At 67.0% G+C, this 230,686-nt stretch carries 187 protein-coding genes (2 of these 187 only partly in view); 113 read left to right on the top strand and 74 right to left on the bottom strand.

What is annotated here, in order from left to right; genetic code table 11:
* Positions 1–142 carry the 3' portion of a PQQ-dependent sugar dehydrogenase gene (locus KY501_RS13720; RefSeq protein ID WP_224363358.1) on the top strand. The gene continues 2,765 nt to the left of window position 1, outside the view, so only the last 142 of its 2,907 coding nucleotides appear in the window; the start codon falls outside the window, past its left edge; its stop codon occupies positions 140–142.
* Positions 143–237: 95 nt separating this feature from the next.
* Here KY501_RS13720 and KY501_RS13715 read toward each other — a convergent pair whose 3' ends face one another.
* The 3 genes from KY501_RS13715 to KY501_RS13705 are packed head-to-tail and all read right to left on the bottom strand — an operon-like array spanning position 238 to position 2,877.
* The gene (locus KY501_RS13715; RefSeq protein WP_224363357.1) at positions 238–852 is read right to left on the bottom strand and encodes an Imm43 family immunity protein; all 615 of its coding nucleotides are present in this window, start codon (positions 850–852) and stop codon (positions 238–240) included.
* 22 nt (positions 853–874) lie between these two features.
* The gene (locus tag KY501_RS13710; protein ID WP_224363356.1) at positions 875–1,738 is read right to left on the bottom strand and encodes an AHH domain-containing protein; all 864 of its coding nucleotides are present in this window, start codon (positions 1,736–1,738) and stop codon (positions 875–877) included.
* A 5-nt stretch (positions 1,739–1,743) separates the two neighbouring features.
* A complete protein-coding gene (locus KY501_RS13705) occupies positions 1,744–2,877 on the bottom strand; it encodes a hypothetical protein (protein ID WP_224363406.1) in 1,134 nt (377 codons plus the stop codon).
* A 66-nt stretch (positions 2,878–2,943) separates the two neighbouring features.
* Here KY501_RS13705 and KY501_RS13700 point away from each other — a divergent pair, with 66 nt between their 5' ends.
* Entirely contained in the window at positions 2,944–4,332 is a 1,389-nt protein-coding gene (locus KY501_RS13700; RefSeq protein WP_224363355.1) for a TIGR02270 family protein, read from the top strand.
* Between the two features lie 18 nt (positions 4,333–4,350).
* On the opposite strand, the gene KY501_RS13695 is transcribed toward KY501_RS13700, so the two are convergent.
* On the bottom strand, positions 4,351–6,618 hold the full coding sequence (locus tag KY501_RS13695; protein WP_224363354.1) for a type VI secretion system Vgr family protein: 2,268 nt from the start codon (positions 6,616–6,618) through the stop codon (positions 4,351–4,353).
* A 122-nt stretch (positions 6,619–6,740) separates the two neighbouring features.
* Between KY501_RS13695 and tssI the strand changes: the two genes are divergently transcribed.
* From tssI to KY501_RS13580, 22 genes are all read left to right on the top strand, one after another.
* Positions 6,741–8,246: a type VI secretion system tip protein TssI/VgrG gene (gene tssI, locus KY501_RS13690; RefSeq protein WP_224363353.1), complete on the top strand. Its 1,506-nt coding sequence runs from the start codon at positions 6,741–6,743 to the stop codon at positions 8,244–8,246.
* Complete coding sequence (locus KY501_RS13680) at positions 8,132–10,126, top strand: bacteriophage T4 gp5 trimerization domain-containing protein (protein WP_373691597.1); 1,995 nt, start codon at positions 8,132–8,134, stop codon at positions 10,124–10,126. The genes tssI and KY501_RS13680 overlap by 115 nt, the downstream gene beginning before the upstream one ends.
* 18 nt (positions 10,127–10,144) lie before the next feature.
* Positions 10,145–10,633 (top strand): hypothetical protein, encoded by a 489-nt coding sequence (locus KY501_RS13675; protein WP_224363351.1) that lies wholly within the window; start codon positions 10,145–10,147, stop codon positions 10,631–10,633.
* Positions 10,630–10,878, top strand: coding sequence for a hypothetical protein (locus tag KY501_RS13670; protein WP_224363350.1), 249 nt, complete (start codon positions 10,630–10,632; stop codon positions 10,876–10,878). Before KY501_RS13675 ends, KY501_RS13670 begins: the two co-directional genes overlap by 4 nt.
* 36 nt (positions 10,879–10,914) lie before the next feature.
* The gene (locus KY501_RS13665) at positions 10,915–11,454 is read left to right on the top strand and encodes a hypothetical protein (protein ID WP_224363349.1); all 540 of its coding nucleotides are present in this window, start codon (positions 10,915–10,917) and stop codon (positions 11,452–11,454) included.
* On the top strand, positions 11,445–11,912 hold the full coding sequence (locus tag KY501_RS13660; RefSeq protein ID WP_224363348.1) for a hypothetical protein: 468 nt from the start codon (positions 11,445–11,447) through the stop codon (positions 11,910–11,912). The genes KY501_RS13665 and KY501_RS13660 overlap by 10 nt, the downstream gene beginning before the upstream one ends.
* A 278-nt stretch (positions 11,913–12,190) precedes the next feature.
* Positions 12,191–12,706: a type VI secretion system lipoprotein TssJ gene (gene tssJ, locus KY501_RS13655; protein ID WP_224363347.1), complete on the top strand. Its 516-nt coding sequence runs from the start codon at positions 12,191–12,193 to the stop codon at positions 12,704–12,706.
* Positions 12,703–14,088, top strand: a complete 1,386-nt coding sequence (gene tssK / locus KY501_RS13650; protein ID WP_224363346.1) for a type VI secretion system baseplate subunit TssK — start codon at positions 12,703–12,705, stop codon at positions 14,086–14,088. Before tssJ ends, tssK begins: the two co-directional genes overlap by 4 nt.
* Positions 14,089–14,091: 3 nt before the next feature.
* Complete coding sequence (locus KY501_RS13645; protein WP_224363345.1) at positions 14,092–14,802, top strand: DotU family type IV/VI secretion system protein; 711 nt, start codon at positions 14,092–14,094, stop codon at positions 14,800–14,802.
* 12 nt (positions 14,803–14,814) lie between these two features.
* Positions 14,815–18,456: a type VI secretion system membrane subunit TssM gene (tssM, locus tag KY501_RS13640; protein ID WP_224363344.1), complete on the top strand. Its 3,642-nt coding sequence runs from the start codon at positions 14,815–14,817 to the stop codon at positions 18,454–18,456.
* Positions 18,444–19,379 carry a type VI secretion system-associated protein TagF gene (tagF, locus tag KY501_RS13635; RefSeq protein WP_224363343.1) on the top strand — a complete coding sequence of 312 codons (936 nt, stop codon included), beginning with the start codon at positions 18,444–18,446 and terminating at the stop codon, positions 19,377–19,379. Before tssM ends, tagF begins: the two co-directional genes overlap by 13 nt.
* Before the next feature lie 26 nt (positions 19,380–19,405).
* Positions 19,406–21,043 (top strand): type VI secretion system protein TssA, encoded by a 1,638-nt coding sequence (gene tssA, locus KY501_RS13630; RefSeq protein ID WP_224363342.1) that lies wholly within the window; start codon positions 19,406–19,408, stop codon positions 21,041–21,043.
* 64 nt (positions 21,044–21,107) lie between these two features.
* On the top strand, positions 21,108–21,599 hold the full coding sequence (gene tssB / locus KY501_RS13625) for a type VI secretion system contractile sheath small subunit (RefSeq protein ID WP_224363341.1): 492 nt from the start codon (positions 21,108–21,110) through the stop codon (positions 21,597–21,599).
* Positions 21,600–21,635: 36 nt separating this feature from the next.
* Positions 21,636–23,120, top strand: a complete 1,485-nt coding sequence (gene tssC / locus KY501_RS13620; protein ID WP_224363340.1) for a type VI secretion system contractile sheath large subunit — start codon at positions 21,636–21,638, stop codon at positions 23,118–23,120.
* Positions 23,121–23,295: 175 nt separating this feature from the next.
* On the top strand, positions 23,296–23,787 hold the full coding sequence (tssD, locus tag KY501_RS13615; protein ID WP_224363339.1) for a type VI secretion system tube protein TssD: 492 nt from the start codon (positions 23,296–23,298) through the stop codon (positions 23,785–23,787).
* Between the two features lie 41 nt (positions 23,788–23,828).
* Positions 23,829–24,248 (top strand): type VI secretion system baseplate subunit TssE, encoded by a 420-nt coding sequence (tssE, locus tag KY501_RS13610; RefSeq protein WP_309242963.1) that lies wholly within the window; start codon positions 23,829–23,831, stop codon positions 24,246–24,248.
* A 28-nt stretch (positions 24,249–24,276) separates the two neighbouring features.
* Positions 24,277–26,019, top strand: coding sequence for a type VI secretion system baseplate subunit TssF (gene tssF, locus KY501_RS13605; protein WP_224363338.1), 1,743 nt, complete (start codon positions 24,277–24,279; stop codon positions 26,017–26,019).
* Entirely contained in the window at positions 25,983–27,212 is a 1,230-nt protein-coding gene (gene tssG, locus KY501_RS13600; protein WP_224363337.1) for a type VI secretion system baseplate subunit TssG, read from the top strand. The genes tssF and tssG overlap by 37 nt, the downstream gene beginning before the upstream one ends.
* A gap of 42 nt (positions 27,213–27,254) precedes the next feature.
* The gene (gene tssH / locus KY501_RS13595) at positions 27,255–29,882 is read left to right on the top strand and encodes a type VI secretion system ATPase TssH (protein WP_224363336.1); all 2,628 of its coding nucleotides are present in this window, start codon (positions 27,255–27,257) and stop codon (positions 29,880–29,882) included.
* 137 nt (positions 29,883–30,019) lie between these two features.
* Entirely contained in the window at positions 30,020–31,630 is a 1,611-nt protein-coding gene (locus tag KY501_RS13590; protein ID WP_224363335.1) for a type VI secretion system-associated FHA domain protein, read from the top strand.
* Positions 31,627–32,601, top strand: coding sequence for a hypothetical protein (locus KY501_RS13585; protein WP_224363334.1), 975 nt, complete (start codon positions 31,627–31,629; stop codon positions 32,599–32,601). Before KY501_RS13590 ends, KY501_RS13585 begins: the two co-directional genes overlap by 4 nt.
* A 26-nt stretch (positions 32,602–32,627) precedes the next feature.
* Entirely contained in the window at positions 32,628–33,212 is a 585-nt protein-coding gene (locus tag KY501_RS13580; RefSeq protein ID WP_224363333.1) for a carboxypeptidase-like regulatory domain-containing protein, read from the top strand.
* A gap of 12 nt (positions 33,213–33,224) precedes the next feature.
* On the opposite strand, the gene KY501_RS13575 is transcribed toward KY501_RS13580, so the two are convergent.
* From KY501_RS13575 to dhaK, 6 genes are all read right to left on the bottom strand, one after another.
* Complete coding sequence (locus KY501_RS13575) at positions 33,225–34,727, bottom strand: ATP-binding cassette domain-containing protein (RefSeq protein WP_224363332.1); 1,503 nt, start codon at positions 34,725–34,727, stop codon at positions 33,225–33,227.
* 182 nt (positions 34,728–34,909) lie between these two features.
* Positions 34,910–35,272: a hypothetical protein gene (locus KY501_RS13570; protein WP_224363331.1), complete on the bottom strand. Its 363-nt coding sequence runs from the start codon at positions 35,270–35,272 to the stop codon at positions 34,910–34,912.
* A gap of 137 nt (positions 35,273–35,409) precedes the next feature.
* Positions 35,410–36,066: a DUF2231 domain-containing protein gene (locus KY501_RS13565; RefSeq protein WP_224363330.1), complete on the bottom strand. Its 657-nt coding sequence runs from the start codon at positions 36,064–36,066 to the stop codon at positions 35,410–35,412.
* Between the two features lie 163 nt (positions 36,067–36,229).
* Positions 36,230–38,701, bottom strand: coding sequence for a phosphoenolpyruvate--protein phosphotransferase (gene ptsP, locus KY501_RS13560; protein ID WP_224363329.1), 2,472 nt, complete (start codon positions 38,699–38,701; stop codon positions 36,230–36,232).
* A gap of 23 nt (positions 38,702–38,724) precedes the next feature.
* Entirely contained in the window at positions 38,725–39,354 is a 630-nt protein-coding gene (dhaL, locus tag KY501_RS13555; RefSeq protein ID WP_224363328.1) for a dihydroxyacetone kinase subunit DhaL, read from the bottom strand.
* Positions 39,355–39,385: 31 nt separating this feature from the next.
* A complete protein-coding gene (gene dhaK / locus KY501_RS13550; RefSeq protein ID WP_224363327.1) occupies positions 39,386–40,387 on the bottom strand; it encodes a dihydroxyacetone kinase subunit DhaK in 1,002 nt (333 codons plus the stop codon).
* A 272-nt stretch (positions 40,388–40,659) separates the two neighbouring features.
* On the opposite strand from dhaK, the gene KY501_RS13545 reads away from it, so the two are divergent.
* Positions 40,660–42,255 (top strand): carboxylesterase family protein, encoded by a 1,596-nt coding sequence (locus tag KY501_RS13545; RefSeq protein ID WP_224363326.1) that lies wholly within the window; start codon positions 40,660–40,662, stop codon positions 42,253–42,255.
* A 36-nt stretch (positions 42,256–42,291) separates the two neighbouring features.
* Here the strand turns inward: KY501_RS13545 and KY501_RS13540 are convergent, their stop codons facing one another.
* Positions 42,292–42,987 carry a pilus assembly protein N-terminal domain-containing protein gene (locus tag KY501_RS13540; RefSeq protein WP_224363325.1) on the bottom strand — a complete coding sequence of 232 codons (696 nt, stop codon included), beginning with the start codon at positions 42,985–42,987 and terminating at the stop codon, positions 42,292–42,294.
* Positions 42,988–43,017: 30 nt separating this feature from the next.
* Positions 43,018–43,581, bottom strand: a complete 564-nt coding sequence (locus KY501_RS13535) for a TetR/AcrR family transcriptional regulator (RefSeq protein ID WP_224363324.1) — start codon at positions 43,579–43,581, stop codon at positions 43,018–43,020.
* A 135-nt stretch (positions 43,582–43,716) separates the two neighbouring features.
* Here KY501_RS13535 and KY501_RS13530 point away from each other — a divergent pair, with 135 nt between their 5' ends.
* The gene (locus KY501_RS13530; RefSeq protein ID WP_224363323.1) at positions 43,717–44,949 is read left to right on the top strand and encodes a serine hydrolase domain-containing protein; all 1,233 of its coding nucleotides are present in this window, start codon (positions 43,717–43,719) and stop codon (positions 44,947–44,949) included.
* Positions 44,950–44,958: 9 nt separating this feature from the next.
* Here the strand turns inward: KY501_RS13530 and KY501_RS13525 are convergent, their stop codons facing one another.
* Entirely contained in the window at positions 44,959–46,023 is a 1,065-nt protein-coding gene (locus KY501_RS13525) for an SPFH domain-containing protein (protein WP_224363322.1), read from the bottom strand.
* Positions 46,020–46,508, bottom strand: coding sequence for an NfeD family protein (locus KY501_RS13520; protein WP_224363321.1), 489 nt, complete (start codon positions 46,506–46,508; stop codon positions 46,020–46,022). Before KY501_RS13520 ends, KY501_RS13525 begins: the two co-directional genes overlap by 4 nt.
* Before the next feature lie 202 nt (positions 46,509–46,710).
* Here KY501_RS13520 and KY501_RS13515 point away from each other — a divergent pair, with 202 nt between their 5' ends.
* Together KY501_RS13515 and KY501_RS13510 are read left to right on the top strand one after the other, a co-directional pair.
* On the top strand, positions 46,711–49,734 hold the full coding sequence (locus KY501_RS13515; protein WP_224363320.1) for an error-prone DNA polymerase: 3,024 nt from the start codon (positions 46,711–46,713) through the stop codon (positions 49,732–49,734).
* Positions 49,735–49,896: 162 nt separating this feature from the next.
* A complete protein-coding gene (locus KY501_RS13510; RefSeq protein WP_224363319.1) occupies positions 49,897–50,970 on the top strand; it encodes an SGNH/GDSL hydrolase family protein in 1,074 nt (357 codons plus the stop codon).
* Positions 50,971–51,054: 84 nt separating this feature from the next.
* On the opposite strand, the gene KY501_RS13505 is transcribed toward KY501_RS13510, so the two are convergent.
* The gene (locus tag KY501_RS13505; RefSeq protein ID WP_224363318.1) at positions 51,055–51,966 is read right to left on the bottom strand and encodes a hypothetical protein; all 912 of its coding nucleotides are present in this window, start codon (positions 51,964–51,966) and stop codon (positions 51,055–51,057) included.
* Positions 51,967–52,059: 93 nt separating this feature from the next.
* On the opposite strand from KY501_RS13505, the gene KY501_RS13500 reads away from it, so the two are divergent.
* Genes KY501_RS13500 through KY501_RS13490 form a run of 3 tightly spaced genes read left to right on the top strand, consistent with a single transcriptional unit; the run spans position 52,060 to position 55,018 of the window.
* Positions 52,060–52,719 carry a hypothetical protein gene (locus KY501_RS13500; RefSeq protein WP_224363317.1) on the top strand — a complete coding sequence of 220 codons (660 nt, stop codon included), beginning with the start codon at positions 52,060–52,062 and terminating at the stop codon, positions 52,717–52,719.
* On the top strand, positions 52,716–54,368 hold the full coding sequence (gene lnt / locus KY501_RS13495) for an apolipoprotein N-acyltransferase (RefSeq protein ID WP_224363316.1): 1,653 nt from the start codon (positions 52,716–52,718) through the stop codon (positions 54,366–54,368). Before KY501_RS13500 ends, lnt begins: the two co-directional genes overlap by 4 nt.
* Positions 54,365–55,018, top strand: a complete 654-nt coding sequence (locus KY501_RS13490; protein WP_224363315.1) for a hypothetical protein — start codon at positions 54,365–54,367, stop codon at positions 55,016–55,018. Before lnt ends, KY501_RS13490 begins: the two co-directional genes overlap by 4 nt.
* A gap of 4 nt (positions 55,019–55,022) precedes the next feature.
* Here KY501_RS13490 and KY501_RS13485 read toward each other — a convergent pair whose 3' ends face one another.
* The 4 genes from KY501_RS13485 to KY501_RS13470 all read right to left on the bottom strand — a co-directional run bounded on the left by KY501_RS13485 (position 55,023) and on the right by KY501_RS13470 (position 59,843).
* Positions 55,023–55,448, bottom strand: coding sequence for a VOC family protein (locus KY501_RS13485; protein ID WP_224363314.1), 426 nt, complete (start codon positions 55,446–55,448; stop codon positions 55,023–55,025).
* A 22-nt stretch (positions 55,449–55,470) separates the two neighbouring features.
* On the bottom strand, positions 55,471–56,712 hold the full coding sequence (locus KY501_RS13480; RefSeq protein ID WP_224363313.1) for a suppressor of fused domain protein: 1,242 nt from the start codon (positions 56,710–56,712) through the stop codon (positions 55,471–55,473).
* Between the two features lie 20 nt (positions 56,713–56,732).
* Positions 56,733–58,082 (bottom strand): AHH domain-containing protein, encoded by a 1,350-nt coding sequence (locus KY501_RS13475; protein WP_224363312.1) that lies wholly within the window; start codon positions 58,080–58,082, stop codon positions 56,733–56,735.
* Positions 58,083–58,184: 102 nt separating this feature from the next.
* On the bottom strand, positions 58,185–59,843 hold the full coding sequence (locus tag KY501_RS13470) for an acyl-CoA dehydrogenase family protein (RefSeq protein WP_224363311.1): 1,659 nt from the start codon (positions 59,841–59,843) through the stop codon (positions 58,185–58,187).
* Between the two features lie 59 nt (positions 59,844–59,902).
* Here KY501_RS13470 and KY501_RS13465 point away from each other — a divergent pair, with 59 nt between their 5' ends.
* Positions 59,903–61,564, top strand: coding sequence for a DUF8689 domain-containing protein (locus KY501_RS13465; protein ID WP_224363310.1), 1,662 nt, complete (start codon positions 59,903–59,905; stop codon positions 61,562–61,564).
* A 9-nt stretch (positions 61,565–61,573) separates the two neighbouring features.
* Here KY501_RS13465 and KY501_RS13460 read toward each other — a convergent pair whose 3' ends face one another.
* Positions 61,574–62,356: a WbqC family protein gene (locus KY501_RS13460; RefSeq protein WP_224363309.1), complete on the bottom strand. Its 783-nt coding sequence runs from the start codon at positions 62,354–62,356 to the stop codon at positions 61,574–61,576.
* A 227-nt stretch (positions 62,357–62,583) separates the two neighbouring features.
* Here KY501_RS13460 and KY501_RS13455 point away from each other — a divergent pair, with 227 nt between their 5' ends.
* The gene (locus KY501_RS13455) at positions 62,584–64,935 is read left to right on the top strand and encodes an ATP-binding protein (RefSeq protein ID WP_224363308.1); all 2,352 of its coding nucleotides are present in this window, start codon (positions 62,584–62,586) and stop codon (positions 64,933–64,935) included.
* On the opposite strand, the gene KY501_RS13450 is transcribed toward KY501_RS13455, so the two are convergent.
* Entirely contained in the window at positions 64,915–65,742 is an 828-nt protein-coding gene (locus tag KY501_RS13450; protein ID WP_224363404.1) for a phytanoyl-CoA dioxygenase family protein, read from the bottom strand. The two genes, KY501_RS13455 and KY501_RS13450, sit on opposite strands and share 21 nt — an antisense overlap.
* Before the next feature lie 146 nt (positions 65,743–65,888).
* Here KY501_RS13450 and KY501_RS13445 point away from each other — a divergent pair, with 146 nt between their 5' ends.
* The 5 genes from KY501_RS13445 (at position 65,889) to KY501_RS13425 (ending at position 73,210) form a co-directional block, all read left to right on the top strand.
* Complete coding sequence (locus KY501_RS13445; protein ID WP_224363307.1) at positions 65,889–66,833, top strand: alpha/beta fold hydrolase; 945 nt, start codon at positions 65,889–65,891, stop codon at positions 66,831–66,833.
* Between the two features lie 42 nt (positions 66,834–66,875).
* Positions 66,876–67,658 carry an exodeoxyribonuclease III gene (locus KY501_RS13440; protein WP_224363306.1) on the top strand — a complete coding sequence of 261 codons (783 nt, stop codon included), beginning with the start codon at positions 66,876–66,878 and terminating at the stop codon, positions 67,656–67,658.
* 15 nt (positions 67,659–67,673) lie between these two features.
* Positions 67,674–68,447 carry a lysophospholipid acyltransferase family protein gene (locus KY501_RS13435; protein WP_224363305.1) on the top strand — a complete coding sequence of 258 codons (774 nt, stop codon included), beginning with the start codon at positions 67,674–67,676 and terminating at the stop codon, positions 68,445–68,447.
* 89 nt (positions 68,448–68,536) lie between these two features.
* A complete protein-coding gene (locus tag KY501_RS13430) occupies positions 68,537–70,387 on the top strand; it encodes a C39 family peptidase (protein ID WP_224363304.1) in 1,851 nt (616 codons plus the stop codon).
* A gap of 12 nt (positions 70,388–70,399) precedes the next feature.
* Positions 70,400–73,210, top strand: coding sequence for a serine/threonine-protein kinase (locus KY501_RS13425; RefSeq protein WP_224363303.1), 2,811 nt, complete (start codon positions 70,400–70,402; stop codon positions 73,208–73,210).
* Between the two features lie 27 nt (positions 73,211–73,237).
* Here the strand turns inward: KY501_RS13425 and KY501_RS13420 are convergent, their stop codons facing one another.
* Entirely contained in the window at positions 73,238–73,987 is a 750-nt protein-coding gene (locus tag KY501_RS13420; protein WP_224363302.1) for a hypothetical protein, read from the bottom strand.
* A 76-nt stretch (positions 73,988–74,063) separates the two neighbouring features.
* Between KY501_RS13420 and KY501_RS13415 the strand changes: the two genes are divergently transcribed.
* The gene (locus KY501_RS13415) at positions 74,064–75,167 is read left to right on the top strand and encodes a ferredoxin--NADP reductase (protein WP_224363301.1); all 1,104 of its coding nucleotides are present in this window, start codon (positions 74,064–74,066) and stop codon (positions 75,165–75,167) included.
* 42 nt (positions 75,168–75,209) lie between these two features.
* Positions 75,210–75,749: a DUF2378 family protein gene (locus KY501_RS13410; RefSeq protein ID WP_224363300.1), complete on the top strand. Its 540-nt coding sequence runs from the start codon at positions 75,210–75,212 to the stop codon at positions 75,747–75,749.
* A gap of 312 nt (positions 75,750–76,061) precedes the next feature.
* Here KY501_RS13410 and KY501_RS13405 read toward each other — a convergent pair whose 3' ends face one another.
* Positions 76,062–76,526: a universal stress protein gene (locus tag KY501_RS13405; RefSeq protein ID WP_224363299.1), complete on the bottom strand. Its 465-nt coding sequence runs from the start codon at positions 76,524–76,526 to the stop codon at positions 76,062–76,064.
* A 262-nt stretch (positions 76,527–76,788) separates the two neighbouring features.
* Here KY501_RS13405 and KY501_RS13400 point away from each other — a divergent pair, with 262 nt between their 5' ends.
* Entirely contained in the window at positions 76,789–77,658 is an 870-nt protein-coding gene (locus KY501_RS13400) for an SDR family NAD(P)-dependent oxidoreductase (RefSeq protein ID WP_224363298.1), read from the top strand.
* Here the strand turns inward: KY501_RS13400 and KY501_RS13395 are convergent, their stop codons facing one another.
* Positions 77,659–78,498: an MBL fold metallo-hydrolase gene (locus KY501_RS13395; RefSeq protein WP_224363297.1), complete on the bottom strand. Its 840-nt coding sequence runs from the start codon at positions 78,496–78,498 to the stop codon at positions 77,659–77,661.
* A 127-nt stretch (positions 78,499–78,625) separates the two neighbouring features.
* Here KY501_RS13395 and KY501_RS13390 point away from each other — a divergent pair, with 127 nt between their 5' ends.
* Positions 78,626–79,432, top strand: coding sequence for a helix-turn-helix domain-containing protein (locus tag KY501_RS13390; protein ID WP_224363296.1), 807 nt, complete (start codon positions 78,626–78,628; stop codon positions 79,430–79,432).
* Between the two features lie 428 nt (positions 79,433–79,860).
* Here KY501_RS13390 and KY501_RS13385 read toward each other — a convergent pair whose 3' ends face one another.
* The 6 genes from KY501_RS13385 to truD form a co-directional block, all read right to left on the bottom strand.
* Positions 79,861–81,348 carry an FAD-dependent oxidoreductase gene (locus KY501_RS13385; protein ID WP_224363295.1) on the bottom strand — a complete coding sequence of 496 codons (1,488 nt, stop codon included), beginning with the start codon at positions 81,346–81,348 and terminating at the stop codon, positions 79,861–79,863.
* Complete coding sequence (locus KY501_RS13380) at positions 81,345–82,691, bottom strand: 2Fe-2S iron-sulfur cluster-binding protein (protein WP_224363294.1); 1,347 nt, start codon at positions 82,689–82,691, stop codon at positions 81,345–81,347. Before KY501_RS13380 ends, KY501_RS13385 begins: the two co-directional genes overlap by 4 nt.
* Before the next feature lie 225 nt (positions 82,692–82,916).
* A complete protein-coding gene (locus tag KY501_RS13375) occupies positions 82,917–84,395 on the bottom strand; it encodes a hypothetical protein (RefSeq protein ID WP_224363293.1) in 1,479 nt (492 codons plus the stop codon).
* A gap of 8 nt (positions 84,396–84,403) precedes the next feature.
* A complete protein-coding gene (locus tag KY501_RS13370) occupies positions 84,404–84,910 on the bottom strand; it encodes a hypothetical protein (protein WP_224363292.1) in 507 nt (168 codons plus the stop codon).
* Positions 84,907–85,473 (bottom strand): RNA polymerase sigma factor, encoded by a 567-nt coding sequence (locus KY501_RS13365; protein WP_224363403.1) that lies wholly within the window; start codon positions 85,471–85,473, stop codon positions 84,907–84,909. Before KY501_RS13365 ends, KY501_RS13370 begins: the two co-directional genes overlap by 4 nt.
* A 128-nt stretch (positions 85,474–85,601) precedes the next feature.
* Positions 85,602–87,104, bottom strand: coding sequence for a tRNA pseudouridine(13) synthase TruD (gene truD, locus KY501_RS13360; protein ID WP_224363402.1), 1,503 nt, complete (start codon positions 87,102–87,104; stop codon positions 85,602–85,604).
* A gap of 47 nt (positions 87,105–87,151) precedes the next feature.
* On the opposite strand from truD, the gene KY501_RS13355 reads away from it, so the two are divergent.
* From KY501_RS13355 to KY501_RS13340, 4 genes are all read left to right on the top strand, one after another.
* Positions 87,152–88,072, top strand: coding sequence for a hypothetical protein (locus tag KY501_RS13355; RefSeq protein WP_224363291.1), 921 nt, complete (start codon positions 87,152–87,154; stop codon positions 88,070–88,072).
* A gap of 164 nt (positions 88,073–88,236) precedes the next feature.
* Complete coding sequence (locus tag KY501_RS13350; RefSeq protein ID WP_224363401.1) at positions 88,237–89,841, top strand: adenylate/guanylate cyclase domain-containing protein; 1,605 nt, start codon at positions 88,237–88,239, stop codon at positions 89,839–89,841.
* Positions 89,838–91,994: a serine/threonine-protein kinase gene (locus tag KY501_RS13345; RefSeq protein WP_224363290.1), complete on the top strand. Its 2,157-nt coding sequence runs from the start codon at positions 89,838–89,840 to the stop codon at positions 91,992–91,994. Before KY501_RS13350 ends, KY501_RS13345 begins: the two co-directional genes overlap by 4 nt.
* A 156-nt stretch (positions 91,995–92,150) precedes the next feature.
* The gene (locus tag KY501_RS13340) at positions 92,151–93,041 is read left to right on the top strand and encodes a hypothetical protein (protein WP_224363289.1); all 891 of its coding nucleotides are present in this window, start codon (positions 92,151–92,153) and stop codon (positions 93,039–93,041) included.
* 6 nt (positions 93,042–93,047) lie between these two features.
* On the opposite strand, the gene KY501_RS13335 is transcribed toward KY501_RS13340, so the two are convergent.
* A complete protein-coding gene (locus KY501_RS13335) occupies positions 93,048–94,598 on the bottom strand; it encodes an ATP-binding protein (protein ID WP_224363288.1) in 1,551 nt (516 codons plus the stop codon).
* A gap of 186 nt (positions 94,599–94,784) precedes the next feature.
* On the opposite strand from KY501_RS13335, the gene KY501_RS13330 reads away from it, so the two are divergent.
* Complete coding sequence (locus tag KY501_RS13330; protein ID WP_224363287.1) at positions 94,785–97,013, top strand: UTP--glucose-1-phosphate uridylyltransferase; 2,229 nt, start codon at positions 94,785–94,787, stop codon at positions 97,011–97,013.
* 31 nt (positions 97,014–97,044) lie between these two features.
* A complete protein-coding gene (locus KY501_RS13325) occupies positions 97,045–97,758 on the top strand; it encodes a hypothetical protein (protein WP_224363286.1) in 714 nt (237 codons plus the stop codon).
* On the opposite strand, the gene galK is transcribed toward KY501_RS13325, so the two are convergent.
* Both galK and KY501_RS13315 read right to left on the bottom strand, forming a co-directional pair.
* Entirely contained in the window at positions 97,759–98,868 is a 1,110-nt protein-coding gene (gene galK, locus KY501_RS13320) for a galactokinase (RefSeq protein WP_224363285.1), read from the bottom strand.
* Between the two features lie 15 nt (positions 98,869–98,883).
* Positions 98,884–100,503, bottom strand: a complete 1,620-nt coding sequence (locus tag KY501_RS13315; protein WP_224363284.1) for a family 43 glycosylhydrolase — start codon at positions 100,501–100,503, stop codon at positions 98,884–98,886.
* 366 nt (positions 100,504–100,869) lie between these two features.
* Between KY501_RS13315 and KY501_RS13310 the strand changes: the two genes are divergently transcribed.
* The 5 genes from KY501_RS13310 to KY501_RS13290 all read left to right on the top strand — a co-directional run bounded on the left by KY501_RS13310 (position 100,870) and on the right by KY501_RS13290 (position 107,251).
* Complete coding sequence (locus KY501_RS13310) at positions 100,870–102,711, top strand: family 43 glycosylhydrolase (protein ID WP_224363283.1); 1,842 nt, start codon at positions 100,870–100,872, stop codon at positions 102,709–102,711.
* Positions 102,712–102,816: 105 nt separating this feature from the next.
* Entirely contained in the window at positions 102,817–103,797 is a 981-nt protein-coding gene (locus KY501_RS13305; protein ID WP_224363282.1) for an ABC transporter substrate-binding protein, read from the top strand.
* Positions 103,787–105,319 (top strand): sugar ABC transporter ATP-binding protein, encoded by a 1,533-nt coding sequence (locus tag KY501_RS53900; protein WP_224363281.1) that lies wholly within the window; start codon positions 103,787–103,789, stop codon positions 105,317–105,319. The genes KY501_RS13305 and KY501_RS53900 overlap by 11 nt, the downstream gene beginning before the upstream one ends.
* Positions 105,309–106,292, top strand: a complete 984-nt coding sequence (locus KY501_RS13295) for an ABC transporter permease (RefSeq protein WP_224363280.1) — start codon at positions 105,309–105,311, stop codon at positions 106,290–106,292. Before KY501_RS53900 ends, KY501_RS13295 begins: the two co-directional genes overlap by 11 nt.
* The gene (locus KY501_RS13290; protein ID WP_224363279.1) at positions 106,289–107,251 is read left to right on the top strand and encodes an ABC transporter permease subunit; all 963 of its coding nucleotides are present in this window, start codon (positions 106,289–106,291) and stop codon (positions 107,249–107,251) included. Before KY501_RS13295 ends, KY501_RS13290 begins: the two co-directional genes overlap by 4 nt.
* A gap of 231 nt (positions 107,252–107,482) precedes the next feature.
* Here KY501_RS13290 and KY501_RS13285 read toward each other — a convergent pair whose 3' ends face one another.
* The 3 genes from KY501_RS13285 to KY501_RS13275 form a co-directional block, all read right to left on the bottom strand.
* Positions 107,483–108,397, bottom strand: a complete 915-nt coding sequence (locus KY501_RS13285; protein ID WP_224363278.1) for a Kelch repeat-containing protein — start codon at positions 108,395–108,397, stop codon at positions 107,483–107,485.
* A gap of 221 nt (positions 108,398–108,618) precedes the next feature.
* Positions 108,619–110,193, bottom strand: a complete 1,575-nt coding sequence (locus KY501_RS13280) for a sigma-54-dependent Fis family transcriptional regulator (protein WP_224363277.1) — start codon at positions 110,191–110,193, stop codon at positions 108,619–108,621.
* 14 nt (positions 110,194–110,207) lie between these two features.
* Positions 110,208–111,047: an MBL fold metallo-hydrolase gene (locus tag KY501_RS13275; protein ID WP_224363276.1), complete on the bottom strand. Its 840-nt coding sequence runs from the start codon at positions 111,045–111,047 to the stop codon at positions 110,208–110,210.
* A 286-nt stretch (positions 111,048–111,333) separates the two neighbouring features.
* Here KY501_RS13275 and KY501_RS13270 point away from each other — a divergent pair, with 286 nt between their 5' ends.
* The 5 genes from KY501_RS13270 to KY501_RS13250 all read left to right on the top strand — a co-directional run bounded on the left by KY501_RS13270 (position 111,334) and on the right by KY501_RS13250 (position 118,800).
* Positions 111,334–111,867, top strand: coding sequence for a DUF4377 domain-containing protein (locus KY501_RS13270; protein ID WP_224363275.1), 534 nt, complete (start codon positions 111,334–111,336; stop codon positions 111,865–111,867).
* Between the two features lie 77 nt (positions 111,868–111,944).
* Positions 111,945–113,300: a TolC family protein gene (locus KY501_RS13265; RefSeq protein WP_224363274.1), complete on the top strand. Its 1,356-nt coding sequence runs from the start codon at positions 111,945–111,947 to the stop codon at positions 113,298–113,300.
* Between the two features lie 5 nt (positions 113,301–113,305).
* The gene (locus tag KY501_RS13260; protein ID WP_224363400.1) at positions 113,306–114,529 is read left to right on the top strand and encodes an efflux RND transporter periplasmic adaptor subunit; all 1,224 of its coding nucleotides are present in this window, start codon (positions 113,306–113,308) and stop codon (positions 114,527–114,529) included.
* Entirely contained in the window at positions 114,526–117,627 is a 3,102-nt protein-coding gene (locus tag KY501_RS13255) for an efflux RND transporter permease subunit (protein ID WP_224363273.1), read from the top strand. The genes KY501_RS13260 and KY501_RS13255 overlap by 4 nt, the downstream gene beginning before the upstream one ends.
* Positions 117,628–117,891: 264 nt before the next feature.
* Complete coding sequence (locus tag KY501_RS13250; protein WP_224363272.1) at positions 117,892–118,800, top strand: DUF4382 domain-containing protein; 909 nt, start codon at positions 117,892–117,894, stop codon at positions 118,798–118,800.
* 18 nt (positions 118,801–118,818) lie between these two features.
* Here the strand turns inward: KY501_RS13250 and KY501_RS13245 are convergent, their stop codons facing one another.
* A complete protein-coding gene (locus KY501_RS13245) occupies positions 118,819–119,424 on the bottom strand; it encodes a PilZ domain-containing protein (protein WP_224363271.1) in 606 nt (201 codons plus the stop codon).
* A gap of 119 nt (positions 119,425–119,543) precedes the next feature.
* On the bottom strand, positions 119,544–121,874 hold the full coding sequence (locus tag KY501_RS13240; protein ID WP_224363270.1) for a VIT and vWA domain-containing protein: 2,331 nt from the start codon (positions 121,872–121,874) through the stop codon (positions 119,544–119,546).
* Positions 121,875–122,028: 154 nt separating this feature from the next.
* Between KY501_RS13240 and KY501_RS13235 the strand changes: the two genes are divergently transcribed.
* Together KY501_RS13235 and KY501_RS13230 are read left to right on the top strand one after the other, a co-directional pair.
* Entirely contained in the window at positions 122,029–122,826 is a 798-nt protein-coding gene (locus tag KY501_RS13235) for a hypothetical protein (protein ID WP_224363269.1), read from the top strand.
* A 108-nt stretch (positions 122,827–122,934) separates the two neighbouring features.
* Complete coding sequence (locus KY501_RS13230; RefSeq protein ID WP_224363268.1) at positions 122,935–123,873, top strand: NYN domain-containing protein; 939 nt, start codon at positions 122,935–122,937, stop codon at positions 123,871–123,873.
* An 8-nt stretch (positions 123,874–123,881) separates the two neighbouring features.
* Here KY501_RS13230 and KY501_RS13225 read toward each other — a convergent pair whose 3' ends face one another.
* The 5 genes from KY501_RS13225 to KY501_RS13205 form a co-directional block, all read right to left on the bottom strand.
* Positions 123,882–125,315, bottom strand: coding sequence for an NAD(P)(+) transhydrogenase (Re/Si-specific) subunit beta (locus tag KY501_RS13225; protein WP_224363267.1), 1,434 nt, complete (start codon positions 125,313–125,315; stop codon positions 123,882–123,884).
* Positions 125,312–126,931, bottom strand: a complete 1,620-nt coding sequence (locus tag KY501_RS13220) for a Re/Si-specific NAD(P)(+) transhydrogenase subunit alpha (protein ID WP_224363266.1) — start codon at positions 126,929–126,931, stop codon at positions 125,312–125,314. Before KY501_RS13220 ends, KY501_RS13225 begins: the two co-directional genes overlap by 4 nt.
* A 142-nt stretch (positions 126,932–127,073) precedes the next feature.
* Positions 127,074–127,670 (bottom strand): bactofilin family protein, encoded by a 597-nt coding sequence (locus KY501_RS13215; protein WP_224363265.1) that lies wholly within the window; start codon positions 127,668–127,670, stop codon positions 127,074–127,076.
* A gap of 70 nt (positions 127,671–127,740) precedes the next feature.
* Positions 127,741–128,544: a nucleotidyltransferase domain-containing protein gene (locus KY501_RS13210; protein ID WP_224363264.1), complete on the bottom strand. Its 804-nt coding sequence runs from the start codon at positions 128,542–128,544 to the stop codon at positions 127,741–127,743.
* 43 nt (positions 128,545–128,587) lie between these two features.
* Positions 128,588–129,940, bottom strand: a complete 1,353-nt coding sequence (locus KY501_RS13205) for a TrpB-like pyridoxal phosphate-dependent enzyme (RefSeq protein WP_224363263.1) — start codon at positions 129,938–129,940, stop codon at positions 128,588–128,590.
* A gap of 75 nt (positions 129,941–130,015) precedes the next feature.
* Between KY501_RS13205 and KY501_RS13200 the strand changes: the two genes are divergently transcribed.
* Positions 130,016–130,681 carry a MafI family immunity protein gene (locus KY501_RS13200; RefSeq protein ID WP_224363262.1) on the top strand — a complete coding sequence of 222 codons (666 nt, stop codon included), beginning with the start codon at positions 130,016–130,018 and terminating at the stop codon, positions 130,679–130,681.
* A gap of 102 nt (positions 130,682–130,783) precedes the next feature.
* Here KY501_RS13200 and KY501_RS13195 read toward each other — a convergent pair whose 3' ends face one another.
* Positions 130,784–131,359 (bottom strand): amidase, encoded by a 576-nt coding sequence (locus KY501_RS13195; RefSeq protein ID WP_224363261.1) that lies wholly within the window; start codon positions 131,357–131,359, stop codon positions 130,784–130,786.
* A gap of 205 nt (positions 131,360–131,564) precedes the next feature.
* On the bottom strand, positions 131,565–132,182 hold the full coding sequence (locus tag KY501_RS13190) for a nucleoside deaminase (protein WP_224363260.1): 618 nt from the start codon (positions 132,180–132,182) through the stop codon (positions 131,565–131,567).
* Between the two features lie 114 nt (positions 132,183–132,296).
* Between KY501_RS13190 and KY501_RS13185 the strand changes: the two genes are divergently transcribed.
* Positions 132,297–133,547, top strand: coding sequence for an MFS transporter (locus KY501_RS13185; RefSeq protein ID WP_224363259.1), 1,251 nt, complete (start codon positions 132,297–132,299; stop codon positions 133,545–133,547).
* Between the two features lie 78 nt (positions 133,548–133,625).
* The gene (locus KY501_RS13180) at positions 133,626–135,341 is read left to right on the top strand and encodes a beta/gamma crystallin family protein (RefSeq protein WP_224363258.1); all 1,716 of its coding nucleotides are present in this window, start codon (positions 133,626–133,628) and stop codon (positions 135,339–135,341) included.
* A gap of 2 nt (positions 135,342–135,343) precedes the next feature.
* Here KY501_RS13180 and KY501_RS13175 read toward each other — a convergent pair whose 3' ends face one another.
* From KY501_RS13175 to nhaA, 10 genes are all read right to left on the bottom strand, one after another.
* Entirely contained in the window at positions 135,344–139,240 is a 3,897-nt protein-coding gene (locus KY501_RS13175; protein ID WP_224363257.1) for a S8 family serine peptidase, read from the bottom strand.
* A 296-nt stretch (positions 139,241–139,536) separates the two neighbouring features.
* The gene (locus KY501_RS13170; RefSeq protein WP_224363256.1) at positions 139,537–140,793 is read right to left on the bottom strand and encodes an HlyD family secretion protein; all 1,257 of its coding nucleotides are present in this window, start codon (positions 140,791–140,793) and stop codon (positions 139,537–139,539) included.
* Between the two features lie 5 nt (positions 140,794–140,798).
* Positions 140,799–142,418, bottom strand: a complete 1,620-nt coding sequence (locus KY501_RS13165; RefSeq protein WP_224363255.1) for a DHA2 family efflux MFS transporter permease subunit — start codon at positions 142,416–142,418, stop codon at positions 140,799–140,801.
* Complete coding sequence (locus KY501_RS13160) at positions 142,415–143,038, bottom strand: TetR/AcrR family transcriptional regulator (RefSeq protein WP_224363254.1); 624 nt, start codon at positions 143,036–143,038, stop codon at positions 142,415–142,417. Before KY501_RS13160 ends, KY501_RS13165 begins: the two co-directional genes overlap by 4 nt.
* A 73-nt stretch (positions 143,039–143,111) precedes the next feature.
* Positions 143,112–145,292: a PAS domain-containing protein gene (locus KY501_RS13155; protein WP_224363253.1), complete on the bottom strand. Its 2,181-nt coding sequence runs from the start codon at positions 145,290–145,292 to the stop codon at positions 143,112–143,114.
* A 97-nt stretch (positions 145,293–145,389) separates the two neighbouring features.
* Positions 145,390–146,283, bottom strand: a complete 894-nt coding sequence (locus KY501_RS13150) for a DUF1206 domain-containing protein (RefSeq protein ID WP_224363252.1) — start codon at positions 146,281–146,283, stop codon at positions 145,390–145,392.
* A gap of 112 nt (positions 146,284–146,395) precedes the next feature.
* Positions 146,396–147,733: a DUF3396 domain-containing protein gene (locus KY501_RS13145; RefSeq protein ID WP_224363251.1), complete on the bottom strand. Its 1,338-nt coding sequence runs from the start codon at positions 147,731–147,733 to the stop codon at positions 146,396–146,398.
* Positions 147,723–149,117 carry a hypothetical protein gene (locus tag KY501_RS13140; RefSeq protein ID WP_224363250.1) on the bottom strand — a complete coding sequence of 465 codons (1,395 nt, stop codon included), beginning with the start codon at positions 149,115–149,117 and terminating at the stop codon, positions 147,723–147,725. Before KY501_RS13140 ends, KY501_RS13145 begins: the two co-directional genes overlap by 11 nt.
* Before the next feature lie 75 nt (positions 149,118–149,192).
* Positions 149,193–150,878, bottom strand: a complete 1,686-nt coding sequence (locus KY501_RS13135; protein ID WP_224363249.1) for an ABC1 kinase family protein — start codon at positions 150,876–150,878, stop codon at positions 149,193–149,195.
* A 77-nt stretch (positions 150,879–150,955) separates the two neighbouring features.
* On the bottom strand, positions 150,956–152,293 hold the full coding sequence (gene nhaA, locus KY501_RS13130) for a Na+/H+ antiporter NhaA (protein WP_224363248.1): 1,338 nt from the start codon (positions 152,291–152,293) through the stop codon (positions 150,956–150,958).
* Between the two features lie 163 nt (positions 152,294–152,456).
* Between nhaA and mutS the strand changes: the two genes are divergently transcribed.
* The 3 genes from mutS (at position 152,457) to KY501_RS13115 (ending at position 157,842) form a co-directional block, all read left to right on the top strand.
* Positions 152,457–155,207 (top strand): DNA mismatch repair protein MutS, encoded by a 2,751-nt coding sequence (gene mutS, locus KY501_RS13125; RefSeq protein WP_224363247.1) that lies wholly within the window; start codon positions 152,457–152,459, stop codon positions 155,205–155,207.
* Positions 155,208–155,234: 27 nt separating this feature from the next.
* A complete protein-coding gene (locus tag KY501_RS13120; protein ID WP_224363246.1) occupies positions 155,235–155,999 on the top strand; it encodes a DUF3592 domain-containing protein in 765 nt (254 codons plus the stop codon).
* Positions 156,000–156,090: 91 nt separating this feature from the next.
* Positions 156,091–157,842 carry an N-acetylmuramoyl-L-alanine amidase gene (locus KY501_RS13115; protein WP_224363245.1) on the top strand — a complete coding sequence of 584 codons (1,752 nt, stop codon included), beginning with the start codon at positions 156,091–156,093 and terminating at the stop codon, positions 157,840–157,842.
* A gap of 10 nt (positions 157,843–157,852) precedes the next feature.
* Here KY501_RS13115 and KY501_RS13110 read toward each other — a convergent pair whose 3' ends face one another.
* Positions 157,853–158,605, bottom strand: a complete 753-nt coding sequence (locus KY501_RS13110) for a TVP38/TMEM64 family protein (protein ID WP_224363244.1) — start codon at positions 158,603–158,605, stop codon at positions 157,853–157,855.
* Positions 158,606–158,906: 301 nt separating this feature from the next.
* Between KY501_RS13110 and KY501_RS13105 the strand changes: the two genes are divergently transcribed.
* From KY501_RS13105 to KY501_RS13070, 8 genes are all read left to right on the top strand, one after another.
* Positions 158,907–159,344: a general stress protein gene (locus KY501_RS13105; RefSeq protein ID WP_224363243.1), complete on the top strand. Its 438-nt coding sequence runs from the start codon at positions 158,907–158,909 to the stop codon at positions 159,342–159,344.
* 35 nt (positions 159,345–159,379) lie between these two features.
* A complete protein-coding gene (locus KY501_RS13100; protein ID WP_224363242.1) occupies positions 159,380–159,718 on the top strand; it encodes a hypothetical protein in 339 nt (112 codons plus the stop codon).
* Between the two features lie 33 nt (positions 159,719–159,751).
* Positions 159,752–160,954, top strand: coding sequence for a sodium:proton exchanger (locus tag KY501_RS13095; RefSeq protein WP_224363241.1), 1,203 nt, complete (start codon positions 159,752–159,754; stop codon positions 160,952–160,954).
* Complete coding sequence (locus KY501_RS13090; protein ID WP_224363240.1) at positions 160,951–162,249, top strand: cation:proton antiporter; 1,299 nt, start codon at positions 160,951–160,953, stop codon at positions 162,247–162,249. The genes KY501_RS13095 and KY501_RS13090 overlap by 4 nt, the downstream gene beginning before the upstream one ends.
* Before the next feature lie 24 nt (positions 162,250–162,273).
* Complete coding sequence (locus KY501_RS13085; protein WP_224363239.1) at positions 162,274–162,885, top strand: L-threonylcarbamoyladenylate synthase; 612 nt, start codon at positions 162,274–162,276, stop codon at positions 162,883–162,885.
* Positions 162,886–162,902: 17 nt separating this feature from the next.
* Positions 162,903–163,922 (top strand): hypothetical protein, encoded by a 1,020-nt coding sequence (locus KY501_RS13080; RefSeq protein ID WP_224363238.1) that lies wholly within the window; start codon positions 162,903–162,905, stop codon positions 163,920–163,922.
* Between the two features lie 46 nt (positions 163,923–163,968).
* Positions 163,969–164,910 (top strand): site-specific tyrosine recombinase XerD, encoded by a 942-nt coding sequence (xerD, locus tag KY501_RS13075; RefSeq protein ID WP_224363237.1) that lies wholly within the window; start codon positions 163,969–163,971, stop codon positions 164,908–164,910.
* A 137-nt stretch (positions 164,911–165,047) separates the two neighbouring features.
* Entirely contained in the window at positions 165,048–165,590 is a 543-nt protein-coding gene (locus KY501_RS13070; protein ID WP_224363236.1) for a hypothetical protein, read from the top strand.
* Positions 165,591–165,606: 16 nt separating this feature from the next.
* On the opposite strand, the gene KY501_RS13065 is transcribed toward KY501_RS13070, so the two are convergent.
* On the bottom strand, positions 165,607–168,534 hold the full coding sequence (locus tag KY501_RS13065; protein ID WP_224363235.1) for a protein kinase domain-containing protein: 2,928 nt from the start codon (positions 168,532–168,534) through the stop codon (positions 165,607–165,609).
* 4 nt (positions 168,535–168,538) lie between these two features.
* A complete protein-coding gene (locus KY501_RS13060) occupies positions 168,539–169,432 on the bottom strand; it encodes a sigma-70 family RNA polymerase sigma factor (protein WP_224363234.1) in 894 nt (297 codons plus the stop codon).
* A 132-nt stretch (positions 169,433–169,564) separates the two neighbouring features.
* On the opposite strand from KY501_RS13060, the gene KY501_RS13055 reads away from it, so the two are divergent.
* Genes KY501_RS13055 through KY501_RS13025 form a run of 7 tightly spaced genes read left to right on the top strand, consistent with a single transcriptional unit; the run spans position 169,565 to position 177,876 of the window.
* Positions 169,565–170,770: a hypothetical protein gene (locus KY501_RS13055; protein WP_224363233.1), complete on the top strand. Its 1,206-nt coding sequence runs from the start codon at positions 169,565–169,567 to the stop codon at positions 170,768–170,770.
* An 8-nt stretch (positions 170,771–170,778) separates the two neighbouring features.
* Positions 170,779–171,528, top strand: coding sequence for a TadE/TadG family type IV pilus assembly protein (locus KY501_RS13050; protein WP_224363232.1), 750 nt, complete (start codon positions 170,779–170,781; stop codon positions 171,526–171,528).
* Complete coding sequence (locus KY501_RS13045) at positions 171,507–173,345, top strand: hypothetical protein (protein ID WP_224363231.1); 1,839 nt, start codon at positions 171,507–171,509, stop codon at positions 173,343–173,345. Before KY501_RS13050 ends, KY501_RS13045 begins: the two co-directional genes overlap by 22 nt.
* Positions 173,346–173,356: 11 nt before the next feature.
* A complete protein-coding gene (locus KY501_RS13040) occupies positions 173,357–174,499 on the top strand; it encodes a hypothetical protein (protein WP_224363230.1) in 1,143 nt (380 codons plus the stop codon).
* Positions 174,499–175,257, top strand: a complete 759-nt coding sequence (locus KY501_RS13035; RefSeq protein WP_224363229.1) for a hypothetical protein — start codon at positions 174,499–174,501, stop codon at positions 175,255–175,257. The genes KY501_RS13040 and KY501_RS13035 overlap by 1 nt, the downstream gene beginning before the upstream one ends.
* 56 nt (positions 175,258–175,313) lie before the next feature.
* Complete coding sequence (locus KY501_RS13030) at positions 175,314–177,023, top strand: acyclic terpene utilization AtuA family protein (protein ID WP_224363228.1); 1,710 nt, start codon at positions 175,314–175,316, stop codon at positions 177,021–177,023.
* A gap of 31 nt (positions 177,024–177,054) precedes the next feature.
* Positions 177,055–177,876, top strand: coding sequence for a metallophosphoesterase (locus KY501_RS13025; RefSeq protein ID WP_224363227.1), 822 nt, complete (start codon positions 177,055–177,057; stop codon positions 177,874–177,876).
* Here KY501_RS13025 and KY501_RS13020 read toward each other — a convergent pair.
* Positions 177,867–179,060, bottom strand: coding sequence for a DUF4388 domain-containing protein (locus KY501_RS13020; protein WP_224363226.1), 1,194 nt, complete (start codon positions 179,058–179,060; stop codon positions 177,867–177,869). The genes KY501_RS13025 and KY501_RS13020 overlap by 10 nt on opposite strands.
* 384 nt (positions 179,061–179,444) lie before the next feature.
* Between KY501_RS13020 and KY501_RS13015 the strand changes: the two genes are divergently transcribed.
* The 5 genes from KY501_RS13015 (at position 179,445) to KY501_RS12995 (ending at position 187,875) form a co-directional block, all read left to right on the top strand.
* Positions 179,445–180,302, top strand: coding sequence for a segregation and condensation protein A (locus KY501_RS13015; RefSeq protein ID WP_224363399.1), 858 nt, complete (start codon positions 179,445–179,447; stop codon positions 180,300–180,302).
* Positions 180,289–181,275: an SMC-Scp complex subunit ScpB gene (scpB, locus tag KY501_RS13010; RefSeq protein WP_224363225.1), complete on the top strand. Its 987-nt coding sequence runs from the start codon at positions 180,289–180,291 to the stop codon at positions 181,273–181,275. Before KY501_RS13015 ends, scpB begins: the two co-directional genes overlap by 14 nt.
* A 21-nt stretch (positions 181,276–181,296) precedes the next feature.
* Positions 181,297–183,264, top strand: coding sequence for a pseudouridine synthase (locus KY501_RS13005; protein ID WP_224363224.1), 1,968 nt, complete (start codon positions 181,297–181,299; stop codon positions 183,262–183,264).
* A gap of 68 nt (positions 183,265–183,332) precedes the next feature.
* On the top strand, positions 183,333–185,462 hold the full coding sequence (locus tag KY501_RS54270; protein WP_224363223.1) for a HEAT repeat domain-containing protein: 2,130 nt from the start codon (positions 183,333–183,335) through the stop codon (positions 185,460–185,462).
* 1 nt (position 185,463) lies between these two features.
* A complete protein-coding gene (locus tag KY501_RS12995) occupies positions 185,464–187,875 on the top strand; it encodes a cyclic nucleotide-binding domain-containing protein (protein ID WP_224363222.1) in 2,412 nt (803 codons plus the stop codon).
* A gap of 13 nt (positions 187,876–187,888) precedes the next feature.
* Here KY501_RS12995 and KY501_RS12990 read toward each other — a convergent pair whose 3' ends face one another.
* Both KY501_RS12990 and KY501_RS12985 read right to left on the bottom strand, forming a co-directional pair.
* Positions 187,889–188,713 carry a hypothetical protein gene (locus tag KY501_RS12990; protein WP_224363221.1) on the bottom strand — a complete coding sequence of 275 codons (825 nt, stop codon included), beginning with the start codon at positions 188,711–188,713 and terminating at the stop codon, positions 187,889–187,891.
* Positions 188,714–188,779: 66 nt separating this feature from the next.
* Positions 188,780–189,484 carry a cyclic di-GMP-binding domain-containing protein, MshE-related gene (locus KY501_RS12985; protein WP_507236554.1) on the bottom strand — a complete coding sequence of 235 codons (705 nt, stop codon included), beginning with the start codon at positions 189,482–189,484 and terminating at the stop codon, positions 188,780–188,782.
* Between the two features lie 119 nt (positions 189,485–189,603).
* Here KY501_RS12985 and KY501_RS12980 point away from each other — a divergent pair, with 119 nt between their 5' ends.
* On the top strand, positions 189,604–190,440 hold the full coding sequence (locus KY501_RS12980; protein WP_224363219.1) for a hypothetical protein: 837 nt from the start codon (positions 189,604–189,606) through the stop codon (positions 190,438–190,440).
* A gap of 12 nt (positions 190,441–190,452) precedes the next feature.
* Here KY501_RS12980 and KY501_RS12975 read toward each other — a convergent pair whose 3' ends face one another.
* Together KY501_RS12975 and KY501_RS12970 are read right to left on the bottom strand one after the other, a co-directional pair.
* Positions 190,453–190,821 (bottom strand): carboxymuconolactone decarboxylase family protein, encoded by a 369-nt coding sequence (locus tag KY501_RS12975; RefSeq protein ID WP_224363218.1) that lies wholly within the window; start codon positions 190,819–190,821, stop codon positions 190,453–190,455.
* Positions 190,822–191,073: a carboxymuconolactone decarboxylase family protein gene (locus tag KY501_RS12970; RefSeq protein WP_224363217.1), complete on the bottom strand. Its 252-nt coding sequence runs from the start codon at positions 191,071–191,073 to the stop codon at positions 190,822–190,824.
* 455 nt (positions 191,074–191,528) lie between these two features.
* On the opposite strand from KY501_RS12970, the gene KY501_RS12965 reads away from it, so the two are divergent.
* Positions 191,529–191,780 (top strand): hypothetical protein, encoded by a 252-nt coding sequence (locus KY501_RS12965; protein WP_224363216.1) that lies wholly within the window; start codon positions 191,529–191,531, stop codon positions 191,778–191,780.
* Positions 191,781–191,792: 12 nt separating this feature from the next.
* Here KY501_RS12965 and KY501_RS12960 read toward each other — a convergent pair whose 3' ends face one another.
* Positions 191,793–193,040, bottom strand: coding sequence for an ArsB/NhaD family transporter (locus tag KY501_RS12960; protein ID WP_224363215.1), 1,248 nt, complete (start codon positions 193,038–193,040; stop codon positions 191,793–191,795).
* Positions 193,041–193,109: 69 nt separating this feature from the next.
* Between KY501_RS12960 and rtcA the strand changes: the two genes are divergently transcribed.
* On the top strand, positions 193,110–194,201 hold the full coding sequence (rtcA, locus tag KY501_RS12955; RefSeq protein ID WP_224363214.1) for an RNA 3'-terminal phosphate cyclase: 1,092 nt from the start codon (positions 193,110–193,112) through the stop codon (positions 194,199–194,201).
* Here the strand turns inward: rtcA and KY501_RS12950 are convergent.
* Positions 194,198–194,539 (bottom strand): hypothetical protein, encoded by a 342-nt coding sequence (locus KY501_RS12950; protein ID WP_224363213.1) that lies wholly within the window; start codon positions 194,537–194,539, stop codon positions 194,198–194,200. The genes rtcA and KY501_RS12950 overlap by 4 nt on opposite strands.
* A gap of 135 nt (positions 194,540–194,674) precedes the next feature.
* Here KY501_RS12950 and sppA point away from each other — a divergent pair, with 135 nt between their 5' ends.
* Together sppA and KY501_RS12940 are read left to right on the top strand one after the other, a co-directional pair.
* Complete coding sequence (gene sppA, locus KY501_RS12945) at positions 194,675–196,441, top strand: signal peptide peptidase SppA (RefSeq protein WP_224363212.1); 1,767 nt, start codon at positions 194,675–194,677, stop codon at positions 196,439–196,441.
* Positions 196,442–196,551: 110 nt separating this feature from the next.
* Positions 196,552–197,712, top strand: a complete 1,161-nt coding sequence (locus KY501_RS12940; RefSeq protein WP_224363211.1) for an ATP-grasp domain-containing protein — start codon at positions 196,552–196,554, stop codon at positions 197,710–197,712.
* A 39-nt stretch (positions 197,713–197,751) separates the two neighbouring features.
* Here KY501_RS12940 and KY501_RS12935 read toward each other — a convergent pair whose 3' ends face one another.
* A complete protein-coding gene (locus KY501_RS12935) occupies positions 197,752–198,525 on the bottom strand; it encodes an alpha/beta hydrolase (RefSeq protein ID WP_224363210.1) in 774 nt (257 codons plus the stop codon).
* A 118-nt stretch (positions 198,526–198,643) separates the two neighbouring features.
* Here KY501_RS12935 and KY501_RS12930 point away from each other — a divergent pair, with 118 nt between their 5' ends.
* The 14 genes from KY501_RS12930 (at position 198,644) to KY501_RS12865 (ending at position 212,477) form a co-directional block, all read left to right on the top strand.
* Entirely contained in the window at positions 198,644–199,261 is a 618-nt protein-coding gene (locus KY501_RS12930; protein ID WP_224363209.1) for a LysM peptidoglycan-binding domain-containing protein, read from the top strand.
* A gap of 105 nt (positions 199,262–199,366) precedes the next feature.
* Positions 199,367–199,969: a hypothetical protein gene (locus KY501_RS12925; RefSeq protein WP_224363208.1), complete on the top strand. Its 603-nt coding sequence runs from the start codon at positions 199,367–199,369 to the stop codon at positions 199,967–199,969.
* Positions 199,970–200,131: 162 nt separating this feature from the next.
* Entirely contained in the window at positions 200,132–201,220 is a 1,089-nt protein-coding gene (gene apbC, locus KY501_RS12920) for an iron-sulfur cluster carrier protein ApbC (RefSeq protein WP_224363207.1), read from the top strand.
* 24 nt (positions 201,221–201,244) lie between these two features.
* Positions 201,245–201,733, top strand: coding sequence for a hypothetical protein (locus tag KY501_RS12915; RefSeq protein ID WP_224363206.1), 489 nt, complete (start codon positions 201,245–201,247; stop codon positions 201,731–201,733).
* Positions 201,734–201,777: 44 nt separating this feature from the next.
* On the top strand, positions 201,778–202,137 hold the full coding sequence (locus tag KY501_RS12910; protein WP_224363205.1) for a hypothetical protein: 360 nt from the start codon (positions 201,778–201,780) through the stop codon (positions 202,135–202,137).
* Between the two features lie 61 nt (positions 202,138–202,198).
* Positions 202,199–203,047 (top strand): 3-hydroxyacyl-CoA dehydrogenase family protein, encoded by an 849-nt coding sequence (locus KY501_RS12905; protein ID WP_224363204.1) that lies wholly within the window; start codon positions 202,199–202,201, stop codon positions 203,045–203,047.
* Positions 203,048–203,315: 268 nt separating this feature from the next.
* The gene (locus KY501_RS12900) at positions 203,316–203,987 is read left to right on the top strand and encodes an energy transducer TonB (RefSeq protein WP_224363203.1); all 672 of its coding nucleotides are present in this window, start codon (positions 203,316–203,318) and stop codon (positions 203,985–203,987) included.
* Positions 203,988–204,006: 19 nt separating this feature from the next.
* Complete coding sequence (locus tag KY501_RS12895) at positions 204,007–205,395, top strand: PepSY-associated TM helix domain-containing protein (protein ID WP_224363202.1); 1,389 nt, start codon at positions 204,007–204,009, stop codon at positions 205,393–205,395.
* Between the two features lie 161 nt (positions 205,396–205,556).
* Positions 205,557–207,941, top strand: a complete 2,385-nt coding sequence (locus KY501_RS12890; protein ID WP_224363201.1) for a TonB-dependent receptor — start codon at positions 205,557–205,559, stop codon at positions 207,939–207,941.
* Positions 207,942–207,943: 2 nt separating this feature from the next.
* Entirely contained in the window at positions 207,944–208,624 is a 681-nt protein-coding gene (locus KY501_RS12885) for a Fe2+-dependent dioxygenase (protein ID WP_224363200.1), read from the top strand.
* 149 nt (positions 208,625–208,773) lie between these two features.
* Positions 208,774–209,550: an enoyl-CoA hydratase/isomerase family protein gene (locus KY501_RS12880; RefSeq protein ID WP_224363398.1), complete on the top strand. Its 777-nt coding sequence runs from the start codon at positions 208,774–208,776 to the stop codon at positions 209,548–209,550.
* A 179-nt stretch (positions 209,551–209,729) separates the two neighbouring features.
* Positions 209,730–210,872 carry an acyl-CoA dehydrogenase gene (locus KY501_RS12875; protein ID WP_224363199.1) on the top strand — a complete coding sequence of 381 codons (1,143 nt, stop codon included), beginning with the start codon at positions 209,730–209,732 and terminating at the stop codon, positions 210,870–210,872.
* A gap of 2 nt (positions 210,873–210,874) precedes the next feature.
* Entirely contained in the window at positions 210,875–211,318 is a 444-nt protein-coding gene (locus KY501_RS12870; protein WP_224363198.1) for an AgmX/PglI C-terminal domain-containing protein, read from the top strand.
* 7 nt (positions 211,319–211,325) lie between these two features.
* Positions 211,326–212,477 (top strand): acyl-CoA dehydrogenase family protein, encoded by a 1,152-nt coding sequence (locus KY501_RS12865; protein ID WP_224363197.1) that lies wholly within the window; start codon positions 211,326–211,328, stop codon positions 212,475–212,477.
* Between the two features lie 34 nt (positions 212,478–212,511).
* On the opposite strand, the gene KY501_RS12860 is transcribed toward KY501_RS12865, so the two are convergent.
* The 8 genes from KY501_RS12860 to KY501_RS12825 form a co-directional block, all read right to left on the bottom strand.
* The gene (locus KY501_RS12860; protein ID WP_224363196.1) at positions 212,512–214,191 is read right to left on the bottom strand and encodes a nitrilase-related carbon-nitrogen hydrolase; all 1,680 of its coding nucleotides are present in this window, start codon (positions 214,189–214,191) and stop codon (positions 212,512–212,514) included.
* 59 nt (positions 214,192–214,250) lie between these two features.
* Positions 214,251–215,624: a cobyrinic acid a,c-diamide synthase CobB gene (locus tag KY501_RS12855; protein WP_224363195.1), complete on the bottom strand. Its 1,374-nt coding sequence runs from the start codon at positions 215,622–215,624 to the stop codon at positions 214,251–214,253.
* On the bottom strand, positions 215,614–216,579 hold the full coding sequence (locus KY501_RS12850) for a FecCD family ABC transporter permease (RefSeq protein WP_224363194.1): 966 nt from the start codon (positions 216,577–216,579) through the stop codon (positions 215,614–215,616). The genes KY501_RS12855 and KY501_RS12850 overlap by 11 nt, the downstream gene beginning before the upstream one ends.
* Positions 216,576–217,364 carry an ABC transporter ATP-binding protein gene (locus tag KY501_RS12845; RefSeq protein WP_224363193.1) on the bottom strand — a complete coding sequence of 263 codons (789 nt, stop codon included), beginning with the start codon at positions 217,362–217,364 and terminating at the stop codon, positions 216,576–216,578. The genes KY501_RS12850 and KY501_RS12845 overlap by 4 nt, the downstream gene beginning before the upstream one ends.
* A 13-nt stretch (positions 217,365–217,377) precedes the next feature.
* Positions 217,378–218,211, bottom strand: coding sequence for an ABC transporter substrate-binding protein (locus KY501_RS12840; protein WP_224363192.1), 834 nt, complete (start codon positions 218,209–218,211; stop codon positions 217,378–217,380).
* 144 nt (positions 218,212–218,355) lie between these two features.
* Positions 218,356–219,180, bottom strand: a complete 825-nt coding sequence (locus tag KY501_RS12835; RefSeq protein ID WP_224363191.1) for a carbohydrate ABC transporter permease — start codon at positions 219,178–219,180, stop codon at positions 218,356–218,358.
* A gap of 3 nt (positions 219,181–219,183) precedes the next feature.
* Positions 219,184–220,128: a carbohydrate ABC transporter permease gene (locus KY501_RS12830; protein WP_224363190.1), complete on the bottom strand. Its 945-nt coding sequence runs from the start codon at positions 220,126–220,128 to the stop codon at positions 219,184–219,186.
* A 10-nt stretch (positions 220,129–220,138) separates the two neighbouring features.
* Entirely contained in the window at positions 220,139–221,404 is a 1,266-nt protein-coding gene (locus tag KY501_RS12825; protein WP_224363189.1) for an ABC transporter substrate-binding protein, read from the bottom strand.
* A gap of 400 nt (positions 221,405–221,804) precedes the next feature.
* Between KY501_RS12825 and KY501_RS12820 the strand changes: the two genes are divergently transcribed.
* The 8 genes from KY501_RS12820 to KY501_RS12785 all read left to right on the top strand — a co-directional run.
* Positions 221,805–223,085 (top strand): carbohydrate porin, encoded by a 1,281-nt coding sequence (locus KY501_RS12820; RefSeq protein WP_255636438.1) that lies wholly within the window; start codon positions 221,805–221,807, stop codon positions 223,083–223,085.
* Between the two features lie 378 nt (positions 223,086–223,463).
* On the top strand, positions 223,464–225,179 hold the full coding sequence (locus KY501_RS12815) for a 30S ribosomal protein S1 (RefSeq protein WP_224363187.1): 1,716 nt from the start codon (positions 223,464–223,466) through the stop codon (positions 225,177–225,179).
* 79 nt (positions 225,180–225,258) lie between these two features.
* Positions 225,259–226,023 carry a VOC family protein gene (locus tag KY501_RS12810; RefSeq protein WP_224363186.1) on the top strand — a complete coding sequence of 255 codons (765 nt, stop codon included), beginning with the start codon at positions 225,259–225,261 and terminating at the stop codon, positions 226,021–226,023.
* A gap of 192 nt (positions 226,024–226,215) precedes the next feature.
* The gene (locus KY501_RS12805; RefSeq protein ID WP_224363185.1) at positions 226,216–227,397 is read left to right on the top strand and encodes a thiolase family protein; all 1,182 of its coding nucleotides are present in this window, start codon (positions 226,216–226,218) and stop codon (positions 227,395–227,397) included.
* A 4-nt stretch (positions 227,398–227,401) separates the two neighbouring features.
* Positions 227,402–228,100 (top strand): CoA transferase subunit A, encoded by a 699-nt coding sequence (locus tag KY501_RS12800; protein WP_224363184.1) that lies wholly within the window; start codon positions 227,402–227,404, stop codon positions 228,098–228,100.
* 7 nt (positions 228,101–228,107) lie between these two features.
* A complete protein-coding gene (locus KY501_RS12795; RefSeq protein WP_224363183.1) occupies positions 228,108–228,764 on the top strand; it encodes a CoA transferase subunit B in 657 nt (218 codons plus the stop codon).
* A 58-nt stretch (positions 228,765–228,822) separates the two neighbouring features.
* Positions 228,823–229,203 (top strand): TIGR02266 family protein, encoded by a 381-nt coding sequence (locus KY501_RS12790; protein ID WP_224363182.1) that lies wholly within the window; start codon positions 228,823–228,825, stop codon positions 229,201–229,203.
* Between the two features lie 227 nt (positions 229,204–229,430).
* On the top strand, positions 229,431–230,686 hold the 5' portion of the coding sequence (locus KY501_RS12785) for a DUF7151 family protein (RefSeq protein WP_224363181.1). It continues 679 nt past the right edge of the window; only the first 1,256 of its 1,935 coding nucleotides appear in the window; the start codon lies at positions 229,431–229,433; the stop codon falls past the right edge of the window.

The following is a 230,686-nucleotide window of genomic DNA, read 5'->3' as shown; positions in this document are numbered from 1 at the left end:
CACTGCGCGCCACTGGAAGGAGGTCACCACCGGCGCTCCCATCCAAAGTGGAAATGGCGGCAACGGGGGTGTCTGCAATGCCGCCGACGGTGGCTCGTGGGAAGCCTTCTACCTCGAGCCTGCGACCTGCCCGGGCGGATGACACCGCTCCGCGAGCCGCGTTCTGCTCCATCGCGCCTGCCGTCGAGTTGCTAAGCCAGATGCGATAGGGCGCAATCCAGTTGGAGCTGTGGAGTTTTAGAGGGCATCGTCGTCGTCCTCGTCGCCTCCCAGCTCCAGGCCATCCCATCCCTCCGCCTTGAAGAGGCGGTAGCCCGTCACGCCATTCTTTTCGAAGGCCTTGCGGACCGTATCGTCGATGATGATCAGTCTGGGCTTGTTCGTCGCGCGGAAGAGATGCGCCTCCTTGTCGACGGATCGAGGCTGAAGCACGAGCTTCTTGATGCGGCCAATCTCCCCATCGATCAGGGTGTCCATGACGAGCTTCGACTTCTTCATGTCGATGATGTCCTGGCTCCCAATGGGGTTGAGGATGAAATAGTCGTCAGCCGCCACGGCTCCCTTGTGGTCTTTGACCGTGATCGGCAGGAACTCCAGATCCTTGCTCTCGAGTTCCTCCAGGAGGGTGCGCACCTTGCTGGAGACAAAGAGGCCCGATTCAAAGTTGGCGATGAAATCGTAGAGCTTGCGACGATCCTTGAACTTGTCGGCGAACTGGACGGTAGCGTTCTTGGGGAACTCCTTGGCCAGACTCTGCCCCTCGTTGTAGCGGTAGTCCTTGATCTTGCTCCGAGGGAACCCGGCAAGCACCGCGCCGTCGTTGTTGGTGATACTGAGAACCCAATAGTTCATTTCCCGTTTCTCCCGATCCCACTCAGCACAGCGCGCCCCACTTGTACTTCTTGGGCGACTCCTTGGTGCCGTAACGGACGTATTCCTCCACAAGGACCTTGCCGGCCAGGACCTTCTTGACGCTCTGGCGGCCCAACTTGACGATGAGGTCCCAGCATTCGTCCTCGAGCTCGCGGAGCTTCTCGAAGATCTTCTCCTTGAGCTTGTCGTGAGGTTGTCCGCGATCCGCCAGGGCCTGCAGCTTCTGGGAGAGCTCGCGCAGGTTCCTCATCACCAGCCCCGTGTAGTTCTCATGATCCCCAGGGTGCTGGATCAGACGGTGGATGGGAACAGCCCAGGCCTGGTCGGGCAGATTGATCATGTTGTGCCCGTGGTTGATGTTGTATTCGGACTGGAGGATGAGCCGGCGCTGCGGCGCGGTGAAGCAAGGCTTTCCGTTGAACTCGAAGTAGAAGGCGGAGCCCGGCAGCATGTGGTGGGCTTCCCAGACGTAGGGAAAGGCTTGTCCCGCCTTCTTGCCTGTTCGCGTCTTGGCGGAGGGGTTGAAGTTCTCGGCCGGGCCGCCTGGGAACTTGTAGTTGGCCAGCTTCTTGGCCGGGATCCGCGCCAAGTGGGCGTGGGAGAGATCCTGGTAGACCTTGTTCCGGCCGCCATCCGTCAGCAGGTAGTCGTGCGCGCGCTGGGCATACTTGTCGCCCTTGGCGAGGACTCCTGTGAGGGGCTCCTTCGTGCTGGCGTGCGGCGTGGCCGCTGCGGCCTTCTTCTTTTTCTTCTTCTTTTTCTTCTCCTGCTCCCGCTTGTACTGCTCCTTGCGCTTCAGGCTCTTGTGGTAGCCCTCCGCGATCTTCTGGGAGTACGCCGTATTTTCGATGACATCAGGAGGCATGGGATTCACCGCCGGGGACGGCCGGGAGCCGAGGGCTCCTCGGAAGAGAAGTGGATGGCCGCGCGCTCTCCCGTGTCTGAAGACGAGAGCACGATAATGGATGGGGCAGGGGCGTAGCCTCGGTGGAAGGCCCGCAGTGCCACGGCGGCGCCGAGTCCTCCCGAGGCCACGCCCGTGTGGCCAAAGCTCTGGGCCGGCATCCATGCCGAGCTCTCCGCCAGCCGTTGCTCGCGGCTGTGGAGCTGGACCTGGAGCATGCCCCACTCATGGCCTCGCCAGTGTTGCCCGTCGTGGTCGGACACCAGCAGCGGGGGATGGGCCTGGGGCGCGAGCGGGCCGAGAGCGGAGATGACACAGTCAGCCAGGGGCTGGGCGTCCGTGGGGCGCTCCGCTCCCAGCGGATGAGGATCCGCGTCCAACGCCACGCTGCGGAGGAACACGGGCGTGCTCTGCTCGGCTTTTCGTGACGCCGAGGCCGGGCTCAAGAGCAGGGCCACGGCAGCCTCCCCTGGGATCAGGCCCGTGGGGTGGTCCTCCGTCTTGAGCAGCCCTTCATCCCGAAGGAAGTTGAGCGTCTCGGGAGAGGCCAGGCTGTCCACCGCGCAGACCAGGGCGGCCGTCACCCGGCGGTGCTCGAGATCCTCTCCCGCCGCGGCCAGAGCCTGCGCGAAGGCCGCGTTGCCGCCGTGGAACAGCCGTGCGGGAGTGCCTCTCCAGGGTTGGCCCGATGCGGAGAACGCCCCCTCCACCACGCGGGCTCCGAGTGCCGCCACGCGCTCCTCGGGAGTCTCCGGATCTTCATCGTCGGGCTCCTTGCCCGTCGTGAACCCGCGCTCCTGAGGATCTGGCAGCGCGACGTAGAGCCCCGCTTGTGCATCGAGCGCACCCAGGTCCTCTCGGGTCGCCAGGTCCGCCAGGGCTTCGGTGAAGAGCGCGATCAGCCGGCCCACGCCCGAGAAGCCGAACGTGGCCGCTGGCAGAGCGTGGATGGACACCGTGCCGGGTTCCTCGTCGCCCGGGAAGAAGGTCTCCGCGTCGGGCGCCTCGGACGGCCGAGCGACACCCGCCCGGAACGCCGCGCAGGCAGGGATCAGCGGGCCTAGCGAGCTTGCGAGCCCTATCGTCTTCACCCATCCCATCATATGTGCCGCCCCACGCTCCCGAGCATAGGGGAGTGCACCGGATGCGGCTAGGATGCCGTGCTCGTGGCCAGGTCCCCAGCACTTCCCAAGTACCGTCGCCCTCCCGTGCCCTGGCACGTGATGGAGGTGCACCTCGAGGACGCCGCCTTCCTCTGGGCCCAGTGGGAGCACGCCCTGTGGGCCCCGGACTATGTGTTGGCCGAGGTGGCGCAAGGCGAGGAGCGCCGGTTGCTTGCGCACCTCGATGCGCTCGTGCTCGGAGGTCGGGCCGTGGCCGAGCGATTCCTGCTCCCTGCGCTCCAGGGGGAGGAGCTCAGCGCCATCAGCGCGGCCGGGCTGGCCCTCCTGGGGGGCGAGGACGTGGACTGGCGGGAGACCGTGTTCGAGTGGCTGGCCGAGGGCGCCGAGGAGCTCATCTCCGGCATTCGCCGCGCCGTGGAGTTGAGTCCCCGCGAGGATATTTCCCCGGGGCTCGCGCGCCTGTTGCCCGGACTGCCTCCGAATGAGCAGGCGGGAGTACTTGCCGCCCTGCGCTTCCGTCAGTCGGATGCCGGCGAGGCGTTGCGGAAGCTGAAGCTGGGCGATGACATCTCCCTGCGTACCGAGGCTGTCCGGTGTGCCCGGTTCGCCTCTCGGGCGATCGCGGAGGAATGGGTCCGCATCGGGCTGGGGGACAGCGAGCCGCGGGTGCGGGATGCGGCGCTGGAGACGGGGCTCGTCCTGGGGAGCCGCCAGGCGTGGACGCGGTGCCGCCAGCTCCTGGAGGAGGGCGGAGAGGTGCCTCGGGTGGCCCTGCTCGCGCTCGCGATGGGAGGGGAGGGCAAGGATCTGGAGGCGCTCGCGAAGGCGCTGGGCGATCCCTCTCTGCGTGACGAAGTGCTCTGGGCGCTGGGGTTCAGCGGGAAGCTCGAGGCAGCCGAGATGGCCTTCCAGAGCCTGCAGGAAGTAGGGGATCGGCTCGCCGCCGAGTCCTTCGCGGCCATCACTGGACTGCCGCTGGGGCCTCCCTTCATCGACGAGGAGGAGCTCGACGAGGAGGATTTCGACGAGGAGCTCCTCGACGCGGAAGCCGAGTCCGAAGAAGAGGAGGAAGCGGCGCCCGCGGTGGACTCCTCCGTCCAGGAGCTGTTGCCCGGGCCCGAGGTGCTCCCCGGCAAGGTCCAGATAGTCCGGGTGGAGCGGTGGTGGCAGGAGGCGCGGAAGCACTTCGAGCCCACCGGACGCTACCTGCGTGGGCAGCCTCTCTCCGTGGAGCTCGTCCGCGCCGCGCTCGAGGGTGAGTCCATGCGTCGCCGTCCCGTGCTCGCCTGGGAGTTGGCCATCCGCAGCCAGGGCGCCTGTCAGATCGAATCCCGGACATGGACGCACTTGCAGCGGAGTCAGGCCCAGGCAGCCGCAGGCCTGCGCTCGGACGCGTTGACCCGCTCCTTCGATCGGCTTCTGTCGCGCTGAGGCCCTGGCTCGCCGCGCTCAGTTGTCGGCGATCTTGCTGCCCTTGATGATGACGTCGCCGCTGGCGGTCATCTCGATCTTGGCGCCCTTGATGACGATGTCCCCGCTCTTCTTGAACGTGAGCGAGGCCGAGCCCACCTTGATGGTGAAGGTGTCCTCGGCCACCAGGCTGATCTCCTTGGCCGACAGCTTGTGGGTCTTCTTCGTCACCTGCTGAAGCATGCCGCCCACGGTGAGCGTCAGATCCTTGCCCACCTCCAGCGTGCGGGACTCGCCCACCGTCTCCGTCATCTCCTTGCCCACGGTGAGCGTGCGCGAGCCGGCGATCTTCTCCGTCTTCTGCGCGCCGACCAGCTCGCTCTTGGAACCGCCGACTTCTTCGGCCTTCACGCCCACCACCGCCACGTTCATCGCGGCGCCCACGGTGACGGCGTAGGCCCCGCCCACGTTGAGCGCCTTGGCCAGGCCGATCGTCTCCGCCGACGCCAGCGCCACGGACAGCGTGTGCGTCCCGCCCACTTCGATGCTCTGCGAGCCGCCCACCGTCTCCGTGTGGTTGCCGGCCACCGTCGTGTCTCGGTTCGACTTCACCTCCACGCTCTGGTTGCCGATGACCGTCGTCTCGTCGTTGCCCTGCACCTTGAGCGACTGGTTGCCGCTGATCGCCCGCTCGCGATCCTTGGCCACCGTGAGCGTCTCGTTGCCGCCGATGGACTGGCCTTTGTCATTCTCGATGACGATGTCCAGGTCCTTCTGGCCGTGGAGGAAGATCTGTTCCTCGCCCGCGGCGTCCTCGAAGCGCAGCTCGTTGAAGCCCCCGTTGGTCGGGCTGGAATCCGAGCGCAGCGTGCTCTGGGTCCGCTTCGCCGGCAGATCCGCGGGAGGAGGGTTGTGCCCGTTGTACACGCGACCGGTGATGAGCGGCCGATCCGGATCGCCCTCCAGGAAGTCCACCACCACCTCCTGGCCGATGCGCGGCAGGTACAGCGCACCCCAGCCCGGACCCGCCCAGGCCTGGCTCACCCGGATCCAGCACGAACTCTTGTCATCGCCCGGCGCCTCGCGATCCCAGTGGAACTGGACCTTCACGCGGCCGTGCTCGTCGGTGTGGATCTCCTCCCCAGAGGGGCCCACCACGATCGCCGTCTGCGGGCCGGGGATGACGGGACGCGGAGTCCTTCGCGCTGGGCGGTACGGCACGTCCGAGGGCATGCAGTGGAACGTGCTGCGGTACGGCTTGCGGTCCGAGTTTCCTCCTTGCTGCTGCTCGAAGAGGAGCACCTCGGGCTGGAAGCCCTCGTGATGAACGGACAGCAGCAGGAACTCCCGGTTGAGTTCGGGCTCCGCGTGGTTCGTCAACTCGAACTTGTACCCCGGCATCATGCGGCGGCTCTGGCACTGGCCCCACGCCAGCTGCCCGGTGGCTCGTAGCTCCTCGAGCCGAATCTTCGCCACGTCTCGGCCCGGCCCCGGATCCTCGTACTTGCCCGGGTAGTCGTACACCTCCAGCGCCGTGTCCCCGTCCGAGGCCTGGTCGTCCACCGACATGTCCAGCGAGGGCCGCACGAAGTCGAAGTCCCGCAGCGCCACCGCTCCGGGAACCACCTCGCGCTTGCCCGTCATCTCGTAGACGCACTCCTCATCCGCCGCCATGCCCGCGGGATCCCGGAAGGGCAGGAGCGGATCTCCCAGGATGGGCGTGTGCGCCTGGGGAGAGTCTCCCAGCACCATCTCGTGCTCTCCCTGCTCGTGGCGGAAGAAGTAGAAGATGCCGACCTCCTCCATCAGCCGCGAGATGAAGTCGAAGTCCGACTCCCGGTACTGCACGCAGTAATTCCGGGGCGAGTACGAGCCCTGCAACTCCACCGAGTGCTTCACCTTCCCCGCGTCCAGGAGCTCCTGGATGATCTCGGGGATGGTCTTCTGCTGGAAGATGCGGCTGCGGCGGGTGTGGCGAAGCTGGTGGAAGCGAGGCTCGAGCACGGCCCGATATCGGTTGCGCTGGGGACCTCCTCCCTGGTTCCAGCGGCTCAGCTCGCAGAGCACACCGTGCAGGTAGCGGATGTCATCGCCCTGGTGCACGACCAGGGCGGCAGGCTGGCCGAGCAGCTCGGCGGCGTCCACGTGGATGTCCTGCTCCGCGGTGAAGATCAGATCCACTCGGTAGGGACTGGACAGGCCTTCTCGCGCTTCGAACTCCACGACGGCGAGCTCTCCCTGGGTGAAGGGGCCTGCCTCGAACTCGAACTCAGGCTCGCTGGCGGTCAGGGCGCTGGCTGGTCTCACCGGGAAATCCCCCATGGCAACGGAAGCACTGTGGACGATAGATGTCTGTCTCGGGTGCGTCCACCCGTGACGCGCGTTCATGGTACCGTGTCGGTCTGCATCGCGCTGCCCCGGGGGAGGATGTGAGCCCAGGAGAAGAGACCCGCCGCATCGCCTTCGAGTTCCAGGGCGGCCCCTATACCTCGCAGGATCTCGCCGTGACTGCATTCTCCGGGCGAGAAGAGCTGTCGCGTGCGTTCGCCTTTACGGTGGAGCTGGCGGCGACCGGGCAGACAGCCATCCAACCGCAGGAATTGCTCGCGCAGCAGGTGTTGCTCTCACTGCATGATCGCGTGAATGGGGCCTCCCGGTTCGTCCATGGGATGATCGGCCGGGTGGAAGCGCTGGGTGAGCGGCAGGGGCGCATGCGCTACCGCGTGCTGCTGGTGCCCGACTTCTGGAAGCTCCGCCACGTGCGCCGCAGCCGTATCTTCCAGCAGAAGAGCGTCCCGGAGATCGTCCAGCAGGTGCTCGGCGATGCGGGGATCGCGCACGGCGCCCGCCTGGAGGGCAGCTACTCGCCGCGTGAGTTCTGCGTGCAGTACCGCGAGTCGGATTTCGACTTCGTTTCCCGGCTGCTGGAGTCCGAGGGCATCTTCTTCTTCTTCGAGCACACCGAGGACGCCCACACGCTGGTGCTCGGAGATGGGGCCAACTCGCATACGCCCATTCCCGGAGAGTCTCGCCTGCCGTTCCGAGAGTCGACGGGCGCCGAGGGTGATGAGGAGCACGTCCTGGCGCTGGAGCGCGCGGCGCGGGTGCGTCCGGGTGTTGCGGTGCTGCGGGACTTCAACTTCGTCCAGCCGTCGATGGACTTGACGGCGAAGAAGCAGGCGGCCAACGCCAACACGGAGCTGGAGGTCTACGACTCTCCAGGCAAGTACGAGGAGCCCGGAGTGGGCCGGGACCTGGCGCAGGTGCGGCTGGAGGAGCTGCGGCATGATACCGAGCGCTGTGACGGAGAATGCTCTAGCGTGCGCCTGCTTCCCGGCTGCACCTTCACGCTGACGGAGCATCCGGACGCCACCTTCGAGGGAGATTACCTGCTGGTCTCGGTGGAGCACTCGGGAGGGCACGCCGCCTACCAGAGCCGCTTCCACGCCATCCCCGCTGCGGTGCCCTACCGCCCGCCCAGGCTCACGCAGAGGCCCACGATTGCTGGCGCGCAGACTGCGATCGTGGTGGGCCCTCCGGGCGAGGAGATCCACACCGACGAGCATGGCCGCATCAAGGTCCGCTTCCACTGGGATCGCGAGGCGCCGGGCGACGACAAGAGCTCGTGCTGGATCCGCGTGAGCCAGGCCTGGGCCGGTGCGGGCTGGGGCGCGCTGTACCTGCCGCGCATCGGTCAGGAGGTCATCGTTCGTTTCCTGGAGGGTGATCCGGATCGGCCGCTGGTGACGGGCACGGTCTACAACGGAGAGAGAGCACGCTGCGCTCCAACTCCAGCCCCGGTGGCGGAGGCTCCAACGAGCTGCTGTTCGAGGACGCTACGGGCGAGGAGCAGATCTTCCTCCACGGCCAGAAGGACTGGGAGATCCGGGTCGAGAACGACAAGACGCAGCGCATCGGCGGGTTCGAGTCCCTGACGGTCGGCGGAGATCGCACCCAGACCGTCGAAGGCAACCAGGCCCTCTCCGTGCAACTGGAGGATGTGCGCGAGATCCAGGGCAACCAGTCGATCTCCGTGATGGGCAACCGCACCTTCGACATCTCCGGCGATCACTCCGAGAACGTGGCCAACCACCAGGGCGTGACGGTGGCTCGGACGCTGACGTTCCTGGGGGCCATGGCTTCCATGGAGACCGTGGGCGGGGCCAAGGCGCTGACCGTGGGTGGGGCCTACTCCATCGCGGTGGGGCTTGGGTTCAACGAGGCCGTGATCGGCCTGCGAGCCGAGCAGGTGGGCGGCTCATCCACGGAGCTGGTGCGCCTGGATCGCGAGGAGACGGTCGATGGAGATCGATCCTCGAAGATCTTCGGTGAGTTCAAGACGTCCGTCCCCGAGACGCTGGACCTGGAGGTGGGCAAGGACTTCACGGAGACGGTGAAGGGAGACGCGCTGCACTCCATCACGGGCGGGCTGGCGTGGATGGCCCAGGAGTTCGAGCTTAAGGCGGACAAGCTCACCCTCGCGGTGGGCGGCAAGGTCGTGCTGAGCGTCGAGCAGTCCGGCAACATCGCCTGGACGGGCAGCACCATCACCCTGGACAGCAGCCAGACGAAGATCAAGGGCGGGGAGGTGAAGCGGATCTCTTCGGGCTCGCAGAAGAGCCTCAAGGGCAAGAAGGGCAAAGCCCCCAAGGAGCCGAAGAAGGATCCCGTTCCCGTCATCAAGAGCCTCAAGTGGGACAAGAACAAGGCTGTCCCCAACCACAACAGCGGAGCCCCTCCCGGTGGCGCGGTCCCCGCGGATGCCAAGATCATCCCTCAGGTGGAGACAGAGAACGTCCCCTCCGGCACTCGCGCGCTCATCTCGATCCACCACTGCCTCACCGGCGCGCGCGTGGGCGCCCTCACGGATCTGGTGGTGCAGGGCAACAAGGTCTTGGACAAGAAGACAGGTCAGCCTCCGGTGTGGACCTTCGAGGCGAAGCATCTGCCCTGGGATCCCTGGGACTGCCCCCAGTTCTTCTTTCGGGTGAAGATGTCCCACAAGGGACTCACCGGATCGAGCCCCTCCGATCTTGGCAAGGACAAGGCGAAGACGCTCCAGGTCGAGTACTGGCACATGGTGGTCAGTGACGCGGTGGCGGACACGGTCGCGGGCGGCGGGCTCACCACCGGGGCCGAAATGAACGAGATCGCTGGCCTCATTCGCGCCAAGGCCCACCACAAGGTGGGCACCCGCGCGCTGTCTGGCGCTACCGTGCCGATACGGCACTGGGGCTTGCTGCTGCGCAACACCTACGCCTATCACCACGCCAGCCACGGCGACGTGCAGGACCGCAACACCGGCACCAGTCTGAACGATCCGGCGAACAACAACCCGCCGCACTCCCAGCCCGGCGGCAACTGGCAGAGCGTCATCGTCGCGGTGGCCTCGCAGAACCAGCCAGGCAACTCCTTCAAGGACACGGATGTCCGCAACAAGCGGGACGTGACCAGCGTGCCTCGCTACCTCGTCTATGTGGACACGTGCGTGGCCGGCTGGGAGCGGAGCCTCGGAGACGCCTTCGTCAACCGCGGCACGCGCAACTACCTGGCCTTCCGCTGCTACATCCCCGATAACGATGCCCGCGCGATGGCTCGGAACTTCTACACGAAGTGGAGGGACTCCTACTCGTTCAATCCGGCGAAGATCCCCGCCGTCTTCTATGACACGGGCGCGCCGTACTACCACAGCATGCGGCCCGTCCTCTTCGGCGAGGGAGGTGGCTCCATCGATCACCCGCTACTCCAGCCCTTCACCGCATTGGGCCGGGCCATCGCTGGTTTCGTCACCAGCGTCGCCTCGCTGCTGAAGTAGTCAGCCTTGGATGTCCGGATGGCCTTGCACGATCTCGAAACGCTCCAGAAGAAGGCAATCGAAGAGGGGCTCGCGTTCGCCCAGCAGCACCTGACCGGCGACTTCCTGGCAGAGCCCATTGCCCAGTCGGACGACGCGGCGCTCACGTGGGATCCCGTCGAGTTGCGCTACGTGGCCGATCGGTCCCTGGTGCTCTGGCGGCGCTATGGCCAGTTCGAGGTGGTGCTCGACGCCGAGGATCGCGTCGTGGGCTATGTGGACCACGACAAGTGGGAGAAGTGCCGCTGGGAGCCGCTGACGAAGGAAGAGGCCCTCGCCATCGCTCGCAACAGCGGCCTGCTGCGCCCGGGGTTGGAGCTGGTGGAGTCCCGCGAGGGAGAGAAGGGGAGCCTCGAACTGCTGCTGGCCGTCCCCCGCGAGGAGCCATCCCAGGGGCTGCGCGTGTGCATCAACCCTGCACGGCGCGCCGTCATCTCCGTCCTACCCGTGGAGGATGAAGCGCCGTGACGCGCGAGCAGGCCGTGGCGGCCGCGGATGCCGCCCGCGAGGCGAAGGATGTTCCCCCCGAGGCCCCAGTGGACTCGGCCACGCTGCAGTACATCGAGCTGGGGACGGGAGATCCGGAGAAGCCCTCGCCGGTGCGGGACGTGCTCGTGTGGCTTGTTCGCTATGGGCTGGGGCAGGGACGGTGGGTGGAGCTGGCAGTGGATGACAAGCTAGGAGAGGTGGTCCGCGTCCAGCGCTCGCGCTAGACGTCACAGGGGCCCCTGCCGGGAACGGAGCAAGGCATGGCGGAAGAGACATCTCCCGAGGACGCAGAGGCGATCGAACGCGCCCGAGCCACCGTCTTCCGCGTGCTGGAGCGGGATCTGGAGCGGCAGGGAACTCCCGAAGCCGTCCAGTACCTTCAGTACCTCATCCAGGCGCGCCCGGAAGCCGTGGAGCGCAAGGGCACCTACAAGCGGGTGACCTTCGGGATGCACCAGCGGATCTCCGAGTACTCCACGAAGTACAGCCCTGTCACAGGGGCCCAGAACTCGTGGCTCTTTCCCGCCTTCGCCGAGCGGTGCGGCCGGGGACTCACCAAGGCCCAGGCGCTCGAGGTGGCGCAGAAGGTCGCCCAACCTCCGGAGGACGCCGTCCTGGAGGTGGCCGACTACGAGGAGCAGGCGGGCGAAGCCGTCTTCGTGGCCCGCTGGGGGCACGTCGTCAACGGAGTCCGCGTCGAGCGCGACTACATCCAGGTGCTCGTGAATGGAGCCCTGGGGCGGGCCTTCGCGCTGCACCGCAAGTGGCACACCGTGGACGAGGAGCCCTCATGGCGATGACCCGGCGCGCTCTCAGGGCGGTGAGCGCCCTGTCTCTCTTTTTCGCCTGCTCGGCCTCATCGCCCAAGGAGTCTCCGGTGCAGAACCCGGTCCAGGTCATCGAGGAAGAGGTACTTCAGGGCATCCTGGAGCAGGGCGGCTGTGTCGCCCTGGGCAAGGTGTCCAAGGTGGAGCCGTTCAACCAGGGCACTCGCGGCTCGCGGGTGCGGATCAGCCTCGAGGTGGAGAAGCAGCTCCACGGCACGCTCCCTCGACAGGTGAGCTTCCTCACCTGGGGCAACGCCACCACGGCCAAGGTGGGGGATCAGCTCCTGTTCGCCATCAAGCCGCCCGTACCCCAGTTCCCGGATGCCGTGCTGTTGAGCTTCTTCAACGTCCCTGCAGGGAAGGGCGAGGAAGCGGTGCGCGCCCAGCAGGCGGTCCTCGAGAAGGTGGCACACAGGCCGGTAGAACCCTGAAGCACACGGGTCAGGACTCCCTGCGTTGCCTGCCGCTCGGAGGCGCCGGTGCATCCCCAGGGGCCAGGCCCCGACGTACCGGGTCCAGGTGAGCCGTTCGAGGCGCGGCCACCTGCCTGGGGGGGCTCCCTGGGGGACATCCCTCAATTGGGCCGCTGCCTTGAACTGAACGTTTCGGTGTGGCAGCGTTCAGCCGCTTTCCACGTGTTCTGACAGGGGTTTGCATGCTGGCCGGGAGGCAGCGGGACTGGGGCAGCTGGGGGGGATGCGGGTGGCGGATGGCGCTCACGCTCGGGTTCGCGGTGTGGCTGGGGGCCTGTGCCCACGCGGCTGCCGCGCCCGAGCCGTGCAAGGAGCCGCCTCCGATCTCCGTTCTCCTCGAAGCGAGTGAGCGCCTCAATCCGGATGATCGGGGGAGCTCGCTCTCCACCATCGTCCAGGTGCTCCAACTCAAGGACATCCGGCGCCTGGAGGCGTCCGAGTTCCAGGACGTGTGGCAACGTCCCAAGGAAGTCCTGGAGGACGATCTGATCGCCACGGACGAGCTGACGCTCGAGCCGGGCCAGACGTTGACGCGGCAGCTGGCGCGTGATCCGAAGGCGACCTTCGTCGTCGTCCTGGGACTGTTCCGCCGGCCCGCGGGCCAGGTGTGGCGTTCCATCCAGCGGCTGCCGGAGGTGACTCCCGAGCTCTGCGCCGCCGTGAAGAAGCCGGGGGCCAAGCCGCCTCCGCTCTACTTCTATCTCGAGGATTACCGGGTCGAGGCCCGGGGCAGGGCGGAGGGGAGAGGATGAAGATTCCGCAGCGTGTCGTGTGGTCCGAGGGGATGTTCATGAATCCCCATCATCTCCAGCAGGCGGACCTGTACCACGAGAACCTCCTGGCGGCCCGGCTGGGCGCCATGACGCCCTATGACTGGGGCGTGGTGGAGATGGAGGTCGATGAGAAGGCGCTGGCGGCCGGGCAACTCCAGTTGCTGCGCTTCTTCGGCATCCTCCCGGACGGCCTGCCCGTCACCTTCGAGCGCGGTCAGCCCGAGGAGCCCGCGGGCCGGCCCATCGAGGAGCACTTCGGCGCCTCGAAGAAGTCGCTCGACGTGTACCTGGGTGTGGCGCGCGAGCGCGACGGCGTAGCCAGCTATGGCAACCCGGATGGGACGACGACGGCGCCGCGCTTCAGCGTGGTGAACCGCTCGGTGGCGGACCTGATCACCACCGAGTCCACGTCCGCTGTGGCCTTCGCCCAGCGCAACATCCGCTTCCTGTTCGGCACCGAGCCGCGCGACGACTACGAGGTCATCAAGATCGGCGAGCTGGTGCGCGACAAGACGGGCGCGGCGGTGCTCGCGCCCTCGTACATTCCTCCGTGTCTGCGGATCTCCGCGTCGCCGTACATCCTGGCGAACCTGCGGCAACTGCTGAAGTCCATGCACGGCAAGCAGCGCGAGCTGTCCGATACGCGCCGCCACCGGGACGAGGCCTCGCTGGAGTTCACCGGCGCGGACGTGACGAAGTTCCTCCAGCTCAGCTCGCTGAACGGGCTGATCCCCCAGGTGGCCCACGCGGTGGAGGCGGCGGACATGTCGCCGCAGTTCCTCTACCTGCTCTTGTGCCAGGCCGCCGGGCAGCTCTCCACGTTCTCGGCGGACTCGGATCCGGCCAACCTGCCCAAGTTCCAGTACACCAACCTGCGCGTCACCTTCGAGGGCCTGTTCCAGCGCCTGGAGGGGTTGCTGCGCTCGGTGGCCCTGGAGCAGACCGTGGCCATCGCGCTCGAGTCCCGCAAGGACGGCATGCACCTGGGCCGGCTCGAGGACGAGCGGCTGGCGCGCTGCACCCAGTTCATCCTCTCCGTGAAGGCCGATCACCTGCTCGAGCAGCAGACCGCGGATCAGCTCCCGGCCTTGGCGAAGATCGCCAGCTGGGACGAGATCCACAACATCATCCAGGCCGCCACTCCCGGTGTGCCGCTCCAGGTGACGTTCCGGCCTCCGCCCGAGGTCCCCGTCAAACCGAAGGTCGTCTACTTCCTGCTCGACATCACCGATCGGTACTGGAAGGACGCCATCAAGGACCAGACGCTCGCCATCTACCTGCCGCAACCCTTCGATCCCACCCGGACGAAGCTGGAGTTGATGGGCGTGCCCGGGAAGCGGGAAGGCAGCAGGGGGCGCTGATACATGGACAGGCTCAACGTCATCACCAAGGACTGTTTCGGAGCGCTGTTGCAGATCCGCCAGGCCGAGCCTGGCTCGCTGCCCGCGCCCGAGCAGGTCCAACACCGCCTGCGCTCCTTCGTCAGCGACATGATGCGCAGCGCTCGCGACGAGGGCCTGCCCCAGCAGGACGTGGACGACATCGCCTATGCGCTCGTCGCGCTCGCGGACGAGCTGGCGCTGAGCAAGTCCGACGAGTTCCGTGAGTACTGGCTCACCAACCTGCTGCAGTTCCAGTACTTCAAGGAGAACCGCGCCGGCGAGGGCTTCTTCACCAAGCTCCAGGAGATCCGCAAGGATCCCCGCCGCACGGAGGCGCTGCGCGCCTACTACCTGTGCCTCATCTTCGGGTTCCAGGGCCGCTACCGCGTGCGCGGCGGCGAGCTCGAATTGCTCCAGCTCATCGAGCAGCTCCAGCGGGATCTGGCGCCCTCGTTCAAGTTCGACACGGAGACGCTGTCACCCAAGGGAGACAGGCCCGACGGCGGTGGCAAAGCGGCCAAGCGGACCTTGCCGCTGCTGGCCATCTCCGGAGGCGTCGTCGTCTTCGCGCTGCTCGTGTACGGCGGGCTGCGGCTCGGGTTGAGCAGCAGCGTCTCGTCGCTCGTCGACGAGATCGAGGCGGCTTCCTCCACATCTTCTCCTTCCACGCCTTCCACGGCCGCCAAGCCCTGACGGAGCCAGCGGATGCTCAAATACATCTTTGCCGCGCTGGCGGTCGCGACAATCTGGGCGGTGGTGATCGTGTTCCAGCTGCCGTTCTGGATCGCGATCGCCGTCACCATGCTCATCGTTCTGGGGCTGATCGCGCTCATCGCGGTGCGCCAGATCAAGGCGGCCAAGGCCGCGGGAGACATCGAGAAGGCGCTGGCGGCCCAGGCGGATGCGCATGCGGCCAACGCGCGGCCGGACCTGCAGGAAGAGGTCCAGCAGATGCAGGCGGAGTTCGCCAAGGCGATCGCCGCGCTGAAGACGTCCAAGCTGGCGCGGGGCCGGGGCGGCAAGGAAGCCCTCTCCGTCCTGCCCTGGTACATGATCATCGGCCCGCCGGGCTCCGGTAAGAGCACGGCGCTGCGCAACTCGGGCATCAAGTTTCCGTACCTGTCCTCGCGCGGTGGTGGCGTGAAGGGCGTGGGCGGTACGCGCAACTGCGAGTGGTGGCTCACCAACGAGGCGGTGATCCTCGACACCGCCGGCCGCTACACCACCGAGGACGATGACCGGGACGAGTGGTTCAGCTTCCTGGACATGCTCAAGCGCAACCGCCCGAAGAAGCCGGTCAACGGCCTCATCGTCGCGGTGAGCGTGGGTGACATCATCGGCATCGATGAGGAGGAGAGCATCCAACTGGCGCAGCGGCTGCGCGAGCGCGTGGACGAGGTGATGGAGCGATTGAAGATGATCGTCCCCGTCTACCTCATGTTCACCAAGTGCGACCTGCTGGCCGGCTTCGTGGATGTGTTCGGCGATCTGGCCAAGTCCGAGCGTGGGCAGATCTGGGGCTCGACCGTTCCGGTGATGGAGAAGGGCGAGGATCTGGCCGGGCTGTTCCGCGAGCGCTTCGACGAGCTGGCCGAGGTGGTGGAGCAGCGCTGCACCCAGCGCCTGGGCCAGGAGCGCCACCCGGAGACGCGCGAGCGCATCTACCGCTTCCCGCAGCAGTTCGAAGGACTGCGCGAGAACATCGCGGCCATGGTGCAGGCACTCTTCGCGGAGAACGTCTACGCGGACACGCCGGTGATGCGCGGCGTGTACTTCACCAGCGGCACGCAGGAGGGCAGCCCGATCGATCGCGTGATGAACGCGATGGCGGACGCCTTCGGCATCCGGCAGTCGCTGCCGTCCAGCTCCAAGTCCTCCACGGTGGAGGCGCGCAGCTACTTCCTCCGGGACGTCTTCGCCAACGTGATCTTCCCGGATCAGGATCTGGCGGTGCAGAGCACGGCCGAGGATCGGCGCCAGCGGCAGGTCCAGTACGCCTACGCGGGCGGAGCGCTGTTCCTCGCGGTGCTCATCCTCCTGTTTCCGACGATCGCCTTCTTCAAGAACCGCGAGCTGATCCACGACATCCGGACCCTGTTCCTCGCGCAGCAGGCGACCGCGGCCACGGCCTCCACCGCCTCGATCGCGGTGGAAGATTTGAAGGTGCTGCGCGATCGGATCGACGAGCTGCGCAAGAACAAGGAAGAGGGGCCACCCACGGGTATGCGCTTCGGCATGTACCGGGGCGATGCGCTCTTCGAGCCGCTGAGCCGCTTCTATGGCTCCGCCGTGCGGCGCACCTTCGTGGAGCCCGTGCTCGTCCAGGATATGAAGGATCTGAACACCTTCGCCAAGAAGCACGAGGGCGAGGAAGGTTCGGCTCCCGACGAACGCGAGTACGCGCGCTTCTTCACGCTCCTCAAGCTCAACCTGTTCCTCACCGGGCCGCGCACGGAGGCCGAGCCTGCCATCGGGGATGACGAGCGTGGGTGGCTCGTCAACCACCTGGTGGATCGCTGGAGCAACCGCTCCGGTTTCGCGGAGAGCGCCGAGCGTCAGCGCATGCTCGGCGAGCACCTGGATCTCTATCTGAAGCTGCTGGCCGCCAACCCGTCGCTGGCCTTCACGCGCAACGACAAGATCATTGGTGACACGCGGACGGCCCTCAGCAAGCTGCCCTTCGAGCGGCTGCTGCTGAACCAGATCATCGCGGACGCGGGGCGCGAGTTCGATCTCAAGCTCTCCAGCATCCTGGGAGGCACCGCCGCCAACATCAAGTCCAAGGGCCTGGTCCGCGCCGCCTTCACTCGCAAGGGCTGGGACAAGCTGGTGCGTGAGCGGTTGGAGAATCCGCTTCAGAACGCGGATCTCTGGGTCCTCAACCGGGACACGAAGAACCTCACGGACGCGGAGATCGAGCGCCAGATCAAGAAGCTCGAGTCCCTCTACTTCGAGACGTACATCAACGAGTGGCAGACCTTCCTGGACGCGGTCGAAGTGTCGCGGCCGAATGGACAGGCCGAGGTGCTGGCGGAGTTGGAGGAGTTCACGCGCGGCAAGCCGCCGCCGCTGGCCCGCCTGTTCCAGGCGGTCTCCTTCAACAGCAAGCTGCCGAACAAGAGCGCCGTGGAAGAGGCCGGTGAGGACATCCTCGGCAAGATCAAGCAGAAGCTCGAGAAGAAGGCGACCAAGGATCAGAAGGACGCCATGACCATCGGAGCCAGGCTCGTCCCGGGCGGCGAGGAGACGGGGGAGATCCAGTACACCGCGCTCCATGTGCAGGCGGCGTTCGACTCGCTGGTGAAGTTCGGCGTGCCTCCCAAGCCCGCGACGGAGGATGCACCGCCCGAGTCCACCCAGCTGGACCTGTACCAGGAGCAGCTGGTGTTCGTGCGTGACGCGCTCCGCCAGTTCGTGGAGAACCCCTCCGAGAACAAGGCGCTGGTGGCGCGCCTGTCCACCGCCAAGGTGGCCGCCCAGTCCCAGATCAATGGCCAGGAGGACCCCAACATCCGGCCGTTCCTCAACAAGCTGCTGATGCCGCCGCTCGAGACAGCCTCCAGCGCCGTCAGCGGCGCGGTGGGCGGAGAGCTCAACCAGGGCTGGTGCAGCGAAGTCTCGGACACCTTCAAGCGCAACCTCCTGGGCCGCTACCCGTTCAACAAGACGGGGCACGATGCGGCGCTGCAGGACGTGGCGGACTTCTACCGGCCGGACTCCGGCACGGTGTGGTCCTTCTACAACGCCTCGCTCAAGGAGAACGTGCGCAAGGTGGGCGCCAAGTGGAAGCCCGTGCGCGGCGTGGGCGGGGTGACGTTCGGTCCGGCGCTGTTCAGCTTCCTGGAGCGCGCGGACGACATCACCACCTCGCTCTTCGCGTCCAAGGCGGGCGAGCCCGGCATGCAGTTCACCATCCACATCCGGCCCTCGCCGCAGCTGGCCTCCATCACCTTCTCGGTGGACGGCAAGACGGTCGAGTACAAGAACGGTCCCGAGGAGTGGTACCCGTTCGGTTGGCCCGGTGATGGGAAGAAGTCCGGCGCCTTCATCAAGGTGCGCAACAACCGCGGGCAGATCGAGACGCTCGATCAGGATGGAGAGTGGGGCTTGTTCCGCCTCATGGAGGCCGGCACGCCGCAGGTGGACAGGGGCGCGCGCGTGTTCTCCGTCACGTGGAAGATGCCCTCCGTGGGCGCGGATGTGGTGATCGACTTCCGCCCCGCGCGCACCGCCACGCCTTTCTTTGGGCCGTCCCCGGGACCCGGTACCGGGATGCTCCAGCCGTTCCGCGCATCGGGGGTCAGTCCTCCGCGGACGATCGGAAGGGGGGCCGGATGTTCGGGGTGAAAGCCAACGCCGTGGCGCTGCTGGGCAAGGCGCCATGTCAGGGAGACTTCATCCGCTGGAACGCCGCGGATCCTGTCTCGGCGCAGTTCCACAAGTGGCTGGAGGAGGGGCACGAGGCCGTTCGTCGCGCCAACCTCACGCTGCCTGCCGAGCCCATCTGTTTCGTCTACACCGCCGCCGGTGGCCGTCAGGCGCTGGTGGGGATGATGGCCCCCAGCAGTGACAAGGTGGGGCGCCAGTTCCCCCTCTGCGTCTACGTGCCGCTGGAGCTGGGCCCTGTGTCTGGCAATGCCGCCACGCTGCACGGCTCGCACCAGGCCTTCTTCGCCGAGGCGCGCAAGTTCCTGGCGGACGCGGCGAAGCTCTCCGCGGACGATCTGATGAAGCGCCTGGAGGGGTTGGGGCCTCACGCCGCGGGAGATGCCTCCGCCGCGGACACGTACCGGCGCAGGGCGGTGGCGGCTCCGGCCTCCGCGCTGGTGGGGCAGTTCACCGGCGACGGTGCTCCTCCGGGTGCCCAGTACTACGCCTTCCGCACCTTCATGATGGCGTGCGCGGCCGAGCGCGGGAAGGAGCCCTCCAAGCCCGGCGTCACGCTGGACTGTCCCTTCCCGGAGGTTACGGGGCCGTATCCGTGGGTGGAGATGGCGCGGCGGATGTTGCAGTGGCGCGGGATGACGCCGGCGCTCTTCTGGCACATGGGCCCGAGCCCGCGGTTGCTGGTGTCACTGGGTCCGCCGTCGTCGACGCTGCTGCTGCACCTGGCCAAGCGCGAGCACTCCAGCATGAAGCTGTGGCCGCTGCGGACCAAGGCCACCAACGCCATTGAAACAGCGAAGCAGGCTCTCAATTCAAAACAGCGTCAGGCCCTGGATGACGCAAGCTCCACGGCGGAATCGGTGATCCTGGCATTCGCCAGCTGAGTGGAGTCCAACGGGGGAGAAGTGACATGGCAGTCTCGATCGAACAACTCCGAGAGAAGGCGAAGAACTGGATCGAGCCCTGCTCCGCAGCGGCCCCGGCGGGCGCGAACGCGAAGACGAATCCTCAGTACGAGGCCGTCGTGACCGAGATGGCCAAGCTCGAGGCCGTGACGGGTGGCGCGATCGACTGGAACATGGTGCTGGACTCCAGCGGCAAGGTGCTCCAGTCCGTCTCCAAGGATCTGCGCATCGCCACGTACCTGGCCTATGGCCTGTATCAGACCCAGGGATTGGATGGGCTCGCCACCGGGCTCGTCGTCGTCTCCGAGCTGATGGATCGGTACTGGCAGGGCCTTTTCCCCGAGCTGGCGCGTCTGCGTGGCCGCGTCAACGCGTTGGGTTGGCTCATCGAGCGCACGGCCAAGCCGCTGGGCGATACGCAGTTGGATGGTGGAGCTCGCGAGCGCGTCGAGGCGCTCGATGTCGCCGCCGCGCGTCTGGCTGAGGTGTCCCGGCAGAAGTTCGAGGCCAATGGTCCCGCCATCCGGCCGCTGCTGGAGAGCGTCCAGCGCCTCAAGGCCTCGCTGCCCGCGGATGCCCCTCCGCCTCCGCCTCCGCCTCCCGTCGAGACGAAGCCCACCACCACGGTTCCTCCGCCGCCCTCCATTGCTCCGGTGTCGGTGCCCGCAGCGGCGCCTCCGCCCGCGGCCATCAGCACGCCTCCGGTGGCGACGATGTCCGGCGCCGAGGGTGTCACCGACTTCCTTCGCCAGACAGGCTCGGCGTTGGCGAGCGCGGCGGGCACGCTGCGTCGCGCGGTGGCCACCGATCCGCAGTCCTACCGGATGCTGCGCGTCGGTCTGTATCTGCACCTGGTGCAGCCGCCGCCTTCGGATGCCAGCGGGAAGACGTCCATCCCCGCACCGCCCCCGGCGCTGCGCACGCAGCTCGAGAAGATGGCGCAGAACGGCAAGTGGGCCGAAGTGCTGGAGGAGTCCGAGTCCGCGCTGATGCAGCACCGCTTCTGGGTGGATCTGCACTACTTGAGCGCCCGAGCACTGGCCGAGCTGGGTCCCACCTTCGGGCCCGCCCGTCAGTCGCTGCTCGTCGAGCTGGGCGCGTGGCTCAAGCGCATGCCCGCCGTCCCCAAGTTCCTGTTCGGGGATGGATCGCCCTCGGCCAACGGAGAAACTCGGGCCTGGCTGGAGTCCGAACTGGCTCCGGCCGCCGCGTCAGGTAGTGCTCCCGCATCCAACGCGTCAGATCCTGGGGAAGGGGATGATGAGGCCGCCGCGCTCTCGGAGGCGCGCAAGCTCCTGGGGGGCGGCAAGGCCCCCGAGGCCATCGCCCTGCTCCAGAAGCGCGTGCAGGAGGCCAGCTCCAGCCGCAAGCGCTTCAAAGCCAGACTTGCTCTCGCAAAACTTTGCGCTGCCAGCGGCCAGGGTAATGTAGCGCGCGCCCTCTACGAGGCGCTCGATCGCGAGGCGGTCGAGCGGGGGTTGGATGTGTGGGAGCCAGCGCTCACCGCCGAGTGTCTGGAAGGTTTGTTAGGGGTTTCCCGCCCTCAGCCCAAAGCGGCTGAAGGTCTGGTGTCGGAGTTCAACGCCCGGTATCATCGTCTATGCCTGATCGATCCCAGCGCTGCCCTGAGGGTGTCTCTGTGAGAGGGGGGGCCTCTTACGGTGAGTCCGCGCGGGATCAACGAGTTCCCAACCAGGAGGTCACGAGGTGAGCAAGGAAGGGTCTGTCGCGCCGAAAGAACGCGTCAACATCGTCTACAAGTCCGAGACCGGAGGCGCGCAGGCCGAAGTCGAGCTGCCGCTCAAGATCCTCATGGTGGGGGATTACACCGGCCGCAAGGATGATCGCCCCGTCGAAGAGCGGGCGCCCATCAACATCGACAAGTCCAACTTCAACGAGGTGATGTCCAAGCAGAACCTCGGGCTGGACATCAACGTCGCTGACAAGCTCTCCAACGAGAAGGGCGCGGAGATGTCGGTGGCGCTGAAGTTCTCGACCCTCGCGGACTTCACCCCCGAGGGGATCGTCAACCAGGTGCCCCAGCTCAAGCAGTTGCTCGAGCTGCGCGCCGCGCTCAACGCCCTCAAGGGTCCTCTGGGCAACGTGCCGGCCTTCCGCAAGAAGATCCAGGCGCTGCTCGGAGACACCGAGGGCCGCCAGAAGCTCATGGCGGAGCTCGGACTGGGCGAGAAGAAGTAGCCACCGCCGCGCAAGCACAGAGAGGCGTGAACACGGATGAGCACTGATGCCAAGGCGGGTACTGCCGCCGCAACGACTGTCGAGACCCAGAACTCCCTGCTCGACGAGATCCTTGCCGAGACCAAGATGAAGCCGAGCGACGACGGCTATGACGTCGCCCGGAAGGGAGTGCAGGCCTTCATCGCGGAGATGCTGGCCCCGGGCCGCTCCGCGGAGCGCGTGGACAAGGCCCTGGTGGACGCGATGATCGCCGAGGTGGATGCCCGCCTCAGCGCGCAGGTCAACGAGATCCTCCACCACCCCAAGCTCCAGGCGCTCGAGTCCGCCTGGCGCGGGCTGAAGTTCCTGATCGATCGCACGGACTTCCGCGAGAACATCAAGGTGGAGATGCTGAATGCCACCAAGGAAGACCTGCTCACGGACTTCGAGGACGCTCCGGAGACGGTGAAGTCCGGCCTCTACCGGCTGGTGTACTCCAACGAGTACGGCGTCTTCGGTGGCAAGCCCTACGGCTCCATCTGCGCCAACTTCGACTTCGGGCCCGGCCCGGAGGACGTGGCCCTGCTGCAGAAGTGCGCGGCCGTGGCGGCCATGGCGCACACGCCGTTCATCGCCAACGCGTCGCCGGAGTTCTTCGGCGAGACGTCCTTCCTGAAGCTGCCGGGCCTCAAGGACCTGAAATCGCTGTTCGAGGGTCCGCAGTACGCGCGCTGGCACAGCTTCCGCGAGAGCGAGGACGCGCGCTACGTGGGCCTGGCCATGCCGCGCTTCCTGCTGCGGCTGCCCTACGGCGAGAAGACGATCTCGGTGAAGTCCTTCAACTTCAACGAGGATGTCGTCGGCCAGCACGATCGCTACCTGTGGGGCCATGCCTCCATCGCGCTGACCAGCCGCATCGTGGATTCGTTCGCCAAGTTCCGCTGGTGCCCGAACATCATCGGCCCGCAGGCGGGTGGCGCGGTGGAGAGCCTGCCGCTGCACCAGTACGAGGCCATGGGCGAGATCCAGACGAAGATCCCCACCGAGGTGCTCCTCACCGAGCGCCGCGAGTATGAGCTGTCCGAGGAGGGCTTCATCGGCATGGTGTTCCGGAAGGAGTCGGACAACGCCGCCTTCTTCTCGGCCAACTCCGTGCAGAAGCCCAAGTTCTTCGGCAACAGCCCCGAGGGCAAGCAGGCCGAGACGAACTACCGCCTGGGCACGCAGCTGCCGTACATGTTCATCATGTCCCGCCTGTCGCACTACCTGAAGGTGCTGCAGCGCGAGCAGATCGGCAGCTGGAAGGAGCGCTCGGATCTGGAGCGTGAGCTCAACCAGTGGATCGGCCAGTACGTGGCGGACATGGATGATCCGGCGCCCTCGGTGCGCTCCAAGCGCCCGCTGCGCACGGCGAAGATCAAGGTGGAAGATGTGGAGGGCCAGCCCGGTTGGTACCGCTGCAACCTCCAGGTGCGCCCGCACTTCAAGTACATGGGCGCATCCTTCACGCTGTCCCTCGTCGGCAAGCTCGACAAGGAATAGCGGCTGTGGGGGCGCCTAAGGGAAATCCCTAATGGCGCCCCAAGCGGCCGGGGATGTGGGATCCGGCGGCTACATTGGCAGTTCCGGGCTCACCAGGGAGGGGGGCCCTCCGAGACAGCTCATCGTCCCGGGTAGTCAGTCACCAAACGAGCAGTCGAAGAAGGAGAAGAGAGCCATGGCCGAGACAGTACACCTTTACCTCAAGGCGAACGGGACGGACATCAAGGGTGAGAGCACCCAGGTGAGCCTCGGACGCCAGGATTCCATCGAGTGCGTCTACTACGAGCAGTCCGTCATCACCGCGCGCGAGGCCGGCTCCAGCCTGGCCACTGGCCGCCGCCAGTACCAGCCGCTGCTCATCCGTAAGCGCATCGACAAGTCCTCGCCGCTGCTGATGAAGGCGCTGACGGAGAACCAGGCCGTCGAGGCCACCTTCAAGTTCTTCCGCCCGAACCCCACCGGTGACGGCACCACCGAGCAGTTCTACACGGTGAACTTCAAGAAGGGCCGCATCGCCAGCATGAAGCAGCTGGTCCCCGACACCCTCGTGCCGGCCAGCTCCACCGAGCCGCCCCTCGAGGAGATCACCTTCGTGTTCCACACCATCGGTTGGACGTACACCAACGGTGGCGTGACGCACGAGGACACCTGGGACGCGCAGCGCTGAGTCTGCTGGCTCGCCGCTCTCCGGGTTGAAGCGGAAGCGCGGTGGGCAGGACTCGGGAGGACACGACAGTGGCGGGGCGCGGGCTTCTGTCACGAATCGAGTCGGAGGAAGGGACGTCCTCGCGAAACGCGGACGTCTCCTCCTCCATCATCGAGCACTTGCGGGTATTGCTCAATACGCGCAAAGGAGACTCGGTCACGGTGCCGACTTTCGGAGTGGTGGACTTCTCGGACTTGGTTCACTCCTTTCCGTCGGCCATTCAGACGTTGCAGGCGACCATTCGCGCCACGGTGCTCGAGTACGAGCCGCGCCTGCGCAACGTCAGCGTCCGTCACGTGCCGGACGAGGATCCGCTGGTGGTGCGGTTCGAGATCACCGCGCAGCCCGCGGACAGGAACGCCCGAGGCGTGCTGCGGTTCCGCACGCAGATGACTTCGGGCGGCAAGGTCGAAGTCTGGTGAGCGTGCCGGTGACAGGCGGGAGCCACGGGTGTTCAGCAAGTACTACCAGAGCGAGCTCGCATATCTTCGAGAGATGGGGAAGGCATTCGGCAGCGCCAACCCCGCGCTGGCCGGCATGCTCGTGGAGCGCGGCGGCGATCCAGACGTGGAGCGGCTGCTGGAGGGCTTCGCGTTCCTGACGGCTCGCATCCGCGAGCGCATCGACGACGCGGTGCCCGAGGTGGTCCACGGACTGGTGGACCTGTTGTTGCCGCACTACCTGCGCGTGCTGCCCGCGTGCTCGGTGGTGGAGTTCAGCCCTCATGCGCGGTTGTTGCGCGGGCGTTCGCGGATTCCCGCGGGCGCGGAGGTGGGCTCCAAGCCGGTGGATGGGACGACGTGCGTGTTCCGCACCACGCGGCCGGTGGATCTGCTGCCACTGACGCTGGTGGACACGGTGTTGGATCAGTCCACGCAACTGGCGCCGGTGCTGCGCGTGCAGTTCCAGGTGGCCGAGCAGGGGCGCAGTGAGATCTTCCAGGAGGAGGGCTTCTCGCTCTTCATCCACGGCGAGCCGGCGGTGAGCTCCACGCTGCTGGTGTGGCTGCTGCGGCACTGCAAGTCGGTGCTGGTGCGCGGCGCGGCGGGCAGCGAGCCGGTGCGGCTGCCGCCCTCGTGCGTTCGCGCGGTGGGGTTTGCTCCCGAGGATCAGCTGCTGCCGTGGCCGGCGCGCGCTCCCGAGGGCTACCGGCTGCTGCAGGAGTACTTCACGCTGCCGCAGAAATTCCTCTTCATCGAGGTGCGCGGGCTGCAGGCCGCCGCGTCCATTACGGGACAGCGGCTGGAGGTGGCCTTCGAGTTCGAGCGGCCGCCGCCGCTGCCCGGGCGCGTGCCCAAGGACATCTTCAAGCTGCACTGCGCGCCGGTGGTGAACCTGTTCACCACGTCCTCGGATCCCATCCGGGTGGGGACGATGGGGCACGAGCACCTGCTGCGCGCCGCCGGGTTGGACCCCGAGCACATGGAGGTCTACTCGGTGGACACCGTCACCGGCCTGCAAGCCGGGCGCACGGATCGGCTGGACTACCGGCCCTTCTTCGACTTTGCGCACAACCAGGGAGACAACGCGCGGTTCTTCCGGCTGCGCCGCTCGCTGTCGCCCCTCAATGACGGCATCGACACGTTCCTGTCGCTGGGCAGCCCGCGAGACGCCATGCCCACGGCGACCGAGGAGACGCTGTCCATCGATCTGACGTGCACCAACCGCTCGCTTCCCTCGCGGTTGCAGGTGGGCGATCTGAGCATGCCCACGCCCGCGTCTCCCACGACGGCGAAGTTCCGCAATCTCATGGCGGTGACCAAGCCCGTGCGGCCGCCGCTGGGCTCGGAACTGCACTGGCGGCTGCTGTCGCACCTGGCGCTGAACCAGCGCTCGTTGATGGATCCTGGAGCACTGAAGGCGCTGCTGGAGCTCTACAACTTCCAGACGACGGCGGACCAGCCGGCGGCGCGCGCCAACCAGCTCCGCGTCGAGTCCCTGCGCAACGTGACGGGCAAGCCCGCCACGCGCTTCTTGCAGGGCGCTCCCGTGCGCGGCTCCCAGGTGACGGTCGACGTGGAGGAGGCCGGCTTCACCGGGCTGGGGGACGCGTTCCTTTTCGGGGCCGTGCTGGATGAGATGTTCGCCTCCTATGTGAGCCTCAACGCCTTCAGCGAGATGAACCTGCGCATCCAACCCTCTCAGGTGGAGTACCGGTGGCCCCCACGCAACGGCCGTCAGCCGATCGTCTGAACGCGGAGGAGTCGCCAGACGAGGAGTCCGGAGAGCTCGCGACCCTGTCGCTCGCGTCCCGGCTCGAACGGCTGACGTCGGGCGCGATGCATGTGCAGGCGCAGGGGGGCGGGGATCAGACCGTCCGCTTCCGCCTGGATGCGGCGCTCCAGTTCGCCGCTGGGGACGTGCGCTTCCTGCCGCTGGTGGCGCTGCTGGAGCGGCTGACGTCGAGCGCGGTGCGCGTGGGCGGGGATGGGCCGCCCGCGGAAGAGGCCATCCGCTTCCGGCATGATCCCTCGCTCACCTTCAGCTCCGGAGACGTGAGCCAGGTGCGGCTGGTGCCGCGCGTGTCGGAGTGGGGCGACGATCAGAACGGTCCCAAGCACATCTTCGAGGTGGTGACCACGTTCCTGGGGCTCACCGGCGCTTCGTCTCCGCTGCCGGGCTACATGGTCGAGGAGATCGCCCAGGAGGATCCGGACCGGCCCCTGAGGCGGCATTTCCTGGATCTGTTCCACCACCGGCTGCTGTCGCTGCTGTACCGGGCGTTGTCCCGCTACATGCCCGAGGGCGAGGCCACGCGCGCGGGCGATGACGTGTGGTCCCGCCGCGTGCTGGCGCTGGCCGGCCTGGACACATACGAGCGCGGTCCCCTGGTGGGGCTGTCCGTGGCCCAACTGCTGCGCCTGGCTCCGCTGCTGGCCACGCGGGCCCGCACGGCTCGGACGCTGGAGCTGGCGCTGGCGGATGTGCTGCGCAACGAGCTGGGCGAGGCCCGTGTCTCCGTCCGCCAGTTCGCCGGGAGCTGGGTGGATGTAGAGACCGAGCAGCGCACCAAGCTAGGCAAACTCAACTACCAACTGGGCCGCAACGTCATGCTCGGCGGCAAGCTCTTCGATCGCGCCGGCAAGTTCATCATCGGCATCGCCCCGTTGGACGGCTCCACGTACCACCGCCTGTTGCCCGAGGGCGATCTGAGCCCGCTGGTGCGCGAGGTGGTGACGCTGGTGGTGCGCGATCCCCTCGAGTGCGCCCTGGAGCTGGGCGTGAGCGAGGAGGTGCTGGGCGCCTTCCGCCTGGGGCCCAAGGCACCGGCCAAGCTCGGACGCAATACCTATCTAGGCGGACGCCACGCCGCGGTTCCTCGCTTGAGGACTCGGATCGTTCCGCTACCGTCGCCCGTGGCCCAAGGGGCTCCAGCGAGCCCCTAGCGTTTCACAAAACCTTTCTCGCACCCGTACAGGAGCCTCCTGATGCGTGTTGAACCGAAAACCCTCGTCCGGCGTCTCACCTCCACTGCCACGCGCATGCTGGAGGGAGCCGTCGCCCGGGCGAGCAGTGCCCGCGCCTACGAGATCATCCCCGAGCACATGCTCCGCCAGTTGTTGGAGGACGAGGAGGGCGAGGCCTCGCTCATCCTTCGTCAGTTCCAGGTGGATCGCACCAAGGTCCTGACGCGCGTGGAGGACACGCTGCGCGCGCTGCGCTCGGGCAATGCCGCCCGGCCGGTGTTCTCCGAGAGCCTCTTCCAGTGGTTCGAGGACGCGTGGCTGCTGGCCTCGCTGGAGCACGGCGCCCTGCGGCTGCGCTCGGGCGCTCTGATGGCGCAGTGGATCGCCCGGTCGGCTCGCTACTCGGCGGAGTCGTACCCGGAGCTGGATGCCATCTCCACCGAGGCGCTCAAGAAGTCCTTCGAAGAGGTGGTGAGCACCTCCAAGGAGGCCTCGGAGGTGGCTGCCGCGGGTGCGGCGGCGGCTCCGGCGGGTGGAGCTCCGGCGCCTCGCGGCGAGGAGGCGCTCTCGCGCTTCACCACCTCGTTCACGGCGAAGGCGCGTGACGGGAAGATCGATCCCATCTTCGGCCGCGATCGCGAGGTGCGTCAGGTGATCGACGTGCTCTCCCGGCGCCGGAAGAACAACCCGATCATCGTGGGCGAGCCGGGCGTGGGCAAGACGGCGCTGGTGGAGGGCCTGGCGCTGGCCATCGTCAAGGGAGACGTGCCCGAGTCCCTGAAGAACGTCGATCTGCTCGGCCTGGATCTCGGCCTGCTGCAGGCGGGCGCGGGAGTGAAGGGTGAGTTCGAGAACCGGCTCAAGGCCGTCATCTCCGAGGTGAAGGCTTCACCCAAGCCGATCATCCTCTTCATCGACGAGGCGCACACGCTCATCGGCGCGGGCGGGCCGCAGGGCGGCGGAGACGCGGCGAACCTGCTCAAGCCGGAGCTGGCGCGCGGCGAGCTGCGCACCGTGGCCGCCACCACCTGGACCGAGTACAAGAAGTACTTCGAGAAGGATCCCGCCCTGGAGCGCCGCTTCCAGCCGGTGAAGGTGGACGAGCCCTCGGAGAAGGACGCGGTGCTGATGATCCGCGGCCTGCGCGCCGTCTACGAGAAGGCCCACAACGTCACCATCCGCGAGGAGGCCGTGGTAGCCGCGGTGGAGCTGTCGCACCGCTACATCTCCGGCCGCCTGCTGCCGGACAAGGCGGTGGACCTGCTGGACACGGCGGCCGCGCGCGTGAAGCTGGAGCAGCACGCCCGGCCGGACGAGCTGGTGGAGCTGGAGGCGAAGCTGGCCTCGCTGGAGAGCGAGAAGGCCGCCCGCGATCGCGAGCTGGCCGCCGGACAGAAGCCGCCGCCGGAGGATGAGACGCCGGTGGAGGAGCGCCTCAAGGCCGTGCAGGATCAGGTAGCGACGATCCGCGGGCGCTGGGAGGAGCAGCGCACCGCCGTGGAGACGCTGAGCAAGGCCGTGGCGGAGCTGAACACCGCCAAGGAGCCCGCGGACAAGGAGAAGTTCAAGGCCCAGGTGGCGCAGGCGCGCGAGACGCTCCAGCGCCTGGGCGGCGAGTCTCCCATGGTGCACGCGGACGTGGACGCGGACGTGGTGGCCCGCGTGGTGGCCGGGTGGACGGGCATCCCCGTGGGGAAGATGCGCTCCAGCTCGCTCACCGCCGTGCTCAACCTGGAGGAGACGCTGCGCGGACGCGTGCGAGGCCAGGACATGGCGCTGCGCACGGTGGCCGAGACGGTGCGCGCATCCACCGCGGGCATCCGCAACCCGAACACCCCCATCGGCGTGCTGCTCTTCGTAGGCACCAGCGGCGTGGGCAAGACGGAGACGGCGCTGGCCCTGGCGGACGCCCTCTATGGTGGCGAGCGCTTCCTCACCACGATCAACATGTCCGAGTTCCAGGAGAAGCACACGGTGTCGCGCCTGATCGGCTCGCCGCCGGGCTACGTGGGCTACGGCGAGGGCGGCATGCTTACGGAGGCCGTGCGCCAGCGCCCGTACTCCGTGGTGCTCCTGGACGAGTGCGAAAAGGCGGACCCCGAGGTCCTCAACCTCTTCTACCAGGTGTTCGACAAGGGCGTGCTCAATGACGGCGAGGGCCGCACGGTGGACTTCAAGAACACCATCGTCATCCTCACCAGCAACCTGGCCACGGACGTGATCACCCAGATGTTCCAGGCCCCCGAGCCGCCGACCATCGAGGCCGTGCGCGAGGCCATCAAGCCGGCGCTCACCAAGCACTTCAAGCCGGCGCTGCTGGCGCGCATGTCCGTGGTGCCCTACGTGCCCATCGCGAAGGACATCCTCAAGGACATCGCCGCCATGAAGCTCAACTCGCTGGCGGGCCGGCTGCACACCTCGCACCGCATCAAGACGGAGTTCGCACCCGAGGTGCTGGAGGAGTTCGCTCGGCGTTGCACGGACATGGACTCGGGCGCCCGCAACGTGGACCACGTGCTGCGCGCCTCGCTCATGCCCCAGTTGTCCCGGGAGCTGCTCGAGCACCTGGCTGGCGGCACGACGCCTACCCACCTGCGTGTGGGTCTGAGCCCCAGTGGAGACTGGGACCTGGCCTTCTCCAACGCCTGATAATAGGGGGGGACAGCGCGTTTCAGCACGCGTAAAAAGGGGGCCCCGGGGGATCCGGAGGCCCCCTTTGGCGTTCTTGCTTCCTCTTCGCGGGGCACCCCCTTGGCTGCCTCGGCCATTCGGCATAGGAGAAGGTCATGCTTCCCCTGGTGATCCGCATCAAGGACGTGGAGTCCAAGCCGCCGATGGAGAAGCAGTACGTCTTCACCACGTCCCCGGTGCGCATCGGCCGCAACCAGCTCAACGACATCTCCATCTCCCGGCCCTTCGTGTCGCTGTTTCATGCGCTCGTGCGCTTCGACAAGGGCTCCATCTCCATCGTGGATCTCGGGTCCACCAACGGCGTCATCGTCGGGGGCAAGCGCATCGAGAAGAACGTGCCGGCCCGTGTCGTGCCGGGCATGGAGGTGTCCATCGGCTCGGTGCACTTCGAGTTCTCCCGCGACTCCAAGGCGGTGAAGGACAACGGGGGCCGGCTCACCCAGTTCCGCGCGCTGGCGGACATCATGAGCGAGGGGACCGGAAAGGGAGAGGCGCTCAGCTTCAAGCCCACCCCCGTCCAGGACCGCAAGCTGGAGCAGCGCACCTCGCTCCTGCCGAGCCTCGACAGCCTCCTGGAGCAGGAGGAGGAAGTCACCAACAGGAGCCCTCGGACGATCATCTCTCAGGCCATTCCGGACGGAGATGGGGATACGGCGGACGGGAGCGAGGAGGCCACGTCCCTGGATCTGCGCACGGTCCGCGAGGACGAGGCGCCGGGGCCGAAGAAGCCCGCGCCCATTCCTCCTCCCGCCCTGGTGCGGAAGAAGACGGTGGGCAGCATCCCGGTGCTGTTGCCCCAGGCGCCGGGCGGGGCCGCGGCGCTCCAGAGCACCATCCAGCAGCTCGTGCCGCTGTACAACGCGTACCGCACCTCCTGGAAGATGCTGCACCAGGGGCTGGCTCGGGGCGTGGACACTCTGCCGGAGCAGGATCGCGGCCAGCTGATTGCTCAGCTCCAGCGCCGCATGCCGGAGATGGCGCAGGAGCCCATGTTCCAGGAGATCGCCAAGAACGTGGGGCGCCCCGTCCAGGTGGAGCCCCTCACGGGAGGGGCCGCGCCCGCGGGAGGCCCGGGCAACCGGGTGGATGTGGTGGCCCGGGAGCAGCTGAACCGGTTCGTCCGCTCGTACCTGTCCGACAACCGCGGGCTGCAGTCCGAGGAGGACATCGGGCGCTTCCTGGAGCACCTGGCGGATGTGCTGGAGACGTTCGGGAAGGCCTTCATCGAGTTGCGGCAGGGGCACGATCAGTTCGGCCAGCAGATGGCGGTGCCCGTCACCAACGATCAGAACCCGCTCACGCGGATGCGGAGCACGCGCGAGATCCTGCGCTACCTGCTGGACTTCCGGGTGCCCGAGGGTGCCAGCCGCGTGCAGGAGCTCATGGGCGGCTTCGTGGACGTGATGATCCACCAGATCGCGCTGCTCAACGGCATGCGCGAGGGCGTGAAGGGGCTGTTGCAGCGGCTGAGCCCGGAGTTCCTGAGCCGGGGCGTGAGTGGCATCTGGCCCTTCAACCTGTCGAAGCAGTGGGACAAGTATACGGAGCAGCACCGCGCCTTCCTGGAGGAGGAGCGGGAGCTGACGGCCGTCCTGTTTGGGCCCGAGTTCGCCAAGGCGTACCTCGCCATCGTGGGCGACGCGGCGAAGGGGGGCGCGGGCGAGGGCGACGATTCGGATGCGGGCGAGTCCGAGGAGGAATCATGACGTCGAAGGGGATGCGCGGGGTTTGGGCCCTGCGGTGGTTGCTGGTGGGGCTGGGAGTGGCGAGCCTGAGCTGCAAGCACGAGGCTCCGGTGCGCGAGCCGGTGGTGCGGGCGCTGTGCTTCTCGGAGCTGCCGTCGACCATGCGGGTGGTCTCTCCGGCGGTGTGGAAGCCCGAGGCGCTCTTCCAACTGCTGATCAACGGGTATGAGCAGTCGACGGGCCGGGTGCCGCTGCCTCCCACGGACTGCATGGGCACGCCGATCCTCTGGCAGGACCCGGCGCCGGGCGAGTGCGCGGTGACGGAGCCCGAGGGCACGCCGCTGCCCATCCAGCCGCTCACGGTGGATGAGATGATCATCACCGAGATGCGGCTGGACCTGAAGCTGGTGTGGGCGATCGTCCGGCGGTTCTCGAATGGGGAGGCCATCGGCCCGGTGGCGCTGGTGGAGGCCACGCCGCGAGGACTGGCGGTGCGAGCGCTGGGGACGCTGAAGGCGTTGCCGAAGAGCACGCGGCTGCGCCTGGAGCGCATCAACGGCATCGAGGTGCTGCTGGTGGATGGCGAGCGGTGCTGGGGCAAGGACGATCCGAAGACGTGCCAGCGAATGATCCGGCTCATGCCGCTGCGGGGGAACCGGTTCGTCGCGGAGCCGCTGGTGGGACAGGACGGCAAGTGCCTGCAGCCGGCGAACATCGCCCTGAGCCGCAACGGTGTGCAGACGCTGCCCAGCCGGTGGCTGCGCAAGTACGAGTTCTCCGCGGCACTGACGGTTGCTCCGGATGGGATTCACGTGGCGGAGCAGATCGCCGCGAAGGACAACGATCCGAAGCAGCCCACGTCTCCGGCGCGGCTGTTCCGCAAGGCGCAGGACGAGCGGCTCATCCAGGTGAACCAGAGCCGGATGTCGGTGGACAGGCCCTCGGTGTGGACGCAGCTGCTGGAGCCCGGGGCGACCGAGGTGCTGCCGTAGGGTAGACTGAGGGCCAGGGGAGACCCATGGCGGACAACGCAGGCTACCGGCGGACGTGGAGGTTGCGAGGGTTGATGGACGAGTATCTCGTCGTCCGGAGCCTGGAGCTGCACTCCTCGGAGGACGGACAGCGGATCCCGGCGAACACCGTCAGCTGGCGGCTGCGCGGGCTGAGGGGAGATTCGGCGGCGGAGCGGACGCTGCTGGAGGTCTACGGTGCGCTGGGAGGGCAGCAGCGCTCGGGGCCCTCCATGTTCGAGCGGCGCCAGTTCCTCGAGCAGATGTGGCTGGAGCTGGAGGGCGCGTTCGAGAGCGGACGGCTGGCGCTGCTCCGGGTGCCTCGGCCGGTGTTCATCCTCCCGGAGCGTGAGAAGGCGGAGGAGGATGACTGGAAGAACGACTCCGAGCCCACGAGCTGGGTGGGAATCCAGCTCGAGGACGAGGAGGGTGAACCGGTCGCGGGGCAGCGTGTGCGGCTGAAGCTGCCGGATGGATCGGTGCGCGAGCGCGTGTCCGACGACAGGGGCCGTATCCGGGTGGACGGCGTTCCCCCTGGCAACTGCCAGGTGGAGTTCGTCGGGATTGATGGGAGTGACTGGCGCGCGGCGTGAGCGCGGGTTTCCTCAGTCGGTGGACATCGTGATCGTCCTTCCGGATACGAGCCACCGCTCCGTGGTGCACTGACGCGCGAAGTGCGTGTCGTGTGTCACCAGCAGCAACGCTCCCGGGTATTCGCGAAGAGCCGCCTCCAGCCGCTCGATGGAGGGCAGATCCAGGTGGTTGGTGGGCTCGTCCAGCACCAGCGCCCAGGCGTGCTGCCCCAGGCCCTGGGCCATCAGCAGCTTGCGCGTCTCTCCTGGTGACGGCTGCTCCGAAGCCAGCAACCGCTCGGGATCCACTCCCAGCGCGGCTACCAGGGACAACACCCGCCCTCGCTGTTCGGGCGGCAGTGCTCGTACCGTCTCGAGCGCAGCCGTGGCTTCTTCTGCTCCCACGTCCTGTGGCAGGTAGAGCACCCGCTCCAGCGGCACCCGGGCATGGGTGAGCAGCGCTCTCAGCAGCGTCGTCTTCCCGGCCCCGTTCGGCCCTTCGATCCGGATACGGCTCTCCCGGCCGACCGAGAGGGTGAGCGGCTCCAACAACTCCACATCCCCCGCGCGCAGCGGCGCATTCTCCAGGGTGAACAGCCACGGGTTCGGAGAGCGCACGTAGTCCACGAAGACCGAACGTCCCACCGTCTTGTCCACCTGGAACTCGCCTATGGCCTCCGCGGCTCGCTCCGTCTCCCGCCGCAGCACTCCCACGTTGGTCCCCAGCCGGTCCTCCGCCCAGCTCGCGAGCGTGGTGGCTCCCATCCCACGCGCGTCGCTGTCGTACTTGTTCCTCATCCGCCGGCCCGTGCTCTTCTGCGCCGCGGCAGCCTGTTGATCCCGGCGAGCCTGGTCGAGCTGCCGTTGCAATCGGCGATGGTGCTCCTGCGCCTGTTGCCGGGAGGCGAGCTGGCCCTCACGCTCGGACTCCCAGTGCTGCTGCGCAGCGGAGTATGCCCCGGGCCAGAGTCGAGCTCCGCCTGCGTGGACGCGCAGCGTCGAGGTGGTCAGCTCCTCCAGCAGCGTTCGATCGTGTGAGACGACGATCCCGATGCCTCGGAAGCGCCGCAACGCAGAGATGAGCCACCCGCGCGCCTCCGCGTCCAGGTGGTTGGTGGGCTCGTCGAGCAGCAGCACGTCCGGCTCGCTCGCGAGCGCCGCGCCGATCTGCCACCGCTTGCGCTCGCCCGGCGACAGCGTGGACCAGCGCTCCAGCGCGCCGGGCTCCAGCCCGAGCTGCCCGAGCACCCGCCGGGACACCGAATCCCACGCCTCCGCGAAGGCGCTGATCTCCGGGCTCAGCTCCTCCACGCTCTGAGGACAGAGCCGAACGGCGGGATCACGAGGCTCGTATTGGAAGTGCCCCTCGGTGGGTTTCAGCTCGCCCGAGAGCACCCGGAGCAACGTGGACTTGCCGGCGCCATTGGCACCCACGAGCCCCGTCCAGCCAGGCGAGAGGTGGAACTCCACGTCGGTCAGCAGGGAGACAGCATCCGAATAAGCGAAAGACACGCCGTGCGCGCGAAGGGATGACATGAAGGAACTCCTGAATCCGGTCGAGCGCAGGGCTCGACGAAGGGAAGGCTCGGGGCCGCGGATTTCAGGAGTTCATCTTCAATGGAGTATCAACCTCGCACAGGTCGGAGACGGCGAAAGATATAGGCTCAAGCCGTCCCGCATGCAACCCCCTGCATGTGACGACGATTCCGCGCCCTCTGTCAGTGCGCGGTCGCGGGCTGCGGATGGCGAGACAGGCGCCACGCCCCCACGGAGGCGAAGATCGCCGACATCACGCTGAGCAGCAGCGCCAGCGCGACGTTGTTCAGCGACTCCTTCACCCCCAGGGTGAGGACGATCGGGTCACGGACAGCCTCGCTCGCGTAGTAGGTCAGGCAGGTCATGACTCCCGTGATGAAGCCAAGGCCGCCCGCGAGGAGCGTGAACACACCAAGTGACAACAACAGCGGTACGTACCGGCGCTCGGGACGGCGCGAGTACTGGATGCTCGCGGCCAACAGCGCCAGTCCGGCCAACAGCGTGGGGTACATCCCAAAGCCACCCTCGATGAATGCGTTCACCATGCTCGTCCCTCCGTGCTGCGAGTCTTCGGAGGTGAAGACACCGCAGCGGCTTTTGGGTTCACGAGCGGCTCATTTTTTTTTCCGAGCCCATGGGGTCCATGCACTGACCGAGGTGGTGCAGGGTGCGAGGCCTGGCCTCAGTGAAGGTGGACCCGGCTCTCCGGTGAGGAGTTGCCGCTGGCCACGGCGGGAGGGAACTCCTCGTTGGGGCGGAGGCCCTCGGCGCCCGGAGCCAGAGGCTGATCGCCGGTGATGAGGCTCTTTGCCCGGGTGAACAGCCAGCGCACGCCCTGGAGCGCGTCGCGCACGAGCGCGGCGGGCGCCTCGCGAGACAGGAGCCTGGGGCCCTTCGTCGTTCCCGAGGCGACTCCCTCCGGCATCGGGTTGATGCCCACTCCCAGTTCGTAGACCATCTTACCGCCCAGACTGGCGGTGTAGATCGCCGCCATGTTGGCCACCACGCCGAGCAGGGCCTGGCCGAGCGTGGGGGGACGCCGCAACCGCCACAGCGTCACGCCAATGGCACTCACGGTGATGACGGCGTTGCCCAGCCCGTGGAGGAACGTCATGTCTCGCGCCTGCGGTGGGTCGAGCTTCACCTCCTGCGAGGCGGCCAACCCAGCCAGGCCCGAGAAGAGGGCGCTCGCCGCGCCGGCGATCCAGAGCCTGCGGCCTACCCGGGCCCAGGCGGGATCTCCGCTCAAGACCGCGATCAGATCAGCAGTGGTGGCCGTGGGCAGCAAGACCAGCGGGGCATGGACCACGGACGGGTGCAACTCGTGCAGCAGCATCATGGGAGCTCCCCCTGTTGTGCGTGGGAGCGCTCACGGCGCGCACCGTGTCAGCCTCCCGTTGCTGGGAGGGTAGGCACGCCGATGCCCTTTGACGCTGCTGCGGCATGGCATGGCAGCTCGCCTCCTTGCCGATGGGGTAGGGGACGAGCAGGCGCTTGCCGGCTCAGGGGCCTAGAAGACGCCTCACCTCCGCCGCGCTGGGGCAGGCGAGCGCTTGCTGGGCCAGCGTCCGCGCTTCTGCCGCATGACAGGTGCGGAGGGCCTGCTTCACGGCAGCGATTGCGGGAGCACTCATGCTCAGCTCATCCACGCCGAGCCCGACGAGCAGGGGAGTGGCCAGCACGTCTCCAGCCAGCTCACCGCAGATGCCCACCCACCGGCCCCGGGCGTGTGCCGCCTCGACCACTCGAGCCACTGTTTGCAGCAACGCCGGGTGCAGCGCATCCGCCAGGTGAGCCACGCTGGCGTTGCCTCGCTCCGCGGCGAACAGGTACTGCGTCAGGTCATTCGTCCCGAGGGAGAAGAAGCTGGCCTCCTCCGCCAGGTGGGGCGCCAGGAGCGCCGCGGAGGGAACTTCGAGCATGAGCCCCACCTCCGTGCGTGCAGCCTCGGGGAAGGCACGGGCTGCTTCGTTCCAGAGGGCGCGAGCCTCTCGCCATTCCTCGAGCGTCGTCACCATGGGGAACATGACGCGGATGGGATGTTCTGCCGCGGCGCGCGCGATGGCTCGGAGCTGGATCGAGAAGAGCTCTCGGTGGGCGAGGCAGAAGCGCAGGCCTCGCAGGCCGAGGAAGGGATTGGCCTCGCTCCTCATGCCGAGATAGGGCAGGGGTTTGTCGCCTCCGATGTCCAGGGTGCGGATGATCAGCGATCGGCCCTCCAGTGCCTCGGCCGCATCGCGATAGGCCTGATACTGCTCGTCCTCATCCGGTGCCGCCGGCCGCCCCAGGAAGAGGAACTCGGTGCGGAAGAGGCCTACGCCTTCGGCTCCAGCCTCGACCGCGGATCGGGCCTCGGCCGCGTTGCTGATGTTGGCGGCTACCTCCACCTGGCGTCCGTCACGGGTGAGGGCCGGTTGAGCGCGCAGCTCGAGGGCCGCCTTCCGGGAGCGCTCCTCCTCTTTGACGCGCTGCTGGTACTGAGCCAGCAACTCCTCCTCGGGTCGGGGGCACACGCGCCCCGCCGTGGCGTCCACGATGAGGGGCGTGCCCTCAGACACTTGTAGGATCGCGTCTCCCAGGCCGAACACAGCGGCGATGCCCAGCGAGCGCGCCAGGATGGCCGCGTGGCTGGTGGCCGCCCCACGTGCCGCGCACAGCCCCTGGACACTGCGCGCGTCCAGCCGAGCCACGTCCGAGGGCGCGAAGTCCCTGGCGATCAAGATGCCCGAGAGCGCGAGGTTCCCGGCCAGAGGAGCGGCGCCCCCCAGAACCGCTGAGACCTGGCGCCCCACGTCGCGGACATCGGCCGCTCGGGAGCGCAGGAGTTCATCCTCCTGCGCCTCATAGCGAAGGGCCATCGCCTCCACGGCCCCATTCCACGCTGAGAGGGCGCTTCGGGCCCTGGCATGGAGTGCTTCGTGCGCTGCTCGGAGCAGCACATCATCTCCCAGCAGCAGGAGGTGGCCCTCGAAGATCCCCGCGGTCTGACTGCCCGAACGCAGGGCCACGGAGGCACGCATTGCCGTCAGTTCCTTCCGCACGGTGGCGAGCGCCCGCTGCAGCCGGGTCCACTCCTCCTGCGGTGACGCGGCCGCCCCCGTGTCTCTCTCCTCTGCTGGAGGATGGAGCAGCACCGCCGGGCCGATAGCGATGCCCGGAGCGGCAGGGATGCCCGTGAGCCACGGTGAGGAGTCTTCCTGCGCCGGTGGAGAGCTCCGTTGCGGGACAGGAGGACGCGGCGCGGCCGGCTCATCTCCGAAGTTGATGGCGGCCAGCTGGCGCAGTGCCTCCAGCGCGGAGGTGGCCTCCGGACCCGTGGCGATGAACTCCACCTCGTGCCCCTGGCGTACCCCCAGCATCATCACCGAGTTGATGCTCCGGGCCTCCACCGCTTCGCTGTGGGTGGTGAGGTTGCGCAGCCGGAGATCTCCGGTGAACCGCATCGCCGTCTGAGCCAGTCGCGCGGCCGGGCGGACATGCAGGCCGAGCGCGTTGGGCACGGTGAGGCGCAGCGTGAGCTCGGGCCCGCTCGTGGTCCGCGCAGGCGGGGTAGGGCGCGGCGCAGGTTCCACGAGTTGCTCCTGCTTGGCCCTCAGCGCCCCACGAGCCTCCGCGGCCACCTGCTCCAGCGTGGCTCCGCCGCGCGCCTGTGCCGCCGCAGCCACCGCGCCCTCGACCAGCGGCGCGCCACAGAGCACCACTCGCTCACGGTACTCGGGAGGGAGCAGGTCCAGCGCCAGCTCGGCGTTCAGCACCGCGCTCCCGAGATCCATCAAGACCACCACGCCCGCATCCGAGTACACGCGCTCGATGGCCTGCATCACCCGGGTGGCATCGGTCCCCAGCGGCGAGTCCGGTCCCTCGAGCCCTCCCGCGGTGGCGATGCGAGCCTCGGGGCCGGCCATCTCTCGCGCGAGCTCCGCCACGCCTTCGGCCAGCCGGCTGCTGTGCGAGACGATGACGAGTCCAACCATGGCGCGAGTCTCGGTGGCGGAGGTCAACCCAGGGTCCTGGCGGCGCATTGGATCAGCAGGAGCGACGACGTGGCTCCCGGATCCGGGTGGCCCGCGCTGCGCTCACCCAGGTAGCTGGCCCGGCCCTTGCGCGCCACCAGGGGAATGGTGGCCTGACGGCCCTGCTCGGCCGCCGTGGCCGCCTTGTTCAGCGCATCCTTCAGCTCCGCTCCCTGCCCGAGCGCCTGTTGGAACGCCTCGATCGCCGGGTGCAGCGCATCGATCATCGTCTTGTCTCCGAGGGCCGCCTTGCCTCGCGAGATGACGCCATCGATGCCGGCCTTCAGTGCCTCGGCCAGCTCCGAGGGCGTCAGCTCCTGCTTGCCAGCGGTCCGCGTCGCCATCTGCAGGAACAGCGTCCCATAGAGCGGTCCGCTCGCCCCACCCACGGTGGAGATCAGCGTCATGGCCACCGTCTTCAACAGGGTGCCGATGTCCTGCTCCGCCACGGCCGGGAGCTTGAGCCGCACTGCCTGGAAGCCGCGGTGCATGTTCTCCCCGTGGTCTCCATCGCCAATGGCCATGTCGAGCTGCGTGAGGGCGTCCTTCTGCTCGGCGATGGCGGCCGCGTATGCCTGGATCCACTGTGCGATGGCGTCTCGGGTGATGGGCATGGTTCGGTGGACTCGGAGGAAGGGAGAAGGCTCAGACGCCCCAGCGCAGGGCCGGGGTCTTCACGGGTGCGTCCCACAGCCGGATGAGCTCGTCATCCACTCGCAGCAGGGTGACGGAGCACCCCGCCATCTCCAGGGACGTGATGTAGGAACCCACGAGGTTGCGAGCGATCCGGATCCCCTTGGCCTCCAGGATTCGAGCCACCTCGGCATAGAGGATGTACAGCTCGATCAAGGGCGTGCCGCCCATGCCGTTGACGAAGGCCAGCACCGAGTCGCCCGACTTGAAGGGCAGATCGCCCAGGATGGGCTCCACCAGCATCGCGGCCACCTCGGAGGCAGGAGCCAGCTTCACCCGCTGGCGGCCGGGCTCGCCGTGGATGCCGATGCCCAGCTCCATCTCATCCTCGGCCAGCTCGAAGGTGGGCTTGCCCGCATGAGGCACGGTGCACGAGGTGAGCGCCATGCCCATGCTGCGGCCCTGCGCATTCACCTTGCGAGCAATCTCCGCCACCTCCTTCAACGGGCGACGCTGCTCCGCGGCCGCACCGGCCAGCTTCTCCACCAGGACGGTGACACCCACGCCGCGCCGCCCCGCGGTGTACAGGCTGTCCTGCACGGCCACGTCGTCATTGGTGAGCACCTGCTCCACCTCGATGCCTTCGGCGCGAGCCAGCTCGGCGGCCATCTCGAAGTTCAGGCAGTCACCCGTGTAGTTCTTCACGATGTGCAGCACGCCCGTGCCGCCATTCACGGCCTGGGACGCCGCGAGCATCTGATCCGGAGTGGGGGAGGTGAACACCGCGCCGGGGCAGGCCGCGTCCAGCATGCCCAGGCCCACGAAGCCGCCGTGCATGGGCTCATGTCCCGAGCCTCCGCCCGAGAGGATTCCCACCTTGCCGCGCACTGGCGCGTCCTTGCGGACCACGTAGTGGGGCTCGAAGTTCACCCGGACCAGATCCCCGTGAGCGGCGGCCATGCCGCGCAGCGCATCAGTGACCACGTCTTGCGGACGGTTGATCAGCTTCTTCATGGCTCACCCCGGAATAGGCACCCGTAGCCCAGGGAACTTGTAGGACGATCGGCCGCCCACGTCTCGCGGATTTGAGGGGTGCTCCCCTCACTCTGAGGGGGGCCGTCACACCAGCAACATCCCGCCTGGGGTAAACCAGCAATCCATTAAATCCATGATTTTTATGGAAAATGGAATATTCCGGGCAGGGGCGTGGAAATTGCTCAGGGTCACTGCATTCACCTGCCTCGCCCCTGCGGGATGGCGAGGCCGAATGTCGAGGAGACGCCTGGATGAGACGACTGGTCGCGCTGCTCTGCTTGTGGGGGCTGGTGGGGTGCTCGGGAGAGTTCGAGTCGGAGTCACCGCTGGAGACCGATGCTTCGCAGCGCGGACAGGCTGCCTCGGTGACGGCGAAGATCCCGATCACCGCGGCCATGGTCCGTCTGGATCCGGCGAGGCCGGCCCAGGGCAACTACTCCACCGCATTCGATGAGCAGACGCTGGCGGGAGATCCGGTCCTGGGAACCGGCGGCAAGCCGACCACCAACTGGAGCGAGCAGAGCTGGAATACGGCCGATTACCCGGCGGGGTTCTACATCGATCTGGGCGCGCAGTACGTCGTCACGCACGTGGCGTACTTCGACACCTTCAGCACGGACGCCGTCAACTTCGATACCGGTAGCCCGGGTCAGTGGACGCGGCAGGTGACCAGCCAGAGCACGGGTTGGGAGCAGTGGAGGATCTTCCCGCTCACCTCCGTCACGACGCGCTACATCCAGTACTCGCGCGGGATGTACGCGGGCGTGAACGAGATCCTCATCTACGGTTATCTGGCGGACGGAACGCCGCCTCCCAATCAGCCGCCTGTCGCGTCCATCACGCCTCCGGGCGCCATCACCCTGCCCACGGCGACCGCGACCCTGCGCGGAGCGGGTACGGATTCGGATGGGACGATCAGCTCCTATCAGTGGACGCAGGTGTCCGGTCCGAACACGGCCACGATCAGCGGTGGGACCACGGCGACGGCGACTGTCTCGGGGCTGGTCGCGGGCACGTACAAGTTCCGGCTGACGGTCACGGACAACGGCGGGGCGAGCGCCACGGCGGAGGCCACGCTTCTCGTGAACCCGGCGCCCAACGGGCCGGTGCCTTACGGTGTGCAGACCGCGGTCAAGAAGAGCTCCACGAGGTTCGGCACGCAGCCGCCGTTCGGCTACTACGAGTACCTGCCGAGCCAGTACGACGCGGACCCGACGAAGAAGTGGCCGCTCATCATCATGCTCCATGGCCTGGGTGAGCGAGGCAACGGGGAGTCGGAGTTGTCGAAGCTGCTGGGGCAGGGCCTCACCGGCCAGATCCAGGCGGGGACGTTCGCCGCGCACGACAAGTTCATCGTCGTGTCCCCGCAGTTCATCTGGTACGAGCCAAACTTCATCCGGGATGTCCTCAACTTCGTCAAGGCGCATTACCGCGTGGACGAGAGCCGGATGTACCTCACGGGCCTGTCCCTGGGCGGGATCGCCACGTGGAGCTACGTGAACACCTATGGCAGCACGGTGGAGTTCGCCGCGGTGTCGCCGATCGCGGGCAATGCCCTCTGGGGTGGCATCTCCTGCGCGCAGTTCGCGACAGTTCCCATGTGGGTCTTCCACGGTGAGAAGGACGACAACAAAGAGACGCTCGCTTCTCTCGACATCGCGGGTGTCCAGACGATCAGGAACTGCAGCGTGCCTCCCGTGGAGACCCGGCTGACGCTCTATCCCGACGAGTTCCACGACTCGTGGACCATCACCTACGATCTGAGGGGGATGCAGAGGCCGACCAACCCGAACTGGGATCCGTACAACGTCGACCTCTACTCCTGGTTCCTCCAGCACACGAAGTAGAGGCGGGTGGACGACAGGTGCCCTGGGCCTCCGGGCTCAGGGCGCTGGCTCGGGGGTAGGCAGCAGCCGATCCTCGAGCCACTCGGCGTAAGGGGCGAGGGTGAGGTGCGCGCGGGCCTCATCGGTGCTGCTGGAGAATCGTCCGGTCAGCACCACCCGATCTCCTACCACGATGGCGCTCGCATCGAGGAAACCCGCGCGCCACAGCTCGTGGTTGATTTGCAGGAGCGCTTCGCGCAACGCCCGATCGACCAGCTGCACGTCGACGAAGATGTAAGGGTAGATCGCTCGCATGAGCCTCACTCCGCGCGCGTCGTCGAGCGACAATGCGGGCCCACGCACCATGAAAGTGGTCCCTGCGATATCGAGCTCGAGCAGCGAATCCGGGGGCAGGAACCTGCACAGATCACAGACCCGTTGCCAGACATCCATGCGCCTCACGCGGATGTCGAACGTGCGGATGGGACCCTCGGGGCCAAAGAGGAGCAGCCGGGTGTCGCCTTGGTTCTCGGGCGAGACGTACACCGCGAGCTGACGGTTGCCGATGGGACGCGCCTGGAGCAGCTCCTCGTCGCGGATGGCGAAGCCGCGCACCCCCGGTGGGAGGTTGATGACCTTCGTCACGCCGGGTGGGAGCCGCATGGGCTCCGTGGAGGGCTGGGGCCTTGCCTCAGCAGAGGCCGCACTCCACAGCAGCACGGCCATCCCCCAGAACCACGGCTGTTTCGGCATTCCAGACTCCTCGGGCGGAGGTTGGGCAGTCTACTGCTTCTGGAAGTCGATCGCCCTCAGCGCGGTCTCGGCGATGGTGAGAAGTGTGGCCTCGTCCGCACCGTCCTGGGCCTGCACGGACATGCCCTGGATCACGGCACCGAGGAACCGGGCGAGCGCCTCGGCATCGGTCTCGGCGGGCAGCTCGGCTTCGGCGATCGCTCTCTCGATCCGCGTGCGTAACATGTCCAGAGACTGGTTCCGCAGACTCGTTGTGTGCCGGGCCACATCCTCGTTCTCCGAGGCACAGGTGAGGACTGCGGTGGACACCATGCACCCTCGGGGACGGTCAGGACGTGTGAACTCGTGGGCTGTATCGCGCAGCATTCGAGTCATGGCCTCCTTGAAGGAGGGTTCCTCGATCAGGGCGCGCGCCGTGAATGTTCCCCGCTGCTCCCGGTAGCGTTCCAGCGCTTCCCGGTAGAGGTCCGCCTTCGAGGTGAAGGCCGTGTAGAGGCTCGGCGCAGTGATCCCCAGCTCCTCGGTGAGATCGGCGATGGACGTGCCTTCGTAACCCCGCCTCCAGAACAGATCGAGCGCCTGGTCCAGCGCCACGTCGCGGTCGAATCCTCGAGGGCGGCCCCGGGGCCTGGAAGGGGTAGTGCTCTTTTTCATAGCGATCACTCTGGAAATTGGATGAGGCCCGGGTTAATTCGTAGCGAACACTCTAAATATAGGGGCGTCACGCATATGAGTCTTCCATCTCGATACCTGTTGGCAGTGGCCAGCGTTCTCCTGGGGTTGGCGGGCCCTGCCTTCGCGCAGGCTCCGTCGCTCACCGAGCGACTGGACCGAGCCATCGATCAGGCGCTGGCGGACCGGCGCATCGTCGGAACGGTGGTGGTGGTCGCGCAGGACGGCAAGATCGTCTACGAGCGCGCTGCGGGGTTGGCCGATCGCGAATCCAAGCGGCCCATGAAGAAGGACGAGATCTTCCGTCTGGCCTCCATGTCGAAGCCCATCGTCTCGGTGGCCGCGCTGAAGCTGGTGGAGCAGGGCAAGCTTCGGCTGGACGATCCTGTCTCCAAGTGGCTCCCGGACTTCCGGCCCAAGCTGGCGGACGGGCGTGAGGCGGTCATCACCGTGCGCCAGTTGCTGACCCACACGGCGGGGCTGAGCTACGGCTTCTTCGAGCCCGGAGGAGACGGGCCATACCACCGGGCTGGTGTCTCCGACGGGCTCGATGAGCCGGGCTTGAGCCTGGAAGAGAACCTGAAGCGCATCGCCTCCGTCCCGCTCTCCTATGAGCCGGGGAAGCAGTGGGGCTACTCGGTGGCGACCGATGTGCTGGGCGCGGTCGTCGCGAAGGCGGGCGGGGCGCCTCTGCCGCGCGTGGTCGAGCAGCTGGTCACCGCGCCTCTTGGCCTGCCGGACACCGGCTTCACCGTGAAGGACGTGGCGCGGCTCGCGACGCCCTATGCCGATGGCAAGCCGGAGCCCGTGCGAATGGGCGATCCGCAGGTCGTCCCCTTTGGTGGAGCGGGCGCCCGCTTCTCGCCCTCCCGAGCGCTCGATCCGCGCTCGTTCCCCTCTGGTGGCGCCGGAATGGTGGGCACGGCCCGTGACTACGTGAAGTTCCTCGAGTCGGTGCGTACGGGCAGCGGACCGGTGCTGACGGCGAAGACGGCTTCACTGGTGGGAACCAGCCAGACGGGCACGCTTCCCATCAACGCCCGAGGCCTGGGTTGGGGCTTCGGGTTCGGTGCCGCGGTGGTGCTCGATCCGGCCCAGGCCCACACCCCGCAGTCCGCAGGGACCTACGAGTGGGGAGGTGCCTACGGTCACACCTGGTTCGTGGATCCCCAGAAGCGCGTGACCGTGGTGGCGCTGACCAACACGGCCTTCGAGGGCATGGCGGGTGTTTTCCCAACCCAGGTCCGCGACGCGATCTACGGAGTGACGACAGCCTCCGTGGCGAAGTAGCCAGGGAGACTACTCATCCTGCGGAATCGGCGGGCCCCGGCGCACGGGGATCGGGGCCGGCTGCTTCTGCACCCGGATGGTCTGATCCCCCAGGTTCGACGCGGGCCGGCCCTGCTGCGGCGGAGACGATGTGGCATCGCCCTCCTTGTTGAACAGCTCCTTGAGCATGCCCACGCTGCCCAGGGCCGCGCTGGCCTCGTAGGGGACGAACACCTTGTTGTTGCCCTTGCCCAACTCCTGCAGCGTCTCCAGGTAGCGCAGCGCCAGCACCTCCGGCGTCGCCCGGCCCGAGTGCACCGCCTCGAACACCAGCCGGGTGGCCTCCGCCTTCGCCTCGGCCTCCAGCACCACCGCGCGCTTGTGGCCCTCGGCGCGCGCCACCTCCGCGTCGCGCTCGGCCTCGGCGCGCAGGATCCGCGAGATCTTCTCGCCCTCGGCCTGGAGGATCGCCGCGGACTTGTCGCCCTCGGCCTTCGTCACCTCGGCGCGGCGCTCGCGCTCGGCCGTCATCTGCTTGGCCATGGCCTCCTTGATGGCTCCGGGCGGTTCGATCTCGCGCAACTCCACCCGCGTCACCTTCACGCCCCACTTCTCCGTGGCGTCGTCCAGCACCATGCGCAGCTTGGTGTTCACCGTCTCGCGGCTGGTCAGCGTCTGGTCCAGCGTCAGCCCGCCCATGATGTTGCGCAGGTTCGTCATCGTGAGCTGCTCGATGGCCATCGCCAGGTTCTCGATCTGGTAGAGCGCCTTCGCCGGATCGACGATCTGGTAGTAGATGACCGAGCCCACCTCCATCGTCACGTTGTCATGGGTGATGACCTGCACGGTCTCGAAGCCCATGACCTGCTCGCGCAGATCCACCATGGCGCTGCGCATGAAGCGGTTGCCCGTGCGCATCTCGATGGGGCGCGGGCTGTCCAGGAACGGAATCAGGATGTTCAAGCCGCTGTGCGCCACGCTGTGAAACTTCCCCAGCCGCTCGATCACCATCACCTTGGCCTGCGGCACGATGCGGATACCGGTGATGAGGGCAAAGATCACCACCAGCGCCGCGACGATGAGCAACACCGTCATTTCGTTCTCTCTTTCTTCAGGACTGCGGAAGTTTCGAGCGACGCGGAGGGGCGCCGCACCCACAGCTTCAATCCATCCACCTGCTCGACGGTGACCCGCTCGCCCTCGGGCACCGGGCCCGACAGCGAGCGCGCCGTCCACAGCTCTCCATTGATCCGAACAGTTCCTCCGTGAGGATCCGACAAGGCCTCAGTCACTACGGCCTCCTGGCCAACCATTGCCTCCACCCCCGTCTTCAAGGGGCTGGCCGAGCGCATGAACGCCTCCTTGAAGATCGTCCGAGAGGCGGCGAACAGAGCCACCGACACCACCGTGAAGAGCAGGAGCTGTACGTTGATGCCCAGCCCCAGCGCTCCCACGAGCGCCGCGGCTAGGGCGCCGACCGCGAACCAGAGCGTGACGAAGCCAGAGAGCTTGATCTCCAGGGCGCCGAGTACGAGCGCCGCGATGATCCACAGCTGCCAGTCGGTGGGAGTCAGCTCCATGTCGGGCTCCTGTTTGGCAGTGGGCTCGGCGTCCTGTCAAACCTGCCCATCCCCCAGGTTTTCTTCTAGATAGATATGGGGCTCGCACTTCTGTGTCCCGCAAACCGGTCCGGAAATCGGACCGGTAGGAAGTCCCAGAGATTCGACATTTGCCGATCTTTCCTGGCTGCGGTCTGAACGCACGTCCAGTAACTTAGGGGCTGTGTACGCCGAGCTGATCTGCCGCTCCAACTTCTCGTTCCTCCGAGGCGCCTCCCATCCGGAGGAATTGGTGGCCACGGCCGCGCGGCTCGGGCTGCAGGCGCTGGCGCTGACGGATGGGGACGGACTGTATGGCGTGGTGAAGGCGCACCTGGCGGCCAAGGAGCATGGCCTCAAGCTGATCCTGGGCACGGAGCTGACGCTGACGGACGGGCCTCCGGTGGTGATCTACGCCATGGACTCGACCGGCTACGCCAACATGTGCCGCCTGGTGTCGGCCAGCCGGATGACGCACCCCAAGGGAGAGGCGGGGCTGCCCTGGCGCGAGGTGGCCGAGCGCTCCGAGGGCCTGATCGCGCTGCTGCCGAACCCCGCGCGTGCCGAGCAGGTGGCGCCCCTGGCCGAGGCCTTCCCCGGCCGCTTCCACGTGGGGCTGTGCCGCACGCTGTCCGCGGGGGACAAGGCGCGCGAGGCCCAGGCCGACGCCCTGGCGCGTACGCTCGGAGTGCCCTTGTGCGCGCACAACGACGTGCACACCCACCACCGGCGCCGGCAGCCGCTCCAGGATGTGCTCACGTCCATCCGCCACAAGACGACGGTGGACAAGGCGGGCACCCGGTTGCAGCCCAACGCCGAGCGCACGCTGAAGTCTCCCGCGGAGATGGCTCGGCTGTTCCGGGACCGCCCCGAGGTGCTGGAGCGCTCGTTGGAGATCGCCAGCCGTTGCCACGCCACGCTGGATGAGCTGCGCTACCACTTCTCCGAGGAGGATCTGCCTCCCGGGCGCACGGCCATGGATCACCTGCGCGTGCTCACCGAGGAGGGTCTCGCGTTCCGTTACCCGGGTGGCCTGCCCGGCGATGTCCGCAAGCAGATCGATCACGAGCTGCGGCTCATCGAGGCCCTGGACTTCCCCGGCTACTTCCTGGCGCTCTGGGACATCGTCCACTTCGCGCGCTCGCGCGGCATCCTCTGTCAGGGGCGAGGCAGCGCGGCGAACTCGGCGGTCTGCTATGCGCTGCAGATCACGGCCATCGATCCGGTGCGCATGGGGCTGCTCTTCGAGCGATTCCTGAGCATGGAGCGCAAGGAGCCACCCGACATCGACGTGGACTTCGAGCACGAGCGCCGGGAAGAGGTGCTCCAGTACGTCTACGAGAAGCACGGCCGTCACCGCGCCGGCATGGTCTGCGAGGTGATCTGCTACCGGGGACGATTGGCCCTGCGTGAGGTGGGCAAGGCGCTGGGGCTGTCGCTGGATCAGGTGGATCGGCTCTCGAAGGTGTCGGCTGCGTACGGCTTCGACGTGACGCCCGAGGTGCTGGCCGAGGCGGGGCTGTCCGCGTTCGACAGCCGGGTGCGGCAGACGCTCACGCTGGCGCAGGACATCGAGGGTTTCCCGCGCCACCTCTCCATCCACGTGGGCGGCTTCGTCATCACCCGTGAGCCGTTGGTGGACCTCATCCCCGTGGAGAACGCGGCGATGAAGGGCCGCACCGTCATCCAGTGGGAGAAGGACGACATCAACGCGCTGGGCGTGCTCAAGGTGGACCTGCTGGCGCTGGGCATGCTCACGGCGGTGGCCAAGTGCTTCGCGCTCATCCGCCAGCACTTCGGCCGGGAGCTGTCGCTGGCGACGATCCCTCCGGAGGATCCGAAGGTCTACGACATGCTCTGCGACGCGGACTCGGTGGGCGTGTTCCAGATCGAGAGCCGGGCGCAGATGAGCATGCTGCCGAGGCTCAAGCCGCGCACCTTCTATGATCTGGTGATCGAGATCGCGATCATCCGCCCCGGGCCGATCATCGGGAACATGGTGCACCCGTTCCTGAGGCGCAGGGAGGGCAAGGAGGAGGCCACATACCCGACGCCCGAGGTGCGCGCCATCCTCGAGAAGACGCTGGGCGTGCCGCTGTTCCAGGAGCAGGCCATGAAGCTGGCGATGGTGGCCGGAGGCTTCACGGCGGGCGAGGCGGACGGCCTGCGCCGGGCTCTAGGCCACAAGCGCGCCGAGCAGTTGCTTGAGCCCTACCGCATACGCTTCGTGGACGGCGGAGTGAAGCGGGGCTACTCGCGCGAGTACATGGAGGAACTGTTCGAGCAGTTCCGCGGTTTCGCGCACTACGGCTTCCCGGAGTCGCACTCGGCGTCCTTCGCGCTCATCGCCTACGCATCCTCGTGGCTCAAGTGCCACTACCCGCAGGCCTTCTGCGCGGCGCTGCTCAACTCGCAGCCCATGGGCTTCTACGCGCCGCACACGCTGGTGGCTGATGCGAAGCGTCACGGCGTGGAGGTGCGTCCGGTGGATGTGCGTCAATCGGACTGGGACTGCACGCTGGAGGAGGGCGGGGTGCTGCGGCTCGGGCTGCGCCTGGTGCGCGGGCTGAACGAGTCGGCCGGGAAGCGCGTGGCGGCTGCGCGCGGGCAGGGTTACGCGAGCGTGGGCGAGTTGGCACGGCGGGCCCGTATCCCCCGGCACGAGCTGACGCGTCTGGCGCTGGCCGGAGCGCTGGCCGCGCTGTGCGGCTCGAGGCGGCAGGCGCTGTGGGACATCCAGGCCCTGGGTCCGCTGGACGAGGATGATCTCTTCTTCGGGCTGCCCATGGATGGCACGCAGGTGGAACTGCCGCCCATGAGCGTGGCCGAACGGGTAGAAGCGGACTTCGAGACGGTGGGGCTCTCCCTGGAGAAGCACCCGCTGGAGTTGCTGCGTCCCGCTCTGCGCAAGCTGGGCGCGGTGTCCGCCGAGGGGCTCAAGAGGGTGAACCCGGGCCGGCGTGTGGCGGTGGGCGGAATGCTCATCACCCGACAGAGGCCTCCCACCGCCAAGGGCATGTGCTTCATCTCCCTGGAGGACGAGACAGGCATTGCCAACCTCGTGGTGCCTCCGGATGTCTACGAACGCTGCCGCCGCGACATCCACGGCGCCCTCTTCGTCGTGGGAGAGGGTGTGCTGGAGCGCACCGGCAAGGTGATCAATGTGAAGACGCAGCGAGTCATGGCCCTGGAGGGATTGCTGGGCTGAAACGCCTCATGACGCACTGCGCGAGGTTCACGGGTTGAGTTATTTGTTAGCGCAATGCGTCACTTGCTGTTTATTGGAATTTGTACTGTTTTTCCTGGAAATGAACGGTGGGCCATCTGTACCCTGCGCGCCTCCCATCCCCCGGGAGCCTAGGAGGCAGTCATGTCCCTTCGTCTCAATCTGCGTGGCGCTACCGCGGCGTGCGCAATGGCAGCCACTGTCGTGAGCGGCTCTGCCGCCGCCAGCACCATCAACCAGAACACTTCGTGGACCATCAACCGCACCGGTGCGACGAGCACCTATCGCGTGGTGGCCTACGGCGACTCGATCTTCGCCGGCTACAACGGCGGCCTGTTCAGCGTGGCCCGCCGCGCCGAGCCGTACATCAGCGGCGAGTACCTGGGCAAGCAGTGGAACGCCAACATCGAGGTCGTCCGCCGCACCAAGTCCGGCGCCAAGGCCGACGACATCTATAACAACAAGATCATCGCCGAGAAGTCGTACATGCAGGCGACCAACGCCAAAGTGGTGATGTTCGAGATGTGCGGCAACGACTATCTGCAAGCTCGCACTGCGTTCAAGGACCAGACGGGCACGTGTAGCTACAGCGGCCTGGACTCGGCGCTGGCCGCATGCACCACGTACATGGAGAAGGGCATGCAAGCCATCAACCAGTACGCGACCTCGGCCAAGGTCAAGGTCATCATGAACATCTACTACCCGGGCTACAACGCGGACAACGTGCAGACCAGCTGCAAGGACGCGAGCACGGGAGCGACGATCAACCGCCGGGACAAGTTCCTGCCGTACCTGCTCAAGAGCAACTGGCGCGCGTGCAACCTGGCGGCGACGTATGGCTTCAAGTGCGCGGACTCCTTCGCGGAGATGATGGGCAGCGATTACGACTCCAACGGCGACGGCCAGATCGACGTGGACGCCCTGCGCTTCCAGGCCGGCGAGAGCGAGACGGCCTACGTCAACCGGATTCTCGCGCTGAAGGCCACGCTGCGTGACTCCAACACGCACTACGCCAGCGCGAGCGCCAGCTACGACTACCTCCAGTCGGATGACACGCACCCGACCTACTACAAGTCCACGATCAGCACGGGCTCGGGCTCGGCGACTCCGGACTTCACGGACGCGCAGATCGTCAGCGGCAAGAACACCGAGTGGAACAAGTGGGGCCATGAGAAGTCGGGCTGGTCGATCTCCACGTACAACCCCTCTGCTCCGTAGTGCTCTGACGCACCTCGCGCGCTGAGTTCCGGGCGCGCCTCTGCTCCTTTCGGGAGTGGGGGCGCGCCTTCGTGTTTCCGGGGCTCAGAGGAAGGGCTGCACCATGATCGCGGGGGCGCCCACGTAGTACGCGAGCCGGCACACCCACTCCGCGAACTGGCGCACGCCGTGAGCGCGCGAGGGCAGGAGCCAGGTGAGGCCGAATGCGAGGAGTTCGGCGGCGATGCGCCAGACGCCCGCGTACAGGAGCAGGCCGAGGGCGAAGCTGTGCCAGAAGGCCGCGAAGGTCTTCAGGTAGGCCGCGAGCCCGAGCAGATCGTATTCGCCGAAGGGGCCTCCGAAGGTGATGTACTGGTGCGCGCGGAACATGACGCCGGTGGGCAGCAGCGGGAAGAGGCCGAACTTGAAGGCGGGCTTGTCCCAGAAGCGTCGCCGCAAGTCGTGAAGGGCCTGGCCGAAGCGCGTTCCCGGATGTGCGGACGCCGTGGCTGCCGTGGGCAGCGTGAGGCCCAGTGTCGAGAGCAGCGCGGCGGGATTCTCCACCTGGAGCTGATACTGGAAGCGGCGCCCCGATTTCATCCGCAGCGCCAGTCCGGCGCCGGGGAGGGGGAGCTTCCAGGGCTCGACGCTGGAGACGGAGTCTCGGGGGATCTCGAAGTGCACGCCGCGGAGCTGGAGCACGAGCCGTGAGGGCTCCACGGTGAGTGTGCCGGAAGTGACGCGCCGCAGCAGCGCCGCGAGCGCCCAAGGCAGGAGGAGGAGCGCCACGAGCTGAAGCGCGAGTCGCAGGATCAGGCCGAACGGGACGAGGGGCTCCAGGCCTTCGAGCGAGCCCTGGAAGGCGGCAGCGGCCAGGTAGAGCAGGCTTCCCGTGCCGATGGTCTGGGCCGCGATGGCGAGGAGCCGGAGGGCGGGCCGCCAGGCGTGGACCTGGAAGCGGGGAGCGGCGTCAGCGCCGGGAGTGGGAGGCGGGACGGGCTCGGCTGCTGCGTGCATGGGGTTCGTGGGAGGCGAGAGGCTCCGCGTGGGGCGGATTGGCCTCGATGGGAGGGGCCGGTACTATACGGAGCCTGGAGGTCCTGAGCGAGCATGCCGGCGCAGCCCCCGGCCCCACAGCGGCACGTCGACAGCGATGGAGTCGTCCGGGTCGAGCAACGGCGCGCGGGAGGTGGCGTCGCGTGGGTGCTCGGGATCGGGATTGCTCTCACGTGCGCGGCCCTGGCGCTGAGCGTGTGGCTGATGTTCGACACGCCGGAGGCGGAGGGCCTGCCGGTGGTGGCTAGGACCGCCCCGCTGGTGGCGAAGCCCGCGCCTCCGGAGCCTGCTCGTCCTGCTCGTCCGGTGGTGAAGGCCTTGCCCAAGCATGTGCAGGAGCAGGTGGCTGCGGTACCGGAGGAGGTGCTCGAGCAGCTCCCCGAGGGGCTCTACGAGATGCCGAAACCCGGGGATGCCCCTTCGGGGATGATGTTGTTCCCTGCACCTGGGACGGATCCGATCAAGGTGGGGATCATCGTGCCGGAGGACTTCGAGCTGCCTCCCGGCTACGTGCGTCACTACCAGGCCTCGGATGAGGGCGAGCGGTTGCCCGCGATCCTGATGTTCAGCCCGGAGAACCCTCCGCTGGATGCGAATGGCCAACCCATGAAGGTGCCGGAGAACGGCATCGTCCCGCCGGAGCTGGCGCCTCCGGGGTTGCCGATCCGGATGCTGAATCCCGAGCATCCGAACGAGGTGGAGCCGAAGCCATGAGTTCGGAGTTGTCCGTGGGGCGGCGGTTCGGGGAGATGCTCCTCGCGGCCGTGGCGACGTCGCTGGGCGTGTGGCTGTTCGGGAAGATCGAGCCGGTCTGGGGCTGGTTGGGTTGGGTGGCGCTCGTGCCGTGGCTGGCGGTGTTGGATCGGGCGCGGACGGTGCGGCAGGCGCTGGCGGCGGGGCTGGTGCTCAGCGTGGTCTTCACGGTGGTGATCTTCGGGTGGTTCGCGGAGGCGCTGGGGGCTTACGCGCACTCCTCGGCGATGTGGATGTTCTGGCTGGCGTTGCTGCTGTTCGGACCGTTCATGCAGCCGCAGTTCATCACCGCGGCGCTGGCGAGACACCTGGCGCGGCGGATGGCTCCGGAGCGGGCGTTCCTGCGCGTAGGGCTGATCGGAGCGCTGGTATACGTGGGGACGGAATGGGCATGGCCCAAGCTCTTCGCGGACACACTGGGGCAGGGGCTCTACAGCTCTGTCTGGCTGCGGCAGGGGGCGGACATCGCTGGAGCGCATGGCCTCACGGTGGCGCTGATTCTCGGAAACGAGTGCATCCTGGCGGTGGTGAAGGCCTTCTCGGCTCGGGGCTGGAAGTGGCCGGGTGAGAGGGAACTGCGAACTCCTGCGACGGTGCTGGTGGCGCTGGTGGCGGTGCTCGCCGGGTATGGAGCCTTTCGTTATCGACAGGTCAGCGAGCGCGTGGGAGCAGGGCCAGGGCTGACGGTCGGGGTGGTGCAGGCGAACATCACGGACTACGGGCGGCTGGCGGCAGAGAAGGGGATGTACGACGCGCTCCGGATGATCCTGGACACGCACTACAAGCTGTCGGACGAGCTGCTGAAGGACTCGAAGCCGGACCTGATCGTGTGGCCGGAGACGGTGTATCCGACGACGTTCGGCTCGCCGAAGAGCCAGGATGGGGCGGAGTTCGATCAGGACCTCGCGCAGTTCGTGGGCGAGCGCCAGATCCCGCTGATCTTCGGTGCGTACGAGTTGGATCACGATCGCGAGTTCAACGCGGCGATGTTCCTGGGGCCGGTGGGGAACCCGGAGGAGAAGCGGCTGGAACTGGGCGTCTACCGCAAGACGAAGCTCTTCCCGCTGACAGAGTGGGTGCCTGACGTGATGGACCCGCCCTGGGTGCGCGGGTTGTTGCCGTGGTTGGGGACCTGGAAGCGAGGGCCTGGGCCGCAGTCGCTGAACTTCCCGCTGCGCGGGGGCCGGGTGCTGAAGGTGGCGCCGCTCATCTGCTACGAGGCCATCTTCCCGGGCTACGTGGCTCAGGCGGTGAGCAAGGGGGCGGAGCTGATCGTGACGCTCTCGAACGACTCGTGGTTCGGGACGTCGGCGGGACCGAAGCTGCACCTGACGCTGGCGGCGTTCCGGAGCATCGAGACACGATTGCCACAGGTACGGGCGACGAACTCCGGCATCTCGGCCTACATCACTCCGACGGGCGAGATCGTCCGAGAGATACAGACCGGTCAGCAGGCAGGAGTGGCGATGACGATCCCGCCGACCGAGCACATCGGCACATTGATGGTGGCCTGGGGAGACTGGTTTGGTCCCACGGCGCTGATCTTGGGCGTGGTGTTGCTGCTGGTCGAGGCACTGCTCCATCGACGGGCGGTGAGGATGAAGGCTTGAAGGCTCAGCGAAGCAGTATCTTTGCCTGCCTCCAGCAAATGACTCATCGAGAGATGGCTCCACTGGCACTCCTGATGGTCGCTGCATGCACAGGGGTTCCCTTCTTTCGAAACTCGGCACCTTCCACTCCGGCTGACACCTCCTTAATGCCGCAGGAATCGGGACTGGCGGGCTGTGGGCAGCGGCCGCTACGTGCCAGGATAGAACTCCAAGAAGTCCACTATGACGGCGAGTATCTCTCCGGGCATTTTCTTGTGGGTGCCGAGGGAGAGCGCCTGCGCCTGGACAAGCGACTGTTCTCGAACATCGATGTGAACGTGAACTCTGTCTTGGACTGTCAGACACGCCAGAACGTTCCGTTCCTCGTCATGGATGCTTTCCCACCTCGTGGCCGGGAAGAAGACCTCCTCATCCTCGAGCCAGGGTACTGGTATGGGCGCACCCTACGTTTCCCGCTTTTCGCCAAGGAACTCAACGGACTGGGACCCGAGTGCATCGAGGTCGAGCTCTCGCTCATTTCGTTCGAGGGAAAGTGCGTCGGGCTTCATCGGGTCCGGGCAGTACGTGAGACGGAACAGGTCAACGATGGTGGAGTGACAGGAGGAGCATCTCCCTCTGAAACCGGATCCGGAGATGCCGGGCTCGAGTAGAGCGCTACGCCGCCTCCCCATCACGGCTCGCCAAAACCACGTAGTACCCGTCTGGATCCCGGAGCCACATCTCCCGGTGCTGGGGCGCCGGGTTCACATGCGGCTCCTCGACCACTGTTGCTCGTAGCTTCCGCGCACGCTCCACGGCCGCATCGAAGTCGTCCACTTCGAACCAGACGAGGACACCATGTCCAGCCGGTACGTTGTCCCTCTGCGTGAGGTTGGGATGCTCCTCGTCGTCCCATCTGTGGATCTGGAGAATGAGCGTGTCCCCGCTCATCAGCCGGTCATACATGAGCCGGTGTGGATGATCCGGGTCCCCAGAGGACTCCACTTCGAGCAGGGCCTTATACCAGGCGCTGCTGGCCTTCACGTCGCGCACAGCGATCAGCGGTTGGGCGCGCACGGTTGCTTGTTTGGATTGGGTCATACACTCCTCGTTTAAGGCAGGATCATACGACGGGCTGCCTGGTGGCGCGGCAGATGTGCTCCTGGCCGTTCTCCGTGAACAGCGTTGCCAGCGCTGAGTCGCCTCCCCGGCCGTAATCGAGGAGATAGGTCAACTCGGCCGGAAGTAGCGCCTTCACGGTGACGAGTCGCACTTCACCGGCGGGGGTGATGAAGCCCCGAGGGATGCCCTTGGACTCGAGGCCAAGCAACACCGCGACGCGTCCTTCATCGGTGACCAATGCCTCTGGCATGTTCTCTCCCGAGACCTCCATCGACATGAGCCCCTTCAGGAGCAACCATTGCACTCGCTCATGTTCAGCCACTTCGTCGGCCACGCGCTGAAGCAACCGTAAGGGCCAACTCCCCGCTACGGGCTCTACAGGTTCGTCCGTCTCGATGACGAGTTCCAGGCCGAAACCCGCTGAGGGCTCCCTCCGGTCGATGAACGGATCTGACATCCCATCCGTGGCCAGCAGCGTGTGGCTGCCTGAGCGGTGGATGGTGCGCCACGCCTGTCTGTGACCCGGCCACAGCGGTCCCCCCATGGCAATGGGAACGAGGGCCTCCGCTTCGAGTTCTCCAAGTGAGCGGAAGGCCGTTTCGCGAGCAGCGTCCACCTGGTGCATCAGCTTTTCGTGCGTCAGCTCCTTGTAGGACTCCTTCTGATGGACACGCTCTGGACCGGTCACATCGGTGAACTTTGAGCCAGAGAGCCCTGCCTCTTCGAAGGCGGTTTTGACCTCCTCGGACACGAGGAGAACGACTGGCCAGCCCCATGGGCGGAAGATTTTTGCGTCGTCCACTTTTGTGGGATCAATGTGCAGGCCAGCGACGACACGGTATTCCCCCACAAGTTCCGGCTGGCCATCCTCGTCTGACCAATACTGCACTTCTTCGCAAGCTGCATCATCGATACATCTCACCACGCGCAGAGTATTGAGCGCGCAGTACTCGTCTGGCTGTGATTCGACATTGACTGGGATGAGCTGTACGTCGTTCGGAGCCAATCGGCGGAGGATGCTCGCCACTTTCTCGTGGACGATGGGAACCGCTGCTCCAGCCACCGAGAAATCCAGCGGTTTACCAGGGCGCGACAGGGGAATCCGGATTGCTCCATTCAAGCTAACAGGCTCACCTCTCCGGAATCGCCCGGTCCAGATCTTCTGTCCTTGTTCATCCCGTGGAGCCCTCAGTTCCCAGCGTCCTGGGATCAGGACGTCCTCCGATAGCTTGAAGTATCTCATACCTACGGTGAGTCCCCTCGTCACTCAGTTCGGGTCACGAGCTTGTTGAGCCGAGAGCCCTGCGTGGAAATTTCGCTGGCCAATCTCTTGAGTTCCGCAGTGAGCAACTGCTGGCACTGCTGGAGGGGTCGGCACATGGATGTTGCTCGGTCCAAGCGTTCGTACACCTCCTCGTGATACGCCTGCGGATGAGGGCCTTGGTGGCCACGGACGCGAACCTTGTTGGCAGGGTCATTCAGCGACATACCCGCGCGGTCGAAGATCTCCTCGAACTTGGGTGTCCAGGGGCCGCCACTGTGAGCCGCATCGGTCCATTTGTCGGTGGCGATGTGGTGCTCGTGACCCTCTGCATCCACCGGGCTGGAAGCTGCGCCCCGCAGGCCATCAGCCACCGCAGCGACAGCAGTGGGAGCGAGGGCAATGGTGATACCATCCGCTGTCACGGCTACCGTCTCCACCTCTGCGATGTTCGCAAGACGGACTCCTGCTTGCGTCGCTCCAAGCACCGAAGCCTGCGCTGAACCGGGCAGAGTCGGGATTGAGGCAGAGAAGCTAGATACCGTCTGACCAATGGCGGCTGACAGGAGCAGACCGAACGCCCGCGCAGCATTTCTTCCCATCACCTTGCCGTATTTTCTTCCGGCTTCGCGTATCTCCGAAAACGAGGTGGCACGGTCCACTGCGTCAATCAGGGCTCTCCACCCCATAATGAGTGTCCAGAAAGTGTCCACTCCGACGTAGCAGATGAAGCCGGCTGTCACGACGGCTGCCAATCCTTTGGAGATCGGTTCAGGCGCTATCCACAAGACAGCGTAGATTGTCATTGCCCAGAGAATGGATGCCTTGATGGCCTCTGGGTCAGCCATGTCCTTGAAAGACTCCATCATCTCAGGCAGTACCTCTTCCATGGCGAAAGACATGGCAAGCGTATAGCGGCCGTCCTCTGTGATGACGGGGTTGTTCAGCAATAGCTTCAGGCAATCCCGCTGCTTTCCAGAAGCCTCACAGCGTCTCACGTACTCCTGGGTTATTCGCACATCAGATGGAGCCCATTGGGAGGGTGAGGGCTGAGTTTCGAGAGGTGTGACCCCTTGATATTGTGTGTATCCGTACCAGCCGCTGCGAGGTGTGACCCCAAAGAGTTGCCGGGCGTCTCTCTCGGGATTGAGCGAATTCTTCAACCTCATTGCTTGCTGCTTGATAATGTGCTTGAGTTCCTTTCCCGTTATCTCTACTGGTGCGCTTGCATCGCTGAGAGGGATATGCGCGTGCGGCGTTTTCTCGCCTGTGTCGAGATACACCACGCGTGTGGTTCTGCAGGCAGCGAGGAGCGTCAAGAGCAAGAACGATATGAACAGGCGAGCGGCCATGATCGTGACTTGGGATCGGGGCATGTGTGTTGATTAGAATGGCAGTCCCTGCGCCCACCGCAGGTGGCGGGGGCGCTCTTGGGATTTGTTTTACTTCTTGCGCTATGCCAACAGCCGCGAGTCGTCCAAGTCCACGTCTGAAATCAGATCCACACCGTGCCGCGCGAACCGCCGCGCCGCCGCCATCACCTTCGGACCGTGGCCGTTGTCCAGGCACCACTGCGCGTGCTCCACCAGCATCGCCAACTCCAGCGTCCGGCCCAGCGTCAGCGAGAACCGCCGCGCTCCCGCCTCCAGCCCCATCGGATTCGCCAGCGAGCCCGACACCCAGCTCCGCGCGTGCTCCAGCGCGTCCTCCGCCGCCTTCACGCACGGCTTCAGCCCCGAGTCTTTCGCCGCTGCCAGCCGCTTCTCCACGTCCGTGTGGAACACGTCCAACGATCCTTCCTTCGCCAACGCCCGCAGCGTGTCCAGCGAGAGCACGTTCGTCGTGCCCTCCCAGATGCTCAGCACCTGCGTGTCCGCCAGCAGCCGCGGCAAGTACGTGTCCTCCACGTAGCCCGCTCCGCCGAAGCCCTCCACCGCCTCCGACGTCGCCGCCACCGCCTGCTTGCCCGTCGTCAGCTTCGCCAGCGGCGTCACCAGGCGCTGCAGCAGCAACTCCTCCTCGCTCGCCACCTTCGCCTCCATCCGCCCCAGCAACTCCGCCGCCCGGAACGCCATCAGGAACGCCCCGTGCGTCTCCGCCTCCAGCCCTGCCAGCGTGTCCACGTGCAGCGGCTTCTCCGACAGCTTCGCCCCGAACTGAACCCGCTTCGCCGCGTAGTCCTTCGACAACGCCATCGCCCGCCGCATCGCCCACGCGCAGCCCATCGCGTTCCACGTCCGCGTCACGTTCAGCATCCACGACATGTTCCGGATGCCATCCGTCAGCCCCGTCACCGGCACCGCCAACGTCCCGTCCAGCGTCAGCTCCGCCGTCGGCACCTTCCGCGTCCCCAGCTTGTCCTTCAGCCGGTTGATCAGGATCCCGTTCAGCCGCCCGTCCGCCTTCCGCGTCTCCACGAAGAACAGCGCCAGCCCCTTGCCTCCGGGACCGTTGCCCTCCGGCCGAGCCAGCGTCAGCGCCATCTGAGACGTCGTCGCCGACGTGAACCACTTCGTCCCGTACAGCCGCCAGCCCTCCGGCGTTTGCTTCGCCACCGTCTGCGTCAGCCCCACGTCCGAGCCGCCCGTCCGCTCGGTCATCCACTGGCCCGACGTCCAGAACGTCGCCGGATCCCGAGACGCGAGGTGGGGCAGGGCGCGGTTGATCAGCTCCGTGTTCCCCAGCGATAACAGCGTCCGCGCCGCCCCGTCCGTCATCGCCAGCGGGCACGAATACACGTCCAGCGACGGCTGGATCACGTAGTTCAGCGCGAACTGGTGCACCCGGCTCAGCTCCGCGCTCTTCTGCTCGTACGCCACCGCCACCAGCCCCCGCTTCGCCGTGAGGACCTCCGCCTCCTTCCACAGCGGCGTCAGCTCGATGTGGTCCACCCGCTGACCCCACGCGTCCCATTGGGTCAGCACCGGCTCGTTCAGCCGATCCCGCAGTTGGAACTCATAGAAGTACTTCCCACTCAGCTCTCCCAGCTCCCGTAACTCCGTTGTGACAGAGCGTCGGAGCTCCTCCGGCAGCTTGCGGGCAAGGTAGGACTGCAGCAGGGAGTCGTCGTCGTACTGGTTGCCGAGGCGGGGCGGTTCCTGGAAGAAGCTCATGCCCCAAAGTTAGCATCACCCCCAGCGGAGAATTCCAGGATTTGGGGTAGGCTGCTCCCATGCCCGAGTTCAAGAGGCCGGGAACTCCCCCGGGGTTCGAGCCTCCCGAGATCACCACCGACCTGAACCGCAGCGTCACCCCGCTCGACGTCCCTGTCACTCCGGGTCCTCCGTCGCCTCCGCTGGCTGCTCCGCCCCGCCCCAAGGGAGGCACCGGCGCCGCGCCTGCCCTCCCGCCCGCGTCAGAGGCCACCCGAGCCGCCCAAACGGGTTACGTCGGGCCCGAGCGCCGAGCCGTCTCTGCTCCGCCCCCCGGCCCCGACCGTCGCGCCGCCGCGCCGCCGCCGCCGCCGAGCCCCGAGCGCCGCATGGGCGGCACCGCCCAGCGCCGCGCCCTCGAGCCCTCCCCGGCGCCCTCCAAGACGTTCTTTCCCCAGCAGCCGCGCAACATCGAGGAGGCGGGGCTCAACGTCTCCATGGTGGAGGAGCTCATCCTCAAGGCCGTCTTCTTCGCCGGTGAGATGCGCGGCATGGATCTCGCCAGCCGCCTCAAGCTGCCCTCCGCCATCGTGGACGAAGTCATCGAGGGACTGCGCCGCCAGAAGTACCTGGACATCCGCGGCGGCGGAGCCTCCGGCGTCGGCCGGTCCACCATGATCTACCAGCTCACCTCGTACGCCACCGAGCTGATGCGGCAGATCCTCGATCGCAACCGCTACAACGGTCCGGCGCCCGTGCCCATCCAGGACTGGGTCTACGCCGTGAAGAAGCAGACCATTCGCGGCAACCGCATCACCCGCGCGCGTATGGAGGACAAGTTCGGCGACCTCAGCATCCGCGACTACATCTTCGACGGCATCGGCCCCGCGATGAACTCCGGGCGAGCCATCTTCTTCTACGGCCCCCCCGGCAACGGAAAGACGGCCATCTGCCAGTGCATGGTCAACTGCTTCGAGGGGGACATCTTCATCCCCTACGCCATCATGATCGACGACTTCATCGTCCGTCTCTACGATGGCATCCTCCACAAGGCCGTCGAGGATGAGCCCGGCTCTCAGCCGTATGATCGGCGCTGGGTCCGCATCAAGCGCCCCCTCGTCGTGGTCGGCGGCGAGCTGACCCTGGAGATGCTCGATCTCGTCTACTCGCCCGAGGTGAAGTACTACGAGGCCCCGTTCCAGATGAAGGCCATGAACGGGATGCTGCTCATCGATGACTTCGGGCGGCAGAAGGTCTCCCCGTCGGATCTGCTCAACCGGTGGATTGTCCCGCTCGAGAGCGATGTGGACAACATCACCCTCCACACCGGCAAGAAGGTGCAGGTGCCCTTCGACGTGTTCACCGCTTTCTCCACCAACCTGGAGCCCACCGATCTGGTGGACGACGCCTTCTTGCGCCGCGTCCGCTACAAGCTCGAGGTGCAGCGCCCCGACGAGGGGCAGTTCTTCGAGATCTTCGAGGCCATCTGCCACAAGCGCAACGTCCCGTACGATCCCGAGATGGTGGAGTATCTCATCGAGAAGCACTACCGGCCCCAAGGCCGCCCCTTCGCCGCCTGCCAGCCGAGAGACCTGCTCGATCAGGTGATCGATATGGCCAACTACCTGGGCATCCCGCCGCAGCTCAACCCGGTGCTCCTGGATCGCGCCGTGCGCAGCTACTTCGTCCGCTTCGACAAGACACCCCAACGCGGCCTGCCACCTCCGGGAGGCACGCCGTAGCCGGCTGACTCAGCCCGCTGGCGGAGCGAAGGGGCCCCAGGGCGAGGGCTTCAGCCACTCGCGCACCTCGTCCACCGGGACGTTGGAGAGCACGTCCACGATCGACAGACCGTACACGAAGCGGCCCTCTCGGCCCTGCGGGTACTGCGGGTAGCGGAAGCGCTGCCACAGTAGCCGCACCCCTACGTCCCGGAAGGCCGCCGGCTGCAGGTACATCGTCGAGCCCGTGCCCGAGTAGTACGTGTCCGCGCCCATCTGCACGCAGTACGAAGCCAGCCGCCCCGTCTTGTCCGGGTGCGAGCGATCCAGGGTGGAGGCCAGCCGCACACTCGGTGCCAGGCCCAGTGGCTCGTAGAACACCGCCATGCTGGCCAGCAGCGTGCGCAGCAGCGAGCCAGGCCCTCGCGCCTGGGCCGCCTCCGCGTAGAAGGGCTCTAGCCGAGGCAGCACCTGGCTGCGGAAGTACGGCCGCCCTCCATAGAGCGTGGTGATCGCCTGCAGGTGCTTGCGAGCCCATGGTTGGCTGGCGTCCACCGACAGCTCCGACAACAGGCTGTCCCGATGTGCTCCCTCCAGGGGAATGCTCAACCATTGGAAGCCCGGCTCGCTCGGCGCCGGAGTGGGCACGTGGTGCGGCAGCGCCACCCGCGTCCTCCGCTGCCAACCCCGCCTCAGCCACTGCACATTATCCAGCACGAGCAGTGTGCTCGAGCGCGCCACCTGCTCGTAGAAGTCCAGCCATGGGAGGTAGTGCGGTTGCTCGGCGACCAGGACACCTGGGGTTCCAGACACGGCTGGGAGCCTACCATCCGACATCTCGAACCCTGGAGACGGGTTCGTTCTGGACTATTTCAGAAGGGGTCGAAATGATTGGTTTACTCCCCAACGGTTGGATTCCAAGGCCCTGAGAAATGAGGATTCTGCTCGTCACTGCTGACCCATACGACTCCCTGGTCGGGGAGATGAAGCGCCTGGGTCACGACGTCGCAGTCGAGCCTGACCCCATTGCAGCCGGGCGCATGCTCGCTCACGAGCCCATGGACGTGGTCGCGGTGGAGTCCTCTCGCCTGGCCAAGGGCGCGCAGTGGCTGGAGATGCTGCGGGCGGGATCTCCGCATGGGCTGCTGGTGCTGGGCCTGGCGGCGTCGATGGAGGAGCAGGAGCTGTCGCTGCTGCTGGTGGCCGGAGTGGACGAGTTCCTGGTGGCGCCCTTCGCCCCTGCCGAAGTGCAGGCCCGGTTGACGCTGCTGAACCATCGCCGCGCCGCGTCGGATCATTCCCTGCGCGAGCGAGGGCGAGGCGAGGTGGCCCGGCTGACGGACATCGTCCAGCTCCAGAGCGAGCTGCTGCATGCAGGCCTGGAGCTGCAACGGGTGATGCAGCGCATCTGTGAGCACGCTCGATCGCTGTGCCACGCGGACGGTTCGGCGGTGGGGATGCTGGAGGGCAACATGCTGGTCTACCGCATCACGGTGGGCTGCGTGACGTCCTTCCAGGGCTTCCGGCTGCCCGTGTACGAGAGCCTGACGGGGGCGGCCCTGTTGAGCGGCGAGGTGCTGTACGCAGCGGACACCGATCGCGACACGCGGGTGAACCAGGAGGCCACACGGCGCATCGGGATCCGATCGATGATCTCCGTGCCGCTGCGGCATGGCGACCGGGTGGTCGGGGCCCTGAACATCCTCTCGCAGCGGCCGCACGCCTTCACGGAGCAGGAACTGCGGACGATGGAGCTGCTGGCGGTGATCCTCGCCTCGGCCATGTCCAACGCCGCCGAGTTCGAGGCCAAGCAGGCGCTGGCCTCCGAGCGGGCCGCGGCGCTCACGGCGCTGCAGGAGACGCAGGAGCTGTTCGCCTCCTACATGAACAACAGCCCGGCGCTGGCGTACATGAAGGACGGCGAGGGCCGCCGCGTCTGGGCCAACGAGCCCTACCGGCGCTTCTACCGGGTACTTCAGGCGGAGCTGCCGAAGATCTCGGATCATGAGCTGATGTCGGCGGAGTCCGTGGCCATCGTCCGGCAGCGCGATCGCGAGGTGCTCGAGTCCGGGCAACCCACGGCGACCGAGGAGCTGATCCCCGCGCCGGACGGCACCGAGCGCTGTTGGTTCACCTACCGCTTCATCGTGAAGGATGGGGCCGACCGGCGCTTCCTGGGCGCGGTGTCCCTGGACATCACCGAGCGCAAGCGGACCGAGGCGGCGCTGCGTCGCTCGGAGGAGAGCTTCCGAGCGCTCATCGAGGGCTCGCCGGAGGCCATCTTCGTCCACCGGGGGGGCTCGCTCGTCTATGTGAACCCGTCCGCACTGAGCTTCCTGGGGCTGAAGCGCTCGGAGCTGGTGGGCACGTCGGTGCTGAACTACGTGCACCCGGATGATCGAACGCTGGCCGAGGGGGCGCTGGATGTGGCCCCCGCGCAGCTTCAGTCGGGCACGAGCGAGATGCGCTTCCAGCGGCGCGGCGGGCGGGTGCTGACTGCTGAGGTGAGCCGCATGACGCTGGTGTTCGACGGCGAGCCGGCCACCGTGGTGAGCGCGCGCGATCTCACCGAGCGCAAGGCGATGCAGGCGCGGCTGGTGCTGTCGGATCGGCTGGTCGCCATGGGCACGCTGGCGGCGGGCGTGGCGCACGAGATCAACCAACCGTTGACCTTCGTGATCTCCAACCTGGCGTTCCTGGCCAATGAGCTGCGGACGCTGGCGGGCGAGCTGCCCCCGGGGCGCCTGTCCGAGGCGGAGGAGGTGCTGGGCGAGGCCTCCATGGGCGCCAACAAGGTGAAGCAGATCGTGGCCGATCTGAAGACGTTCTCGCGCGCGGAGGACGACGCGCCCACGGCCGTCAACCTGCAGAACGTGATCGAGTCGGCGCTGACGATCGCCCGGGCAGAGCTGCGTTCGCGCGCCACGGTGGTGCGGGACTACGCCGATGTGCCTCCCGTGGAGGGCAACGAGGGGCGCTTCGGGCAGGTGTTCCTCAACCTGCTGATCAACGCGGCGCAGGCCATCCCCGCGGGGCAGCCGGAGCGCAATGAGATCCGCGTGAAGCTGCGCTCGGTGCAGGACCACGTGATCGTCGAGGTGAGCGACACCGGGGGTGGGATCCCTCCAGAGATGCGCGCGCGCATCTTCGATCCGTTCTTCACCTCCAAGCCGGTGGGCGTGGGCACGGGGCTGGGGCTGTTCGTGTGCCAGGGCATCATCACCCGCTTCGGCGGGGAGATCTCCGTGGAGAGCGAGGTCGGCCACGGAACGACGTTCCGGGTCCTCTTCCCCTCGGCGCGAGCCTTCCGCGCGGCCTACTCGACGTCCGCACTGCCCTCGAGCACGGCGGAGGATGCGGCGGCTACTTCCTCATCCACCCCTCGATCCTGAGCTCCCTGGAGCGGTCCCCGCAGGCGGGTGACGGAAGACAGGGGTGAAGACGCGAGGCGCCTTCTTCTTCCGCACGCACCGGATCTGCGCGCTCATGTAGCAGGTGGAGAAGGCACGGCGCCGCTGTCCCGTGCGGCTCGGACCGGAGCGGTGCCAGAGGTGGTTGTGGATCAGCAGCACCTCGCCGGCCCGGGCGGGTAGGAGCAGCCGACGGGATTCGGCCTCGGCGGCGGCCACGCGATCCGGAGGGATGACGCCGCCCAGGGCAGTGACGAGCCCTCCCCGGTGACTGCCGGGCACCACCTCCAGGCAACCGCCGTCCTCGGGCGCGTCGTCCAGGGCGGTCCAGATCTGCAACTCGGGTTCCTGGGTGATGCCCCAGAGCTTTCCGCCATCCTGGTGCCAGGGCAGGTTGCTGCCGCCGGCCTGGCCCTTGTGGAAGAGGATGGCGCGGTAGAGGACGATGTCGTCGGGGATGCAGGCGCGGGCGATGCGCTCGAAGAGGGGGTTCTCCAGCCACGCGCGGAAGCGCGGATCCAGCTCCAACTTCTCCAGCTTGCGGTAGTCGAGCGAAGGCCCCTGCCAGCCCAGCCCCAGCGGCGCATCCTCGTAGCGGCCGGTGGGCGCATCCATTTGGAAGAACATGCCCGGGTAGGCCACCCGCCCGAGCATCAGGTCATCCGCGCGCTCGCGCAGGGCGGCCAGGCCCGCGTCGTCCAGCAGCATGCCCAGGCGGGCGTAGCCGTGCTCGGCATAGTGGGCGAGCGCCGGGGCCACATCGAAGCGGCTGGGATCCACGCACAGCATGCTCATCTCGACTCGCGGGGGGGCGGAGTGCTCACGGGAACACTCTCGATGGCCTGGGCCGTGTCGTCCAGCATCCCGCGAGGGGCTGGTAGGCAAGCAGGAAAGCTTGCACCCCGAGGCACGCCGCACCATGTATTCCGAAGTCCATGCCCTATCGCCGCCTCACTCGCTTCGTCACTGCCCCGGATGGGACCCGGATTGCGTACCACACCCATTGCGGCAACCTGCCCGATGAGCGTGTCGAGGGGGACATGAGCTCCCGGCCTCCTGTCCTTTTGACCAATGGGATTGGCAGCTCGGAGAACTTCTGGCGCTACATCGTCGCCAACCTCGAGCAGGATCACCGGGTGGTGCACTGGAACTACCGGGGGCACGGCCACAGCGAGGAGTCTCAGAGCGGGGACTACTCAGTGCCCATCCACGTGGGTGATCTGGAGCGCGTCACCGAGGAGATGATGCGGCGAGGGGACGGGCGGCCTCCACACCACATCGCCTTCTCCATGGGCGTTCGCATCGTCCTGGAGTTGTACCGCCGGCGGCCGGATCTGGTCCCCGCCATGACGCTCATCGCGGGGGCTCCGGGCGCGGCTTTGACGTGGCAGAAGGGCAGGGTAGCGAAGATGGGGCAGAAGGCGCTGCGGCGGGTGGTGGATGAGGTTTCACCCCTGGTACCGATGCTGGCTCCCGCCATCCATGCCATCCTGGCCAGCCCGATCGCCTACCCAGCAGGTCGGCTCATGGGCTCTCTGCGGGCGCGGGCCCCTCGCGCGGATGTGGAGGAGTTCTTCGCCTCGCTGCGACGCATGAGCCCCGAAGCCTATTGGAAGACGCTCCAGGGCCTCATGGTGGGGCATGCGTGGGACGTGTTCGCCCAGGTGGAGGTGCCCACGCAGATCATCGCGGCGGCCAACGATCAGATCGTTCCCCTCGGAGACATGGAGCAGATGCGACGCGTGTTGCCCCAGGCCCGATGGTTGCTGGTTCCGGATGCAGGGCACGCGGGGCTGGTGGAGGCCGGCAGCGAGATCGCGGATGCCGTCCGCACCTTCCTGGTCGAGCGAGGGATCGAGCCCCCGTCCATGGCGCCATGATTTCGACTGGACCTCCCGGGTTGGGTGCGCCATAAGAGACGGGTGCGAGTCGTCTCCTGGAACGTGAACGGACTCAGGTCGGTCCACAAGAAAGGGTTCGAGCGCTGGCTCTCCGGGGCTCGGGCCAATGTGGTGGCGGTGCAGGAGGTGCGTGCACGCCACGAGCAGATCCCCGAGGAGTTGCGCTCCCTCAAGCGCTGGCGCACCCACTTCGTGTCCGCAGAGCGGGCGGGCTACAGCGGTGTGGGGCTCTTCGCCCGGGACGAGCCGGATGACGTGGAGACGACGCTGGGCGTCAAGGAAGTGGACTCCGAAGGGCGCCTGCAACTGGTTCGTTTCGGGAGGCTGACGATCGTCAACGGCTACTTCCCCAACGGCAATGGGAAGAACCGGGACAACAGCCGCATCCCCTACAAGCTGGACTTCTACCGGCGGCTCTTCGATCGGCTGGAGAAGGCGCGTCGGGACGGAGAGCGGATCCTCGTGGTGGGCGACTTCAACACGGCGCATCAGGAGATCGATCTGGCCCGCCCCAAGGACAACCGCGAGACGAGCGGCTTCCGCCCCGAGGAGCGCGAGGAGTTCGACCGGTGGATCCGCGCCGGTTGGGTGGACACGTTCCGGTTCTTCCACAAGGGTGGCGGGCACTATTCCTGGTGGACGCAGCGGCTGGATGCTCGAGCGCGAAACATTGGTTGGAGATTGGATTACGTGCTGGCCTCCCACGGCGCCATGCCCTTTGTGCAGCGCGCGGCGATCCATCCTGACGTGTTTGGTTCGGACCACTGTCCGGTGAGCGTGGACCTGGATCCGAAGATCCGGTAACTGCTCCGGATATTCATGAATGCTCTGCTCTCGATCTACACGTGGCTGGAGGTCGGTCTGGTCGCGCTGGTGGGCTTCTTCGTCCAGCTGGCGGTCGCGTTGCTCACCTGGCCCTTCGATCGCCGCAAGTTGATCGTCGGGCGGTGCTTCCGTCTCATCGGAGTCACGGCGGCGAAGCTGACCCCGTTCTGGCAGTTCGGCATCCACGGCCCCGTGCCCAAGCAGCTGCCCCCGCGCACCGTGTGCGTCAGCAACCATGAGTCCAACGCGGACCCCTTCCTCATCTCCCATCTCCCCTGGGAGATGAAGTGGCTGTCCAAGGCCAGTGTCTTCAAGATCCCTGCCGTCGGCTGGAGCATGTGGCTGGCCGGAGACATCCCCGTGACGCGCGGCGATCAGTCGTCCGGCCGCGGCGCCATGGCGCGCTGCGCCCAGTGGCTGGCCAAGGGGGTGCCGGTGATGATCTTCCCCGAGGGCACCCGCTCGAAGACCGACGAGTTGCTGCCCTTCAAGGATGGGGCGTTCCGCCTGGCCATCGAAACGGGCGCGGACATCCTGCCCCTGGCGGTGAGCGGGACGCGGCGCGCGCTGCCCAAGCACTCCTGGCGGTTCGCCCGCTCCAAAGGACTCGTCACGGTGGGCACCCCCATTTCCACTCAGGGCATGACCCTGGCGGACGTGGAGCGATTGAAGGCGTTGGCTCGCGAACAGATCCTTGCTCTGCGCGCTTCTCTGCTCCCCCTGACGGGTTCCGAGCCCAGCTCCACCCAGGGGGTAGAGCCCGCCTGATCGAAGAAATCGTCGGGGAACAGGAAACTCTTGCGCGTTTCCTCCGAAAAAGAAGACGGCTCATCAGATCCACCGAAGGGTTCTGAAATATGACCGTACTCCTTCGCTCCCAGCTGCAGTCGTCGAAGTCCTCCTCCGCCCCTCTGGGCGATAACGCCGCAGCCAAGGGCTGGAAGCCCGTTCCGCAGATCAATCAACTTCGTCCGAAGGGGGTTGATCAGAGTTATGTGAACGGGCCGTATAATTGCGCTCCGGCTGTGGTGGCCATGGTGGCGCGGGGTTATGGGCGCATGGGCGATCTCTCCGACGCCCAGCTCATCAACCAGCTCGGCCAGGACATCGTCACCCGCGAGGGCACGGACCCCGAGGGCGTGGCGCGGATGCTGGGGCGCGTCGGAGTGCCCCCCGCGGGCGACGCCCTGGGCGCCAACTACCGGGATTCGGAGCTCCGGCAGCACCTGAACCAGGGCCACATGGTCATCGCCCAGGTCCGCACGTCGGACCCCAAGGCGAACCAGGACAGTGCGCACTACGTCCTGATCCAGGGGATGACCCGGAACGGGAACTACATCGTTTCGGATCCCCTGCACGACAAGCCCTACTCGGTGACGCCCAAGCAGCTCCAGGAGGCGGTTCTCAAGGCCCCGCCTGATGGTGGCATGCTGATCCCCGTCGCCAGCCCCAAGGAGGCCGCCACGCTCAAGGCGGCGAATTCGGCGCTCGCTCCTCTCACGGGCCAGAGCAATTCGCTCAACCTGGGGGACTCGGCTTTCGAGAGCAATTCGGCCACGACCGCGTCCGCCACGTCCGCGGCGCCTCGGACGCCGAGCCAGACGGCAATGCCCGTCATCAGCCCCACGCAGACCAAGAAGCCGACGGTGACGGATCTGCCAGCGGTGGCGCCTCGGACGCCGAGCCAGACGGCGATGCCCGTCATCAGCCCCACGCAGACCAAGAAGCCGACGGTGACGGATCTGCCGGCGGTGGCGCCTCGCACGCCGACCCAGACGGCGAAGCCTGTCATCGATCCCACGCTGCTCCAGAAGCCGACGGTGACGAATCTGCCGACGGTGACGCCTCAGACGGTGAGCCAGGTGGGGGCTTCCGTGTCCCGCCCCACGCTGACCGGGACGCCGACGGTGACGGCGCAGCCTACGGTGACGGCGCAGCCCACGGTGGTGTCCCAGACGCCAGCTGAGGCGGAGGTGCCCGACCTCGGTTCCTCGCTGACCAAGGCGCCCACCGAGACGGAGGAGTCTGTCCTCAGTCCCACGGAGGACGAGACGCCTACCGAGACGGAGGCTCTCGTTGCCAGCCCTACGGCGGATGAGACGCCCACGGTGGCGGCGAAGCCGACGGTGGCCGTGACTTCAGACGTTCCTTCCACCGAGGCGACGAAACCGACCGTGACCGTGACCGCCGAAGCCACGGGCACCGTGACGGCACAGTCCACTGTGACTTCCTCGGGGACCCCGCTGTCCAATGTGGCGAGTGCCGTCGCCTCCGTGGCCGCGACCACGGCGAACGCCGCCAACTCGGCAGCCCTGGAGACTCCCAACCCGGACGCATTCACCGCCACCGACGAGGTGCTCGAGGGCGTCGATACCGAGTTCAAGGAGCCTCCAACCGAGGGACTCAACTCGCAGATGGAGGCGAACGAGCAGAAGAACAACTACGAGCTCAACGTTCGCTACGGCGACAAGCCCACCACCCAGGAGGAGCCGAAGGCCGAGTCCGTCACTCCGCCCGGCAAGGACGTGGACGCGTTCGTTCGCGAGCTGCGGGAGGGCAAGGCGAAGGGCGACCTGGGAGCCTATGAGACCCTGGCGAAGCTCGAGCAGAGCACCTCTGACGTTGACCGCCTCGTTCTCGAGAAGATCCGGGAAGCGGACATGAAGGATCCGGGCATCGGCAAGAAGATGACGGGCGACGGGTTCTAAGAGCCCATGTCCATGGAGGACTCCAAGACCGAGCCCCGGGGGCCATGGATCGAAGCCCCTCCCGACATGCCCACCCGCGAGGCGCGTCCCACCGCCTCCCGGGCTCAATCCGGAGCGTCCTCGAGCGCGGCCTCCCAGCCGACGGCGGAGGGGCCGGATGAGAACTTCGACCTCCCGCGTGGCACTCGCATCGAGCGCTACGTCCTGCTCAAGCCCCTGGGGCAGGGCGGCATGGGCGTCGTCTATTCCGCCTATGATCCGGATCTGGATCGCAAGGTAGCCCTCAAGCTGCTGCGCCCGGATCGGCAGACCCCTGAGGGGCACTCGGCGCGCGCCTGGATGCTGCGGGAAGCCCAGGCCATGGCCCGCATCTCCCACCCCAACGTCATCGCCGTCTATGACGTGGGGACGTTCTACTCCCAGGTCTTCGTGGCCATGGAGTTCATCCAGGGCCGCACCCTCAGCACGTGGATCCGCAAGGAGCAACACTCCTGGCAGGAGATCCTCCGCGTCTTCCTGGAGGCGGGCCGGGGCCTGATGGCGGCGCACGGTGCGGGACTCGTGCACCGGGACTTCAAGCCAGCCAACGTGCTCGTCGGGAACACCGGCCGCGTGTGCGTGCTGGATTTCGGCCTGGCGCGCATCGCCGAGCTGGCCGAGGCCGAGGAAGAGTCCCTCGCGGGTGAGGACGCACCGCGCGAGGGCGGAGAGGCTCGCGAGCCGCTCGCGCTGGAGTTGCCGGACGGCGACATCGTCATGGGCACGCCCCAGTACATGCCGCCTGAGCAGTACCTGGGGCAGGGCGTGGACGGGCGGGCCGACCAGTTCAGCTTCTGCGCCTCGCTGTACTGGGCGCTCTTCCGCAAGCGCCCCTTCGAGCCTCGGCAGGTGGCGAGGACAGCGGCAAAGACCTCTCGGGCCTCCGCGGGCGCCGCGGACAGTTGGCGCCAACTGCCTCACTCGTCCGCTGCGAAGGAGCCGCCCACCGACGCGAAGATCCCCACCTGGGTTCGCCGCGCGGTGATGCGCGGGCTGTCGCTGAACCCGGAGGATCGTTTCCCCTCCATGGACGCCCTGCTGGAGGCGCTCTCGCAGCAGCAGCGCCGGGTGCAGCGGCGCGGGGCGTTCGCGGCGGCCGGAGCGCTGGCGCTGGCCTCGGCGGGCGTGGGCCTGTACCTCTACCAGCAGAGCCGGGTGTGCGCGGGCTCGGACTCGATCGTGGCCTCCGCCTGGAGCCCGGAGACGCGACAGAAGCTGGAGGCTGCCTTCACGGCCACGGGCAAGCCCTTCGCGGCGGAGACGGCCCTCAAGGTGGTGCGCGCGCTGGACGGGTACGCGGGTGCGTGGTCGCACATGCACACCGAGGCGTGCGAGGCCACCCGCGTGCGCGGCGAGCAGACAGAGGAGCTGCTCGCCATGCGGATGGTGTGCCTGGATCGGCGCCGCAAGGATCTCGGGGCGCTGACGAGCCTGCTGTCCGAGGCGGACGCCAAGGTGGTGGAGCGCGCCGTGGATGCGGCCGCGGCACTGCCCTCGTTGCAGCCTTGCCAGGACATTGCGTCTCTGGCCGAGCAACCACCCCTGCCGGCGGACCCCACGCTGCGCGCCAGCATCGAGAAACTGGACGGGCGGATCTCCGAAGTGAAGGCGCTCCACGATGCGGGCCGCTACAAGGCCGGAGTGGAGCTGGCCCGGAAGCTCGAGCCCGAGGTGGTGGCCACTTCCTATCTGCCGCTCCAGGCCGAGCTCCGCTACCACCTGGGCTGGCTGCTCCAGCAGAGCGGCGAGGCGCAGGACAGCATCACCCAGCTCGAGCAGTCCTTCGACACGGCGGAGTCCGGCCACGCCGATCGCCTCCGACTGGAGGCAGTCACCAAGCTCATCTACGTGTTCGCCAACAATGGCCACCCCGAGGAGGCGAAGCGCTGGGGGCAGGTGGGGCAGGCGATCCTGAGCCGGCTGGGCGGCGAGGCACCGCTGGCGCTCGATCTGATGGGGAACCTGGGCTACGTGGCGCTGCTGCAGGGCCGCTACCAGGAGTCCCGCGACTACTTCGAGAAGGCGCGCGTGCTGGCGGTCTCCACGTTGGGGCCCGAGGATCCCAAGCGGGCCAAGGTGAGTCATGGCCTGGGGCTGGCGGCGCTGCGCATGGCGGACTACCCGCGTGCCCTTTCGCTGCTCGACGAGTCGCTCCAGCAGACGGTGGCGGCCAAGGGCCAGCAGCACCCGGAGGTGGCCACGCGCCACACCATGCTCGCCACTGCGTACCGCGAGAGCGGTGATCTGGAGAAGGCGCTGGAGCATGTGCAGCAGGCGCTGGAGATCCGCCGGGCCACGCAAGGGCCGGAGCATCCCGCCGTGGCCGACACGCTGGATGAGCTGGGCATGAGCTTCATCGCGCTGAAGCGCTACGACGAGGCCGTGAAGACGTTCCGCGAGGCCCTCGAGATCAAGCGCAAGGTGCTGGGCGAGGATCACCCGGATCTGTCCTATTCGTACGATGGCGTGGGCCAGGCGCTGCTGGCGCAGGGACATCCCGCCGAGGCCATCGAGCCGCTGCGCAAGGCGCTGTCCTATGCGGACACCGAGCCCGAGGGATTGGCTCAGACAGGGTTCGCGCTGGCGAAGGCGCTCTGGGACTCGGGGCCGTCGCCAGGGCCGTCCCGCGAGGAGGCTCGGAAGGCCCGCGAACTCTACGTGAGGCTGGAGAAGCCCAAGGAGGTGGCGGAGATCGATGCATGGCTCGGAGCGCATGCCGAGGCTCCGGTGCCGACTCCTGCTCCGGCCGTCAAGTCGCGTCTGCCCAAGCGCAAGTCGCGCTGAGCGGGAGACCCACGGAGAGGTGGGGCATCAGAACTGCCCCACGATGCCTCCGAGGACGTTTCCCGAACGGGTGACACTGAGCATGGGCACGTACCGGACGCCGGAGCTGACTGGAGAGGGGCTCGCGGGAACCTGGGCCTTGGCTCGCTCGCTGGAGTCGGAGATCTCGTAGCCCATGACCGCTCCCGCGAGGGGCCCCACGAAGAGGCTGATCAAGACGAGCGCATCGGCTCTGAGGAGGGCAAAGCCGTAGGCCAGCCCGAGCCCCACGAGCGAGCCCACTCCCGTGCCCGCCAGAGAGGCCCAGTACTGGCCGTGGCCATCCATGGCACGACCGACTCCGTAGACGCCCAGCGGCGTGCCGACCACGATCCCCAGGCTCATGGCCCCGAGGACGGGGACGGCGCAGTCGGCATCGTCGCATTCGTTCTCGACGAGGAGGAACCCAGCGAAGGCGCCCGCGATGCCAGCCACGAAGCCGGTTCCCGCTCCCGCCAGCGTCTCGAACACCAGGCGTCGGGTGGAGTTCCGATCCACCTGGGCGGGACGATACCTGTAAGGGATGGATTCGCCCTCGGGAGACTCTGGAGGGCTTGCCTCGTGCGCGGGGATGAGGGGAGGCGGTGAGGGCGATGTCTCGGGCGAGGCCACGGGACGGTCGTCGGCTGTCTGAGCGAAAGCCGGACTCGAGGCGAGCACGGTGAGACAGAGCACGAGGCGCGCGGTGGACACGCCCGCAGTGTAATGGTCTCCGAGGTACGGAGACAGTGTGGCCACCACTCCTCCGAGTCCGGGCAGACCCGCCGTGGGGGCTCTGGACGCTCCCAGGTTCCAGGCGGTACTCCATGCTCTCGTGAGCATCTCGACGCCCCTGGAGTCCTCCCCAGGCCCGATCCTCCGAGCACGCACCCTGCGGGTGGAACGGGTGATTCGCGAGACACCCGACACGGTGACGCTCGTGCTGGAGGATCCCAGCGGCGCGCCCGTCACCTTCGTGCCGGGACAGTTCTTCACGGTGCTCGTCACGGTGGATGGGGTGCCGCTGCGCCGTGCCTACTCCGCGTCGTGCGCGCCCGAAGCCGAAGGGCCCTCGCGCGTGAGCCTCACCGTCAAGCGCGTGGCGGGCGGGAGGGTGTCCAACTTCCTGAACGATCGGGCATCGCCCGGGATGACCTTGGAGGTGCGTGGGCCTTCCGGCAGCTTCACCGCGGCGCCGGGGAACGGTGCGGTTCGCCACCTGGTGTTGGTGGCGGGAGGCAGCGGTATCACTCCGCTGATGTCCATGGCGCGCACCGCACTCGCGACGGAGCCCACCACGAGCGTGTCGCTGGTCTATGGCAACCGCCGCGAGCAGGACATCATCTTCCGGGAGGCGCTGGAGACGCTCGCGCGAGCCCACGAGGATCGCTTCCGCTTACGCCTGGTGCTCTCCGAGCCTCCCTCGGGCTGGAAGGGCGGAGTGGGGTTGTTGAACCGCTACGTGCTGGAGGATGAGTTCTCGGTGCTGCCGGGGCTGGAGGCCGGTCCGGCTACGTGGTTCATCTGTGGCCCCGAGCCGATGTTGGTGGAGGCGCGAGCCGCCTTGCACTCCTGGGGCGTGAAGCCTGAGCGCATCCGTGAAGAGCTCTTCACCCGGCCCCACCTGCGCCAGAGTTCCGCCCCCACCGCCGAACTCCTCGCTCCGCAGCCTGTGGAAATCCGGCTCCGAGGAAGGGAGCCTCGCCGCTTCGTGGCGCCCGCTGGGATGACAGTGCTGGAGGCGGCACTCTCGGCGGGGTTGTCGCTGCAGTACTCCTGCACCCTCGGTGGATGTGGCTCTTGCCGGCTCAGGCTGGTCGAGGGCGAGGTCCGCATGGAGGAGCCCAACTGCCTGCTGCCCCAGGAGCGTCCCCTGAGACATGTCCTCGCGTGTATCTCCCGGCCACTGTCGCCCGTGGTCCTGGAGGACCTCTACTAAGAGATGTGTCGTGTGTATCGCGAACCATGATACGCAGGCGGCGTGGCTGAGAAGGTCGTTTTCGAACACACGATGGACAGCATCCTGCGGCTTCTGGAGCGGCCTGCTCCTCCCGAGCAGGTTGCCGCGCTCGATGCGCTGGGCATTGACTTGAGCAAGCCGCTGCTCCCCGCGTACCCGGTAGCGGTGCACGCCGCGCTGATTGACTACGTGGCACGGCATCGCCGGCCGGACCTGGCGCTGGATGAAGCCCAGATCGATCTGGGCCTGGCCTTCATCGCGACCTACAACCAGACGCTGATGGGTCGCCCGCTCAAGGCGCTGCTGTGGACCATCGGGCCGCACCGCACCCTCGAGCGCATGAACCGCACCTTCCGGACAGCGAACAACTTCACGGAGACCCGGCTGGAGCGGCTCGGTCCCACCCGTTACTCCCTGTGGTTCAACTTCGTGAGCCGTCCCGGTTACTACCAGGGGCTCGTTCACGGGACCGTGGCTCAGTGCGGTGTGAAGGGGATCGAGGTGCAGTTCTCCTCCCGGCAGGGAGATGAGGTGACGTACGACGTGTCCTGGCAGCCCTGAGGCACGCGGGCGCCGGGTTTGCAGAAGACGGGTGTTCCTGCCTGGAGGCACTCCTGGACGCGCACTCTCATCGACGTGATCTCGCCTTCATGATGCTGATGATGCGAGGCGGAGTGCTGGTGCTCGCCCCGATCGTGGACGCGGTGAGCAAGCGTCGCGTGCGGTGGCCCTCGTGGGTGCTCTGCTGGTGATGGCCGCGATGCTGGTGCTCAGCGTTCCCACGGTGCTGAGGGCGCGTCGCGAGCGAGCGGCGGCCCAGGCATCCCCCCTCTCCCAACCGCGAGGCGGGTGAGGGGGGCGCGGGGGACGGGGCTACTTCGCCGCGTCGTAGAGGTGCACGGTGAGGACGGGGCAGTGGGCCCGCGCGACGATCTTCTGGGCCACGCTCCCAAGCAGCAGGCGAGGCAGGCCACGCCGGCCATGGGTGCCCATGATGATGAGGTCGTGCTTGCCCTCTTCGGCGACGCGCAAGACGGTAGCGGCCGCTTCGCCCACGACGACCCGATGTTTGATCGGGCGGCCGGAGCGCTGCGCCGCTTCCACCAACTGGTTGAGCTCCTTGGTGGCGGCATCCACGGCCACCTGCTCGAGTGACTGCGAGTTCCAGCCGGGCGCGGCCACGAGTAGATCCGGGGCCACATATTGGGGCGGTTCCCAGGCGTGGATGATCTCGATCTCCGCATTGAACGGTGTGGCCAACTGGATGGCGTAGTCGATGAGGCCTCGGGAGCCTTCCGAGAGATCCACAGGGACCAGAACGCGAGACGGAGCGGGCATGAGGCTTCCTCCTGAACCCCCTAAAGGTGGGGATTGCCCTCCGTTCTTGGAAGAAGCATGCCAGTTGTTCCCCAGGGGGAAGCGCTTGCCCGGACGCAAGCCTTTCGGGGGAACTGGAGCAGTGCGCAGGTTTTGCGCCTGGCTTCTACAGCACCGGGCTGTGAGCTGGGCTGACGGGAGGGCTGGAGGTGCGCAGGCGGAGGGAAGGACCTAGGTTTGCCTGCCAGGAGCGCATCTTCCACCCCCCAGCCAGGAGGAGCTCATGCATCCCCCCATCGACGCAGGAACCATCCTCATTACCGGGGCTGCCTCGGGGGTCGGGAGAGAGCTCGCACGGCAGCTTGCTCACCGGGCACGGACCCTGGTGCTCGTGGACCAGGAGCCGGAGCGGCTGGAGGCGCTGCGCACGGAGCTGCAGGTGAACAACCCCACCCTCGGCGTGGTGCTGCTGACGTGTGATGTGTCCCGGCCGGGCGAGGTGGGGGACATGCTCGCGGAGCTGGCGCGGCACTTCATCTCGGTGGATGTGCTGGTGAGTGCCGCCAGCGCGGACGAACGGGGGTTCTTCGCGCGACAGCGGTGGGGCAGCATCGAGCGGATGCTCATGAGCAACGTGGTGGCGCCGCTGATGCTCGCGCGCCGCTTGCTGGGGCCGATGATGGCGCGGGGCCGGGGAGGGCTCTTGTTCGTGGGCGCGGGCTCGAGCCAGCTCTTCCTGCCGGGGGCGGCGACCTCCGCGGCCACCCGGCGGTGCCTGGATGGCTTCATCGAATCGCTCCGCCTGGAGCTGGAGGGTACGGGCATCTGTGTCACGCAGGTGGCTCCGGGCCCCATCGATGACGGTGAGCCCCTGCCGGGGGGAGCGCCTCGGGAGCCGCGTCCGTTGTTCCTGGTCTCCGCGGCACGGTGCGCTCGCGAGGCCCTGGCGGCCTTCGAGCGCGGGGCCCCGCTTGTCTATCCGGGAAGAGGTCACCGCTGGGTGATGACGCTGCTGCCTCGGCTCCCGCGAGCGGTGCGGCGGACGCTGGGCAGACGCGTGGGGCGCGAGCTTCCAGGGCGTTTCGAGACCGAGGTCCCCGCCCTGGGAGAGGGGGCCTCGGTGCCGAAGGAAGAGTGGCCTTCGCCGGCTTGATCACCGGAGAGGCTGCGGGCTCGCGATGTCGCGCGCGAACTCGGTGGCGCAGTGCGCGGAGAACACGCGCACCTCCTGTCCGTGATCGCGCACCAGGTCGCGGAGGCGGGCCTGATTGGCGAGGCGCGAAGTGTTGTTCGTGGACAGGAGGCGCTGGAAGAGCGCCAGACCGAGCGGACTGCGGGGAGCCACCGGGTCGATCTCGCGGTGGTGGAAGTAGGCGTCGCCCGCGTGCAGCAGCCAGCCCTGGTCACTCTTGACCGCGACACCGCAGTGGCCTTCCGAGTGGCCCACCAACGGCACGAGCAGGATCTCCTCGGACAGGCCTGGGATCACCCGCACGGACTCGAAGCCGAACCAGCGCTCGCCGTCGACCGCGTAGCGGGTCCACCGCGGACCATGTGCCCACTGTGCGGGCCGGTAGCCGGACCTCTTGGGGTGTCCGTTTGGCGCGAGGGCCGCATCATGCTCGTCGCCAAAGACGTGCACCGCGGCGGTGGGGAAGTCCGAAAGCCCGCCCGCGTGATCGACGTCCAGGTGCGTGGGGATGATGTGGCGAACGTCCTCGCGCCGGAAGCCGAGCTGTTCGATGCGAGCCGCGGCCGTCTCGCTGGGATCGAGGCGCGGTGCGTTGCGCGTGATGAACCTGCGCCCCAGGCGGCTCGGGTCCTGGATGTCGTGCAGCCCCAGGCCGGTGTCGACCAGGACGAGCCCCTGGGAGGACTCGATCACGAGGCAATGGCAGACGATGCGCGCGCGCTCGAAGAGGCTTCCTTCTCCCAGCACGAAGCGCGCGCTCGGGGGGCACAGGGTTCCGCAGTTGATGTGGTGGACTCGCATGGGCTGTCTCCTTGGGGCGGATACCTAGGAGCGCCGCGGGGAAATCGATTGGAGAAATCGGCCATCGCACACGGGCCGAGGGCTCCGTGGGTTGAACGCCGTGCGGCGGTGCACCATGCTCGAGTGAGTGAGCACTTCGTCCATCCAGCTCGCGCCGAGACACACGCTCTCGCGCTTCGTGCAAGGCCTGCGGATCGTCACGCGGGGAGCGGGTGCGGACCCCTACGTGAAGCTCCCGGACGGCCAGGTCGATCTGATCGTTCGCATCCGGGACACGGGCAGCGAGGTCCACACAATGGGGACGCGTCTGCGGGTGTTTCGCAAGCTGGCCGAGGAGGTGCCGCAAGCGATCGCCGTGCGCTTCAAGCCCGGCAGGGCATACCCGTTCTTCGGCGTGCCGATGTCCGAACTCACCAACCGCATCCTGCCCATCGAGACGCTCTGGGGGGCTGACGGCGCGCAGCTTTGTGAGCGGGTCGCGGAGACTTCGGACAACACCGAGCGGCTGCGGCTGCTCGAGGACGCGCTCTCCGAGCGCCTCTGTCGGGGCGACGTGTTCGAGCCTGCCTCGGCGTACGTCGTGCGGCGGGCCATTCGGGCGATCACGGACGCCGTGGAGCTTCCCCGTGTCAGTGTCCTGGCTCGTGGCCTGGGCGTCAGCGAGCGGCAGCTCCGCAGGGCCTTCGACGAGGTGGTGGGGGTGGGGCCCAAGGAGTTCGTGCGGGTCGTCCGGTTCCAGCGTGCGTTGCGTGCTTCGGCACGCGTCGCCACTCCAGACTGGGGAGCCATCGCGGCGGCGGTCGGCTACTACGATCAAGCCCACCTGATCACCGAGTTCAGGGGCCTGACGGGGGTCACACCGGGCGCACTCCTGCGAGCCCGTCTCCACCAGGCTCCGGTGATGGATGGCGCGCTCATCGCCTCCAGTCCCTGAAAAAAAAACGGCGGCAGCCCGGGGGAAGGCTGCCGCCACAACGCAGGACAGAGTGGGGGGATTCACCCAGTCCACAACGCGGACCGCTCCACGAGGGAGCGGGGGGATTCCGCGATACGGCTTCTTCCCAGGTGAGCGGCCAGCGGTCGGTCGTTGCACCCGGATTGAACGTATCTGCACCTGTTGATTAGCACGTGCCGTGCCGGACACGTAATTACCCGAATTCCCTAGGAAATGGGATTTTGGACGCGGCGCATCATGGAGCGATGTAGCACCGGTGCGCTCTCACTGACTGTAAAGAAAGTGAACAATCCGAGAGCATTTTCCCAAGAGGTTCGCGGATTTAGTGCAGTGCGTCATGTTGGCCGTTTTCAGGACAGGCCAAGAAGAAATCTGTCCTGAGTTGCTTCAGGGAAAACCCCTAGGTCCTAGCCGATGATCATGTCCTCGCTCTCGAGCTTGCCGGAGGAGAAGCGGCGGAGGTTGAAGCGCTCGAAGAGCTCATCGGACTCGTGGGAGGCCATCCACGCGGCCATCCGCTCGGCGACGGCGGGGGCCATCATGAAGCCGTGGCCGACGAAGCCGGACATCTGGAGGAGATTGTCGAGGCCCGGGGTGCGGCCCAGCACGGGGTTGTTGTCGGGGGTGACGTCGTAGCAGCCGGCCCACTGGCGGAGCACCTTGACGTGGCCCACCTTGGGCAACTGCTCCATGAGGGCCTGGGAGAAGCGGGCCACGAAGCGCAGGGTGGAGCCCATGTTGAGTCCCGCAGGCTCCTTGGGGTCGCCCATGCCGCCGACGATCTCTCCGCGCATGGACTGGCTGAAGTACAGGCCCGAGTCGAGCACGGACACCAGCGGCCCCAGGAAGGGCTTGAGGGGCTCGGTGCTGAGGATCTCGTGGCGGTGGGGTTCGTTGGGGAGCTGGATGCCGGCGAGCCTGGCGACTTCGGGGCTCCACGCGCCGGCGGCGAGCACCACGGTGTCACAGGAGATGTCCCCCCGGTCCGTCTTCACCTTGCGCACCTGGCCGTTGGAGATGTCGAAGCCGGTGACGTGGGTAAAGGTCTCGACCTTGATGCCCTTCTTGAGGCAGTGCTGGGCGTAGCCCCAGAGGAAGGGCCACGGGAAGATGACGCCATCTTCGGGATTGAAGGAAGCGGTGACGACGCCCTTCATCGTCAGTCCGGGGACGATCTCGCGGGCGGCATCGGCGGTGATGATGCGGGTGGGGACGCCGTGCTTGTTGTGGAGCGTGGCGTGGCGCTCCAGGCGCTTCGCCACGGCCTCGGTCTTGGCGAGGAAGAGGTAGCCGCCCTGGCGCAACCAGACGTTGATGCCGAGATCGCGGGCGAACTGCTTCATCAGATCGATGGAGCGCTTGGCCAGCTCGATGTTGGCGGAGGTGCCCCACTGCATGCGCACGCCGCCGCCGTTGCGGCCGGAGGCTCCCGCGCACAGGTATCCGCGCTCGAGCACGACGATGTCCGTCTCTCCGCGCAGGCTGAGGTTGTAGGCCAGGGCCAGGCCCATGACTCCGCCGCCGATGATGACAACCTTCGCCTTCGAGGGCAGCGGCGCGGAGGGACGCAGGGCGGGAGGGAAGACAGCGAGCTCCTCGGGCACGCCGCCCACGGGAGGCTGGGACAGGTCCACGGGAGCGCTGGCGAAGAGGGACAGCTCGGTGGGGTAGACAGGAGGCCGAGGCGTGAAGGGCTGGATGCCCTGGGGTTTGAGGGGGCCCTCCTTGGAGATGAGCGCGGCCACGGCGGCGAGGCAGCTCTTGCCCTGGCAGATGCCGGTGCCGAAGCCGGTGTAGCGCTTGACGGACTCGACGTCGCAGTAGCCGCGCGAGAGCGCGTGGCGCACGTCGTCGACGGTGACGTCCTCACAGGAGCAGATCAGCGCCTTGCTCATGACAGGCCTCCAATGAGCGCCTCGGCGGCGCGAGTGCCGGAGGCCGCGGCCTCGCTGGCGGTGCCGCCGCCGGTGATGTCTCCCGCGACGAAGACGTCCTCCGAGGCGGTGCGTCCGTCCTGCTGAGCCACGGCGACGAAGAGGCCGCGTTCGGCGTCGAAGTCCACGGTGACGCCGGCCTGCCGAGCCAACTCGAAGCTGGGGCTGGTGGGGATGGAGATGAGCACGGCGTCGCAGTCCACCTTCTTCCGTCGGCCGCCCTGGGGCACGAAGCTGAAGGCGCCTACAGCCTTGAGGCCATGTGCCTTGGGCTCGCTGCCGATGCAGGCCTTGGGATGGGGTGAGGCGGGGAGGGGGCCTCGGAGATCCACCACTGCGGCCACCTGGGTGCCGTTCTGTTCGAGCAGCCGGGCCAAGGCGTGGAGTTCGGGTCCCCAGCCGACGAGGGCTGCGGACTCGGGGGCCACGCCGTGCTCGCGCAGGAGCAGGCTGGCGGCACGGCCTGCGTAGACGCCGGGAAGATCGTTGTTCTCGAAGGGGAGGATCCCCGGGTGGCCGCCGGGAGCGAGGAGGAATCGGTCCGCGTGGATTTGAAGGAGGCGCAGGCCTTCGGGCTCCCGGGCGACGACCGCGAGGAAGCGCCCTCCCTCGTCATCATAGAGGCCGATGGCGTGAGCGCGGGTGAGGACGCTGCCCTGGGGGAAGGATGCCACCTCCGGGAGGGCGGGATCGTCGCTCAGCGGGGCGCCTCGGGTGAGACGGCCACCGATGCGCTCCTCGCGCTCGAGGAGGAGGAAAGGGATGCCGCGAGCGGCGAGGACCTTGGCGGCAGCGAGGCCCGCGGCACCGCCGCCGACCACGGCGACACGGGTGCGGAGGGAGCGGGCCGGGAGCCGAGGAGGGGCTTCCTGGTCGGGCAGGAGGCCGAGTCCGGCGAGCTGACGAGCGACCTTGGCCATGACCTGTTCGGCGACGGGGACGCCAGCGAACATCTCGTGGTGGTCGAGCCCGCGAGGGAAGAACCAGTCGATGGTGCCGAAGAGGTCGACCTTGGCGGAGGGGAAGGCGTTCTGTCGCTCGAGGCGCATGCCGGGACGAGCGGGGGTGCGGCAGGTATAGACGTTGGGGAGGCCGTCCACGCGCATGAGGCAGTGGGAGCAGGCGGCGGCGAAGCAGTAGGCGCCGCGGGGGCGGTGATACTTGATGGAGCGGGCGAGGACGGTCTCTCCGGCGGCGATGAGGGAGCACGCCACAGGTTCGCCCTCGACGGCGGGGACGGGTTCGCCCTCGAGGTCCACGGTGATGGCCCGGCCACGGGGGGAGGCATCAGGGATGCGTCGCATGGGTGGGCGCACCTTCGCCCACGGGCCGGAGGCAGTCAAAGGGCGCCGGGAGGGAGAGTGCCCAGCGAACACCAGTGGGGGTGATGGCAGCCCCTACGGCAGCTTGGGGAGGCCTGACGCGATGCGTCGCGCGGCGCAAGAAGGGATGCAACAGGCCAGCTGAAACGCGAAGGGGCCGATCCGGAGTGGATCGACCCCCTTGAGATGCGACTCAGCGCGAGGCTCTCAGACGCCCGCCGTCGTCCTCGACAGCGGCTCGGGGATGCCCCGCAGCCGGTGGCCGAACCGGGTGAGGATGGCGGCCCCGAAGCCCATGAAGCAGGCTCCCAGCAGCACGAACCAGCCGATCACCGGGATGGACGTCATCCCCAGCAGGATCAACAGCCCCAGCGCCAGCACCACCGCCTGCGTCTTCCGTCCCCGGAGGATTGGCACTTTCAGGCCGATCTCGCTCGCCACCGCCGTGAAGCCCAGGACCGTCACCAGCATCGCTATCAGCCACAGCGCCGCGGCCACCGGCGCACCGATGATGGTGATCGTCAGCACCAGCGAGATCGGGATCAGCGCCAGCGAGCCCAGCACTCCCACCATCCCGCTCTTGATGGGCTGCGCCTTGATCTCCGCGGACAGCTCCTTCATCCGCGAGGGGAAGAACAACTGCCCCAGGAACCCCAGCCCAAAGAGCGCCGCGAACTTGATGATGAACCAGGGCAACCCGTTGCCCGGATGATCGTCCTCGTCGTCATCCCCGGAGGCATCCTCGTGCCGGAACTCCTTCTTGAGGTTCTTCTTCACCTCGCCCGCCACCATGGTGCCCACGTGGCTGCCGCCGAAGGACTGGGTGCTGCCTTCCACCTTGGCGCCTTCCTCGCGGATCACCGTGCCGCCGATGGCCGACACATCCCCCTCCACCACCGCGTTCGGGTGGAGGACGACGTTGCCTCCGAAGGCGTTCGCGTCTCCCTCCACCGTGCCGAAGACTTCCAGGTTGCCGCCAAAGGCCACCGCGTCTTCCTCCACGTGCCCCTTCACCACCAGGTTGCCGCCGTACACCACGGCGTTGTCCACCGAGTCGCCCTCCTTCACCTCCAGGGAATGGCCGCGCGCAACCACGTCCCGATCCTGCTTGCGCCGATGCTGGGCCTTGCGCACCTCCTCGCGGACCCGGTCCCGGATCTCGCTCGGATCCATTTCCTCCTGGGCCTGCGCCGTGTCGGTTGCCTCCTCGGCCTCCTCCGCTTCCTCCGAGGCGTTTTCAGGAGGAGCCGGCGGCGCGGGCGGCACCGGTGGGGCCACGGCCATGGGCGGTGGCCCATTCGGCAGCCCCGGGGGAGCCGCTGGCGGGGCCGCGTTCGCCGCAGTCCCTTCCTTCTCCGCGGGCGTCAGGGGCCGCATCGTGAAGATGGAGCCCTCTTGATCCAGGCGCAGCGAATAGGTCCGGGCAATGGTGCGAAGCGCCTGCTCGGCGGTCACTCCCTTCAGGTGCACTTCGACGGTGGTCTCCAGCGCGCCGGTGGCCACCACGTTCAGGCCGCCGTCCTCGGCGATGTGCTTGAGCGCGTCCTGGAGCGAGCCGCGGAAGTTCACGTCGATGGTCTTCGCGGCCGGAGCCTCGGCGGCAGCGGGCTTGGGCGTCTCGGCCGCCAGGGCGAGGGGAGTGCCAAGAAGGAGGGTGGGGAGCAGGAGTCGGGCGGCGATCTTCATGGGAACACTCACGCTTCGGAAGGGTTGGGTCCGGTGCCGACGAGCCGCTTGAGGCCCGTGAGGGACACGATCAGCAGGAGGACGAGCAGCACGGCGACCGGGCCGGCGGCGGTGAGCCAGAGTGCGTTGGCTCCGCTGGCGAGCCCCTGCAGCAGCGCCTTGCCATCCGTGAAGAGCGAGGCGAGCGCCGCCCCCAGCCGGGACAGTGCACGATCATTGGTGATCAGCAGCCCCAGCCCCACCGCCAGCGAGGCGATCAGGATGGGGACGCCGGACCACAGTTCGCGCCGCAGGGGCGTGGGCTCGGTGGCCACGCGCGCCATCACATTGGCCACCAGCGTGGGAGGAGGCAGCGGATCGGCCAGCCGGTAGAGATCCTTCTCCAACTGGCGGTGCTCCTCCAACATGGCGCTGCACAGCGCGCAGTCGGCGGCGTGATCGAGCGCGGGGCCCTCGCCCGCCTCCAACTCGATGAAGAGCACCTCGAGATCGGGGCACTGGGGGGTGGGAGTCATGTGGGCTCCTCCGTCGTCATCTTCTTGCGCAGCTTCTCTCGGGCCCGGAACAGTCGCGCCATGATCGTGCCAGGAGCGCAGCCCAGGATCTGGGCGATCTCCTTCGTCGTCCGCTTCTGCACGTAGTAGAGCGCAAGCACCTCCCGATCCTCCACTGACAAGGTGGCCATGGCCTCCTCGAGGGACTGGCGCTCCTGCCGGGCGATCGCCCCCTCCTCGAGCGAGGCCTCACCGCTGGGGAGCACCTCCTTCATGGGCTCGAGCTCCTCGGTGCGCACCTTGGTGCGCCGCCGGAGCAGGTCCAGGCAGAGGTTGCGGGTGATGGCCATCACCCACAGATCGAAGGGACGCGACTCGTCGTAGCGGTGCAGGTTCTGGTAGGCCCGCAGGAAGGCCTCCTGGGAGACCTCGGCTGCCTCGGCCTCGCTGTTGAGCAGGCGAAGGGCCAGGCCGTACACCGCGCGCTGGACGCTGCGCACCAGCGCCTCGAAGGCGTTGGGATCTCCTCGGCGGGCGGCCTGCACGTCCGCCTTCCAGGGAAGCGGGGGGGCCTCCTCAGCCATCAGCGACCCGATGGCCTGAGCGACGTCCCCGAGAGGATTGAGGGCGAGAGCGTTCACGTCCTGGTCTACGCACCATGGGTTCCCCCATTGCGCCCCGGCGTGAGCCTGGCTGCTCTCATCTGCGACTCCTACTTTTTATTCTGTGATTTCGGGTGTTTATCCGCCATGCCCGCGCGGGCTTGGGCCTTGGCTTCCTTCTTCTTCCGCTGCCGTTCCCGGAAGCCGGGAGAGGGTTCGCGAGGCCCGCGAGACTCGGGGGCCGGTCGGGCGAGGGCGGGCTCGCGCGGTGCCGGGGAGCGATCAGACGGGCGGGGAGGCATGCGCCCGGTGGGGCGGGTCCTGGCGGACTCCTCCTGATCCGCCTCGGTGAGCCGGGGGCGCTGGGAGGCGCGGATCTCTTGCGCGGTGTCCTCTCGCCAGTTGAAGTGGAACAGCCGCTTCACCACCAGGGTGGCGTAGGCCCCCGGAGGCAGGGTGAAGGCGACGTTGATCTTCATGGAGCCGCGGTTGAGCTCGTCCGACTGCGGGCGTCCCAGCACCAGCTTGTGCGGGAACACGAGCACGGGGCGCTCCTCGGACTTGAAGAAGAGCAGCTTGCGCGCCTCCTGGATGACCAGGTCCTTCAGCGCGAGCTTCTCGCGGCCGAGCACCCAGTGGACGGCCTCCTCGATCTTCGGGTCCGTGAAGGCCGAATCCGGTCCGAGCAGGGGGAAGGCCTTCTCGCGCAGCGTGTGGAGCACCTCGGGGCTGGCATCGCGATGGAACAGGAGCGTGCCGGCCTGGTAGCGCAGGGGGAAGAGGTGCTCGCGCGGCAGCAGCAACTGGAGGTAGCGCCGCACGCCCTCGTTCCACAGGAAGCTCTGGTAGGTGAAGAGCAGCATCGCGCGGTAGTCCGCGTCGATCTGCAGGAAGGCGCGCACGTAGTCCGTGGGGTGTTCGCGCAGGGAGCGGAGGAGCCGGTGGTACTTCTTCGAGCCCTCGAAGGGGACGCGCGCGTCCCAGCGGCCCCAGTTGTCGCGCCAGAACTGCTTCACCTTGGCGTCCTCGGTCCGGTCCAGCTCCGAGGGCTTGGCGAAGTAGTTCTTCAGCGCGGCCTCGAAGTCGCCGCGGATGAGATCCTTGGCGATGAAGCCCTGGCCGTGCTTGAGCGAGCCGAAGCGCTGGCTGTCGAAGTAGTTCACCACGCCCAGGCGGTTGACCTCGGCGGAGGCCACGTTGAGCGGCCCCAGCGCGGCCTCCTCCAGCGCACGCACGGTGACGGCGAAGCGGTTGGAGGTGATGTTGGCGGCCGACAGGGGCTTGTCCGTCCGGCCCAGGTACTTCAGGCGCAGATTGGGCTCCTGCATCTCGACGTCCGCGGCTTCCACGGCGATGAGCTGCTCGGTGCGGCCCTGCTTGTCCTTCAGGCCGCAGAAGCTGATGGAGCCTGGCTTGAGGCCAAAGGCGTCTCGGAGGCGGTCCACTGCCTCGAAGGTGGACAGCTTCTGCTTGTCCATGAGGTAGACGCGGAAGCGCCCACCTGGCACTTCGTCGAAGCGGAAGGACTCCTTGACGGAGAAGTCCTCGGGTCTTTGCTTGATTCGCACGAGAGCCCCCTTAGCAGCGTGGGCCCGCGGATTGAAGGTGCGAATTGCGGGGGCCCTGACAGCACTGCCCGGAAGAACATAACCTCCGGGCCATGAGATACCTTCCCCCGCTGCTCCTCCTGGCTCTCGCGACGGGCTGTGCCTCCAACCTCTCCACCCTGCAGACGGCGAAGCCGCTCGCCCCGGGCCAGTTCCAGGTCTCGCTCGGCGCCGGTGCCTTCATCCCGGTGGGGCAGATCGGCGAGGCGATCGATCTCGGCATCAACGAGGGCAAGAAGATCAAGGACGCCGTGGACAGTGGTGAGTCCGTCCAGCTCTCCGAGGAGGACCAACAGCGTCTCCTCACCTCGGGTGTGGCCCTGGCCGTGGCGCCCCCGGGCATCGTCAACGAGGTGATGATTCGCGCGGGTGTGGTGAAGAACCTGGACGTGGGTCTGCGCTACAGCGGCATCTCCCTGCGGCTGGATACCAAGTTCCGCTTCCTGCACGGCGGCGACGGGGAGAACGTCCCGGAGAACCGGCGCACGTCCTATGACATGGCCATCGGGCTCGGGGGCTCACGCCACACCTTCAAGAGCCCCGTGCTGGACGTGATGAAGATCGTCAAGGTGGACGACTTCAAGCGCTACGACATCGAGGTGCCGCTCTACATGAGCACGGACTTCGGCGACATCCTCCGCCTGTACGCCGCTCCCAAGTACGTCTACAGCCGCACCAGCCTGGACGAGAAGCTCGTCAACTACGCCGAGCAGGGCAAGGACGTGTCCGGCTTCGACGCGAGCTTGCCGGCCACGGTGAAGAGCGAGTTCGTCGGCTCCACCCTCGGCGTGTCCGTGGGCTACAAGTACGTCCATCTCTTTGCCGAGATCACTGGCGGTTACACCTTCTGCAAGCCGCTGCTCTTCGGAGAGACACGCAACCTGGGAGGTGCCACCTTCTACCCGGCGGTAGGAATCGCCTTCCGCAACTCGGCTCCCCAGCGGCCGAGCGCCGACTCAACCCGGGTAGATTGAACCCGAACGTGCTCCCTGATAACCGGGGATTCCATGGACGGCTGCCAGGCGTCGCGTCCCACCCAGAGCCGTTCCCCCGGAATGAGTCCGTCTGCTAGTGTCCCACCGGTGAGGTCTGTCGAGTGACCCAAGCTTCCGTTCCTTCCCCAGCTCCGCCGAAGACGATGCGCGGGCCGCGCCTGACGGGCATGTTCGCGGACGGCACGCTCGGGGAGTTTCCGCTCGGACCGAAGACGTCGCTGGGCCGCCACCCGGCCAACACGCTGCGGCTGGTGGACCGAGAGGTCTCCAAGGAGCACGCCATCATCGAGCAGTCCGGACGGGACTTCATCCTGAAGGACCTCAACTCCTCCAACGGCACCTTCGTCAACGGGCGCCGGGTGAAGGAGATGCGGCTGCGCGACGGGGACGAGATCTCGCTGGGCAGCTCCAAGTTCACCTTCCACGCGGGGGATGCGCCCTCGGTTCCGTCCGCGCCCGCGGGTGTGACGGTGGTGGCCAACCCGCGCTCGGTGCCTGCGTTCCTGGCGCAGATGGACCAGGGGCCGCAGAACTTCCGCCCGGCGGACGAGCTGGGTGACATGGAGGCGCTGCGCCGCGACTACGAGAAGCTGCGCATCGCCTACGAGTTCCACCGCCAGGTGAGCCTGGCGGGCACGCAGCAGGAGCTGTTCGATCAGATCATCCGCGTGGCGTTCCAACTGCTGCCCGCGGACAACGGCGTCATCCTGACGATGGGGCCGGGCGGCGAGTTCAACCCGGTGGCGGTGCACCACCGGCAGGGCAAGCCGATGAACGTGATGCTGTCGGACACGGTGCTGCGCCGCGTGGTCGAGACGGGCAAGGCGGTGCTCACCGCGGACGCCATCATCGACGAGCGCTTCTCGGCGGCCGAGAGCATCGTGGCGCAGGGCATCCGGTCCGCCATGGCGGTGCCGCTGACGGTGAACGGCTCGATCAAGGCGGTGCTGTTCCTGGACAGCCGCCAGCGCATCAATGCCTTCTCCGAGAACGATCTGACGATCCTCACGGGCATCGCCGCGCAGGCGGGCATCGCGCTGGAGAACGCGGCGCTGGCCGAGCAGATCCGCGCCGAGGCCATCACCCGCGCCGAGCTCAGCCGCTTCCTGTCCAAGGCGGTGGCGGACGCGGTGATCAAGGGCGAGACCGAGGACCTGGCGCAGAGCCGGTTGGCGGAAGTCACCTGCCTGTTCGCGGACATCCGCGGCTTCACCACGCTGGCGGAGAACGACTCTCCGCAAGAGGTGGTGGAGATGCTCAACGAGTTCTTCACCGCCATGGCCAACGTGGTGTTCCGCCACGAGGGCAACCTGGACAAGTTCATCGGCGACTGCGTGATGGCCGTGTGGGGCCCGCCGCTGTCGCACCCGGACGATCCGGCGCGCGCGCTGCAAGCGGCGCTGGAGATGATGGACGCGGTGGACGAGCTGAACGAGAAGCGCAAGTCCCAGGGGCGCAAGCCCATCGAGGTGGGCATCGGCGTGAACACCGGCCAGGCGGTCGTGGGCTACATGGGCAGCGTGGAGCGCCATGAGTTCACCGCCATCGGCGATACGGTGAACACGGCGTCCCGCTTGTGCGGCCTGGCCAAGGGGGGCGAGGTGTTGGCCACGGGGACGACGATGCAGAAGGCGGGGCCGGGGTTCTTCGCGGATGAGCTCCCCGTCTTGCAGGTGAAGGGCCGGGAGAAGGGTGTCCAGACGTTCCGGGTGACAGGCTCGGAGCGCACCGTTGTCCGGGATGCATGATCACCCAGTCCTGCCCCAACTGCCATCGCACGCATGACATCAGCGTGTACGTGAGCGGACAGCGACTGCTGTGCCGCTGCGGGATCCGCTTCGAGGTGCGTCGCAGCGTGCCCTCCACGGTGGGGACTCGGCCCACGGTCGGTGAGATGCCCGCCGTCCAGGCCTCCTCCATCGGGAGCGGCGCGGGGCGGAACGGCGCGGCGATGGCCGCGAGCAGCGTGGTACCGGCTCCGCAAGAGGCGATCCCGACGATGCCCGGGGGCGGCGTGTTGCCTCCGAGCCAACCGCTGATGGTGGAACTGGACGTGTCTTCCGCCACGCTGGTGCGCGGCTCCCAGGTCGCCCAGGCCGAGGAGCCGGAGAACGGCGTGGGAGAGAATGGGACGCTCGTCTCCCGTGGCAAGGTGGAGCTGCCGGGCTACGAGCTGATCGAGCTTCTCGGTCAGGGAGGCATGGGCGAGGTGTGGCTCGCCCGGCAGCAGTCGCTGGCGCGCACGGTGGCGGTGAAACTGCTGCCGCCGCGGCTGGCGAAGGATCCCGAGTTCGTCACCCGCTTCGAGAAGGAAGCCACCGCGCTGGCGGCGCTCAGCCACCCCAACATCATCCAGATCATCGATCGCGGGGTGGCGGGGGATAACTACTACTTCGCCATGGAGTACGTGGAGGGCCGCTCCCTGCGCGACATGGTGGGAGTGAACCGGCTGACTCCCCAGCAGGGCCTTCGGATCCTGCTCCAGGTGGCGCGAGCCATCGAGTACGCGCACGAGAAGGGCATCATCCACCGCGATCTGAAGCCCGAGAACATCCTGGTGGATGCGAAGGGCCACGCGAAGGTGGCGGACTTCGGGCTGGCAGGCATCCGGCAGCCGGACTCGCGGCTGAACCTGACGGCCACCGCGGTGGCCATGGGGACGCTCAATTACATGGCCCCGGAGCAGCGCCGGGATGCCCGGAGCGTGGATGGGCGCGCCGATCTGTTCTCGCTGGGCGTGGTCATCTACGAGGTGCTCACCGGAGAGCTGCCCGTGGGGCGGTTCCGGATGCCCTCTGAGCGCGTGCCCGGCCTGGATCCTCGCGTGGACGAGGTGGTGGCCCGGTTGCTCGAGAACGAGCCTGATGCCCGCTACGCCACGGCTTCCGAGGTGTGCACGGCGCTCGAGGAGATGCTGGGCTCGGGGTCCGGGCCGGCGCTCGCGGTGGGTTCGTCTCCGGGGACGCAGCCCGCGCGGGACTCCGTGGCGCGCACCGTGGCGAAGAAGCTCCACGGGGGCTGGCGCAACGTGCGGACGGGGCTGTCCGTGGTGGGGGGGCTCATCGTCCTGGCGTACGTGGTGCGTGCCGTCATCGGCCCGGTGGACCTGCACGTGGGCGGCGACAAGGGCGTGGTGATCGGCACGTCGGGCATCGCGGTGAAGCACGGCAAGAAGCCCTGGCCGCCGAACACGGACAGCGAGCTGCGGGTCACCTCCGAGATGGTGGAGGCGACTCAACCCGACGGGCTCTCGCAACTGACGGTGGAGTTCGTCCCCGGCGACGAGGAGCTCAATGCGTGGTCCGGCTCCTGGCGCCTGGAGGACGGCAAGCTCAAGGTGATCCAGGGGGGCAGTGAGATCGGCCCGAAGGGGCGCTTCCTGCCGCGCACGTACGTGGCGCGCCGGTACTTCTTGAGCGACGACTTCACGGCCGAGGTGCAGATGGACGTGAAGAAGCTGGGGCCCGAGTACGTGGACGAGCCGGATGCCCAGCACTTCGGCGAGCTGACGTTCCGGATCAAGGATCTGCAGGTATCGGCGTTCGCCATTCCGGACGTGGGCATGCGCCTGTCCTGGCGCTACATCCAGGAGGATGGCGAGGAGGTGGTGGGCAACAGCTCCCAGGATCTGGAGAACCTCACGGCGGACGAGATGCCGGTGCCCACGAAGGGTCCTTTCAAGGTGCGCCTGCAGCTCACGCGGAAGAAGAACGGCGTGATGGCGGAGGCGTACGTGAACGACAGGCGCTTCGCGTACAAGATGCTGCATGGGCTGGAGGGGCGCGTGGGCAAGGTGGCCCTCGGGTGCCGCAACCTGTCCTGCAGCTTCAGCCACCTGACAGTGAAGGGCATTTCGGCCGAGCGCCCGAAGCGGAAGGTGGCCGGCACCTCCCAGGAGTGAACGGAGGCCTGCTCCGGAAGGGTCCACCTGCCGACGGTCGACTCCGCCGGGGCGGCGTGGCCTTGCATGGTGATTGCAGCATCCCCACCCTCGAAGGGCGTGGCGTGTGGCTGAGGCCGCGCTCCATCAGCCGCGGGGGAAGGGATGGATGTCAGGATGATGCTGGCGCCGCTGTACGCGGCGGCTTTGAGCGGGCTGGTGATTGTGGCGTTTGCCTTCGGGCGCAAGGACGCGCGGGCATTCATGCCACGTTGGCCCTTGGCCTGGTTCGGGTTGTTGGCCGCTGTGTCCGTGGCGTTGGTGACGGATCACGTGCCCATGTCGCTACGGGTTTCTCTGGATGTCTTGGGCCGAGGCGCGGGGCTGGCGCTGCTGGGCTCGGCGGCGGGGCTGGCGCTGCTGGGCTCGCGGGCGCGGCTGCGCGCGGACGCGCTGAAGGGCTCGGCGCCTCGAAGCCTGGACGAAGCCGTGGCGGAGCTGCGAGCAGGCCGGGAGCCCGGTTGGGGGGTGTACCAGGGGCGGCTTGGGGCGAGTGAGCCGGTGACTTCTCCGGGAGGCGTGGTGTGCGCCTTCTATGACGCGGAGTTGCGCACCTCGGCTGCGCAGGGGAACAAGGGGTCGTTGTTGTCCCAGGATCGAGCGTACTCGCTGCTCATCACGCTGCGAGGTGAGAAGACGGAAGCGGCGGTGAGCTACTCGCCCTCCACGATGTTGGCGCCGGTGCGAGTCCTGCGGTGTCAGACGGATCCGCGGCTCGTGGAGCCGGAGGCTGGAGAGCTGGTCCAGGGCCGGCCGGTGGAAGAGGTGCTGTCCTACGAGCGGATCGGGAAGATTGGCGAGCCGTGCCTGGTCGTGGGCGAGTTGCAGCGCGGACCGGCGGCGGGCTCCTACGTGCTGCGAGGCAAGCAGGGCGGTCCGGCCATGCTGGTGCTTGGGAATGAAGGGACGGGGACGGGGCACGAGCTGGCACGCCGGGCCTGGGGTTTCTTCTCGGCGGCAGGAGCGCTCTCGGTGGCCGCGGCGTTCGTGCTCTCGCGGACTTTGTGAGGGGGCTCAGGCCCTCACGACCGTGACACTGCGGCCGGTGGGCGTCGTGGCGGACGTGGCGTGTGTCCGTTCGGAGATGGGAGGCTGGTTGCTTCTGCGGTCGAAGATGACGAGCCAGCCGCTGTCGAGGTCCAAGCCAGCAAGATAGGTGTCGACCTGAGACAGTCCTTCATGGAGAGGATCCTTCTCTCCGTCGCGCCAGACCTTGAGTTCCAGGGCCAGGATGTCCGGGCCGTGGCGCAAGCACAGATCCATGCGACCTGTGCCGATCGCGTACTCACGCTCGACGGTTCCTCCTCCATTGGCGACCCGATGCAGGAAGGCCATCAGCACCAGATGGGGTGCAATCTCGTGGTAGGGCGCGGTGCCAAGCAGCGGCTGGCCATGCTGGCGCCAGAAGGCGAGGAACGCCTCCATGAGACGATCCATGGCCAGGCGGCCATCGGCGCGTAGCCATGTGACATTTTGTGGAGGAAGTGAGGCAAACGCGGTGTTGGCCAGCACTCGAGGAATGATCTCGCGATAGAGCGGATTGGCGACCTCGAGGCCGCCCGTGGGCGCAAGACGGACCAGCCCCAGATCCTGCACGAAGCGCAGATCATCCGCGGGTACGTCGTCCAGAGCACGTCCCGCGAGCATGGGCTCAAGGATGTGCCGCACGCGAGGTTCCCGAAGGCGCTCGGCGAGGCTGTCCAGGTGGGTGTCCTGGCGGCGGAGAAGGATCTCCTTCGCGGCGTCCACGTGCTGCGAGGTGATGGGCTCGGTGCGATTCGGTACCAGGGTTTGCACCATCTGCCGGCCCAAGGCGTTGACCAGCCAGGGCTGGCCTTGCGTCCAATAGAAGGCCCTGTCGACAGCTTCGGGCAGGAAGCGCTGGCCTGTGTCGGCGGTGTGCTGCTGATAGAGCTCTGCCACTTCGTCACGGGTGAAGTTGCGCAGGGTGAGCGACTCGACCTTGATGTTGAAGGGGCTGGCGGTGCCCAGCGTGGAGCCTCCGCTCGAGGCCACCCTGTAGTCGCGGACGTCTCGCAGCCCGATGAGGGCCAGGGAGGAAGGAAAATGGCTGGGACGGTCCGGGTACCCCGCGCGGAGCTGGCGGAGCACGGAGATCAGCACCTCATCCTGGAGTGCATCCATCTCATCCAGGAAGACGACCAAGGGCTTCGATGAGGCTCTGGCCCAGGCCGTGAGCGCGGCACCGATACGGCTGCCGGGAGCGGAATCTGGAAAGGGCGGGGGAGACAACCCAGGCGGCAGCTGTGCTTCGAGCGAGCCTCGCCACATGGCGAGAATCGCCGCTTCCGCCGCACCTACATCCTGTGTGAAGGCCGCGCCAACCTCCATGGAGACGAGGGCAGCGACAAATCGTCCTTCCCGGGTGAGTTCCTGAGCGAGTGTCCGCAGCGCGGTCGTCTTGCCCACCTGCCGGGGCGCATGAAGGACGAAATACCCCTTTTGATCGATGAGGGAGTGCACCTCGGGCAGGCGCCGCAGGGCCGGGATCATGTAGTGATCGGCCGGGTTGCAGGGGCCTGCGGTGTTGAACCAACGGGGCATGAGGGAAAGGTAACCCGGCTGGAGAGGCCCGCCTACTACGGGCATTGTGCCCCCGCCGTTCCTCCCGAGGGCGGCTCGCCAGGCCCGGATAACCGGCGCATAGCCAACACCCCCATGACTCTGGCGTAGGGGCTTGTTCCCGGAGATTGATGCGGTCACGGGTCGGGGCTAAGTAGGCGCGCGCTCATGACCGACATGCCCGAAGGAGTTGATGCGGCGCAGTTCCAGCAACTGGTGACCCGGCTTCAGCAGGAGAGCCAGCGCAAGGCTCCTGCCGCGGCGGCCCCGGAGCCTCAGCCTCTGGCTGCCTCCGATCTCCATCCCATGCCCCAGTCGGGGACACCGCTGCATCAAGAGTGTCTGCGACTGGGAGAGGAAGCCTTGCGGCGGGGAGAGGTGGCCGTCGCCATCGTGGTAGGAGGCGCGGCGACGCGCTTTGGCGGAGGCGTCAAGGCACTGGTTCCGCTGCTCGATGGACGTACCTTCCTGGACCTGCGCCTGGAGAACATCCGTCAGGTCGGGCAGCGCTATGGCGCCTCCGTGCCCGTGGCGCTGATGACGTCTCCCCTGACGCACGAGGGAATCGAGGCCTATGTCTCGCAGCGGGGGCTCGGCCGAGACATCCTCCTGTTCCGGCAGCGGATGCTGCCGCGGCTGACACCGAACTGGGAGTTGTTCCGGGGAGCCGATGGCAAACCTTCGCTCGCACCCTCGGGCCATGGAGACTTCTTCCGGGCGCTTCGTGAGAGCGGCACCGCAGCCGAGCTTCGTCAACGAGGTGTCCGCCAGGTGTTCTTCTCCAACGTGGACAACATGGGGGCCACGCTCGATCCGCTGATCGTCGGGCTCCACGTGAAGCTGGGGAAGGCGATGACGGTCGAGGTGACCTCTCGCACCAGCCCCACCGGGGCACTGGATACGGGAGCGGCGCCCGTCCGAATCGGAGAGCACTTCCAGCTCATCGAGCATGTCGACTCGACCAAGCACGCGCTCATCTCGACCAACGACATCACCTTTGATCTGGAGGCACTCCTGGAGAATGACATCCAGGTTCCCTATCGAGTGGCCCGCAAGAAGGTGGAGGGCCAGGAAGTCCTGCAGCTCGAGCAGGTGACGGGAGAGGCCAGCACGCTGGTGAAGGAGGATGGCCGTCCGCTGCTTCCCGTGGCCTTCATCGAGACCCCGAGGAAGGATCCGAAGACGTCGAGGTTCGAGCCCGTGAAGGCGCCTGAGGATATGGAGTTCGTGGTCTCCAGGCTGCGTGAGAGGCTTCGTGCACAAGGTGGGGGTGGAGGCTCTGGGGCGGGAGTTCCCCAGAAGCGACAGGAGGGAGCAGTGAAAGAGTTGGAATTGAAGCTGGCCCGCGTGAGGGCCATCTTGGAGAAGCACCAGTTGGGGGCGGTCCGCCTGCGAGGTGTGGATTGGTTCGCGTGGGCGACCTGCGGCGGTTCGAATGTGGTGCTGCTCACGACTGATGTTGGCGTGGCGGAGGTGCTCATCACCCGTGAGGGAGCCTGGGTGCTGACGGACGCCATCGAAGCGGCGCGACTGGAAGAGGAGGAAGTGCCGCGTGGCCTTCCGGTGTGGTCCAGTCCCTGGACCGCGCGCGACCAGCGCGAGAGCTTCATCGAGTCGAAGCGGGGAGGGAGGCCGGTGGCCTCAGATCGGCCGTCGGGCAAGGAGGTGCCGTTGCCCGCCGAGCTGGTGGACGCAAGACACGCGCTGCTTCCCGAGGAGTTGGAGCGGTACCGGGCGCTCGGGCGCGATGCGGCGGAGGCGATGACCGAGGTCCTGCTGGCGGCGAAGCCGGAGTGGACGGGCTGGCAGCTCGCGGGAGCAGGAGCCGAGGCGCTGTGGGCGCGAGGAATCCACCCCGCGCTGACATTGGTGGGAGAGGAGCGCCGGCTCCCCCTGCATCGGCATGCCACGGCGAGTGGGGAGCGGCTGGGAGCGCGGGCGATGCTGGTCTTCTGCGCGCGTCGGCATGGCCTTTTCGCCAACCTCACCCGGTTCGTGTACTTCCGCGAGCCCACGGCGGAGGAGCGCAAGTTCGTGACGGACGTGGCCCGGGTGGAAGCCGCGGCATTCCGGGCTTCGAGACCAGGGACGTCGCTCGGAGAGGTCTACGCCGCGATGGTCGAGGCGTACAAAGCGAGTGGCCATCCGGGGGCTGAAGCCTTCCACCATCAGGGAGGCTCCTGCGGCTACCTCTCGCGAGACGACGTAGCGGTGCCGGGCTCGCGAGTGATCATCCAGCCGAGCAATGCCATGGCCTGGAACCCGTCACTGCCGGGGGCGAAGATCGAGGACACGGTGGTGGTCAGCGACCAGGGGTATGAGATCCTGACAGTCGATCCACGGTGGCCGACCTTCTCTCTGGAAGGCCGTGCCAGACCGGATCTACTGGTCCGCTGAGAGGTTCTTGAGATTTTGGACAGAGGTCAAAGTGAAAAGAAGCAGCAAGGTCTCCAAGGAGGCCAAGGACGAAGAAGACAAGGATTCATGTGTCAATTTATCGCTCTACTTGGAGAACAGCGAAGCCGCGACATCTGATGAATTGCTGAGAGCGGTTGCACGGTCTTTGCTCAAGTTCAAGAAGAAGTCGTTTGAGCCATGCTTCAAAAAAGACAGTGACTTTGTCGAGGGCAGGGCGCCTGGATTCCGAGTGAGCTTCAAGCATCCAAGTGTCAAATACCCCTACGCGCTGACGATGAGCAGATCAGTCACGCCGAGGAAGGGACTGGACTTCTTGATGGTGCACATCTACTTCAATGGCATTGAAGATCAGTTGAGCAGTCAATGGCAATTTGGTCTGAAGCAGATGGAGCGTCTCATTGAAGAGCTCAACCCGAGCGTGGCCTTCATGAATAGCTCCTTGGCTGTGTCGGAAAATTCCTTTTCCATGCCTCGTTCTATTGATGTGAGCACCTCGAAGATGCCGTCCCATCTTCTGCCGCTCACTTATCTGGGCCCGAATCGCCTCACGGACGAGATTCGTAAAAAACTATCGAAGTTGCCGGCTGCTCAATCCATGGCGTTCAACTCAGGATGGATGATCGAGATCGTCGAGAGTCTCGAAGAGCGTCCTGCGAAGACGTTCGAGTCTGCTCTCAACAAGTCTTTCAAGGGTGATGTCGCGTACTATGGGCCTCAACACTGATTAGTGCTCGATTGACTGGGGAACCAGGATTGCCGGCTGTTGGCCCGAGCGCTCCGCGTAGCGCCTGGCGATCCGTGCAGCCACGGCGGCTCCGGTTCCAGCCCGTGCCATCATGACGACGGAACCCCCGAACCCACCGCCGGTCAGGCGCGCGCCATACACATCGGCATCTTCGCGCGCGAGCCCCACAAGCAGATCAATCTCGGGCACAGAGACTTCGTAGTCGAGGCGCTGGGAGTCATGCGAGGCGTAGAAGAGGGTGCCCAGCTTGGGCAGGTCCGCGCTTCGGAGCGCCTCGACCGTGGCGAGTACCCGGGCGTTCTCCGTCACAATGTGGCGCACGCGCCGGCCCAGAGGCTCGGGCAGCTTCTCGGCCCGAGGCAGGTCCGCCTCGGACAGGTCCCGGAGCTGTGGAACTCCCAAAAGTTCCGCGGCGCGCTCACACTCCGCGCGACGGACCCGGTAGTCACCCGCCGCATGGTTGTGGGCCACTCCCGAGTTGATGACGATCGGGTCCAGTCCCGCGGGCAGTGGCACCCGCTCGAAGCGCATCTCCCGGGTGTCCAGGAAGAGCGCCACCCCCTCGCTGGCGATGCTCGCGGCCATCGGATCCATCACTCCGACCGGAGCGCCAACGAAGTCGACTTCCACTTTCTGCCCCAGCAGCGCGAGCTGGACGTCATCCACCGGTAGCGAGAAGGCCTGCCGCAGCGCCCGCAGGATGGCCACATCCAGCGAGGCGCTCGACGACAGCCCGCTCCCGAGCGGAACCTCGGACTGAACGCGGAGCTCGAACCCCGACAGCGTGTGCCCCTGGCGCTGGAGCACCTGGGTGACTCCCTGCACGTAATCCAGCCAGCTCTTGCCCACGGACTCCTGGCCCAGCTCGAACTCGAGGATCTCGCCCGGCTGGCTCTTGTTGGCACTGAAGGCCCGGACTCGGCGATCCGTCCTCCGCCTCAGTTCGACATGTGTCTGCTGCGGAATCGCCATGGGCAGCACGAAGCCGCCGTTGTAGTCCGTGTGCTCGCCGATCAGGTTCACCCGCCCGGGGGCATGGGCAACAACCTCCGGCGGGTGCCCGAACAGCTCTTGAAAGGAAGAGGCCACGTCAGCTCTCGGTGATTACTGCGGGGTGATGCGCAGGGAGTCGAACTTCGCGGAGGCCCCCGTGGCGCCTCCCGCCGTCAGAGCCACCCGCACAGCGCGATCCCAGGGAGGCAGGTAGTCCCCATTCAGCTCGCCACCCACGCTCGTCCAGGTGGTGCCGTCCGTGCTCACCGCGAACCGGTACAGGTATCCTTGCCTCGCCGTCATGCGCAGGTACAGCTTACTGCCCGCAGGCGCCGGAGCGGTGAACGGAATGGTGGTGTTCGCTCCCTGCCTCCGCCACAGCTCCAACTGCCCCCCATTCAGGGCAATGCCCAGCGAGTTGTCGAGATCCCCATAGGCGGACAGCCCCGCCACCGTTCCATCGCTGAGCGCCCTCACGTCCAGCACGGCGTCGGCCGCGTAGTTCCCAGAAGGGGAGGAGCGGGCCAGCACGCCCCCCGCGCGATCCGCTGCCTGCGCGGCCGGAGGCGCCAGGGTCAGCTCGCCCTCGGAGATGCTCGTCACGGGCTTGCGTCCGTTCGGCCACTGCCAACCCAGAACGGGTGTCGCCGAGGTGAAGTCCTCGAAGAAGGGCGCGGGCTTCGCCAACACCTGTCCTCCCGGCCCCCTGCGCGCATTGATCGAGGGCCAGCCGTTGGCGTCCCACGTAATGGGATCGAGCATGCCCTGCCGGCCTGCGTACACGGAGTCCGTCGTGCGATACGCGTGATACAGGAAGTAGTCCCGGCCCAAGGCGTCCGTCACCACGCTGCCGTGCCCCGGGCACCGGAAGGCCTCATTGGTCTTCAGGATGGGATTGAGCGGGTTCTTCTCCCAGCCGGAGAGCAGGTTCTTCGAGCGGGCCACGCCCACCCCGTAGTTGCACGCCTTCCCGCAGCACCCGGAGCCTGCGTAGAACATGTAGAAGAAGCCGTTGCGCCGCACCAGGTGCGGAGCCTCGACGAGCTGCCCCTCCCATGGCACGTCATTGAGGATCAGCGCCGTCCGCTCACCCGTGAGCTGGAGCGTGTCCTCGGCCAGCGGTTGCGCCCAGATGGGGGTCGGCAGCCCCTGGCTGTTACCGTCCTCCTTCCAGACGAGGAAGAGCTTGTTGTTCTCGTCGCGGATCAGCGCGCCATCGATAGAGCCGAGATCCTGGCACACGAGTGCACCGTGATCGGTGTACGGACCCGAGACGCTCGAAGCCGTCGCCAGGCCCACGCACAGCGGGCCGCCCTTCTTTTTCGCCGTGTAGAGGACGAAGTACCGGCCCCCATCCACCACGAGCTCGGGCGCCCAGTAGTTCGCCTCGGACCACTCGGGTGGAGTCTGGAAGATGGTGCCCACCATCTCCCACTGGAGCAGGTCCTTCGACTTGAGCAGCGGAAACTGTGGCGCCCACTCCGACGACGTCGCCGTGGCCCAGTACTCCTCTCCCACGCGGACCACCGATGGATCTGCGTAGTCGCCCGGCAGGATCGGGTTCGTGATGGCGAGGGGAGGGGGTGCTGGGTTCGGAGGGAGCGAGGAGGGTGGCTCCTGGGGATTCTCAGGAGTGGGTTTCTCGTCCGAGGAACAGCTCGGAGCGGAGAGCGCCGCGAGCACGGTCAGTGAAAACAGGGCAGCAGAAACAAACACGCTGCGTGAGCGCATGAGGAGAGCACCTGGGTTGGGGGGCGGCAGACTACGGTGCCGCTCCTTCACGGGTCAATCAAAGCCAGCCACGGCAGCGCCCTCCCGAGTCGCGAGATGTATGACTTTTTGCGTCAATGTTCATGAATCAACACGGATCGTGACGAGCCGCATGGATATCGAACGTGTGTACAAGAGCCCGCCGAGATGTCCCGGAGGCGCGGTGTGTTGTTGGCCTTGACACACTCTGCCGCTCTGTATGAGATGCGCGGCCTTTTGCGTGATGCCTGAACCGGGGCATCCCTGAGTCGCGAACATTGTTACCCGGAAGGGGAAGTGGACATGCGGAGAGGGCCGTCCTCACCTCGAGGTGGGAGCCGCGGAGGCATGTGGTTCCCGGTGCTTGTTGTGTTGGCCGCCGTGGCCTGCTCGGAAGACGAAAAGCCGCCGCAGCCTCCTCCACCTGAGGAGTCCACCCTCGTCAACCGCTCCTTCACCAACCCCCTGAAGATCTCGATCCCTGCCACCGGTGGGCTCGTCGAGAACTGCCCGGATCCCACCGTCATTCGAGGACAGCAGGAAGGTGACACATCCTGGTATCTGTACTGCACCTCGGATCCCCTGAACGATCAGGACAAGGACTCGTCGGGCAATTACAAGCAACACTTCATCCCCACGTTCAAGTCCAGCGACATGGTGGAATGGACATACGTCGGCGATGCGCTTTCCGAGTTGCCTGTCTATGCGTTGCCTGACAGCGATATCTGGGCGCCCGAGGTTGTCTTCTTCAAGGGCAAATATTTTCTGTATTACACGGTGGTGAGAACCCTGGAGAGCACCCAGGACGACGACGTCGAAGCGATCGGCGTCGCCACCAGCAACAGCCCTGTCGGTCCCTGGACCCAGGAGCTGCGGCCCGCCGTGGAGCCCCACGAGGCGCCCTGCTGTGGCCTGTCCCGACGCAGCGTGATCGACCCCGAGGTCGTCATCACCGACAGCGGCGATCGATACATCTACTACGGCAGCTATTACGGAGGCGTCTCCGTGAGGGCGCTCTCGGCGAATGGCCTGATCTCCGATCCGTATTCCCAGGTGGAGGTGACCGTCGCCAACCGGTACGAGGCCCCCAACGTCATCAAGCACGGCGACTACTACTACCTGCTGGCATCCTCCGCGAACTGCTGCAACGGTCCGCTCACCGGCTACAGTGTCTTCGCGGGTCGTTCCCAGGTTCCATGGGGCCCCTTCCTGGATCGCGAGGGCGTGCCCCTCACCACGAACCGCGTGGGCGGCACTCCTGTCCTCGGCATGAATGGCAACCGTTGGGTGGGCACGGGCCACAACACCGTCGTGACGGACTCCGGTGGCCAGGATTGGATCATCTACCACGCTGTCGACAGGACAGACCCCTACCTCGCCCCCGATTCCCACGGAGGACTCCCCCTCAAGCGTCAGGCCCTGATGGATGCGCTGGACTGGGTGGAGGAGTGGCCCGTGGTTCGAGGAGGGCAGGGGCCTTCGGATTCCGAGCAACCCGCGCCCGCCGCCAGGGCTGGAACCCGGAGCCGCTACACCCCGGTCCTCGAGAAGCCGCACGAGCCGGGCAATCTCATTGCCTCCGCCTCGGATGAGTTCGATGGCTCCGCGCTGGGCTCGCCATGGACCTGGACGCGCCCGCCAGATCCGACCACCTATGGTGTGGAGAACGGCACCTTCCACTTCGACACCCAGGATGCGGACCTCTACCAGGACAACAACAGTGCCTCCGTCCTCTGGCGGCCGGCTCCTTCAGGGGACTACCTCGTGGAGACGAAGTTCTCACTGAACCTGCCGCCCACGAGCTGCTGCCACAACTACGTCCAGGCCGGTCTCATCATCCAGAGCGACGACAACCACTACGTCCGGCTGGTCCACTTCTCGAACTGGGAGACGCGGCAGGTCGCCTTCGCCAAGGAGGTGGGACCGGACGTTCCCCCAGGCTACCCGCGCTATGGCGAGACCCTTGGGGGACCCACGGCCGAGACGATGTGGCTGCGGATCGCCCGGACCCCCCAGGGAGAGGAAGAGCTGTACACGGCCTACTCCAGCCGGGATGGCGTCCTCTGGAGCCGCGCCGGGACGTGGACCCACCAGTTCGGCTCGGAGGCGAAGATCGGCCTGATCTCCCTGGGAGGCCGGGGTTTCACCGCCACGTTCGACTATTTCCATGTCTACGAATTGAAGAACTAGTCTGCGGTTCCGTGCTGGCCCGGCCGCGATTCATTGCGTATAGAGCCTCACAATTCACTGTTCCGGCGAGCTCCTCGGGGCCGCCGTTCGCGTGTGGAGACACCCATGAGATGGATGATCGCGGTTGCCCTGGTGGGGTTGGTGGCCTGTAGCAAGCAGTCCTCGGACAAGCCGCAAGAGCCCGCGGGCGAAGCGGCGGCTCCCGCGGCTGCCAAGAAGCTGGTCATCGGCTTCTCGCAAGTGGGCGCCGAGAGCGCCTGGCGCACGGCGGAGACCAAGTCCATCCGCGGCGAGGCCGAGAAGCGCGGCATCGACCTCAAGTTCGCTGACGCCCAGGGCAAGCAGGCCCAGCAGATCCAGGCGCTCACCTCGTTCATCGCGCAGAAGGTGGACGCCATCGTCCTGGCCCCTGTCGTCGAGACGGGTTGGGAGGCGGTCCTCCAGCAGGCCAAGGAGGCCAACATCCCGGTCATCCTCGTGGACCGAGGCATCAAGGTGAGCGACGACAGCCTCTACACCACGCTCATCGCCAGCGACTTCGTCGAGGAGGGGCGTATGGCGGGCGAGTGGCTCGCGAAGAAGGTGAACGGCAAGGCCAACATCTACGAGCTGCAGGGCACCACCGGCGCCGCGCCCGCCATCGATCGCAAGAAGGGCTTCGAGGAGATCCTCCAGAAGTACCCGGACATGAAGATCATCAAGAGCCAGAGCGCCGACTTCACCCGCGCCAAGGGCAAGGAGGTCATGGAGGCCTTCATCAAGTCGGACGGCAAGAACATCCAGGCCGTCTACGCCCACAATGACGACATGGCCCTGGGCGCCATCCAGGCCCTGGAAGAGGCCGGCATGAACCCGGGCAAGGACGTCACCCTCATCTCCGTGGACGGCGTGAAGGGCGCCTTCGAGGCCATGGTGGCCGGCAAGCTCAACGCCACCGTCGAGTGCAACCCGCTCATGGGGCCGCTCGTGTTCGACACGATCAACAAGGTCCGCGGGGGCGAGAAGGTCCCCAAGTTCATCCAGAACAAGGACCAGCTCTTCGAGCAGACGAACGCCGCGCAGGTCATCGGCACTCGTGAGTACTGAGCCGCTCCTCGTCGCTCGAGGCGTTCAGAAGCGCTTCCCCGGGGTCCACGCCCTTGCAGGCGTGGACCTCGATGTTCGTGCGGGGGAAGTGCACTCCCTGATGGGGCAGAACGGCGCCGGCAAGTCGACGCTGATCAAGATCCTGACAGGCGTCTATGCCCGCGACGGAGGGACGATCACCTTCGAGGGGCGCGACTTCCGTCCCACCTCTCCAGGGGACGCCCAGCGCCAGGGTATCAGCACCATCTACCAGGAGCTGAACCTCGTCCCCTCGCTCACCGTCGCGGAGAACCTGTTCCTCGGCCGGGCGCCGCGCCGTTGGTACGGCATCGACTGGCGGACCATGCGCAAGAAGGCGGAGGAGATCCTCGCCACCTTCGATCTGCGGGTGCCTGTCGATCAGCCGCTGGGGACGATGTCGGCCGCGGTCCAGCAACTCGTGGCGATTGCCCGCGCGGTGCAGACCGCGGCGCGCATCATCATCATGGATGAGCCCACCTCGAGTCTCGACAGCCACGAGACCGAGCTGCTGCTCGGAATCATCACGCGGCTGAAGGAGCGGGGGCTGGGCATCGTCTTCGTCACGCACTTCCTCGAGCAGGTCTACCGCGTCAGCGACCGCATCACCGTGCTGCGGAATGGCACGCTCGTTGGGACGTATGCGGCCTCGCAGCTGTCGAAGCTGGACCTGGTTTCGCACATGCTGGGCAAGGTCCCCGAGGAGGTGGAGCCCGCGCTGCAACCTCATGTGGAGAGCCAGGGTCCCGCGGTGGTGTCCGCCAAGGGGCTGGCTCGGCGCGGCGTGGAGCCCTTCGATCTCACCGTGCATGCGGGCGAGGTGGTGGGCTTTGCCGGACTGCTGGGCTCTGGGCGCACCGAGGCGGCTCGGCTGATCTTCGCCGCGGACCACGCGAAGGAGGGGACGGTCAACGGCAGCCAGCTCCGGAGTCCGCGCCAGGCCATCGATCAGGGGATGGCGTTCCTCCCCGAGGATCGGAAGGCCGACGGGATCATCCCCGAGCTGTCCGTGCGGGAGAACATCGCGCTGGTCGTCCAGCGCAAGCTGGGCTTCACCGTGTCTCGGGCGCAGCAGGAGAAGCTGGCTCAGGAGTTCGTGACGAAGCTGGGCATCAAGACGCCCTCGGTGGAGCAGCCGGTGCGGCTGCTCAGCGGCGGCAACCAGCAGAAGGTCATCCTGGCCCGGTGGCTCGCATACGAACCTCGGTTCTTGATTCTCGACGAGCCCACCCGTGGCATCGATGTCGGCGCCAAGGGCGAGATCGAGCGCCTCATCCACCAGCTCTCCCAGAAGGGCATGGCGGTGCTCTTCATCTCCGCCGCGCTCGAGGAGGTGCTCCGGATCTCGCACCGCATCGCCGTCTTCCGTGATCGGAAGAAGGTGGGGGAACTCTCCCGCACGACGCTGCCCGAGGTCATGAAGGTGATCGCGGGCGAGGAGAAGCCCGCTGAGGTATCCGGGGTCGCGAAGATGGCTGCGGGTGAGGACAAGCATGCGCTCTAGGAATTTCTGGCCGCTCGTGGCGCTGGCGGCACTGCTCATCTTCAACATGCTCTTCACCACGGGGTTCGCTCGGATCGAACTCCGGGATGGGCGGCTCTTTGGAACGCTGATCGACATCTTCCAGAACGGCGCCCCGGTCATGCTGCTGGCCGTTGGGATGACGCTGGTGATCGCGCTGGGTGGCATCGATCTGTCGGTGGGCTCGGTGATGGCGCTCGCGGGGGCTGTGGCGGCGCTGCTGATGACGGAGAATGGCGTCTCCGTTCCCCTGGGGATCGTGCTTGCGTTGGGGATGGCTCTGGCAGTGGGCGCCATGAACGGGGCGCTCGTCACCTACGCGGGCATCCAGCCCATCATCGTCACGCTGGTAACGCTGGTGATGGGGCGTGGCGTGGCGCAGACCTTCACGCATGACCAGAAGGTCCGTTTCGAGATCCCGGCGTTCGAGTTCATCGGCAACGGCACCGTGTTGGGCCTGCCGTTCCCGGCGCTCCTTGTAGCGGCGGTGGCCCTGGTTGTGGGGCTGCTACTGCGGAAGACCGCAACCGGGCTCTACATCGAGGCCATGGGTGGCAATCCGCAGGCGGCCCGGCTCTGTGGCCTGCGGGTCCATGTCATCCGGATGCTGGCATACATGGCGTGCTCGCTGTGCGCGGGGCTGGCCGGGCTCATCGCTGCTGCGGACATCAAGGAGGCCGATGTCGCCAACGCGGGGCTCTACCTGGAACTGGATGCCATCCTCGCGGTCGTTCTCGGAGGCACGAGCCTCACGGGGGGCCGGGCCAACCTGGTGGGCTCGCTCATCGGGGCCACCTTCATCCAGACGCTCACGATCATGCTGCAGATGCGCGGGGTCATCACCGAGCACACGCTCATCATCAAGGCGGTCGTGGCGCTCGGCGTCTGTTACATGCAGACACCTTCGTTCGAGCGGCTGATGCGGCGCCTGCGCCCGGTGGAGGGCAGCGCGTGAACTTCCTCCGCAAGCACGTCACGGTCATGGCCGGAGTCCTGGCCTATGTGCTCCTCTACGCCATCGCGGCGGTGAGGTACGACGGCTTCTTCTCGCTGCCAGTCTTCATCAACTTCCTGTCGAACAACGCGGTGCTCGGCATCGTCGCGGTGGGCATGACGTTCGTCATCCTCTCCGGCGGGATCGATCTGTCCGTTGGCGCCGTCATGTCCTTCTCCAGCGTGCTGATTGGCGTCCTCATCATGGACCACCATTGGCATGTGCTGGCGGCGATCGGAGCTTCCGTCCTGGCCGGGACAGTGCTCGGTGCGGTGATGGGGGCGGTGATCCACTCGACCAGCATCAAGCCGTTCATCGTCACGCTCGCGGGGATGTTCTTCGTGCGCGGACTGGCGTTCATCATCCACCTGGAGTCGATCGCCATCTCGGACCCGCGCCACACGGCCATCGCCATCACGCGCTTGGGGCCGCTGCCCATGACGGCGATCCTGCTCCTGCTGTTCGTCCTGGTCGGCTGGTACGTCGCGGTTTTCACGCCGTTCGGCCGGAACGTCTACGCGCTCGGAGGAGGGGAGGAGGCTTCGTTGCTGATGGGCCTGCCCGTGCGGCGCACGAAGATCGCTGTATACGCGCTGAGTGGCTTCTGCGCGTCGTTCGCTGGTGCGGCGCTGACCTTCTATCTCTCCAGCGGCAGCCATCTGGAGGGCGTTGGCATGGAACTCGATGCCATCGCCACGGTGGTGATCGGCGGGACGCTTCTGGCAGGCGGAGTCGGATCGGTGTTCGGCACGCTCGTGGGAGTGCTGATGCTGGGGCTCATCCTCACGTCGATCACGACCTACGAGGGCATGACGAGTTCTGGCATGACCCGGGTCGCCATCGGCGGGCTCCTGCTCATGTTCGTGCTGCTGCAGAAGTTGCTGATGCGGCGGGTCGTCGGAGTGGGACGGGCCACGTAGCGCGCGGCCCGTTCGTCAAGGGACGGGCCGCCACACTTCCCAGATCGTCTCCGAGGGACCTGCCGATGCGCGGTGCAAGTTACCCGCCACCAGGAACGTGCCACCGCCTGCGTCCTCCCATGATCAGCACGCGCCCGTCGGGTAGGGAGACAGCGGCATGTTCTGACGCCGCCTGGTCCTACCAGCACACCAGTGGGTCCAGAGTGCGCGGCGAGGGGCAGCTCGAACGCGTTACGGAGCGGGCCGCCACACCTCCCATGTCGTCTCCGGGGGAGCTTCTGGGGTGGGACGCGAGTTTCCCACCACCAGGAATGTTCCGGCGTCCACGGGAACGACCTTGTGGCCCGCGCGCCCCTGCGCAAGAGGCGTTCCTGGTGACCAGACGCGGCGCTGCGGATCCCAGAGCTCGACTGCCGTCACCTCTTCGAAGGGGCCTTGTCCCAGCCCGCCCGACACCGCCGCTCGTCCATCGGGCAGCGCGGTCAAGGTGAAGCTGGAGCGTGCAATCGACAGAGACCCTGCTGGGCTCCATCGCTCGGTGTTCGGGTCCCATTGTTCCGCACTGGTGAGGACCTGGCCTTCGTGCCACCCCCCCACGACGAGGATGCTCCCGTCCGAGAGCGTGACGCCCGCAGGATCATCTCGGGGCTCAAGCAATGGTCCGGTCGCGGCTCTCCAGGCACGGCCGCCGTGCTCCCAGATCTCGGTACTTTGAGCCAACGGCGGCGCGTAGTGCACTCCATCGATGATCGCGAACCCGAAGCCATTGTCCCGGCCTCCCGCGATCACCACGCGCTGGCCGCTCACGCACACGGGACCCACGTGGAAGATGTGGACCGTTTGCCCAGCAGGTTCCCACGCTCTGGCTCCCGGGCGGAGCAACTCCGCCCGCGTGCCACGCTGCATGTCGTCGTCGAACTCGGAGCCCAGCACCAGTACCGCTCCGTCCGGCAGCGTCACGGCGACAGGATGGGAACGTGCCTCACGGAGCGGAGGACCCTCACGGAAACTTCGGGTCTCAGGCTCCCAGATGAGCGTGCTGTTCAGCTCCGGGGCTTCGTTGGTGCGTCCTCCCACGAGCAGGACGCGCCCGTCGGGGAGGGGCACAGCCGCGTGGTCATATCGTGCGGAGGGAAGAGGCTGCACGGGCCGCCACTCCTCGGTCGAGGCATCCCAGAGCGCAGCCCCTTCGGATGCCCGTGGCTTGGAGCCGATTCCATCAGGTTGCCACTCCGTGCCTCCCGCCAGCAGCGCACCGCCTCTCACAGCCGTCAGGCTGAAGTTCTCGAGCCAGATACCGGAATAGGGAACGCGTCGCGGATGGGAAGAGGGGACAGTCATGGCCTCAGTTTACCCGGCCCAGGGGTTCACCCCTCGTCCGCGAATCCGTATTCCTTGAGCTTCCGCGCCAGCGTGTTGCGGCCGATCTCCAGCACCTTCGCCGCCGCCGTGCGGTTGCCCTTCACCGATTCCAGCACACGCAGGATGTGCTGACGCTCCACCTCCGCCAACGGCAGCAGATTTCCTGGCGTTGTCTTGGCTGGCGCCACCTCAGACACTGCTCCCGCCACAGGCATTGTCCGGTCCACCGTGGGCAATGGCAGGTGCTCCTCGAGGATCTCCCCCTCGCAGAGCACCACCGCGCTCTCGATGCAGTTCTCCAACTCGCGCACGTTGCCGGGCCAGCGGTAGGTCCTCAGACGCTCCAACGCGACGGAGCTCAGTTGCGGCGGCTTCAGCCGGTGCCGCTTCGCCGCCGTCGCCACGAAGTGCCGCGCCAGCCGCTCGATGTCCTCGGCCCCGCGCTCCCGCAGCGGCGGCAGCATCATCTCCACTACCTTGATGCGGTAGTAGAGATCCTCGCGGAACTTCCCCTCGGACACCATCTTCACCAGGTCCCGGTTCGTCGCCGCGACGATGCGCACGTCCACCTTGACCGTCTGCGTACCGCCCACGCGCTCGAACTCGCGATCCTGCAACACCCGCAGCAACTTGCCCTGTACCGGCAGTGGCAGCTCGCCAAGCTCGTCGATGAACACCGTGCCGCTATCCGCCGCCTCGAACTTGCCCGGAACCCGGTGGTCCGCTCCCGTGAAGGCGCCCTTCTCGTGGCCGAACAGCTCGTTCTCGATCAGCGTCGCCGGCAGCGCCGCGCAATCCACCTTCACGAACGGCTTGTCCCGCCGCGGCCCGTTGACGTGGATCGCCCGCGCAAACAGCTCCTTGCCGCAGCCGCTCTCTCCGCGCAGCAGCACCGTCGCGTCCGTGGGCGCCGCCTTCTGCACCAGCCGGTAGATCGACTTGAGTTGCGGAGACTCGCCGATGATGCGGTTGAAGAAGTAGCCCACCGGCGCCTGCGGCTGATCCTTCGCGCGCTTCAGCTCCTGGTAGAGGCTGGTGCTCTGCAGCGCCGTGCCCACCTGCGCGGCGATCGCCGTCAGCCGCTCCATGTCCTCTTCCGTGAAGCGATCTCCGCCTCGCCGGTTGAGCACTTGCAGCACGCCGTAGATGGCGCCCTCCGAGTCTCGCAGCGGCACCGCCAGCAGGCTCGTCGTCTTGTAGCCCGTGAGCCGATCGATGTCCGCGAAGAACAGGCGCTCGCCCCGGGGATCCGGGACGCTCACGGCCTCGCCCACCTTCGCCACGTGGCCCGCCACGCCCTGCCCGAGCTTCACCCGGATCTGCGACACCTCGGGCAGGTGCGCCGCGCGTGAGAACAGCTCCCCACGCGCCGGGTCCAACAGCCAGAGCGTCCCGCGATCCGCCTGCATCGTCACCGCGATGCGATCGACCAGCGTCTGGAGGAACGCGTCGAGGTCGACCTCTCGCCCGACGAGGCCTCCCACCGAGAGCAGTACCTGGCTGACATCCGAAGGCTGGGGCATGGTGGGTAGCGGCGGAAGAACGAACGCCGTGCTCCCACCATAGCATTCGTAGAGCATCGCGCCGCCCGTCCTCACTCGCTCGCAGTCCGGCCTAGCACCAGCCGCTTTCCTTCCCGCGCTGGCTCTGTCGCGAAGAAATGGTTCCGAGCCTCCTCGGCCATGTTCTCCACCAGATCGTCGTTGTGCGCCGGGTCATGGTGGAACAGCAGCAGCCGCCGGGCCTCCACCGCCGTGGCCACCTGGGCCGCATCCACCATCGTCGAGTGGCCCCAGCCCTTCTTCGGGATGCCCACCTTCCCCGAGTACTCATCCGGCGTGTACTGCGCGTCCAGGCAGAGCGCGTCCGCGCCCTCCATGAGCCGGCCCACGTCCGCCGTCAGCCCGTCCCGCGACAGCTCCACGTCCGTGGCATAGACGAAGGTGTGCCCGTCCGCCTCGACGCGGTAGGCCAGACACCCCTGCGGGTGCGGCACATCGATGGGCGTCACCTTGAACGGCCCCACCTCGATCGGCTGGCCGTGCATCGCCGAGCCGAACGCCATCTTCGAGCGCAGCACGCTCAGCGGCACCGGGAAGTTGGGCGGCTCCATCTGCTTGGCCAGCACGCTCTGCAGCGCCTGATCCCCGTTGGCGCCCGGCCCGTACATCATCAGCTCTGTCGAGCCCAGATAGGCCGGCGTGAAGAAGGGAAAGCCCTGCACATGGTCCCAGTGCAGGTGCGAGAAGAACATCGTCGCCTTCTGCGGCGGGCCTTCGCGCATCATGATCTCGCTCAGCGTGCGGATGCCCGTGCCCGCATCGAGGATGAGCCGGTGGCCCTGGCTCGTCACCTCCACGCACGCCGTGTTGCCACCGATGCGCGACCCCGACACCGCGATGCTGCCCCGAACGCCGAAGAACCGGACTTCCATGGTGATCCTCCTCGAGATTTCTCACGGCCCCTGGGACCGCGCTGACGTTTTCGTGTAAACCGCTGACGTTCAGGCGTAAGAGCAGGGATGATGCCAGTTTGTAACCAATCGGAATCACAGGTGTTGGGCAGGAATGGGGACACCGGGATGCACCACTTTGGAGCGCACTGGATCAGGACGCTCGCGCCATTCCGGAACATCCTGGTTGGCAAGGAGTTCAGTTTTTTGAAGTGGGCTCGGAGGTGAGGTAGGGGCCGGCGCCCCGAGCTGATTCGAGGAGCGACACATGAGGCCGTTCAAGCGCATTGGGTTCCTGGTGGCTGGGGTCGTGCTGGGGCTCGCCGGGTGCGGGGAATCGGGAGTGGAGTACGGGATCTCCCCCGCCAAGTTGGCGTGCCAGGGCGTGGGCCCCGGCTTCTGCCCGATAGGCGTCAACCGGGAGACCGGGGAGCGAACGATCTTCCATGAGATTGAAGGGCTCGAGTTCAGCTGGGGCGTGATCCAGCGAGTCCGCATCTCCGAGCACGAGGTGAAGAATCCTCCCGCGGATGGTTCCTCGATTCGCTACGTGGTGGAGGAAGTCCTCGAGACGCAGCACGCTCCGTTTGATGCGGTGGTCGATCTTGGAATGAATCGGGAGTACCTCACGGGCACTCGCGCCAGTGGCTATGCGTTGATCGACTCCACTCCCTTGAAGTGTGGGACCAGTGCGGTGTGCGACAAGCTCGAGCAGAAAATGGGCAGCACCGAGGAGTTCACTCTCAGCCTGGAATACCCCACCGCCGCGGGTGACCCGTTGCTCCTTCGAGACATTCGTTGAGGGCGCTCGGCGCGGCGGATCGGAATAAAGGGAGCGGTGGAGGATTCTGGGGCGCACGCGCTCGTTTCACCTTCGCTATGTTCACCGTTCGACCTTTCCTCGTCGCGCCGATCTGGGCCTGTCTGGCCCTGGGTTCTCTGGAAGCCGCAGCGCAGAGTCCGGAGCCCGGGGCCCGACCCTTGGAGGAGGCTCAGGGCGAGCCTCTGACCCTCGAGCGCGCGGTGGCGCTGACCGCCGAGCGCAATGAGACGGCGCTGGCGGCCCAGAAGCGAGCCGAGGCCGCGGACGCGCGCGTGGCACGGGCTCGGGCCTTCTTCTTCCCCGAGCTGACTGTCACCGGGACCTACACCCGCCGCATGCGCGAGTCGGTGCGCGACGTGGATGGCCAGCAGGTGGTGAGCCAGCGACGCAATGCGTTGGGCGCCACGGCCGTGGCTCGGATGACGGTGTTCGACGCGCGCGGCTTTCCGCTGTACCGGGCCGCGAAGCTCCAGGGACAGGCCGCGGGCCTGGATGCGCGCGAGGCACGGCGCCTGGTGGCCTTCGAGGCGGCGGATGCCTTCCTGGCCACGCTGGGGGCCCAGCAGGTGTACGAGGCGTCCGTCCGGCGGCTCGACTTCGCCCGGCAGAGCCTGCAGGACGCGAAGGCTCGGGCCGAGGCTGGCCTGGCCAGTACCAATGACGTGACGCGCGCCGAGCTGGAGTTCTCCAGCGCCGAGGTGCAACTCGCCCAAGCTCGCGGCGACGCCGACACCAACCGCATCGAGCTGGGCTTCCTGCTGGTGACGCCCGTGGAGGGACCGCTGGCGCTGCCCGAACCTGTGCTCGCCGAGGCGGCCCGGCCGCCGGATTCGTTCAACGTGTTGGGCCAGGGGGCGGAGGAGCGGCGGCTCGACGTGCTCTCCGCGAGGCTCAAGGTCCAGGCTCAGCAGGCCTCCGCCCAGGAGCCGCTGGCCCGCTTGTTTCCTTCGCTCGGGTTGAGCGGGCAGTACCGCCTCACCAATGAGCCGGGCCTCGCCGGCCGCACGGGGGACGGGTTCCTGGCGCTCGATCTCACGTGGAACCTCTTCGATGGGGGTGAGCGGTACGCGGAGCGGCGCGAGCAGGTGGCGCTGGCTCAGGCCCTGGAACTGGAGACCACCGCGCTCACCCGCCGGGTGGGCGTGGACATCCAGCGGGCGCAGGTGGTGCTGAGCAACTCCCAGGCTGCCCTTCGGCAGAGCGAGCTGGCCGCGGCGCAAGCTCGCAAGAACGCGGAGGAGACGGGGATTCTCTATCGACAGGGGCTGTCCACCGCGCTGGCTGTGGCGGACGCCTCACTGCGCCTGTTCGAGGCGGAAGTGGCGGCGGCTCGTGCGCGCTACACCTTGGGGGTGGCGCTGTTGGATCTCCGGGCGGCTGTGGGACTCGATCCTCTCGGGAAGGAGCCGTGATCGTGATGCGTGCGAAGGGGCTGCTGGCAGTGGTGGCCGTGGCCGTGGCTCTGGGAGCAGGCTGTGGCCGCAAGGATGCGGGAGGCGCCCCGGGCGGAGGTCCGCAGGCAGGCAAGGGCGGTGGCGGGGGGGCGGGAGGCGGAGGGGGCCGAGGGGCCATGCAGTTCCCCGTCGAAGTGACTCCCGTTGATGTCCAGGACGTCGAGTACGTGGTGAGCGCGGTGGGCTCCGTGGAGGCCTTCGAACGGGTGCAGATCACCGCCCGCGTGGCGGGAGTCGTGGAGCGCGTGGGCTTCACGGAGGGCCAGGCGGTGAAGAAGGGCGACGTGCTGGCGGAGATCGAGCCCACCCGCTACAGCCTGGCGGTGAGCGCGGCGAAGGCGGCGCTGGAGAAGGCGCAGGCCTCGGCTTCTGAGGCGCAGGCGGGAGCCCAGCGGCGGGCGGCGGTGAACGAGCAGCGCCCGGGCCTGTTGCCTGCGGAGGAGCTCCAGACTTTCGAGACGCGGGCGCGCACGGCGGCGGCAGAGGTGAGCGCGGCGAAGGCGGCGTTGGACCAGGCGGAGCTGAACCTGCGCGATGCGTACGTGAAGGCGCCCATGGACGGGGTGTTGCAGACGCGCACGGTGCAGACGGGCCAGTACGTGCAGCCGGGCTATGTCCTGGCCACGCTGCTGCGCCGCGATCCGTTGCTGCTGCGCTTCCGCGTGCCGGAGGCGGACGTGGCGCGGATCAAGCCGGGCATGGCGGCGCGCTTCACGGTGCGCTCGGACAGCGGCACCTATGAGGCGAAGATCACCTATGTGGCGGCTGCGGCGGACGATCAGAGCCGCATGGTGCCGGTGACGGCCGAGGTGTCCAAGGAGTCTGCTGAATCCCTGCGGCCCGGAGCCTTCGCCACCGTCGCGGTCCCTGTGGCCACGGCGAAGGGCGCACCAGTTGTCCCCCAGACGGCGGTGCGGCCCAGCGAGCGCGGCTTCCTGGCCTACGTGGTCGAGGGAGACAAGGCGCGTGAGCGCGTGCTGGAGCTCGGGCTGCGCACGGCGGATGGCCGGGTGGAGGTGCGTGAGGGCATCAAGCCGGGAGAGCGCATTGTTGTGCGCGGCGCCGAGGCTCTGAAAGACGGAGCCCCGGTGCGCATCGCGGAGGGTGCGAAGCCCGAGTTGTCGGGCGAGCCGCGCAAACAACCGGTGGGCCGAGACAACGGTGGTAGCGGAGGGGCCGCGCAATGAGCCTGACCGAGGCCTGCATCAAGAAGCCCGTCTTCGCGTGGATGTTGATGGCGGCCACCATCGTCTTCGGACTGGTGGCCGCTCAGCGTATCGGCATCAGCCAGTTCCCGGACGTGGACTTCCCTACGATCAACATCTCCGTCACCTGGGAGGGCGCGTCCCCCGAGGCGGTGGAGAGCGATCTGATCGAGCCCATCGAAGAGGCGGTGATGCAGGTGGAGGGCGTCAAGTCGCTGACCTCCACGGCGCGCCAGGGCAGTGCCTCCATCACGGTGGAGCTGGACCTGTCCCGCAACGTGGACCTGGCGTTGCAGGACGTGCAGACGAAGGTGAGCCAGGCCCAGCGGCGGTTGCCGGAGGACGTGGATCCGCCCGTCATCTCCAAGACGAATCCCGAGGACCAGCCCATCATGTGGATCGGGCTGTCCGGGCCCTATTCGCCGCAGATGCTGAGTGACTACGCGCGCTACCGCGTGAAGGAGAAGCTGCAGACGGTGGAGGGCGTGGGCGAGGTGACGCTGGGCGGTGCGCTCGAGCGCAACGTGCGCATCTGGGTGGATGCCCAGAAGCTGGACTCCAAGGGACTCACCGTCACGGACGTGATCGCCGCGCTCCAGCGCGAGCACGTGGAATTGCCCGCCGGGCGCATCGAGACGGAGGGGCGTGAGGTCAACGTTCGTGTCATGGGCGAGGCGCTGGATCTGGAGACGCTGCGCAACATCATCATCCGCCAGCAGGCGGGCTCGCCGGTGTACCTGTCCGACGTGGCGCTGGTGGAGGATGGCTTCGAGGACGTGCGCCGCCTGTCTCGCGTGGACGGCAATCCCGCGCAGGGCATGGGCATCCGCAAGCAGCGTGGCGCCAACGCGGTGGGCGTGGCCCAGGGCGTGCGCGCCGTGCTGGCCGAGCTCCAGAAGGAGCTGCCCAAGGACATGATCCTGGGCATCAACTTCGACTCGACGGGCTTCATCGAGGAGAGCGTCCACGAGATCGAGGTGGAGCTGCTGTTGGCATGCGCGCTGACGGCGCTGGTGTGCTGGATGTTCCTGGGCTCGGTGTCCAGCACGCTCAACGTGATCCTGGCCATTCCCATGTCGCTGCTGGGCACGGTGGCCGTCATCTACTTCCTGGGCTTCACGCTCAATACCTTCACCTTGCTCGGGTTGGCCCTGGCAGTGGGTATCGTGGTGGACGACGCCATCATGGTGCTGGAGAACATCTACCGGCACGCGGAGATGGGGAAGGAACGGGTGCGCGCCGCGCGCGAGGGCACCTCCGAGATCACCTTCGCGGCGCTGGCGGCCACGCTGGCGGTGGTGGCCATCTTCCTGCCCGTTGTCTTCATGAAGGGGATCATCGGCAAGTTCTTCCTCCAGTTTGGCGTCACCCTCTGCGTGGCGGTGCTGCTGTCCTACCTGGAGGCCATCACCCTGGCGCCGGCCCGGTGCGCCCAGCTGCTGCGGGCCGGGCGCGAGCACCGGGGGCGCGTGGGCCTGATGGTGGACCGGGGCTTCGTGAAGCTGGAGAACCTGTACGAGCGCGTACTCGGCAAGGCGCTGAAGCGGCCTTGGTGGGTGCTGGCGGCTGCGGCGTTGATGCTGGCCGCCTCGGGGGTGGCCTTCAAGGCGCTGTCCGCCGAGTTCGTTCCCTCCCAGGATCAGAGCCGCTTGTCGGTGCGCCTGCAGACGGCGGTGGGCAGCAGTCTCGATGAGACGAACCGGCTCTTCCAGAAGGCGGAGGAGTTCGCCGCCAGCCGTCCCGAGGTGGACAAGGTCTTCGCGGTGATCGGCGGCATGGGAGGCGGTGGCTCGGCGGTGAACTCGGGCAACCTGATGGTGACCCTGAAGCCACCGGACCAGCGCATGCCCCAGGCGCAGTTCCAGCAACTGCTGCGCAAGGAGCTCAACTCGTACCCGGGCCTGCGCGCGGTGGTGCAGGACCTGTCCCAGAGCGGCTTCACCGCGCAGCGAGGCTTCCCAGTGGAGTTCAGCGTGCGTGGCTCGGATTGGGACAAGCTGGTGGATGCCAGCATGGAGCTGCGTGACAAGCTCCAGGCCAGCGGCAAGGTGGTGGACGTGGACACGGACTACCAGCTCGGCATGCCGGAGCTGCGCATCACTCCGGATCGGGCTCGCGCCGCGGATCTGGGCATCTCCATCGAGTCCGTGGCCGCCACCATCAACTCACTGGTGGGCGGTGTGCGCGTGGGCAAGTACAGCACCGGTGGGCGGCGCATCGACGTGCGGCTGCGGCTGCTGGCCGATCAGCGCTCGCGGCCGGAGGATCTCTCGCGGCTCAAGGTGCGCACCGCCAGTGGTGAGCTGGTGCCGCTCTCCTCACTGGTGCAGCAGGAGGAGCGTCCGGCGCTGCAGGCCATCACCCGCCGCGAGCGCGAGCGCGCCATCAGCATCTTCGCCAACGTGGCTCCGGGCGCCAGCCAGGAGGAAGCCATTGGCACCGTGGAGAAGCTGGCCAAGGAGCTGCCAGGAGGCACCCGCGTGGTGCTCGGCGGCGCCAGCGTGGCCTTCCGCGAGTCCATGAGCAGCCTGGTGTTCGCGCTCTTCCTGGGGATCGGCGTGGCGTACATGGTGCTCGCCTCGCAGTTCAACTCGTTCCTCCATCCGGTGACGGTGCTCACGATCCTTCCGCTGTCGGTGGCGGGAGCCGCGTTCGCGCTGGGCGCCACGGGCACCACGCTCAACATCTTCAGCATGATCGGCCTGTTGCTGTTGATGGGGATCGTGAAGAAGAACTCGATCATCCTCGTGGACTACGCCCTGCAGCAGCGCGAGCAGGGTGCCAATGCCGTGGAGGCCATGCTGCGCGCGGGGCCGGTGCGGCTGCGGCCCATCCTGATGACGTCCATCGCCACGATGATGGCGGCGGTGCCAGCGGCGCTCGCGCTCGGTGCGGGCAGCGAGACGCGTCAGCCCATGTCCATCGCGGTGCTGGGCGGCTTGTCCGTCTCCACCGTGTTGAGCCTCCTGGTGGTCCCTGCCTTCTATGTCGTGGCGGACCGCGCCAAGGCGCGACTGGGACGGCTCTTCGGCCGCGAGCAGAAGCCAGCGCAGGATGAAGTACACCCCGCGCAGAGCTGATCCGCGCTGGGACTCGGAGTGCCGAGCGGTTCACGCGCGTGCGCGGCCTCGCGTAGGCCTGGAGCATGAAACACGTGCTCCTGGCCGCTGCTCTGGTCTTGTCTCCCGCACATGGTGACGATGTGTCACCGCGGTCAGAAATAGAGACGTGGAAGTTCTTCAGGCTGGGTGTTTCTCCGCGGCTCGCGGTGTGTCGGGCCGTGGCCGATGGTCTCGCGGGACGGTCTCTCCGCCGATGTTGGAGGTATTCACTGGGAGACATCCATGCGGCGCATCCACATCCTGGCTTCCTGCCTCCTGCCTCTTGCGCTCGGGCTCATCGGCTGTAGGGGTGACAGCAAGGTCACAATCAAGCTCACCGACGCTCCGGGGAACTTCAAGCGCGCCGTCGTCACCATCTCCGAGGTCGAGCTGCTGGGTGAGGGTGAGAACAACCGGGTCGTTCTGCTCAACCAGGCGAAGACCACCGATCTGCTCACGCTGGCGAACGACACCGCCGATCTGGTGAAGGACGCCGTCGTTCCCTCTGGCACCTACAAGGAGCTGCGCTTCGTCATCACCAGCGCCTTCATCGAGGTCGAGGAGGAGGAGGGTTCCTCGCGGATACACGCCTCGTCGCCGAGCTGCGAAGGTCTGCCCATGGGCGCGCAGGTCGCTGGCGATCTGCGGATGCCCAGCTACGGGCAGTCCGGCCTCAAGGTGAAGATCGCAGACCCTCTCGAGGTGGAGGGTGACCAGAAGGTCATCCTCGTGGACTTCGACGTGGCGCAGAGCTTCGGCCGGCTTGCGGGCAACTCGGGCCAGTGGGTCATGAGCCCCGTCATCAAGGCCGCCGAGATCACCTTCAGCAGCACGGTGACGCTGACGCTGACGAAGGGTGCCGACGTCATCCTGCCCAGCGTGAACGATTTGCCGGTCACCCTGGCGGACTTCAGGGCGTCCCTCTCGAACACCGCTGGCACCGTGGAGACGGTGGCCTTCACGGATGCCAACAGCGATGGCACCTTCGAGGCCCAGTTCAAGTTCCTCATCCCCGGTGACTTCTCGGCGTCCATCGTCGGCCCTGAAGGGGTGACGTTCGCCACGAATCCAGCAAGCCCCACGCCCGTGGAGGTGGGCTCGGGCAAGCAGGTGAGTGTGGCGTTCACGCTGAGCTCGGCGAACGCCCAGTAGACACGCGAAGGCGGGCGGCTACTTCTCGGGCGCGGGCAGGAAGGGCTTGAGCTGCTCCTCGAGCGCCTTCTTGTCGGTGAACACGACGGAGACACCCGCGCGCGTGTTGCCCGGCAGGGCGATGTGCACCACCGAACTCTCCTGCTCCACCGTCGCGTTGGCGAAGTCCAGGCAGAAGGAGACGATCACCTTGTCCTGGATGCGCAGCGGCTTCTCCGTGGGGATGAATATCCCGCCCGCCCGCAGCTCGCGCTTGTAGGCCGCCTGGAGCTCCTCGGCGGAGGCGTAGTGCAGCTCGAATGTCGTCGTGTCCTGGTGGACGATGTCCGCCACCACCTCGCCCGGGTAGAGGAAGCGCACCCCGAAGCCCCCCGCATCCACCTGACGAAGCTCGGGAGGCACCTTCCGGTGCCGCTGCACGATCCCCTCGAAGAGCACGAAGTTCTTCGGGTCCAGCTGCACCTGCAGGTGCACCCGCGTGTCCAGCGGCACCAGGTCCCGGGTGAGGATGAAGGCGCCGCCCTTGGAGATGTCGCCGGTGACTCCTTGTTTGGACAGATCAGTGGTGCCGAACCGGACCGTGTACTGCTTCTTGAATCTCCGGTGCTGCCGCCGCTCCGCCATCGGGACCTCCCAGGGGGGCCTGGAACCTGCCCCCCTGTCCTACCTCAAAGTCTGCCATGGTCCCGTATTTTCAGCACAATGCTCCCCGGGAGGCAGGGCCCGGGGCCCGATGTGCCGGGTTACTTGAGGAAGGCCCGGATCTTGCCTTCGTCCTCCTCACCGTCCGGCCCGATGACGATGCTCTTGCCCTTGGCCACTCGCACCATCACCCGGTCGCCGAGCGCGAACGCATCCTTGAGCTCTGGCCGGGCCTGGAGCAGCGCGAAGTAGCCCTTGGACAGGAACTTCACTTTGAGTTGCTGGCCCGGGTTGGAGAGCGCCTCGGAGTCGATCCAGCCGCCATCACGGAAGAGGAAGGTCCGGCCCGCGGCCACGCGCACTGGGTCGCTCGCGGAGGGGCCGCGCTCCTGCTCCTTCATCTTCTTCGTGGCGCGAGAGACGGCTACGGCGCCCTTGCCCTCGGCCATGGTCATGGACTCGGCCGGAGCGGCTGCGGCCGAGGGAGCCATCGCGCCGCGCAAGCCGCCACCTGTGCTCCCGCTCTTCGCGCCGAAGACGTCATCGAAGTCATCTCCAGCCCCGTCGGCTTCCGCCTTGCGCTCAGGTTCCGGCACGGGCGCCGAGCCCGGGCGAGGTGCCGATCGATCCATCCACGGACGAGGAGGCGGGGGCGGCATGTTGTTGTTGGCGACCATCGGCTCGTCCTCCACCACCAGGTAGCTGGTGTACGGCGTGACGATGCCGAACTTCTTGCCCAGGGTGATGACCTCGTCGCGAAGCTCGGGACGCTCGCCGCGCAGGCGGATCTCCTCCAGCAGGAAGCCCACCTTGCGGATGGCCCACAGCCGGGGAATGAAGTCGTCGCGCGAGGCCTCGCGGGGCGCCGTGGTGCCATAATCGAAGGTGCGCTTGTCGCCGTTCACGTAGCCAGTGAGGACCACCTTGGCGTCCCCGGGCTTGCGGTAGCGACCCATCACCACCAGCTGCGTCCCCTTGAAGAGGTCCGGCAGCTTGCGCGGATAGAGATCGTACGCGTCGATGGAGGACAGATCGACAGCCAGGTCCGCCAGCACGGGGTTGCTGACCTTGTCGTAGAAGCTGGAGACCTTGGTCTCGAACTCCTTGCCGTCGCGGACGAAGTCCGAGGTGCCGTTGCCATCGGCGGAGAGCCGATCCAGCAGGCGCGCATTGAGATCCTCGCCGACGCCGAAGGTGAACACGCGCGTCTTCGTCTTCCGGCCGTCCTTGGCATGCTGGGCAATCACGCCCTCGTCCGTCTCGCCGATGGTGGGCTGGCCGTCGGTGATGAAGAGGAGCAGGTGAGGGGTGGGGGACTTGCCGTCATTGTCCTGGAGGCCGCGCACGAGCGCTTCGTCGATCGCCGTGCCGCCGAGGGCCTCCATCTGCTCCACGAAGGAGACGGCCTTCTGGATGTTCTCCTGGGAGGCCTGCTTGAGCCCGGGGAAGAGGGGCTCCACGTCGGTGGAGAAGCGCACGACGTTGAAGGTGTCCTGGGGGTTGAGCCGCGTGACGCAGTACTTGAGCGCGTCCTTGGCGATCTTCATGCGGCCGCCCTGCATGGAGCCCGAGGTGTCGATGACGAAGGTGACGCGCTTGGCGCCGATCTCGTTGGGGCTGACCTCGGTCTTGGGAGCGATGAGGGCCAGGAAGTAGCCGGGCTCGTCGGCCTGCTTGTACGTGAGCAGCGACAGGCCCACGGCCTTGTCCGAGACGGAGTAGTACAGGTCGAGATCCTTCGAGAGATCGGCCTGGCCCACCTGCTCCATGCCCACGATCGCGTTGGCCTCGCCACGGCGGGACACATCGACCTGGTGCGTGGGCGAGTAGATGCTGCGCAGAGGAGTCTTGCTGGACAGCTTGGCGCTGAAGGTGAAGTCGTGCGTCGCCTTGCCGCCCACGAGCCGCCAGTCGGAGGGTTGGGCCTTGGCCGTGGCGCCGAGTGGGTAGTGATAGTGGTAGAGGCCGCTGGAGTAGTTGAGCACCTGGCTGAAGGTGAGCTCCACCTTCTGCTCACCCCGAGCGGGGACGGGGAAGACGCGCACGCGGAACACATCGGTGTCGACGTACTCGAGCAGGCCTGGGTCGGCGAGCCGGCGGACGATGCCCTCGTAGATGCTGGTGGCCTTCTCCTTCTCGAGCATCTCGCCCTTGGTCTTCTTGCCGTTGATCCAGAGATAGAACTCGGAGAGGGCAGCGCCCTTGGGGAGGGGGAAGATGTAGTGGGCCTCGAGCTGCGAGGGACCGTTGTTCTCGAACACCTGCTCCACGCGGGTGACGGCGGTGCCGTCCTGGATTTCGACGCTGACGCGCTGGCTCTTGATGGCCAGGGGCTGGGCGTTGGGGGTGGTAGGCAGCAGCAGCCCCTGGGCCGAGGCGAGCAAGGGCACCAGGAAGGCGGTGAGCAGCAGCAGGCGTTGTGGGGTGTACACGGGTCTCTCCTCTACGGTCCGAGGACTGCTTCAACGCACGAGCCTTCGGCGCGGTCTACCTACATGGACGCCCATCTTTCGCGATACCCTGGTTTTCGTCGAGCCCCCCTTCGGATCAGAGGGGCTCGAGTCACGTCCGGGCTATCGTGAGCGGATGAGTCAGCCAGCCTGGGCCACGAGAGGCCCCGCTCGGAACCATGCCTGCCGGAGTCTGCTTTTCGGAGTTCTTCTCGCGGGCTCGGTGGCGTTCGCGGAGCGCCTCACGGTCAATCCCGAGACACAGCTCTCGATGGATTTCAGCCTGGAGGGGGCAACGGTCTGCATCCGCATTCCCACCTCGGCGTTCGATCCCCAGGCGTGCGCGGGCATTCCTCGGGAAGAAGTGGAGTCCTCCCAGCGGAAGAACGTGCGTGCGCAAGTCGTCCTCCGGCAGCCTGAGCATGTGCTCGTCCTCACGGTGGCGAGCATCCCGAGGCCCGGGATCGGGCAGATGTACGATCAGCAGATCCAAGGCTTCATCGAAGGCACGATGCAGAACCTGTCCCAGGAGTTCGGGGCCTCGACGCACCTGGTCGACAGCAAGGCCAGTCCGTACACCCTCGAAAAGGTGGGGACTGTTCCGGTGGCCCGCTGGGAATACACGACGGATCTGCCGGAGTCGGACTTGCGGGCGAACACGGCCAGCGCGGTGGTCTACCTGATCCCCTCGCGTGACACGCTCGACATTCTCTCTCTCAATACCCACCGGCGGGACCTCGATGCGGCTCGGAAGGCTGGCGCGCAGATCATCTCGACGATGCAGGTCCCGCTCACGATCGACGCGAAGGAGTTTGGTGGGAACATGCCGGTCGCGATGGGCATGAACTTCGGGACGGTGATGGTCCCGGTGGTGCTCGTGATCGGGATCATGGGGTTGTTGTGGTGGCGGCACCGGAGGGCCAGCCGTAGATAAGAGAGAAGCCCCACGGCCTCTCGGGAAGAGAGTAGGGTGGGGCCGTAGCTCTTCCGGCTCTCCTGAGCCCGCGCCAACCTGGCGCCCCAGCCCTCTCCGAGACGGCCCTTGAACGGACAGACCGAGCACCGCATCGCCCTTTTTCTCGACTTCGAGAACCTCGTCACCAACACCGGCATCAGCGCCGCGAACTTTGATCTGCAGCCCTCCCTCGACCGCCTGCTGGAGAAGGGCAAGGTGGTGTTCCGCCGTGCCTACTGCGACTGGTCCCGCTTCCCGGACGCCAAGACGCGCCTGCACGAGTACGGGGTGGAGCTGCTGGATGTGCCGCCCTCGACCCGGTCGGGGAAGAACGGGGCGGACATGCGCCTGGTCATCGACGCACTGGAGCTGTGCTACGCGCGCGAGCACATCGACACGTTCGTCATCGCCTCGGGTGACAGCGACTTCTGTCCGCTGGCGTACAAGCTGCGCGAGAACGGCCGCACGGTGATCGGACTGGCGGTGAAGGGCTCCACGTCGCCGCTCTTCGTGAAGGCATGTGACGAGTTCCTGTACCTGCGCCCCAAACAGGCCCGTGGGGAGAAGGACAAGGGCGACTCGGTCAGCGCCGAGGAGCCGGCGCGCGGCTCACGTTCCGGACACCGTGGCGCCAAGGGGCATGGGAGCAAGGCGCACGAGCCGGAGGCGCCCGCGGGTGCGCAGAAGGGGCGTCCGAAGGTTCCGGATATTGCTCGATCGGTGGTGAAGCGGCTGCTGGGGAGCGCGGCGGGCCCCATCAACCCGTCGCTCATCAAGGAGACCATTGTCCGCAAGGAGCCGGACTTCGACGAGCGGGATCACGGCTTCCCCACGTTCGCCAAGATGCTCGAGGCGATGGAGCAGGAGGGATTGCTCAAGCGGCAGCAGCAGGGCCGCCAGTGGTACGTGGTGACTCCCGAGGCGGCACCGGCGCGCAGCGGGCACGCGAAGCGCGGCGCGGCGCATGAGGCGGAGGAGGACGAGGAGCTGGAGTCCTACCCGGATCCCGAGGACGCAGAGGGGTAGGGCTCCAATCACGCTGCCTTGGATCTGCCGACCACGGACAGCAGCGCCTCGATGGACTTGCGCGCGTCGCCGAATAGCATGCGCGTGTTGTCCAGGAGGAACAGCGGGTTCTCCACTCCCGCGTAGCCCGCCGCCATGCCGCGCTTGAGTACCACCACGAGCTTGGACTTCCACACCTCGAGCACCGGCATCCCGTAGATCGGGCTGGACGCATCATCCAATGCGCCCGGATTGACGATGTCGTTGGCGCCAATCACCAGCACCACATCCGTGGTCGCGAAGTCGTGATTGATGTGCTCCATCTCCTGGACGATGTCGTACGGCACGCCCGCCTCGGCCAGCAGCACGTTCATGTGCCCCGGGAGCCGGCCCGCCACCGGGTGGATCGCGAAGCGGACGTTCACGCCCTTCTCGCGCAGTTCTCGCGTGAGTTCCTCCACGGCGTTCTGCGCACGCGCCACAGCCATGCCGTAGCCCGGCACGATGATGACGTTCTTCGCCGCGTTCAGCCGAGCCGCCGTCTCGTCCGCGGACAGCTCGCGCACCTCGCCCGAGCGAGGCCCCACGGACGGTTTCACATCCCCCGTGCCGAAGCCGCCGAAGACGACGTTGAGGATCGACCGGTTCATCGCCCGGCACATGATGATGGACAGGATCGCTCCACTGGCGCCCACCAGCGCGCCGGTGACGATGAGCAGATCGTTGGCGAGCACGAAACCCGCCGCCGCCGCCGCCCACCCCGAGTAGCTGTTGAGCAGCGACACCACCACCGGCATGTCCGCGCCGCCAATGGCCATCACCAAGTGGATGCCCAGCAGGCCCGCCAGCACCGTCATCACCAGCAGCCACACCAGGCCAGCGCCCGGCCCGCTGGCTGCCACGAAGGGCACGGCCAGGCCGACAATCCCCGCGGCAATCGCGGCGTTGATCGCATGCCGGCCTGGCAGCAGCAACGGCTTGCCGGAGAGGCTCCCCCGCAGCTTGGCCCAGGCGATGATGGACCCCGTGAAGGTGAGCGCGCCCACGGCCACGCCCACCCAGATCTCCACCATGGCGACGATATGGGCCGCGCCGGTCAGCTCATGAGCGCCCGCGCGAGGCGCCAGATAGGAGGAGATGCCCACCAGCACTGCTGCCAATCCGACGAAGCTGTGAAGGATGGCGACCAGCTCCGGCATGCCCGTCATCTCCACCCGGCGAGCCAGCACCGAGCCGATGACCGAGCCCACCAGCACCGAGCCCACCAGCAGCGGCAGGCCGGCTCCGAACGAGCCTTCCCGTGTGAGCAGCCAGGTAATGCCGGCCACGCCCACCGCGAGCGCCATGCCGACCATGCCGTACAGGTTTCCGCGCGCCGCCGTCTCCTGCTTGGAGAGTCCTCCGAGGCTGCGGATGAAGAGCACGCCCGCCAGGAGGTAGGCAATGGCAGTGATGCCGCTCATGCGCCACCTCCGGGATTCTTCCGGAACATCTTCAGCATGCGTTGTGTCACCAGGAAGCCGCCCGAGATGTTGATGGCGGCCACGAGCACGGCGAGCGCTCCCAGGATGGAGGCCAGATCCACATCGCTTCCAATCTGGAGCATGCCGCCGATGATGATGATGCCGCTGATGGCGTTGGTGACGCTCATCAGGGGCGTGTGCAGGGCCGGAGTGACGCTCCAGATCACCTGCCAGCCCACGAAGCACGCCAGGATGAAGACGGTGAAGTGCTTGAGGAAGTCCTCGGGAGCGAAGCGGCCCAACACGAACAGGACACCGATCACGAGCAAGCCGCCGATCGTCGTGCCCCAGGCGCGGCGCGAGGGCGCCATGATGGCTTGTTGTTGAGGCTTCGCATCCGCGGGAGGCGGCTTCGGGGCGGGTTTGGCCGGCGCGGCCGGGGAGGGCTCCTTGCGCGGCGGTGGAGGCAGCAATTCGCCCCCGTGGGTGATGAGCGCCGGGCGCACCACGTCGTTCTCCAGATCGACGTGGAACTTGTCGCCCGCGCCCATCTCCGTAATCAGATGCACCAGGTTGTTGGCGAAGAAGCGGCTGGCGGTGCCAGCCATGCGGCTGGCCAGATCCGTAAAGCCGATGATCTTCACCCCATTGAATTCGACGATCTCCCCCGGCTTGCACAGCTCGCAGTTGCCGCCCTGTTCGGCAGCCATGTCCACGACGATCGAGCCGGGCTTGAGCTTGTCCACCACATCCCGCGGCAACAGGATCGGCGCCCGGGTGCCGGGCACGAGCGCGGTGGTGATGATGATGTCCACCTCCGCCGCCTGCTGGCGGAACAGGGCCATCTCCGCGTCGATGAACTCCTTGCTCATCGTCTTGGCGTAGCCGCCCCCGCCTTCGCCGCTCTCCTGGATGTCGACCTGGAGGAACCTGGCCCCCAGGCTCTCCACCTGCTCACGCGCGGCGGCGCGCACATCGAAGGCGCGTACCTCCGCGCCCAGGGACTTCGCGGCGGCGATCGCGGCCAGTCCCGCCACGCCGGCACCGATGATGAGCACGCGAGCCGGCGGAGTCGCTCCCGCGGCGGTGATCTGTGGACTGAAGAAGCCTTGGTAGTGCTGTGCGGCCTCGATCACGGCGCGGTAGCCGGCCAGGTTCGCCATGGAGCTGAGCACGTCCATCTTCTGGGCGCGCGTCACCCGAGGGATGCGCTCCAGCGCGATGGCCGACAGCTTGAGCGACTGAAGGACCGGGGGGAGCTCTGGATGGCGCTCCGGCTGCAGCAGCGAGATGAGCGTGATGCCCGGCCGGGCCCGTGAAGCCTCCTCCGGCGTCGGCGGGCGAACCTTCACGACGACGTCAGCGGCCTTCCAGAGCGCGTCGGCCGTGTCGGCCAGCGTGGCGCCCGCCGCGGCATACGCGTCGTCGGAGATGCCGGAATCGGAGCCCGCGCCTTTCTCGACGGAGACTTCGAAGCCGAGTTCACGAAGCTTGCGGATGGACTCGGGGGTCGCAGCAACGCGCCGCTCACCCGGGAGGATTTCTCGAGGAACTCCGATACGAATTGCAGCCTCCTTGGCGAGGGGTGCGCGAAAGATAGCCGCAAAAAGCGGCAACCCCTACGCCAGAACAACCCGGCAGGTACCAAGGGGCCCGGCTGTCCTGGAGGCTGGCGACTGAGCAAGAGAGCCCAGCTCGATCTTCAACTCAGTGCGTCAAACCCTCGCTTCGGGTCCGTGGGGTTCGAAACAGGGATGCCTACTCGTCGTGGTCATCCTTGTCGTCGTCATCGTCGTCGTTGTCGTTGTCGTCACTTCGGAGGGTGATCTGGCAATCGGAGTTCTTGAGGGCCTTCTCGAGGAAGCTCTGCGCGAGTTCATCTCCGTTGAAGGAGAGGGAGAAGCTGACCTTGTCGCCTCCGACGCTGGCGCTCTCATCCATCTGGAGCGAGCCGCCGAGCGCCACCACGTCCCCCTCCACCCGGGCCTTCTTCTGGAGCCGGACTTCCCCACCGAGCGCGACGGCATCGCCCTTCACCTTGGCGCCCTCCTCGATGGTGATCTTGCCGTGGATGGCGACCACGTCTTCCACCACGGCGCCCTTGCGGATCAGGACGTCCCCGTCCACTGCCACGGCGTCTCGGGTTTTCTCTCCCGCGTTCACGACCAGGTTGACGCCCTGGACGGCGCGGCTGCCATCCTTGGAATGGATGGAACACTGCACGCGAGGCGGAGGTGTCTTCTTGTCCTTGGCCTCTTTGGGCGGGGAAGCCTGTGAGCTCCCCGTATCCTCCGCGAGTGCGGGCAGGGACAGGATGCTGCAGAGAGCCAGGGTGGAAAGGGACAACGGGCGCATGGGCAGGCTCCGGAGTGAGAGATTGCTCCCTCTGTACGCAGGACTCCTGCTCCGATTGCGTCGACCTGCCCTACGGCGATGATTGCAGGGCCACTGCCTCCGCCAGATAGGCGCGAACGGTGGGCTCCGCCGGCGAGGGCGTGGGAGCCGCTGCCGCGGGGAGATGACCTCGCAGCGCGGCATAGAGTTCGACAGCGGCGCTCAGCGCGCGAAAGCAGTCCTTCGGATCGGGTTGCGCACAGACCCGCGAGAGCGCCGAGGCGTGGCGTGAGGCATCGAGGCGCCGCACTCCTCGCCACAGCCCACCGTCCACGAGCGAAATGAGCGGAGCGAGAGCCTGTGCTCGCAGGAACGCCAACATGTCCAGGCACTCGAAGATCTCTCCGCGCCGGACCTTGTCGATGCCGTAGTGGATCCACACCCAGAAGCGGTCTTCGATCCACTGCGCCGACGGGGCCTCCAGCGGCTTTGCCTGGGTCGTGCGCAGGCGCTCCGAGATGACGCCATCACGCTCGAACAGGATCTCCGGATCCTCGATTCGGGAGCCGAGTTCGGCAACCGAGATGAACTTCAGATCGACATGGAGGAGCGGCGGTCCATAGAGGCAGATCAGCAGGCGGGGCTCGCCCACGTGTTCGCCCGTGAAGCCCTGGAGCAGGGGGCCGGCGACTCGAGCGATCCCGAGCCGCTCCTGGGCAATCTGGGGCCGCAGCGTGTCCGAGACAACGAGGACGAGATCCAGATCCGAGAACTCGTCCATGCTCCGGCTCAGGAATGAGCCGCCCGCGAGGACGCCCAGGATTCCCGGGTGGGACCGCCAGGCGTCGAGAGCAGTCGTCAGGAACTCACGGTGGCGCGCCGGTATGCTTTGCATGGTGCCGAGATAGCACCTTGGCGCTCAGCGGACACGCATCCGATCAACCCACCTTGGGCAGCTTCGCGATCGACGCCTCCACGGCCTCGCGAGGGTACTCGAAATCCTCGAGCTGGCCGGCGAGGTACTGATCGTAGGCGCCCAGATCGAAGTGCCCGTGCCCGGAGAGGTTGAAGAGGATGACGCGCTGCTGGCCCTCCGCGTCGGCGCGCTGTGCCTCCTCGATGGCGGCCTTGATGGCATGCGAGCTCTCCGGCGCGGGCAGGATGCCCTCGGCGCGAGCGAAGAGGACGGCGGCCTCGAAGCAGGCCCGCTGCGGGTAGGCGACGCCCTCGGCCAGGCCGGCGGCCACGAGCTGGGACACCAGCGGGCTGGCGCCGTGGTAGCGCAGTCCTCCCGCGTGGATGCCCGGCGGCATGAAGTCGTGCCCCAGCGTGTGCATCTTCATCAGCGGCGTCATCTTCCCCGTGTCGCCGAAGTCGTAGGTGTACACGCCCCGGGTGAGGGTCGGACAGCTCGTGGGCTCGGCCGCCACCAGCCGCACCTGCTTGCCGTGCATCTTGTCCCGCGCGAACGGGAAGGCGATGCCCGCGAAGTTGCTGCCTCCTCCGTGGCAACCGATGACGACGTCCGGGTACTCGCCGGCCAGCTTCATCTGCTCCTGGGCCTCCTGGCCGACCACCGTCTGGTGCAGGCACACGTGGTTGAGCACCGAGCCCAGCGCGTACTTCGTGTCCTCGTGAGTGGCTGCATCCTCCACTGCCTCGGAGATTGCGATGCCCAGCGAGCCCGGGCTCTTCGGATCCTGCCCGAGGATGCCGCGGCCAGAGTTCGTCTTGTCCGTGGGAGAGGCGAAGACCTCGGCGCCCCAGGTGCGCATGAGCGAGCGCCGGTACGGCTTCTGCTCGTAGCTCACCTTCACCATATAGACGGTGACGGCCAGGCCGAAGAGCTGTCCGGCGAAGGCCAGCGAGCTTCCCCACTGACCGGCGCCCGTCTCGGTGGCCAGGCGCCGCACGCCCGCCTTCGCGTTGTAGAAGGCCTGAGCCACGGCGGTGTTCGGCTTGTGGCTGCCCGCCGGAGAGACACCCTCGTACTTGTAATAGATGTGGGAGCGCGTCCCGAGCTTCTGCTCCAGCGCCAGGGCGCGGAACAGCGGCGAGGGCCGCCAGCGCGCCAGGGCGGCACGGATCTCCTCGGGAATGAGGATCTCCCGCTGGCTGCTCATCTCCTGCTCGATGAGGGGCATGGGGAAGAGAGGCGCCAGGTCGTCCGGTTTCACTGGCTGGAGCGTGCCCGGGTGCAGCACGGGGGCTGGAGGCGAGGGGAGATCCGGGATGATGTTGTACCAGTGGCGGGGGATCTGGTCCTCGGGCAGCAGGTACTTCAGTGGCATGGCTGGACCTCCGGGTAGGATGGGAGGTTCAGGAGTCTACCGTGTGAGCACGGACGCCGATGGGAAAGGGACGGCATGGGGCTCGCGAAAAAAGGAACCCGGTTGTTGACGGTCGAGGGCGTGCGGTATCGCTGGCGGGTCACGTCGGCTGACGAGCCGGGGCTGGGCATCGTGGTCGAGGATGCGGACTCGCCCGGTCAGCGCATGGTGACCTGGGTCGATCACGGCCAGGTCATCTCCCCGTGGGTAGTCCGTGAGGCCATCCTTCACGCGCTCTCCCAGGGATGGCAGCCCCAGACGCGGGGGCCCGATCTCACGTTCCGGTTCGAATCGTCGAACCTCCAGAGCGCTCGCCATGAGCGGCGGACCTCACAGTTGCTCGAACTCTGCGATGAGCTCGAGGATCGCGTGCAGGGGCTCGAGGATGTTCGCGAATTCGTGGAGTACGGAGAGCGAGTCATTGCCTTCGAGACCCTCTGTGACCGCATCATCCATACGGACAAAGCTCCAACGCTGAGCCTCTCCGAGTTCGAAGAGCTCGCAGCGATTGGAGAGGAATTCGGATGCCCGTTCGACTGGATATCTCTCATCCTTTACCTGTCACCCGAGGACCGGGAGCAGATCCCCGAATACCTGCGGAACCTGGCTGCGAAGAACATCCCGGACGCGCTTGCGCGGAGCCTCACCCGCAAGGAGTGGCTCGAGCGGATTCGCGAGCTCTTCAACCCGCCGAAGCCTTGATCCGACGGCGTCTGGTTGAGGTGGAAGCCCGCAATGACAACCACGGTGGGAGCGGGCTCCCACCATGGTGTGCGTCAAGGGAAAGGCAGACGCTGCCTCAGATCACTGGAGGCCAACGCCCACGACAGCCTGGCACGAGGCAGGATCGATGGACGAGCCGGTGTCGATGAAGCACAGCCCGCCTTGCGCGCCGTACGCGGTCACGCTCACACTCCCCGAACAGACACCGCCGGTGACGGTGACACTGACAGTCCAGATGCAGGTCTTCGCCTGCCCATAGGGGTCGGCCGGGTTGGTGGTATAGCCAAACGTCTGGGTCCACGGGGTGAGGGCCGGTACGAGCGCCTGGGCCGCGCCCGAATAGGTATACGGCGTGGTGAAGTTGAGGGGGTTGGGCAGCGGGAACGGCACGCTGGAGCCCGTCAGGCTTCCTCCCGCGTAGGTGACCACGCCCGTCCAGTTCCCGATGTAGAAGGTCTCCGCGACGTCCGCCAGCATCTGAGCAGGCCGTCCCTCGCCCTTCATCACCTGCAGCTCCACCGTCTCAGCGGGGCGGAGAGGGGTGAACTCCGACCGCTTGGAGACGAAGTCATTCGCGGCGGGCTCCGCGGCAACCGCAACCACGGGCGTAAGGGCAAGCAGGGGGAGGGCCAGGAAACGCTTCACGTTCCTCGTCATTCGCACGACTCCTAGGTCTGTTTGGTGTTTGGCCAGAGGCCGGGCGGATCCCTAACATGAAGGTTTCCCCAATGGCAACTCAGAACAAGGAAAACCAGCAATCCTTTATAGGTGGAATCTTCGAGCCTGGGACGATCGCAAGGCTGCAAGCCCAACGCGCGCTGCGTCAGGGATTGCATGGACTTGCTAAGAAAGTGAGAGCCGCTCAATCCTGTCGGCGTGAGCCCGTTCCGCGAGCGTTATAGACGATCGCGCCAGAGCGGCCGTACTCGGCGAAGACGGCAATCGCCTCATCGCGCAGCACTCCCGAGGTAACGCTAATGCCACGGCCCTTGAGCTCCGCTCTCCAATCCGAGGGCATGGGGCCTTCGTCGAAGCCCGTGAGTGCTTCGCACTCAGGGCCGTCACCAGCGAGGAGCAGGTGCTTGACGCCTGACCAGACGAGCGCGCCATAGCACATCGTGCAAGGGCGCCAATTGACGACGAGTTCGAGCTCGCGCCCACCCGCTGCGCCCAGATCCCAGGCCCCCAGACGCGTCTGTGCAAGCGAAAGCGCCATGACCTCCGCGTGCACGGAGGAAAGGCACGAACTCAAGACAACATTCACGCCAAGTGAAAGGATTTCACCTGTGGAGTGCTCGACGACGAGCGCCGCGAACGGCCCACCATTGCCTTCCTTGTAATTGCGCGCCGCGAGCGCGTTGACGAGGCGGACACGATCTTCTGCGGTGGGTAAGGGCACGTTGTACCTGGGCAGTTCTTTCACGAGCCAGTCGGGGAGTTGCGCGGTCACGCGGGTTGCGAAGGGGGAAGGGGCGTTCATGAGGGCTCCTGCTCGATGGCTGTGTCCGGGCTTTCGTGCCGGACATGGCCCTTCTGCGATGTGAGGAGGCCTGATGTAAAGTGCCCCTCTTTCGCTCTCCTGTGCGTGACCCCCATGACCTCCGCAGCACCCACAGCGCCTGCTCCTTCGAGCGCACTTCGCATCCCGGGTTATCGAACCTTCCTGCTCACGTTCATGTTGGCGATGATGGCCGACAACATCGAGCACGTGATCAGCTACTGGGTGGCATTCCAGAAATTCCACTCGGCCGCGCTGGGCGGGTTCGCGGTGGTGTCCCACTGGTTGCCGTTCCTGGCGTTCTCGGTGCCGGTAGGCGCGCTCAATGACCGGTTCGATTCCAGGCGCCTCATCCAGTGCGGCATGGTGCTCTTCATCACCGCCTCCGTGGGATGGGGATACTTCTTCGTCACGGACTCGTTGCAGCTCTGGCACGCGATGGTGCTCCTCACGATCCATGGCTGCGCGGGCGTCCTGTGGGGCACCTCCAGCCAGATGCTGCTCTATGACATTGTGGGCCCCGCCTCCCTGGCCAGCGCGGTGCGGTTGAACGCGACGGCCCGGTACCTGGGAGTCCTGGTGGGCCCCGGTGTGGGCAGCATCATCATGCAGGTGCTCGGACCGACCCGGGGCATCTTCCTCAACACGGTGTTCTATCTGCCCCTGGTGATCTGGCTGGTGAGCGCGCCCTATGGCAGGCACTTCCGGGGGGTGGCAACGGGCCCCAAGCGGGCCGTGCGAGGCCTGGCTGACATCATCCAGACGATCCGTGACGTGAGAGGGATGCCCGTGGTCGCGGCCATGGTGCTGCTCGCGGGGGCGGCGTCCTTCTTCATCGGCAACAGCTATCAGGCGCAGATGCCGGGCTTCGCCCAGGATCTGGGCCACGGAGACCCGGGCACGGCCTATACGCTGCTGCTGGGAGCAGATGCGGCCGGGGCCCTGCTCGCGGGCATCCTGCTCGAGACGCGCGGAAGCTGGCTGCCGACGGCGCCCGCTTCCGCGCTGAAGATTGCCTTGCTGTGGGGGTGCTCGCTCTTCACGTTCTCGTTCATGCGGGTGTACCCGGTGGCGATCTTCGTGCTCTTCCTGGCCGGATTCTTCGAGCTCTCCTTCAGCAGCATGACCCAGGCGCTCGTGCAGTTGAATGCGCCGGACTCCATCCGCGGCCGGGTGCTGGGTCTCTTCAGCATGTCGGCCTCCGGCCTGAGGACCTTCAGCGGTGTCACGGTGGGGCTCCTCGGGAGCATCACCAACACCCACGTGTCTCTCGCGGTATCCGCCCTGGCCTTCGTGATCGTGGCCGGCACGCTGCTGTTCCTGCGTCGGCGCCAGGAAATGGCCTGAAGCCTGACCTTCCAACTCGCGGGGAGAACCCGCCTGCCGTCAGAGGATGATGTGAGACTCAATGCGTTTGCAAAGGTCGTGACTGTTGTCGCGGCGTTGGCCGCGCTGCCTGCGCTGGCCAACAATCCGATCGGTGTGGTCGATGAAATCCTTTGGGATACCAGTCAGTCACCGAATCTGGTCATCCGGGGATGGACGCTCGATCCGAACACGAGTGCGTCCATCGACGTGCACCTGTACGTCAACGGCAGTTACCTGACCGCGGCGACGGCCAATGTCTATCGGCCTGATGTCGGGGCGGCCTATCCCGGCTACGGTGACTCCCACGGCTTCCATGTGCGCATCGACTGGCCGGTGGGCAACGGGCAGGTCTGTGTCTACGCCATCAACACCGGGCCTGGAGACTCCAACCCCTTGCTCGGGTGCAAGACGGCGCTGGCGGGCTACACAGGGTGTACTTGGGGAAGCCTCGACTGCAACCTGTGCGTCAACGACGTCGTCTCGACGTTCAACAACATGCGGGACCATGGCGAGGTTCTGGGGTTCAACCCTCCGGTCAGCGGCTCGTTCAACGTGGCGTACCCCTCCAGCAACCACTGGGAGGGGATCCAGCGGCTGACGGCCGGTTTTGGCCGCTACCTCGTGGTCTCCAAGCGGGATGACCGCGGCGCGAATGGCAACGTGGCCCATACGGTGTACATGGGGTCCCGTACCACCACGGGCCGGCGCTTCCGCTCCAACCGGCTCTCGACGTCCATCAACGAGCCGGAGGACACGACTCCCCTCGTGCTGGATTACGCGGCGGCCGCGCTGCCCCTCGATGACGGGTATGCGCACGGCGGCGGAATGCAGGCCATTGGCAACATCGTGGCCCTGCCCATGGAGGAGGGCCCGGGCAACGGCAAGGTCGTGCTCTATGACTTCAGCTCACCCACCGCTCCCGTGAAGCTGAGCACCGTCGAGGGCGCGAGCACCGCCGCGGGGACGGCCTCCCTGACGAAACTGGCGGATGGGCGCTTCATGCTCGTGCTCGGGCAGTGGGATGCGAAGACGCTCGAGTTCTTCCTCTCGACCGGCACCAACATCCTGACCACCGGCTGGGAGCCGTATGATGTGTGGCAGGACACGGAGGTGCCCTCGGGGCATTGGGGCTCGTTCCAGAACCTCAACTTCATCACCGACTGCTCGAATGGCCAGCTGTTCATGATCGGCACGCTGATTGGCGGACTCGGGTGGGGGGCGTTCGACGAGGATTTCGCCCACCTCTACTCGGTGTCTCTCGCCGGCAGCGTGACGTTCCAGCACGTCGCCTCCAAGCATTTCTATTGCAGCAACGACGGCGCCCGGCAGTGCAACTTCGGTGCTGCGGGCGGCGCCTTCGTCGACAGGGACCACAACCTGCTGCTCTATGTCGCAGAGCAAGCGGACGATGGACCGGGCGGTTCGGTCAAGATGATCGAGTATCGCGGCATCTTCCCCAACGCCGCCTGCGGTGATGACATCAACCAGGCCTTCGTGGACTTCTACGATGACTCCGACTTTTCGGACCGGGGCTTCATCTATGACTATCCCGATCGCTTCTCGAAGAACTGGGCGAACTTCGGCTCCGTCGATGGGCTGAACGACAAGATCTCCTCGGTGCGGTTCTGCATTCCACCGGGGCACCGGGTCCGGCTCTACGAGAACTCGAACTTTGGTGGCGCCTCGAAGGAGCTGACCGGCACCGGTTCGATCAACCTCCACGACATCAGCTTCGGAGACAAGATCTCGTCGGCCGAGTGGCTCTCGTTCTGAGTTCACACCTTCGCCCGCCGCTGCCCTAGCGCATACCGCGCCAGGGCAAGCAGCCCCAGGTAGATGCTGGCATCCATGCCCGAGGTGGCTCCGCAACCGCAACCGCTCTCGTCGTCACTGCCGCCCTCGATTGCTTCGGTGGTGACGATCACCGGCGTGGACGTGGCCACGTTGCCCGCGCCATCCGTGATGACGGCGGTGATGACGTGCGAGCCGGGCTCGGCCTTGGAACTGTCCCAGGTTCCCTTCACGACCGTCTCCGAGCTGCTGGCGATCTCCGATCCATCCACGAGGATGGCGAGCTTGACCAGGGTCGTGCCCTGGGCCACCGCGCCCGTCGCGGAGACCGTGACGTTGCCGGAGACGACCGTACCTCCCGCAGGCTCGGTCACTGTCGCCGTCGGCTCAGCCACCGGCATGATGGTGAGCTGGGCCGTCGCGCTCAGGCTGTTCTTCTCCGAGTCCGTCACGGTGATCGTCTGCAGTCCCGGCGACTTGAACGTCACTTTGAAGTCGTGGAACACGCCTTGGACGAACCGCGCGTTGGCGGCGAAGGACGCCTTCGTGTCGGAGCTGGTCACCTTCACCGTGCCGCCATAGTCGGCAGCCAGGTTTCCGTAGGCGTCATGAGCCGTGGCGGAGAGTGTGAGCTCCTGACCCGCCGTCGAACTCGGGACGAGGGCCAGCGAGTAGCTGGTGGCCGCGCCCGCCGTGACGCTGAAGGCCGTGCTCGTCGCACCCTCGAACCCCTGGCTGCTCGCCACGAGCGTGTAGCCCGCTCCCACCTTGTTGAGGGAGAGGTTGTTGAAGGTGGCGACACCGTTGATGGCTGTCACCGTCGTGGTGCCGGACAGAGTGCTGCCGCCCGGGTTGTTTCCCAATGCGAGGGAGATGCTGGGGGATCCAGTGGAGACAGCATTGCCGAACTGGTCCACCAATCCCACTTGCACCGATGGCAGGATGGCGGCCCCTGCCACGGTATGGGTCGGCTGGGTGAGGAAGACCAGCGCAGCCGCGGGGCCCACAGTGACGGTGGTGCTGCCGCTGCCAGTCAGCGTCGTATTCGACGTGTCCGTCGCGGTGAGCGTCTGCGAGCCCAGGCTCTGGAACGACACCGCGCCGGTTGCCACGCCCGCGGAGAACGTCACACTGGCCGGCAGCACGGCCTGCGGGTCGGAGCTGGTAAGGACTGCCGTGCCGTTGTAACCGGTGGCGTTGATGCCCACCGCATCGATCGCGGTGAGAGTGAACGGCGCCGCCGTGCCTGCCTGGACCGAGGCAGGCAGCCCGCTCAGCTTGTAGACGACGGCCGGGCCCGGAGGGCCACTCGGCGTCACGGAAACCTCGGAGGACTTCGCGGACTCGGTGCACTGCACCGCGCGGACCACGTAGTAATAGGTGCTGCTCCCTGACACCGTGCTGTCCGCGTACGGCGGAGCCGTCGCGGTGCCCACGCGGGTGTACGGACCGCCCGCGGTGGTGGCGCGATAGATGTTGTAGGAAGCCGCCCCGTTCTGCGCCCAGCTCACGTCGACGCGGTTGTTGCCGTTGGCCGTGGCTGTGACCCCGGTGGGCGGGGAGGGCGGAGCCGTGGAGCAGGAGTTGTAGACCACCAGGGCGAAGTCCTGGTCCAGCGCCGAGGCATTGCCCGGAACACCGTCCGAGTTGATGTTCGCCGCCGTCACCGTCACGGTGTACGCCCCCTCGGTGCCGGCGGGGAGGAACACGCTCTCCACGTTGTTCTTGTCGTCCGCCGTGCCGCCCGTGACGGAGGAGGCGCCCGTGAAGACGTTGCCCTTGTAGGTGCTCGTGCCAACCGTGACGGCCAGATCCAGGTTGTTGTTCCACGCGTTTCCGGTGGTGGAACCTGGCGCATCCGTCCACGCCAGGGTGACTCGGAGCGGCTGCGTGGAATCGGCGATCACGCCGTTGAAGGTGCGTGTCTGTCCCGTGGAGGTAAAGAGGTTCGCGGCGCTCTCGTCCTCCACCTGGCGTGGGGTGTTGTCTAAGGCCCGGCCTAGATCCATCGCCCCCATGCCCTGGCTGGTGGACCACAAGGTGTCGTTGCCGCCCACGCCCGTCAGGTAGCGGGCCGAGTTCATCAGGTACGCCTTGGTCATCGCCGCGCTTGGCGGCGGCATGCCCTGGTTGATGAAGGACTGGCGTACCAGCGCCGCGCCACCGGAGACGGCGGGGGCGGAGTGGCTGGTGCCGGAAGAGGCCGTGTACCACTCCTGTCCCGCTGGGTAGACGATGTCGCCCGGTCCGCCGCATACCTCGTCACCGTTGAAGCACGAGAGCCTCTGGCCGAGAGGATTGGCGGGTGGGTTGGCACGTTGGCCGGCGGCCTGGGGCACGCCTCCGGAGATATGTGTGCCTGGGGCGACGAGATCCGGCTTCTTGCGTTCATCCCAGGCCGGGCCGCGAGCAGAGAAGTCGGCGATGTCGTTGGCGCTGTCGGCGCCCGTGTCAGCGAGGCCGCACGTATCCGCACCGCCAAAGGGACGGACATTCTCGGACGCCCCCACGGTGATGACATTCTTGGCGGTGCCCGGCGGCACCACGGTGTACGCGAATGGGCCGTCGTTGCCGGCCGAGAACACGATCACCATCTCCTGATTGCCCGGGACGTTGGGCTCGGCATGGCCCGCTTGCTGGGCGTCACGCACCAGCGAGTCATATTGCTGGCTGTCGATGCTGTAGTTGGTGTCGCTGCTGAGGCCCCAACTGTTGCTGCTGATGCGCATGCCATCGCGGTACGCGCGGGACTGCAGATCCTCATACACCGGGCTGGTGTAGCTTGGTCCGAAGATGACCGAGCCGCCGAGCTTCACGAAGGGCGCCACGCCCAGGCCGTAGGAGTAGCCCGCCGCGTCCTGGAAGGGTGCGCCGGTCTTGTTCGCGTAGCCGGCGATGATGTGCGCGTTCAGGGCTCCATGGCCATCGCATCCCTGGGTCGAGCCACCGCCAGCACCTTCGATGCGGTTGTAGATGATGCGGCTGGCGCTGCCGACGTTCCCACCCTCATAGAGGCCGAAGTGGCTGGGCGCCGTGGTGCCGTTGTCGATGCCACTGTCCGTCAGGTCCACGCCGAACCCCGAGGCGTTGAACTGCGCCTGGGTGAAGCCCTTGGAGGCCAGCCACGCCAGATACCCCGGTGCCGAGGGGCTGTTCCCCGTCAACTGGCCGGTGAGGATGATGTTCTGCCGCTCGTCGAGCTTGCGCGGCTCGGAGCGCGGCTGGATGGAGAGCACGTCCGGGCGGGCGGCGATCTCGTAGAGATCCTTCACCGTCAGGTACGCCACCACATTCACATAACCCAGGGCCTTGCCGATCGTCCCATCGCGCGACTGCCTCGCACGGATGAGGTCCAGCGTCGGGCCGTTGGCTTCTTCATCCTGGATGAGTTGGATGGCGTAGGTCGGCACCTGGCGCGTCTGGATGGATGGATCCAGCTTGTAGTCGTTCAGGTAGTCGCCATTCCATTGGATGGCTCGGGCAGAGGGGATGTGTTTCTGCAGCCGGCTCAGCGAGGGCCCATCGCCATGGACGATGTATGCATTGTTGGGGATATAGGTGATGAGTTTGACGCCGGTGGCCTCGAGCTCCTGGACCCACGCTTCCTGGATGGGGCCGGCGAATTGCACGATGTGCAGGCGCTTGCCGAAGACCGGCACGCTCATCCCGCGCAAGGACTGGCCATGGGCGGATGCGGTGTCGATGACTCCCGCATTGAGCAACAGATCATTGAGGTCGTCGCGGCTCTGGGCACCCTCGGGGAGGGACTCCAACGCCGCGTCGTCGACCTCGATCACCTTGAAGGAGCCGTAGTCACCGAGGAGCGTGGCGCTGACTCCGGACTGTTCGAGCCGCTTCGCCTGCTCCGCGCTGAGCTGCACCTTGTGACGCGGAAGCCCTGCGCGATAGCCCTCGGGCTTGGGTGTCGCGGAGCGCTCCCCTGAACCCCCGCACGCCAAAAGCGCTGCGAGCCATGTAACCCCGAGAACGCGGGCGCAGGTGGCCAGGAAACACCGGGCAGGTGTCCGAGTCGCTGATTCCTTCAAGATGTTTCCCCCGCCAGACGACGCGTTGTGGCGTCTGGCGGAGGCGAGTCAGCGATTGGGAGCCGCGTCAGGACAAAGGCTCGCTTCAACCAGAGCGGCCCTGCTTACCATGACGCGGTGTGAAGTTTCCGTTACTTCTTGCCAGCGCTCCCCACGTAGACGGTGACCTCCGCCGAGAGGCCCGCGCGCAAAGCAATGTCTGGCGGGGCCTTCCAGGCCACGCGCACCGGGACACGCTGCACCACCTTCACGAAGTTGCCAGACGCGTTATCTGGCGGCAGCAGCGAGAACCGAGCGCCCGTGCCCGCCGACAGGCTCTCCACCTGGCCCTCCAGATCGTGGCCCGGGAAGGCATCGATCTCGACCTTCACGCGATCGCCCGGGTGCATCTCGCCGATCTGTGTCTCCTTGAAGTTGGCCACCACGTACGTCTGCGCGGGCACGAGCTCCGCGACCGGAGTGCCCACGCTGACAAGCTGGCCCGCGTGGACGCCCAGCTTGGACACGATGCCGTCCGTGGGCGCGATGATCTTCGTGTAGTTCACCTGGTTCTCCGCGAGCGTCAGGGCCGCCTGAGACGCTTTCACCCGGGCCTCGGCCAGCTCGGTGGCCGCGTGCGCCGCCGCCACCTGCGCATCCACGTTCTCCGTCTGTGCCACGCGGCCCTCTGCCTCGGCCACCTTGGAGACAGCGCCCCGCCGGGCCTCCTGCGCGGCCAGCAGGTTCGCGTTGGCCTGGGAGAGCGCCGCCTGCGCCGAGTCATATCCCGCCTGGGAGTTGTCCAACTGCTGCTGGGCGATGGCGCCCGCGTCGCGCAGCTGCTTGAAGCGGGTCAGCTCCAGCTCGGTGCGGTGAGCCTCGGTCTTCGCTCGCTCGAGCGCCGCCTGCGCCACACTCACCTGGGCCTCCGCGCTCGACACGGCCACCGAGGAGCCAGACAAAACCGCCTTGGCGCTGTGGAGGCCGCCCTTGGCGTTCGCGCTCGCCACCTGCTCCTGCGCGCGCGCCGCGTCCGCCTGGGCCTTCGCCGTGGCCAACTCCGCTTGCGCCTGATCCAAGCGGGCCTGCAGGTCCACGGGGTCCAGTTCCACCAGGACGTCGCCAGCCTTCACCGTCTGGTTGTCCTTCACGGGGACGTTCAGCACGGCGCCGCTCACCCGCGCGGAGATGGGGACCACGTCCGCTTCGATCTGGGCGTCGTCAGTGGTCTCCTGGCCATGGGTGAGCAGAGCGTAGCCGCCGATGGCGAGGATCACCGCCGCGGCGATGCCTCCGAGGACGAAGAAGGCGCGTTTGCCTTTCGCGGCCCGGTTGGCCGCGGAGGCCGCGGAGGGCAGGGGAGTCGGGGCGGCGGGGAGGGGTTGGGATGCAGTGGCTTCGGATGACATGGAGATCACGCCTCGATGTGAATGTCAGCGGCGGGTCCGCCGCGGTTGGACTTGAGGAAGACGAGCAAAGGCATCACCACCAGGAACAGGATGCCAGCCAGGAGGAAGAGCTTGTCGAAGGAGAGGACCATGGACTGGCGGGTGACCGCTCCATAGACGTTGGCGATCGCGGCCTGGTGGGCGGTCTGCGCATCGAAGCCACGCGCCATGAGCCCCTGCTGCACCATCAGCAGCCGTTGCTGGGCCAGGGGGTTCGTCTCGGTGACATGCGCGGCGATTCCCGCGCGGGCAATGGTCGCGTTGTGGTTGATCAAGCTCCCGAAGACCGCCAGGCCGATGGCGCCGCCCAGCTGACGCACCAGCGAGTTGAGCCCCGTGGCGTCGGGCATCAGGTGCTTGGGCACGTTCGACAGCGCGATCGTCGTCAGCGGCACGAAGAGGCACGCGAATCCCACGCCCTGGAAGGCCAGGGCTCCGATGACCTGCCCCGCGCCGGACTGGAGCGTGAGGTGGCTCATCAGCAGCGAGCCATACGCCACCAGCAGCACGCCCACGCTGACGATCAGGCGGGGCGGGAACTTGTTGTGGATGCGGCCGACGATGGGCACCGCCACCATCATCACCAGCACGCGAGGCATCAGCGCCATGCCCGACTGTGTCGCGGTGAACCCGAGCAATTCCTGCATGAAGATGGGCAGCAGGAACATGTTGGCCATCAGCATGGCGAACATGAGCCCGCCAATGACAGTGCCGGACAGGAACACCGGATCGCGGAACAGCCGCACGTTCACTGCCGGGGCCGGAGCCGTGCTCTCACGGATGATGAGCGCGGCGAGCGTGAAGGCCGCCACCAGGAAGCAGCCAACGATGAGCTTGGACTGGAACCAGTCGTGGGCGGAACCTTCCTCCAGGCAGTAGACGAGCGTGGACATGGACACGGCCAGCAGGCCGATGCCCCACCAGTCGATGTTCTGGCGCTGCGCCGTGGCCATCTTCTGGTTGGCCGCGCGGATCTCCGGATCCTCGTGGACGAAGTTGGCGACCATGAACAGGCCCAGCGCGCCGATCGGCAGGTTGATGAAGAAGATCCACGACCAGTGCCAGTGATCGACGATGTAGCCGCCCAGCGTAGGGCCGATCGCCGGCCCCAGCATGACGGCCATGCCGAAGAGGGCCATGGCCATGCCCTGCTCCTTGGGAGGGAACGTCTGACGGAGGATGGCCTGCTCCGTGGGTTGGAGCGCTCCGGCTCCCAGGCCTTGCAGGACGCGGAAGAAGACCAGCGCTGGCAGGGATGTCGCCACACCACAGAGCGCCGATCCGACCAGGAAGAGCACGAGGCAGAAGAGGTAGACGTTCTTCTGTCCAAACAGGCGCCCGAGGAAGCCGGTGAGCGGCATCACGAGCACCAGGGCAATGGAGTAGGCGGTGCTGATCCAGGTGATCTCCTGGACCGTGGCGCCCACCGCGCCTCGGATGTGCGGCAGCGCGACGTTCACGATGGACGCGTCGATGGCTCCCATCAGCGTGCCGAACGAGATCGACAGAGTGACGAGCCACTTGTTCACGGGGGGAGGACGCGACAACCCCACGGCTGTGGGTGCTGTGATTGCTGCGGCACTCATTTGCGTGCACCTGCGCCTTCGAGAAAGGTTCGAACCATGGCCTCCACCAGCGTGGGAGAGATGGCCTGCGCCTCGTCCTGCACGGCGTAGGTGAAGAAGCCCTTGAGGAAGCCCACGAGGAGAGCGGGGTAGAGCGTCGCGTCTTCCTTCCGGAGCGCCCCCTGCTCGAGCCCTCGCTCCACGAGCAGCCCATGGCGGGCCGTGATCTCCTTGAGGGCCGTCTGGCCGCGCATGCGCCCCCGGCCCGAGCGCAGCTCGTCGTCGACCAGCATGGTGAAGAAGGCCCGGTGACGCCCGAAGTGATCCAGGTACACGCTCAGGAACTGGGTGAGCTGATCCCGGAACGACTCGGCACGCGTCTGCTCCAGCACTTCATCCAGTCGAGCCCTGATCTCGGCGCGGCGCTCGTCCATCAGCGCGCCTAGCAGGGCCTCGCGATCCTCGAAGTGGTTGTAGAGCGTGCCCACCGAGACTCCGGCCCCGAGCGCGATCTCCTCCATCTTCGCTCCCTGCAGGCCCCGCTCCCCGAACACGCGCTCGGCGGAGGCCAGGATCTCTTCTCGGACAGCTTCCCGGAGGCGCTCCTTGAGGGGCCGTTCGGATTTTGAACGCGGATTCATTTGGTGAATGCTTTAACCAATGCGCACGTGTCGCGCAAGGGGGGGAGGGTGAGCGCTTGACTGGGAGTGTGAGTCAGGCCGGCTCGTGGATGGGCAGCAGCAGGAAGAAGGTCGTGCCCTTGCCCACCTGAGTCTCCACCCTCATCTCTCCGCCCATCTTCTGGATGATGGCGTAGCTGATGGACAGGCCGAGGCCCGTGCCCACGCCCGCCGGCTTGGTGGTGAAGAAGGGATCGAAGATGTGGGGCAGGGCTTCCTTGGGGATGCCGTGGCCCGTGTCGGAGATGTCGATGCGCACGTGGCGCTCGTCGGCTCGGGTGCGCACGCGCAGCAGGTTGTCACGCGGCACGCCGGGCCTCATGGCCTGGATGGCATTGATGATGAGGTTGAGGAACACCTGGCCCAGCCGTCCCTCGCTGCCCAGGATGAGTGGCAGCTCCGGGCCGTAGTCCTTCTCCAGCCTCGCCGTGTGCTTCAGCTCGCCCTGGGAGATGTTCAGCACCGAGTCCAGGGTGGTGTGCACGTCGATGAGCATCTGCTCGTCGGGGTGGCCCTGATGGGACAGGTGGCGCATGCCGCGGACGATGTCCTGGATGCGGGCGCACCCGTCGATACAGTCCGCGAGGATCTGGCGCGTCTCGGCGAGCCCGTCTTTCAAGGGGTCCGGCAGCGCGGGCAGCGACGCGAGGTGCTGTTCCAGATCGTCTCGCCACTGCCGCAGGAAGTCGAGGTTGCTGAGTACGTAGGCCGTGGGGTTGTTGATCTCGTGGGCGATGCCCGCGGCCAGCACGCCCATGGCGGCCAAGCGATCGTTCTGGATGCCCTGCTGCTCCAAGCGCCGGCGCTCCGTGAGATCATGCGCGACGATGAGCAGGCGCAGGAACTCGCCCTCGTCCTGGACCGACCCGAGCAGTTGCACGGCCAGGCGGTTGCCCTTCGCGGTGAGTAGACCCTGATCATCCAGGCGCATCGTCCCGTGAGGGCGCAGCTGGGCCAGGGCCTTCCTCAGGGAGAGCTGCTCCGGCTCGGGGGCCAGGGAGTCGAAGGGGCGGCCCACGAGCGTTTCGGGCTCGAGCCCCAGGAGGTGCTGGGCCACCGGGTTGGCCTCGACGATGCGCCCATCCACGTCGAGCACGAAGACGGCGTCCAGCGACACCTCCATGAGGCGGCGGGTGCGTGCGCGCGCCTCATAGACCATGGACTCCAGGCGAGCGGCGTAGACCTCGGCCTTGCGCAGGGCCTGCTGGAGTTCGGCCTCCTGCTCCCGGCGCTCGGTGATGTCCGTGAAGATGCCCAGCACGGACGTCACCATCCCCTCCGCGTTGCGCAGAGGCACCTTGCTCGTCAGCAGCCAGCGATCCATTCCCTCCTTGCTTCGGACGGGTTCCTCGATGTCGAGCTTCGGGCGGCCGCTGTCCATCACCTCCAGATCATCGCGGCGGAACGCCTGGACCTGCTCGAGCGGCAAGCCGAAGTCGTGGTCCGTCCTCCCAAGGAGGTCTCGGGGCGAGGCGTACCCGAACCGGCGTGCGAACGCATCGTTGCAGCCCAGGAAGGTTCCGCTGCGGTCCTTCCAGAACACCGAGTGGGGAATGTGGCTGAGGACGCTGCTCAGCACCTCTCGCTGGGTGCGCAGTTCCTGCTCGACACGCTGACGCTCCTGGATCTCCGCTTCGAGCGTCTCGGTGAGCGAGAGCTGGCGCAAGCGGGATTGTTCCAGCTCGGCGTTGCGTTCGTGCGCCTGGAGCAGTTGGAGGCGCAGGCGGAAGTGGGTTTCGATCTGGCGCCCCAACTGCTCCAGGGAGCGCAGCTGTACGGCGGTCAGCTGGCGTGGGACATGATCGATGATGCAGAGCACGCCGATCCGGAAACCCTCCTCGGTGTGCAGTGGCGTGCCGGCGTAGAAGCGGATGTGGGGTTCGCCTCGGACGCTGAGGTGGTCCTGGAAGCGTGGGTCGGCCTGCGTGTCCTCGATGAGGAAGAGGCCGTCCTGTTCGACGACGCGGCTGCAGAAGGAGTCCTTGCGCTCGACCTGGGGGATTCTCGACAGGCCGACCTGGGCCTTGAACCGCAGCTGATCCCGGTCGACCAGGGTGACGAGTGCGATCGGCACCTCGCAGATCGCCGCCGCGAGCTGGACGATGGCGTCGTACTCGGGATCGGGCTCCTCATTGAGGAGGTGTCGGTGGAGCGCCCTCAGGCGCCCTTCTTCATCGGGCTTCGGTCTTCCCCCCTGACCTCGCGGCTGAAGCATGAACGCCCCCGAAGGTGTGCTTCCCCTTGTTTACGGCAAATCGCGAAAGCAGGGGAACGCAAGCTTATGGTGCGTCGCGTCAAAATCCAACCCAATCTCACCGGTAGGCTGAAACTTGGTGCTGAGCCTGATTAGAGGGGCCGATGCGCTGGTAGCGAGCGAGGAGGAAGAGGTAGAGCGCGTAGGCGAGGAGCCCGGCCGCGGCGACCCCCAGGAGCACGGCGCCGTGGGGCTGGCGGGCCAGGGTGGCCAGCGCTTCGCCGAGCCCCTTGGCCTCTCGAGCGTTCGAGTGGAGGGCAGCGCTTCCGAGGAAGCCTCCGATGAGGAGGAACACGCCGCCGCGGGCTGCCAGTCCAAAGCGGCACAGCTGAACGATGGTGCTGGAGTGGCGCGCGGTGAGGCCTTGAAGGTCGAGCTTGTCGCGGAAATGCGTGGTGTATGCGCTGTGAAGTTCCTTCACGGCGTAGCCGATGATGATCAGCCCGACGATGGCGACGAACACCTGTCCCATGGGTTGGCTGAGGGCTTTCGCCGTCCAGCTGCGAGCGCTGTCGCCACCAGGGTGCGCGCGGCCGAGGATGCGCCTCACGGCGTTGGCCGCGAGCCCGGCGTAGATGGCACCGCTGATGAACCAGCCCACGCGCTTGACGAGGGCCTTGCCGTGCGAGGCCTCGTGTTCGGGATCGACGAGGGCTTGCACCCAGCGCCATGTGACGAAGGCAGCAAGGCCGACGGTGAGCAGGGCGAGGAGGAACACGCCGAAGGGCTGATCGGCAACGCGCTCGATGGCGCCGTGAGCGTCGGTGGTTTGGCCGCCTCCTGCACCGAGCGCGAGCCGCAGAGCCAGGTAGCCGATGATGGTGTAGACGACTCCCTGGGCCGTGAAACCGAGTCGTGCGCAGCGCTCGACCCAACCTCCATGTGCCGAGGCTCGGACATTCTGGGACATCCGCTGCCAGTCGGGCCCTCGCGTCACGTTCAGCGTCGACATCTCCCCCTCCTGCATGGATGGTGTCGTGCCCCTAACGGTGCTCACGGAGACCCTTCGCGTCAGCGCGTGCCCGACTGGTCGTGCGCCAGGCGAGCACGCGTGGGCAGGGCGCTCAGGGGGGCTTCTGCCCTGCAAGACGCTGGGCCTCGCGGAAGAGTTGCGAGCAGGAGTAGTCGAGTGGGGCATCCACATTCTGGAGAGCATGGCGCGCCCGCAGGAAGGGAAGCCATGCCCTATCACCAATGATGACGGCGGTTTCCTCCAACCTGCGGCGCGGCACCCATCGTCCACCAAGCAGGTCCACCAGGTACCGACCCAGCCATCCCCCCAGCGCGGTCACAAGCGTCTCTCGCTGTTCGGGGCTCAGGTTCTTCGCCCACTGGAAGTGCCAGAGGCGGAAATCCATGCGGGGCAGGGCTTCGACAGTCCCGTCCATGACGACCGGCTCTTCCTTGTGGAACAGGGCGATGAGCTGCTCGGCGTAGACGCTCGCAAAGGAGTCGATGGCGGCCTTGACATCTTCCACGTCCGGCTCAGGAGCCTGCGACGCAGGCAGCCACTCGGAGATGGGGGGAGGACAGTATCGGTTGAAGAGTTCGACGTTCTGACGCTTGTTCGCGAGGCCTCGCAGTTCCACCTCCCAGGACAGGATGTCGGCCACATCGGGATCGAACTGGATGGGAATAGGAGTGAAGACAAGGGAACGCTGGCGCAGGGTGGCGAGAGTGAATTCGAGGTCGAGTTCGGGTCTCAGATGAACAAGCGTGCGGCCCTGCGCGAGACGAGCCTCCTCGGAGTCGAAGTCCGTGGGAGTTGGGCGGGTGAGCAAGAGGATCGCACCACCAGGAAGCTGCTCGATGAGCGTCGCAGGGGCACTCAGCGCGCGTTGACGGCCAACCTGCTCCAGCATGGGCGGTCCGTAGACGTTGAGCCAGAAAGCTTCCTGGACGCGAGGTGCCGCGAGTACGCTCGCCGCAAGAGGGTCACTGCTCAGGAAAAAGTCCGTCTGGCTATGCCCCCTGCCATAGGAGATAGGGAGACGTGCCGCCAAGGCGCGAACGAAATCCACGAGGTGCTCGACATACTCCTCGGAGCGCTCAGGAGTGCGCAGGAAGGACAAGGGGCTGATCCGCAGTTCGACGGAGAAACCTGCATGCTCGGTTCCAGCCCAGGAACTGAGCAGGACGTTTGTCTGTGGCGGATGGGAGCGCACGAACCGCAGTGCATAGCCATTGACGACGAAGGCCTCGCGCAGCCTCTGGCGCACTGTCTGACGTGAGTACTTCACGCGTCGCTTGAGAGACACCAAGTCCGGGCGGAGCCCGTCGTCGAGTGACTCGATGACCGCCAATATTTCTTCCAGGCCCTCGAATCCCCGATCGAACGGATTCACTGGCGAAGAGAGGTACAGGACGAAGTCGTCCGATTTGTTCCAATCGTCATGGGACATGGAAATGAAGTTCGACTCCGCGCAAGGCTGCTTCGGCTGTGAGTTCCTTGCACATCTGCGCTGAGAGCCCCTTGCCGTCATAAACGAGATGCACCCGGGAGACGATGACCTTCTTCTCGAAGAGAGGGTGGCTGGGCCTGCGCACCTCGACGGCTCCGCCGTACTTGGCATGTGCTTCCGTGATGTCGATTTGGAGCTTCGCTCGTGCTTCATCGATGTTCATGGACGAGAAATCGTGCTGCTTGTCGCTAAAGGAGTGGACGGAAGGCCTTTGACCGGGGCTGAGAGTGGCTTCGTCCACGACGAGTTGGTCTACGTAGGTAGGAATGGCTCGCCCCTCATGAGCCAATCCTACGTTCTCCGCGATGATGGGGCGTTCCAGCCCTCTCAGCCATACGCGCTGGTTAGGGGCCTGTTGTGCCTCGTGGCGCAGTGCCCTGGATACGTTGCGCTGGAACTGGAGTGCGCTTTGGAACCGACCGAGCAGTGCCTCGTAGCTGTCCCAGGTCAGCGGCGGCTTGAGCGCGGTCCTTCCCGTCGCGAGTGATCGCTGGCCCGTGAGTTCTTCGTAGCGCCGCTCCCAGTACGCGACATAGTCCCGCCACCGTGGGTTGTTGGCCTCTATTCCCGTGGGTGGCTGGCCGCGTGATGGTCGGTAACGTGCGAGCACCTCGATGCGTGCTGGGCAGCGAGCTCCAATCTCTTGTGCCTCAGCTTCCGCGAGGTGCGCGGCGAGGGCCTCTGCCACCTCTCGCTCTGCCATGCGGCCTTCGACACCGGACACAGCCAGCCGCTCCTCGACCGAGATCTCCTGTGCCAGTTGCCTGGTCTCGGTGACTCCCGCTCGGGTCTCCGCAAGGCCCTGTTTGAGCACAGTGCCCGCCAGCAGGACGTTCAGGACCGCGTCCACGGCGGCATTGCGCACCCCCTTGAGCTTCGCCTCTCGAGAGAAGCTGGCAGCCAACAGCTCTCGCAGTCGAATGCCGCCGGGCTCACGAGAAGGAATCAGCTCATCCAGGAACTGCCATTGCAATGCGCACGCGGGGGCCGTGCTGCACTTGACCCCCAAGGCCTCGTCCGCCAGCTCCGTGCCAGAGCGACGGAGGGTGTCCTCCAACTGCGTGAAGAGTCTGTGGGCCCGCTCATCTCCGGCCAGGGATGCGGCGTACACCTGCTCCAGGTGCGCGGTGCGGTGCACCAGGAGGACGGCGGACTTCCTGCCCACCAGGGTCCCCTGCGCATCGCAGTACAGGCTGTAGTCGAAGGGAGGGGCGATGTCCGCGCGCAACTCCTCCAGTGGGACTGCTTCGGCGTCGCCACAGTCGCTGCCCAGCAACGCCGTGGAGAGAACGACCAGCAGTGCCAGCGGGAGCAAGCGGGGCATGTGGCGAGCGTGGCACCACGAGAGCACAACGGAAAGGGCCTTTGTCCTCCGCGCGCCGAAACGGCCCTGTGCAGCCTAACGGAGCTTCTTCTTGAGCCAGCGGCTCACGCTCACCTTCCGGAAGCGGCTGCCGAACAGGTACCAGGTGAACACCCCGCCCGCGAACGCCGCCGCCAGGGCAATGCCCAGGATTCCCAGCACCGGCACGCCGTCGTACATCCACGGCTTCTGCGCGAATGACAGGAACGCCCCTACGATGAATCCGCACGCGCACAGCCCCAGGAACGCGATGATCGCCACCGTGCGCAGGTTCTCGTTCAACTTGTCGAACTGATCTGCTCGCACCGTCACCGTGAACTTCCCAGACTCCAGATCCAGCAGGATCTGGGACAACTGTGTCGGCAGGTCCGTGGCCAGCGACTGGAAGCGCAGCAGCGTGCGCATCAACCCGCCTTGGAGCTGGCTCGGATCGTACCGGCCCGCGAGCAGCTCCTTCGCGTACGGCAGCACGAACTCCAGGATGTTCATCTCCGGGTACAGGCTGCGCATGATCCCTTCCGTCGACACCGACGCCCGGCTCAGCAGCGCGTACTCCTTCGGAATCCGGATCCGGTACTTCACCGCCAGGTCCAACAGGTCCCTCAGCAGCTTGCGCGTCTCCACCTGACCCAGTGTCGTCGGCAGGTGCTGCCCCAGGATGCCTTCGATGTCGTTGCGGAAGCCCACCAGGTTCGCTCGTGAGTCCGGCACGCCCACCCGATACAGGATACGCGCCACCGAGTCGCTGTCCTTCAGCGCCACCGCCATGCACAGCATCACGAGCGTCTCCTGCATCGGCTTCGTCAACCGCCCCACCACGCCGAAGTCCAGCAGCGCCAGCCGGTTGTCCTCCATCAGCAGGATGTTCCCCGGGTGGGGATCCCCGTGAAACAGCCCGTCGTCGAAGAGCTGCCGGAAGCTCGCTTCCAGGATGTTCTTCGCCAACTGCTTGCGCTCCTCCTCGGTCAGCTTCGACTGGCTGATCTTCACCCCCTGGATGAACTCCATCGTCAGAACCTTGCGGCTCGACAGCTCGTCGTACACCCGCGGGATCTTCAGATAGGGCCGGTCCACGTGGTTCGCCAGGAACGCCCGGATGTTCGAGGCCTCGTTCACGAAGTCCAGCTCCTCGTGGATGGCCCTGTCGAACTCGTCCACGATCCCCGTGGGGGTGTACACACCCGTCTCCTCGATCACCGCCTCCAGCAGCCGCGCCAGCGAACGCAGTACCGTCAGATCCGAGTCGATCCGCTCCGAGATCCCCGGCCGCTGCACCTTCACCACCACCGCGTCGCCCGCCTTCGTCATCGCCCGGTGCACCTGCGCGATCGAGGCCGCCGCCAGCGGAGTGGGATCGATCGTCGCGAAGAGCTCCTGCACATCCTTGCCCAGCGACTCGCGGATCTGCGCGTGCACCTGTTCGAGCGGGATCGGCTCCACCTGGTCCTGGAGCATCGACAGCTCGTCGACGAACTCGGCGGGCAGCAGATCCCCACGCGTGGACAGGATCTGCCCCAGCTTGACGAAGGTGGGGCCCAGATCGTTGAGCAGCATCCGGAAGCGCCGCGCCGTGGAGGCCCGCTGCGCCTCCGGTGAGATCTCCACCTTCTCCTTGCGGCCCAGCATCCGCCACAGTCCGGCCCGCTCGGTGAGATCGGCAAAGCCGTGCCGCGCCGCGATGACGGCGATCTGACGAACGCGGTTCAGGTCCTGGAGTATCACGCGGCGTGCACCTTCCCACGGGCACGACAGGCCCGCAAACGGTCAGTGCCTCTGTCCGTGGCGCTCTGGTGCGTGGCTCACACAGCGGGGACGGTCTTCGGCGCGGGGCCGAAGCGCAACAGCAGATAGCCCACGACCGCCGACACCAGCGAGCCCAGCAGGATTCCCAGCTTGGCCTCGGCCAGCAGCTGCGCCTGTCCCGGGAAGGCCAGCGTGGCCACGAAGAGCGCCACCGTGAAGCCAATGCCTCCCACCACCGCCACCCCGTGCAGCTGCGAGGCGCGTGCCTCTCCGGGCATCGGAGACACGCCCAGCTTCACCGCCACCCAGGTGAACAGGAAGATCCCTGTCTGCTTGCCCACGAAGAGCCCCACGGCCACTCCCAGCGGCAGGGGCCTGGCCAGATCCGCCAGCGACATGCCCTCCAGCGAGATGCCCGAGTTGGCCAGCGCGAACAGTGGGACGATCCCGTACGCCACCCAGCCGTGCCACAGGTGCACGAAGCGGTTGAGCGGTGGCTCGATGTCCTCGAGCGCCTCTTCGATGTGGAGGATCTGCGCGCCGAGCACCGTCTCGTCCTCGGGCTCGTCCCCGCGGCGCGTGATGTAGGCCGACAACTCGTTGAGCACCTCTCGCCCCCGGCGCAGCGGCCGGGCCGGGATGAACATGCCCAGCACCACGCCCGACAGCGTGGCGTGGATCCCTCCGTGGTGCATGGCGTACCAGAGCGCCGCGCCCAGCAGCGCGTAGAGGATTCCGTTGCGCACATAGAAGCGGTTGCACACGGCCATCGCCACCGCCACGCCGCCCGAGCCCAGCAGCCACTCCCAGTGCACCCCCGCTCCATAGAAGAGCGCGATCACGATGATGCCGCCGATGTCGTCGAAGATGGCCAGCGCGGTGAGGAACACCACCAGCCCATTCGTCACGCGCGACTTCACCAGCGCCAGGCATCCAATCGAGAAGGCGATGTCCGTGGCCATGGGGATGGCCCAGCCTGCCGCCGCCGGCGTGCCCGCGTTGAAGATCAGATAGAGACCCGCCGGCACCAGCATGCCTCCCAGCGCCGCGATCAGCGGCAATACCGCGCGGGCCGGGGTGCGCAGCTCGCCCGCGGACAGCTCGCGCTTGATCTCCATGCCCACCAGGAAGAAGAAGAACGTCATCAGCGCGTCGTTGATGAGCTCCCGGAAGGTGAAGGCGCCGCGGAACCCGGACACCTCCAGCGCCAGGGGCGCATCGAACAGCCCCGTGTAGCTGGAGGCCCACGGCGAGTTGGCCCACAGCATGGCCGCCACCGCGCACAGGGCCAGGAGGATGCCGCTGCTGGCCTCCAGACGGAAGAAGGCCTGGAGCGGCGCGAGGGCGACCTTGAAGAGGGCAGGCACGGGAGGTGGGGGCGGACGGGGCTCCATAGGTGGCCGGTAGGTTGCCTTCCTGAGGGCCGGGCGTGAACCGTTTTCGCCGGGGAGGGAGGGCCAATGTCGGCAGGCCGTGTTAGAGGTGAGATTCAGGTGACGTAGCGGGTAGGATGCGAACGCGTTGATCCGCGACGGAGGGCGTGAGAGAAGGGAAGCCATGGGTGTGACGCAGGTCAAGACAGCCAAGGAAGCCGGTTCCGGGGCCGCTCCGGAGTCCAACCTGGAGGGTATGGAGAACGGTGCCGAGCCCGCTGGGGCGCGCGAGATCGCCTCGCTGACGCCGATGATGCGCCAGTACATGGAGACCAAGGCGCTTCACCCGGAGGCGATCCTCTTCTTCCGGATGGGCGACTTCTACGAGATGTTCTTCGAGGACGCCGTGCGCGCCTCGGAGCTGCTCCAGATCACCCTCACCTCACGCGCGAAGGGCAAGGACAAGGTGCCCATGTGCGGGGTGCCCTACCACTCGACGCGCCGCTACATCGCCCGGCTGATCGAGCAGGGGCTCAAGGTGGCCATCTGCGATCAGATGGAGGAGCCCAATGGCCCCGGCATCGTCAAGCGCGAGGTGACGCGCATCATCACCCCCGGCATGGTGCTGGATGAAGAGGTGCTCGAGCCTCGGGCCAGCAACTTCCTGGCTGCCGTGCACTGGGGCGAGAAGGGCTTTGGCGCCGCGCTGCTCGAGGCCTCCACCGGTGAGTTCTTCACCGTCGAGGTACCGAGCGCTCAGGAGCTGGTCGAGGCCCTGGCCCGGATGGAGCCCCGTGAGTTGCTCGTGCCCGAGGGCCAACGGGGCGCTCCCGAGGTGGCGTTCCTGTCCTCGCGGCTGCCGCGAGAGCCCTCGGTGACGGAGCTGGAGAAGGCGGCTTTCGAGCCTGCTCGGGCGGCCGTGTTCCTGCGTGGGCACTTCTCGGTGGCTTCGCTGGAGGCCTTTGGTCTGGCCGAGGCGCCGCTGGCCACGGGCGCCGCGGGCGCGGCCCTGCGCTACCTCAAGGACACCCAGAAGACGAACGCCGCCCACGTGGACCGGCTCAGCCGCATGGAGCGGTCCGGGCACATGCTCATGGACGAGTCCTCCCGGGCCAACCTGGAGGTCCTCAAGACGCTCCGGGATGGGGCTCGGAAGGGGAGTCTGCTGGGCGTGCTGGATCGCACCGCCACCAGCATGGGCGGCCGGAAGCTGGCCCGGTGGCTCGCCGCGCCCCTGTGCGCCCTTCCCGAGATTCACGCCCGCTTGGATGCCGTGGAGGAGCTGTCCCAGCGCAGCGTGTGGCGCGAGGAGCTGACCACGCTGCTCAAGGATGTGGCGGACATGGAGCGGCTGTGTGGCCGGCTCTCCCTGGGCGCGGGCAACGCCCGGGATCTGCGGGCCCTGGGACAGTCGCTCGCGCAGCTGCCCCGGCTGGCGGCCGCGCTGGCCCGGTGCTCGGCGCCGCTGCTCAAGGCCCTGGCCGGCCCGCTCAGCGCCCTGCCGGAGCTGGCGGAGCTGCTGTTGCGTGCGGTGGTGGACGAGCCTCCCGTGACTATCAAAGAGGGCGGTATCATTCGCCAGGGCTTCAACGCGGAGCTGGATGAGTTGGTGGCGCTCTCCACCTCCGGCAAGGATTACCTGCTCAAGCTGGAGACTCGGGAGCGGGAGCGCACGAAGATCTCCTCGCTGAAGGTCCGCTACAACAAGGTCTTCGGGTACTTCATCGAGGTGACGAACAGCAACAAGCACCTGGTGCCCCAGGACTACATCCGCAAGCAGACCACGGTGGGCGCCGAGCGCTTCATCACCCCCGAGCTCAAGGAGTATGAGGAGAAGGTCCTCACCGCCGAGGAGCGCCGCTGCGCGCTGGAGCTGCGCCTCTTCGAGGAGTTACGGGCGCAGGTGGTTGCCGCCGCGCCTCGTATCCGCTCGGCCGCTGAGGCCGTGGCGACCGGGGATGCGCTGTTGTCGTTCGCCCGATGCTCCGCCGAGTACGGCTACACGCGGCCGGTGGTGGATGATTCGGAGATCGTCTCCATCACTGGCGGGCGGCACCCCGTGGTGGAGCGCGTGCTGGGGGCCAGCGAGTCCTTTGTCCCCAATGACATCCGGATGGACTCGGCGGACGCGCAGATCCTCGTCATCACCGGCCCCAACATGGCCGGCAAGAGCACCGTGATGCGGCAGGTGGCGCTCACGGTGCTGATGGCGCAGGCGGGCTGCTTCGTCCCGGCCAAGGCGGCGCAAATTGGCCTGTGCGATCGGATCTTCACCCGCGTGGGCGCCGCGGACAACCTGGCGCGCGGGCAGTCCACCTTCATGGTGGAGATGACCGAGACGAGCCACATCCTCCACCACGCCACGCGTCGCAGCGTCATCATCCTGGACGAGATCGGCCGCGGCACCTCTACCTTCGACGGGCTCTCCATCGCCTGGGCGGTGGCCGAACACCTCCACGACAAGGTCGGCGCGCGGACGCTCTTCGCCACGCACTACCACGAGCTGGTGGATCTGGCGCGAGAGAAGACCCGGGTGAGGAACCTGTGCATCGCCGTGAAGGAGCAGGGCGGCAAGGTGCTCTTCCTGCGCAAGCTGGTACCCGGTGGGGCCAATCGTTCCTACGGCATCGAGGTGGCCAAACTGGCGGGTCTGCCGCAGGAGGTGGTGGCTCGGGCTCGGGACATCCTCCAGAACCTGGAGTCCGGGGAGTTGGATGAGGCCGGGCGGCCTCGCGTCGCGGTGAAGCGCGGAGCGCGGGTCTCGGCCGGGCAGCTCGGGCTCTTTGGCGGTGAGGCGGCGGGCTCGCAGGCGACTCCCGCGGTGCAGGCCTCGCATGCGAAGGTGCTGGAGGCGCTGCGCAACACCTCGCTGGACACCACCACCCCGCTGGAGGCCCTCAACCTGCTGGCTCGGCTCCAGAAGGACTTGAAGTAAAAGGGGGGCGAGCCAAGGAGGCCGCCCGTGCAGTTCGCCATTCCCCATGCCCCCCGGCGCGTCCGCTTCTCCCAGGTGCCTGGCGCCGTGGGGCGGCTGTTGCGGACGATCGCCCTGGGACTCCTCTTCATGGCGGTGCTGGGCGCCGGGGCCGGGGTGGCCGGGCGCTTCTTCATGAAGGAGCGCTCCTTCTTTGCCCGCGCCCAGGAGGTGGTGGGGCTGGTGGCGGATCGCAGGTTGCCGCCCATGGAGAAGCGGGTGGATGCCGAGGCCGCCATTGATGTGCTCTACGCCGTGGAAGGCGTGCAGTACACCATCAACGGGGTGCGCACTTCCGCCGAGTATGCCGAGGGGCTCGGGCATGGCGCGCAGGTGACGCTGCTGGTGGATCCGAACCAGCCGGATCGGCCTCGCGAGGCCCGCTTTGCTCGCGAGCACTCCGGTGCCGTCAATCTGTTGCCCTGGGGGCTGGGCGTGGGGGCGCTGGGCGCCATCCTCTTCCTCCTGCGCGAATTGCGCCGCACCATCCGCGCGGAATTGGAGCCGCTGCGCCTGGGCGCGCTCGTGTGGCTCACTCCGGATGGTCCGCTGCCGGACACGCGCCGCGAGATCGTCTTCCCCGCCAGCTACATCCGGCAGGACCAGAAGCTCACCGTTCGCGCCCGTGCCCGCCCCGGTCGTGCCCCCGTGCGCAATGGAGCGAAGGTGCTCGCCGCCGTGGTGCCTCGGGAGCCGGACTGGGCCCGCGTCATCGACGAGGATCTGGCCCGCACCCTCGGTTGGATTCGTTGATCCGCCAGAGCAGGGGAGGGCCGAAAATTTGCGGGTGCCAGGAGCCCATGACACACCTCTGTAGCTCTTGCTCCTCGTGTCCGGAGGCTTCATGCGAACGCGCCTCGCCCTCTGCCTGCTGCTGCTGTCGAGTGTCGCTTCCGCGGCGAAGCGGGACGCGGCCGAAGCGGCGTACCAGGAGGCGCGCACGGCCTATTACGCCCTCAAGGGCGACGCGGCGCGGCGCAAACTGCGGCACCACTGGCTCAACGTGGCCAACCTCTTCGAGTCCGTGGCCACGGACTTCCCCAAGAGCGAGCGCTCTCCGGATGCCCTCTTCACCGCCGGTGAGCTCAGGAGCGAGCTGAGCCGCATCTCCTTCCTTCCGGAGGATCTGCAGGCCGCCGTCACGGACTACTCCAAGCTGGTGGAGACGCATCCTCGGCACCGGCTCGCGGATGACGCGGCGCTGTCCCTGGCTCGCATCTACCTGGAGCGCCAGGAGCAGCCCGAGTCCGCCCGTCGCGTCATCTCCGAGACCCTCGCCGTCAACGGCAAGGGGGATCGGGCTCGTGAGCTGAAGGAACTGCTTGCCTCGCTGCCCGCGCCGAAGGTTGCGCCCTCGCGCAAGGCCCCTGCGCCCGCCGTGGCAGAGAGCGCCACTCCGCAGTCGCAGCCGGAGCGGACGGGAGCGCTGGTGGATGCGATCTCCAAGCTCGCTCGCGATGCGACTCCGGCGACGCCCGCCATCATGTCTTCCGCCACGGACTCCTCGGCCGCGAAGGATGCCGAGGCTCCTCGCATCGTGGTCATCACTCCGCTGAAGGCTGACACGGGCTCGGCGCCTGCCTCGAAGGCTTCTCCCGAGGTGGCTGTTGCCATGACCAGCCCGGCCACGACTGCCGCCACGCCCGCGAAGTCCTCCACGGAGGTGGCTGCTGCTCCGGCGAAGACCAACGAGTCCCGGCCCGCTCCCGCCGCGCCTGTCGCGTCCGCCCCGGTGTCCTCGAAGCCCGCGCCGGCCGCTGTGGCTTCGGCGCCGTCGAAGTCCTCCGTGGAGCCGTTGCCCGTGCCCACCATCCCCGCGCTGGACAAGCACCTGGCCGAGGTTCGCATGAAGGCCGCCGCGAAGGTGTCGAGCCGTGCGGAGCTGACACTCGTGGAGCAGCTGGGCCTCAAGGTGCGCCGGGTCATCATCGATCCGGGTCATGGCGGCCACGACACGGGGGCCATCGGCAAGGGAGGCACCCGCGAGAAGGACATCACCCTGGCCATCTCCCAGAAGCTCGCGGACGAGCTGAAGGATCGGGGCCTGGAGGTCATCCTCACCCGTGACGAGGACCGCTATGTCCGGCTCGAGGACCGCGCGCAGTTCGCCAATGATTCTCGCGGGGACCTGTTCATCTCCGTCCACTGCAACTCCGCGGTCAGCTCGAAGCTCCACGGCGTGGAGACGTACACGCTCAACATCTCCTCGGATCGGTATTCGATCCGGCTCGCGGCTCGGGAGAACTCTTCCACGGAGAAGGGGATCAGCGATCTGCAGTTCATCCTCGCGGACCTGGCGACCAAGGCGAACACGGGCGAGTCCACGCGGCTGGCCTCGTCGGTCCAGAAGAGCCTGGTGGGACAGCTGACCCACGACTACTCCAACATCAAGGATCTGGGCACGAAGGAGGCGCTCTTCTACGTGCTGCTCGGCGTGAAGATGCCGGCGATCCTCGTGGAGACGGCCTTCTTGTCCAACGCCGAGGAGGAGGAGCGGCTCACCTCCGAGGGCTACCAGGACTCGGTGGCGAAGGCGATCGCCCAGGGCGTCGAGGACTTCCTCGGCGACCGGAACAAGGTGGCCAAGGTCGACTGACCTGCCTCGCTCATGACGGCGAGGGCAGTCCGTCCTTGCGCGGCGGAGGCAGTCCAGAGCTTGGAGGTACCTCGACTGAGAGCTCCTCCGGCTCCGGTAGCCCCGAATTGATCTCCCTGTACACGCGGCGGCCCAGGAAGCCTCCCAGCACGAAGGACACGAGCAACCCCGCGGCCGACACCAACGTCATCACCGCGCGGCCCTGCGCCAGCCCACTGCCGAACTGAACCATCAGGAAGGTGCCCGGCAATGTGCCCAGGAGCATCCCTGACACCGAAGGCCAGAACCGCGCCCCCGAGGCCGCCGCCGCCGCCAGCATCATGTCCGTGGGCAGCAGCGGGTTGATCGTCACCAGGAACGTGAACTGGAAGTCATGCTTGCGCGCCGCGCGGGCCAACGCCGGATAGTGCTCGCCCGCGAGCCGCTTCATCGGCCGGACCCCCAGCTTGCGCGCCAGTCCGAAGATGAGCACCGCCGCCAGGAAGCTGCCGATCATCGCGTAGATCGTCCCCATCAGCGTGCCGAACACCATGCCGCCCACGGCCGCGAACAGCGTGCCGGGCAACAACGTCACCGGTCGCAAGAGCAGGGCCAGGATGTACGCGAACGGGGCGGCCTGCCCCAAGGGCTCCAGGAATGCGTGCAACTGCTGCTGGTCGATCACGTCCGGCCCCAGCAGGCGCAGCAGCACCAGGCCTCCGATGGACGCCCCCACGGGCGCCAGGACACGCAGCCACCCCTTCAGCCCCTGAACCCTCGCCACATTCACCTCCCCGACATTGTCCGACAGTCTCCGCGGAGAAGGTGGGGCACCAGACAGGGAATCGGCAATGTGGCGCGGCGTGTTCTCAACACAGAAGCGTCCTGCCGGACAGGCATCAGCTCGGCTAGGACGCCCAGCAAGCCTGGCAACCCTACGGAATCATTGGGGTTCTGGTGTGGTGTGTCGGGTGGGAACGGCTGGCGGTGTACGGAGCTTGCTTGCATCGGGGCGCTTCCGTCCCAAGTTTTCAGGCAAGGGGCACCGTGCGAGGCGTCGGGACGTAACGAGAGGAGATGGCGACATGTCGGACAAGGACAACAAGGGCAGCATGACGGTGGCTGAGGCGGGGCGGAAGGGTGGAGAGACCGTCCGCAACGAGCGAGGTCGCGAGTTCTACGAGACGATCGGCCGCAAGGGAGGTGCCACGGTCAAGGCCGAGAGAGGGCGCTCCTTCTACGAGGAGATCGGCCGCAAGGGCGGCGAGACGGTGAAGGCCGAGCGCGGCGCCAAGTTCTACGAGGAGATCGGCAAGAAGGGTGGCGACCGAGTGAAGGCCACCCGCGGGCCGAATTTCTACGAGGAGATTGGCCGCAAGGGTGGGCAGAAGGTGAAGAAGCTCATCGAAGAGGGCAAGCGCGCGGCCCGGGCGGCCATGGCCCAGCCGGAGCAGCCCGCGGAGGAGCAGAGCACGGCGACCCCTCCGGCGCCTGCCGAGGGGCAGGAGCCCCATCGGGAGTAAGTGACGGGGAGGCACGGACCCGGTAAGACGGGCCCGTGTTTCTCCTCATCACGCTGCTGGACCAGGTGGAGCAGCTCGAGCGGGCCATTCGCCGGCTTCGGGACTTCAGCATCCCGGAGCCGCTGGTGCTGCGCGCTCGGAGTGCGGCGGCGGCCCTGTCGGCCGAGGTGCCTGTCTTCGCGGGCCTGCGCAGTCTGGCACTGGGCGCGGACGAGGATCGGCTCGTGCTGGTGAGCCTGCTCCCCCAATCCAGCGCGGAGGAAGTCGAGCGGCTGGTTCAACGTGTCCAACTGGAGATGGACGCGGATGAGCCTCCCATGGGCCGGCTGATCGCCTTGCCAGTGATCGCCGCGCCGGTGTTGCGCCGGGAGTGACGGGAACACCGGGGCGGTGTAAGCACCCAGGTTGTGCAAGCGCTGCTCGTCTTCCTCGCCATTGCGGCGCTCTCGCTGCTCGCCTCGAGCCGGACGCTGCTGGATCCCAGCCGGTTGCCCGGGGTTGCGCCCCTGGCGGCCAGCGGACTGATCTTCCTTCTCTTCGGTGCATTGCTGGGGCCAGGGCTGGCCGGCGTCCTCACGCCTGCGGACCTGAAAGGCCTGCGGTCCGTGGTGGCCCTGGGCCTGGGCACGGCGGGCGTGATCCTGGGGTTGAACCTGGAGCCTCGCTTGCTGCGGCTGCTGCCTCGGCAGGTGTTCACCGCGGCCCTGGCGCACGCGGGGGTGGCTTTTCTCTTCGTGGCGGTACCGGTAGCCGCGGCGTTGCTGTTCGCCACGGGGGTGCCGTTGTTACCGGCGGTGGGCGGGGCGGCTCTGCTCGGCGCGGCGGCGAGCCTGTCCTCGGGACACCTGGCGGTGCTGGGCTACCGCAGCGGGCGGATGGAGCGCTCGCGCGGGCTGGCCGTGGCGCTGCTGACCATGCTGGATGATGGGGTGGGGCTGGGCGTGCTGGCCCTTGCTCTGGTGATGGGCGCGGCGGCCAACCCCGCCGAGGGCCTGGGCCTGGTGTGCCTGGCGCTGCTGCTGGGCATGCTGTGCGGGGCGCTGGTCGCCTTCCTCACGTATGCGCTGAAGGATCCAGCGGAGCTCACGGCGGTCATGCTGGGCGGCGTGGCGCTGGTGGGGGGAGCGGCCGCCTACCTGCGAGTCTCCGCGCTGCTGGCAGGAGTGGCCTGCGGAGCGACGCTGGCGTTGGTGGGAGGCCGGGCGGTAGAGCAGGTGGCGCGGGCGCTCGGGCGCTTCGAGCGGCCCACGTACCTCATCATGGTGTTCCTGGCGGGCTGCCACCTGGAGGCGCGGGACGTCAACGCCTGGGTGTTGCTACCGGGCTACGTGGCGTTGCGCTTCGTGGGCAAGGTGCTGGGAGGCTCGCTGGCCCAGCGCTTCGCGGGGGGCGTGCTGAAGCTGCCGCCCAAGCTGGGCTATGCGCTGATTGCCCAGGGCGGCCTGGCGCTGTGCCTGGTGGTGCAATACCTGATGCTGGTGCCCGGAGAGCAGACGCAGCCCATCTTCGACGTGGTGGCGCTGGGGGCGGTGGTGAACGAGGTGCTGGCGAGCCGGGCGTTCCGGCAGGTGCTGGAGCCGGCCCGGGCGACGACGGGGGGCACGGCATGAGCGGCGCGATCATCCGGCTGGGGCTGCTCATCGCGCTGCTGGCGGGCATCTCCCGGGTGCAGTTGTGGCGCGTGGACACGGGCAACTCGGTGATGTTGGCGGCTGGGGCGCTGCTGCTGTGCGGGATGTTCGCTGGCAAGGTGGCCAAGGGCGTCGGGCTGCCGCGCCTCACGGGCTACCTGCTGGTGGGCGTGGTGGTGGGCCCCTACGCGCTGGGCTTTCTTCCGGGCGAGGGCGTGAAGGGGCTGGAGCTGGTGAAGGGGCTGGCGGTGAGCCTCATCGCCCTGGTGGCGGGCACGGAGCTCCACCTGGGGCTCATCCGCCGTGTGGGCGCCAAGGTAGCCCTGCTGTGCTCGGCGGTGTGCGGGGTGACATTCGCCGTCTGCTTCGGGGCACTGCTGGCCCTCAAGCCGTTCCTGCCCTTCATGGCGTCCATGACGCTGCCCCAGGCGCTGGCGGTCAGCGCGCTGGTGTCCACGGTGGTGGTGTCGTTCTCGCCCACGGTGACGATCGCCATCGTGCAGGAGACCTCCGCGAAGGGCTCCTTCACCGAGTTCCTCATGGCCCTGGTCATCATCGGCGACCTGTTCGTGATGGTGGCGTTCGCGGTGGCGGCGGGACTGACGCGCGCCAGCTTCGGCGGGGGCTTCGACTTCCGCGGGTTGGTGGGTGGAGTGGGCTGGGAGCTGTTTGGCTCGGTGGGGGTGGGGGCGCTGCTGGCGGTGGTGATGCTCATCTACATGCGCCGGGTCAACCGCGAGCTGCCCCTGTTCCTGGTAGGACTGTGCTTCGCGGCGGCCGAGGGCGGAACGCGGCTGCACCTGTCCCCCCTGCTCGTGGCGCTGGCGGCCGGGGCGATCATCGCCAACCTGGACGAGCGCGAGGGCCAGCGCATCCACCACGCCATCCAACTGGCGGGCCTGCCCGTGTTCGCGCTCTTCTTCGCGGCGGCCGGCGCGGGGCTCAAGCTCTCCACGCTGGTCACAGTCGGGCCGGCGGCGCTGCTGCTCGTGGTGGTGCGCGCGCTGGCCATCCACCAGTCCTGCCGCCGCTTCGCTCCCGCGGAGGATCCCCGGCTGCGGCGCTACCTGTGGATGGGGCTCGTGTCACAGGCAGGTGTCACATTCGGCCTGGCGGCGCTGATCTCCCGGACGTTCCCGGACTTCGGGCCCCAGGTGGAAGTGCTCATCGTGGCGATGATTACGACCCATGAATTGGTAGGCCCCGTGCTCACCCGGCGCGCCCTGGAGCGCAGCGGCGAGGTGCGAGGCGACGAGCGCCCGCAGACGGCGTAATCTACGGCGCTCAGGAGACGTGCAATGGCAGCCCCCATCCTCGAGGTGGATATCCAGCACCCACAGCCTCGGCATGTCACACGCGCAGTGGAGGTGCTCCAGCGCGGAGGCCTCATCGCGTACCCCACGGATACGTACTACGGCCTGGGTTGTGATTTGACCTCAAAAAAAGCCATTGAACGGCTGTACCAGCTGAAGGGGCGGGACAAGAAGAAGCCGCTGTCGTTCCTGTGCCCGGATTTGTCGGACGTGGCGAAGTACGCGCACGTGAGCAACTTCGCCTACCGCACCATGAAGGGGCTGACGCCGGGAGCGTTTACCTTCATCCTCGAGGCGACGCGGATCGTGCCGGAGGTGATGATGTCCAAGCAGAAGCAGGTGGGCATCCGCGTTCCGGACGCGCCGCTGGCCCGAGCGCTCGCGGCGCAGCTAGGGCGGCCGCTCATCACCACCTCGGCGACGGATGAAGAAGGCGAACCGCTCATCGACGCCAGGGACATCAAGGAGAAGCTCGGGCACGGGCTCGACCTGATACTCGACGGGGGGGTGACGTTGATGGAGCCCTCCACGGTGGTGTCGCTGATCGGCGACTCGCTCGAGATACTCCGGCAGGGCAAGGGCCGGCTGGACGCCTAGGGCAAGGGAGCCGCACGGTGGATCTCCAGAGCTCACATGAGGTTGCTCCTGATGCTCCTGAGAGAATCCCCGGACTGGTCAAGCTGCTGTGGATGCTGTTGTGGCTGCCGGTGGATCTGCACTACCGGTTGCATGGGGCGGGCATCCGCTCCCCGGGTGGACGCGTAGGCCAATTGTGGCGAGAGCAGTCCGAGGGCAGCCGCGCCGCGGGCCTCTACGCGCGGAGGATGCTGCTGTTGCTCCTGGTGGTCTCTCCGCTGGTGACGGTGGCTCTGGGCGTGGCCGTGCATTCGCTCGGGTTGAGCCTGGAGCCGGGGTGGTGGGTGAGCGCGGTGCTGTGCTCGCTGATGGGGCTGTTCCTGGCGCTCTCGTCGGGGCTGGCGGCCGGCACGCTCATGGGGGTCCTGGCCAGCCAGGCCACGCTGGTAGGGCTGCACGCGGTGGTGGCGGGCTCATTCGGGCCGAGGATGGGCGGCGTCGCCGGCATCATCATGGGTGGCTGCCTGGGACTGGTGGGAGGCATGTGCGCGGGGAGCATCGGCGCGCTCTCCCGAGGCAAGGGGCTGTCCATCAACCGAGTCCAGGTGGGAGCCATCGTGCTGAGCCTGGTGCCGATGGTCGTCTGGGGCATGGGGAAGGAGTGGCACTTCGGCGGGGCCGTGGCGGCCAGCGCCTTGGTGGCGTACCTGGTGGCCGCGTTCCGGTTGCAGATCTTCCTGGTGGAGTCGCTCGTCCAGACCGCGGCCTTCGCGATGGAGCGGTGGGTGGGGCTGCCCACGCTGCGGTGGTCTCCCGTGGTGCACCACAACCTGAGCTACCTGCCATACCCCTTCCTGCGAGAGCACATGATGCTGGCGGCGCGCTCTCGGCCCCAGGAGGTGCTGGAGGTGGCCAACGCGTGTCTCAAGTCTCCGGGCAACGCCCTGCTGGGGTGGCCGTGGGTGCTGGCCGCGTTGGCGCAAGCGGAGGCCGCGGCGGCGGGAGAGCTCGCGGAGCCGGGGGAGGGTGACAAGGAGGGGGACGGCAAGGAGGGATGAGCCGCCGCGAGGTTGCCAGGGCGCACCGCTCCGCTACCCTGGCGGCATGGAAGGGCTGCTCGACGCATTCATTGCCTTCATCCGCGCCGAGCGTGGATTGTCTGGCAAGACGGTGGACGCCTACGCCGCCGATCTCACGGTGTACTTCGAGGATCTGCGCGCGATCGGGATTCAAGACGCGACGCGGGTGACACAGGAGGATGTGTCCGAGCACCTTCGGCGCCTGGGCCAGCGAGGCCTGTCCCGCCGCAGCCAGGCGCGACACCTGGCGGCCCTGCGTGGCTTCCACCGGTTCCTGATCGCCGAGAAGCTGGCGGAGAAGGATCCCACGGAGGATCTGGACACACCGCGCTCCGCGCGGAAGCTGCCGAGCTTCCTCACTCTGGAGGAGGTGGAGCAGTTGCTCGCGGCTCCGGACGAGCGCAACCCGGCGGGCCAGCGGGACAAGGCCATGCTGGAATTGCTGTACGCCACGGGGCTGCGGGTGAGCGAGCTGTGCTCGCTGGGCATCAACGACGTGCAACTGGGCGCGGGCTACCTGGTGGCGAAGGGGAAGGGCTCCAAGGAGCGCGTGGTGCCCGTGGGGCGCACGGCGGTGGAGAAGGTGCAGACGTACCTGGCCGGGCCGAGGCAGTTCCTGCTGGGCAAGAAGGAGTCCCGAGCGCTCTTCGTCACGCCGCGCGGAGGCCCGTTCTCGCGCATGGGCTTCTGGAAGCTGCTCAAGCGCTATGCCCTCAAGGCAGGCATTCGCAAACCGATCTCGCCTCACAAGCTGCGCCACTCCTTCGCAACGCATCTGGTGGAACGCGGGGCGGATCTGCGCGCGGTCCAGGCCATGTTGGGCCACGCGGACTTGTCGACAACGCAGATCTACACGCATGTCAACAGCGCCCGATTGCGCGCTGTGTATGACCAGCATCACCCACGGAGTGAAGGCGTCACTCACCCAGCACAGTCGCGCTCGCGCAAGCGTGAGCGCACTCCCTGAGGAAATCCCCAATCACCCGAAATCAGGGTAAACCCTACGTATACATAAAAGCATTTTCACCCTCAAAAAACAGGCTTACTGTATTGCCTGTCTCACCGAGACAGAAATCTCGGCCACCAACGCAAGAGGGTGCACGCATGTTTGATCTGGCTCTTCCCGCTGCATGGACTCGCAAGCTCATGGCTCGGCTCCGCCTTCCGCTGGGCGCCATGGCTGTCTTCGTGGCTCTGGTGCCGCAGGTGAGCTCGGCCTACAAGATCATTTGCGTCAATGGATATACGAGCTTCCTTTGCAACGATGGAACCAAGTCCATCTGCACTGCCGGCGGGCATCAGTTCGACTGTCCCGAGCAGAATGGGGAGCGTCAGTGTGCGAACCACGGAGGGCTGGCGGCCATCATCACGGATTATCCATCGGCCGTTGTTGACTACCTGGGCAAGTTCGACCTGAGTGGGATGGCGTGCACGGATTGCAGCCGCGACACAGCCGCCCCGGCTGTCTACGCCACCTGGGTCGGGAGCTGTGGTGACGTCAGCATGACCTGCAGCGAGATGGACCCGAAGTGCAATTCCAAGCAGTCGGCTTTCAAGGCGGTGTGCTCGCAGTTGCGCCAGGAAATGACCGCGGCCTGGTATCTGAACATCCCGCCGCAGAACGCGTGCTACGAGTCCTCCCGGTAGCACGTCTGTCTGATGTCTAGCGTGTGAGCGTGCCGGCCAGCCGGGTCTGGAATTGCTCCACCTGCGCTGTCTGCTCTTTCATGTCGGCGGCCTGGAAGTCTTCCCGGGCCTGCCGAGCCAGCTCCCGGACTCGCTCCGGGCTGCGGCCCAATTCCATCAATGCCTGTGCCAGGGCGAAGCGGGTCTCCGCCAACAAGCTTGCATTGGGATTGCCAATGGCCAGGGAGCGCTCGAGGTAGGGCAGTGCCGTCCTGGCCTGGTGCTGTTTCACGTGGACTTGCCCGATGTTGCACAGCACCAAGCCCACGTCCGGGTGATCCGCGCCCAGGGCCTTCTCCAGGATCGCCAGGGCCTTCTCATGCGCCTGGAGCGCCTCCGCGAACTGGCCCGCTTCCAGGAAGTTGCTGCCCAGCAACCGGTGCGCGTGACCTGTCAGCACATGCCCGGCGCCGATCGAGGCGGGCGCTGCGGCGATCACCTGCTCCAACTGGTGCTGTGCACCCTGGAAGTCCTTCAGGAGCGTGAGCACCGAGGCCAGGTTGATGCGAATCACGATTGACCCGGGGTGCCCCACTCCGAACAGTTGATCATGGAGGCTGAGGGCCTCCTCCAGCAGCTCCCGGCCTCGCTGCGGCTGGCCTAGATCCGTATAGGCGTTGCCCAGGTTCGTCAGCAGGTAGGTCCGCTTCGGGTGGCGAGGCCCTCGCACCCGATCGTTCAGGGCCAGCGCGCGCTCGATCAGATCCTTGGTTTCGGCGAACTGTCCCTCCCGTGCCGCCACCGCGCTCAGGCGCAGCTGGAGATCCGCCTGTAACGCGTCATCTCCTCCCATCCGCTCCAGCACCGCCTGCGAGTGTCGGCCCCACTGCCGGCCTCCTTGCGAGTTCGCCTCCATGAAGCCCACCTGGTACGCGAGCTCCGAGGCCATCTCCGCTCGCAGCGCATCCTCCCGCCCGGCCTCCGCGGCCCACCACGCCTCCAACAGCAAGGACGTCACCGTCTTCGCATCCCCCGTCTTCGCCCGGTACGACGCCACCTCGTGCAGCGCCTCTGCCAGCAGGGGCGCATGTTTCAGCTCCCGGGCCTCGGCGAGGAGGGGCTCCGCCAGCGCCAGTGCCTCGGCGTGCTTGCCGGTGGTGCCCAGCGCTCGCACCCGGGCCAGTCGAGCCTGCAGGTCCTGCACCTTGGCTTGGGCCTCGGAGGTCGTGGGAGGCCGGACGGTGCGTGTCAGGGCCTCTACATCCGCGCAGCGCTCCAGGGCGGGCAAGGCCCCCAATGAGTCCTGGGCCCGATCCACCATCCGGCCGTCTGCTTGGGCCAGCACCTGGGCCAGCGCCTCCATCTGTACCCGTCGCTGTTCCAGGCAGTCCTGACGCGCCGCGAGCCCGGTGTCCGCGGTCTGCATGCGCTCGTGCGTTGCCTGGCAGACCTGGGTTTGCATCCGCGCCCAGCGCTCGGCATATCCGTCGAGGGCCTTGCGCATCGTCTCCCAGGTGGAGGCGGCATAGGGCCGGCCACTCGCGAGGAAGGCGCGCTGAATCCGCTCCTGCGTGGTGGAATCCCAGGCTCCTGCCAGCTTGCGCTCAGCCCCCGCGCAGGGATCCGGCTGGGTGAAGAGTTCATGGAAGGCCAGCGGGTAGGCCACCAGGGCGATGACTCCCACGATGGCGGCGGCCCACAATCGCTGCGTCGTGGAACGAGGCCCGGACAGGTGCGTGAGCAGCTCCTCCATCGAGGCGAAGCGGTCCTCGGGGGACAGCGACAGCCCGCGCATGACTGCCTGCTTGAGCCACCCAGGGATCCGTGGCTCGCGGGGCGGCTCCTGGATGAGCGGTGGGAGCTTGTCCGTTGCCTCCCGAGAGCCCGTCCAGAAGGATTTGCGCTCTCGGCGGCTGCTGGAGGGCAGCGGAGCCGTCTGGGGCTCCGCGGTGTCTCGGGTGCGCGTCTGCTTGAGCGCGTCCAGCATCCTTCGCGGCTCGAAGGGCCGCTGGCCGAAGAGCGCGAAGTACAGCGCGGCGCAGAAGCTGAACTGGTCCGATCGTGCGTCCGCAGCAGCCCCGCGCAACTGCTCGGGAGCCATGTACTGGAGCGTGCCTACGATCTGGCCTGTGCGGGTGAGCGCCTCGTGCAGGCGCGGAGGAGTGCCAGCGGGTACTTTCGTCAGAAGCTCCAGGCTCTCCTGGGTGGCAGCGTCTTCTCTCGAAGTGGCCAGCCGGGCCAGGCCGAAGTCCGTTACCTGGACACGGCCATCCTTGCCGATCAGCACGTTGCTCGGCTTGAAGTCCCGATGCACCAGTTGGGCGGCGTGGGCGGCGGCCAGCCCCTGGCCCGCGGCGCGGAAGACGGCCAGCACCTCGCGCCACGAGCGAGGCGCCGCCTTCAACCATTCGGACACGGTGGAGCCCTCGACGTACTCCATGGCCATGTAGACATGGCCCTCGTGGAGCCCTACGTCATAGAGGGTGATGACATTGGGATGAGAGACTCGCGCCGTGGCTTGAGCCTCGCGCAGCAGGCGAGCCTGGGCGTTCTCCACGAGAGGCGTGCCTCCGGGAGCGTGGAGGAACTTGAGGGCGACCTTGCGATCGAGCTCCGGATCGTAGGCGGCATGGACAGTGCCCATGCCCCCTGTCCCAGCGGCGTGGAGGATCAGGAAGCGGCCCACCGTTGTGCCCCGCTGGAGTTCCAACTGTGGGGCAGGGGACTCGGGAGGTCTCGGGGCCAGCTGCGTCGGGGGAGTCACCTCCGCCACTGATGGAGCATCTGCCCCCGCTCGGACGACCGAAGGAGCCCTGGCCCGGAGGAAGCCCGCGAGCTGTTCGCGGCAGGAGGGACAGCCGTCGAGGTGAGCCTCCGCCCGGGCGCGCAGCTCAGGAGATGGAATGCCGTCAGCCAGATCGAGCAGCTCGAGCTCCGTGAGGCAGGACGGAGTGGGATCAGACATGGGCTCAGTCCTCCTGCTTCAACAGGGCGGAGAAGCTCAGCTCGAGGTGCCCATCCAGCACCCGGATGATGCTGTCCACCTGCGAGGGATCCAACGCCAGCCTTCGTGCGAGCCCACCGCGCGTCCCCTCGAGCAGCTTGCTCCGGGCATGTGCCAGCCAGCGCGATACGGTGGAGGCATGCACCTGGTGGAGTGCCCCCAGTGCCTCGACCCCCAACCCCTGAGCCAGGCTCAACCTCAGCAGGTTGCGCTCGCGCGCGGAGAGGCCAGAGAGCGCCTCGGCGAAGGCGGCCCGGAAGGCAGGCCGGTAGCGCTGCCGCAGCAGCGACAGCTCCGCGTCGGTGGTCCCCAACTCGGACTCGATCATTGCGTCATCAAGGGGCGTGGTGCGATCAGGCCGGCGCTTGAGCGACACCGCCACGCCCACCGCGACCGCCTCCGTCCAGCGCCTCAGCGGCCCTTTGCCGGCATAGTCGCCCAGACGCGGCCCGTGGCGCGTCTCGCCCACCAGGAGCCGCAGGCGCGTGAGCTGCATCACCTCGTCCACGAAGGCTTCCGCCGCATCCACGCGCTGCACCGCTCGCTCCACCGGGGCGAACACGGTGCGCTCCAGCGCTGCTAGTGCGCTGCGATCCTCCTGCAACGCCGCCAGGGCCAGGTAGAGGTCCTCGCAGAGAAGGGCACGCAGCCCCGGCACAGGGGCCTCGCCTGGCGGGAGACACTTGCCCAGGTGCGAGGCAAAAACCTCGGGTGCCAGATTCACCTCGGGCCACGCTTGCTGGCACCGTGAGAGGCTCTCCACCAGCAGCCCTCCCAGCGCTTCCAACTCTTCAGGTGGGCACGGGCGTGCCGCACCCGCGACGAAGGCCTGCACCAACTCGGAGGGAGAGGTAGGCATGGGGTCGAGGCCACATGGGCCAACAGGTACGTTAGCCAAGTCCGCGTAAGTTCAGGAAGTCCGGCGAATCAGATCGCGGAAATGCAAAACAATTCCCGGGGGTGCTTCCTTTTTTTCAAGAAGGAGCACTCCATGAACATTCAAAGAACCGGCAGCACCCTCACGCCGTCTCTCTCCCAGTCCACGCAGAAGCAGACCGTCGCTCAGAGCCCGGCCCATATCGAGGCCTCCGTGCTCCAGAGCATCCTGTCGAAGGTGGCGGATGCCTTCGAGCCGCAGGCGAAAACCCTCACGAGTCCCGGCTTCCGCCAGGGCGAGGACGTGCCAGGGGCCTACTACCGCAAGGTGGTGAGCGGCTCGAGCGACCAGAACCAGTCCATCTCCGCCACCGTCACCCTCCCGCGGTTCCAGGCGGATCCGAACCGCATGTTCGACAACGGGGAGCTCGCGCAAACCGGACCGCTGGACAAGCCCAGCGTGTACCTGGGCTCGCACGCGTCGACGAAGATCGACAAGACCAAGGTGGAGGCCGAGGCGGACATCGGGCTGCAGTGGACGCGGCGCTTCGACAAGAACGGGTTCCCCACCTTCGTGTCCCCCGAGGTGCAGAACAGCGGCAAGCCGCCCACGAACGAGCAGCTCTACTCGCTGGGCAAGGACAACGTCCTGCGCAACCAGAAAGGCGAAGAGTTCAAGGGCGACGCCAAGAAGATGGTGCCGCACTTCGCCTTCACACCCTTCGCTCGGGTGGACGAGCCGCTGCTGGACGCCAAGGGCAAGCCGACGGTCGACGCGAAGACGGGCAAGCTCCAGAAGAAGAATGAGTACCTGCAGCTCGATCAGCGCACGGAGCAGAGCCGCTACTTCTACGCGGGGGAGAAGGTCCACATGAGCGTGGAGCGCACCCCGGGAAGCACCAAGGACAACGTCACCTTCTCGGTGCAGCGAGAGGGGCAGGCGGCCAAGAAGTACCCCTTCACATCCAACGTCCTGGGCCGCAACGAGGCGTCGGTTTCCCTGAAGCGCGTGGCCTCCATCGATCAGTTCACCGTGCAGACCGAGAACGGCGTGAAGAAGCGCGTCGGAGTGGAGAGCACACAGGCCAAGCAGGTGGAGGCCACGGCCGCCTCGCTCTCCGGCATGACCTGGGAGCGCGTGGAGGTGAAGGATCGCAAGGGCAAGAGCCAGCCGATGACGGGCAAGAACTTCACGCAGCTCTACGGCAGGGATGCCAAGCAGCAGCCCGTCAATGAGGCGAAGACGTTCCACGTCAGTGGGTACACGTCCGCGGGCGGGGAGCGGATGGACATCACTCCCACCCTCGGTTCCAAGCGCTGATGAGCCGCGTGGCCAGGCATCGCAGGGCCCGGCGGGCACGGGGCCAGGTCCTGGTGGAGACAGCACTGGTGATGCCGATGATGGTGTTCACCGTGCTGGGCATCCTGCAGATGTTCCAGGCCTACGAGGCCCGCTTCACGGCGGAGTACGCCGCCTTCCGAGCCACGCGCGCGGGAGCCATTGGTCGGGGAGATTGCCAGCGGATGACGAACGCGGCGCTCCAGGCTCTCATGCCCACGCTGGGGAGGACGGATACGCCCGAGGGCGTGAAGCGGGTATGGAGCGGGGTCCGAGGCAATCGCTACCAGGAGCACTGGGCGGCGACGAACCGGCCCCCTCCCGGAGGCAACCCCTCCATCCTCGAATTGCAGGTGCTGCGGCCGGACCTTCCTCCAGGGCTGTTCGATCCGAACTACCAGTTTGACTCCCTGGTGGAGGGCACCGGCGGCGTGTACCACGTCACGCTCCAGCTCACGTATTGGTATGAGCTGCGGGTGCCGTTCGTGAACCGCCTCATCCACCAGGCGTGGCAGGCCACCACCTACGGCCCCGGCGTGGATCTGATGATGGCCTGGCGCGAGGACCCAAAATCCGCCCAGGGTCCTCAACGCGAGCAGCTCAATGACATCATCACCGCGGCCCGCAGCGACTCGCCGGCCTTCCTGCTGCCCATCCGGACCACCTGGTCCATGCGGCTCATGTCCAACCTCCAGCCTCAGAGCTTCCAGGGTGACGCATGTCGATTCACCTTCTTCTGAAGCGCTCCGCACGGCGGGGACAGACGCTCGTGATGATGGCCGCCACGGGGATGGTGCTCGCGCTGGCGCTCATGGGCATCATCAACGTCTACCAGGGCGTGCGGTTGAAGATAGAGGTTCAGGCCGCTGCCGACGCCGCGGCCTATTCCACGGCGCTGACCGAGGCGCGCACCTTCAACTTCTTCGCCATCACCAACCGGGCCATGGCGGCGCACTTCGCGGGGACGATGCTGCTCTACAGCGAGCTGAGCTACGTCACCGCGGTGGACGACACGCTGCGCCAGTCCGAACTGGCCTGGGGAGACGTGCGCGACGCCTCCACGTGCAACCTCTTCAACCCCACGTGCTGCTTGATGCGGCAGGTGGCGGGCCACGTGCGCAGCGACCGAGCGCGCTGGCGGCAGATGTTCCACCCGATCCTGCACGCCGCGCTGCAGCTCTCCGAGCACGAGTGGTGGGGCATGGATCTGGCGGCCCGGCATCACTACAACGCCGCGATGTCGCTCGCGGACGCGCAGAGCGTGGCCTGGCAGAGCCTGGAGAAGGTCATCAAGAACCAGATGGTGGCCAACTCCGTGCGCCACAAGCTGGATGACCTGGAGGACGGGAGCGACAACTCCCCCTATGGCAATCGGCTGAGCGCTCACGTGTGGCCCTCCGAGGAAGAGGCGCCCAGCGCTGCCACCTGGAAGGCCCTCACCCGCGTCACCTATCCCCTGGGCCTACCGGTGGTGCAGGTGCACCCGGACAACGGCTCCTTCGGGGCGGACTGGATGCGGCAGGGGATCAACGACATCTCCAGCGCCGCCAACGGGGCTCGGTATGACTGGGGCGCACGCCAGGACTTCCGGCTCGGCAGCGAGTTCCAGCTCATGTTCCGCTACAACATGCCCCATCTCGACGATCACCAGGTGAATGGGGCGGTGGCGGCCGCGCTGCTGTTCCAGAGCACGAACATCACCGACGTGCGCGGTGAGGCCCAATCCATCCAGGCCAATGCGGGGATCTCTGGCAACAACTCCATCCGCAACCAGGTGCGCCGCAACGGCAATGCCTTCGATGGCACCAACCCCCGTACACAGTTCAGCGGCGCCATCGGGGCCTATACGGACATCGACGTGACGGCGAAGGGAGTGACAGCGCTGTGCAACAAGTCGCGCACGCGCACGGCCCAGAGCGCCATGCGGATCTCCTCGCCGCTCTCCTTCCAGAATCCACTGCACCAGGTGCACACGGCCAGCAACGACTCCCTGCCAGGCACCTTCGTGAAGCACCGCCCGGAGGTCAACCCGCGAGACGCGTTCCCCATCTCCATCTATCCGTCCGTGGCGCACTTCAACCCGGGCGACCTGATCCAGCAGCAATTGCAGAACCAGCCATCCACCTGGGTGCTGATGGAGGCCCAGCCGCAAGGCATCGGCACCGAGGCCAGCGGGAACGAGGACCGCATGCCATGGCAGCTGCGCGGGCGCTTCCGCTTCGGGGTCTCGGGGGCGGGCCGTGAGTACGATCTGGGCATCACCAGCGGCGGCCGCCGGGGGCGGGACCACCAGGTCTTCGACAAGAAGCGAGTGGGGGTGATGGGAGCGCTGGCGAGAGGCCTCACGTACTACCACCGGCCTCCGCTCAACTCGCCCAACGGCGCGCAGAGCTGGGCCGAGCGCCCCAACTTCATGAACCCCTTCTGGCGGGCGAAGCTGGAGCTGTTCACCACCGGTGGCAATCAGTCGGAGTGGCCCACGGCGCAGCAGATCCTGGCCGACAGCGGCTATCCCGCCACCCAGGCGATCGCCTCGGAAGTTCCTCCCGCGCTGTGATGGAGTCTCGGATGCGAACCCCTCGCTTCGCGCGCCACCGTGGCGCCGCCACCACGGAGTTCGCCGCCGCGCTGGTGGTGCTCATCCCCGTGTTGCTCTATGGGCTCTACCTCTCGGATGCACTGCTGCTGGGCCTGCGCATCCAGCAGGTGGCCATCCACGAGGTGTGGGACAGCACGGGCCTGCGCGTGCACCGCTACGCCAACTCGCAGAGCAACAGCGCGTCCAATGCGGATGCCTACGTGAACCGCGTGGTGCAGGTGGCCGACGACGTCCGGGACCATACCGAGCGGCGCTACCGTCGGCTCAACCCGTTCTCTCCCGTGCAGGGCGTGGGTACGTTCGCTGTGCTGTCTCCCACGTTGGATCTCGCCACCACGCCCGATCCGGAGCAGCCGCAGCGCCCGGGAGTTCGCGGCGATGATGGGGTGGGAGGAGACGGGCCGGTGTCGCGCCCGACGATGGGAGCGCGTGCTCGGGTCGAGTTCTACACCTATGACATGACGAGCACCTTCCAGCCTCACCTGGATCCGGTGTTTCCGGCTGGGGCTCCCAAGGGCCCCCGGGCGGAGATGGATGCGGCGGGCCTGCTGCGCCGGGATTACGGCATCAAGGGCCAAGCGGGCATCACCGTGCGCACCACGCCCCTGTCCCAGACGCAGTACCAACTGCTGGGCGAGAAGAAGGCGGTCTTCGACCCAGCGGACTTCCGGACCTCGGGAGGTGGGGGTCCGCTGGAGCTGCGGCTGTGCGCGGTGGGCGTGGCCAACGAGCAGGGCCGGTGCACCATTTCCAACGGCTTCGTGGTGTTGGTGGACGACTGGGCCGTGGGAGACGGCCGGCCGCACATGATGACGGGCGCCCAGAATGCCGAGTACTTCAACGTAGTGGAGCGCATGTACCTGGCCGCGGCCGAACTGGACAATGCCGAGACAGCCCCCGCGGACTCGCAGGGCATCGGCTTCGCGGAGGCGGGATTGCGGACCAGCCTGCCCCATCCGAAGCCGGTGCTCTACTTCCAGGGAGCAGACCAGCGGCGCAGCATCCCCACGTCCAACGGGTCGGACAACATCTACACCACGCCCAACAACCCCTACGTGTCCGGGCCACGCTCGGGGTGCTACCTGGGCATGCCCTGCTGGGTAACGAACTGATGCGCCTGACCCTGGCCTTGCTGCTGCTCGTGGTGGCTCAGCCCGTGCGCGCCCAGGAGGCGCTCGAGGCGCTGCGTCCGGAGTTCCCTTTCTACCCGGGCGCCGAGTCCTGGATGCCCGTGGGGGACGAACTCTTCTACGGCCGATATGGGATGCAGGCGGTGTCCTTCCGGACGCAGGATCCGCCGGGCACCGTCATCCCGTTCTACGTCAAGGCCTTCAAGGCTCAGAACCTCGTGCCGGGCAAGCTGCCCATCGCCGACAGCGAGCCCGAGTGGGTCATCGTCGGCATCGATCCGGACCGGATGATCCAGAAGCTCGTGTGGGCTCAGCCGGACGGCAAGGGCTCGTTCGTGATGCTGGCCCTGGCCCCCATGGGGCAGTCTCCGGACCGGGTCGCGGACCCGGCGCCGCCCCTTGTCCCTTCCGGTTGCAAGCAGTCCTCCAGCACGGGCTCCCGGGACGGACAGATTGTCACGCGCGTCATCACGCTCCTGTGCGACGGGCCTCGGGCCCAGGTGGTGAAGCTGTATGGCGAGGGCATGCGACAGGCTGGTTTCCAGCAGGACGACCCGCTGCCGGGCTCGGAGGAGGCCACGTGGAAGCGGGACGCCCAGGCCTGGTCCGTCCGGGTGGTGGAGGCCAAGGGCCACACCTCCGTGATCATGGTTCAACAGACGAAGGGGGCTTCCCCAGCCCAGGCTCGGGGGCAGGGGAGCGCTTTGTCACAGCCTCCCGGAAATGCGGCGCCTCCGTGAGGAGGCTGGTGTAGATAGCAGGGCCATGTGAAGTGCCGTAGCTGAGCGGAGAACACATGGCCACGTCCCCCCTGCGTGTCGGCAATGCCTCGGGCTTCTATGGAGACCGCTTCTCGGCCGTCCGCGAGATGCTCGAAGGCGGGCAGCTCGATGTCCTCACCGGTGACTACCTCGCCGAATTGACGATGCTGATTCTCGGCCGCGATCGGATGAAGGATCCCGATCTCGGCTACGCGAAGACCTTCCTCCGCCAGATGGAGCAGTGTCTGGCGCTCGCCATCGAGAAGAAGGTCCGTATCGTCACCAACGCGGGTGGACTGAACCCCGTGGGGCTCGCCACGGCGCTCCGCCAGCTCGCGGAGCGGTTGGGCGTGAAGGCCCAGGTGGCGCACGTGGAGGGAGACGATCTCTCCGGCAATGCCGACGCCCTGGGCCTGGGCTCTCCCATCACGGCGAATGCGTACCTGGGGGCGTGGGGGATTGCCGCGTGCCTGCGCGCGGGAGCGGACATCGTCGTCACCGGGCGCGTGACGGATGCCTCGCTCGTCGTGGGCCCGGCGGCCGCGCACTTTGGTTGGAAGACGGATGACTGGGACCGGATCGCTGGGGCGATGGCCGCCGGCCACGTGCTGGAGTGCGGCGCCCAGGCCACGGGAGGCAACTACTCCTTCTTCACCGAGCTGGACGCTCGCCGTCCCGGCTTCCCGCTCGCGGAGATTCATGAGGATGGCAGCTCCGTCATCACCAAGCACCCGGGCACAGGCGGAGCGGTGACGGTGGACACGGTGACCGCGCAGCTCGTCTACGAGATCACCGGGGCCAGGTACGCAGGGCCCGATGCAACGGCCCGCTTCGATACCGTCTCCCTGTCCTCCGAGGGCAAAGACCGCGTTCGCATCACGGGCGTTCGCGGCGAGCCACCTCCGCCCACGGTCAAGGTCTGCCTCAACCACCTGGGCGGGTACCGCAATGAGGCGACGTTCGTCCTCGTCGGGCTCGATATCGAGGAGAAGGCCCGTCTGACCCGTGAGCAACTCGAGGCGGCGCTGGTCCGCAAGCCCAAGGAGATGCACTGGACGCTCGTCCGGACGGACCGCGAGGACTCGCCCACGGAGGAGCAGGCGGCGGCGTTCCTGCGGGTGGTGGTGAAGGACTCCGACGCAAAGGTGATTGGACGCGCCTTCAGCGGAGCGGCGGTGGAGCTGGCCCTGGGGAGCTATCCCGGCTTCACCATGACGGCGCCCCCTGCCGACAGCGCTCCCTACGGTGTCTACACCCCGGCCTATGTCGACGCGGCCAAGGTGGAGCACGTCGCCGTCCTCCCAGATGGGACGCGCTCCGTCATCCCTCCGCCTGGGAAGACGCTCGCCCTCGGACCCGTGGAGTCGCCCTCGCTTCCCGAGCCGCTGCCCTCGGGCCCGGTGCGCCGCGTGCCCCTGGGCCGCATCGTCGCCGCGCGGAGCGGCGACAAGGGGGGCACGGCCAATATCGGTGTCTGGGCCCGGACGGATGAGGCCTGGAGATGGCTCGCGCATGCCCTCACGCCGGACAAGCTCCGCGAACTGCTCCCCGAGGCTGCCGCCTTCCCCATCGAGCGGCACCTCTTCCCCCAGCTCCGGGGGCTGAACTTCGTCATCGACGGGTTGCTCGGAGAGGGGGTCTCGTCGTCCACGCGCTTCGATCCGCAGGGAAAGGCCCTGGGCGAATGGTTGCGTTCTCGCCATGTCGATGTTCCCGAGTCACTGCTCCGCGGGCAGGAGATTTGAAGAAGTCTCAGCTCCATCTACGCTGGTGGGCGTGACTTCTCGCCTCCTGCGCCTCCCAGCCTCCGGCCGGCTCCTGGTCGCCACCGACATCCAGGGAAACCTCCGGGACTTCCGGCGCATGCTGGAGCTCTTCGAGGAGTCCCCCTCGGACAACGTCCTCGTGTTCACCGGGGACCTGATCCACGGCCCGGACGAGGAGACGGAGCGACAGTGGCCGGACTACTTGGGCACGCCCTACAAGGACGAGTCCCCGGAGGTGGTGCGGCAGTTCCTCGAGGCACGTGACCGCTACCCCGGGCGGGTGCACTGCCTGCTCGGCAACCACGAGCACGCTCACGTGGGCGGGCCTCGCACGGCCAAGTTCCACATGGACGAAGCCCAGGTGCTCGAGGAGCGCATGGGGCCCGGACCCACCGCGGCCCTGCGCACCCTCGTCAACCAGCTCCCGGTCATCGCGGTGGCGCCCAACGGGGCCGTGCTGCTGCACGCCGCGCCCGCCGCGCGCCTCTCGGGGCCCAAGGACCTGGAGAACATCAAGCTGGAAGGCTATGCCTATATGGGCATCGACGAGTTCTTCCACGTCCCCGTGCTCGGAGCCACGCTCTGGAGTCGCATGGCCTCCGCCGAGCAGGCCCGCGCCTTCCTCTCGGCGCTGGGGGGCAGCATCGCCATCTACGGCCATGACGTGGTGCGCGAGGGCTATGAGCGGGTCGGGGACGAGCAGCTCTGCGTCTCCACCAGCTTCGCCCTCCTGGACAAGGACAAGGTGTACGTGGAGCTCGATCTCGCGCACACCTATTCCACCGTCCACGAACTCCGGGACGGTGTCGAGCTGAAGAAGCTCTACGGCTGACGGCGACGCGCCGCTAGGATCTCCTCCATCTGGGGAAGGAAGCCGTAGGGATCCGTCTTTCGCATCGGCTCCTGATCTCCCTGCGTCGGGCCGATGCGGATCACCCCCGTGGCCAGCAGCCGGTGCACCGAGCGGGCCGCCGCCGCCTCTCCCATGGCCGCCGTGCGCAGCGCCTGCCGGATCGTCGTCGAGCCGCGCAGCTTCGAGTACAGGTACAGATCATCCGCCGTGAGCGACGAGGGGATGGGGCGGGGCAGGGGCTCGAAGATGAGCCGCCCGTCCATCGAGAACAGCTCGTCGCACAGCGCCAGCGTCAGTTTGACTTCCGCCTCCCGGTACAGCGCGTGCGCCTCCGGCACCGGCCCCTTCTCGAGCACCTGCTCCACCACCGCGATCGCGTGCTCGTACTTGCCCGCCTCCAAGAAGTTCCGGGCGGCCTCCAGCAGCTCGGCCTCCTGCAGCGACTCGCCCATGGTGGGCTCCCGCCCCCGCTGCGGCGCCAGCACCCCGCGCCGGTACAGGTGGAGCAGCCGCCGCGCCACGAAGATCCGCGACTCCTTTCCCGCCGCCAGCAGCTCGGCCAGCATGGCCCCGCCCTCCGAGCGTTTCATCAGCACGGACTCCTCCTCGGAGAAGTGCCCCACCGCGTGCTCACGGAAGACGCGGAAGGTGGTGTCCATGGCCGGGAAGATGTCTCGAAACATCTTCCATTCGCGCTTTCGCGCCACCGCGTCCCGATGCAGGCTCGTCAGCGGCAGCTTCAGCTCCACCGCGTGCACCAGCGACGGCAATTGCAACGTGAACTCCACCTCGCCCGAGTCCCAGTTGTAGCAATCAAAGAAGGCCTCGCGAGCCTTGTGCTCGAGCACCTCCAACATCCGCTGCATCTCCACGAACTGCTGCCGCACCAGATAGGCGCCATACGGCATGTTCGCCAGCTCCGCCGCCTCGTACGCCAGCGCTGCTCGGGGCGCGTCCAGGATGCCCAGATCCACGAGCATCTGAGACAGATGCTCGCTGGGCGTGTTGGAGCCCTCGCCCACGAGGAAGCCTTCCTGGAAGAAGAAGTAGCGGATCGCCGAGCCCCGCTCGAGGCGCAGAGTCCCTACGGCCTTGCGAGACAGCAGAGCGGGGATCACCACCTCCATCGAGTAATGGGTAAGGCTCCCCTTGAAGTGCTCCATGCGTGTCTCCTGGCGGCGAGGGGCCTGCTCGCTTGCTCAAAAGGCTAATAACGCTTTAACAAATGCTCAAGTCGTTGATTTCACTTGGCATTTGCTGGGCTGTCACAATGTTCCAGAATTTGAGAAGTCTCAGCCGCCCGGGTATGAGTGGCTTGCTGGGAATGCATGCCTGAACCAGCACGAAAAGTGTTCTGTAGACAGCTTGTCCGTCGCTGGAGGGCTCTGGCGGTACGGGGACGGGTGCTCTGCGAGTGCGGGTGAAAATCGCGAGCAAACAGGTGCGTGAGCCCTTCGGCGTGGGGTGCGGCAGACCCGGCGAATGTTTGACCCTCCAGGAGGGCGCTGCTAAGGGGGTAGGCCTGTGAAGTGCCTGAAGGACGTCCGGTGACCGAGGCCAGCCGCACGCCGCCCGAGGAGGGCTCCAGCGATGCCGAGGCGCCCCGCTCGCCAGGGGACGCCTTCCGTATTGTTCTGCCCAATTTCGAGGGCCCGCTCGATCTGCTGCTCCACCTGATCCGGGAGCACCGCGTCGACATCTTCGACATCCCGCTGGCGCTCATCGTCGAGAAGTACCTCGAGTACCTCGAGAAGATGCGGGAGCTGAACCTGGACATCGCCGGCGAGTTCCTCGTCATGGCGTCCACGCTGGCTCACCTCAAGAGCCGCATGCTGCTGCCGCGCCAGGACGCCGCCACGGTGGAGACCACCGATACCGGCGTCGTGGAGGAGCAGGGAGATCCACGCGCGGAACTGGTGCGGCGGCTGCTGGAGTACCAGAAGTACAAGGACTCGGCGGAGCAGTTGGCGAAACAGGATCTGCTCGGGCGCGACGTGTTCACGCGCAACGTGCCCGTCGAGGCCGTGCCCATCCCCGAGGAAGAGGTGGGGCTGCAGGAGTTCTCGGTCCTCAAGCTGATTGAAGCGCTGGACCGGGTGCTCGAGCGCCTGGCACCCAAGCCGCAGCATGAGGTGGTGCGCGAGCGCCTGACTCTCTCGGAGGCCACCCTGCGCGTGGTTGAGCGCGTCAAGGGTCAGGAGCAGGTGACGTTCACGAGCCTGTTCCCGGAGGGCAGCACGCGGCAGGAGATCGTCATTACGTTCCTGGCCATCTTGGAGATGGTGAAGCGCCGCCTCATCCGCGTCTTCCAGGAGGAGCCGTTGAAGGAGATCCTCCTGATGCCCAACGGCGACGCGCTGGAGCAGCTGGTCCCCACGGAGGTGGACGACAGTGACTACCGGTAGGAACCCGACCGACGAGACGACCGAGGCCCCGCCTCCCGGGACGCCTGGAGGCCCAGGACCCTTCTCCGAGGACGAGATCGCCGCGGTGACAGGCCCGGGCGACGACAGCGATCTGGACGAGGTGGAGGCCGTCGCCATCGAGGAGGACTCCGGGCCGGATCTGGAGACGTCCTTCGAGAAGCTCGTCGCCAAGAGCAAGAAGCTCTCGGAGGATCGCATCCGCACGGTGCTTCAGAGCGTGCTCTTCGTGGCCGACAAGGCGCTCACGGTGGACCAGCTCTTCGAGTCCACGGGTATCGATCGCGAGCTGATCGCCAAGGCGCTCGATCAGATCTCGGGGCTCCACCGGGATGGCGTGAATGGCATCGTGCTGCACGAGGTGGCGGGCGGGTGGCAGTTCCGCACGGATCCTCACTCGGCGGAGTACGTGCGGCGCTACCTGCGGGTGAAGCCGCAGCGGCTCACGCGGGCCGCGGTGGAGACGCTGGCCATCATCGCCTACCGCCAGCCGGTGACCCGGCCCGAGGTGGAGGAGATCCGCGGCGTGGACTGCGGCGCCGTCATCAAGGCGTTGATGGATCGCAAGCTGGTGAAGATCCTGGGCAAGAAGGAGGAGGTGGGGCGCCCCATCCTTTATGGCACCACGCGCGAGTTCCTGGAGTTCTTCGCGCTCAAGGATCTGTCCGCCCTGCCCACGCTGCGTGAGTTCCACGAGCTGACGCAGGAGCACCAGGACATTGTAGAGAAGGAGACCTCGGCGGCTCCCAAGGTCGAGGGAACGGTGGAGGCCTTGGCGGATCCGGGCTTCCAGAAGCGATTGGACAAGAGCGCTGCCGCCTCGGAGGCCGCGCTGGAGGAATTGGAGGAGGCCATCTCGGCCGCCGACAAGAGTCAGAAGGCCGCCTCCGGCCTGTTGACGAACACGACCCCGCAACCGCCTGAAGGCGGCACCGCGGGACCCAAGCCCGAGTGACGGGCACGAAAGTAGTGATTCATGGCTGCTGAACGACTTCAGAAGTACCTGGCCCGCGCGGGAGTGGCTTCGCGCCGGCACGCCGAGGAGCTCATCACCGCGGGTCGGGTGAAGGTGAACAACGAGACGGTGACCGAGCTGGGCAGCCGGGTGGAGCCCGGGACGGACCTGGTGATGGTGGACGGGAAGCTGGTGACTCCGCCGGAGAACACCTCGTATTACCTGCTGTACAAGCCGGCGGGCGTCGTGACGACGCTGTCGGATCCGCAGGGCCGCCCCACGGTGGCCAGCTACGTGGAGGACGCCGGCAAGCGGCTGTTCCCCGTGGGCCGCCTGGACTACGACGCCGAGGGCGCACTGCTCTTCACGGACGATGGAGCGCTGGCGCACAAGCTCACGCACCCCAGCTTCCAGGTGCCTCGTACGTATCTGGCCAAGGTGAAGGGCGGGCCGGACTCGGCCACGCTGGAGAAGCTGCGCGGAGGCGTGCGGCTCGAGGACGGCATGGCCACGCCGCTGTCCGTGGAGGTATTCGAGCAGGCTGAGCGCAACACATGGCTGAAGATCGTCGTCGCCGAAGGCCGGCCTCACCTGATCAAGCGCCTGTGCGCGGCGGTGGGGCATCCGGTGGTGCGCCTGTACCGGCCTGCGTATGCGGGCGTGGCGGTGGGCGGGCTGCGGCCGGGTGAACTGCGGCCGCTGACCAACTCCGAGGTGCGGCTGCTGCAGGATGTGGCCGAGGCTCGGACGGCGCCGCCCGAGGGGGCCATTGGCCTTCCTCCCCGGAGGCATGGGCGCTCCGCTCCAGGGTTCACGGAGGCGGATGATGGCGGTGATGATTTCGAGCCGGAGGTCGAGAAGCGCGAGCCCGTGGTGGTGAAGTTGCCCCGGGCGCAGGAGACGGCGGAGGCCGATCGGCCGGGTCCGGCTTCTCGGCCCGCGCGTGCGTCCGCGGGGAAGGCTCGGACCGAAGGAGGTACGGGGCTGGCCCGCTTCGGGCGTTCGCGCGCGGGTGGCCGCGGAGAGGAAGGCGAGCGTCCCCAGCGCAAGGAGTGGAAGCCCCGTGGCGAGGGTGCTGAGCGTCCTGCGCGTCGCGAGTGGAAGTCCCGAGGAGAGGAGGGTGGCGGTCGGCGCGAGTGGAAGCCTCGTGGCGAGGGTGCGGGTCGTCCCGAGCGCCGGGAGTGGAAGCCCCGCGCCGAGGGTGAGCGCCCTGCTCGCAAGGAGTGGAAGCCTCGCGGAGAGGAGGGCGAGCGTCCTCAGCGCCGAGAGTGGAAGCCTCGGGGAGCCGAGGGTGAGCGCCCTGCTCGCAAGGAATGGAAGCCTCGGGGAGCCGAGGGTGAGCGCCCTGCTCGCAAGGAGTGGAAACCTCGGGGTGAAGAGGGTGAGCGTCCTCAGCGCCGGGAGTGGAAGCCCCGGGGAGAGGGAGCAGGGCGCCCCGAGCGTCGCGAGTGGAAGCCTCGCGGTGAGGGAGCAGAGCGCTCCGAGCGTCGCGAGTGGAAGCCTCGGGGGGAGGGAGCAGGGCGCCCCGAGCGTCGCGAGTGGAAGCCTCGCGATGAGGGCGATCGTCCGGCCCGCAAGGAATGGAAGCCTCGCGGGGAGTCGGCTGGCCGCCCTGCTCGCAAGGAGTGGGCGCCTCGTGGGGAGGGCGCGAGCCGTCCCGAGCGTCGCGAGTGGAAGCCTCGGGGCGAAGCTGGAGAGCGCCCCGCCCGGAAGAGCTGGAGCCCCCGCGGTGAGGGGGCCGCTCCAGGGCCGCGCTCGAAGGGAACTGGCGCTTTCGGCCGGACACCCCGCTCGGGTGGGTTGGGTGGTGGCGCACGGCCGGAGCGCCGAGGCGCTCGTTCGGAGAGCAGCGGAGAGAGCGGCGGAGGCTTCACGGATTGGCGCAAGCAGAAGAAGCGCGAGCCGGGGGCTTCCTGGGACTCTCATCGCCCGGGACCGGGCGGAAGCCGAGGCCCTCGCAAGCCTGGTGGTCCCCGCCGACCCCGGTGACGCTGAGTTCTTTCCAACGGGGCTGATATAAGCGATCGCCCATCCACCGTTTTCCTTCTCGGAGCGCGATGAGAACCGGCGTACGCCCCTTTGCCGTCGTCCTGTCCCTGCTGCTGCTGGCCGGGTGCCAGGGCAATCGCGATCAGCTCCTCGCGGACCTCCAGAGCCCTCGGCCCGAGGTCCGCGCCCTGGCGGTGAAGTCGCTCGCGAAGTTGGGCAATACCGACGATCTGGTCATCTTCACCCGCGCCGCCAAGGACATGGCCTCCATCGTCCGAGGCGAGGCCGCTGCCGCCCTTGGCGAGAGCCAGGATCCCCGCGTGGTGGATCTGCTGGGCGAGCTGCTTGAGGACTCGGATGAGGATGTCCAGGGCCGTGCCGCCATGGCGCTCGCCAAGGTGAAGAACGACAAGGCCAAGGCGTACCTCACCCTTCAGTACGGTCGCCGGGGCCGGAAGACGCGCCAGGTCATCGTCCAGGCGCTCAAGTCCGCCAACGTGCCCGGCGCCATGGCCGAAGTCGTGGCCGCCGAGTCCAAGGCCATCTGGGAGCGCAACCTGCTCGCGCTCAACGAGGGCACGCTCCCCGAGCGCGTCGGGGCCGCCGAGGAGCTCGGCAAGAGCGGGCGCCCCGAAGCCATCAACCGGCTCATGCCGCTCGTGCGTGACAGCCAGGTCGTCATGGCCGCCGCCGCGGTTCGAGGCCTGGGCGATGCGGGCGATCGGCGCGCGGTACCCGCGATCGCACCGCTGCTGGATGAGAGCTTCCCCGAGCTGCGCGAGGCCTCCATCGCGGCGCTGCGCAAGCTGCAGGATCCGATCGCGGTTCCGCGTCTCCAGGCCGTGGCCGTGGAGAAGAGCGCCGTGAGCGGGCTGGCCACGGATGCCATCGCCGCGCTGCCTCGCTCGCCAGAGACCGATGCGGCGCTGTGCGCCGTTGCCCTGGAAGGGGCTCGCAGAGAGGCGATCTCCGCGGCCCAGGACATGCGCTCGCGGGGCGGGTGCTCGCTGGATGCGATCAACGAGCGGCTCTCCCGTTCGTCCGGTATCGAGAGCGGCCTGCAGGCGGTCATCGGGCTCGGGCCGGCGGCGAAGGCGGCGCTGCCCAAGGTTCTGCCCCTGCTCACGTCGGCGGACACAGCGCAGCGCATGCTGGCGGTGCAGGCCGTGGCGGCCATCGGGGATCCCTCCGCGGCTCCGGCGCTGCAGAAGCTCTACGAGCAGGAACTCAAGGCAATTGAAGGCCCGCGCCAGGACTGGGTCACCACGGCGCTGCCGCTGACCTATGGCGCCGGGTTCGATCCCTCGGCGCCCACTCCGGCTCCGAGCAATGAGCATGGCCTGCCGGGGGATGACCGGTCAGCGAAGCAGAGCCAGCTCCTCGATCGCGTTCGGGCCCTCAACGCCCAGCGCGCTCGCGAGGCGGGCCGGGTGGTCGTCCAGCCGCGCGTGCCCTCGGAGCTTTACGATGATGTGGAGCCGTTGAGCCTCGAGCCGCTCGCCGCGGTGCTGCGCGCGCTGGGGGCGGTGAAGGCGCCGGGAGCCTTCGAGCTGCTCAAGGGCTATGCGGGGGATTCCAGCGTGACGCTGCGCACCGCGGGCCTGGTGGGGCTGGCGCGGCTGGGGCCCGAGGGCGTCGAGGCGGCCAAGGGCGGCATGTTCGAGGCCGAGCGGGATCTGCAGAAGGCACTGGCCCAGGCGCTGGCGGAGCAGGGCGAGGCGGGCCAGAACGCGCTCGTGTCGCTGCTGCCGCAGTTCTCCAGCGAGAAGCTGGTGCTGCTCGACGCGCTGGATCAGTTCGGCGCTCCGGCCTCAGCCTCGCAGGCGCTGCAGGCGGTGGTGCACGACGGTGGGGCGGAGGCAGTGCTGGCCGCCAGCATCCTGGGCCGGCTCAAGGCCAAGGACGCGGTGGATACGCTCCTCAAGGCCCTGGAGGACCCTGCGAGCGTGGCTCGGCGGGAGGTGCTGCTGGCGCTCGGGGAGATCGGCGACACCAAGGCTGCCGAGGCGGTGGCTCGCGACCTGTACCACGATCTGCCGGAGGTCCGTGTCGCCGCCGTGACAGCGCTGAAGAAAATCGGCACGAATGCGCAGGCGGAAGCCCTGGACGCGCTCAAGAGCGACTATTATCGGCGTGTCCGAGAAGCGGTGAGCGCGGCTCTGTCAAAGACCGGCACCGTCGCGGAGGGGGCCCACTGATATGGAGTTGCGCAAGCTCAGGGACAAGGCCACCGAGGCCTTTGCCAAGGGCCGCTTCTCCAAAGCCGCAGAAATCTACGAGGAGTACTGCAAGGCGGAGCCGAAGGATTACCAGGCCCGCCTGCGCATGGGGGACGCGTGGGCCAAGGCCGGCCAGAAGGACCGCGCCATCTCGGCCTACCAGTTCGCCGCCACGGGCTTCGCTCGCGAGGGTTTCCTGCCGCGAGCCATCGCCGCCAGCAAGCTGATCCTCGAGCTGGATCCCGCCCACAAGGGCGTGCAGCAGATGCTGGCGGATCTGTATGCGCGCAAGAGCGCCGGAGACCAAGGGGGGCCTCAGCGTTCATCCACGCCCGCGCGCCGTGTGGAGCTTCCCAGCTTTACCGAGAACATGGGCGTCTCGATGGGGCCGTCCGCGGCACCGCTCGAGCTGCCCGAGGAGGATGAGCCCGCTGCTGCTCCCGCGCCCGTTCAGGCACGAGCGGTGCTTGTTCCGCCTCCTCCGGCTGCGGAGGCTGCGGAGCGGGGGAGCACCATCCCCGAGCACATGGAGATTCCGCTCCATGCGCCGCTGGAGATCCCGGAGTCTCCTCCCGAGAGACCCACCCAGATAGAAGAGGAGCCTCCCGACGAGGAACTCGCCGTCGTTCAGGGAGTAGCGGTCGCGCCCGCTTCCGAGCCGGAGAGTGCGGTTCCGGCTGCACCGGTCGAGGCTCAGGCTGCACCTCTGGCTCCCCAGGTGCCGTCGCCTGCTCCGGAGCCGGAAGTCCGCCAACCCGTCCATGTCTCGCCACCGGTTTCCACCGCTCCGGTACCTGGACCCTCCTTGCCGGATCCGGCGCCGTCTTCCGCCCCAGCGGCGTCCACACCTGTGGTGCCTGAGGTGTCGGCACCGCGTGCGCCCGAGCCAGCAGCCCCCGCAGCCAGTGCCACTCCGCCGGGACTTGCTCCTCGTGGCTCCGCGCCGCGCCCTCCTGCGGCTCCCTCCGTTGCACCGCTGGAGCCTCCGCGGCCCGCTCCCGTTTCCCGGCCCGCGGCAGTTGTGCCCACCCAGCAGGCTCCAGCTGCTTCGCAGGATGAGACCTCGCTCGAGGTGGATCTGGGGCGTGGGACGAAGAAACTCTCGTGGGCTGCGTTGAGCGAGCCGCTGTTCCCCGGGCCCACGGCCGTGAGCGAGCCCGCAACGCCCGCACCCTCGATACTGGCTCCCAGTGCGGCGGCTCCGACCGTGGCCGCACCCTCGGTACCCCTTGCAGGTGCAGTGGCTGCGATCGCCGCTGCCCCCTCGGGCTCAGCACCTCCGGGGCTTCGGCCGCGCCGGGCGTCCGAGCCGGGCATGCCGGACATGTCTGTGACGCCCGCTCCGGGACGCTCGGCGGTGGCAGCGCCTGGCGCGCCGCCCGCTTCGGTGTCGGAATTCACGGAGCTGGTTTCGGAAGCGGACACGCTGCTGCAGGCCGTGGAAGAGGCGGCGATCTCCGGCGTGAAGCAGCGCGCCGCACAGTCACCCGAGGCTGCTCGCCGGGAGGAGGAGAGCATCCTCAGCCTCACGGACGAGGCGGTGGCGGATGCACCCGCGGCAGGCACGCTGCCGAGCATCCCGCTCTTCTCGGATCTGCCCCAAGACGCCTTCATCGAGCTCTTCGAGCGATGCCCGCTGCGCCGCTTCTCGCAGGGCGAGCGCGTCTTCGAGCAGGGCAGCCACAGCAACTCCTTCTACGTCATCTGCGAAGGCAGCGTCCGTGTCTTCCGGCAGGAGGGCACTCAGCGCAAGGAGCTCGCGACGCTGGGAATCGGTGCCTTCTTCGGTGAGATGGCCCTGCTGTCCGGTGCTCCGCGCATGGCCTCGGTGGAGAGCGCGACGGAGGACACGCAGCTCCTGGAGATCTCGGCTCCGGTGCTAGCAGAGCTGTCGCGGCAGCATCCGCAAGTGGCGCGGGCGCTCAAGAAGTTCTGCCGCGAGCGCATGCTCTCCAACGTCATGAGCACCTCGGCGCTCTTCGAGCCGTTCGGACGCAAGGATCGGCGCGCGCTGGTGGAGAAGTTCCGGGCCCGCGAGGTGAAGCGCAACGAGATCATCGTCCGTGAGGGTGATCGGACGGACGGGCTCTACGTGGTGCTCTCGGGCGAGGTGGAGGCCCGCAAGGGCGATCAGGTGCTCTCTCGCATGAAGGAAGGAGAGCTCTTCGGGGAGATCTCCCTGCTCTCGAAGACGCCGGCCACGGCGACGGTGATGGCCACCCGGCGCACGTCCCTGCTGCGGTTGCCGCGCGAGGACTTCGACGCGCTCATCCTCACGCACCCACAAATCCTCGTGCTCGTCTCGGAGCTCTCCGAGCAACGGCTGCGCCGGACCGAAGCGCTCACGGGCAGCCAGGTCATCGAGCTGACCGCGGACGAGCTGCTCGTCTAGCGGGCCGTCTCCTTTATTGCTCCTCATCGGAGAAGAGAGGTTGGGCCTTTCTCGAGAGAAGCACCGTGACGATCGCGAGGCCCCCAGCGGCCACGAGCGAGCTCCAGCCAGTGCCTCCCGTGCTCTCGGCGAGCCCTATGATGAGCCCCATCGTCGACAGCGAGGTCAAGACAATCACCCCAACTGGGCGCACGGATGAGAAACGTCCCACTCCCCTCGCGAGGAAGAAAACCAGGAGGCTCCACAGCATGTAACCCGCATATCGATCCACCGCGGGCGGCGGAGGCGGAGGTAGAGAAAAACCCACCAGGCAATCAAAACCGCCGCTTGGAGAGCCCACCACCAACCAGCCAAGCATCTCCGCGAGGAGTCCCGCCATGGTGTGACTGGAGCGCGAATCCACGCCCGAGGCGAGGAGGCTCACATGAACGAGGAGGGTGGCGAACAGCGTCAGTCCGATCGGCACCGTGGGGACTGACAGCCGTGTGGGGCGGAGCTTCTGTTGGTGCAATGCCTCCAACTGCTCCGGCGTCACGTGCAGGGCATGAGGGAAGCCCAGGCCCATCAGGGTTCGCGCGGCCACGTGCGTGGAGATCTGTCCGGTGTCGTCCTGCAGTCCCTCCAAGCAGCCTTCGTTCAGCAGTCGGTTCAGCAGGGACGCGCTTGCATCGGACCCCAGCTCGGAGGGAAGTCTCTGGATGCGTTCGTTGAGAGCCGCGACCAGGCCACGGCGGAGCAGCAGTGCGCCTCCTCGCGCCTCGACAATCAGCCGCGAGAGGTGCTCCCACATTTCCGTGTCCCCCGTTCCCATCGGCGACGAGGTGAGGGTCTGTCCCATGCGGGCATCCTCCGATGCTGGAAGCATAGAGACTCCGTCTCGCCATCCACAATGGAGGGTTTCCCCCTAGCTCCTGGGAGCACCCCTCAGCACGGCGAAGTATTCCTCGCGAGAGACGGCGCCTCGGGTGTCCAGCACCTCGATGAGTGCACTCAGGGAGCGGGCCTGGTTGGCGACCATCTGCTGCAGATCGGCCACCTGCTGGGTGAGCGCCTCGATGCGCTGTTGCAGGTCGGCCTCTCGCGCGGACGTCATCCGCTGAGGAGGCGGCGGCGCGAGATCGTAGACGGGCTCCCGGATGCCGAAGTTCTCCATTCCGGCAGTGTGGTTGCTGATGCCACCGTAGTAGTGCTTGCGGATGGCCCGCTCGATGGCGGACGCGCTGCTGACCACGACCTGGATCTTCTGATCGGTGTGGAAGGTCAGCTCCTGGAGAGCATCCACATTGGAGGGATCCGCGCTGGCCAGGGTGAGCGTCTTGTGGGTGGTGTCCGCGGCGATGGGGAAGACGGTGTAGCGCTCGGCCAGATCCACGCGGAAGAGCTTGAGCACGTGCTCGGGCGGAGTCAGCGAATCCAGCTCCACGGCGGGGATGTGCAGTTGGCGTGAGAGGGCGTGGACCATGGAGCTCTCATCCACGAAGCCCATCTGCACCAGCGTGTGGCCCAGCTTGCCGCCCCACTTGCGCTGTTCGGCCAGGGCCGAGCGCAGCTGGGTCTCGGTGAGGAGGCCGGCGTCCATGAGGATCTCGCCGAGCCGCTTCTTGCGCATGGGGGGAGGGGGCGAGGAGGGAGGGCTCACAGCCCCAGGGTACCAGCAGCGGTCGAACGGATCACATCCCCAGCCGACGAGAGTGGGCCGGGTGGCGTGCCTTGAGGTATGTGTGCGGTATGGCGCGATGCAAGTTCCTAGTCCTGCTGGCGTTTCTTTCGGGGTGTGCCACGACACGGCTGGCCGGCGCGGAGCTGGACCGCGTGACGCAGCCGGCGTTCATCTCGCGGATCGAGGATGGAGCGGGGCCCAAGGCCCTGGTGTTCCGAGAGGATGATGCGTACGGAGAGAAGCTGAAGAAGCTCGAGCCGAAGGAGGCGGATCGCCGGCTGCAGGCGAAGCTGAGCAAGGCGGTGACGCGCTTCGAGATCTCCGAGCGCCTGCGCGTCAACACGATCAACCAGTTGCCGCGCGAGCGGCCGTGGACGAACGTCGTGGATCCGGCAAGGGTTGCCTCGGCGCTGGAGAGCTTCCTGGTGGAGGAGGTGCCTGCGAACGCACCGGATTACGATCTGCTGGTGCCGCTGGGAGTGGATGTGGTGGTGGAGTTCGTGATCCAGGACTACGGCATGCGCAGTGAGAAGGGGCATGCGGGTGCATACCTGAAGGGCTATGGGCGCATGTTCCGGCTGGACAACCGGAGCGAGCTGTGGCGCCGCCCGTTTTCGGCGGACCAGATCGAGATCGGGGCGCCGCACCTGGACCCGTTTCGGGTGGGCAAGGATCCGGATCTGTTCCGGCAGGGGATCACCTCGCTGCTGGACGGGGTGGCGGAGCAGTTCGCGAAGGATCTGACGCCCAAGGATCGCCGGGGTGGAGCGCCGCTGCCGGAGGGAGCGGAGATGACGGCGCCGGACAGCACGAACCGCACGGGGCGGGAGAACCAGCAACCTCCACCCCCGCAGAAGCCGGATCCGGAGCTGCCTGCGGGCGAGTTGCCGGATCCGGATCCCTGAGCGGAGTGATGCTCAGCCTGTCTTCTCCGGCGTGTGGCCTGGGTCGGCATAGCCGCTCTGGGCCAGCCTGACGCCGGTGAAGGCATAGAGCTCGGCCGAGTGGTGGCCCACACCGTTGGCATCGATCCAGCGGTTGTAGAAGTTGAAGAGCGCACAGACGTTGATGGCGTCGTAGATGGCCTCGTCGGACCAGCCGACGGCCTTCAATGCGTCCACGTCCTCCTGGCGGATCTTCGCGCTAGCCAGGTTGACCTTGTCGATGAAGGAGAAGAGGGCCTTTTCAGCCTCGGAGATGGGGGCGGTGAGGTGATTCTCCAGGACAGCCTGGACCTTCTTGTCGTCATTCAGCAGTTTCGCCGCGACCGCGGCGTGAGAGTGCATTCAAAACAAACAGTGATTGCCGCGAGAGGTGAACGCGGCAATCAGTTCGCGCATGCCAGAGGGCAGGGGTGAGGGGCCGCGCATGATCCCCTCGGAGAGGGCGGACAGCGCAGTGGTGACCTTGGGCTTGAATGCGAACAGGTGCCAGATGCGAGGGAAGGGCTTACCTGCCTCGCGGCACCTCTGGATCATCGACGCATAGTGGCCGACGCCTTGGTGAGCCTCGACGTCCTTGAGAAACATCGGGTCCATGAATGATGACCTCCCGGTGGACTTGCTGAGCGGCAGCGTACACGCAAGGAGGCGCGTCGGGGATGGGGGGGCCGACACCACGGGTGGGACTGGTTGTTACGGGAGAAAGAGGCTCCCAGATGAGACGGAGAGTCTCCGCCGCTGGATGGGCAGCACGCTTCGAGTACAGGGTGGACGACTTGTCGACTGAGAGCGAACAGAGGATTCGTTCTCGTCCTGGCCCACCCCTGGTGCCGCTGGGGTTGCTGGTGCTTCGCTTTGCGGGATCTGAACAGCTTGCCCAGAGACTTCCTGACTGGGGTGAGTTGTTCGCTCGGGTGCACGCGTCTCCCAATGGACCGCAGGCGCTGTATCGAGTTGTCCGTTACCTGCACCAACTCGGGGACGAGCAGGCCCATGAGGCCGTAAGGCGTGTGCTACATTCCATCATGAAGTCAGAACGGGCGGAGGCGCTGATGCGAACGATGGAGCAGATCCTCAAGGAGCGTGGTCGGCAGGTGGGCTTGGCGGAAGGGGAGGCCAGGGGGGAAGCCAAGGGCCTGGCCAAGGCCGTGCTCCGCCTGCTTGCCGCCAGGGGCCTGCCCGTGGACGACGCATCCCGCCAGCGCATCCAGAGCTGCATGGACGTGGCCACACTGGAGCGCTGGCTCGAGCGAGCCGTCAGCGCCACCCACCTCTCAGAAGTTCTGGACGGCCCGACCCAATAGAGCCACAGACCGTCAGAACAGGGCGTGCTCGGCCAGCAGCACCGCGAGCCCCACGATGAAGCTCAGCAGCGTCACCGGCACGCCGATCTTCAAGTAGTCCATGAAGGACATCTTCACCTTGCCGCGCGCAGCCTCGAAGACGATGAGGTTGGCCACGCTTCCAATCAACGTGAGGTTCCCGGCCAGAGTGGAGCACAGCGCCAGCACGTGCCAGCCCAGCTCCGGGTTCTGCAGCCCCGGCACCCACGTGCGCGCCAGCATCACGAACGGCACGTTGCTGAAGAGGTTCGAGGCCACCAGCGTCAGCGCCGCGAACCCCAACGTCTCCCGCCACGGCGGCCCCGCCATCAGCGGCTCGAAGAGCGCTCGGATCTCCATCGCCCAGCCGTGCTTGTTCACCCCGTACACCACGACGAACAGGCTGGCGAAGAACACCAGCAGCACGAAGTCCACCCGCTCCATGATGGACCGAGGCTCGCGCCGGGCCAGCGCCATCACCACCGCCGATCCCGCCAGCGCGCTCCAGCTCATCGGGAAGCCGAGGAAGAAGGCCACCACCACCGCCACCAGCACGGCCATCGTCAGCACCAGCAGGGGCCGGTCGATCGGCGGCGGCGGTGGCTGGGGTTCGAAGCGCTTCGTGGGCAGATCGTGGCGGAACAGGTACAGCAGCATCATGATGACGATCGCCGTGGACAGAACCGCTGGCAGGGCCATGTACGCAGCGAAGCTCGAGTAGGACAGCTTCGAGGCCCCCTGGATGAGCATGTTCTGCGGGTTGCCCGTGAAGGTCGCCACCGAGCCGCTGTTGGACCCCATACACACCGCCAGCAGGTACGGCGCGGGCGGCAGGCGCGCATCCTCCACCACGGCCAGCACCAGTGGCGTCAACATCAGGCACACCGTGTCGTTCACCAGGAAGGCGGACAGCAGTGCGCTGATGCCCGTCACCGCCGCCAGCAGCAGCCGAGGCGTGTGCGCCAACCGCACCGTGTACGCCCCCGCCGTCCGGAAGAAGGCGGCCTGCGCCAGGTACGCCGCCAGCAACATCATCCCCAGCAAGAGGATGATCGTGTCCAGATCCACCGCGTGGCGGGACGGATCTTCACTGTGGTTGAAGACCTCGGCGGGAGTCACCACGCCGAGCACCACCATGAGCACCGCGCCCAGCAGCGCGCCGCCCGGGCGGTCCAGTTTGAGGAAGGGCAGACGCGCCCCGGCGATGAAGACGTACGTCAGCAGGAAGATGGCTAGGGCCACGAAGCGCGGACAGTATCCCAGCCGCTTCTGCTACGCTGCATCTCTCACGCATCGCCGCACAGGGACATCATGACCGGCACCAGCCGGCCCGAAGAGGGGCCGGTGCAGCTCGATGGCAGCGAAGGCGAGGGGGGAGGGCAGATCCTCCGCTCGGCGCTCTCCCTGTCGCTCATCACCGGACGGCCATTCCACATCACCCGCCTGCGCGAACGGCGGGATCCTCCCGGTTTGCGCCCCCAACACCTGGCGTGTGTGCGCGGCGCCGAGGCCCTCAGCTCCAGCACCAGCGAGGGGGCCACCGTAGGGGCCACGGAGCTCACCTTCACCCCCGGTCCCGTACGCCCAGGGGACTATCTGCTCGAGGTGGGCACCGCTGGCAGCACCCCGCTGCTCTTCCAGTGCCTCTTCTTCCCCCTGGCGCTCGCCGGAGGCGGGCAGCTCACCCTGCGCGGAGGCACGCACCTGCCGCACAGCCCCAGCTACCACTACCTCGTGAACGTCTGGCTGCCGGTGATGCATGCCTACGGGCTGCACGCCTCGCTGAGCCTGACCCACGCGGGCTTCTATCCAGAGGGCGGCGGTGAGTTCCAGGCGGAGATCGCCTCTCCGGCCGAGCCTCCGCGGCTGGTGGATCTCCCAGCGCGCGGTACGCTCCACGACATCACCGTCAGCTCCTTCGTGGGGGGGCTGCCCTTCTCGATCGCCGATCGCCAGTCCCGCGCCGCCGAGGCAGCGCTTCGCGAGCGAGGGCTCTACTGCAGCACTCAGAACCGGGCCCTGCCCGTCACCGGTTCGGCAGGGACGGTCACCTTCATCCTGGCGCAGTTCGAGAACACCTTCGCCGGCTTCACCGCCCTGGGCGAGCGGGGACGGCCCGCGGAGGAGGTGGGGCGCGAGGCCGCCGAAGCCGTGGCTCGCTTCATGGAGTCCGCAGGAGCCATCGACGAGCACCTCGGGGATCAGCTCCTGCTCCCGGCGGCGCTGCTGGCCTCAGGCCGGTTGGGCCCGGCCGCTCCGGGGACCACACGCTTCACGGCGGCCCGCGTGACGGAGCACCTGACGACGCATGCCCGCGTCCTCGAGCGCTTCCTGCCCGTGAAGGTCGCCGTGGAACCGGGCGGCGCGGTGGAGGTCCGCCCGGCCGAGACGCCATCCGCCTAGGACTCGTCCTCGGCGCGCTGGCCTCCCGAGACACCGAAGGTGTTCGCGTCGGCGATGTCCTTCGTCGTGTTGCGGTACGCACGGAGCGCGAACGGCGCGGCGACGAGGAACACCAGCCCGGCCAGGCCGATGGCGGCCCAGGGCACCGGCGTCTCCTTGATCTGGATGTCCTTGCCGTAGGCGTTCATGTTGCCCCCGAGCTGCTGGGCTTTGAGGGCGGACCTCTCCTCCTCGGTCATCTCGGGAGGTGGTTGGAAGTCCTGCACGGGGCGGCCGGCCAGAACGGCACCGCCGGAGAGCAGGGCGGACAGGAGGACGAGTCGCGAGAGCGTACGCATGGCCCCGGATGCTACCACGGGTAGGGCCCTGGAGAGCCACTCTGAGGCTGGGAAGGCGGCTCCCGGGGCCGCCGGAGCGGGCAGGGAAGCCTCCGGGGACTCCATCGCCATGCGCACACCCCGGTGGAACAAGGCTTGCGTCCGTCGCGTCCGTCCATTACGCGCCGAGTCGACTCCTTCCCTCGGGCCCTCATGGTGCGCCTCGTCTTCGTCGCTCTCGCCAACCTGCTGCTGGGGGTACGGACCCTGTTGGGGCTGCCGTTCCGCTTGCTGGCCGCTCGGCACCGTCCCCCCTTCGTCCGCTTCCGGCTCTCCGGTGATCTGCCCTACCGCGAACAGCGCCAGCGCCGGTTCTGGCCGGGCGGCTCGCGCCCCGAGCCCGCCACCGTCTCCTCTCTGGAGTCCTTCCAGGAGGCGCTCGGGTTGCTGGCGAAGGACCCGAAGGTGAAGGGCATCCTCTTGGAACTCGAGGGGCTCGAGGTCGCCTCCGCGAAGAAGGACGCGCTGGTGAAGCTGCTCACGGACTTCCGGGCCGCGGGCAAGCGGGTGGTGGGCTGGGCCGTGAGCGTGGACAACCTGGGCTACCAGGTGCTGTGCGCCGCGGACGAGGTGCTGTTGGCACCGGCAGGCAGGCTCGAGTTGGTGGGCTATGCCGCCGAGGCGACGGCGCTGGGCGAGGGGCTCTCTCGCGTGGGCATCCAGGCCCACTTCGTCCGCCGAGGTGACTACAAGACGGCCCCGGAGCTGTTCACCCACGCCCATGTCTCGGACATCCAGCGCCAGACGCTGGAGGCCTTCCTCGATGAGCGCTACGCCGATCTCGTGGAGACAGTGGCCCGAGGCCGCAAGCGCACGCCCGAGGAGGTCCGGGCGATCATCGACAGCGGCCCCTACAGTGCCCAGCGCGCGGTGACGGCAGGGTTGGTGGACGCCGTCTGCAGCGAGGCGGAGCTCCCGGCTCGCCTGGACGAACGTCGGAGGGACGAGAAGGATCCAGACGATGCCGAGGAGCCACTCGAGCCGATGGCTACCTGGTTGGCAACACAGCCGTTCCCTCCGGTGAAGTGGCGGCCGGCGAAGCGGCGGCCGAAGCTGGGGCTGGTGACGATCTCGGGGATGATCGTCCCGGGCAAGGGGTCCGGTGGCATCGGCATGAAGACGGCCGGTGCGGAGTCAGTGGTGAAGGCGCTGCGCACGGCAGGGCGGGACAAGCGAGCCAAGGCGGTGGTGCTCTACATCAACAGCCCGGGGGGCTCGGCGCTGGCCTCGGAGCTGATCCTGGAGGCGGTGCAGCGCGTGGCCCGCAAGAAGCCGGTGATCGCCTACGTGGATCAGGTCTGCGCCAGTGGCGGGTACATGGCGGCGCTGGGAGCCAAGGCGATCTGGACGGCACCGCACGCGATCATCGGCTCCATCGGCGTCTTCGCCGGCAAGTTCGAGGGCTCCGGGCTGATGGAGCGCCTGGGCGTGCGGCGGACGATCATCGCCCGCGGGGAGAACGCCGGCATCTTCTCCACATCCCGAGGCTTCACGCCTCACGAGCGCGCCTCGCTGGAGGCGGAGGTGGAGGAGACCTATCAGGCCTTCCTCGCCCACGTGGCGAAGGCGCGAGGCCGGACCAAGGAGGAGATCCACGAGCGAGCCGAGGGACGCGTGTACTCGGGCACCCGAGCGCTCGCCGCGGGCCTGGTGGATCGCTCGTCGAGCTTCGAGGAGGCCTGCCGCCATGCCATGGATCTGGCCCAGGTCCCGCCCGGCAAGTTCGATCTGGCCCTCTACAGCTCGGGGGAGCGCCGCTTCACGCTGCTCCAAGTCCTGCTGAGCATGTCGAGCACTCGCCTGTATGCGCTCTGCCCCACTTCCTGGTCCATGGCCGGATTCACGACCCGGCAGGATGGGTGAGGGCTCCGAGGCGAGGCGGCCGGGCGTCTGGTCGACGCGCTGCGCAAAACAGATACGCTCCGTAACGAGAACTTCGCTATCCTGCAAGGCAGGAGGGTGCTAGCGGAACCATGAACGTCGTCTTCATCTCGCCCCACTTTCCCCATCACTTCATCCACTTCGTCACCGCCCTGCGTGAGCGCGGTGTCAACGTTCTGGGGATCGGCGACGCTCCGTATGACGCCCTACGTCACGAGCTGAAGAACGCGCTGACCGAGTACTTCTTCGTCCCGCATCTCGATGACAAAGAGGCCATGCTCCGCGCCGTCGGCTACTTCACCTGGCGCAATGGCCGCATCGACCGGATCGACTCGCTGAACGAGAGCTGGCTGGAGGTCGAGGCGCAGCTGCGAGAGGACTTCCACGTGCCCGGCCTGCGGCCCGCGGATCTGCGCTCGCTCCGCTCCAAGCTGGGCATGCATGATCTCTTCAAGCAGGCAGGCATTGCCCACCCGGACGCCATCGCCGCCACGGACGCCGCCACGGTGAAGGCCTTTGGCCAGCGCGTGGGCTACCCTCTGGTCCTCAAGCCCGACGTGGGCGTCGGCGCCGCCCATACCTTCACCGTCAAGAGCGACGCGGAGGTGGATGCCGCCTTCTCACAGCCTCTGCCCAACTATGCGGCGCAGAAGTACGTGAAGGGCACCATCGTCACCTATGACGGCATGGTGGACCGCCAGGGCAAGGTCATCTGCGCCTTCAGCCACGAGTACAGCAACGGCATCATGGAGTCCGTGCTCGAGCAGCGCGAGCTCGTCATCTGGAGCCTGCGCGATCTGCCTCCCGCGCTCGATGAGCTGGGCCGCCGCACCGTGGAGGCGCTCGGCCTGCGCGAGCGCTGGTTCCACCTGGAGTTCTTCCGCCTCGAGGACGGCTCCTACGCGGCGCTCGAGGCCAACCTGCGTCCGCCCGGCAGCGTGCTGCCGGACATGATGAACTACGCGTGCGACATCGACGTGTACCGGCTCTGGGCGCGCATGCTCACGGGCGAGCAGGTGGACAACTTCCAGTACACGCGCAAGTACTACGTCTGTCACACCTCGCGCCGCTCCGGACGCGCGTACAAACATCCCCACTCGCAGGTGGTGTCGCGCCTGGGCTCGGCGCTGCTCGAGCACCGGGAACTGCCCGCCGTCTTCCACAGCGCGCTGGGCAACGAGATCTACCTGAGCCGCCACCAGGACCTCGACGCCATGCGCGAGGCGATCTCCTTCATCCAGGCGCCCGCCTGAGCCACGGGGGCGCCCGGGTGCCGCCAGGCCCCGAGGCGCTCAGCTCAGCAGCCAGCTCAAGGCGGTGGGCAGGCGCCGCTGCCAGTCGAGCTCGTGGTGGTGGCCCTCGGGTTCGAGGAAGAGGGCCAGCTCGTGGTCGGCGTACCCCAGCGTCTTGAGGTGGAAGTAGAAGTCCCGCGTGGCATCGCCATAGAGCATCGGCCAGCCCACGGGATCCACGTTCTCGTAGGTGCCCGCATCCAGGTAGATGCGCGTCCAGCGATGGGTATGGGACGTCCACTGGTGGAACAGGCGCCCGTAGCTCCACATCACCGACGGGGACATGCCGCCGATGCGGCCGAACAGGTGTGGGTGCGTCCACCCGAGGTACAGCGACATCAACCCGCCCAGCGACGAGCCCATGACGCCCGTCCACTCCGGCTCCGGGCGCGTGCGCAGGTTGCTGTCCACCCACGGCTTGAGCGTCTCGACGAAGAACCTCACATAGGGCTCGCCGCGAGCCTGCACGTTGCTCCGAGGCTCATCCCAGGGGGAGTACTCGGAGAGCCGGTTCGGGGAGGAGTCGATGGCGACCACCACCCACGGCTCCACCTGCCCCTCGTGGATCATCGAGTCCAGCACCCGATTCGCACACCAGGTGTCATAGATGGCGGACTCTGGGTGCGCGAAGACGTTCTGCCCGTCGTGCATATAGAGGACGGGGTAGCGCCGGTCCGAGGAGGGCTCGTACCCGTCCGGCATGTAGATGCGCAGGGCTCGGGTCGTTCCTTCCTGCGGGGAGTAGAAGTCTCGAAGGATGTGGATCGTGCTCATGGGGGGATCGACACACGCAGGATAGGGTGTACGCGCAATTCTGAGAAGGTAGGCGCAACTCTCGCCAGGTAAGTGCGATAATCGGTACAAAAGCTCTCCGCAGAACGAGGACCTACTCATGGGCAGCTACCGCATCCAGTCCGGCGACACCCTCAGCAAGATCGCGCAGCGCAACCACACCAGCGTGGATGCGCTGATGAAGGCGAACCCCTCGATCAAGGACGCCAACAAGATCTTCGCGGGCAAGACGCTGAACATCCCGGGGAGCAAGGACGAGTTCGTTGACGGGCCCGGCGGCAAGACGGGCGGACAGTCGACGGGCGGCACGCAGGGCACCCAGGGGACGCAGGGCACCCAGGCGGCGGGCCCGGTTCCCGAGGGCCAGGTGGGCGACTGGATCAAGCAGGCGCTGAGCGAGCTGCAGAAGGCCGGCGTGGACACCAGCAAGATCAACCCGCAGGACATCGCGACGATCATCCAGCACGAGTCCAGCGGCAACCCGAACGCCCAGAACAACTGGGACTCCAACGCGGCCAAGGGCACGCCGTCGATCGGTCTGATGCAGACCATCCAGCCGACCTTCGACTCGTACAAGCTGCCGGGCCACGACAACATCCGCAACCCGGTGGACAACATCATCGCGGGCGTGCGCTACGCGATCGCGCGCTACGGCTCGGTGTCCAACGTGCCGGGCATCAAGGCGGTCCACTCGGGCGGGGCGTACGTCGGCTACTAAGAGGAACGAGAAGTCCCTGTTCGCGCCTCGCGCGGATCGTCGCCCAGCCAGCGGGCGGCGGTCCACCGCGGGGCGCGTTCGTTTTTTGCTACGCTGCCGCGCGTCATGAAGCCCGCTCTCCGACCGCTCCTGATCCTGGCCCTGACCGCTGGCTGCGCCACGCCGAAGGGGCCTTCGTCCATCGCGGAGTCCTATGCGAAGGCGCTGGAGGAGAACAATCTCTCGAGAGCCTATGCCCTCACCACCGGGCTGCCCGAGGGAGAGTCCGGTTTCCGGGAGCGCTATGGAGACGCCTCGGTCCGCCGGGAGCGCGCCGCCTCCGTGCGCACCAGTGCCGACGAGCTCGAAGCCCACGGCCCGAACCTCATCATGGAGCGCCGGCAGGACACCTGGCGCATCGTCGAGACCCGTCCCTCCGACGACGCCAAGGCCGCCCTTACGCGCTTCCTGAATGCCGTGGAGGCCCGGGACTGGGAGAAGGCCTGGAGCCTCCTGAGCGGACCGCTGCGCGCCCGCTACACACCGGATCGCTTCCGGGAGGACTTCCAGCGCGAGCCCCTGGCCAAGGAGCGCATGCGCCGTGCCCGCCTCGCGCTCCGAGGCAACGTGAAGATGACCGGCAGCGAAGCCACCTTCCCCCTGGGGGCCGATCGCGCCGTGCGGCTGGTGCTGGAAGAGGGCGAGTACCGCGTGGCCGCCATCGAGTGAGCCTCGGCCTTCTCGGTGCCATGCAGGCGAGCAGAGGCTCGAAGCGTGCGGTGAGGGGTGGGGCCCGTTAAACGTCGTTGACAGCCCTGGGGGCGGCTGGCCATCCTCCGCGCCCTTCAGGGCTCGCAACTGCCCGATTTCCTAAAGGTTTCAGGTGTACTGATGAGCGTTTCCGAGCGCGACATCCTCGCGGCGATGTCGAAGGTGATGGATCCCGAGCTGCATGTGGATCTGGTGAAGGCGGGGATGGTGAAGGACGTGCGCCTCACCGGCGACACGGTGAAGCTGAAGATCGAGCTGACGACGCCCGCCTGTCCCCTCAAGGGCAAGATCCAGGCGGACGCCGAGGCCGCGCTCAAGGCCGTGCCCGGACTGAAGTCCTTCGAGATCGAGTGGGGCGCCCAGGTTCGCGCCACCGGCGGTGCGGCTCCGGGCCAGGGCCAGGCCCTGCTGCCAGGCGTGAAGAACATCGTCCTCGTAGGTGCCGGTAAGGGCGGCGTGGGCAAGAGCACCGTCGCGGTGAACCTGGCCGTGGCCCTGTCGAAGCACGGCGCCAAGGTGGGCCTGCTGGACGCGGACTTCTACGGCCCGTCCATCCCGCTGATGACGGGCATCACCGAGCGCCCGGTCAGCCCGGACGGCAAGACGCTCACCCCCATGAGCAAGTACGGCCTGAAGGTCATGTCGATCGGCTTCCTGGTGGAGGCGGATCAGGCGCTCATCTGGCGCGGGCCCATGCTCCATGGCGCGCTCATGCAGTTGGTGCGGGACGTGAACTGGGGCGAGCTGGACTACCTCATCCTGGACCTGCCGCCGGGAACCGGCGATGTGGCGCTCTCCCTGTCCCAGAGCGTGCGGGCGGCCGGGGCGGTGCTCGTCACCACGCCGCAGGACGTGGCGCTGGCGGACGTGGTCCGCGCCAAGCAGATGTTCGACAAGGTCCACATCCCCGTGCTCGGCATCGTCGAGAACATGAGCCAGTTCGTCTGCCCGCACTGCTCCAAGACAACCCACATCTTCAACCACGGGGGAGGGCGCAAGGCCGCGGAGATGTTCAACATCGCCTTCCTGGGTGAGGTTCCTCTGGACCTGAAGGTCCGTGAGTCGGGAGACTCAGGGGTGCCGGTCGTGGCGGGCGCGCCGGACAGCCCGGAATCCCAGGCCTTCATGGAGGTTGCTCGCAACGTCGCTGGCCGGGTTTCCGCGGAGAGCGCGCGGGCGGTCCGGCTGCCGGTGATGCAAGCGCGCTGAGCCCCGCAGTCCCCGAGGTCCCTCATGGCTGGTGACAGCGAAGACTATCCGCAGGATCCGCTGGACGACGATCAGCTGCCGAACGGTGGCCGCGAGGGCCGCCCCGGCTTCATGCCGGGCTTCGTTCGCAAGGTGGCGGTGGCCGGGTTGGGCGCCATCTTCATGACGGAGGAGGGCATCCGAAACCTCGCCGGACAGCTCAAGCTGCCCAAGGAGGTGCTCGGCTTCATCATCTCCCAGGCGGAGAAGACGAAGGACGAGGTAGGCCACGTCCTGACCGAGGAACTCCGCCGCTTCCTCCAGTCCGAGAAGCTCCGCGAGGAGTTCATCAAGCTCATGTCCGGGATGACGCTGGACGTGAGGGCGCAAATCCGCCTCGTGCCCGCCGACGAGGCCAAGGACGAGAAGAAGGAGGAGCCCAAGTCCAAGTCCTCGGCCAGCGGCTCCGCATCGCCTCGAGTGGTCGTCTCCGAGCTGAACGCGCGCCAGGGCAAGCGGCACAAGAAGGAGTGACATTGGAGGCGGAAGCGCGACCCGGCTGGCGGAACCACCCGCTGATGAAGCGCCTGCCCCTGCTGGTGCTGGCGGCGTTGGGCATCTGGCTGTGGCAGGTGACGAGCACTCCCGAGCGTGAGCTCGTGTGGCAGCTCGACGGCTCGGGATGGAGCACCGTTCGCGCCATGGACTTCCAGGTGACGGGCGAGGACGGGAAGATCATCAAGCGCGAGGAGCGCTTCTTCACCGCCGCGCCGCCCCACGAGGTGACTCTCAAGGTCGATCTGCCCGAGGGCTCCTACCGCGCGCTCATCTTCGTGAAGGAGGAAGGGCACCCCACGCGTCCCCCGTTGGTCGAGCCGCTGACGATCGGTCAGGAGCAGTACGTCCTGCGGACGCTGCGGCTGCCCGCGAGCCGTTGACCCCTCCGAGGGCGAGGGCTATAGCGCCCGCACTTCACTCTTGGCTGGAGCAGGAGACGCCATGGCAACGGAGCACATCATCGTCGTCGGGGCAGGGCAGATGGGCGCGGGCATCGCGCAGGTGTCGCTGGTGGCAGGGCTGCGCGTCACGCTGGTGGACGTCTCCAAGGAGGGACTCGCCAAGGGCGCGGACCGCATCCGGGCGGGCCTGGCCAAGCTGGTGGAGAAGGGCAAGCTGGATGACGCGAAGCGCAAGGCCGCCGAGGCGAACCTGGCCACCGCCACCAGCCCCGCCGAAGTCAAAGACGTGGACTTCGCCGTCGAGGCCGTCACGGAGAACGAGGACCTCAAGCGCCGCATCTTCCAGGACCTGGACGCGGTGGTGAAGCCGGGCGGCGTGCTGGCGACGAACACCTCCTCCATCCCCATCACCCGGATCGCGGCCTCCACGAAGCGCCCCGAGGCGGTGATCGGGATGCACTTCATGAACCCCGTGCCGGTGATGCAACTGGTGGAGCTGATCCGCGGCGCGGCCACCTCGGACGAGACGTACCAGAAGACCCGCGCGCTGGCCGAGAAGATGGGCAAGACGACGGTGGTGTCCAAGGACATGCCGGGCTTCATCGTCAACCGCATCCTCATCCCCATGCTGAACGAGGCGTGCTTCGCGCTGATGGAGGGCCTGGGCACTGCCGAGGACATCGACACGGCGATGAAGCTGGGAACCAATCAGCCCATGGGCCCGCTGCAACTGGCGGACTTCATCGGCCTGGACACCTGCCTCTACATCGCCGAGGTGCTCCACAAGGGACTCGGCGATTCCAAGTACCGCCCGTGCCCGCTGCTCCGCCAGTACGTGGACGCCGGCTGGTACGGCAAGAAGAGCGGTCGCGGCTTCTACAAGTATTAAAAAACTTAAATACATTGGATTCTCATGGATTGACGACCCTACCCATGAGGACATACCTTCTGCGGCCGTGAAATTGAGAACGATTCTCAATATCGACGTCATCGAAATGAATCGAGGCGTTGTTTCTCCGCCCGAGGAAGTCCGGTCTCCCGTGCGGGTCTTCCGCATGGGTGAGGCCCTCTCTGGGCAAGGGGAGTGGGAGCGGTGGGGATGGGCTCTCCTCATCGCCGCGTTCGTTCACGTGGCGGCGATCGCGGCTGGAATCGCCATGCCTCGCGTTGTCCCGAAGCCGCCATCTCCGCCCCAGGAGCCAGAGGTGGTGTTTCTCGCCGCCATGGCTCCTCGGGCCCAGGCGGCGAGTGTCGCGCCCGCTCCTGTGACGAAGCCTCAGCGCGTGCCGCCCCAGGTGCGCGCGCGGGCGGCGCGTCCGCTCGTGCCGCCTCGCGTGCCGGAACCTGTCGCCGAGAAGCCTCCTGAGCCTCCCACTCCTGTGCAGGAGACGCCCGAGGAGGCCCCCACTCCGGAAGCAGCTCCCGAGGAGGAGGTTTCGGGCTCCGAGGCAGTGACGGGCGTCGTCGCCGGGTTGGTGAACTCCGCGGTGACGACTCCGGGCGGCTCGGGGCTGGGAGTCGTCTCGGGAGGAGACGCCGTCGACCTGAAGCAGGTGTCGCGCGCTCCGGGCGTGCTCAAGCAGATCCAGCCCCCATACCCCCGAGAGGCCAAATCCCGCCGCATCGAAGGCCTGGTCCTCGTGCGGATCATCATCGGGATCGACGGGCGCGTCGAACCCGAGCACACCCGCGTCATCCGCTCCATTCCGGAGCTCGATGCAGCGGCCGTGTCCGCCGTCAGCCAGTGGCGCTTCTCCCCAGCGCTCGGGCGCCAGGGCCGGCCGGTACGCGTGATCGTCGACATCCCCTTTCAGTTCTCCCTGAAGTGAAGCACCGCAGGAAGCGGCCATGAAAAGCACCTTTCGGAACATCCTCTTCTGGATTCATCTGGCCGCGGGCATCGTTGCTGGAATCATCATTGGCATCATGTCCATCACCGGGGTGCTGCTCGCCTTCGAATCGCAGCTCGTCGAGTGGGCGGACCGGGATGCGCGGCACGTGCAGGTGCCCGCGCCGGAGGCGACCCGGCTCCCCGTGGATGAGTTGCTGGCTCGCGTCCGTGCGGCCCGACCCGAGACTCCTCCCTCGGGGATCACGATGTACTCAGAGCCGACCTCGGCCGTGCTGGTGAGCACCGGCCGCGCCAGCGGCGTCTACGTGAACCCCTACACGGGTGAGATCCACGAGATGGGCGCCCGGGGCCTGCGCGCCTTCCTCCACAAGGTGGAGGAGTGGCACCGGTGGCTCGGTACCAGTGAGGAGAACCGCGGAGTGGGCCGCGCTGTTACCGGCGTCTGCAATGCCGCCTTCCTGTTCCTGGCCATCTCCGGCCTGTACCTGTGGTGGCCTCGCAAGTGGACCTGGCGCACAGTGCGCCCGGTTCTCTGGTTCAAGGGTGGGCTGCGCGGCAAGGCGCGGGATTTCAACTGGCACAACTCGATCGGCTTCTGGGCCCTGCCCGTGATCATCGTCCTGACGGTTTCGGGCATGGTCATGTCCTACAAGTGGGCTTCGGATCTCATCTTCAAGCTCACGGGAAGCGAGCCTCCGGCGCAGCAGGGGCCGTTCGCACAGCCGTCGGTCAAGGTCCCCGAGCCGACGCCGGGGGCCAGTCCGCTCGGCTACGACACGCTCTTCGCTGAGGCGCGAAAGCAGGCGTCCGCCTGGGAGACGATCACGCTTCGTTTCGGAGGCGGCCCTCGTGGCAATGCTCCTCGCGGGGCCCAGGGCGGTGGCGCTCCTGGTGGCGCTCCTGGCAACGGTGAGGCACGGGGCGAGGGGGCGGGACGCGGCGAGGGGCGTGGCGAGGGGCGCGGAGGCGGTCAGGGCGGTGAGTCTCGCGGTGGCCAGGGTGGAGGCGAGGGACGTGGCGGCGGCCGACAGGCGATCAACTTCTCGATCAAGGAGGAGGACTCGTGGCCTCTGTTCGCCTCCGCTACGGTCTCGCTGGACCCCTTCACGGGCCAGGTGTTGAAACGAGAGACATTCGCCGATTACAGCAGCGGCCGGCAGATCCGGACCTGGCTGCGCTTCCTGCACACCGGTGAAGCATTCGGGTGGGTGGGCCAGCTCATCGCCGGGCTGGCGTCGCTCGGCGGAGTCTTCCTGATGTACACCGGCTTCGCTCTGTCCTGGAGGCGGTTCTTCCGCCGAGGGACCCGCGTGGCTCCGTCCGCGGGAAGTTCGTCTTCTGCCCCTGCCAGCGCGTCGGTCTCCGAGTCAGAGACCACAGCCTGAGTCTGAGACAGGGCTCGTGCCGAACCGCACGAGTCTTGCGAGCCAGCTCGAAATTCAGTCTCCGCACCAATATCAATATTAGTAATCATTATCAGAATAGCATGGAGATACCGGGGCCTTCCACGGAGCAGGGCGCTGGTACCACAGAGGGAGGGAAGTACATGTCGTCGTCGAAGACCGTCGGGGCGGGCGTTCGCTCCATGAAGGGACACTCGGGAGGACTGCGCGGTTCGCTGCGTCCTTGGGGGCCGGCTGCGGTGGGCCTCGCATCAGCCCTGGCCGCCAGTGGTGCGGTCGCCCAAGAGACTCCCGCTCGCACGGACACCCCGGCGGCCCAGGTCTCCGAGGAGCCTCGTCCCGCGCCTGCGCCGCAACCGCTCGCGACCCCGGAGCAGCCCGCGACTGCTGCTCCCCAGGAAGGGCCGTCCCCGGCTCCGGCGGCGGCCTCCAGTGAAGCAGCCACCGAGAAGACGCCGGAGGGCACCGAGGGCCAGTTCGTTCTTCCCACGGTCCAGGTGCAGGAGGAGGCGGAGCCCTACCGCGCCGAGGAGAGCTCGATCACGCGCCTGCCGACGCCGCTCGTGGACACGCCGCAGACCGTCACCGTGGTGCCCGAGAAGGTCATCGAGGAGCAGAAGGCGACGACGGTCCGCGAGGCCCTGCGCAACGTGTCGGGTATCACGGTCAGCGCGGGAGAGGGTGGCCGGCAGGGAGACACCTTCATCCTGCGCGGCTTCTCGGCGCAGACCGACGTGAGCCGTGATGGCGTGCGCGATCTGGGCTGGTACACGCGCGACACCTTCAACCTCGGCGGCGTCGAGGTCTTCTTCGGGCCCTCCTCGGTGGTGTTCGGCCGAGGCTCGACGGGAGGCGCGATCAACCTGGCCACGAAGAAGCCGGTGCGGCAGTCCTTCCAGGAAGTGTACGTCACGGGAGGCACGGCGCCCTCGGGCCGCGTGGGGATCGACGTCAACGAGGCGGTCTCCGACCGCTTCCAGGTCCGCATCAACGCGGCGGGGCAATTGGCCGACGTGGCGGGACGCAACCACGTGGAGGCCAACCGCGCCGGTGTGTCGCCCTCGCTCCGCTACAAGCTGGGCGAGAACACCACGATCGACGCCGACTACCTCTACCAGCACGAGGACAGCGTCCCGGACTACGGCGAGCCCTACTTCAACGGTTACCCGGTCTCGAACACCCTCGACGTGGCGCGTGACACCTTCTACGGAGTGGACGGCTCGGACACCGAGCGGGTGAACGCGAACATCGTGACCGGCCGGATCCAGCACAACTTCGGCGGCGGCTTCCTGCTGACGGACACGCTGCGCTACGGGCGGGTGGACCGGTTCGCCCGGCCCACGGCGCCGCGTGGGCTCACTCCGGCCGCTGCTCCCACGACCATCGGACGGCAGCGCTTCGAGACGGGGACGGACAACTCGTACCTGGTCGACCAGTTGGATCTCCGCGGGGTGTTCGACACGGGAATCCTGAAGCACACAGCGAACATCGGGCTCGAGCTGTCGCGCGAGACGCGCGATCAGACGCGCTACAACCTGGAGGCTACGGGCCTGCCCACGGGCACGAACCTGCCCGCGGACCTGCGCGATCCGGATCCCGAGCCGGATCTCTCCGTCGTCGCCCGGAACTTCTCCACGTCCAACACGAGCATCCAGCGGACGGTGGCGTTCTACGCATCGGAGCAGCTCGGCATCACCCAATACGTCGAGCTCGTCGGCTCCATCCGCTACGACATCTTCGGCACGGACTACTCCTCGACGAACGCCGCGGGGGTGGTCTCCCCGCTGAAGAGCCGTGACAAGTTCGCCAACTGGCGCACGGGCATCGTCCTCCACCCGGTGGAGAAGACGAGCGCCTACGCCATGTACGGCACCTCGGCGAACCCCTCGGCGGAGGCCGGAACGCTCTCATCCGGGCTCGAGAGCTTGGAGCCGGAGCGCAACAACATCCTCGAGTTCGGCGCCAAGGCGGACCTGCTGGAGGATCGGCTGGGCCTGAGCGGGGCGCTCTTCCGCATCACCAAGACGAACGGGCGCGTGCCGAACACGGACCCCGAGGGCCCCCCGCAGATCCTGGAGGGCAAGCAGCGCTCGGAGGGCTTCAACGTCGGCATAGCAGGGACGATCACGGAGAACTGGCGGCTGTTCGCGAACTACACGCACATCCACTCGGCGATCCTCGAGCACACCAACGACTATCTCGAGGGCCAGCCGCTGCCGAACACGCCGAAGAACAGCCTGTCGCTGTGGACGACGTACCGCGTGATCGAGAACCTCACGCTGGGCGGCGGCGCCGTGTACCAGAGCGTGACAACGGTCAACAACCCCACGTCGGCGACGCAGGCGTTCACCAAGGTGCCGAATTTCTGGCGCTTCGATGCCTTCGCGGGCTACCAGTGGGGGAAGGCGGAGCTCCAGCTGAACCTCAACAACCTCACCGACAAGCTCTACTACGCACAGTACTACTCCGGGCACGCCGTGCCGGCCGAGGGGCGGACGGTGAGCATCGCAGGCAAGTACCGGTTCTAACCATGATGCTTCACATCCCCCAGGTTCTCACCGCCGAGCAGGCTGGCCGCTGCCGGCAGATCCTCACCCAGGCGGATTGGGAAGACGGCCGCAGCACGGCCGGCCACCAGTCGGCGCAGGTGAAGAAGAACCTGCAGCTCCCGGAGAACAGCCCGGCGGCACGAGAGCTGGGGGATGTGGTGCTGGCGGCACTCGAGCGGAGCCCGCTGTTCATCTCCTCCGTGCTGCCGCAGCGGGTCTTTCCTCCGCTCTTCAATCGGTACGAAGGAGGAATGACCTTCGGGTCGCACGTGGACAACGCCATCCGCCCGATCACCGGGACCCCCCTGCGCATCCGCACCGATGTCTCGGCGACGCTCTTCCTGTCCGAGCCCGAGAGCTACGACGGCGGCGAGCTGGTGGTGGAGGACACCTATGGCAGCCACTCGGTGAAGCTGCCGGCAGGAGATCTCATCATCTATCCTGCCTCGAGCCTGCACCATGTGACGCCGGTGACACGAGGAGTGCGGCTGGCGTCCTTCTTCTGGGTGCAGAGCATGATTCGGGACGTGAGCCACCGGGCGCTGCTCTTCGATCTCGATACGGCGATCATGCAGCTGAACCAGGAGGTGCCCAAGAGCCCCTCGCTGGTCATGCTGACGGGCGTCTACCACAACCTGCTGAGGCAGTGGGCCGAGCCCTGAGCCGCGAACTCAGCGCCTCCACGTTCGCTGCAAGGCGCTGGAGACCCAGGCTCCTGAGATCGCCCTTGGAGCCCACTTGGGGAGTGGTATGAACGCGCGGACGGAAGCACCCGTCCGTGCCCTCAAACCCCCGAGGATCTCACATGGCCATGGCCTACCAGAACATCCGGCTGGAGACTCAGGGCGTCATCACGACGCTCACGATCGATCGGCCCAAGGCGCTCAACGCCCTCAACAGCCAGACGCTCCAGGAGATCGAATCCGCCCTCCGCTCCCTGGATGAGAGCACCCGCGTGCTCATCGTCACCGGAGGAGGGGAGAAGGCCTTCGTCGCGGGCGCGGACATCTCCGAGATGTCCACCATCACCGCGGGGCAGGCCCGTGAGTTCGCCGCGCTCGGGCACCGCGCCTTCGCGCTGCTGGAGTCCCTGCCCATCCCGACCATTGCGGCCGTCAACGGCTTCGCCCTGGGCGGCGGCTGCGAGCTGGCCCTGGCCTGCGATCTCATCTACGCCTCGGAGAAGGCGAAGCTGGGGCTCCCCGAAGTGTCCCTCGGCGTCATCCCCGGCTTCGGCGGCACGCAGCGCCTCACCCGCCTTGTGGGGAAGATGCGCGCCAAGGAGCTCATCTTCAGCGGCTCCCACGTGACGGCCGCCCAGGCCAAGGAGTACGGCCTGGTGCTGGACGTGCTGCCTGCCGACAAGCTGCTGGAGCACTGCCGCACCGTGGCTGAGAAGATCCTCAAGAACGGCCCGCTCGCCATCTCCCAGGCCAAGCGCGTCATCGAGTTCGGCGCGGACCAGGACCTGCGCGCCGCCAACGAGCTGGAGCGCCAGGGCTTCGCGGCCCTCTTCGGCTCGGACGACCAGCGCGAGGGCATGAAGGCGTTCCTCGAGAAGCGCCCCGCTGGCTTCACGGGCAAGTGAGCGCCTGACAGTTCCACGCGGAGTGTTCCCTGGGGCACGCCTCCCGCCCCAGGGCCCTTCCGACCGGTCGGTCTCTAATAGGCGCGGCAACCCGGGCTCAGGTGTCTCCGACTGACGGTCGGTGTTCCCCCGAGGCCCGCCGCATACTATGGAGACGGGCCACCTTCCCCAGGAGTGCCATGAACTTCGAGCTGACCGACATCCAGCGCGACATCCAGCGGGTATGTCGTGAGTTCGCCGCGAAAGAGCTCATCCCCAACGCCCGCAAGTGGGACGAGACCCACGCGTGGCCCACCGAGGCGGTGAAGCAGCTCGCGGAGCTCTCGCTGCTGGCCGTGGCCGTCCCCGAGCAGTACGGCGGCGCCGGTCTGGACAACGTCTGCTACGCGCTCGCCATGGAGGAGATCAGCCGCGGCTGCGCCTCCACCGGCGTCATCATGAGCGTGAACAACTCGCTCTACTGCGATCCGGTGATGAAGTTCGGCACCGAGGCGCAGAAGCAGGAGTTCCTGGTGCCCTTCGCCCGCGGCGAGAAGCTGGGCTGCTTCGGCCTCACCGAGCCCGAGGCCGGCAGCGACGCGGCGGCGCAGAAGACGGTGGCCGTGCGCCGAGGTGACGAGTTCGTCATCAACGGCTCGAAGAACTGGATCACCAACGGCCCCAAGGCGGACGCCATCGTCCTGTTCACGATGACGAACAAAGAGGCGGGCAACAAGGGCATCACCGCCTTCCTGGTTCCCACCAACACGCCGGGCTTCATCCGCGCTGAGCCGGACAAGAAGATGGGCATCAGCGCGGCCTGGTCCTGCTCCATGTTCTTCGAGGACATGCGCGTGCCGGCGAAGAACATCCTGGGCAAGGAGGGCGAGGGCTTCAAGGTCGCCATGAGCACGCTGGACGGAGGGCGCATCGGCATCGCGTCTCAGGCGCTGGGCATCGCCCGGGCGGCCTTCGAGGAAGCAGTGCGCTACTCGGGCGAGCGCAAGACGTTCGGCAAGCCGATCCGCGATCACCAGGCCATCCAGTTCATGCTGGCGGACATGGCCACCGAGATCGACGCGGCCCGGCTGCTGGTGCACCAGGCGGCGCTGCTCAAGGACAAGGGCGTGCGGCACTCGGCGGAGAGCGCGATGGCGAAGCTGTACGCCAGCGAGATGGCCAGCCGCGTGGCGAACAAGGCCCTGCAGGTCCACGGCGGCATGGGTTACAGCAAGGAGATGGACGCCGAGCGCCACGTGCGCGACGCGCGCATCACCGAGATCTACGAGGGGACGAGCGAGATCCAGCGCATCGTCATCTCGGCCAACGTCCTCAAGGAGTAGGTATGAAGCAGTCCCTCATCGCACTGTTGTTGCTGGCTTCCCAGGTGACGTTCGCGCAGGGCGCCCCAGCGGGGAAATCCGCCAAGGCCCCGGCTCCGGCCGCGCAGAAGCCCGCCGAGCCCGAGTTCGACCCCAGCCGGCTGCCCTTCACGCCGGACTCGGTCCAGCAGGTGATCCAGCACCACAAGGGGAAGATCCGGGAGTGCTACGAGGACACCATGGCCTCCAAGTCGAAGAAGGTGGAGGGCAAGCTGATGACGTCCTTCGTCATCACCGACCAGGGACTGGTGAGGGACGCCCGGGTGATGAAGAAGGGGACCACGCTGAAGGACTCGGGTCTGCACGACTGCGTGGTGGCGGTGCTCACGTCCATGAGCTTCCCCAAGCCGCCGGACGGCAAGGACCACCCCATTGAGTATCCGTTCAACCTGACGGCCATCGAGTAGGACTCCCGTGAATCTCGAGCTCACCGAGACCCAGACGCTCATCCGCGACACCGCGCGCAAGTTCGCCAAGGAGAAGGTGGCCCCGCAGGCGCGCACCTTCGATCGCGAGGAGATCTTCCCCACGGCGCTCTTCAAGGAGCTGGCCGAGCTGGGATTGCTGGGGGTGAACCTCCCGGCACGCTACGGCGGAGCCGAGGCGGGGGTGGTCGCCTACTCGCTGGCGATGATGGAGATCGCCGCGGCGTGCGCCTCCACGTCCGTGGCCATGTCCGTGACGAACATGTGCGCGGAGCTGATCCACGCGTTCGCGACGGAGGCCCAGCGGGAGCGGTTCGTCACGAAGCTGACCTCGGGCGAGGCGGTGGTGGGAGCATTTGCTCTGTCCGAGCCCCATGCGGGCTCTGATCCGGCTGCGATGCGCACCACGGCGGTGCGCAAGGGCGACACGTGGGTGCTCAACGGCAGCAAGCAGTGGATCACCTCGGGCGCGCACGCGGGGGTGATCGTGGTGTGGGCGCGCACCTCGCAGCAGCCGGGCAACAAGGGCCTGTCGTGCTTCATCGTGGAGGGCGGAACCAAGGGCCTCATCATCGGCAAGCATGAGGACAAGATGGGGCTGCGCTCCTCGAACACGGTGAGCCTGACGTTCGAGGACTGCACCATTCCGGCGGACCAGCTCCTGGGGAAGGAAGGGGAGGGGTTCAAGCTGGCGATGGTGGCGCTGGACGGTGGGCGTATCGGCATCGCTTCGCAGGCCTGTGGTGTGGCGAGGGCGGCGCTGGAGGCGACGGTGCGGTACACGAAGGACCGCCAGGCCTTCAAACAGCCCGTCGCCGAGTTCCAGGTGCCGCGCTTCATGATGGCGGACATGAAGGTGCAGCTCTCGGCGGCCGAGCTGCTGACGCTGAGGGCGGCCTATCTGAAGGAGACGGGCAAGCCGTTCACGCGAGAGGCCTCCATGGCGAAGCTGTATGCCAGCGAGATGGCCAACCGGGTTTGCGACAAGGCCGTGCAGCTCCACGGTGGCTACGGCTACATCGACGAGTTCCCCGTCGAGCGCTACTTCCGTGACGCGCGCGTGCAGACCATCTACGAGGGCACCAGCGAGGTGCAGCGGATGGTCATCGCCCGCGAGACCCTCAAGCTCTTCAACTCCTAGCCGCGCGTACCGGCCGGCCAGGAGCGAGAGTCCCTCAGCAGTTGTCCTTCCCGCAGGGCAGGAGCATCTGCTGGAAGTCGAGGAAGCGCGGCTCCTTCTTGGAGCGGACGTGCTGCGTGTTGAGCTGCATGAGCACGCGGCCATCGGCCTCCATGAAGCTGGGGTTGGACTGATAGCCGCCCAGGTAGATGCCTTCCTTGCCGTGCAGGTTGGCGACGACGATGTGCAGGTAGTCGCCCGTCCGGCTCTGCCACAGGGGGCTGAGCACGCTGGAGTCGGTGTCCGCGTTGATGGCCACCACGTCCACGCCGAGCTTCGCCATGACCGTGGAGGTCTCGGGAGCGAACATGTCCTTGTCCTGCAGCAAGGCCACGCGGGCGTAGTCCCGGTCGATGATCCAGTAATTGTTCGCAAGCGGGATCTGCTCGTCCCTGGCGCGGTGCGTCCGCAAATAGGTGTAGCTCTGCCCGGAGGGTGTGAGGAGCCGGCTCTCCGGCGGAGCGGCGGCTCCGAAGTGGAGCAACAGATCGACGTTGGACTGTGTGGAGAACGCCTGGAGCGCCTGCAGGCCCGTGGGATCAGGGGCCTGGAAGTAGTTGGCGGGGTAGACGATCAGCCTCAGCGTGTAGCCCGCCTGCTTCGCCGCCGCGAGCGCGCTGTTCGCCGAGGCCAATGCGGCATCCCAGGGAGTGGCGGACGACCCGGGATCCACCGCGGCCGCGGCGAAGATGCCAACGGGCGGGAGCCCGAACTGGCTGAAGGTATAGGACTCCAGCGTGTCCTGGCCGATGAGCGAGTAGAGCTCTGGGCGACGGACCACCGGGAAGACTCTCTGCTCGCGGACGGGGAGCTCGCCATAACCGATGGCGATCTGCGGCTGCGAGAGATCCGCGAGCACCTGCCCCGTGGACGTCATGATGATGCTGCGAGAGTCGTAGCTGAAGTCGTAGGGAAACGGGGAGGGGATGGTGAAGGAGTCCTGATTGAAGAAGACCTTCTTGCTGCCCTGCCCACCCTTGCCGAAGCGGTTCGCCACGATCATCGAGAAGTCATTCTCGAAGGTGCGGACCCTCACGAAGTCGGTGGTGATGCCCACGTTAGCCGGTGCCAACAGGATCTGGGTGCCCGCGATGGCCGCCAGCCGGGGGAACTGCGAGTAGAACATGTCCGCGCAGATGACGATGCTCAGCCGCCCATACGGCGTGTCGAAGGTCGGAATGGGCGCGAAGACCTCGGCATTGTAGGAGGCCTCGAGCAGGTTGTTGCGCTTGCGGTAGACCCCCAACACCTTCCCATCGGGCCCGATGAGTGCCACCGCGTTGTAGTAGAGGTTCGTCTTGGCCTCGTACTCCGGAAGTCCGAAGGCCACATAGACGCCGTAGTGTTTGGCGACCGCCCCCAAGGCTTGCGTGGAAGGCCCCGGGATGGGCTCCGCGACTTTCGAGATCTCCTCCCGGCTGAAGAACGAGTAGCCCGAGGTGGCCATCTCCGTATGGACGATGATCTGGGCCCCATGGCTGGCCGCTTCCTCAGTCAGCTGCACCAACCGCTGGCGGTTCTGATCGACCTGGCCCTCCTGGGGTTCGAAGTGCACTGTGGCCACCTTGACGGTGGCGGGAGGTGGGGGCTTGGGCTTCAAGAAACCCGCGCAACTCGTGCTCAGAAGGCCGCACATCAACAAGGGCAGATGCCCCCGCATCATCCACGTCATCATGCCTGTGACTCCCGGTCTGGGTGAACTGTGGCTCGTCACTCAGGTCGCGGCAGGATGTCTTATCGGCTTTCCAGGCACTTCTTGATCCAGTTGTCTGGAATGGAAGGGTTCGACCTGAAGTGCAGATGAACATAGCTGCCCAGGACGTTCTTCCAAAGGAATCCCTCTCTAAATTGCTCTCCCATGCTGCTCGTTACGCGATAGCCACGCGAACTCCTGGGAGTGTGAAGGATTCGAGACTGATGGAACTCCTGGCCGCGTGCCGTGGTGCCGGCGGGCCCCAGGAGTGTGGGACGCGTTGTCTTGACCTCCACGTACTTGATGGAGAGGTGCTTGCTGTCCATCAGGAAGTCGAGCGGCAGCACGGAGGCCATGGGGTGGCGGGCGCCATCGAAGCCCGTGAGGCTTTGCCCCAGGTACATGAGCCCTCCACACTCCGCATAGATGGGCATTCCCTGGTGGGCTCTGGCGGCGATCTCCTCACGCATGGGCGTGTTGCGTGCCAGCTCCGCCGCGAAGCTCTCGGGGTAGCCGCCTCCGAGGTAGAGGCCATCGGTTCCAGGCGGAAGCCGAGCGTCCTTCACCGGGCTGAAGAACTGAAGCTGCGCCCCGGCCGCCTCCAGCATCTGGAGGTTCTCCGGGTAATAGAAGCAGAAGGCCTGATCCCTGGCGACCGCCAGCCGGCACCGGGCCGCGAACCGTGGCGTCTGAGAAGAGGCTGCGGCCCTTCGCCGCCGGACGATGCGGAAGCGCCGCTCCAGGTTCTCGAGATCGAGCGTCTGCCCGGCCTCTCGCAACTTCCGCTCCCAGGCCTCTCCGAGCGAGTTCTCTTCCACGGTCAGCAGGCCCAGGTGCCGCTCGGGAATGGCAAGCTCGTTGGTGTGGAGGATGTACCCCAGCGAGAGCTTCTGGAGCTTCGGTGGGAGAGAGTCGAGCACCATCTGGTAGTGCCGCTTGCTCCCAGCTCGGTTGAGGATGAACCCGGAGATCCGCACGCGGGGATCGAAGTCCATGAAGCCTCTCAGGACGGCTCCCGTGCTTCGGGTCATGCCCCAGATGTCGATGACCAGCACCACCGGGATGCCCAGCTTCCTGGCGAGAAAGCTGGCACTGCCCCGCTCCTTCGTCCCGTTCTCTCCGTCATGGAGCGCCCCCATGCTCTCGATGATCGCGACATCCGACCCGGAGGCAAACGTGGAGAAGCTCCGGCGCAGAGGGGCCAGTCCCATCATCCACAGATCGAGGTTGATGGAGCTCCGCTCGGTCACCCGCCGGTGGTACCCGGGATCGATGAAGTCGGGCCCGATCTTGAAGGGCTGGACCTGATAGCCACGACCGCGGAGCGCGGCCATGAGAATCAGGCTGGTCGTCGTCTTGCCCACTCCGCTGTGCGTGCCTGCAATGATGAAGGCGGGCGTCGCTCTAGCCTCCATGGATCGCTCCCTGCGTGCGGACCTGGCGGGTGAGAAGGAGGACCAGGAGCGGCGCTCCCATCGCGGCGGTAAGCATGCCCACCGGCAGATCCCTCCCGGGAATGAGGATCCTCGCCACGGTATCGCACGCGGCCAGGAAGGCCGCTCCCGTCACGGCGGACATGGGAAGGATGATTCGCCTGCTGGCACCCAGGGCCAGCCGCACCAGGTGAGGCACGATGAGCTCCACGAAGGCAATGGGACCACACCAGGCGGTGCAGGCCGCGACTCCCAGCGCCGCGAGCCCGATCACGCTCGCCCGGAGCCTGCGGATGTTCACGCCGCGGGCATAGGCCAGCTCTTCACCCCACGCGAGCGCCTCCAGGTTTCGGATCTGCCCCAGCAGTCCCGCGCAGGAGATCAGGCAGAACGGCAACAGGATCAGGACTCCTCGGTAGCCCACCTGGGGAAGGTGGCCGAGAGACCACTGCATGGCGGCTGCCAACGTGGCCGAGTCCGCGGACTGCTGGAGCCCCGTGGAGAGCGAGCTGGCCGCCAGCGAGACCGCCAGGCCTGCGAGCACGAGATCGTTGATCCGGACCCTCCTGCGCGCTGCGATGGCGGCCACCAGCAGGCTGACCCCGATGGCTCCCAGGAATGCGGCGCCGACGATGAACGAGACGCCCCAGGCATGGAAGCTGGCGCCGAGCACGAGCGCGGCCACCGCGCCCAGCATCGCGCCGGCCGTGGTGCCCACGGTGCTCGGCGCGGCCAGTGGGTTGGAGAAGAGCGACTGATAGACGACGCCCACCAGCGAGAGCGTGCTCCCCACCAGTACGGCCATCAGCACGCGCGGCATGCGCAGGTGCCAGAAGACGAAGTCCTCTGCCCCCGCCGGAAGGGGAGGACCCACGAAGGGCGCCGCCACCAGGATGCCGATGCTGACCACGACCAGCAGCAGGATCCGCCTCTTCATGGCTGCCTCGCCGAGAGCGGACCGCTGGCGAAGAACCGTCGTCCGTGAAGCTGGACCGACTGGACCTCCACCCGGAACAGGCTGCCAAGCTGTTCGCCGAGCTCCGGCGCGTCGTAGCGGGCTGTGAACCGAATCCTCCCGGCCTCGAGTCCCACCACTTGGATCCGCCGCGACTCCTCGGGCTCCACCGCGTGGGAGAGGACGTTGACGTCATGCGTGACGCACAGAATCCCCAGCCCCGCGCGCCACAGCTGGCCGACGAGTCGGTAGAGCTCTATCTGTTGCGCGGGATCCAGGTAGCTGGCGGGCTCATCCATCAGCACCAGCCGGGGCTCCTGGGAGAGCAATGCCGCGATGGCCACCTTCTGTTGTTCACCGCCCGAGAGCTGGGTGTACGTCCGAGAGGCGAAAGCGCTGGCCTGCACCCGCTCCAGCGCGGAACGAGCCGCCTCCAGCGAAGCCGCATGGGACTCGGGGAACCGGTAGCGTGCCGCGGCCACCAACTCGAGGACCGGGATGGGTTCGGTGATGCCGAGCCGCTGAGGCAACCATGCCAACCGCGCCGCACGCTCGTGTGCCGCGAGATGATGGACGGGGACTCCCTCCACCCGGACCGTCCCGGAGGTCGGCCGCAGCAAGCCGAGCGCTACCCGCAGCAGGGTGCTCTTGCCCGCCCCATTGGGGCCCACGACGGCGATGAAGTCCGAGGGCGACATCCGCAGCGAGACATCATCGAGGACGGTGCTCGTGCCTTGGTGCAGGGTGACTTGCTGAAGATCCAGCATCGTCGGAGCAGGATCACTTGGCACAGGGCACGGAAGGCAGTTCCTGACGGAGCCGCTCGACGAGCTCGAGGATGCGGGGGCCTACGGATTGCACCCCCTTGCCCGAGATGATCCGGACCGCGTCACACCGAACGGCCTTGAGGGTGGAGAGCTTCTTCCAGGCATCCAGATAGCTCTGCCGCGCCGCCTCATCCAACTCACCGGACACCAGGACGAGGATGGCATCGGGATTGAGTTCGATGACGCGCTCCATCGAGAGGTTGGGCGGCCCCGAGGAGGGCGTCTCGATGATGTTGCGGGCCCCGGCCGCCTCCAGCGCTGCACCATGAAGGGAGTTGGGCTTCATGTACCAGATGCTGGAGAGCTCCTGCGTGCCTCCGATCACGAGCAGCACGCGAGGCGCATTGGGTGGGGCGCGGCGCGACAGCGTCTCCTTCAGCCGGCGAGCGAGCTCTTCGGCTCGGTCCTGGTGACCCGTCCACTGTCCCAGCTTGCGAGTGCTCTCCACGATGTCGTCGAGGCTGTGCCACGACAGCAACTCGGTGGGCGCGATCGCGGCCAGTTCCTGCTCTCGCGAATTCAGGGTGCGCTCACTGATGATCCGGGTCGGGCGCAGTCCTGCCAGCGCCTCGTAGGCGGGCGTGAGCGCGGTACCCGCTCGAGGAAGCCGGATGGCCTCCGGCGGGAAGTCGCAATAGTTCGAGATGCCGACCACCTGGTCCCCCGCACCAATCGAGAACAACACCTCGGTGATGGCAGGGGAGAGAGAGACCAGCCTCGGCGCCACAGGAGCAGGCGGTGGAGAGGCTCGCTCGGTGCAGGCACAGACAACCATCAGGCCAAGCACGACGAGCCATCTGACGCCTGGCCAGGGACGGGTCCCGGTGTTCGCACTCAGCGTGCGAGAGAGCAACATGGGGCGGGCAGACTGTCCCACAAGCACTCCAGGGTCAAGCGCAGCGGACGAGCGCAGAGGGGCCTACGCCCCGTGTCAGCCCTTCACCGCGCCGGCGGTGAGGCCGGAGACGATCTTCCGCTGGAAGATCAGCACCAGTACCACCAGCGGCACCGTGACGATCACCGAGGCAGCCATGATGAGGCCCCAAGGCGTCTCGAACGCGCTGCCACCGCTGAAGAGGGCGATGGCCACCGGCACCGTCCGCACGTGGTCGGACTGGGTGAAGGTGAGCGCGAAGAGGAACTCGTTCCATGCGGCGATGAACGCCAGCAGCCCCGTCGTCGCCATGGCGGGCCCCAGCAGCGGCAGGAACACGCGGAAGACGATCGTCGTCGGAGTGGCGCCATCGACGATGGCCGCCTCCTCCAACTCCTTGGGCAACTCGCGCATGAACGTGGTCAGCACCCAGACCGTGAAGGGCAGGGTGAGGATCAGGTTCGAGACGATCAGCGCGGGCAGCTTGTTGTAGAAGCCCAGGGCGCGCACCAGCTCGAACATGCCCGACAGCACGGCGATCTGCGGGAACATGGACACGCCGAGCACCATGAGCAGCAACAGCCCTCGCCCCCGGAACTCGATGCGCGCCAGAGCGAACGAGGCCGTCAGCCCCAGCAGCAGCGACAGCACCACCACCGCCGTGGCGACGATGACGGAGTTGAAGATGTTCTGCCCGAAGGGCTGCGCCGTGAAGACGGCCACGTAGTTGCTCCACGCGGGCTCCTTCGGCCAGGGGTCCACTTCGAACAGCGCGCTGCCCGTCTTCAGGGACGAGACGATCGCCCAGTAGAAGGGGAACAGCGTGTAGACGGTGATCACCGCCAGCAGAAACCAGAACGCGATCTTCTTCACCCAGCGCATGTCCTAGGCCTCCGTGAGCTTCACCCGTCCGACCACCATATAGACGGCGGTGAACAGGGCGATGATCGCGAACAAGAGCGCTGCGGAAGCAGAGCCCACACCAATCTCCTGGTACTCGAACATCCGCTGCCGAGCGTAGCCCGCCATCGGCATCGTCTCCGTGCTACCTCCCGTGAGCACGAAGAACACGTCGAACACGCGCAGCGCGTCCAGCATGCGGAAGATGATGGCCACCATCAGCGGTCCCCGGAGCAGCGGCAGCGTCACCTGGAAGAAGACCCGGATCGGTCCCGCCCCGTCGATGCGCGCCGCCTCGTAGATGTCGTCCGGCAGCATCTGCAGCGCCGCGAGAATCAGCAGCGCCATGAAGGGCGTCGTCTTCCACACGTCCACGGCAACCACCGCCGCGAACGACAGGCCCGGCTCCGCCGTCCAGGCCAGCGCCTCGTGGATGAGCCCCAGCTTCAGGAAGATCGCGTTCACGACACCGTAGATGTCATTGAACATCCACGCCCACATCCTCGCGGAGACAACGGTGGGAATGGCCCAGGGCACCAGCACCGCGGCGCGAAGCACGCCCCGGCCGCTGAACTTCGCGTGCAGCGCCAGGGCGATGACCATCCCCAGGACCGTCTCGAGGAACACCGAGACGAAGGTGAACCGGAAGGTGGTCCACACCGTGGTCCACCAGTCCGGGTCCTCCAGGACGTACTGGAGGCTGTCCAGCCCCACGAACTGCGAGGCCCCCAGGTCCGTCAGGTTCGCGTCCGTGAACGCGAACCAGAACGTGCGAGCCAGGGGCCATCCCGCGACCAGGCCCATGACGATCAGCGTGGGCGCGAGGAACATCCATGCAGCGCGGGTTCGTTGGCGGATGAGCGCGGAGGGAGGAGCCTCGGGCTCACCCGTGACCGTGCTGTTGGCAACCGGAGTCGTAGAGCGGGTCATCACCGCCCTTTTACCACTTACCGCCCTTGCCGAGGCTCTGGAGCTTCGCCTCGACCTTCTTCAGGTTGTCGGCCGCCTTGCCCTTGCCGGTCAGCGTCGCGTACACGCCGTTGCGGAACTCGGTGCTCACCTGGTTGTACTTCGCCCCCGTGATGGTCGGCCGGGGAACCGCATTCACGAAGGTGTCATACAGGCTGCCCATGAAGGGGTTGGCCTTGAGCAATTCCGGGTCCTTGTAGAGGCTCATGATGGTGGGGTTGAACGAGGCCACCAGCGCGCGGCGCTTCTGCTCCTCGGGGCCCGTCAGGTACTTCACCAGGTCCGCCGCCAGCTTCGGGTTCTTGGAGAACTTCGACACGCCCAACTGCCAGCCGCCCAGCGTCCCGGTGGACTTGCCGTCCGCGCCGCCCTTGGGCAGCGCCATCACGCCCACCTTGCCGGCCACCGGGCTGTCCTTGCCGTTCACCAGCGCCCAGGCGTACGGCCAGTTGCGCATGAACACCGCGTTGCCCGCCTGGAAGGCATTGCGCGCCTCTTCCTCCTGGTAGTTCAGCACGCCCTTGGGCACCACGTTGCCCACCAGCCCCGCGAAGAAGTCGATCGCCTCGGCCGCCTTCGGGTTGTTCACCGTCACGTTGCCCGTGGAGTCCACGATCGTCCCGCCCTTGAACGAGTCGATCCACTCCAATGCGTTGCAAGTCAGGCCCTCGTACGCCTTGCCCTGGAAGACAAACCCCACCAGCTTGGCATCGCCCGCCTTCTTCTCTCCCTCCAGCACCGCCTTGGCCGACTGCACCAACTCCTGCCACGTGGTGGGAGGCTTCTGCCCGTACTTCTCCAGCAGATCCTTGCGGTAATAGAGAAGTCCCGCGTCCGTGAACCACGGGATGGCAATCAATTTTCCATTCACCGTGTTGTTTTTTACGATGGGCTGAAAGTGCTCTTTGAGCACGTCCTCGCCGAAGTACTGCTTCAGGTCGACGAAGTTGTTGGCCATCAGGCCCGGCCACACCACGTCGATGCGGATCACGTCCACGTCCGCCGAGCCGGCCGCCAGCAACTGCTGGAATTGCGCGAGCTGCTGCCCCGCATCTTGCGGCACGCTCATCAACTCCACGGTGTTTCCGGTCTTCTTTGCCCAGGCTTCCGCGCCCTGTTTGCAGACATCCGCTTCCTGGCCCACGGAGCCACAGGCGATGACAAGCTTCTCCGCCAGCGCGAGGCCCGGAGCAAAAAGCGTTGCCACGGCCGCGAGACCTGCGAGTACCTTCTTCATTGCGAGTCTTCCTCCCAGCGGAGGCGCCCCGGGGTTGGGACGCGGGCCGCGATTCCGAGCGAACTGACGCGGCCCGTCAATGATTGACGCAGCAAGTCATTGCGGCCAATGTCGCCGCCCCGACGTGGGCAGCGGATGCGTATCATGTTTTTCCCATGATCATCAGGCTTGATTCTGTGAACTATCAGGCTTTATGAGGGGCGCGGCTCGTCGGGGCCCTACCGTGGAGAACCCCCTCTCCTCGGCGTACTCCACACATCCTCAACATCTTGGGAGCTGTATCGTGCTTTCTGCTCGAAGACTGCGTTCCTGTGTGAATTCGCTGCTCGCTGTGTTGGCTTTGGTCGCGGTTCCCTCTACCGCGATGGCGGGGCTCGAATCTGGACCCTTTGAATTCGGTATGTACGGCCGCATCGGCACCGCCTGGAATCCCCAGAGCGGCCGATTCGTGCACGGCTTGTCGATGAACCTGCTGGGCAACACGCTGGGCGGCCGCCTCGAGGAGGGTGACTACCTCGAGCCCACCCTCAAGCTGAACATCGTCAAGCCGGTGGCGGACGATCCCACGAAGCCGTGGTTCCAGCTCGTGCTCACGCCGTCGATGTTCCCCACCAACGGCTCCTTCATCACCGCCTTCTCCAACAACTTCACGGACAAGCTGCGCATCGAGCTGTTCCAGGCCTACCTCGAGACGGGCAACCTGGTGCCGGATCTGAGGATCTGGGTCGGCACGCGCTTCTACCGCAGCACGGACATCCACATCGCTGACTACTTCTTCTTCAACGATCTCAGCGCGCAGGGCTTCGGCGCCAAGTACAAGGGCCTGGACCTGGCGGTGCTGATGAAGACGGGCGGCCCGCTGGACGTCATCAACGCGGACGACTCCACCTCGTCGATCACCCGTCAGCGCACGGTGTTCGTCGCCCAGTACGTGCTGCCGGTGCAGGATAAGCACTCGGTCACCTTCATGGGGCAGTTCCACTATCTGCCCGCCGCCCGGGCGACCATCGGTGGTGAGGCCGCGGCGCCTTCCGACATCGGCTACGTGGGTGGCGTGAAGGGCCGCCTGGATCTGGGCAACGGCAGCTTCAACGAGCTGGCCCTGCGCGTGGGCGGCGGCATCGCCAACGGCGCCTTCAACAAGTCCGGCACCTGGGACACCCAGGGTCTGGCGAACGAGGATGGCAAGTTCTCCGGCGCGCTGGGCTTCGAGGCGGTGGATCACTTCCTCTTCAACGTGAACCCGATGTTCACCCTCAACGCCTACGCCCTCTTCCAGTCCAGCAAGGGCGCCGCGGACGGCCCCCGGCTGCTCGGCACGGCCTCCAACGAGAGCTCCGTCTTCGCCGCGGGCGTTCGCACCTTCGTGTACTTCACCGACCACTTCCACCTGATCAACGAGCTGTCCTACCAGACGTTCAAGCAGGAGATCCCCGAGGGCGTGGACGATCCGGGCATGCCGGGCGAGGTGAAGTTCTCCATCGCCCCCACGCTCGTGCCGTCGGGTGAGCGCTCGGCCTGGGCGCGTCCGCACCTGCGCTTCATCTACACCCTGGCCGTCTATAATGAGGCGGCGCGTAATGCCGGGGCCGCCGGACTCGCGGTCTCCCCGTACATCGCCACGTTCGGTCCTCGCACCTTCGGTCACTACCTGGGCGCGCGCGCCGAGTGGTGGTTCTAGTCGCCGTCCCAGTCGTCTTCATGCCTCTCGGGCGGGCGGGCAAGCATCCCACCTGCCCGGGCCATCCCCTCGGACATGTTGCCCCGGGGGGAGCGCGTTCATAAAAGGAGAGGACCCCACACGGGCCGGGAAGCGCGTCCGGTCCGCCAGGGTGTGGCAGAAGGGTACCCCAGGAGCCAACCAGCCCTCGGGCGCGCCCTATCGGTCTTTCATCACAGTAAACGCGTGCTCGCTTGACTGCCGGAATAACCGGTGTCTAGGGTGCGCGGCTTCTACATCGTCCCCAGGGTGGGGATACACGAGGCTTCCGTCGCGCCCCGCGGATGGCACTCGTGACAAACAGGGGCAGCTGTACCGTTGACCAAGGACTTTCTATTCATGCAGCAGAACGTGAACCAGCAGATCGGACCGGAGGGTGGCGACGAAGATTTTGCCGCGATGTTCGAGGCGTCGCTCAAGGAGCGCGGTGGTGACGGCATCCTCAAGGAGGGTGAGATCGTCAAGGGCACCGTCGTTCAGGTGACGAAGGACTACGCGATCGTCGACATCGGGTACAAATCCGAAGGCCAGGTTCCGATCTCCGAGTTCACCAGCCCCCGCGGCGAGATCACCGTCAAGGCCGGTGACGCCGTCGAGGTCCTCCTGGAGAGCCGTGAGAACGACACCGGCATGGTCGTCCTCTCCAAGGAGAAGGCCGACAAGATGCGCATCTGGGACGAGATCAGCGCCGCCTGCGAGCGCGATGAGATCGTCAAGGGCACCATCGTGGGTCGCGTGAAGGGTGGCCTCTCCGTCGACATCGGCGTGAAGGCGTTCCTGCCCGGCTCCCAGGTGGATATCCGCCCCGTTCGGAACTTGGACCAGTACATCTCGAAGGAATTCGAGTTCAAGGTCATCAAGTTCAACAAGAAGCGCGGCAACATCGTGCTGAGCCGCCGCGTGCTGCTGGAGAAGCAGCGCGAGGAGATGAAGAAGGAGACCCTCAAGAACCTCAAGGAGGGTGCGGTCCTCAAGGGCGTGGTCAAGAACCTCACCGACTACGGCGCCTTCATCGACCTGGGCGGCATCGACGGCCTGCTCCACATCACCGACATGTCCTGGGGCCGCATCGGTCACCCCAGCGAGATGTTCAACGTGGGTGACGAGGTTCGCGTCGTCGTCCTCAAGTTCGACCCGACGCAGGAGCGCGTCAGCCTGGGCCTCAAGCAGATCCAGGAGGATCCGTGGCACCGCGCCGACGAGAAGTACCCGGTCGGCACCCGCGTGCGCGGCAAGGTCGTCTCCATCACCGACTACGGCGCCTTCATCGAGATCGAGCAGGGCGTCGAGGGTCTGGTGCACGTGTCCGAGATGTCCTGGACCAAGCGCCTCAAGCACCCGTCCAAGATCCTGGAGGTCGGCCAGGAGGTGGAGGCCGTCGTCCTGGACATCGATCCGAAGGCCAAGCGCATCGCGCTCGGCATGAAGCAGATCGAGCAGAACCCCTGGACGCTGCTGGAGGACAAGTACCCGATCGGCTCCGTCATCAAGGGCCAGATCCGCAACGTCACCGACTTCGGCGTGTTCGTCGGCGTCGAGGAGGGTGTGGACGGCCTGGTTCACGTGTCCGATATCTCCTGGACCCAGCGCATCAAGCACCCGGGCGAGCTCTACAAGAAGGGCGACGAGGTTGAGGCGGTGGTGCTCAACATCGACGTCGAGAACGAGCGCTTCAGCCTCGGCATCAAGCAGCTCACGCCCGATCCCTGGGAGACGCTGTCCGAGCGCACCCCGGTGGGCAGCCGCGTGAAGGGCAAGGTCACCAAGGTCACCGACTTCGGCGCGTTCGTGGAGATCGAGCCGGGCATCGAGGGTCTGGTGCACGTGTCCGAGCTGCGCGAGGAGCGCGTGGAGAACCCGCGCGACGTCGTGCAGGAGGCCCAGGAGGTCGATGTGAAGATCATCGACATCAACACCCAGGACCGGAAGGTGGCGCTGTCCATCAAGGCGCTCATCGGCGAGGGCTCGGATGACTACCGCGAGTACCTCCGCAAGCAGGCCGAGGGCAGCAAGGCGCGCCTCGGCGACGTGATGGCGAGCAAGCTGAAGAAGTAGGCTCGCACCTCCTTCGGGAGGTCTCGACGGCCGGGTTCCCTAGCGGGGGCCCGGCCGTTTGCTTTGAAGGGGAGGGCAGATGAGCAAGAGCGGATACACGCACGGCCGTTTCGTCTGGCGCGAGTTGATGACCCGGGATGCTGCGAAGGCTCGGGCGTTCTATGGCGGGCTGCTGGGGTGGACGTTCGAGGACGTTCCCCACGCGGATGGCGGCAGCTACACGCTCATCAAGCTGGGCGGGAAGGAGATCGGCGGGCTCATGCAGCTGCGGCCCGAGCAGGGGGACCAGTCCTTCTGGCTGAGCTACGTGTCCGTTCCGGATGTCGACGCCGTGGTCCGGATGGCTCTGGAGATCGGTGGCTCGGTGGCGCACAGCCCGACGGATATTCCGCACGTGGGCCGCTTCGCTGCTGTGCAGGACTTCGCGGGCGCGGTGGTCGTCGCGTATCGGGATCTCCAAGGGGATCCTCCCCTGGAGGCACCCAAGCCCGGGGAGTTCTGCTGGGAGACGCTGGGCACGCCGGACCTGGCTCGCGCGAAGGCCTTCTACGGGAGGCTCTTCGGCTGGACGACGATCAAGGGCCTGGGCGGCACCGAGGTGGGGTTTTCCACCGACGACAGCGCCCGAGGCCAGGTCGCCGACATCCAGGTGAACAAGGAGTTCACCCCTGCCTGGCTGCCCCACGTCATGGTGCAGAAGCTCACGCCCGCGTGCGATCGCGCCACCGAGCTGGGCGGGCAGATTCCCGTGCCCCTCATTGCGGCTCCGGGGCTGGGTCGCATTTCACTCATCGAGGACCCGACCGGAGCCCACCTGGCCCTCTTCGAGCCCGCTCGGAAGTGAGTCGGGCGAAGGGTGGCCATGTGGGTATGCCCCCGTGTCTCGGGGGTGTTACTCATTGTCAGCCCAAGTGTTGGGAGCCCAGCGCAGAACTCATGCCTTCCGGGGGCTGAGGCGAGGGGGTGACCGACACGCCTTGACCCCTGTGATAAGGGCTCACCTGTTCGCATTCCCGGTTCCCAAGGAGGCAGTTTCATGGCTCGTGAAGTCGTCATCGTGGGCGCGGCCCGTACTCCCATCGGGGCCTTCCAGGGCTCTCTGTCCAAGCTCACGGCGCCGCAGCTCGGCGCCATCGCCATCAAGGCGGCGCTGGAGCGCGCGGGCGTCAAGCCGGAGGCGGTGCAGGAAGTCATCATGGGCTGCGTGCTGCAGGCGGGCGTGGGCCAGGCTCCCGCGCGGCAGGCCCTGCGCGCCGCAGGGATCCCGGACACCGTGCCGGCCACCACCTTGAACAAGGTGTGCGGCTCGGGCCTCAAGGCCGTGATCGCCGGCGCCCAGGCCATCGCGCTGGGCGACTATGACGTGGTGGTGGTGGGCGGCATGGAGTCCATGTCCAACGCCCCGTACGTGAGCCACACGATGCGCGGCGGAGCTCGCATGGGCAACGTCGAGTTCAAGGACGCGATGATCCTCGATGGCCTGTGGGATCCGTACGACAACGTCCACATGGGCGTGTGTGCCGAGGAATGTGCCACCTCGCAGGGCGTGAGCCGCTCGCAGCAGGACGAGTACGCGCTCGAGTCCACGCAACGCGCCATCAAGGCCCAGAAGGAGGGCCTGTTCACCTCGGAGATCGTCCCGGTGCCCGTGCCCGGCAAGAAGCCCGAGGACACCGTCATCGTCGCCGAGGACGAGGGCCCTCGGAACGCGAAGCCGGAGAAGATCGCGGGCCTCAAGCCGGTGTTCAAGAAGGACGGCACGGTGACGGCGGCCAACGCCTCGTCCATCAACGACGGCGCGGCGGCGCTGGTGCTCATGAGCGAGGAGCGCGCCAAGGCCGAGGGCCGGACCATTCTTGGCCGCATCACCGGGTACGCCCAGGCGGCGCGCAAGCCGGTGGAGTTCACCATCGCCCCGGCGGACGCCATCAACAAGCTGCTGGAGAAGAAGGGCCTGAAGACGGACGCGGTGGATCTCTGGGAGATCAACGAGGCGTTCGCGGTGGTGTCCATCGCCAACAACCGGCTGCTCAAGCTGGACCCGTCCAAGGTGAACGTGCGCGGCGGCGCGGTGGTGCTGGGGCATCCGATCGGCGCTTCGGGCGCGCGCGTGCTGGTGACGCTGCTGCACACGATGAAGGACCACGACAAGAAGCGCGGCGTGGCGTCGCTGTGCATCGGCGGCGGCGAGGGCATCGCTCTGATGGTGGAGCGCTGAGCGCATGAACAAGATCTTCGCGAGCGCGGACGAGGCGGTTGCCGACATCCCGGATGGCTGCACGCTGATGAGCGGCGGCTTCGGGCTGTGCGGCAACCCGGAGAACCTGATCGAGGCACTTCACCGCAAGAGCGTGAAGGGCCTCACGATCATCTCCAACAACTGCGGCACCACCGAGCTGGGGCTGGGGATCCTGCTGGCCAACAAGCAGGTGAAGAAGATGGTGTCCAGCTACGTGGGAGAGAACAAGGAGTTCGAGCGCCAGTTCCTCTCCGGCGAGCTGCAGGTGGAGCTCAATCCGCAGGGCACGCTGGCCGAGCGCATCCGCGCCGGTGGCTGCGGCATTGGCGGCTTCTTCACCCCCACCGGCGCGGGAACTCCGCTGGCCGAGGGCAAGGAGACGCGCATGATCGACGGGCGGCTCCACGTGCTGGAGACGCCGCTCAAGGCTGACTTCGCGATCGTGCGCGCCTGGAAGGCGGACCGCTGGGGCAACCTGGTGTTCCGCAAGACGGCTCGGAACTTCTCGCCGATGATGTGCATGGCGGCGAAGGTGACGATCGTCGAGGCGGAGCACATCGTCGAGCCGGGGGAGATCGACGGCGATCTCATCCACGTGCCGAGCATCTTCGTGCACCGGATCATCCAGTCGAAGAACCTCAAGAAGTGGATCGAGCGGCGCACCGTCCGCAAGCAGGCGTGAGGACTCCATGGCACTGACTCGTGAGCAGATCGCGCAGCGCATCGCCCAGGAGCTGAAGGACGGCTTCTACGTGAACCTGGGCATCGGGATCCCCACGCTGGTGGCCAACTACGTCCCCGCGGGCGTGGACATCGTGCTGCAGTCGGAGAACGGGCTGCTGGGCATTGGCCCCTGGCCCGTCGAGGGCCAGGAGGACCCGGACCTCATCAACGCGGGCAAGGAGACGGTGACGGCGCTCAAGGGCGCGGCCTACTTCGACTCGGCGCTGTCCTTCGGGATGATTCGCGGGGGCCACATCGACATGGCCGTGCTGGGCGCCATGGAGGTCAGCGAGCAGGGTGACCTGGCCAACTGGATGATCCCGGGGAAGATGGTGAAGGGCCCGGGTGGCGCCATGGACCTGGCCGTGGGCGCCAAGCGCATCTACGTGGCCATGGAGCACGCCAACAAGGACGGGCAGCCGAAGATCCTCAAGAAGTGCGCGCTGCCCCTGACGGGCCTCAAGTGCGTGCACCACATCGTCACGGACCACGCCCTCCTGGACGTGACTCCGGAGGGGCTGGTGCTGCGCGAGCTGGCACCCGGAGTGACGGTGGAGCAGGTGCAGCGCATCACCGAGCCGAAGCTGAAGGTGGCTCCGGACGTACGGGAGATGAAGGTCTGAAGGGTTGACGGTCCCCGGTTCCGCTGCGAGCATTCGCCTCTCTCGCAGCGGAGCGCTCATGGCCGAACACCCTCAGAAGCCCACCCCTGGGCCGCGAGCCGCCCCCCGGCTCGAATACGAATTGCCGGTGGCGTATCGAACCGTGGCCGGCTTCGTCACGGACTGGGCCGTCAACATCTCGCGGGGAGGGCTCTTCATCAACACGCAGAAGCCCCTGCCCGTGGGCACCCACGTGAAGCTCATCGTCTCTCTGCCGGGCACCGAGTTCCCGTTCGATCTCACGGGGCGGGTGACGCGCATCAACGAGACCCACTCGGCGCCCAACCAGGTACCAGGCATGGCCATCGAGTTCGTGGGCGTGGATGACGACAAGCGCACGCGGCTCGAGGAGTTCGTGGAGCGCCTGCGCAAGGCGCTCCCTCCGGATGAGCACGGCTGATCCGTTGGTGGCGAGTCCTGAGTTGGGGGAACTGCACACGCGCTGAGTGCGTACGACCTTGGCGGTACAGAGAGTCTCTTCCGGGCCACGTACCTTGAAAAGGTACTGACGTTCCAGTTCCTGCAAGCCCTTCGAGCCTGTTGCTCGAGGCGAGGGGAGCACGCGAGCGTCCGGGAGGGTTATCACTCATGACACTGGGAATGCGGCTCGGCGGGAGCATGCTGGGAGTGCTGCTCGTCGCCTGTGGTTCGAGCGGACAGAGGTCCAATTCGTTGATCCGGTTCGTGGAAGAACCGCCCGGCGCCCACTGCGCGAATGGAGGCACTCAGGTCAAATCTGGGCTCGACACCAGTGGCAACGAGAGCCTGGAAGACGGAGAGGTGACGAGCACGGCCTACGTCTGCAACGGGTCCTCCGGCGGCGAGACTTCTCGGGCGTTGGTGAGGATGGACGCCGAACCCGTGGGTACCAACTGCGCTCAGGGTGGCACTCGGGTGAGCAGCGGGCTGGATGGCAACGGCAACGGCACGCTCGAAGCCGGCGAGGTGACGAGCACCTCATTCGTCTGCAATGGCGCACCGGGCAACTCGAGTGACACGAAAGCGTTGGTGCGGACGACCTCCGAACCCGTGGGCAGCAACTGTGCCCAGGGTGGCACAGCGGTGCAGAGTGGGTTGGACTCCAACCAGAACGGGCAGTTGGATCCCGGAGAGGTGTCGAGCACGGCCTACATCTGCAACGGAGCCTCAGGGAGCCCCGGTGTCCAGGCGCTGGTGCGGCTGGAGGCGGAACCTGCGGGTGCCAACTGCGCCCAGGGCGGCACAGTGGTGTTCAGTGGTTTGGACTCCGATCGCAATGGAACGCTGGATGCGAGTGAGGTCAACCAGACACGATATGTCTGCTCGGCTCAGTCTGCCTTCGCAACCGGTTGGGCTGCGTCTGCGCCGACCGATCCCTCCGGCGAGGTGCCTGCTGGCTTCTGGTTCAACTCCGGGAGGAAGGTGAGCATCTTCAAGACAAGCGCTTCGTCGCGGCTCAAGATCACCATCTCTGACACCTTGGCCGCAGGCATGGGTGTCAACGGTGGATCTGCGTACTACAGGTTGAGGATGAACAGTGGTTATGTGTCGCCCGATTGCTTTCAGCGCCAATACGTTTGGAATTCAAGCGGTTGGACCAATACTTATTCCTTTCCTTTTGCAACGGTATGCCTCACGGAAGCGTTGCCTGCGGGCCTCTATGAATTCGATACCTGGGCATTCTCATCTGGGGGCATAGTCGCTGTTGGTGTAAACGCGTTCCGAAATCTCGTGCTGGTGGAGGAGCTTCTCCCGACGGCCAAGTACGGGTTCTCTACGGAGGGCGGTATCACAACGGTGTCAGGCACGACGTTTCGGAAAGCCCCTGGACGAACCGTGACCTTTACAAAGCAGGCATCAAGCTCCCTACTCAAGGTCACGCTCGCCGATACGTTCCGGATTAG

This window comes from Hyalangium versicolor (assembly GCF_020103695.1).
Lineage (GTDB): Bacteria > Myxococcota > Myxococcia > Myxococcales > Myxococcaceae > Hyalangium > Hyalangium versicolor.
The sequence above is the reverse complement of the archived record's forward strand: the minus strand, read 5'-3'. Positions and strand labels throughout refer to the sequence as shown.

Coding starts and splice junctions, on each gene's coding strand:
- KY501_RS12805 (WP_224363185.1), top strand. CDS start 226,216: ATGGCTCGTGAAGTCGTCATCGTGGGCGCGGCCCGTACTCCCATCGGG.
- KY501_RS13315 (WP_224363284.1), bottom strand. CDS start 100,503: ATGCGCTCACGCAGCGTGTTTGTTTCTGCTGCCCTGTTTTCACTGACC.
- KY501_RS13500 (WP_224363317.1), top strand. CDS start 52,060: ATGCCGGCGCAGCCCCCGGCCCCACAGCGGCACGTCGACAGCGATGGA.
- KY501_RS13235 (WP_224363269.1), top strand. CDS start 122,029: ATGAGTCAGCCAGCCTGGGCCACGAGAGGCCCCGCTCGGAACCATGCC.
- KY501_RS12935 (WP_224363210.1), bottom strand. CDS start 198,525: ATGAGCACGATCCACATCCTTCGAGACTTCTACTCCCCGCAGGAAGGA.
- tssD (WP_224363339.1), top strand. CDS start 23,296: ATGGCCGAGACAGTACACCTTTACCTCAAGGCGAACGGGACGGACATC.
- KY501_RS13450 (WP_224363404.1), bottom strand. CDS start 65,742: ATGCTGTGCGTGGATCCCAGCCGCTTCGATGTGGCCCCGGCGCTCGCC.
- KY501_RS13210 (WP_224363264.1), bottom strand. CDS start 128,544: ATGCAAAGCATACCGGCGCGCCACCGTGAGTTCCTGACGACTGCTCTC.
- KY501_RS13335 (WP_224363288.1), bottom strand. CDS start 94,598: ATGCCCCGTTGGTTCAACACCGCAGGCCCCTGCAACCCGGCCGATCAC.
- KY501_RS12875 (WP_224363199.1), top strand. CDS start 209,730: ATGAACTTCGAGCTGACCGACATCCAGCGCGACATCCAGCGGGTATGT.
- KY501_RS13250 (WP_224363272.1), top strand. CDS start 117,892: ATGCGGCGCATCCACATCCTGGCTTCCTGCCTCCTGCCTCTTGCGCTC.
- KY501_RS13540 (WP_224363325.1), bottom strand. CDS start 42,987: ATGCCGAAACAGCCGTGGTTCTGGGGGATGGCCGTGCTGCTGTGGAGT.
- KY501_RS13520 (WP_224363321.1), bottom strand. CDS start 46,508: ATGGAGCTGACTCCCACCGACTGGCAGCTGTGGATCATCGCGGCGCTC.
- KY501_RS13425 (WP_224363303.1), top strand. CDS start 70,400: ATGGAGGACTCCAAGACCGAGCCCCGGGGGCCATGGATCGAAGCCCCT.
- KY501_RS13530 (WP_224363323.1), top strand. CDS start 43,717: ATGAGTCTTCCATCTCGATACCTGTTGGCAGTGGCCAGCGTTCTCCTG.
- KY501_RS12845 (WP_224363193.1), bottom strand. CDS start 217,364: ATGCTGGATCTTCAGCAAGTCACCCTGCACCAAGGCACGAGCACCGTC.
- tssJ (WP_224363347.1), top strand. CDS start 12,191: ATGGCGCTCACGCTCGGGTTCGCGGTGTGGCTGGGGGCCTGTGCCCAC.
- KY501_RS13200 (WP_224363262.1), top strand. CDS start 130,016: ATGGGGCTCGCGAAAAAAGGAACCCGGTTGTTGACGGTCGAGGGCGTG.
- KY501_RS12930 (WP_224363209.1), top strand. CDS start 198,644: ATGGGCAGCTACCGCATCCAGTCCGGCGACACCCTCAGCAAGATCGCG.
- KY501_RS13070 (WP_224363236.1), top strand. CDS start 165,048: ATGTTTGATCTGGCTCTTCCCGCTGCATGGACTCGCAAGCTCATGGCT.
- KY501_RS12905 (WP_224363204.1), top strand. CDS start 202,199: ATGGCAACGGAGCACATCATCGTCGTCGGGGCAGGGCAGATGGGCGCG.
- KY501_RS13140 (WP_224363250.1), bottom strand. CDS start 149,117: ATGCCCCGCTTGCTCCCGCTGGCACTGCTGGTCGTTCTCTCCACGGCG.
- KY501_RS13085 (WP_224363239.1), top strand. CDS start 162,274: ATGGCAGCCCCCATCCTCGAGGTGGATATCCAGCACCCACAGCCTCGG.
- KY501_RS12940 (WP_224363211.1), top strand. CDS start 196,552: ATGAACGTCGTCTTCATCTCGCCCCACTTTCCCCATCACTTCATCCAC.
- KY501_RS13105 (WP_224363243.1), top strand. CDS start 158,907: ATGTCGGACAAGGACAACAAGGGCAGCATGACGGTGGCTGAGGCGGGG.
- KY501_RS12815 (WP_224363187.1), top strand. CDS start 223,464: ATGCAGCAGAACGTGAACCAGCAGATCGGACCGGAGGGTGGCGACGAA.
- KY501_RS13370 (WP_224363292.1), bottom strand. CDS start 84,910: ATGACTCCCACCCCCCAGTGCCCCGATCTCGAGGTGCTCTTCATCGAG.
- KY501_RS13280 (WP_224363277.1), bottom strand. CDS start 110,193: ATGCTCTACGAATGCTATGGTGGGAGCACGGCGTTCGTTCTTCCGCCG.
- KY501_RS12900 (WP_224363203.1), top strand. CDS start 203,316: ATGCCTCGCGTTGTCCCGAAGCCGCCATCTCCGCCCCAGGAGCCAGAG.
- KY501_RS13435 (WP_224363305.1), top strand. CDS start 67,674: ATGAATGCTCTGCTCTCGATCTACACGTGGCTGGAGGTCGGTCTGGTC.
- KY501_RS12835 (WP_224363191.1), bottom strand. CDS start 219,180: ATGCGCTGGGTGAAGAAGATCGCGTTCTGGTTTCTGCTGGCGGTGATC.
- dhaL (WP_224363328.1), bottom strand. CDS start 39,354: ATGCCCATCACCCGAGACGCCATCGCACAGTGGATCCAGGCATACGCG.
- KY501_RS13115 (WP_224363245.1), top strand. CDS start 156,091: ATGCGAACGCGCCTCGCCCTCTGCCTGCTGCTGCTGTCGAGTGTCGCT.
- KY501_RS13525 (WP_224363322.1), bottom strand. CDS start 46,023: ATGACGGTGTTGCTCATCGTCGCGGCGCTGGTGGTGATCTTTGCCCTC.
- KY501_RS12795 (WP_224363183.1), top strand. CDS start 228,108: ATGGCACTGACTCGTGAGCAGATCGCGCAGCGCATCGCCCAGGAGCTG.
- KY501_RS12990 (WP_224363221.1), bottom strand. CDS start 188,713: ATGGGACAGACCCTCACCTCGTCGCCGATGGGAACGGGGGACACGGAA.
- KY501_RS13340 (WP_224363289.1), top strand. CDS start 92,151: ATGATGCTGGCGCCGCTGTACGCGGCGGCTTTGAGCGGGCTGGTGATT.
- KY501_RS13270 (WP_224363275.1), top strand. CDS start 111,334: ATGAGGCCGTTCAAGCGCATTGGGTTCCTGGTGGCTGGGGTCGTGCTG.
- KY501_RS12855 (WP_224363195.1), bottom strand. CDS start 215,624: ATGGAGGCTAGAGCGACGCCCGCCTTCATCATTGCAGGCACGCACAGC.
- KY501_RS13040 (WP_224363230.1), top strand. CDS start 173,357: ATGCGAACCCCTCGCTTCGCGCGCCACCGTGGCGCCGCCACCACGGAG.
- KY501_RS13470 (WP_224363311.1), bottom strand. CDS start 59,843: ATGAGCTTCTTCCAGGAACCGCCCCGCCTCGGCAACCAGTACGACGAC.
- KY501_RS13055 (WP_224363233.1), top strand. CDS start 169,565: ATGAACATTCAAAGAACCGGCAGCACCCTCACGCCGTCTCTCTCCCAG.
- KY501_RS12890 (WP_224363201.1), top strand. CDS start 205,557: ATGTCGTCGTCGAAGACCGTCGGGGCGGGCGTTCGCTCCATGAAGGGA.
- KY501_RS13295 (WP_224363280.1), top strand. CDS start 105,309: ATGCGCTCTAGGAATTTCTGGCCGCTCGTGGCGCTGGCGGCACTGCTC.
- mutS (WP_224363247.1), top strand. CDS start 152,457: ATGGGTGTGACGCAGGTCAAGACAGCCAAGGAAGCCGGTTCCGGGGCC.
- KY501_RS13590 (WP_224363335.1), top strand. CDS start 30,020: ATGCTTCCCCTGGTGATCCGCATCAAGGACGTGGAGTCCAAGCCGCCG.
- KY501_RS12850 (WP_224363194.1), bottom strand. CDS start 216,579: ATGAAGAGGCGGATCCTGCTGCTGGTCGTGGTCAGCATCGGCATCCTG.
- KY501_RS12870 (WP_224363198.1), top strand. CDS start 210,875: ATGAAGCAGTCCCTCATCGCACTGTTGTTGCTGGCTTCCCAGGTGACG.
- tssH (WP_224363336.1), top strand. CDS start 27,255: ATGCGTGTTGAACCGAAAACCCTCGTCCGGCGTCTCACCTCCACTGCC.
- KY501_RS13155 (WP_224363253.1), bottom strand. CDS start 145,292: ATGCTTCAGCCGCGAGGTCAGGGGGGAAGACCGAAGCCCGATGAAGAA.
- KY501_RS13145 (WP_224363251.1), bottom strand. CDS start 147,733: ATGTCCCATGACGATTGGAACAAATCGGACGACTTCGTCCTGTACCTC.
- KY501_RS12925 (WP_224363208.1), top strand. CDS start 199,367: ATGAAGCCCGCTCTCCGACCGCTCCTGATCCTGGCCCTGACCGCTGGC.
- KY501_RS12810 (WP_224363186.1), top strand. CDS start 225,259: ATGAGCAAGAGCGGATACACGCACGGCCGTTTCGTCTGGCGCGAGTTG.
- KY501_RS13165 (WP_224363255.1), bottom strand. CDS start 142,418: ATGAGTGCCGCAGCAATCACAGCACCCACAGCCGTGGGGTTGTCGCGT.
- KY501_RS13245 (WP_224363271.1), bottom strand. CDS start 119,424: ATGGCGGAGCGGCGGCAGCACCGGAGATTCAAGAAGCAGTACACGGTC.
- KY501_RS13465 (WP_224363310.1), top strand. CDS start 59,903: ATGCCCGAGTTCAAGAGGCCGGGAACTCCCCCGGGGTTCGAGCCTCCC.
- KY501_RS13645 (WP_224363345.1), top strand. CDS start 14,092: ATGGACAGGCTCAACGTCATCACCAAGGACTGTTTCGGAGCGCTGTTG.
- KY501_RS13380 (WP_224363294.1), bottom strand. CDS start 82,691: ATGCGACGCATCCCTGATGCCTCCCCCCGTGGCCGGGCCATCACCGTG.
- KY501_RS12790 (WP_224363182.1), top strand. CDS start 228,823: ATGGCCGAACACCCTCAGAAGCCCACCCCTGGGCCGCGAGCCGCCCCC.
- rtcA (WP_224363214.1), top strand. CDS start 193,110: ATGACCGGCACCAGCCGGCCCGAAGAGGGGCCGGTGCAGCTCGATGGC.
- KY501_RS12825 (WP_224363189.1), bottom strand. CDS start 221,404: ATGAAGAAGGTACTCGCAGGTCTCGCGGCCGTGGCAACGCTTTTTGCT.
- KY501_RS13345 (WP_224363290.1), top strand. CDS start 89,838: ATGATCACCCAGTCCTGCCCCAACTGCCATCGCACGCATGACATCAGC.
- KY501_RS13585 (WP_224363334.1), top strand. CDS start 31,627: ATGACGTCGAAGGGGATGCGCGGGGTTTGGGCCCTGCGGTGGTTGCTG.
- KY501_RS13480 (WP_224363313.1), bottom strand. CDS start 56,712: ATGAGATACTTCAAGCTATCGGAGGACGTCCTGATCCCAGGACGCTGG.
- KY501_RS12880 (WP_224363398.1), top strand. CDS start 208,774: ATGGCCTACCAGAACATCCGGCTGGAGACTCAGGGCGTCATCACGACG.
- KY501_RS13355 (WP_224363291.1), top strand. CDS start 87,152: ATGAGATACCTTCCCCCGCTGCTCCTCCTGGCTCTCGCGACGGGCTGT.
- KY501_RS13060 (WP_224363234.1), bottom strand. CDS start 169,432: ATGCCTACCTCTCCCTCCGAGTTGGTGCAGGCCTTCGTCGCGGGTGCG.
- KY501_RS12950 (WP_224363213.1), bottom strand. CDS start 194,539: ATGCGTACGCTCTCGCGACTCGTCCTCCTGTCCGCCCTGCTCTCCGGC.
- KY501_RS13190 (WP_224363260.1), bottom strand. CDS start 132,182: ATGAACGCCCCTTCCCCCTTCGCAACCCGCGTGACCGCGCAACTCCCC.
- KY501_RS13185 (WP_224363259.1), top strand. CDS start 132,297: ATGACCTCCGCAGCACCCACAGCGCCTGCTCCTTCGAGCGCACTTCGC.
- KY501_RS13405 (WP_224363299.1), bottom strand. CDS start 76,526: ATGCCCGCTCCGTCTCGCGTTCTGGTCCCTGTGGATCTCTCGGAAGGC.
- KY501_RS12975 (WP_224363218.1), bottom strand. CDS start 190,821: ATGCACTCTCACGCCGCGGTCGCGGCGAAACTGCTGAATGACGACAAG.
- KY501_RS12970 (WP_224363217.1), bottom strand. CDS start 191,073: ATGGACCCGATGTTTCTCAAGGACGTCGAGGCTCACCAAGGCGTCGGC.
- KY501_RS13395 (WP_224363297.1), bottom strand. CDS start 78,498: ATGCGAGTCCACCACATCAACTGCGGAACCCTGTGCCCCCCGAGCGCG.
- KY501_RS13020 (WP_224363226.1), bottom strand. CDS start 179,060: ATGGAGCACTTCAAGGGGAGCCTTACCCATTACTCGATGGAGGTGGTG.
- KY501_RS13090 (WP_224363240.1), top strand. CDS start 160,951: ATGAGCGGCGCGATCATCCGGCTGGGGCTGCTCATCGCGCTGCTGGCG.
- KY501_RS13215 (WP_224363265.1), bottom strand. CDS start 127,670: ATGCGCCCGTTGTCCCTTTCCACCCTGGCTCTCTGCAGCATCCTGTCC.
- KY501_RS13365 (WP_224363403.1), bottom strand. CDS start 85,473: ATGGCTGAGGAGGCCCCCCCGCTTCCCTGGAAGGCGGACGTGCAGGCC.
- KY501_RS12830 (WP_224363190.1), bottom strand. CDS start 220,128: ATGACCCGCTCTACGACTCCGGTTGCCAACAGCACGGTCACGGGTGAG.
- KY501_RS13045 (WP_224363231.1), top strand. CDS start 171,507: ATGTCGATTCACCTTCTTCTGAAGCGCTCCGCACGGCGGGGACAGACG.
- KY501_RS13510 (WP_224363319.1), top strand. CDS start 49,897: ATGTCCCTTCGTCTCAATCTGCGTGGCGCTACCGCGGCGTGCGCAATG.
- KY501_RS13005 (WP_224363224.1), top strand. CDS start 181,297: ATGGCTGCTGAACGACTTCAGAAGTACCTGGCCCGCGCGGGAGTGGCT.
- dhaK (WP_224363327.1), bottom strand. CDS start 40,387: ATGAAGAAGCTGATCAACCGTCCGCAAGACGTGGTCACTGATGCGCTG.
- KY501_RS12995 (WP_224363222.1), top strand. CDS start 185,464: ATGGAGTTGCGCAAGCTCAGGGACAAGGCCACCGAGGCCTTTGCCAAG.
- KY501_RS12915 (WP_224363206.1), top strand. CDS start 201,245: ATGGCTGGTGACAGCGAAGACTATCCGCAGGATCCGCTGGACGACGAT.
- KY501_RS13330 (WP_224363287.1), top strand. CDS start 94,785: ATGACCGACATGCCCGAAGGAGTTGATGCGGCGCAGTTCCAGCAACTG.
- tagF (WP_224363343.1), top strand. CDS start 18,444: ATGTTCGGGGTGAAAGCCAACGCCGTGGCGCTGCTGGGCAAGGCGCCA.
- KY501_RS13150 (WP_224363252.1), bottom strand. CDS start 146,283: ATGTCGACGCTGAACGTGACGCGAGGGCCCGACTGGCAGCGGATGTCC.
- KY501_RS13545 (WP_224363326.1), top strand. CDS start 40,660: ATGAGACGACTGGTCGCGCTGCTCTGCTTGTGGGGGCTGGTGGGGTGC.
- KY501_RS54270 (WP_224363223.1), top strand. CDS start 183,333: ATGAGAACCGGCGTACGCCCCTTTGCCGTCGTCCTGTCCCTGCTGCTG.
- KY501_RS13205 (WP_224363263.1), bottom strand. CDS start 129,940: ATGCCACTGAAGTACCTGCTGCCCGAGGACCAGATCCCCCGCCACTGG.
- KY501_RS13475 (WP_224363312.1), bottom strand. CDS start 58,082: ATGGCCGCTCGCCTGTTCATATCGTTCTTGCTCTTGACGCTCCTCGCT.
- KY501_RS13455 (WP_224363308.1), top strand. CDS start 62,584: ATGCTCGCTCACGAGCCCATGGACGTGGTCGCGGTGGAGTCCTCTCGC.
- KY501_RS13030 (WP_224363228.1), top strand. CDS start 175,314: ATGGCCACGTCCCCCCTGCGTGTCGGCAATGCCTCGGGCTTCTATGGA.
- xerD (WP_224363237.1), top strand. CDS start 163,969: ATGGAAGGGCTGCTCGACGCATTCATTGCCTTCATCCGCGCCGAGCGT.
- KY501_RS13225 (WP_224363267.1), bottom strand. CDS start 125,315: ATGAGCGGCATCACTGCCATTGCCTACCTCCTGGCGGGCGTGCTCTTC.
- KY501_RS13430 (WP_224363304.1), top strand. CDS start 68,537: ATGACCGTACTCCTTCGCTCCCAGCTGCAGTCGTCGAAGTCCTCCTCC.
- KY501_RS13385 (WP_224363295.1), bottom strand. CDS start 81,348: ATGAGCAAGGCGCTGATCTGCTCCTGTGAGGACGTCACCGTCGACGAC.
- KY501_RS13710 (WP_224363356.1), bottom strand. CDS start 1,738: ATGCCTCCTGATGTCATCGAAAATACGGCGTACTCCCAGAAGATCGCG.
- KY501_RS13195 (WP_224363261.1), bottom strand. CDS start 131,359: ATGACGAGGAACGTGAAGCGTTTCCTGGCCCTCCCCCTGCTTGCCCTT.
- KY501_RS12965 (WP_224363216.1), top strand. CDS start 191,529: ATGCGAACGATGGAGCAGATCCTCAAGGAGCGTGGTCGGCAGGTGGGC.
- KY501_RS13275 (WP_224363276.1), bottom strand. CDS start 111,047: ATGGAAGTCCGGTTCTTCGGCGTTCGGGGCAGCATCGCGGTGTCGGGG.
- KY501_RS13350 (WP_224363401.1), top strand. CDS start 88,237: ATGCGCGGGCCGCGCCTGACGGGCATGTTCGCGGACGGCACGCTCGGG.
- KY501_RS13485 (WP_224363314.1), bottom strand. CDS start 55,448: ATGACCCAATCCAAACAAGCAACCGTGCGCGCCCAACCGCTGATCGCT.
- KY501_RS12985 (WP_507236554.1), bottom strand. CDS start 189,484: ATGCGCAAGAAGCGGCTCGGCGAGATCCTCATGGACGCCGGCCTCCTC.
- KY501_RS12820 (WP_255636438.1), top strand. CDS start 221,805: ATGTACGGCCGCATCGGCACCGCCTGGAATCCCCAGAGCGGCCGATTC.
- KY501_RS12895 (WP_224363202.1), top strand. CDS start 204,007: ATGAAAAGCACCTTTCGGAACATCCTCTTCTGGATTCATCTGGCCGCG.
- KY501_RS13065 (WP_224363235.1), bottom strand. CDS start 168,534: ATGTCTGATCCCACTCCGTCCTGCCTCACGGAGCTCGAGCTGCTCGAT.
- KY501_RS13580 (WP_224363333.1), top strand. CDS start 32,628: ATGGCGGACAACGCAGGCTACCGGCGGACGTGGAGGTTGCGAGGGTTG.
- KY501_RS13715 (WP_224363357.1), bottom strand. CDS start 852: ATGAACTATTGGGTTCTCAGTATCACCAACAACGACGGCGCGGTGCTT.
- KY501_RS13375 (WP_224363293.1), bottom strand. CDS start 84,395: ATGAAGATCGCCGCCCGACTCCTGCTCCCCACCCTCCTTCTTGGCACT.
- ptsP (WP_224363329.1), bottom strand. CDS start 38,701: ATGGTTGGACTCGTCATCGTCTCGCACAGCAGCCGGCTGGCCGAAGGC.
- KY501_RS13305 (WP_224363282.1), top strand. CDS start 102,817: ATGAGATGGATGATCGCGGTTGCCCTGGTGGGGTTGGTGGCCTGTAGC.
- KY501_RS13160 (WP_224363254.1), bottom strand. CDS start 143,038: ATGAATCCGCGTTCAAAATCCGAACGGCCCCTCAAGGAGCGCCTCCGG.
- KY501_RS13400 (WP_224363298.1), top strand. CDS start 76,789: ATGCATCCCCCCATCGACGCAGGAACCATCCTCATTACCGGGGCTGCC.
- KY501_RS13310 (WP_224363283.1), top strand. CDS start 100,870: ATGTGGTTCCCGGTGCTTGTTGTGTTGGCCGCCGTGGCCTGCTCGGAA.
- nhaA (WP_224363248.1), bottom strand. CDS start 152,293: ATGGAGCCCCGTCCGCCCCCACCTCCCGTGCCTGCCCTCTTCAAGGTC.
- KY501_RS12980 (WP_224363219.1), top strand. CDS start 189,604: ATGGCGCGATGCAAGTTCCTAGTCCTGCTGGCGTTTCTTTCGGGGTGT.
- KY501_RS13660 (WP_224363348.1), top strand. CDS start 11,445: ATGGCGATGACCCGGCGCGCTCTCAGGGCGGTGAGCGCCCTGTCTCTC.
- KY501_RS13565 (WP_224363330.1), bottom strand. CDS start 36,066: ATGATGCTGCTGCACGAGTTGCACCCGTCCGTGGTCCATGCCCCGCTG.
- apbC (WP_224363207.1), top strand. CDS start 200,132: ATGAGCGTTTCCGAGCGCGACATCCTCGCGGCGATGTCGAAGGTGATG.
- KY501_RS12800 (WP_224363184.1), top strand. CDS start 227,402: ATGAACAAGATCTTCGCGAGCGCGGACGAGGCGGTTGCCGACATCCCG.
- KY501_RS13255 (WP_224363273.1), top strand. CDS start 114,526: ATGAGCCTGACCGAGGCCTGCATCAAGAAGCCCGTCTTCGCGTGGATG.
- KY501_RS12885 (WP_224363200.1), top strand. CDS start 207,944: ATGATGCTTCACATCCCCCAGGTTCTCACCGCCGAGCAGGCTGGCCGC.
- KY501_RS13675 (WP_224363351.1), top strand. CDS start 10,145: ATGGCCTTGCACGATCTCGAAACGCTCCAGAAGAAGGCAATCGAAGAG.
- tssC (WP_224363340.1), top strand. CDS start 21,636: ATGAGCACTGATGCCAAGGCGGGTACTGCCGCCGCAACGACTGTCGAG.
- KY501_RS12910 (WP_224363205.1), top strand. CDS start 201,778: ATGAAGCGCCTGCCCCTGCTGGTGCTGGCGGCGTTGGGCATCTGGCTG.
- KY501_RS13505 (WP_224363318.1), bottom strand. CDS start 51,966: ATGCACGCAGCAGCCGAGCCCGTCCCGCCTCCCACTCCCGGCGCTGAC.
- KY501_RS13260 (WP_224363400.1), top strand. CDS start 113,306: ATGCGTGCGAAGGGGCTGCTGGCAGTGGTGGCCGTGGCCGTGGCTCTG.
- KY501_RS13265 (WP_224363274.1), top strand. CDS start 111,945: ATGTTCACCGTTCGACCTTTCCTCGTCGCGCCGATCTGGGCCTGTCTG.
- tssK (WP_224363346.1), top strand. CDS start 12,703: ATGAAGATTCCGCAGCGTGTCGTGTGGTCCGAGGGGATGTTCATGAAT.
- KY501_RS13445 (WP_224363307.1), top strand. CDS start 65,889: ATGCCCTATCGCCGCCTCACTCGCTTCGTCACTGCCCCGGATGGGACC.
- KY501_RS13665 (WP_224363349.1), top strand. CDS start 10,915: ATGGCGGAAGAGACATCTCCCGAGGACGCAGAGGCGATCGAACGCGCC.
- KY501_RS12860 (WP_224363196.1), bottom strand. CDS start 214,191: ATGATGACGTGGATGATGCGGGGGCATCTGCCCTTGTTGATGTGCGGC.
- tssM (WP_224363344.1), top strand. CDS start 14,815: ATGCTCAAATACATCTTTGCCGCGCTGGCGGTCGCGACAATCTGGGCG.
- KY501_RS13705 (WP_224363406.1), bottom strand. CDS start 2,877: ATGGGATGGGTGAAGACGATAGGGCTCGCAAGCTCGCTAGGCCCGCTG.
- KY501_RS13570 (WP_224363331.1), bottom strand. CDS start 35,272: ATGGTGAACGCATTCATCGAGGGTGGCTTTGGGATGTACCCCACGCTG.
- KY501_RS13575 (WP_224363332.1), bottom strand. CDS start 34,727: ATGTCATCCCTTCGCGCGCACGGCGTGTCTTTCGCTTATTCGGATGCT.
- lnt (WP_224363316.1), top strand. CDS start 52,716: ATGAGTTCGGAGTTGTCCGTGGGGCGGCGGTTCGGGGAGATGCTCCTC.
- tssA (WP_224363342.1), top strand. CDS start 19,406: ATGGCAGTCTCGATCGAACAACTCCGAGAGAAGGCGAAGAACTGGATC.
- KY501_RS13170 (WP_224363256.1), bottom strand. CDS start 140,793: ATGTCATCCGAAGCCACTGCATCCCAACCCCTCCCCGCCGCCCCGACT.
- KY501_RS13035 (WP_224363229.1), top strand. CDS start 174,499: ATGCGCCTGACCCTGGCCTTGCTGCTGCTCGTGGTGGCTCAGCCCGTG.